The 226,569-nt window shown below is 61.1% G+C and carries 210 protein-coding genes, 12 tRNA genes and 1 pseudogene (2 of these 223 only partly in view); 126 read left to right on the top strand and 97 right to left on the bottom strand.

All coding sequences use genetic code 11. The annotated features are described in order from the left end of the window. The 11 genes from paaE to paaF form a co-directional block, all read right to left on the bottom strand. Positions 1–350: the 5' end (the start) of a 1,2-phenylacetyl-CoA epoxidase subunit PaaE gene (gene paaE / locus OH720_RS23025; protein ID WP_272603021.1), read on the bottom strand. It extends 727 nt beyond the left edge of the window; the window shows 350 of its 1,077 coding nt (coding positions 1–350); it begins with the start codon at positions 348–350; its stop codon lies beyond the left edge, outside the window. Between the two features lie 31 nt (positions 351–381). Beyond that, positions 382–915, bottom strand: coding sequence for a 1,2-phenylacetyl-CoA epoxidase subunit PaaD (gene paaD, locus OH720_RS23020; RefSeq protein ID WP_272603020.1), 534 nt, complete (start codon positions 913–915; stop codon positions 382–384). Beyond that, a complete protein-coding gene (paaC, locus tag OH720_RS23015) occupies positions 902–1,663 on the bottom strand; it encodes a 1,2-phenylacetyl-CoA epoxidase subunit PaaC (RefSeq protein WP_180203632.1) in 762 nt (253 codons plus the stop codon). The genes paaD and paaC overlap by 14 nt, the downstream gene beginning before the upstream one ends. A gap of 8 nt (positions 1,664–1,671) precedes the next feature. Next, positions 1,672–1,953: a 1,2-phenylacetyl-CoA epoxidase subunit PaaB gene (paaB, locus tag OH720_RS23010; protein WP_007943393.1), complete on the bottom strand. Its 282-nt coding sequence runs from the start codon at positions 1,951–1,953 to the stop codon at positions 1,672–1,674. Between the two features lie 28 nt (positions 1,954–1,981). Then, positions 1,982–2,971, bottom strand: coding sequence for a 1,2-phenylacetyl-CoA epoxidase subunit PaaA (paaA, locus tag OH720_RS23005; RefSeq protein ID WP_272603019.1), 990 nt, complete (start codon positions 2,969–2,971; stop codon positions 1,982–1,984). A 691-nt stretch (positions 2,972–3,662) separates the two neighbouring features. Then, positions 3,663–4,988 (bottom strand): phenylacetate--CoA ligase PaaK, encoded by a 1,326-nt coding sequence (gene paaK / locus OH720_RS23000; RefSeq protein ID WP_272603018.1) that lies wholly within the window; start codon positions 4,986–4,988, stop codon positions 3,663–3,665. Positions 4,989–5,087: 99 nt separating this feature from the next. Further along, a complete protein-coding gene (gene pcaF, locus OH720_RS22995; protein WP_272603017.1) occupies positions 5,088–6,299 on the bottom strand; it encodes a 3-oxoadipyl-CoA thiolase in 1,212 nt (403 codons plus the stop codon). Continuing rightward, positions 6,292–6,741, bottom strand: a complete 450-nt coding sequence (gene paaI / locus OH720_RS22990) for a hydroxyphenylacetyl-CoA thioesterase PaaI (RefSeq protein ID WP_272603016.1) — start codon at positions 6,739–6,741, stop codon at positions 6,292–6,294. Before paaI ends, pcaF begins: the two co-directional genes overlap by 8 nt. Continuing rightward, positions 6,734–8,251, bottom strand: a complete 1,518-nt coding sequence (gene paaH / locus OH720_RS22985) for a 3-hydroxyacyl-CoA dehydrogenase PaaH (RefSeq protein WP_272603015.1) — start codon at positions 8,249–8,251, stop codon at positions 6,734–6,736. Before paaH ends, paaI begins: the two co-directional genes overlap by 8 nt. Positions 8,252–8,254: 3 nt before the next feature. Beyond that, complete coding sequence (paaG, locus tag OH720_RS22980; RefSeq protein WP_272603014.1) at positions 8,255–9,046, bottom strand: 2-(1,2-epoxy-1,2-dihydrophenyl)acetyl-CoA isomerase PaaG; 792 nt, start codon at positions 9,044–9,046, stop codon at positions 8,255–8,257. 34 nt (positions 9,047–9,080) lie between these two features. Continuing rightward, complete coding sequence (gene paaF, locus OH720_RS22975) at positions 9,081–9,854, bottom strand: 2,3-dehydroadipyl-CoA hydratase PaaF (RefSeq protein WP_272603013.1); 774 nt, start codon at positions 9,852–9,854, stop codon at positions 9,081–9,083. 348 nt (positions 9,855–10,202) lie between these two features. Here paaF and paaY point away from each other — a divergent pair, with 348 nt between their 5' ends. From paaY to feaR, 3 genes are all read left to right on the top strand, one after another. Next, a complete protein-coding gene (paaY, locus tag OH720_RS22970; protein WP_272603012.1) occupies positions 10,203–10,802 on the top strand; it encodes a phenylacetic acid degradation protein PaaY in 600 nt (199 codons plus the stop codon). Positions 10,803–10,951: 149 nt separating this feature from the next. After that, on the top strand, positions 10,952–11,875 hold the full coding sequence (paaX, locus tag OH720_RS22965) for a phenylacetic acid degradation operon negative regulatory protein PaaX (RefSeq protein WP_008056265.1): 924 nt from the start codon (positions 10,952–10,954) through the stop codon (positions 11,873–11,875). An 84-nt stretch (positions 11,876–11,959) separates the two neighbouring features. Beyond that, positions 11,960–12,874, top strand: a complete 915-nt coding sequence (gene feaR, locus OH720_RS22960) for a transcriptional regulator FeaR (protein WP_272603011.1) — start codon at positions 11,960–11,962, stop codon at positions 12,872–12,874. Positions 12,875–13,015: 141 nt separating this feature from the next. On the opposite strand, the gene tynA is transcribed toward feaR, so the two are convergent. The 4 genes from tynA to OH720_RS22940 all read right to left on the bottom strand — a co-directional run bounded on the left by tynA (position 13,016) and on the right by OH720_RS22940 (position 18,491). Beyond that, complete coding sequence (tynA, locus tag OH720_RS22955) at positions 13,016–15,304, bottom strand: primary-amine oxidase (protein ID WP_272603010.1); 2,289 nt, start codon at positions 15,302–15,304, stop codon at positions 13,016–13,018. 904 nt (positions 15,305–16,208) lie between these two features. After that, a complete protein-coding gene (locus tag OH720_RS22950) occupies positions 16,209–17,225 on the bottom strand; it encodes an RHS repeat-associated core domain-containing protein (protein ID WP_272603009.1) in 1,017 nt (338 codons plus the stop codon). Between the two features lie 274 nt (positions 17,226–17,499). Beyond that, positions 17,500–18,171: a DUF3313 domain-containing protein gene (locus OH720_RS22945; protein ID WP_272603008.1), complete on the bottom strand. Its 672-nt coding sequence runs from the start codon at positions 18,169–18,171 to the stop codon at positions 17,500–17,502. Then, the gene (locus tag OH720_RS22940) at positions 18,171–18,491 is read right to left on the bottom strand and encodes a hypothetical protein (protein ID WP_008056276.1); all 321 of its coding nucleotides are present in this window, start codon (positions 18,489–18,491) and stop codon (positions 18,171–18,173) included. The genes OH720_RS22945 and OH720_RS22940 overlap by 1 nt, the downstream gene beginning before the upstream one ends. 162 nt (positions 18,492–18,653) lie before the next feature. Here OH720_RS22940 and OH720_RS22935 point away from each other — a divergent pair, with 162 nt between their 5' ends. The 5 genes from OH720_RS22935 (at position 18,654) to OH720_RS22915 (ending at position 24,859) form a co-directional block, all read left to right on the top strand. Continuing rightward, a complete protein-coding gene (locus tag OH720_RS22935; protein WP_272603007.1) occupies positions 18,654–19,361 on the top strand; it encodes a response regulator in 708 nt (235 codons plus the stop codon). 8 nt (positions 19,362–19,369) lie between these two features. Next, the gene (locus OH720_RS22930) at positions 19,370–20,716 is read left to right on the top strand and encodes an ATP-binding protein (protein ID WP_272606506.1); all 1,347 of its coding nucleotides are present in this window, start codon (positions 19,370–19,372) and stop codon (positions 20,714–20,716) included. 94 nt (positions 20,717–20,810) lie between these two features. Next, positions 20,811–21,311, top strand: coding sequence for a sigma-70 family RNA polymerase sigma factor (locus OH720_RS22925; RefSeq protein ID WP_180203549.1), 501 nt, complete (start codon positions 20,811–20,813; stop codon positions 21,309–21,311). Positions 21,312–21,351: 40 nt separating this feature from the next. Continuing rightward, entirely contained in the window at positions 21,352–22,335 is a 984-nt protein-coding gene (locus tag OH720_RS22920) for a FecR family protein (RefSeq protein ID WP_272603006.1), read from the top strand. 136 nt (positions 22,336–22,471) lie between these two features. After that, the gene (locus OH720_RS22915; protein WP_272603005.1) at positions 22,472–24,859 is read left to right on the top strand and encodes a TonB-dependent siderophore receptor; all 2,388 of its coding nucleotides are present in this window, start codon (positions 22,472–22,474) and stop codon (positions 24,857–24,859) included. 68 nt (positions 24,860–24,927) lie between these two features. Here the strand turns inward: OH720_RS22915 and OH720_RS22910 are convergent, their stop codons facing one another. Further along, positions 24,928–26,079, bottom strand: a complete 1,152-nt coding sequence (locus tag OH720_RS22910) for an MFS transporter (protein ID WP_272603004.1) — start codon at positions 26,077–26,079, stop codon at positions 24,928–24,930. A 167-nt stretch (positions 26,080–26,246) separates the two neighbouring features. Between OH720_RS22910 and OH720_RS22905 the strand changes: the two genes are divergently transcribed. After that, positions 26,247–27,239, top strand: coding sequence for a diaminopimelate epimerase (locus OH720_RS22905; RefSeq protein ID WP_272606505.1), 993 nt, complete (start codon positions 26,247–26,249; stop codon positions 27,237–27,239). Positions 27,240–27,349: 110 nt separating this feature from the next. Here the strand turns inward: OH720_RS22905 and codA are convergent, their stop codons facing one another. The 5 genes from codA to OH720_RS22880 form a co-directional block, all read right to left on the bottom strand. Continuing rightward, positions 27,350–28,597, bottom strand: a complete 1,248-nt coding sequence (codA, locus tag OH720_RS22900) for a cytosine deaminase (protein ID WP_272603003.1) — start codon at positions 28,595–28,597, stop codon at positions 27,350–27,352. A gap of 313 nt (positions 28,598–28,910) precedes the next feature. Further along, on the bottom strand, positions 28,911–29,741 hold the full coding sequence (locus OH720_RS22895; protein WP_272603002.1) for an alpha/beta fold hydrolase: 831 nt from the start codon (positions 29,739–29,741) through the stop codon (positions 28,911–28,913). Positions 29,742–29,825: 84 nt separating this feature from the next. Then, positions 29,826–30,182 (bottom strand): 6-carboxytetrahydropterin synthase QueD, encoded by a 357-nt coding sequence (gene queD / locus OH720_RS22890; RefSeq protein ID WP_008056290.1) that lies wholly within the window; start codon positions 30,180–30,182, stop codon positions 29,826–29,828. Positions 30,183–30,257: 75 nt separating this feature from the next. Further along, positions 30,258–31,337 carry a patatin-like phospholipase family protein gene (locus OH720_RS22885; RefSeq protein ID WP_272603001.1) on the bottom strand — a complete coding sequence of 360 codons (1,080 nt, stop codon included), beginning with the start codon at positions 31,335–31,337 and terminating at the stop codon, positions 30,258–30,260. 103 nt (positions 31,338–31,440) lie between these two features. Further along, complete coding sequence (locus OH720_RS22880) at positions 31,441–32,142, bottom strand: murein L,D-transpeptidase catalytic domain family protein (protein ID WP_008056298.1); 702 nt, start codon at positions 32,140–32,142, stop codon at positions 31,441–31,443. An 82-nt stretch (positions 32,143–32,224) separates the two neighbouring features. Between OH720_RS22880 and OH720_RS22875 the strand changes: the two genes are divergently transcribed. From OH720_RS22875 to OH720_RS22865, 3 genes are all read left to right on the top strand, one after another. Next, positions 32,225–33,979 (top strand): L,D-transpeptidase family protein, encoded by a 1,755-nt coding sequence (locus OH720_RS22875; RefSeq protein ID WP_272603000.1) that lies wholly within the window; start codon positions 32,225–32,227, stop codon positions 33,977–33,979. Between the two features lie 102 nt (positions 33,980–34,081). Then, entirely contained in the window at positions 34,082–34,870 is a 789-nt protein-coding gene (locus OH720_RS22870; RefSeq protein WP_272606504.1) for a 6-hydroxymethylpterin diphosphokinase MptE-like protein, read from the top strand. Between the two features lie 146 nt (positions 34,871–35,016). Beyond that, positions 35,017–35,676: a ribonuclease T2 gene (locus tag OH720_RS22865; RefSeq protein WP_272602999.1), complete on the top strand. Its 660-nt coding sequence runs from the start codon at positions 35,017–35,019 to the stop codon at positions 35,674–35,676. Here the strand turns inward: OH720_RS22865 and OH720_RS22860 are convergent, their stop codons facing one another. Beyond that, on the bottom strand, positions 35,677–36,150 hold the full coding sequence (locus OH720_RS22860; RefSeq protein ID WP_272602998.1) for a hypothetical protein: 474 nt from the start codon (positions 36,148–36,150) through the stop codon (positions 35,677–35,679). Positions 36,151–36,359: 209 nt separating this feature from the next. Between OH720_RS22860 and OH720_RS22855 the strand changes: the two genes are divergently transcribed. From OH720_RS22855 to OH720_RS22845, 3 genes are all read left to right on the top strand, one after another. Then, complete coding sequence (locus OH720_RS22855; RefSeq protein ID WP_272602997.1) at positions 36,360–37,931, top strand: sensor domain-containing diguanylate cyclase; 1,572 nt, start codon at positions 36,360–36,362, stop codon at positions 37,929–37,931. A gap of 123 nt (positions 37,932–38,054) precedes the next feature. After that, complete coding sequence (locus tag OH720_RS22850) at positions 38,055–39,461, top strand: DUF1254 domain-containing protein (RefSeq protein WP_272602996.1); 1,407 nt, start codon at positions 38,055–38,057, stop codon at positions 39,459–39,461. A gap of 207 nt (positions 39,462–39,668) precedes the next feature. Then, positions 39,669–39,959, top strand: a complete 291-nt coding sequence (locus OH720_RS22845) for a hypothetical protein (RefSeq protein ID WP_272602995.1) — start codon at positions 39,669–39,671, stop codon at positions 39,957–39,959. 61 nt (positions 39,960–40,020) lie between these two features. On the opposite strand, the gene OH720_RS22840 is transcribed toward OH720_RS22845, so the two are convergent. Next, a complete protein-coding gene (locus OH720_RS22840; protein ID WP_272602994.1) occupies positions 40,021–40,329 on the bottom strand; it encodes a hypothetical protein in 309 nt (102 codons plus the stop codon). 155 nt (positions 40,330–40,484) lie between these two features. Between OH720_RS22840 and OH720_RS22835 the strand changes: the two genes are divergently transcribed. Together OH720_RS22835 and OH720_RS22830 are read left to right on the top strand one after the other, a co-directional pair. Further along, positions 40,485–41,279: an exodeoxyribonuclease III gene (locus tag OH720_RS22835; RefSeq protein WP_272602993.1), complete on the top strand. Its 795-nt coding sequence runs from the start codon at positions 40,485–40,487 to the stop codon at positions 41,277–41,279. A gap of 96 nt (positions 41,280–41,375) precedes the next feature. Further along, positions 41,376–42,203, top strand: coding sequence for an arylamine N-acetyltransferase family protein (locus OH720_RS22830; protein WP_272602992.1), 828 nt, complete (start codon positions 41,376–41,378; stop codon positions 42,201–42,203). 63 nt (positions 42,204–42,266) lie between these two features. Here the strand turns inward: OH720_RS22830 and OH720_RS22825 are convergent, their stop codons facing one another. Together OH720_RS22825 and OH720_RS22820 are read right to left on the bottom strand one after the other, a co-directional pair. Beyond that, positions 42,267–42,590 carry a BrnA antitoxin family protein gene (locus OH720_RS22825; RefSeq protein WP_272602991.1) on the bottom strand — a complete coding sequence of 108 codons (324 nt, stop codon included), beginning with the start codon at positions 42,588–42,590 and terminating at the stop codon, positions 42,267–42,269. 3 nt (positions 42,591–42,593) lie between these two features. Continuing rightward, entirely contained in the window at positions 42,594–42,875 is a 282-nt protein-coding gene (locus OH720_RS22820; RefSeq protein WP_008056316.1) for a BrnT family toxin, read from the bottom strand. Positions 42,876–43,130: 255 nt separating this feature from the next. Between OH720_RS22820 and OH720_RS22815 the strand changes: the two genes are divergently transcribed. Next, positions 43,131–44,648 (top strand): nucleobase:cation symporter-2 family protein, encoded by a 1,518-nt coding sequence (locus OH720_RS22815; RefSeq protein WP_272602990.1) that lies wholly within the window; start codon positions 43,131–43,133, stop codon positions 44,646–44,648. A 144-nt stretch (positions 44,649–44,792) separates the two neighbouring features. On the opposite strand, the gene OH720_RS22810 is transcribed toward OH720_RS22815, so the two are convergent. Then, positions 44,793–44,868 (bottom strand) — tRNA-Asn (locus OH720_RS22810). Between the two features lie 230 nt (positions 44,869–45,098). Here OH720_RS22810 and OH720_RS22805 point away from each other — a divergent pair. Then, positions 45,099–45,329: a hypothetical protein gene (locus tag OH720_RS22805; protein WP_272602989.1), complete on the top strand. Its 231-nt coding sequence runs from the start codon at positions 45,099–45,101 to the stop codon at positions 45,327–45,329. Here OH720_RS22805 and OH720_RS22800 read toward each other — a convergent pair. Together OH720_RS22800 and OH720_RS22795 are read right to left on the bottom strand one after the other, a co-directional pair. Next, complete coding sequence (locus OH720_RS22800) at positions 45,326–45,535, bottom strand: hypothetical protein (protein ID WP_272602988.1); 210 nt, start codon at positions 45,533–45,535, stop codon at positions 45,326–45,328. The genes OH720_RS22805 and OH720_RS22800 overlap by 4 nt on opposite strands. Before the next feature lie 174 nt (positions 45,536–45,709). Continuing rightward, positions 45,710–46,906, bottom strand: coding sequence for an amino acid aminotransferase (locus OH720_RS22795; protein WP_272602987.1), 1,197 nt, complete (start codon positions 46,904–46,906; stop codon positions 45,710–45,712). Between the two features lie 336 nt (positions 46,907–47,242). Between OH720_RS22795 and uvrB the strand changes: the two genes are divergently transcribed. Further along, entirely contained in the window at positions 47,243–49,258 is a 2,016-nt protein-coding gene (gene uvrB / locus OH720_RS22790; protein WP_008056323.1) for an excinuclease ABC subunit UvrB, read from the top strand. 137 nt (positions 49,259–49,395) lie between these two features. Here the strand turns inward: uvrB and OH720_RS22785 are convergent, their stop codons facing one another. Both OH720_RS22785 and OH720_RS22780 read right to left on the bottom strand, forming a co-directional pair. Beyond that, positions 49,396–50,946 carry an MDR family MFS transporter gene (locus OH720_RS22785; protein WP_218953643.1) on the bottom strand — a complete coding sequence of 517 codons (1,551 nt, stop codon included), beginning with the start codon at positions 50,944–50,946 and terminating at the stop codon, positions 49,396–49,398. After that, positions 50,936–52,024 carry an HlyD family secretion protein gene (locus tag OH720_RS22780; RefSeq protein ID WP_272602986.1) on the bottom strand — a complete coding sequence of 363 codons (1,089 nt, stop codon included), beginning with the start codon at positions 52,022–52,024 and terminating at the stop codon, positions 50,936–50,938. Before OH720_RS22780 ends, OH720_RS22785 begins: the two co-directional genes overlap by 11 nt. A 220-nt stretch (positions 52,025–52,244) precedes the next feature. Here OH720_RS22780 and gltX point away from each other — a divergent pair, with 220 nt between their 5' ends. From gltX to OH720_RS22730, 10 genes are all read left to right on the top strand, one after another. Next, the gene (gene gltX, locus OH720_RS22775) at positions 52,245–53,726 is read left to right on the top strand and encodes a glutamate--tRNA ligase (RefSeq protein ID WP_008056328.1); all 1,482 of its coding nucleotides are present in this window, start codon (positions 52,245–52,247) and stop codon (positions 53,724–53,726) included. Between the two features lie 215 nt (positions 53,727–53,941). Continuing rightward, a tRNA-Ala gene (locus tag OH720_RS22770) sits at positions 53,942–54,017 on the top strand. A 79-nt stretch (positions 54,018–54,096) separates the two neighbouring features. Then, positions 54,097–54,172: transfer RNA gene (locus tag OH720_RS22765), tRNA-Glu, on the top strand. A 53-nt stretch (positions 54,173–54,225) separates the two neighbouring features. Continuing rightward, positions 54,226–54,301 (top strand) — tRNA-Ala (locus OH720_RS22760). Between the two features lie 79 nt (positions 54,302–54,380). After that, positions 54,381–54,456 (top strand) — tRNA-Glu (locus OH720_RS22755). 184 nt (positions 54,457–54,640) lie between these two features. Continuing rightward, complete coding sequence (locus OH720_RS22750; RefSeq protein WP_008056330.1) at positions 54,641–55,180, top strand: TetR/AcrR family transcriptional regulator; 540 nt, start codon at positions 54,641–54,643, stop codon at positions 55,178–55,180. Between the two features lie 29 nt (positions 55,181–55,209). Beyond that, positions 55,210–56,043 (top strand): alpha/beta fold hydrolase, encoded by an 834-nt coding sequence (locus tag OH720_RS22745; RefSeq protein WP_008056331.1) that lies wholly within the window; start codon positions 55,210–55,212, stop codon positions 56,041–56,043. A 49-nt stretch (positions 56,044–56,092) separates the two neighbouring features. Further along, positions 56,093–56,530, top strand: a complete 438-nt coding sequence (locus OH720_RS22740; RefSeq protein ID WP_180203522.1) for an acyl-CoA thioesterase — start codon at positions 56,093–56,095, stop codon at positions 56,528–56,530. Between the two features lie 143 nt (positions 56,531–56,673). Continuing rightward, positions 56,674–57,633, top strand: a complete 960-nt coding sequence (locus tag OH720_RS22735; protein ID WP_008056335.1) for a tRNA dihydrouridine synthase — start codon at positions 56,674–56,676, stop codon at positions 57,631–57,633. 119 nt (positions 57,634–57,752) lie between these two features. After that, positions 57,753–58,199 carry an Hsp20 family protein gene (locus OH720_RS22730; protein WP_046817890.1) on the top strand — a complete coding sequence of 149 codons (447 nt, stop codon included), beginning with the start codon at positions 57,753–57,755 and terminating at the stop codon, positions 58,197–58,199. A 109-nt stretch (positions 58,200–58,308) separates the two neighbouring features. Here the strand turns inward: OH720_RS22730 and OH720_RS22725 are convergent, their stop codons facing one another. The 11 genes from OH720_RS22725 to OH720_RS22675 all read right to left on the bottom strand — a co-directional run bounded on the left by OH720_RS22725 (position 58,309) and on the right by OH720_RS22675 (position 71,841). Further along, positions 58,309–59,346, bottom strand: coding sequence for an RHS repeat-associated core domain-containing protein (locus tag OH720_RS22725; RefSeq protein WP_272602985.1), 1,038 nt, complete (start codon positions 59,344–59,346; stop codon positions 58,309–58,311). 112 nt (positions 59,347–59,458) lie between these two features. Continuing rightward, on the bottom strand, positions 59,459–60,391 hold the full coding sequence (locus OH720_RS22720) for a phosphatidate cytidylyltransferase (protein ID WP_008056340.1): 933 nt from the start codon (positions 60,389–60,391) through the stop codon (positions 59,459–59,461). A gap of 1 nt (position 60,392) precedes the next feature. Beyond that, complete coding sequence (locus OH720_RS22715; protein ID WP_272602984.1) at positions 60,393–61,013, bottom strand: lysophospholipid acyltransferase family protein; 621 nt, start codon at positions 61,011–61,013, stop codon at positions 60,393–60,395. Between the two features lie 9 nt (positions 61,014–61,022). Further along, on the bottom strand, positions 61,023–61,478 hold the full coding sequence (locus OH720_RS22710) for a hypothetical protein (RefSeq protein WP_272602983.1): 456 nt from the start codon (positions 61,476–61,478) through the stop codon (positions 61,023–61,025). Then, positions 61,468–62,811 carry a phosphatase PAP2/dual specificity phosphatase family protein gene (locus tag OH720_RS22705; protein ID WP_272602982.1) on the bottom strand — a complete coding sequence of 448 codons (1,344 nt, stop codon included), beginning with the start codon at positions 62,809–62,811 and terminating at the stop codon, positions 61,468–61,470. Before OH720_RS22705 ends, OH720_RS22710 begins: the two co-directional genes overlap by 11 nt. Next, complete coding sequence (locus OH720_RS22700; protein WP_272602981.1) at positions 62,811–64,565, bottom strand: bifunctional alpha/beta hydrolase/class I SAM-dependent methyltransferase; 1,755 nt, start codon at positions 64,563–64,565, stop codon at positions 62,811–62,813. The genes OH720_RS22705 and OH720_RS22700 overlap by 1 nt, the downstream gene beginning before the upstream one ends. A gap of 10 nt (positions 64,566–64,575) precedes the next feature. Next, complete coding sequence (locus tag OH720_RS22695; RefSeq protein ID WP_272602980.1) at positions 64,576–65,199, bottom strand: CDP-alcohol phosphatidyltransferase family protein; 624 nt, start codon at positions 65,197–65,199, stop codon at positions 64,576–64,578. Between the two features lie 106 nt (positions 65,200–65,305). Beyond that, a complete protein-coding gene (locus OH720_RS22690) occupies positions 65,306–65,923 on the bottom strand; it encodes a hypothetical protein (protein WP_272602979.1) in 618 nt (205 codons plus the stop codon). Then, on the bottom strand, positions 65,920–67,392 hold the full coding sequence (locus OH720_RS22685; RefSeq protein WP_272606503.1) for a PAAR domain-containing protein: 1,473 nt from the start codon (positions 67,390–67,392) through the stop codon (positions 65,920–65,922). Before OH720_RS22685 ends, OH720_RS22690 begins: the two co-directional genes overlap by 4 nt. Positions 67,393–67,609: 217 nt before the next feature. Next, positions 67,610–70,885 (bottom strand): PAS domain S-box protein, encoded by a 3,276-nt coding sequence (locus OH720_RS22680; RefSeq protein ID WP_272602978.1) that lies wholly within the window; start codon positions 70,883–70,885, stop codon positions 67,610–67,612. Positions 70,886–70,950: 65 nt separating this feature from the next. After that, entirely contained in the window at positions 70,951–71,841 is an 891-nt protein-coding gene (locus OH720_RS22675) for a LysR family transcriptional regulator (protein ID WP_008056358.1), read from the bottom strand. Between the two features lie 148 nt (positions 71,842–71,989). Between OH720_RS22675 and leuC the strand changes: the two genes are divergently transcribed. The 19 genes from leuC to OH720_RS22580 all read left to right on the top strand — a co-directional run bounded on the left by leuC (position 71,990) and on the right by OH720_RS22580 (position 91,185). After that, positions 71,990–73,408, top strand: coding sequence for a 3-isopropylmalate dehydratase large subunit (gene leuC, locus OH720_RS22670; protein WP_180203509.1), 1,419 nt, complete (start codon positions 71,990–71,992; stop codon positions 73,406–73,408). A gap of 11 nt (positions 73,409–73,419) precedes the next feature. Beyond that, on the top strand, positions 73,420–74,064 hold the full coding sequence (gene leuD, locus OH720_RS22665) for a 3-isopropylmalate dehydratase small subunit (RefSeq protein ID WP_008056361.1): 645 nt from the start codon (positions 73,420–73,422) through the stop codon (positions 74,062–74,064). Positions 74,065–74,200: 136 nt separating this feature from the next. Next, entirely contained in the window at positions 74,201–74,968 is a 768-nt protein-coding gene (locus OH720_RS22660) for a class I SAM-dependent methyltransferase (RefSeq protein ID WP_272602977.1), read from the top strand. A 61-nt stretch (positions 74,969–75,029) separates the two neighbouring features. Continuing rightward, entirely contained in the window at positions 75,030–76,112 is a 1,083-nt protein-coding gene (leuB, locus tag OH720_RS22655; protein ID WP_008056363.1) for a 3-isopropylmalate dehydrogenase, read from the top strand. Between the two features lie 68 nt (positions 76,113–76,180). After that, positions 76,181–77,293: an aspartate-semialdehyde dehydrogenase gene (gene asd / locus OH720_RS22650; RefSeq protein ID WP_008056364.1), complete on the top strand. Its 1,113-nt coding sequence runs from the start codon at positions 76,181–76,183 to the stop codon at positions 77,291–77,293. Between the two features lie 263 nt (positions 77,294–77,556). Further along, a complete protein-coding gene (locus OH720_RS22645) occupies positions 77,557–78,567 on the top strand; it encodes an aspartate-semialdehyde dehydrogenase (RefSeq protein WP_272602976.1) in 1,011 nt (336 codons plus the stop codon). 177 nt (positions 78,568–78,744) lie between these two features. Then, a complete protein-coding gene (locus OH720_RS22640; RefSeq protein ID WP_272602975.1) occupies positions 78,745–81,438 on the top strand; it encodes a FimV/HubP family polar landmark protein in 2,694 nt (897 codons plus the stop codon). Positions 81,439–81,738: 300 nt separating this feature from the next. Beyond that, positions 81,739–82,563 (top strand): tRNA pseudouridine(38-40) synthase TruA, encoded by an 825-nt coding sequence (gene truA / locus OH720_RS22635; RefSeq protein WP_033039317.1) that lies wholly within the window; start codon positions 81,739–81,741, stop codon positions 82,561–82,563. A gap of 63 nt (positions 82,564–82,626) precedes the next feature. Further along, entirely contained in the window at positions 82,627–83,265 is a 639-nt protein-coding gene (locus OH720_RS22630; RefSeq protein ID WP_272602974.1) for a phosphoribosylanthranilate isomerase, read from the top strand. Positions 83,266–83,455: 190 nt separating this feature from the next. Further along, positions 83,456–84,376 carry an acetyl-CoA carboxylase, carboxyltransferase subunit beta gene (accD, locus tag OH720_RS22625; protein ID WP_272602973.1) on the top strand — a complete coding sequence of 307 codons (921 nt, stop codon included), beginning with the start codon at positions 83,456–83,458 and terminating at the stop codon, positions 84,374–84,376. Further along, complete coding sequence (gene folC, locus OH720_RS22620) at positions 84,373–85,680, top strand: bifunctional tetrahydrofolate synthase/dihydrofolate synthase (RefSeq protein ID WP_272602972.1); 1,308 nt, start codon at positions 84,373–84,375, stop codon at positions 85,678–85,680. Before accD ends, folC begins: the two co-directional genes overlap by 4 nt. Further along, positions 85,664–86,332, top strand: coding sequence for an SPOR domain-containing protein (locus tag OH720_RS22615; RefSeq protein WP_272602971.1), 669 nt, complete (start codon positions 85,664–85,666; stop codon positions 86,330–86,332). The genes folC and OH720_RS22615 overlap by 17 nt, the downstream gene beginning before the upstream one ends. 98 nt (positions 86,333–86,430) lie before the next feature. Then, positions 86,431–86,991: a CvpA family protein gene (locus OH720_RS22610; protein WP_272602970.1), complete on the top strand. Its 561-nt coding sequence runs from the start codon at positions 86,431–86,433 to the stop codon at positions 86,989–86,991. 41 nt (positions 86,992–87,032) lie between these two features. Beyond that, the gene (gene purF, locus OH720_RS22605) at positions 87,033–88,538 is read left to right on the top strand and encodes an amidophosphoribosyltransferase (RefSeq protein ID WP_008056375.1); all 1,506 of its coding nucleotides are present in this window, start codon (positions 87,033–87,035) and stop codon (positions 88,536–88,538) included. Positions 88,539–88,611: 73 nt separating this feature from the next. Then, entirely contained in the window at positions 88,612–89,823 is a 1,212-nt protein-coding gene (locus OH720_RS22600) for an O-succinylhomoserine sulfhydrylase (protein WP_272602969.1), read from the top strand. Then, positions 89,820–90,593, top strand: coding sequence for an SDR family oxidoreductase (locus tag OH720_RS22595; RefSeq protein ID WP_272602968.1), 774 nt, complete (start codon positions 89,820–89,822; stop codon positions 90,591–90,593). Before OH720_RS22600 ends, OH720_RS22595 begins: the two co-directional genes overlap by 4 nt. A 215-nt stretch (positions 90,594–90,808) precedes the next feature. Continuing rightward, positions 90,809–90,884: transfer RNA gene (locus tag OH720_RS22590), tRNA-Val, on the top strand. Positions 90,885–90,937: 53 nt separating this feature from the next. Next, positions 90,938–91,014, top strand: a tRNA-Asp gene (locus OH720_RS22585). Between the two features lie 94 nt (positions 91,015–91,108). Continuing rightward, positions 91,109–91,185: transfer RNA gene (locus OH720_RS22580), tRNA-Asp, on the top strand. Between the two features lie 176 nt (positions 91,186–91,361). Here OH720_RS22580 and OH720_RS22575 read toward each other — a convergent pair. Further along, on the bottom strand, positions 91,362–91,709 hold the full coding sequence (locus OH720_RS22575; RefSeq protein WP_272602967.1) for a hypothetical protein: 348 nt from the start codon (positions 91,707–91,709) through the stop codon (positions 91,362–91,364). Here OH720_RS22575 and OH720_RS22570 point away from each other — a divergent pair. From OH720_RS22570 to OH720_RS22550, 5 genes are all read left to right on the top strand, one after another. After that, positions 91,708–94,539 carry a xanthine dehydrogenase family protein molybdopterin-binding subunit gene (locus OH720_RS22570; RefSeq protein WP_272602966.1) on the top strand — a complete coding sequence of 944 codons (2,832 nt, stop codon included), beginning with the start codon at positions 91,708–91,710 and terminating at the stop codon, positions 94,537–94,539. The two genes, OH720_RS22575 and OH720_RS22570, sit on opposite strands and share 2 nt — an antisense overlap. Then, positions 94,532–95,071 (top strand): (2Fe-2S)-binding protein, encoded by a 540-nt coding sequence (locus OH720_RS22565; protein WP_007982256.1) that lies wholly within the window; start codon positions 94,532–94,534, stop codon positions 95,069–95,071. The genes OH720_RS22570 and OH720_RS22565 overlap by 8 nt, the downstream gene beginning before the upstream one ends. A 2-nt stretch (positions 95,072–95,073) precedes the next feature. Beyond that, positions 95,074–96,309 carry a c-type cytochrome gene (locus tag OH720_RS22560; protein WP_272602965.1) on the top strand — a complete coding sequence of 412 codons (1,236 nt, stop codon included), beginning with the start codon at positions 95,074–95,076 and terminating at the stop codon, positions 96,307–96,309. Between the two features lies 1 nt (position 96,310). Further along, entirely contained in the window at positions 96,311–97,282 is a 972-nt protein-coding gene (locus OH720_RS22555) for an XdhC family protein (RefSeq protein WP_272602964.1), read from the top strand. A gap of 272 nt (positions 97,283–97,554) precedes the next feature. After that, positions 97,555–97,863 (top strand): hypothetical protein, encoded by a 309-nt coding sequence (locus OH720_RS22550; protein ID WP_008055292.1) that lies wholly within the window; start codon positions 97,555–97,557, stop codon positions 97,861–97,863. A 33-nt stretch (positions 97,864–97,896) separates the two neighbouring features. Here OH720_RS22550 and greB read toward each other — a convergent pair whose 3' ends face one another. The 3 genes from greB to OH720_RS22535 are packed head-to-tail and all read right to left on the bottom strand — an operon-like array spanning position 97,897 to position 101,618. Then, positions 97,897–98,394 carry a transcription elongation factor GreB gene (gene greB / locus OH720_RS22545; protein WP_008055293.1) on the bottom strand — a complete coding sequence of 166 codons (498 nt, stop codon included), beginning with the start codon at positions 98,392–98,394 and terminating at the stop codon, positions 97,897–97,899. Between the two features lie 36 nt (positions 98,395–98,430). Next, a complete protein-coding gene (locus tag OH720_RS22540; RefSeq protein WP_272602963.1) occupies positions 98,431–100,935 on the bottom strand; it encodes an ABC transporter permease in 2,505 nt (834 codons plus the stop codon). Beyond that, complete coding sequence (locus OH720_RS22535) at positions 100,935–101,618, bottom strand: ABC transporter ATP-binding protein (protein WP_008055295.1); 684 nt, start codon at positions 101,616–101,618, stop codon at positions 100,935–100,937. The genes OH720_RS22540 and OH720_RS22535 overlap by 1 nt, the downstream gene beginning before the upstream one ends. 10 nt (positions 101,619–101,628) lie before the next feature. Here OH720_RS22535 and OH720_RS22530 point away from each other — a divergent pair, with 10 nt between their 5' ends. From OH720_RS22530 to OH720_RS22520, 3 genes are all read left to right on the top strand, one after another. Further along, on the top strand, positions 101,629–102,234 hold the full coding sequence (locus OH720_RS22530; protein WP_008055297.1) for an arylesterase: 606 nt from the start codon (positions 101,629–101,631) through the stop codon (positions 102,232–102,234). A 56-nt stretch (positions 102,235–102,290) separates the two neighbouring features. After that, positions 102,291–102,584: a hypothetical protein gene (locus OH720_RS22525; RefSeq protein ID WP_008055299.1), complete on the top strand. Its 294-nt coding sequence runs from the start codon at positions 102,291–102,293 to the stop codon at positions 102,582–102,584. Positions 102,585–103,528: 944 nt separating this feature from the next. Next, the gene (locus OH720_RS22520) at positions 103,529–104,500 is read left to right on the top strand and encodes a L,D-transpeptidase family protein (RefSeq protein WP_180203493.1); all 972 of its coding nucleotides are present in this window, start codon (positions 103,529–103,531) and stop codon (positions 104,498–104,500) included. A 124-nt stretch (positions 104,501–104,624) separates the two neighbouring features. Here OH720_RS22520 and oprI read toward each other — a convergent pair whose 3' ends face one another. Continuing rightward, positions 104,625–104,876 (bottom strand): outer membrane lipoprotei OprI, encoded by a 252-nt coding sequence (gene oprI / locus OH720_RS22515; protein WP_003183784.1) that lies wholly within the window; start codon positions 104,874–104,876, stop codon positions 104,625–104,627. A 639-nt stretch (positions 104,877–105,515) separates the two neighbouring features. Between oprI and OH720_RS22510 the strand changes: the two genes are divergently transcribed. Next, a complete protein-coding gene (locus tag OH720_RS22510; RefSeq protein WP_008057026.1) occupies positions 105,516–105,803 on the top strand; it encodes a GNAT family N-acetyltransferase in 288 nt (95 codons plus the stop codon). 73 nt (positions 105,804–105,876) lie between these two features. Here OH720_RS22510 and OH720_RS22505 read toward each other — a convergent pair whose 3' ends face one another. Beyond that, a complete protein-coding gene (locus OH720_RS22505) occupies positions 105,877–106,953 on the bottom strand; it encodes a 3-deoxy-7-phosphoheptulonate synthase (protein WP_008057023.1) in 1,077 nt (358 codons plus the stop codon). A 127-nt stretch (positions 106,954–107,080) separates the two neighbouring features. Beyond that, a complete protein-coding gene (locus OH720_RS22500) occupies positions 107,081–107,524 on the bottom strand; it encodes a PilZ domain-containing protein (RefSeq protein WP_272602962.1) in 444 nt (147 codons plus the stop codon). Between OH720_RS22500 and OH720_RS22495 the strand changes: the two genes are divergently transcribed. From OH720_RS22495 to cysB, 5 genes are all read left to right on the top strand, one after another. Continuing rightward, positions 107,523–107,909, top strand: a complete 387-nt coding sequence (locus OH720_RS22495) for a thioredoxin family protein (RefSeq protein ID WP_272602961.1) — start codon at positions 107,523–107,525, stop codon at positions 107,907–107,909. The genes OH720_RS22500 and OH720_RS22495 overlap by 2 nt on opposite strands. After that, the gene (locus OH720_RS22490) at positions 107,906–108,862 is read left to right on the top strand and encodes a putative 2-dehydropantoate 2-reductase (RefSeq protein ID WP_272602960.1); all 957 of its coding nucleotides are present in this window, start codon (positions 107,906–107,908) and stop codon (positions 108,860–108,862) included. The genes OH720_RS22495 and OH720_RS22490 overlap by 4 nt, the downstream gene beginning before the upstream one ends. A 26-nt stretch (positions 108,863–108,888) precedes the next feature. Next, positions 108,889–109,794 (top strand): 5'-nucleotidase, encoded by a 906-nt coding sequence (locus OH720_RS22485; RefSeq protein ID WP_020800387.1) that lies wholly within the window; start codon positions 108,889–108,891, stop codon positions 109,792–109,794. A 95-nt stretch (positions 109,795–109,889) separates the two neighbouring features. Then, positions 109,890–110,393 carry a universal stress protein gene (locus tag OH720_RS22480; protein WP_008057012.1) on the top strand — a complete coding sequence of 168 codons (504 nt, stop codon included), beginning with the start codon at positions 109,890–109,892 and terminating at the stop codon, positions 110,391–110,393. A 112-nt stretch (positions 110,394–110,505) separates the two neighbouring features. Next, entirely contained in the window at positions 110,506–111,480 is a 975-nt protein-coding gene (gene cysB, locus OH720_RS22475; protein WP_008057010.1) for an HTH-type transcriptional regulator CysB, read from the top strand. A 33-nt stretch (positions 111,481–111,513) separates the two neighbouring features. Here cysB and OH720_RS22470 read toward each other — a convergent pair whose 3' ends face one another. Continuing rightward, entirely contained in the window at positions 111,514–111,996 is a 483-nt protein-coding gene (locus OH720_RS22470; RefSeq protein WP_180203487.1) for a GreA/GreB family elongation factor, read from the bottom strand. Between the two features lie 2 nt (positions 111,997–111,998). Then, complete coding sequence (locus tag OH720_RS22465) at positions 111,999–112,409, bottom strand: hypothetical protein (protein WP_272602959.1); 411 nt, start codon at positions 112,407–112,409, stop codon at positions 111,999–112,001. 124 nt (positions 112,410–112,533) lie between these two features. On the opposite strand from OH720_RS22465, the gene earP reads away from it, so the two are divergent. Together earP and efp are read left to right on the top strand one after the other, a co-directional pair. Then, complete coding sequence (gene earP / locus OH720_RS22460; protein WP_272602958.1) at positions 112,534–113,676, top strand: elongation factor P maturation arginine rhamnosyltransferase EarP; 1,143 nt, start codon at positions 112,534–112,536, stop codon at positions 113,674–113,676. Positions 113,677–113,724: 48 nt separating this feature from the next. Further along, positions 113,725–114,294, top strand: coding sequence for an elongation factor P (efp, locus tag OH720_RS22455; protein WP_008057003.1), 570 nt, complete (start codon positions 113,725–113,727; stop codon positions 114,292–114,294). A gap of 152 nt (positions 114,295–114,446) precedes the next feature. Here efp and OH720_RS22450 read toward each other — a convergent pair whose 3' ends face one another. The 4 genes from OH720_RS22450 to OH720_RS22435 form a co-directional block, all read right to left on the bottom strand. Next, positions 114,447–115,457: an alpha/beta hydrolase gene (locus OH720_RS22450; protein ID WP_272602957.1), complete on the bottom strand. Its 1,011-nt coding sequence runs from the start codon at positions 115,455–115,457 to the stop codon at positions 114,447–114,449. Positions 115,458–115,493: 36 nt separating this feature from the next. Continuing rightward, entirely contained in the window at positions 115,494–115,913 is a 420-nt protein-coding gene (locus tag OH720_RS22445; RefSeq protein ID WP_272602956.1) for an organic hydroperoxide resistance protein, read from the bottom strand. Positions 115,914–116,161: 248 nt separating this feature from the next. Further along, positions 116,162–116,623 (bottom strand): MarR family winged helix-turn-helix transcriptional regulator, encoded by a 462-nt coding sequence (locus tag OH720_RS22440; protein WP_272606502.1) that lies wholly within the window; start codon positions 116,621–116,623, stop codon positions 116,162–116,164. A 69-nt stretch (positions 116,624–116,692) separates the two neighbouring features. After that, the gene (locus OH720_RS22435) at positions 116,693–117,649 is read right to left on the bottom strand and encodes a LysR family transcriptional regulator (protein ID WP_272602955.1); all 957 of its coding nucleotides are present in this window, start codon (positions 117,647–117,649) and stop codon (positions 116,693–116,695) included. A gap of 112 nt (positions 117,650–117,761) precedes the next feature. Here OH720_RS22435 and OH720_RS22430 point away from each other — a divergent pair, with 112 nt between their 5' ends. Beyond that, complete coding sequence (locus OH720_RS22430) at positions 117,762–118,511, top strand: sulfite exporter TauE/SafE family protein (protein WP_272602954.1); 750 nt, start codon at positions 117,762–117,764, stop codon at positions 118,509–118,511. Here the strand turns inward: OH720_RS22430 and OH720_RS22425 are convergent. After that, the gene (locus OH720_RS22425; protein ID WP_008056996.1) at positions 118,501–119,355 is read right to left on the bottom strand and encodes a LysR substrate-binding domain-containing protein; all 855 of its coding nucleotides are present in this window, start codon (positions 119,353–119,355) and stop codon (positions 118,501–118,503) included. The two genes, OH720_RS22430 and OH720_RS22425, sit on opposite strands and share 11 nt — an antisense overlap. 95 nt (positions 119,356–119,450) lie before the next feature. Here OH720_RS22425 and OH720_RS22420 point away from each other — a divergent pair, with 95 nt between their 5' ends. The 3 genes from OH720_RS22420 (at position 119,451) to OH720_RS22410 (ending at position 121,386) form a co-directional block, all read left to right on the top strand. Continuing rightward, on the top strand, positions 119,451–119,672 hold the full coding sequence (locus OH720_RS22420) for a DUF1127 domain-containing protein (RefSeq protein WP_180203478.1): 222 nt from the start codon (positions 119,451–119,453) through the stop codon (positions 119,670–119,672). Between the two features lie 162 nt (positions 119,673–119,834). Next, positions 119,835–120,074 carry a DUF1127 domain-containing protein gene (locus OH720_RS22415; protein WP_272602953.1) on the top strand — a complete coding sequence of 80 codons (240 nt, stop codon included), beginning with the start codon at positions 119,835–119,837 and terminating at the stop codon, positions 120,072–120,074. A gap of 67 nt (positions 120,075–120,141) precedes the next feature. Beyond that, positions 120,142–121,386, top strand: a complete 1,245-nt coding sequence (locus OH720_RS22410) for a winged helix-turn-helix domain-containing protein (RefSeq protein WP_272602952.1) — start codon at positions 120,142–120,144, stop codon at positions 121,384–121,386. A 108-nt stretch (positions 121,387–121,494) separates the two neighbouring features. Here OH720_RS22410 and OH720_RS22405 read toward each other — a convergent pair whose 3' ends face one another. Continuing rightward, positions 121,495–122,841, bottom strand: coding sequence for a class II 3-deoxy-7-phosphoheptulonate synthase (locus OH720_RS22405; protein WP_180203475.1), 1,347 nt, complete (start codon positions 122,839–122,841; stop codon positions 121,495–121,497). Between the two features lie 159 nt (positions 122,842–123,000). Between OH720_RS22405 and OH720_RS22400 the strand changes: the two genes are divergently transcribed. Continuing rightward, positions 123,001–123,756 (top strand): spermidine synthase, encoded by a 756-nt coding sequence (locus OH720_RS22400; RefSeq protein WP_008056991.1) that lies wholly within the window; start codon positions 123,001–123,003, stop codon positions 123,754–123,756. Positions 123,757–123,870: 114 nt separating this feature from the next. Here OH720_RS22400 and OH720_RS22395 read toward each other — a convergent pair whose 3' ends face one another. After that, complete coding sequence (locus tag OH720_RS22395) at positions 123,871–124,662, bottom strand: crotonase/enoyl-CoA hydratase family protein (protein WP_272602951.1); 792 nt, start codon at positions 124,660–124,662, stop codon at positions 123,871–123,873. Between the two features lie 421 nt (positions 124,663–125,083). Between OH720_RS22395 and OH720_RS22390 the strand changes: the two genes are divergently transcribed. Beyond that, complete coding sequence (locus OH720_RS22390) at positions 125,084–126,757, top strand: DEAD/DEAH box helicase (RefSeq protein WP_008056987.1); 1,674 nt, start codon at positions 125,084–125,086, stop codon at positions 126,755–126,757. 76 nt (positions 126,758–126,833) lie between these two features. On the opposite strand, the gene OH720_RS22385 is transcribed toward OH720_RS22390, so the two are convergent. The 8 genes from OH720_RS22385 to minC form a co-directional block, all read right to left on the bottom strand. Then, positions 126,834–128,990: a mechanosensitive ion channel family protein gene (locus OH720_RS22385; RefSeq protein WP_272602950.1), complete on the bottom strand. Its 2,157-nt coding sequence runs from the start codon at positions 128,988–128,990 to the stop codon at positions 126,834–126,836. Positions 128,991–129,067: 77 nt separating this feature from the next. Continuing rightward, positions 129,068–129,244: a hypothetical protein gene (locus OH720_RS22380; RefSeq protein WP_008056983.1), complete on the bottom strand. Its 177-nt coding sequence runs from the start codon at positions 129,242–129,244 to the stop codon at positions 129,068–129,070. Positions 129,245–129,474: 230 nt separating this feature from the next. Next, positions 129,475–130,764: a M18 family aminopeptidase gene (locus tag OH720_RS22375; protein WP_046817960.1), complete on the bottom strand. Its 1,290-nt coding sequence runs from the start codon at positions 130,762–130,764 to the stop codon at positions 129,475–129,477. Between the two features lie 296 nt (positions 130,765–131,060). Next, positions 131,061–131,903: a hypothetical protein gene (locus tag OH720_RS22370; RefSeq protein WP_008056979.1), complete on the bottom strand. Its 843-nt coding sequence runs from the start codon at positions 131,901–131,903 to the stop codon at positions 131,061–131,063. Positions 131,904–132,060: 157 nt separating this feature from the next. Further along, positions 132,061–132,696 (bottom strand): RluA family pseudouridine synthase, encoded by a 636-nt coding sequence (locus tag OH720_RS22365; RefSeq protein WP_008056978.1) that lies wholly within the window; start codon positions 132,694–132,696, stop codon positions 132,061–132,063. A 76-nt stretch (positions 132,697–132,772) separates the two neighbouring features. Continuing rightward, a complete protein-coding gene (gene minE / locus OH720_RS22360) occupies positions 132,773–133,027 on the bottom strand; it encodes a cell division topological specificity factor MinE (protein ID WP_007974947.1) in 255 nt (84 codons plus the stop codon). Between the two features lie 3 nt (positions 133,028–133,030). Beyond that, the gene (gene minD / locus OH720_RS22355) at positions 133,031–133,843 is read right to left on the bottom strand and encodes a septum site-determining protein MinD (RefSeq protein WP_008056976.1); all 813 of its coding nucleotides are present in this window, start codon (positions 133,841–133,843) and stop codon (positions 133,031–133,033) included. A 200-nt stretch (positions 133,844–134,043) separates the two neighbouring features. Beyond that, positions 134,044–134,781 (bottom strand): septum site-determining protein MinC, encoded by a 738-nt coding sequence (minC, locus tag OH720_RS22350; RefSeq protein ID WP_272602949.1) that lies wholly within the window; start codon positions 134,779–134,781, stop codon positions 134,044–134,046. Positions 134,782–134,899: 118 nt separating this feature from the next. Here minC and OH720_RS22345 point away from each other — a divergent pair, with 118 nt between their 5' ends. Both OH720_RS22345 and OH720_RS22340 read left to right on the top strand, forming a co-directional pair. Then, positions 134,900–135,832, top strand: a complete 933-nt coding sequence (locus OH720_RS22345; protein ID WP_272602948.1) for a lipid A biosynthesis lauroyl acyltransferase — start codon at positions 134,900–134,902, stop codon at positions 135,830–135,832. Between the two features lie 35 nt (positions 135,833–135,867). Beyond that, positions 135,868–137,040 (top strand): patatin-like phospholipase family protein, encoded by a 1,173-nt coding sequence (locus OH720_RS22340; protein ID WP_272602947.1) that lies wholly within the window; start codon positions 135,868–135,870, stop codon positions 137,038–137,040. 131 nt (positions 137,041–137,171) lie between these two features. Here OH720_RS22340 and OH720_RS22335 read toward each other — a convergent pair whose 3' ends face one another. From OH720_RS22335 to puuE, 9 genes are all read right to left on the bottom strand, one after another. Then, a complete protein-coding gene (locus tag OH720_RS22335) occupies positions 137,172–137,957 on the bottom strand; it encodes an outer membrane protein OmpK (protein WP_180203468.1) in 786 nt (261 codons plus the stop codon). 26 nt (positions 137,958–137,983) lie between these two features. Continuing rightward, the gene (locus tag OH720_RS22330) at positions 137,984–138,331 is read right to left on the bottom strand and encodes a hypothetical protein (protein WP_272602946.1); all 348 of its coding nucleotides are present in this window, start codon (positions 138,329–138,331) and stop codon (positions 137,984–137,986) included. A 1-nt stretch (position 138,332) separates the two neighbouring features. Next, positions 138,333–139,118 carry an outer membrane protein OmpK gene (locus OH720_RS22325; protein ID WP_272602945.1) on the bottom strand — a complete coding sequence of 262 codons (786 nt, stop codon included), beginning with the start codon at positions 139,116–139,118 and terminating at the stop codon, positions 138,333–138,335. A 160-nt stretch (positions 139,119–139,278) separates the two neighbouring features. Beyond that, a complete protein-coding gene (locus OH720_RS22320) occupies positions 139,279–140,631 on the bottom strand; it encodes a nucleobase:cation symporter-2 family protein (RefSeq protein WP_272602944.1) in 1,353 nt (450 codons plus the stop codon). Between the two features lie 139 nt (positions 140,632–140,770). Further along, complete coding sequence (locus OH720_RS22315) at positions 140,771–142,075, bottom strand: urate hydroxylase PuuD (RefSeq protein WP_180203464.1); 1,305 nt, start codon at positions 142,073–142,075, stop codon at positions 140,771–140,773. Between the two features lie 51 nt (positions 142,076–142,126). After that, entirely contained in the window at positions 142,127–142,630 is a 504-nt protein-coding gene (locus tag OH720_RS22310) for an ureidoglycolate lyase (protein WP_007993087.1), read from the bottom strand. A gap of 127 nt (positions 142,631–142,757) precedes the next feature. Continuing rightward, positions 142,758–143,753 (bottom strand): allantoicase, encoded by a 996-nt coding sequence (gene alc / locus OH720_RS22305; protein WP_008056961.1) that lies wholly within the window; start codon positions 143,751–143,753, stop codon positions 142,758–142,760. 86 nt (positions 143,754–143,839) lie between these two features. Next, entirely contained in the window at positions 143,840–144,355 is a 516-nt protein-coding gene (gene uraD, locus OH720_RS22300) for a 2-oxo-4-hydroxy-4-carboxy-5-ureidoimidazoline decarboxylase (RefSeq protein WP_272602943.1), read from the bottom strand. Continuing rightward, positions 144,352–145,278 (bottom strand): allantoinase PuuE, encoded by a 927-nt coding sequence (puuE, locus tag OH720_RS22295; RefSeq protein ID WP_008056957.1) that lies wholly within the window; start codon positions 145,276–145,278, stop codon positions 144,352–144,354. The genes uraD and puuE overlap by 4 nt, the downstream gene beginning before the upstream one ends. A 436-nt stretch (positions 145,279–145,714) precedes the next feature. On the opposite strand from puuE, the gene uraH reads away from it, so the two are divergent. The 3 genes from uraH to OH720_RS22280 all read left to right on the top strand — a co-directional run bounded on the left by uraH (position 145,715) and on the right by OH720_RS22280 (position 147,628). Continuing rightward, positions 145,715–146,068, top strand: a complete 354-nt coding sequence (gene uraH, locus OH720_RS22290; protein WP_008031462.1) for a hydroxyisourate hydrolase — start codon at positions 145,715–145,717, stop codon at positions 146,066–146,068. Positions 146,069–146,333: 265 nt separating this feature from the next. Further along, the gene (gene hexR / locus OH720_RS22285; RefSeq protein WP_008056956.1) at positions 146,334–147,200 is read left to right on the top strand and encodes a transcriptional regulator HexR; all 867 of its coding nucleotides are present in this window, start codon (positions 146,334–146,336) and stop codon (positions 147,198–147,200) included. A gap of 218 nt (positions 147,201–147,418) precedes the next feature. Next, a complete protein-coding gene (locus tag OH720_RS22280; RefSeq protein ID WP_272602942.1) occupies positions 147,419–147,628 on the top strand; it encodes a PA3496 family putative envelope integrity protein in 210 nt (69 codons plus the stop codon). Here the strand turns inward: OH720_RS22280 and OH720_RS22275 are convergent. Then, on the bottom strand, positions 147,570–148,532 hold the full coding sequence (locus OH720_RS22275; RefSeq protein ID WP_272602941.1) for a LysR family transcriptional regulator: 963 nt from the start codon (positions 148,530–148,532) through the stop codon (positions 147,570–147,572). The genes OH720_RS22280 and OH720_RS22275 overlap by 59 nt on opposite strands. A 190-nt stretch (positions 148,533–148,722) precedes the next feature. Between OH720_RS22275 and OH720_RS22270 the strand changes: the two genes are divergently transcribed. The 4 genes from OH720_RS22270 (at position 148,723) to OH720_RS22255 (ending at position 153,668) form a co-directional block, all read left to right on the top strand. Next, positions 148,723–150,138 (top strand): acetyl-CoA carboxylase biotin carboxylase subunit, encoded by a 1,416-nt coding sequence (locus tag OH720_RS22270; RefSeq protein WP_008056950.1) that lies wholly within the window; start codon positions 148,723–148,725, stop codon positions 150,136–150,138. 11 nt (positions 150,139–150,149) lie between these two features. After that, positions 150,150–151,958 carry a sodium-extruding oxaloacetate decarboxylase subunit alpha gene (gene oadA / locus OH720_RS22265; protein WP_272602940.1) on the top strand — a complete coding sequence of 603 codons (1,809 nt, stop codon included), beginning with the start codon at positions 150,150–150,152 and terminating at the stop codon, positions 151,956–151,958. 237 nt (positions 151,959–152,195) lie between these two features. Then, positions 152,196–152,474, top strand: a complete 279-nt coding sequence (locus OH720_RS22260; protein ID WP_008056947.1) for a helix-turn-helix domain-containing protein — start codon at positions 152,196–152,198, stop codon at positions 152,472–152,474. Positions 152,475–152,609: 135 nt separating this feature from the next. Continuing rightward, positions 152,610–153,668, top strand: coding sequence for an AI-2E family transporter (locus tag OH720_RS22255; protein WP_272602939.1), 1,059 nt, complete (start codon positions 152,610–152,612; stop codon positions 153,666–153,668). Here the strand turns inward: OH720_RS22255 and OH720_RS22250 are convergent. From OH720_RS22250 to OH720_RS22240, 3 genes are all read right to left on the bottom strand, one after another. Beyond that, positions 153,665–153,856: a hypothetical protein gene (locus OH720_RS22250; protein ID WP_032831464.1), complete on the bottom strand. Its 192-nt coding sequence runs from the start codon at positions 153,854–153,856 to the stop codon at positions 153,665–153,667. The two genes, OH720_RS22255 and OH720_RS22250, sit on opposite strands and share 4 nt — an antisense overlap. Positions 153,857–153,971: 115 nt before the next feature. Then, the gene (locus OH720_RS22245) at positions 153,972–154,166 is read right to left on the bottom strand and encodes a hypothetical protein (RefSeq protein WP_008056942.1); all 195 of its coding nucleotides are present in this window, start codon (positions 154,164–154,166) and stop codon (positions 153,972–153,974) included. A 150-nt stretch (positions 154,167–154,316) separates the two neighbouring features. Then, positions 154,317–154,700: a hypothetical protein gene (locus tag OH720_RS22240; RefSeq protein WP_272602938.1), complete on the bottom strand. Its 384-nt coding sequence runs from the start codon at positions 154,698–154,700 to the stop codon at positions 154,317–154,319. 244 nt (positions 154,701–154,944) lie between these two features. Here OH720_RS22240 and OH720_RS22235 point away from each other — a divergent pair, with 244 nt between their 5' ends. After that, positions 154,945–155,772, top strand: coding sequence for a shikimate 5-dehydrogenase (locus OH720_RS22235; RefSeq protein WP_272602937.1), 828 nt, complete (start codon positions 154,945–154,947; stop codon positions 155,770–155,772). Between the two features lie 44 nt (positions 155,773–155,816). On the opposite strand, the gene OH720_RS22230 is transcribed toward OH720_RS22235, so the two are convergent. Beyond that, positions 155,817–156,464, bottom strand: a complete 648-nt coding sequence (locus tag OH720_RS22230) for a YceH family protein (protein WP_272602936.1) — start codon at positions 156,462–156,464, stop codon at positions 155,817–155,819. A gap of 239 nt (positions 156,465–156,703) precedes the next feature. On the opposite strand from OH720_RS22230, the gene OH720_RS22225 reads away from it, so the two are divergent. After that, positions 156,704–157,213, top strand: a complete 510-nt coding sequence (locus tag OH720_RS22225; protein ID WP_272602935.1) for a DUF1993 domain-containing protein — start codon at positions 156,704–156,706, stop codon at positions 157,211–157,213. Between the two features lie 267 nt (positions 157,214–157,480). Here OH720_RS22225 and sstT read toward each other — a convergent pair whose 3' ends face one another. After that, positions 157,481–158,713: a serine/threonine transporter SstT gene (gene sstT, locus OH720_RS22220; RefSeq protein ID WP_272602934.1), complete on the bottom strand. Its 1,233-nt coding sequence runs from the start codon at positions 158,711–158,713 to the stop codon at positions 157,481–157,483. 328 nt (positions 158,714–159,041) lie between these two features. On the opposite strand from sstT, the gene OH720_RS22215 reads away from it, so the two are divergent. Continuing rightward, the gene (locus OH720_RS22215; protein WP_272602933.1) at positions 159,042–160,196 is read left to right on the top strand and encodes an MFS transporter; all 1,155 of its coding nucleotides are present in this window, start codon (positions 159,042–159,044) and stop codon (positions 160,194–160,196) included. Positions 160,197–160,200: 4 nt separating this feature from the next. Here OH720_RS22215 and nhaR read toward each other — a convergent pair whose 3' ends face one another. Next, on the bottom strand, positions 160,201–161,100 hold the full coding sequence (gene nhaR, locus OH720_RS22210) for a transcriptional activator NhaR (protein ID WP_110749098.1): 900 nt from the start codon (positions 161,098–161,100) through the stop codon (positions 160,201–160,203). Positions 161,101–161,235: 135 nt separating this feature from the next. Here nhaR and OH720_RS22205 point away from each other — a divergent pair, with 135 nt between their 5' ends. Together OH720_RS22205 and OH720_RS22200 are read left to right on the top strand one after the other, a co-directional pair. After that, positions 161,236–161,478 (top strand): hypothetical protein, encoded by a 243-nt coding sequence (locus tag OH720_RS22205; RefSeq protein WP_008056928.1) that lies wholly within the window; start codon positions 161,236–161,238, stop codon positions 161,476–161,478. A gap of 29 nt (positions 161,479–161,507) precedes the next feature. Further along, entirely contained in the window at positions 161,508–162,257 is a 750-nt protein-coding gene (locus OH720_RS22200; protein WP_180203451.1) for a TerC family protein, read from the top strand. Positions 162,258–162,319: 62 nt separating this feature from the next. Here OH720_RS22200 and OH720_RS22195 read toward each other — a convergent pair whose 3' ends face one another. After that, on the bottom strand, positions 162,320–162,475 hold the full coding sequence (locus OH720_RS22195) for a hypothetical protein (protein ID WP_272606546.1): 156 nt from the start codon (positions 162,473–162,475) through the stop codon (positions 162,320–162,322). A 179-nt stretch (positions 162,476–162,654) separates the two neighbouring features. Between OH720_RS22195 and OH720_RS22190 the strand changes: the two are divergent. The 3 genes and pseudogenes from OH720_RS22190 (at position 162,655) to OH720_RS22180 (ending at position 163,909) form a co-directional block, all read left to right on the top strand. Next, positions 162,655–163,382 (top strand): annotated as a pseudogene (locus OH720_RS22190) (peptidase C39 family protein). An 87-nt stretch (positions 163,383–163,469) separates the two neighbouring features. Then, complete coding sequence (locus OH720_RS22185; protein WP_272602931.1) at positions 163,470–163,676, top strand: DUF6021 family protein; 207 nt, start codon at positions 163,470–163,472, stop codon at positions 163,674–163,676. A gap of 17 nt (positions 163,677–163,693) precedes the next feature. Then, a complete protein-coding gene (locus OH720_RS22180) occupies positions 163,694–163,909 on the top strand; it encodes a hypothetical protein (protein WP_272602930.1) in 216 nt (71 codons plus the stop codon). A gap of 972 nt (positions 163,910–164,881) precedes the next feature. Here the strand turns inward: OH720_RS22180 and pbpG are convergent. Then, on the bottom strand, positions 164,882–165,823 hold the full coding sequence (gene pbpG, locus OH720_RS22175) for a D-alanyl-D-alanine endopeptidase (RefSeq protein WP_272602929.1): 942 nt from the start codon (positions 165,821–165,823) through the stop codon (positions 164,882–164,884). Positions 165,824–166,061: 238 nt separating this feature from the next. Beyond that, entirely contained in the window at positions 166,062–166,916 is an 855-nt protein-coding gene (gene folD / locus OH720_RS22170; RefSeq protein WP_272602928.1) for a bifunctional methylenetetrahydrofolate dehydrogenase/methenyltetrahydrofolate cyclohydrolase FolD, read from the bottom strand. 275 nt (positions 166,917–167,191) lie between these two features. Here folD and OH720_RS22165 point away from each other — a divergent pair. The 11 genes from OH720_RS22165 (at position 167,192) to OH720_RS22115 (ending at position 177,629) form a co-directional block, all read left to right on the top strand. Then, positions 167,192–167,268 (top strand) — tRNA-Arg (locus OH720_RS22165). Positions 167,269–167,300: 32 nt separating this feature from the next. Further along, positions 167,301–167,376, top strand: a tRNA-His gene (locus OH720_RS22160). Positions 167,377–167,433: 57 nt separating this feature from the next. After that, positions 167,434–167,518 (top strand) — tRNA-Leu (locus OH720_RS22155). A 78-nt stretch (positions 167,519–167,596) separates the two neighbouring features. Continuing rightward, a tRNA-His gene (locus tag OH720_RS22150) sits at positions 167,597–167,672 on the top strand. 395 nt (positions 167,673–168,067) lie between these two features. Beyond that, entirely contained in the window at positions 168,068–169,378 is a 1,311-nt protein-coding gene (tig, locus tag OH720_RS22145) for a trigger factor (RefSeq protein WP_272602927.1), read from the top strand. 93 nt (positions 169,379–169,471) lie between these two features. Continuing rightward, on the top strand, positions 169,472–170,107 hold the full coding sequence (gene clpP, locus OH720_RS22140) for an ATP-dependent Clp endopeptidase proteolytic subunit ClpP (RefSeq protein WP_008062468.1): 636 nt from the start codon (positions 169,472–169,474) through the stop codon (positions 170,105–170,107). A gap of 111 nt (positions 170,108–170,218) precedes the next feature. Next, the gene (gene clpX, locus OH720_RS22135) at positions 170,219–171,502 is read left to right on the top strand and encodes an ATP-dependent Clp protease ATP-binding subunit ClpX (RefSeq protein WP_007946893.1); all 1,284 of its coding nucleotides are present in this window, start codon (positions 170,219–170,221) and stop codon (positions 171,500–171,502) included. Between the two features lie 161 nt (positions 171,503–171,663). Beyond that, complete coding sequence (gene lon / locus OH720_RS22130; RefSeq protein ID WP_272602926.1) at positions 171,664–174,060, top strand: endopeptidase La; 2,397 nt, start codon at positions 171,664–171,666, stop codon at positions 174,058–174,060. Positions 174,061–174,208: 148 nt separating this feature from the next. Continuing rightward, positions 174,209–174,481, top strand: a complete 273-nt coding sequence (locus tag OH720_RS22125; protein WP_002552737.1) for an HU family DNA-binding protein — start codon at positions 174,209–174,211, stop codon at positions 174,479–174,481. A gap of 232 nt (positions 174,482–174,713) precedes the next feature. Then, a complete protein-coding gene (locus OH720_RS22120; RefSeq protein WP_272602925.1) occupies positions 174,714–176,585 on the top strand; it encodes a SurA N-terminal domain-containing protein in 1,872 nt (623 codons plus the stop codon). 201 nt (positions 176,586–176,786) lie between these two features. Then, entirely contained in the window at positions 176,787–177,629 is an 843-nt protein-coding gene (locus OH720_RS22115; protein ID WP_272602924.1) for a DUF2242 domain-containing protein, read from the top strand. Positions 177,630–177,971: 342 nt separating this feature from the next. On the opposite strand, the gene OH720_RS22110 is transcribed toward OH720_RS22115, so the two are convergent. The 9 genes from OH720_RS22110 to OH720_RS22070 all read right to left on the bottom strand — a co-directional run bounded on the left by OH720_RS22110 (position 177,972) and on the right by OH720_RS22070 (position 186,502). Then, positions 177,972–179,027 (bottom strand): AraC family transcriptional regulator, encoded by a 1,056-nt coding sequence (locus OH720_RS22110; protein WP_442967220.1) that lies wholly within the window; start codon positions 179,025–179,027, stop codon positions 177,972–177,974. 3 nt (positions 179,028–179,030) lie between these two features. Continuing rightward, the gene (locus OH720_RS22105; protein ID WP_272602923.1) at positions 179,031–180,161 is read right to left on the bottom strand and encodes a carbon-nitrogen hydrolase family protein; all 1,131 of its coding nucleotides are present in this window, start codon (positions 180,159–180,161) and stop codon (positions 179,031–179,033) included. Between the two features lie 9 nt (positions 180,162–180,170). Beyond that, positions 180,171–180,368 (bottom strand): hypothetical protein, encoded by a 198-nt coding sequence (locus OH720_RS31915; RefSeq protein WP_442967219.1) that lies wholly within the window; start codon positions 180,366–180,368, stop codon positions 180,171–180,173. A gap of 10 nt (positions 180,369–180,378) precedes the next feature. Then, positions 180,379–181,734: a spinster family MFS transporter gene (locus OH720_RS22095; RefSeq protein WP_272602922.1), complete on the bottom strand. Its 1,356-nt coding sequence runs from the start codon at positions 181,732–181,734 to the stop codon at positions 180,379–180,381. An 80-nt stretch (positions 181,735–181,814) separates the two neighbouring features. Beyond that, positions 181,815–182,846 (bottom strand): 4-hydroxy-2-oxovalerate aldolase, encoded by a 1,032-nt coding sequence (gene dmpG / locus OH720_RS22090; protein WP_272602921.1) that lies wholly within the window; start codon positions 182,844–182,846, stop codon positions 181,815–181,817. Positions 182,847–182,856: 10 nt separating this feature from the next. Then, positions 182,857–183,789 (bottom strand): acetaldehyde dehydrogenase (acetylating), encoded by a 933-nt coding sequence (locus OH720_RS22085; RefSeq protein ID WP_272602920.1) that lies wholly within the window; start codon positions 183,787–183,789, stop codon positions 182,857–182,859. Between the two features lie 37 nt (positions 183,790–183,826). After that, the gene (locus OH720_RS22080) at positions 183,827–184,618 is read right to left on the bottom strand and encodes a fumarylacetoacetate hydrolase family protein (RefSeq protein ID WP_272602919.1); all 792 of its coding nucleotides are present in this window, start codon (positions 184,616–184,618) and stop codon (positions 183,827–183,829) included. A gap of 68 nt (positions 184,619–184,686) precedes the next feature. Then, positions 184,687–185,460, bottom strand: a complete 774-nt coding sequence (locus OH720_RS22075) for a glucose 1-dehydrogenase (protein WP_272602918.1) — start codon at positions 185,458–185,460, stop codon at positions 184,687–184,689. A gap of 61 nt (positions 185,461–185,521) precedes the next feature. Then, positions 185,522–186,502: a flavin reductase gene (locus OH720_RS22070; RefSeq protein WP_008062486.1), complete on the bottom strand. Its 981-nt coding sequence runs from the start codon at positions 186,500–186,502 to the stop codon at positions 185,522–185,524. 217 nt (positions 186,503–186,719) lie between these two features. Here OH720_RS22070 and OH720_RS22065 point away from each other — a divergent pair, with 217 nt between their 5' ends. The 7 genes from OH720_RS22065 to OH720_RS22035 all read left to right on the top strand — a co-directional run bounded on the left by OH720_RS22065 (position 186,720) and on the right by OH720_RS22035 (position 197,316). Then, complete coding sequence (locus OH720_RS22065) at positions 186,720–188,156, top strand: coniferyl aldehyde dehydrogenase (protein WP_272602917.1); 1,437 nt, start codon at positions 186,720–186,722, stop codon at positions 188,154–188,156. Positions 188,157–188,217: 61 nt separating this feature from the next. Continuing rightward, a complete protein-coding gene (locus OH720_RS22060) occupies positions 188,218–189,813 on the top strand; it encodes an amidase (protein WP_272602916.1) in 1,596 nt (531 codons plus the stop codon). Positions 189,814–189,945: 132 nt separating this feature from the next. Beyond that, entirely contained in the window at positions 189,946–191,133 is a 1,188-nt protein-coding gene (locus OH720_RS22055) for an acyl-CoA dehydrogenase family protein (protein WP_272602915.1), read from the top strand. A gap of 90 nt (positions 191,134–191,223) precedes the next feature. Continuing rightward, the gene (locus OH720_RS22050; RefSeq protein ID WP_272602914.1) at positions 191,224–192,933 is read left to right on the top strand and encodes an FAD-dependent oxidoreductase; all 1,710 of its coding nucleotides are present in this window, start codon (positions 191,224–191,226) and stop codon (positions 192,931–192,933) included. A gap of 9 nt (positions 192,934–192,942) precedes the next feature. After that, the gene (locus OH720_RS22045; protein WP_272602913.1) at positions 192,943–194,637 is read left to right on the top strand and encodes an FAD-binding protein; all 1,695 of its coding nucleotides are present in this window, start codon (positions 192,943–192,945) and stop codon (positions 194,635–194,637) included. Further along, positions 194,634–195,662, top strand: coding sequence for a ferredoxin--NADP reductase (locus OH720_RS22040; RefSeq protein ID WP_272602912.1), 1,029 nt, complete (start codon positions 194,634–194,636; stop codon positions 195,660–195,662). Before OH720_RS22045 ends, OH720_RS22040 begins: the two co-directional genes overlap by 4 nt. A 22-nt stretch (positions 195,663–195,684) precedes the next feature. Continuing rightward, complete coding sequence (locus OH720_RS22035; protein WP_272602911.1) at positions 195,685–197,316, top strand: FadD3 family acyl-CoA ligase; 1,632 nt, start codon at positions 195,685–195,687, stop codon at positions 197,314–197,316. Here the strand turns inward: OH720_RS22035 and OH720_RS22030 are convergent. Beyond that, entirely contained in the window at positions 197,313–198,098 is a 786-nt protein-coding gene (locus OH720_RS22030) for an enoyl-CoA hydratase (RefSeq protein WP_272602910.1), read from the bottom strand. The genes OH720_RS22035 and OH720_RS22030 overlap by 4 nt on opposite strands. Positions 198,099–198,247: 149 nt before the next feature. On the opposite strand from OH720_RS22030, the gene OH720_RS22025 reads away from it, so the two are divergent. The 10 genes from OH720_RS22025 (at position 198,248) to OH720_RS21980 (ending at position 209,552) form a co-directional block, all read left to right on the top strand. Then, complete coding sequence (locus OH720_RS22025) at positions 198,248–199,033, top strand: SDR family oxidoreductase (protein WP_008062500.1); 786 nt, start codon at positions 198,248–198,250, stop codon at positions 199,031–199,033. A 57-nt stretch (positions 199,034–199,090) separates the two neighbouring features. Continuing rightward, positions 199,091–200,068: a bifunctional MaoC family dehydratase N-terminal/OB-fold nucleic acid binding domain-containing protein gene (locus OH720_RS22020; protein WP_272602909.1), complete on the top strand. Its 978-nt coding sequence runs from the start codon at positions 199,091–199,093 to the stop codon at positions 200,066–200,068. An 8-nt stretch (positions 200,069–200,076) separates the two neighbouring features. Continuing rightward, entirely contained in the window at positions 200,077–201,210 is a 1,134-nt protein-coding gene (locus tag OH720_RS22015; protein WP_272602908.1) for an acyl-CoA dehydrogenase family protein, read from the top strand. Beyond that, positions 201,182–201,601: a MaoC family dehydratase gene (locus tag OH720_RS22010; protein WP_008062504.1), complete on the top strand. Its 420-nt coding sequence runs from the start codon at positions 201,182–201,184 to the stop codon at positions 201,599–201,601. The genes OH720_RS22015 and OH720_RS22010 overlap by 29 nt, the downstream gene beginning before the upstream one ends. Before the next feature lie 19 nt (positions 201,602–201,620). Beyond that, positions 201,621–202,799, top strand: a complete 1,179-nt coding sequence (locus tag OH720_RS22005) for a lipid-transfer protein (protein ID WP_008062505.1) — start codon at positions 201,621–201,623, stop codon at positions 202,797–202,799. Between the two features lie 10 nt (positions 202,800–202,809). Further along, positions 202,810–203,979 carry an acyl-CoA dehydrogenase family protein gene (locus OH720_RS22000; RefSeq protein WP_272602907.1) on the top strand — a complete coding sequence of 390 codons (1,170 nt, stop codon included), beginning with the start codon at positions 202,810–202,812 and terminating at the stop codon, positions 203,977–203,979. 53 nt (positions 203,980–204,032) lie between these two features. Next, positions 204,033–205,220 (top strand): acyl-CoA dehydrogenase family protein, encoded by a 1,188-nt coding sequence (locus tag OH720_RS21995; protein WP_008062508.1) that lies wholly within the window; start codon positions 204,033–204,035, stop codon positions 205,218–205,220. Between the two features lie 13 nt (positions 205,221–205,233). Next, positions 205,234–206,388, top strand: a complete 1,155-nt coding sequence (locus OH720_RS21990; protein WP_272602906.1) for an acyl-CoA dehydrogenase family protein — start codon at positions 205,234–205,236, stop codon at positions 206,386–206,388. 4 nt (positions 206,389–206,392) lie between these two features. Beyond that, positions 206,393–208,081: a class I adenylate-forming enzyme family protein gene (locus OH720_RS21985; protein ID WP_272602905.1), complete on the top strand. Its 1,689-nt coding sequence runs from the start codon at positions 206,393–206,395 to the stop codon at positions 208,079–208,081. An 88-nt stretch (positions 208,082–208,169) separates the two neighbouring features. Beyond that, positions 208,170–209,552, top strand: a complete 1,383-nt coding sequence (locus OH720_RS21980; protein WP_272602904.1) for a DUF1329 domain-containing protein — start codon at positions 208,170–208,172, stop codon at positions 209,550–209,552. Between the two features lie 1,322 nt (positions 209,553–210,874). Here OH720_RS21980 and OH720_RS21975 read toward each other — a convergent pair. The 3 genes from OH720_RS21975 to OH720_RS21965 form a co-directional block, all read right to left on the bottom strand. Then, positions 210,875–213,004, bottom strand: a complete 2,130-nt coding sequence (locus tag OH720_RS21975) for an oxidoreductase (RefSeq protein WP_272602903.1) — start codon at positions 213,002–213,004, stop codon at positions 210,875–210,877. A 68-nt stretch (positions 213,005–213,072) separates the two neighbouring features. Continuing rightward, positions 213,073–213,903: an alpha/beta fold hydrolase gene (locus tag OH720_RS21970; RefSeq protein WP_272602902.1), complete on the bottom strand. Its 831-nt coding sequence runs from the start codon at positions 213,901–213,903 to the stop codon at positions 213,073–213,075. 17 nt (positions 213,904–213,920) lie between these two features. Beyond that, positions 213,921–215,255, bottom strand: coding sequence for a spinster family MFS transporter (locus tag OH720_RS21965; RefSeq protein ID WP_272602901.1), 1,335 nt, complete (start codon positions 215,253–215,255; stop codon positions 213,921–213,923). A gap of 226 nt (positions 215,256–215,481) precedes the next feature. Between OH720_RS21965 and OH720_RS21960 the strand changes: the two genes are divergently transcribed. The 10 genes from OH720_RS21960 to OH720_RS21915 form a co-directional block, all read left to right on the top strand. After that, on the top strand, positions 215,482–216,216 hold the full coding sequence (locus tag OH720_RS21960) for an SDR family NAD(P)-dependent oxidoreductase (RefSeq protein ID WP_272602900.1): 735 nt from the start codon (positions 215,482–215,484) through the stop codon (positions 216,214–216,216). 14 nt (positions 216,217–216,230) lie between these two features. Then, complete coding sequence (locus OH720_RS21955; RefSeq protein WP_272602899.1) at positions 216,231–217,004, top strand: SDR family NAD(P)-dependent oxidoreductase; 774 nt, start codon at positions 216,231–216,233, stop codon at positions 217,002–217,004. A gap of 5 nt (positions 217,005–217,009) precedes the next feature. Next, on the top strand, positions 217,010–217,639 hold the full coding sequence (locus OH720_RS21950; RefSeq protein WP_272602898.1) for a nuclear transport factor 2 family protein: 630 nt from the start codon (positions 217,010–217,012) through the stop codon (positions 217,637–217,639). 9 nt (positions 217,640–217,648) lie between these two features. Beyond that, positions 217,649–218,725 (top strand): alkene reductase, encoded by a 1,077-nt coding sequence (locus tag OH720_RS21945; RefSeq protein WP_272602897.1) that lies wholly within the window; start codon positions 217,649–217,651, stop codon positions 218,723–218,725. 38 nt (positions 218,726–218,763) lie between these two features. Further along, a complete protein-coding gene (locus tag OH720_RS21940) occupies positions 218,764–220,626 on the top strand; it encodes a long-chain-acyl-CoA synthetase (protein WP_272602896.1) in 1,863 nt (620 codons plus the stop codon). Then, positions 220,619–221,707 (top strand): MBL fold metallo-hydrolase, encoded by a 1,089-nt coding sequence (locus OH720_RS21935; RefSeq protein WP_272602895.1) that lies wholly within the window; start codon positions 220,619–220,621, stop codon positions 221,705–221,707. The genes OH720_RS21940 and OH720_RS21935 overlap by 8 nt, the downstream gene beginning before the upstream one ends. Positions 221,708–221,776: 69 nt before the next feature. Further along, on the top strand, positions 221,777–223,453 hold the full coding sequence (locus tag OH720_RS21930; RefSeq protein ID WP_272602894.1) for a DUF1302 domain-containing protein: 1,677 nt from the start codon (positions 221,777–221,779) through the stop codon (positions 223,451–223,453). A gap of 138 nt (positions 223,454–223,591) precedes the next feature. Further along, a complete protein-coding gene (locus OH720_RS21925) occupies positions 223,592–224,803 on the top strand; it encodes a thiolase family protein (protein WP_272602893.1) in 1,212 nt (403 codons plus the stop codon). Positions 224,804–224,808: 5 nt separating this feature from the next. Next, positions 224,809–225,756: a bifunctional OB-fold nucleic acid binding domain-containing protein/MaoC family dehydratase gene (locus OH720_RS21920; RefSeq protein WP_272602892.1), complete on the top strand. Its 948-nt coding sequence runs from the start codon at positions 224,809–224,811 to the stop codon at positions 225,754–225,756. Positions 225,757–226,437: 681 nt separating this feature from the next. Next, positions 226,438–226,569, top strand: the beginning of a protein-coding gene (locus tag OH720_RS21915; RefSeq protein WP_272602891.1) for a VOC family protein. It continues 774 nt past the right edge of the window; only the first 132 of its 906 coding nucleotides appear in the window; its start codon is at positions 226,438–226,440; its stop codon lies beyond the right edge, outside the window.

Raw genomic sequence — 226,569 nt, 5'->3', positions numbered from 1 at the left:
GCCAGGTAGTTGCCGTGGCGAGCAGGGTCGAGTTCCACGCTGAAATGCCCGGCTGGCGGCATCACTTCCAGGCTGTGCCCGGCCTTCAGCTGCTCGTTGGCAAACGCGGAAAAGCGTCCACCGGCCACGCGCTTGATCGCCACGCGCAGTTCACCGTCGTTGACCCCGGTGCAGATCGAGTAGGAGCGGCGCACTTCTTCGCCGTCCAGCTGGGTGCGCATCACCAGGTGCTGGCCCTGGGTGTAATGAAAGCTGTCTTGCAGGTGCTGCGGAATCTCGAAGGCGATGGACACCGCGTCACGGGTCTCGGTGCGCACGTCCTTGATGGTCAGGCTGTGAAATTTGCTCATTGTTGTTCTCCAGCTGGACGGCCGATGCCGCTCAGATGCACTTGAAATAGTCGAACGGTTCCCGGCAATCGACGCAGCGATACAGCGCCTTGCACGCGGTGGAGCCAAACTCGCTGAGCACCTCGGTGTGGACGCTGCCGCATTGCGGGCAGGCGATCACCGGGCTCTCACCGAGCAGGCTGCGTTTGCTGGTGCTGCCCTCGGGCGGCGCAATGCCGTAGGCGCGCAGGCGTTCGCGGCCGCTGTCAGTGATCCAGTCTGTGGTCCAGGCCGGGGTCAGGCGGCGTTCCAGGTTTGGCGCCTGGAAACCGGCCTGCTCCAGCGCCTCACGAATATCGCCCTCGATCACTTCGGTGGCGGGGCAGCCGGAGTAGGTCGGCGTGACCACCACGTGCAAGTGCCCGGCCTGCCAATCGAGATCGCGGACAATCCCCAGGTCAACCACGCTGACCACCGGCACTTCCGGGTCCATGACTTGCGACAGGATCGCCCAGGCGGCGGTTAAGTCGCTCGGTTGAACCGGCCGGGCGCCCTGGTCGCTGGCGATCAGCTCACCAGGTTGCATCGGGGTACGCTCGTGGCAGGAACTGCATTTCGGCCAGCAGGATCCCTAAGTGCTCGGTGTGCAGGCCCTTGCGTGCGTTCAGGTAGAAATAGCTTGGCGCGGCCGGCACGGGCAGGGTGGCGCTGGCGAAAATCTGGTTGACCTTGGCTTGCCATTGCGCCGCCACGCTGGCGATGTCCGGGGTGATGCCGGCTTCGCACAGGCGCTGTTCGCTGTCATCGGCGGCGATCAGTTCAACGGTGAAACGCCAGACTTCGGGAATGGCCGCGAGCATGCGCTTGTGGCTTTCCTCGGTGCCGTCGCCCAGGCGCTCGACCCACTCGCCGGAGCGGCGCAGGTGATAGGTGACTTCCTTCACTGCTTTGGCGGCGATCCCGGCAATGCGTTCGTCGCTGGACTGGCTCAGGCCCTGGAGGACTGGCAGGTGCCAGGCGTCATACAGGAATTGCTTGAGGATGGTCACCGCGTAGTCGCCGTTGGGTTGTTCCACCAGCAGCAGGTTGCGGTAGGCGCGTTCGTCGCGGCGGAACGCCAGGTCATCGGCGTCGCGGCCGTCGTCCAGCAGCTCGGCGGCGTAATCCAGCCAGTTGCGCGCCTGGCCCACCAGGTCGAGGCCGACGTTCATCAGCGCCAGCTCTTCTTCCAGTGCCGGGGCCTTGCCGCACCACTGGCACAGGCGCTGGCCCTGGATCAGGGCGCTGTCGCCCAGGCGCAGCAGGTATTCGATCAGATCGGTCTTGTTATTCATGGTCGACCTCACATGTGCCCGACTTCGGCCGGCAGCTCGTAGAAGCTGGCATGGCGGTAGACCTTGTCGTCCGACGGGTCGAACAGCGGGTCTTTTTCATCCGGCGACGAGGCGGTGATCAGCGCTGATGGCACGACCCACAGGCTCACGCCTTCGCTGCGACGGGTGTAGAGCTCGCGCGCGTTCTCGATGGCCATGGTGGTGTCGGCGGCATGCACGCTGCCGACGTGTTTGTGGTTGAGGCCGTGCTTGCTGCGCACGAAGACTTCGAAGAGGGTCCACTCGGACATTTCAATTACTCCACATCAGGTGGCCGAATCAGGCGGCGTTCTTGTTTTGTTTTTTGCGGGCGTGGGCGACGGCGGCTTCACGGACCCAGGCACCGTCTTCAATCGCCTTGCGGCGGGTGGCGACGCGTTCCTGGTTGCACGGGCCGTTGCCCTTGAGCACTTCGTAGAATTCGTCCCACTGGATCTGGCCGAAGTCGTAGTGGCCGGTTTCGGCGTTCCACTTCAGGTCCGGGTCAGGGCAGGTGCAGCCCAGCAGTTCCAGCTGCGGGATGGTCTGGTCGATGAAGCGCTGGCGCAGTTCGTCGTTGCTCTGGCGCTTGATCTTCCAGGCCATGGATTGCGCGCTGTTCGGCGAGTGTTCGTCGCTCGGGCCGAACATCATCAGCGACGGCCACCACAGGCGGTTGATCGCGTCCTGGACCATATCTTTTTGCACCTGGGTACCGTGACGCATCATGGTCAGGAGGATTTCGTAGCCCTGGCGCTGGTGGAAGCTCTCTTCCTTGCAGATGCGGATCATCGCCCGCGAGTACGGACCGTAGGAGGTGCGCTGCAGCACCACCTGGTTGACGATCGCCGCGCCATCCACCAGCCAGCCCACCGCGCCCATGTCGGCCCAGTTCAGCGTCGGGTAATTGAAGATGCTCGAATACTTGGCCTTGCCGCTGTGCAACTTGGCGATCTCTTCATCGCGGTCGGCACCCAGGGTTTCCATGGCGCTGTACAGGTACAGGCCGTGACCGGCTTCGTCCTGGATCTTGGCCATCAATTGCAGTTTGCGCTTGAGGCTTGGTGCACGGGTGACCCAGTTGCCTTCCGGGAGCATGCCGACGATTTCCGAGTGGGCGTGCTGGGAAATCTGCCGGATCAGGGTTTGCCGGTAGGCATCTGGCATCCAGTTCTTGGCTTCGATCTTGATTTCCGAATCGATTTTTTCCTGGAAGGCGCGCTCCTCATCGGACATCTCCGAGAGGTCTTTGATGCGCTTTACGCCTGTTTCTACGAGCTGTGCGTACATGGGGGTCTCCCGCCGTGAATCTGTTCGAGGGCATGGAGAACTTTATAAGCGATACAGAAATTAATATCAAACGGAAAATGACGTGTCGTATTTGTTTTTGTATCGCTTTGGGATGAGTGGTGGTTTTGGGGGGTAGGGAGGTCGGCGTACATATCCATTTCTTCGGTAACGGCCGCCTATGGTTTCGCCCTTACGGCGACTCACTTTTTTTTCAAACGCCAAAAAAAAGTAAGCAAAAAAAGGCTCGCCCCGAGCGTCCGGCCCCTCGCTGGGGCTCGGCGTTCCTTCGCTCCGGCATTCATCCGGGGGCATCGCCCTCCGGTTGGCTTCGCTGGCACCTACATGCGATGTGTTCGACTGCGTCGAACGGCGCTGCGCGCCAATCCCCGGATGAACACCTCCACTCAGCCTCCCGAAGGGGCGGGTGGATCAAGATCAAAAGCAGGCGAGGCGAGCTGACACTCGACCTGTTTGGTGGGTGTACGCTGTTCCCTGCGAACGCGCGTACCTGTGGGAGCTGGCTTGTCGGGTCGCCGCATCGCAGCGATGGCGGCCTGACAGCCGACCTGATTTGCGCGGATGTACCCAATCCAATTGTGGGAGCGAGCCTGCTCGCGATGGACCTGAGATCGCCGCGCAGAAAAAGGCAAAAAAAAGCCCCGCATCAGCGGGGCTCAAAGGGGTGCAGCAGTCATGCTTTAGGGCGTTTATCCACTACGTGGCAGGCTTTGCCCTCGGAACGCTTGATCGAATGGAAAGGCTGCAGGACGATCCGCGAACTGATCCCGATGTAGGTCTTGATGTGCTTGCTCAGCTCGCCACACACAGCCTTCTGCTGTTCGTCGCTCAGGTGCTGATGCTCGGCCTTGAGCTCCACGTGCACATCAACGCTGTCCAGGTTGCCATTGCGATACAGATGGATCTCGTAGCACTCGGAAAGCTGTTTGATTTTCAGTACCTGCTCCTCGATCTGCGTCGGGAACACGTTCACCCCGCGGATGATCAGCATGTCATCGCTGCGCCCGGTGATCTTGTCGATACGCCGCATCGGCCGCGCGGTGCCTGGCAGCAGGCGCGTCAGGTCGCGGGTGCGGTAGCGGATCATCGGCAGGGCTTCTTTGCTCAGGGAGGTGAACACCAGTTCGCCCATCTGACCGTCCGGCAGCACTTCGCCGGTGACCGGGTCGATGATTTCCGGGTAGAAGTGGTCTTCCCAGATGGTCGGGCCGTCCTTGGTCTCGGCACATTCCATGGCGACGCCCGGGCCCATGATTTCCGAGAGGCCGTAGATGTCCAGGGCGGTGATGCCCATGCGCGCCTCGATGGCGCTGCGCAGCTCGGCGGTCCAGGGCTCGGCGCCGAAGATGCCCAGGCGCAGGGCCAGTTTGTGCGGGTCGATGCCCTGGCGCTCGATCTCGTCGGCGATGTTGAGCATGTAGGACGGCGTGACCATGATGATGTCCGGCTGGAAATCCTTGATCAGCTGCACTTGTTTTTCAGTCTGGCCGCCGGACATCGGGATCACCGTGCAACCCAGGCGTTCGGCACCGTAGTGCGCGCCCAGGCCGCCGGTGAACAGGCCGTAGCCGTAGGAGATGTGCACCTTGTCGCCACGTCGGCCACCCGCTGCGCGAATCGAGCGTGCAACCACGTTGGCCCAGGTGTCGATGTCGTTCTGGGTGTAGCCGACGACGGTCGGTTTGCCGGTGGTGCCGCTGGACGCGTGCAGGCGCACCACGTCGTGCATCGGCACGGCGAACATGCCGTAGGGGTAGTTGTCACGCAGGTCGGACTTGGTGGTGAAGGGGAATTTCGCCAGGTCGTCGAGGGACTTGATGTCGTCGGGGTGCACGCCCAGCGCATCGAAGCGCTGACGGTACAGCGGCACATTCTTGTAGGCGTGGTTCAGGCTCCAGCGCAGGCGCTCCAGCTGATGCTGGCGCAGCTCGTCGATGCTGGCGGTTTCCAGCGGGTCCAGCACGGGATCCAGCACGGTTTGGGCAATTGGCATGTTCATGTGTTCACTCGAATTGTTTTTGTGTTCCGGCCCCTGCATGCAGGGGCTTTGAGTGCATGCCCCAAGGATACCTCTCGGCTCCCCGGGAATCGCGATTCTTTAGTGGGATAGACGCTCGATGATCAGCGCGATCCCTTGGCCGACACCGATGCACATGGTGCACAGGGCATAGCGGCCATTGCGTTCCTCAAGCTCATGCAGGGCGGTGGTGACCAGGCGAGCGCCGCTCATGCCCAGCGGATGGCCCAGGGCGATAGCGCCGCCGTTGGGGTTGACCCGTGGGTCGGTGTCGCTCAAGCCCAGTTCGCGCAGTACCGCCAGGCCCTGCGCGGCAAAGGCTTCGTTGAGCTCGATCACGTCCATGTCCGCCAGGCTCAGGTTTGCAACCTCCAGTACCTTGCGGGTGGCCGGCACCGGGCCGATGCCCATGATGCGCGGCTCGACGCCAGCGGTCGCCATCGCCACCACCCGACCGCGGGCGGTCAGGCCGTGACGTTTGGCCATTTCGGGGCTTGCCAGCAGCAGGGCGCAGGCACCGTCGTTGACGCCCGAGGCGTTGCCGGCCGTGATGCTGCCGCCTTCACGGAACGGCGTGCCCAGTTTGGCCAGTTGCTCAAGGGTGGTGTCGCCGCGCGGGTGCTCATCGTGCTCGACCACTTTTGCCGGGCCTTTGCGCTGGGGAATTTCCACCGCGACGATTTCTTTCGCCAGGCGTCCGTTGGCCTGGGCAGCGGCAGCGCGTTGCTGGCTGCGCAGGGCGAAGGCGTCCTGGTCGACCCGGGAGATGTTGAACTGTTCGGCGACGTTCTCTGCCGTTTCCGGCATGGAATCGATGCCATAGGTCTTTTTCATCAGCGGATTGACGAAGCGCCAGCCGATGGTGGTGTCGAAAATCTCGGCGGCACGGGAAAACGCCTGTTCGGCCTTGCCCATCACCAGGGGCGCGCGGGACATCGACTCGACGCCTCCGACCAGCATCAACCCGGTTTCGCCACTGCGAATCGCCCGCGCCGCCGTACCGACCGCGTCCAGCCCGGAGCCGCACAGGCGATTGAGGGTGGTGCCGGGCACGCTGACCGGCAAACCGGCCAGCAGCGCCGACATGCGCGCGACGTTGCGGTTGTCTTCGCCGGCCTGGTTGGCGCAGCCGTAGATCACATCGTCCACCGTGTTCCAGTCGACTTGCGGGTGACGGCGCAGCAGTTCGCGCAGCGGCACCGCGCCGAGGTCGTCGGCGCGCACGCTGCTCAGCACTCCGGCGTAGCGGCCGATGGGGGTGCGTACGGCGTCGATGATCAGGGCGTCATTCATTTGGGGTCTCCTGTGCCAGCACCGAGCCGCGCACTTTGTAGGACTTGCCGTGGAACAGGGCGATCAACTGGCCCTGCTGGTTTTCAATGCGTACGTCGTAGTTGCCGGTGCGGCCGGAGCGGCTTTGCTCGATGCAATCGGCATTGAGCGTGTCGCCCAGGCGCGCCGGGGCGATGTAGTCGATGCTGCAGCCGATGGCCACGGTGGCTTCGTTGTAGCTGTTGCAGGCAAAGGCGAACGCCGAGTCGGCGAGGGCGAACAGGTAGCCGCCGTGGCAGGTGCCGTGGCCCTGGACCATGTCCGCGCGCACGGTCATGCCCACGCGAGCGGAGCCTGGGCCGGCGGACAGCAGGCGCATGCCCATGGCCTGGCTGGCGTTGTCGCGTTGGAACAAGGCTTGGGCGCAGTCGCTGGCCAGGTTCATCGCTTCATGGTTAGTCATGGAAGTTTCTCCCTTCGGCCACGCGACGGCGCAGCAGCAGCGATGGCCGGTAGCGTTCTTCTCCGTACGCGGCTTGCAGGTTGTCCAGCGTGCTGAGGATGTGCGGCAGGCCCACGGCGTCGGCCCAGCCCAGCGGGCCTTGGGGATAATTGACCCCGGCGCGCATCGCCAGGTCGATGTCGGCAGCCGAGGCCACGCCTTGCAACAGGGCGTCGGCGGCCTCGTTGGCGAGCATCGCCACGGTGCGCAGGACGGCGAGGGCCGGGCTGTCGCTGAGCAGGCTGACCTTGAGCCCGGCCCGTTGCAGCAGGGCGACGCCTTGTTCCAGTGCCTGCGGATCAATGCCTGCCGCACAGCTGAGCGCGATGCGTTGGGCCTTGGCGTAATCGTGGGCCAGATCCAACAGAATCAGGTTACGCAGTCCGTCTTCACGAGCGCGCTGGCAGGCCATGCGGCCGTCGCTCAGGGCCAGCACTGCATCACCGACCCGCAGCAAGCCGCGGCCATCGCGTTGCAAAACTTCGACGCCTTGCTCGCGCAGGCGCTCAAGCAGGCTTCGGGCGATGCCCAAATCACCTTCGGCAACGCAAACATCGACGGTCGCCGCACTGCTGATTTCAGCCGCTTGCGGGCGTTCAGCGCCTTGGGCGTAGCTATAGAAACCCTGTCCGCTCTTGCGCCCCAGTCGTCCACCGTCCACCAGCTCTTTCTGGATAAGCGATGGCTGGAAGCGGGTGTCCTGGTAGTAGGCGTCGAACACCGAACAAGTCACGGCATAGTTAACGTCATGGCCGATCAGGTCGGTGAGCTCGAAGGCGCCCATGGCAAAACCACCGGCCTCGCGCATCAGCGCATCCAGGGTCGGGCAAGCGGCGGCGCCTTCCTGCAACAGGCGCAGGCTTTCGGCGTAGAACGGCCGGGCCACGCGGTTGACGATGAAACCTGGCGTGGAGCGGGTGTGTACCGGTTTCTTGCCCCAGGCCTTGGCGGTGTCGTACAGGCACTCGGCCAAAGCCGGATCGCTGGCCAGGCCCGAGACGATTTCCACCAGCGCCATGACCGGCGCCGGGTTGAAGAAGTGCAGGCCGAGCAGGCGTTGCGGGTGTTGCAGCTGTGCAGCAATGCTGGTGATCGACAGCGACGAAGTGTTGCTCGCCAGGATGCACTGCGCGCTGCAGATGCCTTCCAGCTGGCGGAACAACGCGCGCTTGACCTCAAGGTTCTCGACGATGGCTTCGATGATCAGATCGCAATCGGCCAGGGCTTCAATGGCTTCCACGGCCTGCAAACGGGCGATGGTTGCGCTGCGCGAATCGGCGGACAGCTTGCCGTTTTCGACCCGTTTGCCCAGTTGCCGGTCGATGCCTTCAATGGCCTGGGCGGCAGCGCCGGGGCGATTGTCCAGCAGTTGCACCGGATGCCCGGCCTGAGCCGCGACCTGGGCAATGCCGGCGCCCATGGCACCGGCGCCGATTACGGCGATGCGTGCAGAAGTGTTCAATGCGCTCATGACTCAGCGTCCCTTGAAGCTTGGGGTGCGTTTTTCCATGAAGGCGCCGACTCCTTCGCGGTAATCCTCGCTGCGCCCGGCCAGGCGTTGCAGGTCTCGCTCCAGTTCCAGCTGTTCATCAAAGCTGTTTCTCATGCTGGCGTTCAGGCTGCGTTTGATCAGCGCCAGGCCGTAGGTCGGCTGGGTGGCCAGGTGTTGTGCCAGTTTCAATGCTTCATCGCGCAGTTCGGCGTCTTCCACGCAGCGGTAGATCAAGCCCCATTGCTCGGCCTGTTCGGCGCTCAGGCGGTTGCCGAGCAGGGCCAGTGCCTTGGCGCGGGCCATGCCGACCAGGCGCGGCAGGGTCCAGGTGCCGCCGGAATCAGGGATCAGGCCGATCTTGCAGAAGGCCTGGATGAAGCTCGCCGAGCGCGCGGCCAGTACCAGGTCACAGGCCAGCGGAATGTTCGCGCCGGCACCAGCGGCCACGCCGTTGACCGCGCAAATCACCGGCATCGGCAGGTCGCGCAGTTGACGGATCAGCGGGTTGTAGAACTTCTCGATGGACTCGCCCAGATCCGGCACGGCACTGCCCGGCGCGACATTGCGATCGCTCAGATCCTGGCCGGCGCAGAAGCCGCGGCCTTCGCCGGTCAGCAGCAGAACACGCACGTCGGGGTTCTGCCGCACCTGTTTCAGCGCTTCCTTCACTTCGCCATGCATCTGGGTGTTGAAGCTGTTGAGCTGATCCGGGCGATTGAGGCTGAGCAGGGCGACGCCGGCCTCGATGGAAAACAGGATGTGTTCGAAGTTCATGGTCTTGGCGCTCTCTTGGAATTCGTAAGGCGGGTTACTGGCCGGTGAAAGTCGGCGTGCGTTTTTCCTGGAAGGCGGCAATGCCTTCATCGCGGTCGCGGGTGCCGGCCAGCACGGTGAAGGCGTGGCGCTCGAAGCGCAGGCCGCTGGCCAGGTCGGTGTCCATGGCCTTGAGCAGCGCTTCCTTGGCCAGGCGTACCGCCAGCGGGGCCTTGGCGGCGATCTGGCGGGCCACCTGCAGGGCGCGTTCGACGGTGAATTCAGGCTGGGTGACTTCGCTGACCAGGCCGGCGCGTTGGGCCTGGCGGGCGTCGATCGGCTCGCCGGTGAGCACCATCTGCATGGCCATGGATTTGCCAACGGCGCGCAGCAGGCGTTGGGTGCCACCGGCGCCGGGCATGATCCCGAGGTTGATTTCCGGCTGTCCGAAACGCGCGTCTTCACCGGCGATGATGATGTCGGTGTGCATCGCCAGTTCGCAGCCACCGCCCAGGGCGAAGCCGTTGACGGCGGCGATCAGCGGTTTGTTGAAGCGGGTGATGGCCTGCCATGAGGCCTGACGCGGGTCGTCGAGGATGCCGACCAGGTCGCGCTCGGCCATTTCCTTGATGTCGGCACCGGCGGCGAAGGCCTTGCGGCTGCCGGTCATGACCACGGCACGGGTCTCGGGGTCGGCTTGGGCGACGCTCAGTTCCTCGGCCAGTTCACCCAGCAATTGGGTGTTCAGGGCGTTCAGCGCTTGTGGGCGCTGCAGGGTAATCAGGCGTACGCCAGGCTCGATGAATTCGACGTCAAGGGTTTGAGGCATGGCGGATGCCCTCACGGTGAGCGCTCGGCGGTGATGCCGGCTTGTTATTGGATCGGCAGCAGGGGCCGGTTTTGCCGGAGTATACCTACAATGTGATACGCAAAATCAACAGCAAAGTTAATTTAATGTGTCCTATTGAAGGTGGTGTTGTTTGTTATCCGTGATATGCAGTCGCTGCGGATTGCGGGTTTGCTCCCGGTTTTATTGGGTTTTCTGGCTGTCTGCACGGCAAAAGGCAGGTCGTCGGAAAAGCTCTTTTCAAGTGATACGGTTTTTTGTCTTTGTGAATGTAAAAGCGATGTGATACAAAATAAGTCAATATTTGCATCGCTTTCGAAGGAAGCTGCCATGACCTGCTACAGCCTTGATGGCCTGACCCCGGTGGTTGACCCGAGCGCCTACGTGCACCCGTCCGCCGTGTTGATCGGTGACGTGATCATCGGCCCCCACTGCTATGTAGGGCCGCTGGCCAGCCTGCGCGGTGATTTCGGGCGGATCGTGCTGGAGAAGGGGGCCAACATTCAGGACACTTGCGTGATGCACGGCTTCCCCGACAGTGACACCGTGGTCGAACGCAACGGCCACATCGGCCACGGCGCCGTGCTGCACGGTTGCCGGATCGGCGCCGACGCGCTGGTGGGGATGAACGCGGTGGTGATGGATAACGCGCACATCGGCCCGCGGTCTTTCGTGTCGGCGGCAGCGTTCGTCAAGGCCGGGTTCGAATGCCCGGAGCAGTCGCTTGTGATGGGCGCGCCGGCCAGTGTCAAACGCATGCTCAGCGATCAGGAAGTGGCGTGGAAACAGGCGGGTACGCGTGAGTATCAAGAGCTGGCCAAGCGTTGCCTCACGCAGATGCAGGTTTGCGAGCCGTTGAGCGAGCCTGAATCGGATCGGCCGCGAATCAGCGACAGCAGCCATCGCCCCAAGGGTAATAGCACCTTGTAGGAGCCAGGCTTGCCGGCGAACCAGACGACACGGTGTTCCAGATACAACGCGTCATCGTTCTTCGCCGGCAAGCCTGGCTCCTACAAGGGATTGGGATTAACCCCATTGCTTTCGGTATATTCCTTTTCTTTTTTTAGCCCGGTACGCCCATGTCGTCCCTGACACCCTTGAACCATCTGATTACACGCTTTCAAGAGCAGACGCCGATCCGCGCCAGTTCCTTGATCATCACCCTGTACGGTGATGCCATCGAACCCCATGGCGGGACCGTCTGGCTGGGCAGCCTGATCCAGTTGCTTGAACCGATCGGCATCAACGAGCGGCTGATCCGCACCTCGATTTTCCGCCTGACCAAGGAAGGCTGGCTGACTGCCGAGAAGGTCGGTCGTCGCAGTTACTACAGCCTGACCGGCACCGGTCGCCGGCGTTTCGACAAGGCATTCAAGCGGGTCTACAGCACCAGCATGCCGGCCTGGGATGGTTCCTGGTGCCTGGTGATGTTGTCGCAACTGACCCAGGACAAGCGCAAACAAGTGCGCGAAGAGCTGGAATGGCAAGGTTTTGGTGCGATTTCGCCGGTGGTGCTGGCCTGTCCGCGCAGCGACCGCACCGATGTCAACGCGACACTGCTCGACCTTGGTGCCCAGGAAGAAACCATCGTCTTCGAAACCACCGCCCAGGACGTACTGGCCTCCAAGGCCCTGCGCCTGCAGGTGCGCGAGAGCTGGAACATCGAGGAGCTGGCGACCCACTACAGTGAGTTCATCCAGCTGTTCCGCCCGCTCTGGCAAGCACTGCGCGAACAGGAAAACCTGCAGCCGGCCGACTGCTTCCTGGCGCGGATCCTGCTTATTCACGAGTACCGCAAATTGCTGCTACGCGACCCGCAACTGCCGGACGAGTTGTTGCCCGGCGACTGGGAAGGGCGGGCGGCCCGACAGTTGTGCCGCAACATTTACCGTTTGATCTACGCCAAGGCCGAGGAATGGCTGAACAGCGCACTGGAAACCGCCGACGGACCGTTGCCGGATGTGGGCGAGAGTTTTTATCGACGCTTTGGCGGGTTGAAATAACCCGTCGACGGTAGGGAGAGTCGCTGTTCAGGAGAACCTGTTGATTGACGTAGACAATAACAATAAGCCTGCGTGAGGCCTGACATGATTTCTACAACCGCACAGCGCCAGGAAGGGTTCGATCAGTGGATCCACCAGATCAACCAGATCTGTGGCGCCTTCAACGCACAACCCCTGGGCGCCGACTTTGCCGGGCAGATTCGCGAATACCGCAGCGATGCCCTCAAGCTCAGCTTCGTCGATGCCTGCCAGGCGCGGCTGTATCGCACGCCGCAGGAAGTCGCGGCGGGCGAGGGCGGCAAGTACTTTGCCGTGTTCCAGCTCGAGGGCACCGCGGGCATGGCCCAGGGCGACGACAGGGTCCTGCTGTCCGCCGGGGACATCACCTTGATCGATGCTGCGCGGCCCAGTGATTTCACCTTCAGCGAAAACTCCCGACAATTGTCGCTGATACTGCCGTATCAAGTGGTCGAGCAGACCCTGCGCTTCAACCAGGTCAAGTGCGGCCACCGGATTGCCGCTACATCGCCCATCGCCATGCTCTCGCACCGCTTGATCCTCGATGCCACGCGCCAGCAGAACCTCAGCCGCCAGGAAAGCGAAGCGACCCTGGAGGCGATTGTCAGCCTGCTGCGCCCGGCCATCAGCCAGGGCGACGATTGCACGGATCCGCACGAGCGCACCTTCCGCAAGACCCTGAGCGTCATCGACCAGCACATCCGCAGCGAAGAGCTGTGCCCGGAATGGCTGGCGCGGGAAGTGGGCATGTCGACCCGTGGCCTGTACCGGATGTTCGCCAAGAAAGGCCTGGTGGTGGCGCGCTACATCAAGAACCGCCGGCTGGACCTGTGCGCTGAATCCCTGCGCCAATCGGGCAAGGAGCAGAAGTTGTCGGTGCTGGGGTATTCGTGGGGTTTTTCCGATTCGAGCTACTTTTCCACGGCGTTCAAATCGCGCTTCGGCATTGCGCCGGGGGAATATCGCAAGCGGCATGCCTGAGATTTCCTGAGCACCGAATAACCCTGTAGGAGCGAGCCTGCTCGCGATGGACGTCAACGATGACGCGGGCTGTCTGAGTGCCCGCGTTGTCCGGACGTTCATCGCGAGCAGGCTCGCTCCTACAGGGGGGCGTCCTGCCTTTTATTTCGGGGAGTTGAGGTTCAGCGTCGGCGTTTCATCGAAGAAGTTCCACGGCTTCAACAGCACATGTACCCACTCGGTCGGCATGATCGGCCATTCCTCGGCCCGGGCGATGTGGGTGGTGCCGGTGGTCAGCCAGACCACGTCGTCGGTGTTCTCGATGGAATGGTTGTCCTGGGTGAATTGCCCCAGCCCCGAGTCTTTGTCCGAGCGGTTCGGGTACTTGCCTTCCGGGTACTTCTCTTCCGGGTTGTATTGCGTCACCCACAGCTGCTTGTCCATGAAACTCAGGCGGTGGTACAGCCATTCGTCCGTGCCGAAGTTGGCGCCCTTGGCCACCGGATGCGTGCCACCGGCATAGGGAATCAACTGGTAGGACACCGGGTTGCCGACCTTGTTTTCCTTGCTGAGGTTGCTCAGCAGGCGAACGGTCGACGGGTCGAACTTCTGCGCCGCTTGCTGTTCGGTGCTGACCACGCGGGTTTCGGTCTGCATGGTGCTGGTGCGCGGCCCGCCACGGTCGTTGGGCAGCACCACCGGGTTCACTTCCACCAGCGAGTTGCTTTCACCGTCCACGTCCATGTCCAGGCGGAAGTTATAGATGTGCTGGTGCGTGGTGCCGACGATGTTGTGGTCGAGCAGGGTGCCGTAGCGCGTGTCTTCCTTGGCGGTTTCTTCGTGCATGGTTTTCGATTTCACGCCCTTGACCGCTTCGATGCCGGTGGCGCCGGCGTCGATGCCGATGGTGCCGTTCTGCTGGAAGACCCAGTCGAAGATGTAGTCGTAGTTGCCGACCGTGCTGATCCAGCGCACCACCAGTTCACGCCGCTCGGTGCTGAGGTTGGGCTGGCCCATTTCCTGGTGTTTGTATTCCGGACCGGCATAGCGCTCGAACACCGCCATGGCGCGCGGAATCGAGGTCGGTGCGCCAGTGTAGTCGGCGATGGTGGCGTCCAGCAGCACGGCGTTTTCCGGAGCGTCTTTGCCACGGGCGATCGGTGAGGTCAGGGTACCCATGCCGTAGTCGCCGGAATCCAGGTAAGCCTTGAAGTACCAGCCCACATCCGGGTCGCCGTAAGGCACGATCATCCCGCCCAGGGAGCCTTCGTACATGATCTTGCGCTTTTTGCCCTTGTCGTCGTAGGTGACGGTGGACAGGATCGGGCCGACCCGCGAATCGAGGCGAACGTGGAAGTCCCAGTTCTGCCAGTGAATGCTGTTGCCGGTGATGGTGTAGTTCTTGCCTTCGGGTTCGATGATTTCCAGCGGCTTGACCGCCACGCCCTTGCGCCCGCGTCCGTCGTAGGGCGTCGGTTTCATCGGGACCGGAACGAGTGCTTCGTCTTCGATCTTGATGAGTTTTTTCTGCTCCAGATCGACGATCGCCACCAGGCCCTCGATCGGGTGTGCCCAATAGTTGCCGTCATCGACATTGAGGTAGCTGACAATCTTCAGCAGGCGCTTGTCCTGGGCCAAGCCGTCCTTGCCGTCGAAGTAACCGACGGTCAGCGGCGTGGCGACGACCTTCTTCACATCGTTGATGCCACGCTTGGCCAGGGCCTGGGCGTATTCGGGGCTGGTCTCGACGGCGGTTTGCACCGTGGCGAAATCATCCAGCAGCACCATGCCGTGGGCGCCTTCGATCGGCTTCCAGGATTGCAGCGCCTTGCTGTCGAGATCCACCAGCGCTTCGATCACATGCTTGCCTTCCAGCACCACGATATTGGCCTGGCGCGGCTGGGTCACGTTTTGCCCGGTGTAGACGAAGTTCCACACCTGATCCTTCGGTGGTTCCTTGACCGATACTTCGGTGAAGCGGAAGTCGGGCTTGTAGTGCTCGGACTTCTTGATGATGTCCACTGCGGCGGTGATTTCGTCCGCCGTCAGGGGGTTGAGCGGGTTAGGGCGGGTCTCAACGACAAAGGTCGTGTCCAGGCCGGACTGGAAGACCTGGTTGATGAAGTCCTTGGACATGAACGCCGTCTTGCCCTTGAACACCACGGGCACCGTCAGCTCCATGCGCTTGCCGTTGAGCATGGCCACTTTGCTGTCCGGCTTGACCTTGAGGTAGACCCCGTCCTTGGCAATGGTGAACAGGTTCGAGTAGTCGTCCCATTTGACGCTGGCGCCAAACTCCTCGAGGCCCGCTTGCAAAGGCACCATTTCGGCGTGACCGCCGTGGGCCTGGGCATTGCCCATGGACAACGGCAGGCCGAGGGCGCTCAGGGAGATGGCCAGGGCGAGCCGGGCAAACGGTGATCTTTTGGGCGATGCTTTGGCGCTGGACATGTGTGCATTCCTGGGGGAAAAGCCGGTGGCTGGCATGCTTGCACTTTGCTACAGCCAGTCGACGCCTGCATTTGGATTCCTGCCAGATTGCTTTGACTGCCTGCCTGAATCAGCTTTCTCAATATTTTGCATAGATTGGTGTGGGAGTCATGCTTGCCTGCGATGACGCTAGGCCAAGCAAATCAAATCATCCGGTCAAACTCTATTTCAATCCTCTGCAAAGGTTGGAAGGCTTCTTGCGATAGTACTTTTCGTTACCTTATGGCGTCAAAAGTTTGAAGAAAGGGGGTGGAGCCTTAAAGGTCAAGATTCTTTCATTGAATCAATAAGTTAAGAATTAAAGGCTTACGCGGGTTGCCAGCTTGTATTGCACCACCCATAAACAAGATCCCGATCCCATGCCGGCCATCCGATTCTTACACGATACGCTCGCCCTGAGACATCCGCTGATCTTGGTCGACTGGTACCTCATTGGTGCGGCTGGAGACTTCTATTTGTTGTGCGCAGCCATCCCCCCCCCTTTGATGGGGCGTTCGTTTCCCAATTTCTGTCCGTCGGTCATCATTTGTTTTCTCTATTTTGTTGCCAGTGTCCATGTCCCTGTGGAACGGATGTAGCAAGGTACACAGATAAGACAGTGGGCATCGTCATGGCGGGGTTTTCGGGGGGATTCACTAATTGATAATGTTATTCGTAACAACTGTCAGCGCAGGCATAATTTAGGCGCAGGAGTGTAAAATTGGCCGGTAGGGATGAAGCGAAGACTGGAAAAAATTAAAGGTGCCTAGTCCTGAAACAGGTTGCAGCTATCTCAGCCTTAAAATTCCAAGTGCACTGCATCGGTTGTTTTGAGTGAGTCCAGGCACCACGTTAAATTTTTCCTATGTATAAGTCTGACCAGTTTCTACTTTTTTGTTTGTTCGCTTTTCCTGATATTAGCTGCACTAGCTGAGGGGGAGGGGCTGTTTGAGATAGAGGTTGCGGTTGTTGGTATACTTTTTTGAATAGGTGGTGATATTTTCATAGAAATCATCACTTTATGATCTATTCGCGCGAGATCAAATACGTATGAAGCGTCCAGGTTTTTCTTTGCGTTTGAGAAAAGCTTGCTCATTTTTTCTAAGTTTTGAATAGAGGGTGGCAGCCTTTTAAGCTCTTCTACCTTGGCCAGTGCTGTCTCGAATTTTTCTCTTGTCTTATTGCGGGCGTTTTTTATTATTGTATATCTGTCGAAATATAATTCGTCTGGAGGGTCTATGCCTCTGAGTGCAGGAGGGGTGTTCTCCGCTATTTCTCTAGCTGTATTTTTTGCAATTGTTTTCTTGAGGTGCTCTTTTCCGAGAGGGATTTTTGTTATGACTTCATCTATAATATCATCCACCCAGGAGTGTCCGGTGGGGTCAGTTCGATTTACAGGGTTTCCGCCGCAATACGCGTATGCATTAATTCCTCCTTTTTCAAACGGGCTAAAACTATCGGGGCTATTAAACCGCATCAATACGGGATTAAACGCCCTATACCCATTCCCCAGCAAATAACACCCGGTCACCGGATCCGGCCGTTCGCCGTTAAAACCGAGCAGGCTGAGCAACCCGCTTCCAACAGGACGGTGACCATAGGGCGAATAAGCGATGGGTTGCGGTGGATGATTGGCCTTGAGCCTGTGCAACACCGAACGCTGCTGGTCGGTGACCAGCAGCGTGGTTTCAGGTGCATCACCCTCGCTTCGTTGTTGTGCCAACAACTGTTCTTCATTCTGGACGATCGAGTAGCGAATCGCCCCCTGTATCTCGGTGGACAACCGGCTTTTGCAGTAGAAGCGCTGGCGTTCGGGGGTATCTGCTAGAACATGACTGATCAGGCGATCGAGGGGGTCGTAGTGGTAATGGCAGAGTACGGCTTCGCGCGGTGATGATGTCATGGGTGGTTACCCCCAAGGTCCGAAGTGCGGGAGCTCAGTATTGGCGCTTTTGCAAAAGTCGGGTACTAGCAGAACTGATAGGTGCGCCAGGGTTGCGTGTTCGATTGATGGGTCATTGCTGCTCTTTCCGAGATGCTCGCTCGCTGGCAGCGCCGGCCACCTTGCGGGCAACCCGGCTTCGACAGTGATTGGGGATAACCGCGAAATGAACTTATTTGGCAAGCTGTAGTAGTTCAGTTTTCTGCACCACTCCGTAGGAGCATTAAGTCGCCTCCTACTGGCGCATCGCAAGATACGACTTGCGCAGGTCGCTGGCCCAGCCGTCGAGCACGCCCTTGACGTTTGCCGTGGTGATCACCTCTTTGTCGTTTTCCAGCGGCACTCCCGTGCCCTTGCGCACCACTTTGGCGACCAGGGTCCTGTTCCCGCCATCGACAAAGGCTACTTCGGTGGCAATTTCACTGTCCTGGTCACGGATCCCGGTGGCGGTGCTGACACCTGCCGCAACCAGGGTGATCGGCAGCCATTCGTAAAAGCGCAGGCCCTGTGTGCTGGCCGTCACTCGCGTGATTGCCGGCCGCACGATCAGGGTTTTGGGGCCTGGGGTGGTGACCACGGTCAAGACCTTGCCCAGCTCGTGCTTGAGCGCCGCATCGTAGTACCAGGTCGTGTCGTCAAGCGTGGTCTGTGGCAGGCGCTTGCTGGGTGCGGGCTGCGGGTAGTACCGGCTCGGTTCGATATAGACCTGCGTGTAACGGTTGAGCTCAAGGGTCGGGTTCACCCAGCTCAATACCGGCTCCCCCGAGGGTGACTGGTGCTCCGTCAAGGCGCTGTAGTCTTTCAGAAAGCCTGAATAGGTGTCCGATGATGCGACTTTTTTGTTGCTGCACGCCGAGAGGACGAGGGTTGCAACGGCCAATAGCGGTAGCGAGTAGCGCTTTCTCATCAAGGTGTTCCTGGTTGGAGGGTGGAGCCTGGAAGGTCTTCCGAGCATTCGATCCGCAGATCGCCATGAGCCATGATCCACTGGGTGAACTCGGCGATCGGCACGCGGTGGATGTATTCCACCCAGGTGCCGGTGGTCGGGCTGTATTGCTCGAAATAGCGGCGCAGCACGACATGGGTCCGATCGTCGGTCAGTCCCAGGCACGATTGCTGGAATAAAATCGGCTCATCCTGCGCTGGCGCACTGGTGCGCTGGTTCAGGATCACCGAATGAGTGCTATCGGTTGTCTCGGTCGCGTAGGCGATGTTCGAACCCTGCATGGAAGACCTCATGAATTGGAATTCGCGCAGGGTGCCGCAGGGGGGTTGCGACCGTATGTCCGATTGATGTCAGGCGGGCAGGAATGTTGCTGGATTGAAATATATGACCCTGAGAGCGGAATGGTTTTAGATACGCTCTTTTTTCGCCGTGGATCCCTGAACGTGAGCAGACTGCTGATCGTCGACGACGATGTGGAAATCCTGTCCCTGCTGAAGCAGTTCTTTGTGCAGCATGCGTACGAGGTGGACCTGGCCACCCATGGTGAGGCCATGTGGGCGATGATCGAAAAAAACCGCCCGGACATCATCATCCTAGACCTGATGCTACCCGGCGAAGGTGGCCTGAGCCTCTGCCAGAAACTGCGGGCGCAGACGGATATTGCGATCGTCATGTTGACCGCGATGGGTGAACTGAGCGACCGCATTGTCGGCCTGGAACTGGGCGCCGACGATTACCTGACCAAACCTTTCGACCCCCGGGAGTTGCTTGCCAGGCTGCGTGCCGTGCAGCGTCGCGCCGGCGAGAAAAGCCCGGGGCACGAGCCGACGCGTCCGGTCATCACCTTCGCCGATTGGCACCTGGACATCACCTGTCGCGAATTGCGTTCGCCCGAGGGTGTGATGATTCCGTTGTCCGCCGGCGAGTTCGATTTGCTGCGGGTGTTTCTCGAGCATCCGCAACGCATTCTCACCCGCGAGCAGTTGATCGACCTGACGCGTGGCCAGGGCCACGATGCCTATGACCGCAGCATCGATGTGCAGGTCAGTCGACTGCGACGCAAGATCGAACCGGACAGCAAGCGCCCGGATCTCATTCGTACCGTGCGTAACGGTGGGTACATGTTCTGCGCCAAGGTGACCCGCTCGTGATCCGTCGCATGGTCGCTCGAATAGTCCCGCGCGATACCCTCAGGTCGCGGATCGCCCTGACCATCGTCGCGGCGATGCTCGCTTCGCTGCTCCTCAATGGATTGTTCGTGCAGCTTGCTGGCACCTGGGGCCGCCCGCCCATTGAGCGCACCGGCCTGCTGGAGCAAATCGCTGCGAATGTCCGGGTGATCGAGGCGGCGCCTGTGCCGTTGCGCCCGTCATTGGCCGCCGCCGCGAGCCACCCGATGCTCGAAGTGGTCTGGCACGGCCAGCGGGGCGACTTCCATCTGCCCCCGGGCGGTACGCAGGTGGGGCCCGAACATTCGCCGCTGCACCGATTGCTGGGCGATGTTGCGCGCCGCATTCAAGTCTTCAACCCCAGCGACTGGCCGAATGAAAGCCCCCGGGCGCACTACGTGGCACTCGTTGAACTGCGCGATGGCAGCTGGCTGTCGTTCACGCCGCCGGAACGCAGCTGGGGGCTCGATTCAAGCGTACGGATCGCGATCATCATCGCCCTGGGGCTGGTGGCCACCCTGCTGGTCGCCTGGATTGCCACACGGCAACTGGCCAGCCCGCTGCAACGTTTTGCCAGCGCTGCACGGCGCTTTGGTGATGACTTGCGCGCGCCGCCGATCAAGATCGAAGGCCCCGATGAGATACGCCAGGCGATCATTGCCTTCAACACCATGCAGGCCCAGATCCGACACTTTCTCAGCGAGCGCACGCAGATGCTCGCGGCCATTTCCCACGACTTGCGCGCCCCCCTGACACGGATGCGTCTGCGCAGCGAATTCATGGAAGACCGGGAACAGCAGCGCAAAATGGTGCGCGACATCGAAGAAATGCAGACGATGATCAACGCGGCGCTGGGGTTTTTCCGTGATGAAAGCCACGGGGAACACGCCACGGCATTCGACCTTTCGGAATTGCTGCAAACGATCGTCGACGATTTCCGCGACCAGGACATCGACGTCCACTTCACAGGTCCCGCCCACCTGGTGTACGACGGCCGCCCGCTCGGGATCAAGCGCGTGATCGTCAACCTGCTGGAAAACGCCGTGAAGTATGGCCGCAAGCCAGGTATCGAGTTGAAGGGGGACGGGCAAAGGGTCTGTATCGAAGTCAGTGACGAGGGCCCCGGCATCCCCGAGTCCGCCCTCGAACAGGTGTTCGATCCCTTCTACCGCCTGGAGACCTCACGCAACCGTGACACCGGTGGGGTGGGACTGGGACTCTCCGCTGCCCGGGCGATCGTTCGTGAGCAGGGTGGCGAGCTGACCCTGCGCAATCGCGACGGCGCAGGGCTGGTGGCGCGTGTTGAACTGCCCGGTACTCGCGGCGCCAAAGGCTAACGAGCGTTAGCCTTTGGCCGCTCAGCCGCAAACCGTTGCCTTGGGTTAATAGGAAGCATTACTATTCACACCCTCGTCTCCACAGCACACCGCAATGACCCCCAAGCTGCCCCGCAGACACGGCTTTTTCGAGCACTACGAAGAGTTGGTTGGCACCTGGACCCGTCGCCTGAGAAACCGTCAGCAGGCCGAGGACCTGGCCCACGATACCTTCGTGCGGGTGCTCGAGTCGGATTCGGCGACGGTGCAGCAACCGCGGGCCTATCTGCACCAGACCGCGCGCAACATCGCGGTGGACGGTTATCGACGTGAGGATCGGCGGGGCGCCATGGAGTCGGAGGCGATCGATGAAAGTGTGTCGTCATCCGGCGACCCGGAGCATTACATGCAAGCGATCCAGTTGGCTGATTCCATCGAACGGGCGCTCACCGAGCTGCCGGTCAACTGCCGCAAGGTGTTTGTCTGGCAGAAAATCGAAGGCCTGACCCAGGCTGAAATCGCCGAACGCCTGGGTCTGTCCAAGAACATGGTGGAAAAGTATATGATCCGCACGCTGCGGCATCTGCGCGACCGCCTTGAAGGACTGTACCCATGAGCGGCCGCGCTTTCTCATCCCCAGCCAAACAGGAACTTCCATGATGGATACTCGTGATTGTGCGTGCGGGCAAACAACGGTTCGCGATGAAGCGGCGCGGTGGTTTGTGCGTTTGCAGGAACCCGCCGTCGATGTCGACGCGCAACGCCAATTCGAAAGCTGGCTGAAGGAACACCCTCAACACCGCAGCGAATTCCAATTGCTCCAGGGCCTGTGGACAGCCGCTGACCTGTTGCCGGCGGCGCGTCTGCGGGCGTTGTGTGAAGAAGCGCCGGCGCGCAGCAAACGGCGACCGATATTGCGCTATGCGGTGGCCGCCAGTGTGCTGGCGGTAGCGGTCGGCTTGGGACTGTTCAACAGTCTGAAGCAACCGTCGCCTTATACGGCGGAGTTTTCCACAGCCCTGGGCGAACGTCGCCAGGTAGCCTTGCCCGACGGTTCGGTGATCGATCTGGACAGCCGCAGCCGGATTCAGGTGCGGTTTGAAAAGAATCGTCGCGCCATTGAGCTGAGCGAAGGCGAGGCGATGTTCAACGTCCAGCATGACAGCAGTCGGCCGTTTGTGGTTGAAGCCGGAAGTGGCAAGGTCACGGTCACCGGTACCCGCTTCGATGTGCGCCGGGGCAGCGCCGAAACCCGGGTCGTGGTGGAGCAGGGCACGGTCAAGGTGCAAGGGCGCTCGGCGGCCGACAATGATTTCGTCAACCTCACCGCAGGGCTGGGTACCCAGGTCGATGCCCAAGGCAGAGTCGCGGCTGCCTACGCGGTCAACCCCGCTGAACTCACGGCCTGGCGCAACGGCAAGCTGGTGTTCAACAACGCCAGCCTGGCCGATGTTGCCGAGCAGGTCTCGCGTTATCGGGACAAGCCGCTCAAGGTCGGCAACGCGGCGGTGGGCAATCTGCGCCTGACCAGCGTGTTCAAGTCCGACAACACCGACGCGTTGCTCAAGGCCCTGCCGAGCATCCTTCCGGTGGCCGTGCGCACGCTCGATGACGGCAGCCAGGAAATAATTTCAAAATAAAATTCAGGTTTTTTTCGAGTTCATCGTCTTCCTGTTCAACTGCAATTGGTTTGCATTAACAAGCGCACACTCTTGCGATCTTCAGGACTACGTTCGACGTGAAAAAACCACCGCTAAAAACAACAATTCCCCTTGGTTGCCGCTGGCCCTTGCACTGGCGGTCAACCTGGCGCTGCCCCAGGCATTCGCTGCCGATGCTATTCACATCCCGGCGCAACCTTTGGGGCAGGCCCTGAGCCAGTTGGGCCAGCAAACTTCGCTGCAGGTTTTTTTCAGTCCTGAACTGGTGGCCGGCAAGCAGGCCCCCGCGGTGGATGGCAATATCGCCCCGGAAGAGGCGCTGCGCCAGTTGTTGCAAGGTAGCGGCCTGCAATACCAGATCAATGAAGGCTCGGTGACCCTGCTGCCGGCCCCGGCCTCTGCGGAAAACGGCCCGTTGGAGCTGGGCATGACCGACATCAAGGTGGTGGGCGACTGGCTCGGTGATGCCGATGCCGCGGTGGTGCAGAACCACCCCGGCGCCCGAACCGTGATTCGCCGCGAGGCCATGGTCGAGCAAGGTGCGATGAACGTCGGCGACGTCTTGAAGCGCGTGCCGGGTGTGCAAGTGCAAGAGGCCAACGGCACCGGTGGTAGTGATATCTCGCTGAACGTCGGCGTTCGCGGGCTGACCTCGCGCCTGTCGCCACGCTCGACCGTGTTGATCGATGGTGTTCCGGCGGCCTTCGCCCCCTATGGCCAGCCGCAGTTGTCCATGGCGCCGATTTCCTCCGGCAACCTCGACAGCATCGACGTGGTACGCGGCGCCGGCTCGGTGCGTTATGGGCCACAGAACGTCGGCGGGGTGATCAACTTCGTGACCCGGGCGATCCCGGAACAAGCCTCGGCTGAAATCGGCAGCACGCTGGAAACCTCCCAGCACGGTGGCTGGAAGCACATCGATACGCTGTTCGCCGGCGGCACCGCAGACAACGGCATGGGCGTGGCGCTGTTGTATTCCGGGGTGAATGGCAACGGTTATCGCAAAAGCAACAATGGCAATGACATCGACGACGTGATCCTCAAGACTCACTGGGCGCCGACCGATGTGGACGATTTCAGCCTCAACTTTCACTACTACGACGCCAGCGCCGACATGCCCGGTGGCCTGACCCAGGCCCAGTACGACGCCGATCCGTTCCAGTCCGACCGTGACAACGACAACTTCAGCGGTCGCCGCAAGGACGTGTCGTTCAAGTGGATTCGGCAACTCGACGACCGCACCCAGGCCGAAGTGCTGACCTACTACTCCGACAGTTTCCGTGGCAGCAACATCGCCGCTCGCGACCAGAAGACCTTGGGTTCGTTTCCGCGCACCTACTACACCTATGGCATCGAACCGCGTGTGTCCCACGTGTTCGACGTCGGCCAGACGACCCAGGAAGTCAGCGTCGGTTATCGCTACCTGAAAGAAGGTATGCACGAGCAAGCGAGCCGTCTGGGGCTGAACAGCAGCAACGAACCGGTGGTGACCAAGACGTCGGACGGCCATGTGTACCAGGACCGTACCGGTGGTACTGAAGCCCACGCGGTGTATGTCGACAACAAAATCGATGTCGGCAACTGGACCATCACCCCGGGTGTGCGTTTCGAACACATCCAGACCGAATGGCATGACCGCCCGGTGCTCGACACCGCGGGCAAGCCGGTGCAGGAAAAACGCCGCAGCATCGAGAGTAACGAGCCGCTGCCGGCGCTGAGCGTGATGTATCACATGTCCGATGCCTGGAAACTGTTCGCCAACTACGAAACCTCGTTCGGCTCCCTGCAGTATTTCCAGCTCGGCCAGGGTGGCGTGGGTGACGAAACGGCCAACGGCCTTGAGCCGGAAAAAGCCAAGACCTACGAGATCGGTACGCGCTACAACGATGAAGTGTGGGGCGGTGAAGTGACGCTGTTCTACATCGACTTCGATAAAGAGCTGCAATACATCAGCAACGATGCGGGCTGGACGAACCTAGGCGCCACCACGCACCGCGGTATCGAGGCTTCGGTGCACTACGACATGGCCGCGCTGGACCCTCGCCTCGCCGGCCTGACCGCGAACGCCGGCTACACCTACACCCGTGCGGTCTATGAAGGTGAGATTCCGGACTTCAAGGGGCGGGACCTGCCGTTCTACTCGCGCCAGGTGGCGACCGCCGGCCTGCGCTACGACATCAATCGCTGGACCTACAACCTGGATGCCTTCGCCCAGTCCAAACAACGCTCCCCGGGCGTGGCGGTGAACGCTGACGGCAGCTTCAGCAACAACTACATCACCGAAGGCACGGCGGATGGGCAGTACGGCGACATTCCGGGCTACGTCACCTGGAACGTGCGCGCCGGCTATGATTTCGGTCCGCAGGTGTCGAACCTGAAGCTGGGGGCCGGGGTGAAAAACATCTTCGACAAGCAGTACTTCACCCGCTCCAGCGACAACAACGCGGGCATGTACGTCGGTACGCCGCGTACGTTCTTCGTGCAGGCCAGCGTCGGGTTTTAATAGCCGAAGATCAAAAGATCGCAGCCTTCAGCCGCTAATACAGAGGAGCAGGTTGCGATCTTTTCGCGTTAAACCTTCAACACTTTCCCGCCAATCGCCACCGCCAGCAGCAACAGCGCCATCAACCCGAAGGCAAAACTCAGACTGGCGGCATGGGCGACAAATCCGATCACCGCAGGCCCTGCGAGAATCCCGGCGTAACCCAGGGTGGTAATGGCTGGCACGGCGATACTTTGCGGCATCACGGTCTGCTTGCCCACCGCGGTGTACAGCACCGGCACAATGTTCGAACATCCGGCGCCCAGCAGTGCATAACCCACCAGCGACGCTTCCCAGCTGGGGGCGAACGTGGCCAGGAATAGTCCGGCCGCTGCCGTCATCCCACCAAAGACAATCACCCGCGTCGCACCCAGGCGACGCACGATTGAATCACCGGTCAACCGGCCCACCGTCATGGTCAGGGCAAATGCCGCATAACCCAATCCGGCGTAGGCCTTGTCGATGCCGCGTTCCTGAGCCAGGAACACCGCGCTCCAGTCCAGGGCGGCACCTTCGGCTAGGAACACAATGAAACACATCCCGCCGATAAACAGCACGATGCCGTGGGGAACAGCGAACGCCGGCCCCGAACTTTCGCTGCCATAGGGCAGCATGTGCGGGGCAGCCTTGAGTAGTGCAACCAGCAGCAACACAATGACCACCAGCATCGCCCCCAGCGGCGCGAGCCCCAGGCCGAGCAGCGCACTGACGCCCGCCGCGCCGACGATTCCGCCCAGGCTGAACAACCCGTGAAACCCCGACATCATGTTTTTGCCACTGGCGCGTTCGACGATCACCGCCTGCAGGTTCACCGTCGAATCCACGGTGCCGAGGCCCGCGCCGAACATGAACAATGCGCCGATCAAGGCCGCAATTGACGATACCGTGGCCAGCAGCGGCAGCGCCGCACAGATCAGCAAGGTGCCACCGGTCGCCACCTTGCGGCAACCGAAGCGCGTGGCCAGGAAACCGGCCACGGGCATTGCCAATATCGAGCCCACGCCGAGGCACAACAGCAGCAAACCCAGGGTGCCTTCATCCAGCCCGGCCCGCGCCTTGGCATATGGCACCAGCGGTGCCCACGCGGCGATGCCGAAGCCGGCGATGAAAAAGGCGATGCGCGTGGACATCTGTTCCAGGCGCCCTGGCACGAATGAGGTCTGGGTATTGAGGTTGGTCATATCAATCCTTGGAAAAAACGTCGCGTCTGCAAGGGACAGTGAGCTGGCCCCGAGGGTTCGTTCAGCGTCGGCGATCTTGCGCGCCCAACAGGCTGACATCCTTGCACAGCCCGAGCGTGTTTCGCGATATGTTGTGGCAGAACCAGATGTCCAACAGGGAGGGCGCCATGGCGCGGATGTACGATGCACGGGGCAATATCTACAACGTGGTAGCGCCCGAGGCGCTGCGCCAACAGGGTATCAATGTGCCCGATCACGCCGACCGCGCCGCGCAAACCCGCGAGGCCTGGGCGCCCGCGGCCATCGAAGCGTGCTGTGCCTGGGCACCCGGCACGCAACCGCCCGGCAGCAAGGAGCATTGCAGTGACGGTTTGCTGGTCGGGCCGTTTCAGGCATCGCCGCCCTTTGATCTGTTGATCGTCAACACCGACGGCACCCTGGCCGAGCGCAGCGGCAACGGGTTGACGATTTTCTCCCAGGCGTTGAGCGATCTGGGACTGTTTCCGGGCGATGAAGCCTGTGTACTCAGGGTACATCACGACAAATCCGACACACCCTCGCCGGGGCAGACGTCGGTGAAAGCCGCGCACGTCGAGGGTGTGCAGGGTTTCTGGCTCGACCTGGGCCAGCCTGGCTTCGGGCCGTCGGCGGTCAGTGCCGTTGGCGTTGAGGCAGCGCAGATGAACGGCCGTGAGCTCAGCCACGTGCGCCAACTGTCGGCACTCAATGACGCCTGGTCGCGCAGTCAGTTCGCCCGGGTCGGCAATCCGCATTGCGTGACGCTGGTGGACAGTGTTGAGGCTTTGCCAGGCAATGAGCAGATGAGGCAATCGCCATTGGCCGAGGGGCTGATGCGGATCGCTTATGCGATGCCAGCTGGCGGGGGTAAACCCTGTCCGGCAGGGATTAATCTGCAATGGGCGATGCGTGGGTCCGAAGATCATGTCGTCGCGCGGGTGTTCGAGCGCGGTGAAGGTCCGACGGCGTCCTCGGGGACAAGTGCGTCGGCGGTGGCGTGCGCGGCGTGGCGGGTAGGTTGGGTGAGTGCCGGTGAGGTGAAGGTGACGATGCCCGGTGGTACGGCGCCGATTTTGCTGGAGGAAGAGCAGGGGGAGCTGAGTCGGGTCAGCCTGTTTGGTACGGCTCGATTAGTGAGGTGAATTTGAGATCGCCTTCGCGAGCAGGTTCGCTCCCACACTAGTCCTGCGAACACAGTTCCATTGTGGGAGCGGGCTTGCTCGCGAAGGGGCCAGTCCAGTCACAGCAACCTTCAGACCTGTTCGCTGGAAAACTCCACCACCGGCATCGTCCGCTTCATCAACACCTTGCCACCGCGCACCGAATACAGCGGCAAGCCCTGGCTGCGAATCACCTCGTAATCGTTTTCCGCCGAGAGGATCAACAGGTTCGCCGGCCGTCCGGGTTCAAGCCCGTAGCGCTCACCCAATGCCAGGGCCTTGGCGCTGTTGACGGTGACCAGGTCCAGTGCGTTTTGCAGGTTGCGATAACCGAGCATGTGGCAGATATGCAGGCCAGCTTCGAGTACCCGCAGAATGTTGCCGTTGCCCAGCGGGTACCAGGGGTCGACGATCGAGTCCTGGCCGAAACAGACGTTCATGCCGGCTTCCAGTAGTTCGTTGACCCGGGTCACGCCCCGGCGTTTCGGAAAATTGTCGAAACGGCCTTGCAGGTGAATGCTTTCGGTGGGGCACGAGACAAAGCTGATCCCGGCGTGCCCGAGCAGGCGAAACAGCTTGGCGCAGTAGGCGTTGTCGTACGAGCCCATGGCCGTGGTATGGCTGGCGGTGACCCGCGAGCCCATGTCGCGGCTGCGGGCTTCTTCGGCCAGCACCTCCAGGAACCGCGACTGCGGGTCGTCGGTTTCATCGCAATGCACGTCCACCAGGCAACCGGTGCGCTCGGCCAGGTCCATGAGGAATTTCACCGAACTGACACCCTGGTCGCGGGTGTACTCGAAATGCGGAATGCCACCCACCACGTCGGCACCCATGCGGATGGCTTCTTCCATCAGCTCGCGACCATTGCGGTAGGACTCGATGCCTTCCTGGGGGAATGCGACGATCTGCATGTCGACCAGATGCCGGCTTTCTTCGCGCACCTCGAGCATGGCCTTGAGCGCCGTGAGCTGCGGGTCGGTGACGTCGACGTGGGTGCGCACGTGCTGGATGCCATGGGCGGCGAGGGCTCGCAGGGTTTTCCTGGCGCGCACCTTGGTGTCTTCTTCGGTGATGGTGACCTTGCGCTCGCCCCAGCATTCAATGCCTTCGAACAGCGTGCCGCTCATGTTCCAGCGTGGCTCGCCCGCGGTCAGGGTGGCATCGAGGTGGATGTGCGGCTCGACGAAGGGCGGCACCACCAGGTTGCCACCGGCGTCCAGATCGTCGGGGCCCAGGGTCGGCGCTTCGGTCTGCCGGGCGATGTTGCTGATCAGGCCGTTTTCAAGGTGCAGCTCATGCAGGCCTTCCTGGTTGCGCAGCCGGGCGTTGATGATGTGCATCAGGCAGATCCTTTCAGTGAACCGTTTGGACATTACCTCTACGTTAGCTCGGCAGCAGTAAATGCCGCCAGTGGTCTTTTGTAGATATCGTCTTGAGCCTGATTGCGCGACTGTGGCGGGTAAACGCCCGTAGGAGCCAGCGGTGCGGCGACCCGACTTGCCGGCGAAGAACGATGACGCGGTGCAACAGACAAACTGCAGCGCCTGGTTCGCCGGCAAGCCTGGCTCCTACATGCGAAGGCGCCCGAAAGACCAACACAATGCTCAAGGCCGCCGCGCGGTGTATGTCGTCCACATTCTTTAGCGGCTGGCGTCAAACAGCCATTGTCAGTGGCAAAAAACGCATCAACGCAGCGACGATGGCTTCGGGAGCATCCTCCTGCACCAGGTGCCCGGCGTTGACAACAGGGTGAAACTGCGCCCCTGGAATCATCTGCTGCAAGGCCCGCCCGCGTTCGATGGGAATCCACTGGTCGTCCTCTCCCCAGAGAATCTGCACCGGGCAGCGAATCGTCGGGTACAGCCCCTCGGCCTCGTGGGTGTAGCGCTCGTCCATTTGTGCGATCTGCCGATAGAACGCCGCTTGCCCAGGTTCGCCCAGCCACGGTTGCACGTACGGTGCGAGTTCGTCGTCCGGGATGTCGCGCTTGATCGCCCCGCGAATATAAGCCGCCACGACGGCCTGCTGGATGTAATCCGGCAGGCCGCTGAACGCGGCTTCGTGCTGGCGTACATGCTGCACGAACGGTGAACCCCAGGGCGTCAGCGCCACCGGATCGATCAGTGTCAGGCTGCGGTAATCCTTGCCGTTGAGCAAATGGCTGCGCAGGGCGGTCGCCCCGCCGAAGTCATGGGCCACCACATCCGGGCGATCCAGGCCCCAGTGTTCCAGCAATTGAGCCAACAGCTGGTTTTGCACGCTCAGGGAGACGTCGCCATCGACCTTTTCCGATTGCCCGTAGCCTAGCAAGTCGAAATAGTGCACCCGGTGCGTGGTGATGAAATGCGGCGCAATCCTGTGCCAGACAAAGGAAGAGAAGGGTGTGCCATGCACGAACACCAGCGGCGGTCCATCGCCGCGCACGGCGTAGCGAACATTATGCCCATTGAAGCGATAGCTTTGAGCCAGCGGCCAGTCAGTCATTGGCGTGTCCTCTTGGCGGATGCGAGGGCAAAAGCATAGGCATAAAAAAACCACCGGTCTCGGTGGTTTTTTTGATCGATTGGCTCACTCGCCGCGATAGATGCACCCGCTGGTGCAGGTCTCGTGAATGCGGATGGCGCTCAGTTCCGGCAGCAGCGGCTTGAGTTCAGCCCAGATGAATTTGGCCAGCACTTCACTGGTCGGATTCTCCAGGCCAGGAATATCGTTCAGGTAGTTGTGGTCCAGGCGCTCATACAGCGGCTTGAAGATTGCCTTGATTTCCGAGAAGTCACGAATCCAGCCGGTATGCGGATCGAGGTCGCCACTGAGGTGGATCGCCACTTTGAACGAGTGACCGTGCAGGCGGCCGCACTTGTGGCCGTCCGGGACGTGGGGCAGGCGGTGGGCGGATTCGAAGGTAAATTCTTTGAAGATTTCCACAGTGGTTTCAGCTCTGTTCAGGTGGCGATCGCCGCAGCGATGTGGGCAGGAGGCGAGTTTAACAGCTTGTCCTGACTAAAGGGTCAGCAAGCGTTCGGCAAGACGACCGTTGGCCGTCAGTTCGAGAAACTCGTCGCCCAGGCGGCGGCTTTCATCCATCGTCGTGCGCCAGTATTTCTGACGGCTCGGGGCGTCGCCCATGAAGCGCTTGAAGTCATTGCGATCTGGCAATTTGCCATAGGGCAGACGCGCCAGGTACTCCTTCGATGGCGCCAGCAGCAGCACATCCTGCAAGCGTGCAGGGCAGGCGCGGCGCCACGGCAGGGTCTTGTCGAACCAGCCGGGAATCACCCGGTCGGTGAAGTGCGGATACAGCACGATGTCGTTGCCGCTGTAGGGCAAGTCCAGGTGATAGTCCAGCAGGCCGCCATCGCGGAACGTGCCCGCGCCGGCACCGGGCAGGTCGCGCACGCCTTCCATCACCATCGGGATCGAACCCGAGGCCAGCAGGGCCTGGCGTAGATTGGAGGCGTCCAGCGCGACGAAGCGCGATGGAAAGTCGTTCAGCGGGTTGACCGGCGGTGCCAGGCGTGGGTCGTGGATGATCAGCCGTTCGAAGTGCCGGGCCAGCCGCGCACGCCCGCGCAGGTTGTCGGCGATCACCGCCGACAAGCCCAGTCCCAGGCGGCCGCGGTGGTCTTGCGCGAGCAGGCCGTGGCTTTTCACCACCATGATGTTCAAGCGGTAGTGGGGGTTGTCGAGCAGGCTCGCGTCACGGCCATCGAGCAGATCATCGAGCATGCGCCGTGAGCTTTGGCTGATCTGCGCCATGGTCACGCCTTTGGCGAAGTTCTGTTCGGTATAGAGGTGGCCCAGGCGCCGCAGGCCTTCGGCGGCATCCGGCAGGCAGGCGCTGGCAAAACGCCAGGAGCCCACCGAGGCGCCGATCAACGAGCGTTCGCGCGGCGCCGCTGGCAGCCATTCGCCGAACAGTGCCAGGTCCAACCCCTGAATTCCCAAGGCTTTGGGACCGCCCGCGGCACCGGGTAGCGTGCCGACATCGGCGGCGCTCAAGCCCCGCTCGCGAATGCGTGCCAGGGCCCGGGCGCCGGCCTTGAGGGTCAGGGAGGGGAACTTGATATGGATAGCGGTCATACCGGTCTCGAATGCGGGCGAACGAGCGGATTATAAGCGCGTGGGTGACGCAAATTCCGTGATGCCGTGCCCGCCTTTGGCAATGACCGCTTTAATAGACGGTTTATTGGCGTGAAGTGACTTTGTCCGACGAGGCCACCGTGCCGCTGCCGCAATTGATGTACGAAGAGGATTTCAGCCAGCGCTGGTCCGGGTAGTAGGAAAACAGCAGCTGCCCGTCTTTCATCGAGTCAATCAAGCGGTGGGCGATGGCCGGCCGGACTGCCGGGCAGCCGAGGCTCCTGCCGATCCGGCCGTTGGCGCGCGCCAGTACCGGGCTGACATAGGGCGCGCCGTGAATCACAATGGCCCGGTCGAAGGCGTTATCGTTGAAGCCGGGCTCCAGGCCTTCCATGCGCAAGGAGTAGCCGTTCTGGCCTACGTAGCTCTGTTGGGTGCGGTACAGGCCCAGGCTGGTGGCGAAGCTTTCATTCTGGTTGGAAAACTGGGTCGCCATGTTTTCGCCGCTGTTGCGGCCATGGGCGACCAGTTCGTGGAACAGCAGCTTGCGTTTTTTCAGGTCGAATACCCACAGGCGCTGTTCGGTCGAAGGCAGGGAATAATCGATCACTGCTAGTCTCTGTGCCGGAGCCGCGCCTTGGGTGCGGGTACACTGTGTTGCGCGAACCGCCAGGGCAATGACCTTGGCATTGGCGTTTGGAGCAGCTTTGGCCAGCGCGACTTCGAGCGAATCGGCGTAGGCTGATGGAAGGAAAGCCGACGTCAGCAACAGGGCTGTCAGTGAGCCAAAGCGAAGTAGCGCCATAAAAATGTCTCATCAGGAATATGTCGAGTCTAGCAGCGAGTTGAACGCTAGCCCTTTGATTACAGGCGATTAAGGATTATCCATGGGTCAATTAACAAGGTTATTCGTCATAAGCCGTGCATTTTTTATGGTCTTTCTGATCAGCGGCACTGCTATGGGTGAAACTTCGCCGATCGTGCCGGCATCTCCGGCGCCAGTGAGCGTGCTCGGTGCTGCACCCGATGATGAGGTCGGCCAGGCAATCCAGGCGCAGCTCGAACCCTTGCAATCAGCATTTCCTCCGCTGCTGACCTCGCGTAAACATCAACGGGTGGATGTCACCCGGGTGGTTCTGGATTTCTATTCGCACCGCAATTTCCGCGCCGCCTGGATGAACGGGCGCGATGTCAGCCAATTGCTCAAGGGCCTGGATGGCACCCAGGCCGATGGCCTTGTGCCTGAGGATTACCGGGCTGGCGAACTGGCCCAGGCGCAACTGGCGTTGCAGGCAACGGCGCCGACTCCGGCGCAATGGGCGGCTTTCGATCTCGCGGCAACCCGCACGTACATCACGGCGCTGCTGCAGTTGCGGCGCGGCAAGGTCGATCCGGCACGCCTGGATTTTCATTGGAACTTCGAACCCGAGGGCGTCGATCCCCGCGAGGACGTGAATAGCTTCTTTACCGCCCTGGATGATCACGATGTCGATCGCGCTTTCGCCCAAGCGCCGCCCCAGGAGGCGGTTTATCGCAGCCTGCGTGAGAGCCTTGCGCAATTGCGCAAGGTGCGCGATGCCGGCGGTTGGCCGAAAGTTGCCGAAGGGCAGTCGCTCAAGCCCGGCATGGACAATGCCGCGGTCAGGCAATTGCGCGCGCGCCTGGTGGCGGCCGGATACCTTGACCCCCACAAGTCCAAGCGTACCGATTACGACGACAGTGTCATTGCCGCGGTGAAGAAGTATCAGCTCGAACAATACCTCGGCGCCGATGGCGTGGCAGGGGCAGGGACACTGGCGGCACTGAATGTGCCGGTTGAGGCGCGAATCGACCAGGTTCGGGTAAACATGGAGCGTGCGCGCTGGTTGCTCTATAAGCTGCAAGGCACTTTTGTCATCGTCGATATCGCCGGCTACAAGGTCGCGCTGTACCGCGACGGTCAGCCGATCTGGCGTTCCCGGGTGCAGGTCGGCAAGCCGTTTCGCAGCACGCCGGTGTTCCAGTCCGAAATTACCTACGTCACGTTCAACCCCACCTGGACCGTGCCGCCGACGATTCTCGTCAAGGATATGCTGCCCAAGATCCAGCAGAATCCGGGCTACCTCGCGGCCAACCGGATTCGCGCTCTGGATCGGGAAGGCAACACGCTGGATCCGTCGACCGTCGACTGGTCCAATGCGCGCGGCATCACGTTGCGCCAGGACGCCGGCCCGGAAAACTCGCTCGGGCAGGTGGTCATCCGGTTCCCCAACGACTATGCGATCTACCTCCACGACACCCCGCATCGCGAGCTGTTCGCCAAATCCATGCGTGCCACCAGTTCCGGCTGCATCCGGGTGGAGAACCCGTTGCAGCTTGTGGAACTGCTGTTCAACGACCCTGTGCGCTGGAACGCGGCGGGTATTCAAAAGCAGCTGGCCAATGGCAAGACCCAAAACATCAAGCTGCCGGTCAAGGTGCCTGTGCTGCTGGCCTATTGGACCGTAGACCTGAATAATGACGGACGGGTAACGTTCAAACCGGACGTTTACGGTTACGATTCCCCGGTGCTGCGACTCTTGAACCAGCCTTCCAAGTTGCCCGCGTTGGAGTTGCAACGTGCAGAGCCATCACTGGTCGTGACAGGTCAAGACAAGTTGTAGTCATGGCGCCTTATGGCAAGCCAGGTCGGGGGAATGCATTGAAACTATGGAAATGAAAGCGGGTCGCAGTTGATTAAATTAACAGGGATAGGGGCATTGATGATGGATGTTGCCGACAAAAAAACGACACTCAATACGGGGGCGCTTCGGGTGCACGACCTGGATGAGTGTCGCAACATTCAAAAGGGGCCAGTGTTTATCGTGGCCTCGGGTGCATCGGCCAAAGACTTCCCGTTGCACAAGTATGTCGACGTTCCAATGATCACCATGAACGGCGCCATTTCGAAATTCACCGGGACGGGCATCAAGCCGTACTTTTATGTCTGCACCGACCAGGGTTTTTCCGAACAACAGCCGCAGCTGTTCACCGAGGCCATGCGCATCAGCGAGCGGGTTGCGCTGTTCGAAAAACATGTCTGGCACACCTCGCTGAAGCCTGAGGGCAAGCTGTATTTGTTGAACCGGGCACCCAGGCTGTTGTGGAGTGATTTTTTCAGGACCGACAAAGAGCTTGTCAGGGTCCGCAAGCTGGGCAGTAGCCGGAACAAGACCCTGGGTTTCAGCAAGAACCTCAAACGTGGTTTTTTTGACGCTCGTACCGTCGCCTACCTGGCTTTGCAGCTTGCCTACCACCTGGGATTCAACCGGGTGTTCCTGGTGGGCGTGGACCTGAACCCGACAGCGGGGCGTTTCTATGAAGGTCCAGGCGGGTTCGTTTCTCCCTGCGCGCTCGATCATCATTTTGAGACGAGGATCCTGCCGTCGTTCGAGATCCTGTCCAAGCAGGTCGTGAACGAGGATTTTCAGGTCTACAACCTGTCCGACGTCTCGAAAATTCCAGCGCAAGTGATTCCCCGCATAACCCTGGCAGAACTCGACAGGTTGCTCTGAATCGTTCGTTTGCACGGCATTAATCATTTCGAATCACTCTCGTGGTGCGAAAGCGTCCGTGGCTGTGCCAAAGTACCGGCTTTTTTCGACCGGCCCATCGTCGCCCGATGATATTGGCGGTCAAGCCCGCCCGCAGGAGCGTGCCGATGAACAGACTTAACGCCGTGGTCGCGCTGATCGTGCTGACGTTCGCCAACGTCGGCCCGAGCAGCGCCCGGGATTCAGGAAGCACCAGGCCTCAATCCGTGGCGGGGGTGTTCGACTACTACCTGTTGGCGCTGTCCTGGTCACCCACCTACTGCCTGACGCATCGTGACGATGCACAATGTTCCGGCAAAGGCTATGGCTTTGTACTACACGGCCTTTGGCCGCAATACACCCAGGGTGGTTGGCCGAAGTCTTGCGGGCCGAGGGTGAAACTCTCGCCAGAGGAACGGGCGAAGGGCTTGATGCTGTTCCCGTCGCAGAAGCTGCTCGATCACGAATGGGCCAAGCACGGCACTTGCAGCGGCCTCGGCGCCATCGGTTATCTGGAGGCCTCCGACAAGGCCTTGGGCGCGGTCAGGATTCCTGAGCAACTGCAACCGTTGAGCAGCACCCATTATTTTTCAGCCCGGGATATTGCGCAGATGTTTCGCCAGAGCAATCCAGGGATGGCGGAAGATGGCATTGTGGTGATTTGCAACGGGCCGCAGTTATCCGAGGTTCGGGTCTGCATGGACAAGGACCTGGCGTTTGCCTCTTGCGGCAAAGGTGTGAAGACACAATGCCGCGCCGGGGAAATCCGGGTTCCGCCTTTGCGGTGATCAACCGAGCGCCAATCCTGCCTGTACTACCGACAGCAGATTGTTTTCAGTCAGCGCCACCGCATCCGGTCGCGGTGTGGCTTGCTCGATCACTTGTAGCCACCAATGTGTTGCGCCGTGTTCGTCCACGGTGCGCAGCAAGGCCAGTTCATTGTCGCTGGAGTGAATTTCGACACGTCCCTCGCCATCCGCCGTGAAGCGTTCAGTGGGGTCGAACGTGATGCTGTGGTGATTGCCGGTGATCACCAGTTGGTCGATGGCATAGTCGAAGGTGTCACCCTGCGGGTGGCTCTCGAACACGTGAGTGGGGTTGCGCCGCAGGACCAGACCGGCCTCGGTCAAGGGCTTTAACCAGGCATCGATCCGGTCATACAGCTCGTTGACCTGGTCCGGCCAGCTGTCGATGGCCTGATCGATCAGGCTGGTAGGCCGGGTGTGTTTCAGTTTTGCAGCCAGCTCGTCTGCCTTGCTCATTTCAGTTCCCTGTCGTGGTGTAACACTCATCGTAGCTCCTTGAGAGTGATGCGGCTGTTGTCCTGCGTCATGCCTCCGACGACTTCCAGAGGCGGGGGTAATCATTTGGCATTTGCTGCCCTTTTCTCGAGGGTAACACCGTAAACTTGGCACACAAAATCAGGAGGCATGGGGGGTTGCTCGTGCCTTGTCCTTTCAGGGAGCGCTTTTTGCCAACACGCCTTGATGACCTGTACCACGCCCAGGGCGTTGCCTTGAAACGCATACCGCTGCGCAAGGCCGCGGTGTTGTTTATCGGCACGGTGTGCCTGTGCCTGTGCGCCTTGCTTGGCTTGCAACTGGAACAATCCCGTCGCCATGACTTGAGCCAGGCCCAGGTCGCTTCGTCGAACCTGACGCGGGCCATGGCACAACAGGCACAAGACACCTTCATGCAAGCCGATCTGGTGCTGACCAGTCTGGTGGACTGGATTCAGGCCGACGGATCCGGCCCGGCCCAGCGTCCGCGCTTGCAGAAAACCTTCGCCCGGCGGGTGCAGGTGCTGGGGCAATTGCACGGCATCCTGTTGTTCGACCAAAAGGGCCAGTGGGTCGTCACCTCGTTTGAAGCACTGCCTCGCGGGAACGGCGTGGCGGATCGCGAATACTTCAAATTTCACCAGCAGAATGTTTCAACCGTCGCGCACATCGGCCCGGCCATCCGCAGTCGGGAAAATGGCGAATGGATCATTCCGATCTCCAGGCGGGTCAATGACAGGAATGGCCAGTTCCAGGGGGTGTTGCTGGCCGGGATCAAGATGTCGTACTTTGAGCGGTTCTTCAAAAGCTTCAGCATCGACGACAACGGCGCGATGTTCCTGGCGTTGACCGATGGCACCTTGCTGGCCCGTCGACCCTATGTACAGGCGCAGATCGGTACGTCATTGGCCAAGGGGGAAATCTTTCAGAACCTGCTGCCCCGGGCGACTTCCGGCAACGCGATGTTCGCCTCCGAGATGGACTCGATTGTCCGCCTGCATGGTTATCGGCAGTTGGAGGCTTACCCGCTGGTGGTCTCGGCGGCGTCGTCCCGGGACTCGATCCTGGCAGACTGGTACGACACGGCGTTTCGCTCCAGCGCCATCGTCGTGCTGGTTATGCTGGGCATCGGACTGATCGGCTGGGTGTTCATCCGCCAGGTGCGTGTGGGTGAGCAGGTCGAGGCGGATTTGCGCCAGGCTCAGCAAGCGCTGGAGTTGATTGCCACCCACGACAGCCTGACCGGCCTGGCCAATCGCCGCTTGTTCGAACGGGCCCTCGATATCGAATTCGGCCGCGGCGCCCGGCAACAAAGTCCGCTGAGCCTGATCATGCTCGATATCGATTTCTTCAAGCGTTACAACGACACCTACGGTCACGTGGTGGGCGATCACTGTCTGGCCGAAGTGGCGCGTGCCGTGAAAAGTTGCTGCCATCGCAAGGCCGATCTGGCGGTGCGATACGGTGGCGAAGAGTTTGCGGTGTTGCTGCCTGACACCGATATCCAGGGCGCCGTGACCCTTGCCGAACAGATTCGCCGCGCCGTCATGGGCAAGAACATCAGTCATACGGGTTCGCCCAGCGGATACGTGACCGTCAGCCTGGGTTGTTATTCGTTCGTGCCGACGGGGCGCGACAGCATGGAAGTGTTCATCCAGCGCGCGGACGCGGCGTTGTACCAGGCCAAGCATTCGGGCAGGAACCGTTCGGCGACGTTGTCGATGGAGGGCGTGGCCGAGGCGCTGATGCGATCGGATCGCTGATGCCGCTGCGCGATTGCCGGTAGCCGATTGTCTGCCTGTCAGAACTTGTCCAATTGATCGTCTAGAGTTCCGATAGCTCTGCCGGCCCCGGCAGATCTCCCCATCGCACGGACGGTCGCCACTATGTCGATAACCCAAGCTTTGACCTCCATTGCCCTTATCGTTGTGTCCAGCGCGGTGTTTCCGCTGGTCAGTCAGGCGCAATCGAAAATCACCGCCGAAGAAGCGCATGCCATCGGCGTGGATGCTTACGTTTATTTTTACCCGCTGTTGACCATGGACATCACCCGCAAACAATTTACCAACATCGAGCCGGGCAAGGAGTTCGGCAAAGGCCCGATGAACATGTTCGTGAGTGTGCCTGAGTACCCGCCCGCGAGTTTCAAAGGGGTGGTGCGGTCCAATTTCGACACGTTGTATTCCATCGCCTGGCTTGACCTGACCAAGGAACCGCTGGTCATCGCTGCGCCGGACACCGCCGGACGCTTCTACTTGTTGCCAATGCTCGACATGTGGAGTGACGTATTCGCTTCGCCGGGCTGGCGCACCACGGGAACCGACGCCGCGCAGTTCCTGGTGACGCCACCGGGCTGGACCGGCACTGTGCCTGCGGGACTGAACCATCTTCCCGCGCCGACGCCCTTTGTCTGGGTGATCGGGCGAACCAAGACCGATGGTTCGGCGGACTACGCGGCGGTGCACAAGATCCAGGCCGGCTATACCGTGACGCCGTTGTCCCGGCTGGGCAAGGGCGCCGAGCCGGTCGCTGTCAAGATCGACCCGGCCGTGGACATGACGACCCCACCGAAAATCCAGGTTGACACGATGTCGGCGGCCGACTACTTCGCCTATGCCGCCGAACTGCTCAAGGTGCATCCGGCCCACAGCACCGATCAGCCGCTACTGGCGCAGATCAAGCGCATCGGCATTGAGCCAGGCAAGTCGTTCAGCATGGATGCCCTCGACCCTGAAATAAGAGCGGCCCTGGCGACTGCGCCCAAGGATGCCCAAGCACTGATGGCGTGGAAAGTGCCGACCCTTGCACGCGTGGTCAACGGCTGGTCGATGAACACCGACACCATGGGCGTCTACGGCAACTACTACCTCAAGCGCGCGATCGTGGCGCAGGTGGGGCTCGGCGCCAACTTGCCCGAAGACGCGATCTACCCCTTGAATATCGGCGATGCAGACGGCAAGCCCCTCGACGGCACGCACAAGTACGTGCTGCATTTCCCCAAGGATGAGGCGCCTCCGGTGAACGCCTTCTGGTCGATCACGCTGTACGACCCCGAAGGTTTCCAGGTAGGCAACGGGCTCAACCGCTTTGCGGTCAGCAGCTGGATGCCGTTCAAGAGCAACGCCGACGGTTCGCTGGACATCTACTTCCAGAATGAAAGCCCCGGCAAGGAGCTGGAAGCCAATTGGCTACCGGCGCCCAAGGGGCCGTTCAACCTGACCATGCGCCTGTACGGTCCGAAGGCCGAGGCGTTGAACGGCAAGTGGAATCCGCCGGCGGTCAAGCAGATGTAGGCGCGGGCAATCGAGGCAGCCGACGATTGGACGTCATCGGCTGCACTGCCGGCAGGGTTCACCTGGTTACAGGTAACCTTTCCCAATACATGCGTTCGAGCGTATGGAAGCGCTGCATTTTATGATCTGCGGTTCACATGGATCGTTTGTTGCGGGTGTGATTCTGATGCGCGTGACAGGGATATTTTATTTAAAGGATTAAGCCGTATGAGTCGTATGCAGTTTTACATAGCCAAGACGAAGACAGATCGCAACAGCGGAAATATTCTCGCTGTTTTTGCCTGTGGGAGGGACGAACCCCAATGGTGTTGGGTGCCTGCGGCGTTTGTGGTGCAGTTGATCAATCAGGGGGTGCCGTTCAACACACTGCTGAAGAGTCGTGACTACGATTATGTGAAGGGCGCCAGGGTCGAAGTACATGACGAGGTTTTTTTACGAACAGTCGTCAATAACACCCCCGGAGATAGCCTGGAAAGTCTGCCGACAATCGTCGAATGAGTTTAATGCACTGATGTTGCAAGCAGCCGACGGTGGATCATCATCGGCTGCCTTTACGCGTTCAGCTGCCCGTCCCGCCGCCAGCCCCGCCGGTCCCACCGCCGGCTGCCCCGGTGCCGCCTCCGGCACCAGAGCCACTGTTGCTGCCTGCACTTCCACTTGAAGAACCGGTTGCACCACCGTCACCGGCGTTGCCGCCCGAGGGCGAGCTCGGTGTGTTGTCCGGTGGCATGACTGGGCCGCTGGTTGCGCCGGATTTAGTGCCTGCCTCATCAGCATCAGCATCATCGCCGGAGGCGGCGAAGGTGGCCAGGGAGGCCGTGCACAGCAATCCAGCGAGAAGCAGCGAGGTGATTCTGGTGTTCATCATGGTCCGTCTCCAAAAGATGAGTCGTTACCTGAGATTGGTGTGAAGGGCAGGGCGGTTGGTGCCGGCTGGATGACGAGTGGCAGGCTACGGTGGAGCGAACACCTGGCAGGCAGCGCGGTCACACCCAAGAGGCTCAGCCAAAGGGGGCGGTGGTCATGAAAAAGCTGCGAATCGCGACGTTCAACGTCAACGGCATGCGCGCCCGCCTGCCGAATCTGTTGGCCTGGCTTGAGCGTGAGCAGCCGGACATCGCCTGCCTTCAGGAACTCAAGTCGGTCGATAGTGCGTTTCCCGCCGCGCAGCTCGAGGCCATCGGCTACGGGGCGATCTGGCAGGGGCAAGCGTCGTGGAACGGGGTGGCGATCCTGGCGCGGGATGCGCAGCCGCTGGAAAGCCGCCGAGGCCTGCCGGGCGATCCCGACGATAGTCACAGTCGGTATCTGGAAGCGGCCGTACACGGGATTGTGGTGGGGTGCCTGTACTTGCCCAACGGCAACCCGCAACCGGGGCCGAAGTTCGATTACAAACTGGCCTGGTTCGAGCGCCTGATACGCTACGCGCAGACGCTACAGGGCAGCGGGCATCCGGTGGTGCTGGCGGGTGACTACAATGTGGTTCCCACCGATCTCGATATCTACAACCCGCGTTCCTGGCTCAAGGATGCCTTGCTGCAACCCGAGAGCCGCGAGTGTTATCAGCGTCTGCTGGATCAGGGCTGGACCGATGCCGTGCGACACCTGTATCCGCACGAGCGGGTCTACACCTTCTGGGACTATTTTCGCCAGCACTGGCAGAAGAACTCCGGGTTACGCATCGATCACCTGTTGCTCAACCCGGCCCTGAGTCCTTACCTGGAGGAGGCCGGTGTCGATGCCTGGGTGCGCAACGAACCCCATGCCAGCGACCATGCGCCCACCTGGATTCAATTGGGCTCGCGCAAGCGCCGTTGATTTTTCTTGCCGGCCGATTGGCTAAATCAATTGTCGGCCGTGCCCCTTCATCCCTTATACATAGCGTCCACAGCTTGCGTGCATAAGGATCAAGCGATGAGCGAGCCACGTCTGACAAACCCTGCTGCCTACCTGCAACGCCTGGGATTCGAAGCGCCCCCGGCGCCGACGCTTGAAACCCTGCGCCTGCTTCAATTGCGTCACACCGGTGCCTTTGCGTTTGAAAACCTCACCACGCTGGCGGGCGAGCCGGTGCGCATCGACCTGGCGTCGATCGAGCAAAAGGTCCTGCGGGATCGGCGCGGCGGTTACTGCTACGAACTCAACCATCTGTTTCTGGCCTTGCTCCAGGCGCTCGGCTTCGACGCGCGGGGCATCAGCGGGCGCGTGGTCATGGGCCAGCCGGAAGGCGCCTGGACCGCGCGTACTCACCGCTTGAGCCTGGTGACCCTCGATGGCGTGCGCTACATCACCGACGTCGGTTTCGGCGGCATGGTGCCCACCGCACCGCTGTTGCTCGACAGCCTCGATGAGCAATTGACTCCCCATGAGCCGTATCGCATCGAGCAGCACGCCGACGGCTACACCCTTCGCGCCAAGGTCGCGAATGAGTGGCGCCCAATGTACATCTTCGACCTGCAGCGCCAGGAGGACATCGATTACACGGTCGGCAACTGGTACGTCTCGACCCACCCCGAATCATCGTTCGTTAAACAGCTGATGGTGGCCCGAACCGGGGAAGGGTGGCGACGTACCCTCAACAACGGCAGCTTTGCCATTCATCACATGGGGCAGGACAGTGAACGCCGGCAAGTGGCCGATGTAGAGGCGTTGATCGGCGTGCTGCAAAGCGAGTTCGATATTCGGGTGCCCACGGATCCGACGTTGATGCGCACACTTGAGCGATTGATAACGCCGCAATAGACGGTTCATCGTGCACACAATAAAGGTGCGGATTGGATCGGCCTGCCCCTTTTGCGTGCCTTATTACGGCCGGGCTTCGGGCTCCATCACCCGCTGAATTTCGCTGAGGGCTTGCGCGAGCTTTTTTTCCAGGTTTTTCAACTCAGAGGCGGTGATCCCTTTTTTCAGGTGTTTGGACGTACTGCGCTCTGCTTTGTCATGCTCGGTCAGCAACGCCCGACGCAGGGTGTTGTTGATCGCGGTCTGGTAACCGTAGCCCTCGCTCTCCGCGAGCGCGCGTGCCGCCTCGATTACGACGTCATCAAGCATGATGGTGATGCGGGTCTTGCCTTTGCTGGGGGCAATTGCCCCGCGACTGGCATGGCTGAAGTCGTACTCGTCTTTCATTGGTCAAACCTCCAGGTACTGGCGGCGCTCGTTCTTGCTGGCGAGGCGCGCGGAAATGATTCGAACGAAATTCGGGTCACGGTAGGTGTACGCCACGACCAGCAAACGACCTTTGCCGTCCAGTCCCATGATGATCCAGCGTTGTTCATCATGGTGATCGTCCTCAAGGGTCAGCGCCCGTTCATCATGGAACACTGGCTCCGTCTCTGCGAGGCTGATGCCCAGGTGCTTGAGTTTGTTGGCTGCGTTCTTGGCCTTGTGGTATTGAATTTCGAATGGCTTCATTATGCATACTTAATATGTATATGGAAGGCGGCGATCACTACCGGTGGTCACCAGGAAATCAAAATACTAGTGGGCGCGGGAGAATGGGGCGGGCGGATGTATTGCAGGGTTTTTTGCGAGGTGGAGCGCGGTGGCACACAGTCTGCATGAACGACCGTTCATAATTTGACTGGCAAGTTGTATACAACTCTATAGACATTTGTCCTGGATCTTGAATACAGTGTGCGCATAACAAAAACCAGGGAACCCCCTAACATGAAAACGCCCCATGTTTCACACCAACGGCCTGAAGATGAAAATCTCGGGATCGGCGCGAATATGGCTTACGGCCTGCAACATGTTCTGACCATGTACGGTGGCATCGTCGCGGTGCCTTTGATCATTGGTCAGGCCGCCGGGCTGTCGCCGGCGGACATCGGTTTGTTGATTGCTGCTTCATTGTTTGCGGGGGGGCTGGCCACGTTGCTGCAAACCCTGGGTCTACCGTTTTTCGGTTGTCAGTTGCCGCTGGTACAGGGCGTTTCGTTTTCCGGCGTCGCGACCATGGTGGCGATTGTCAGCAGCGGTGGTGAAGGCGGGTTCCAGTCGATCTTGGGGGCGGTAATAGCCGCGTCCCTGATCGGGTTGCTGATCACACCGGTGTTCTCGCGAATCACCAAGTTCTTCCCGCCGCTGGTCACGGGCATCGTGATCACCACCATCGGCTTGACGCTGATGCCGGTGGCGGCACGCTGGGCCATGGGTGGCAACAGTCACGCCCCTGACTTTGGCAGCATGGCCAACATCGGCCTGGCAGCGGTGACGCTGGTGCTGGTGCTGTTGTTGAGCAAGATCGGCAGCGCCACCATCTCCCGGTTGTCGATCCTGTTGGCGATGGTCATCGGTACGGTGATCGCGGTGTTCCTCGGCATGGCGGATTTCTCGTCCGTCGGCCAGGGGCCGATGTTCGGGTTCCCGACACCCTTCCACTTTGGCATGCCGACCTTCCACTTCGCGGCGATCCTGTCGATGTGCATCGTGGTCATGGTGACCCTGGTGGAGACTTCGGCCGATATCCTGGCCGTGGGTGAAATCATCGACACCAAGGTCGACTCCAAGCGCCTGGGCAATGGTCTGCGCGCGGACATGCTGTCGAGCATGATCGCACCGATTTTCGGCTCCTTCACCCAAAGTGCCTTCGCCCAGAACGTCGGGCTGGTGGCGGTGACGGGCATCAAGAGCCGTTATGTGGTGGCCACCGGCGGCCTGTTCCTGGTGATCCTCGGCCTGCTGCCGTTCATGGGGCGTGTGATCGCCGCCGTGCCGACCTCCGTCCTCGGCGGGGCCGGTATCGTGCTGTTCGGCACCGTTGCCGCCAGCGGCATTCGGACGCTGTCCAAGGTCGACTACCGCAACAACGTCAACCTGATCATCGTCGCGACCTCCATCGGTTTCGGCATGATCCCGATTGCCGCGCCGAACTTCTACGACCACTTCCCAAGCTGGTTCGCCACGATCTTCCATTCGGGCATCAGCTCCTCGGCAATCATGGCCATCGTGCTCAACCTAGCCTTCAACCACCTCACCGCCGGTAACTCCGATCAGCAGTCGGTGTTTGCAGCGGGTACCGAGCGGGTACTGCGCTATCAGGACCTGGCGGCGTTGCGCGAAGGGGATTACTTCAGCGACGGCAAGTTGCACGACTGTGATGGCAAGGAGATCCCGGTGGTGGAGTCGGCGCACGGGACGGTCGACCCGCGGCCGGTGCTGGCTAAAAGCAGCGAGCATGTCTGACCTGCATCGCGGATGAAAAAAAAGCCGATCTGTTGAATAGACAGATCGGCTTTTTCTTTGCGGATAAAAAGATTGCAGCCTTTTGTATCGAGCACAAAAAAGCCCCTGAATCTTTCGATTCAGGGGCTTTTCGATATTGCTGTCTGGCTCCACGACCTGGACTCGAACCAGGGACCCAGTGATTAACAGTCACTTGCTCTACCAACTGAGCTATCGCGGAATGGCGCCTATGTTACTGATTCAAAAAGAGAAGTCAAGCGTTTGATAGTAAAATGAGGTTTTCATCGGGACGGACGGTGGTTTATCGCTGATTGGCGGTTACCGGAATCGCTGGCGGGGGCTAACATGGCTGCCCGGAAGTGGTTCCACGCGCTGCCGGCCATTCGCCGATAAGGTACGTGCCATGACTTGCTTGACCGCCACAAAACCTCGACACAACGGGGTGTTCCCATGAGCATCGCGCAAATCAGCCTGCCCAAGGGGGTCGGCCCGCACGCCGAAAAACTGTTCGATGCAATCACCCAGGCCAGCAACGCCGATGAGTTGAACCGTGCGGGGGGGAAGGCCGAGGGTTTTGTCCAGGGCCTGGAAAGCACCAAGGCGATCAAGAGCCAGGTGGCTGAATCGCTGTACGTCGCCTATGACGATGCCGCCAGCCAGCGCGCGACCGAACTGGCTTAGCCGCCGAAGGTGATGGTGCCAAGCATCAGTTTGGCGTAGAGCGCCGTGGCACCCAACTGCACCAGCCACAGGGCCAGGCCGCCGAGAAACACGCCGGCAGCGACTTGCATCACCAGGTTGTTGCCGCGTTTGGCCGGGGCGCGGGGGATGAAATCATCCAGGTCGTCGCGATCATCGCGGTCAGCGCGTAGGTCATCGATTTTCATATCAGTTCTCGCAGTGGTTCTCGGGTGCACACAAAACCTGTGGGAGCGGCGCCGCCGCTCCCACATTTGAATTGTGTGAAGTTTAGAGGTGTGAGGCTCTGCTTTGAAAATTATCTGCGACAAATAAAAAACGGGAAGCCCGATGGCTTCCCGTTTTTCATGTCAGCAGACAGTTCAGATCACCTGAACGATCGCATCCGTCACAACCTTGATGTTGCTCTGGTTCAGCGCAGCCACGCAGATACGACCGGTGTCCAGGGCGTAGATGCCGAACTCGTTGCGCAGGCGATGCACTTGTTCAACGCTCAAGCCGGAGTACGAGAACATGCCGCACTGGCGACCGACGAAGCTGAAATCGCGCTGAGGCGCTTTTTGTGCCAACAGGTCGACCATCTGGGTGCGCATGCCACGAATGCGCAGGCGCATTTCGGCCAGTTCGGTTTCCCACTGGGCGCGCAGTTCCGGGCTGTTCAGCACCGCAGCGACAACGCTGGCACCGTGAGTCGGCGGGTTGGAGTAGTTGGTGCGGATCACGCGTTTGACTTGCGACAACACGCGCGCGCTTTCTTCTTTCGATTCGCTGACGATCGACAGGGCGCCAACGCGCTCGCCGTACAGCGAGAACGACTTGGAGAACGAGCTGGAAGCGAAGAAAGTCAGGCCCGACTCAGCAAACAGACGTACGGCAGCGGCGTCTTCGTCGATGCCATCGCCGAAGCCCTGGTAGGCCATGTCGAGGAACGGCACGTGGCCTTTGGCTTTAACGACTTCCAGGACGTTTTTCCAGTCCGCCGGGCTCAGGTCCACGCCGGTCGGGTTGTGGCAGCAGGCGTGCAGCACAATGATCGAGCCGTTTGGCAGCGCGTTCAGGTCTTCCAGCATGCCGGTACGGTTCACGTCGTGGGTCGCGGCGTCGTAGTAACGGTAGTTCTGCACCGGGAAACCGGCGGTTTCGAACAGCGCGCGGTGGTTTTCCCAGCTCGGATCGCTGATCGCCACAACGGCGTTCGGCAGCAGTTGCTTGAGGAAGTCGGCACCGATTTTCAGTGCGCCGGTACCGCCGACAGCCTGGGTGGTGATGACACGGCCAGCGGCGATCAACGGCGAATCATTGCCGAACAGCAGTTTTTGCACAGCCTGGTCGTAGGCGGCGATGCCGTCGATTGGCAGGTAGCCACGGGAAACGTGTTGAGCGGCGCGAATGGTTTCGGCTTCGACAACGGCGCGCAGGAGTGGAATTTTCCCCTCCTCGTTGCAATAAACACCGACTCCCAGGTTGACCTTGTTGGTACGGGTATCGGCGTTGAATGCTTCGTTGAGGCCCAGGATTGGATCGCGTGGTGCCATTTCGACAGCGGAGAACAGGCTCATTTTTGCGGCGGCTCTGAATGGAGAATGGAGGGACGTGTCGCGCTCCAGCCGAATGCACTAGAGCGGTGCACAAACGGGGAGCTAGTATAGAGGCCATCCGCGAGTGATGGCGACAGACGAATCGGCTTTTAAGGTAAGTTTTTTCCATTATTTTTCGACCGTTAGTCGATTGGCGCCGTCAAAGGCTTTACCCGTTGTAGGACGTTTGCCTTGAAAGCGCTGGCAATCGGCTCCACATTGAGCGCAATCCAGTTTTTTCCTCGGGCGACATCGGTCGTTTGCGGTCTTTCTCGTTCGTGTCGGTTTTACCGGCAAGAGTGATCCCAGGGGTTTTACATGTCGGAATTCCAGCTAGTCACCCGCTTCGAGCCCGCCGGCGATCAACCGGAGGCCATCCGCCTGATGGTCGAAGGCATTGAGGCCGGCCTGGCGCACCAGACGTTGCTCGGTGTGACCGGTTCAGGCAAGACCTTCAGCATCGCCAACGTGATCGCCCAGGTACAGCGCCCGACTTTGGTGCTGGCGCCCAACAAGACCCTCGCCGCGCAGTTGTACGGTGAGTTCAAGGCGTTCTTCCCGAACAATGCCGTCGAGTACTTCGTTTCCTACTACGACTACTACCAGCCTGAAGCCTACGTGCCGTCTTCGGACACCTTCATCGAGAAAGACGCCTCGATCAACGACCATATCGAGCAGATGCGGCTGTCCGCGACCAAAGCTCTGCTGGAGCGCAAGGACGCGATCATCGTCACCACGGTGTCGTGCATCTACGGCTTGGGCAGCCCGGAAACCTATCTGAAGATGGTTTTGCACGTGGATCGCGGCGACAAGCTAGACCAGCGTGAATTGCTGCGCCGCCTGGCCGACTTGCAATACACCCGCAACGACATGGAATTCGCCCGCGCGACGTTCCGTGTACGCGGCGATGTGATTGATATCCACCCGGCGGAATCGGATTTTGAAGCGATCCGCATCGAACTCTTCGACGATGAAGTGGAAAGCCTGTCGGCATTCGACCCGCTGACCGGTGAAGTCATTCGCAAGCTGCCGCGCTTCACCTTCTATCCAAAAAGCCACTACGTAACGCCCCGGGAAACCCTGATGGGCGCCGTCGAAGGGATCAAGGTCGAGTTGCAGGAACGCCTGGAATACCTGCGCTCCAACAACAAACTGGTGGAGGCCCAGCGTCTGGAGCAGCGCACCCGGTTTGACCTGGAGATGATTCTCGAGCTGGGTTATTGCAACGGCATCGAGAACTATTCGCGCTACCTGTCCGGTCGCGAAGCCGGCGCAGCGCCGCCGACCCTCTATGATTACCTGCCGGCCGACGCCTTGCTGGTGATCGACGAATCCCACGTCAGCGTGCCGCAAGTGGGCGCCATGTACAAAGGCGACCGCTCGCGTAAAGAGACGCTGGTGGAATATGGTTTCCGTCTGCCGTCGGCGCTGGACAACCGGCCGATGCGTTTCGACGAATGGGAAAGCATCAGCCCGCAGACGATTTTTGTCTCGGCGACGCCGGGCAACTATGAAGCCGAACACGCCGGGCGCGTCATTGACATGGTGGTGCGTCCGACCGGGCTGGTAGACCCGCAAATCGAGATCCGCCCGGCACTGACCCAGGTTGACGACTTGCTATCTGAAATCAGCAAGCGTGTCGCGCTGGAAGAGCGAGTGCTGGTCACTACGCTGACCAAGCGCATGGCCGAGGACTTGACCGACTACCTGGCCGATCACGGCGTGCGCGTACGTTATCTGCACTCGGACATCGACACCGTGGAGCGGGTGGAAATCATCCGCGACTTGCGCCTGGGCACCTTCGATGTGCTGGTGGGGATCAACCTGCTGCGTGAGGGCCTGGACATGCCGGAGGTGTCGCTGGTGGCGATCCTCGATGCCGACAAGGAAGGCTTCCTGCGTTCCGAGCGCTCGCTGATCCAGACCATCGGCCGGGCGGCGCGTAACCTCAATGGCCGGGCGATCCTGTATGCCGACCGGATCACGGGCTCCATGGAGCGGGCGATTGGTGAAACCGAGCGCCGCCGCGACAAGCAGATCGCCTTCAACCTGGCCAACGGCATCACGCCCAAGGGCGTGTTCAAGGACGTTGCCGACATCATGGAAGGCGCCACCGTGCCGGGTTCGCGCAGCAAGAAGCGCAAGGGCATGGCCAAGGCCGCCGAGGAAAGCGCCCGCTACGAAGCCGAGTTGCGCTCGCCGGGTGAGATCGCCAAGCGCATCAAGGCGCTGGAAGAGAAGATGTACCAGTTGGCGCGTGACCTGGAATTCGAAGCGGCGGCGCAGATGCGCGACGAGATTGCCAAGTTGCGGGAGCGGTTGATTACCGTTTGATTTGCGGTGCCTGGACTGGCCTCATCGCGGGCAAGCCCGCTCCCACAGGTTTTGCGGTGTTCACATAATCGGTTTGCGACACAAAACCTTGTGGGAGCGGGCTTGCCCGCGATGAGGCCATTCAGGGTGCTACAAAATCAATGTGCTTCCCCAGCCTTCAACCCTGCCGGCAATGTCCTGGTCAACAACACCGCCAACATGCTGATCCCCAGCGCAATCCCGACAAAATGAAACGCATCGTTGTAGGCCATGATCGACGCCTGCTGGTGGGCGATCTCACTGAGTTTGCCCAACGCCGCCGTTTCGTTGCCCAGGGTGCTGGTCAATGACGCCAGGCGTTCGGCCACCTGCGGATTGCTCGGCACGATCGCCTCGCGCAGATAATCGAAGTAGGTCTTGGTCCGCGCATCCAGCAGGGTGGCGAGGAGGGCGATGCCGATGGCGCCGCCGAGGTTGCGCAGGATGTTGAACAGGCTCGACGCCGAGCCCGCATCCTGGGGCAGGATGTACGCCGTGGCGATCAGCGAAATGGTGACCATGATCAGCGGCTGGCCCAAGGCGCGAATGATCTGGATCTGGTTGAACTGTGGCCCGGCGAAATCCGGGTTGAGCACGCCAGAGGAAAAACTCGCCAGGCCGAACAGGCCGAAGCCAATCGTGCACAGCCATTTCGGCGAGACAACCTTCATCAACTTGGGCACCAGCGGAATCAGGAACAGCTGCGGCACGCCCATCCACATGATCACTTCGCCGATCTGCAGGGCGTTGTAGTTCTGGATCTGCGCCAGATACAGCGGCAAGAGGTAGATCGACCCGTACAGCCCAACCCCCATTCCGATGCTGGAAATGCTCGATAGACCGAAGTTGCGATTGCCCAGGATGCCGAGGTTGATCAGCGGATTGGGTTTGGAAAACTGTACGATCACGAAGGTGATCAGGCTGATCAGCGCGATGCTGCCCAGAGCCACGATCAGGTCCGACTCCAGCCAGTCCTTGCGATGGCCTTCCTCCAGGAACACCTGCAAACAGCCCAGGCCGACGCCCAGGGTGACAATCCCGGCGTAGTCGGTGCTTTTCAGCAGTTCCCAGTGGGCTGCCTTCTTTTCCAGGCCGTACATCAGGCCGGCGATCATGAGCAGGCCAGGCGGTATGTTGATGTAGAAAATGTATTCCCAGCCCCAGTTTTCCGTCAGCCAGCCACCGAGCGTCGGGCCGATCGAAGGAGCGAAGGTGGCAGTCATGGCGAACATCGCCATGCCTTTGGCGCGGTGATGTTCGGGGAGTTTGATCAGGGTCAGGGTGAACGCCAACGGAATCAGCGCGCCGCCCGTGAAGCCCTGCAAGGCACGAAAGACGATCATGCTCTCCAGGCTCCAGGCCATGGAGCACAGCAGCGAGGCAACCAGAAAACCGAGGGACACCCACACCGCCAGGCGTCGCGCCGATAACAGCTGAACCAGCCACGCGGTCAGCGGGATCATGATGATTTCCGCCACCAGGTACGAGGTGGAAATCCACGATCCTTCTTCCAGGGTTGCCGACAGCGCGCCCTGAATGTCCTTGAGCGAGGAGTTGGTGATCTGGATGTCGAGCACCGCCATGAAGGCGCCGAGCATCACGCTCATAACCGCGATCCAGTCCCGCCGGGTCGGTTCCCCGACCGGGCGGATCAGTTGATCACCGGCCATCGTCAGGGGTGTCTTTGCTGCTTAGTTTGCTGGTGAGGTCTTCAGGCGTGTCCTTGATGTTGACCTTGGCGGTCACCGACATGCCTGGGCGGATCTTGCCGCGCAGAGGGTTGTCGGCGGCGAAGGTCAGTTTCACCGGGATCCGTTGCACGACCTTGGTGAAGTTGCCCGTGGCATTGTCCGGCGGCAACAGGCTGAACTGCGCCCCCGAGGCGGCGAACAGGCTGTCGACACGGGCTTCGATCGGCGTGTCGCCGTAGGCGTCGAAGGTCAGTTCGGCTTTCTGTCCGGGTTGCATATGGCCAATCTGGGTTTCCTTGAAGTTGGCCTGAATCCAGATGTCTTCATCGGGCACCACCGACAACAGATAGGCGCCGGCCTGCACGAATTGGCCATTGCGCGCGGCACGCTGGCCGATCAGGCCGCTGATCGGCGCATGGATTTCACTGCGGGTGAGGTTCAGCTCGGCCTGGGCCAGGTCGGCCCTGGCATTGGCAATCTGCGCGTCGAGGCGTTTGATTTCGGCGTTCAGCGCGTTGATTTGCTGGCGCTGGCCCTGGGCGTCCGCCTGGGCCTTGAGCAGCTGTGAGCGGGCAATGTGGTTGTCGGCGGAGAGCGTGGTCACGCGTTCTTCCGAGACATAACCGGGCTTGCGCAAGGTCTCGGCGCGGGTCAGGTCGATCTGTGAACGGCCCAGGCTCGCCTGACTGGACGCCACCTGCGCGTCGCTGGCGGCAATCAGGCTGGCCTGCTGGGTCAGTTTGCTCTGGGCTTGCAGGCGTTCGGCCTGGCGGGTGGCGAGCGTCGCGTTGGCGCGCTCGACCGCGAGGCGGAAGTCATCGCCTTCGAGCCGGATCAGCAACTGGCCTTTCTCGACGTGCTGGTTGTCCTGCACCAGCACCTCATCGATGCGCGCGCCCAACTGGCTCGACACCCGGGTGATCTCGCCCTGGACATAGGCGTTGTCAGTGCTTTCATAAAACCGTCCGTTGAAAAACCAATGGGCGAAAAAGCCCCCGGCGATCAGCAGGACAATCAACAGGAAGATGGACAGGCGACGCTTGAGTTGGGCAGGCATGGGGCAAACTGTAGTCGAGAATATGTAAGGAAAGTTATCAGCAGGTGAATCTGGCATACAGCCGATAAACGGTAAATGCCATCGGCTGATATTCGGCCATTCACCACGGCATACAGGCGTTGTAGGCGCAAACTTGGCTTAAATGCCCTGTTCACTGGAGCGGGGCGGGTGTCGCCTGTTACCATTCGCCCTTTGTTTGATCTTCTTTTCGAGACTTGCCATGACCACCGTCCGCACGCGCATCGCGCCATCGCCTACCGGGGACCCCCACGTAGGTACCGCTTACATCGCACTGTTCAACTACTGCTTTGCCAAGCAGCACGGCGGTGAGTTCATCCTGCGGATCGAAGACACCGACCAGCTGCGTTCGACCCGCGAGTCCGAACAGCAGATTTTCGACGCCCTGCGCTGGCTGGGTATCGACTGGAGCGAAGGCCCGGACGTTGGTGGCCCGCACGGTCCATACCGTCAGAGCGAGCGCGGCGAGATCTATCAGAAGTACTGCCAGCAGCTGGTCGACCTGGGTCACGCCTTCCCGTGCTTCTGCACCGCCGAAGAGCTGGACCAGATGCGCGCCGAGCAAATGGCCCGTGGCGAAACCCCACGTTACGACGGCCGTGCGCTGTTGCTGTCCAAGGAAGAAGTGGCGCGCCGCCTGGCCGCTGGCGAACCTCACGTGATCCGCATGAAAGTCCCGAGCGAAGGCGTTTGCGTGGTACCGGACATGCTGCGTGGCGACGTGGAAATTCCTTGGGACCGCATGGACATGCAAGTCCTGATGAAGACCGACGGCCTGCCGACGTACTTCCTGGCCAACGTGGTCGATGACCACCTGATGGGCATCACCCACGTGCTGCGCGGCGAAGAGTGGCTGCCGTCGGCGCCGAAACTGATCCTCTTGTACGAATACTTCGGCTGGGAACAACCGGAGCTGTGCTACATGCCGCTGCTGCGTAACCCGGACAAGAGCAAGCTGTCCAAGCGCAAGAACCCGACCTCGGTGACCTTCTACGAGCGCATGGGCTTCATGCCCGAAGCCATGCTCAACTACCTGGGCCGCATGGGCTGGTCGATGCCGGACGAGCGCGAGAAGTTCTCGCTGCAGGAAATGGTCGATAACTTCGACCTCAAGCGCGTCTCCCTCGGCGGGCCGATTTTCGACATCGAGAAGCTGTCGTGGCTCAATGGCCAGTGGTTGCGTGACCTGCCGGTGGAAGAATTCGCCGCGCGCGTGCAGAAGTGGGCGTTCAACGCTGAATACATGATGAAGATCGCGCCGCACGTGCAGGGCCGCGTCGAGACCTTCAGCCAGGTCGCACCGCTGGCCGGGTTCTTCTTTGCCGGTGGGGTGAATCCGGACGCCAAGCTGTTCGAATCGAAGAAGCTCTCGGGTGATCAGGTTCGCCAGTTGATGCAGTTGATCCTGTGGAAGCTCGAAAGCCTGCGCCAGTGGGAGAAGGACAGCATCACCGCGACCATTCAGGCGGTGGTCGAATCCCTGGAGCTGAAGCTGCGTGACGCCATGCCGCTGATGTTCGCCGCGATCACCGGCCAGGCCAGCTCGGTGTCGGTGCTCGATGCGATGGAAATCCTCGGGCCGGACCTGACCCGTTTCCGTCTGCGCCAGGCGATCGACCTGCTGGGCGGCGTGTCGAAGAAAGAAAACAAGGAGTGGGAAAAGCTGTTGGGCGCTATCGCCTGACACGCTTGATGACGGACTGATGGCCATTGCGCACGCCTGTCGTTGGGCGCGCAGTGGTCCTCAGACTCCCGATTTTTCGGGGGGAGGGCGGTAAGTGATTGTTATGTCGGCAAAAAATTTTAAATTTTTTGAAAAATAAGTTTGACAGACTTTCGATACGCCCTTAAGATTCGCCCCGTCCTCAGCGATGAAGCCAACGGCAACATCAACGATGAGGGGCTATAGCTCAGCTGGGAGAGCGCTTGCATGGCATGCAAGAGGTCGACGGTTCGATCCCGTCTAGCTCCACCAATTTACAGTTCAAGGTCTGGCCACGCCGACTTTGAATCGATCAGTACTCAGCACTGATCAGTTGTATAGAAGGGTTTGCGTCCCCTTCGTCTAGTGGCCTAGGACACCGCCCTTTCACGGCGGTAACAGGGGTTCGAGTCCCCTAGGGGACGCCAGTTTTACAGAAGCGATGTTGCAAGATGTCGCTCCGCCGCGAGGCGAAAAATCTGGGGCTATAGCTCAGCTGGGAGAGCGCCTGCATGGCATGCAGGAGGTCAGCGGTTCGATCCCGCTTAGCTCCACCAATTTTACAGTTCAAGGTCTGGCCACACCGGCCTTGAATCGATCAGTTCTCAGCGCTGATCAGTGTATAGAAGGGTTTGCGTCCCCTTCGTCTAGTGGCCTAGGACACCGCCCTTTCACGGCGGTAACAGGGGTTCGAGTCCCCTAGGGGACGCCACGATTACCCGCTCTGCGGGATTTTATAAGGGTCATTCAATTATTGAATGGCCCTTTTGTTTGTCTGGCGTTTGGCCAAATCTCCCCCTTTCTCCCAAACTGTTCTTCAGACCAGCGGTCACATCCACGACTTGCAGAAAATTATTATGAGAATAATATTCTAGTCGTAATATTCGGAGGCAACGATGAACGATAAAAAAGCTCAAACCCGCGAACGCATCCTCAAGGCTGCCAGCGCCGCGCTGATCCAGCGCGGTCCGGCCGAGCCAAGCGTTGGCGAAGTGATGGGCGCAGCCGGCCTGACCGTCGGCGGCTTTTATGCGCACTTCGAAAGCAAGGACGCCATGATGCTCGAAGCGTTCAAGCAGTTGCTGGGTCACCGCCGTGACCTGATTGCCGACATGGATGCCCAATTGACCGGTGAAGAGCGTCGCGCGTTGGTCGCTGCGTTTTATCTGTCACGCAAACACCGTGATTCCAGCGAATCTGCGTGCCCGATCCCGGCCTCGATCGGTGAACTCGGACGCCTGCCTGAGGCGTTTCGAATCGCCCTGAATGAGCACATGGAACTGATGGTCGCGCAGTTGGCGGCCAGTCCTGAAGACACCGACAAAGCCCTGGCCGATCTGGCCTTGATGGTGGGCGGCCTGGCGCTGGCACGGGCGCTGGGCCCCGGTGATTTATCCGATCGTTTGCTGCGCGCGGCCAAGTCGGCGGTGCGTTGACCTGAAGGCTGCGGCCTGGGGAGAATGCGATGAGCACGTTGAAGTGGGTTCGTGGCGTTAATGGCACCTTGGGCTGGTTCGCCCCCAAGCTGGTGGCGAGCAAAATGCGGCTGGCGTTCATGACTCCGCGCGATTTTCCACCGCGTGATTGGGAATTGCCGCTGCTGGCCAAATCCGAACGAATCACTTTGCGTTTCGGCCTCTCGGCCTTGCGCTGGGGGCAAGGCCCGGCAGTGTTGCTGATGCACGGCTGGGAAGGCCGGCCCACGCAGTTTGCCAGCCTGATCACGGCGCTGGTCGATGCCGGTTATTCGGTTGTCGCCCTGGACGGCCCGGCGCACGGTCGCTCGCCCGGGCGTGAGGCGAATGTCGTGCTGTTCGCCCGTGCCATGCTTGAAGCTGCCGCCGAGTTGCCGCCGCTGCAAGCGGTCATCGGCCACTCGATGGGCGGTGCCAGTGCCATGCTCGCCGTGCAATTGGGCCTGCGCACCGAAACCCTGGTCAGCATCGCCGCCCCGGCGCGGATTCTCGGGGTATTGCGCGGTTTCGCACGCTATGTGGGGTTGCCCCCGAAAGCCCGTTCGGCGTTCATCCGCCAGGTCGAGACTGACGTCGGCATGCGCGCGGCGATGCTGGATGTCGCGCACTACCAGCTCGACATGCCTGGCCTGATCGTGCATGCCGAAGATGACACCCATGTCCCGGTCAAGGAATCGCAGCTGATCCACGAAGCCTGGTTCGACAGTCGCCTGCTGCGTCTGCAGGAAGGCGGTCATCAGCGGGTGCTGGCCGACCCGCGGGTGATTGATGGCGTGTTATCACTGCTGGCCGGTCGCAGCCTGCAATCGCGCCAATCGGCCTGAGCATCCGTTACACTGCCCGGGTCGAATCAATCTGACCGGGGAGTGGGGCATGGGCTGGGATCGGGCAACGCCGTTTATCATTGATCTGCAAGTGGGCGCCGAAGACATCGACGGGCTGGGGCACGCCAATAACGCGGTGTACGTGACCTGGCTCGAACGCTGTGCCTGGCGCCACTCCCAGCGCCTCGGCCTGGATCTGGTCGAATATCGGCGGCTGGACCGGGCGATGGCGGTGGTGCGGCACGAGATCGATTACCTGGCGGCCGCCTATGAAGGCGACGAGCTGCAGTTGGCGACCTGGATCGTCGATTGGGACCAGCGCCTGCGGATGACCCGGCATTTCCAGCTGAAGCGCCCCAGCGACAACTCGACCTTGCTGCGCGCGCAAACCACGTTCGTTTGCATCGAGCTGTCCACGGGCAAGCCCAAGCGCATGCCTGCGGAATTCATCGAAGGTTACGGGCCTGCGTTGCAGCTCACGATCTGATTGTCCGAACGGGCCTCTTCGCGGGCAAGCCTCGCTCCTACAGCGAAGACGTCCGCACAAACGCCACCATCCGGTCTGACGAAATACCTTCTGCACGCCGAAACCAGTAAACTGCCGCACGTTTTTCGTTGAGTGTGTTTTTCATGCAAATTGCCTTGGCACCCATGGAGGGGTTGGTCGACGATATCCTGCGCGACGTGCTGACCCGAGTGGGCGGTATTGATTGGTGCGTGACCGAGTTCATTCGGGTCAACGACCAACTGCTCACGCCTGCCTATTTCCATAAATTCGGCCCGGAGCTGCTGAACGGTGCCCGGACTGCCTCTGGTGTGCCACTGCGCGTACAGCTGCTGGGTTCCGATCCAGTGTGCCTGGCGGAAAACGCCGCGCTGGCGTGCGAGCTGGGCTCTGAGGTGATCGACCTCAATTTCGGCTGCCCGGCCAAGACGGTCAACAAGTCCCGGGGCGGTGCCGTGCTGCTCAAGGAGCCTGAGCTGCTCAACCAGATCGTCGAGCATGTCCGTCGCGCCGTTCCGGCGCACATCCCGGTAACGGCCAAGATGCGCCTGGGCTTTGATAGCCCGGACGGTTCGCTGGTCTGCGCCACGGCCCTGGCTGAAGGCGGCGCCGAGCATATCGTGGTCCACGCACGGACCAAGACCGACGGCTACAAGCCACCCGCCCATTGGGAGTGGATCCCGCGCGTACAGGACGTGGTCAAGGTGCCGGTGTTCGCCAACGGCGATATCTGGAGCGTCGAAGACTGGCGCCGTTGCCGGGAAATCAGTGGCGTGGAAGACATCATGCTCGGTCGTGGCCTGGTTTCGCGCCCGGATCTCGCCCGGCAAATCGCAGCGGCGAAGGCCGGTGAAGAAGTCGTCGAGATGACCTGGGCCGAACTGTTGCCGCTCATCCAGGACTTCTGGCTGCAAGCCAAGGCGCAGATGACAGCACGCCAATCGCCGGGTCGCTTGAAGCAGTGGCTGGCGATGTTGACCCGCAATTATCCGGAGGCGGTAGAGCTGTTCACCGTCCTGCGCCGTGAGACTGAACTGGATCAGGTCTCACGTTTGTTGGGTCTGCAGGTGGCTGAAGCGGCCTGAAAAAATCTGCGGAAAATCTCTTGAAAACCAATCAGCGGTCCCTATCTAAGGGTTACGCGATGCCGAATTCGGGTCGCGGAGACAAAAACCTTGCTGATTGTTTTCAGGAGATTTGAACCATGAGTACCGCATTTTCCCTGGCCCCACTGTTCCGTTCCTCGGTAGGCTTCGACCGTTTCAACGATCTGTTCGAAACCGCCCTGCGCAACGAGCCAGGCAGCACCTACCCACCCTACAACGTCGAGAAACACGGTGACGACCAATACCGCATCGTCGTGGCGGCGGCCGGCTTCCAGGAAGAAGACCTGGACCTGCAAGTCGAGAAGGGCGTGCTGACCATCAGTGGCGGCAAACGCGACGCCAATGAAGGTGTGACCTTCCTGCACCAGGGCATTGCCCAGCGTGCGTTCAAGCTGTCGTTTCGCCTGGCCGATCACATCGAAATCAAGGCCGCGGACTTGCGCAACGGTCTGTTGAGCATCGACCTGTTGCGGGTTGTTCCGGAAGAGGCGAAAGCCAAGCGCATCCCGATCAACGGAACGCAAAAGCCGGCTCTGCAACATTAAGTAAGAGCAGGAAGAGGGCGCCATCAGGCGCCCTTTTTATAGAGTAAAATAAATCTGTCTCCTTTACTGTCGGTCTCCTTTACTGTCTTTACTCACTTTTTATTCTCTTTTAGTCCATTTTTTCTTTGGTGGAATTCCGTATATTCGTTGCTGCCTCTCGAGTTGTTGCTCCTGAAGAAGGGCGCTCAAATCGGTGCATTGGAATACTAGAAAAATGTGATTGAGTTTTCAGTACTTCCGAATGGAAGTTTTGCCATTGCTTCTGTGTCTTCAGAATAGCAGCATCATTTTTGTAAAGGTGAGTCATGTCTTTCAATGTGTCGAGCATTTCCTCCAGCTGTGATCTAGCTAATTCGAGAGCGGACTCCCATTCATATTTTTGTTTTTTTGTTGTGGATTTAAGCTCTTGCTTTTGTTTTATGCGTATTAACATGTCGTCCCCATAGTAATACGTTTCGCTAGTCATGCGTTCACGCATTGACATTCTGTTTGATTTGTTATTTTTATTTGATAGGTTTTGTGCGTGTGTATTTATCAGATCTTCGGTGGTGGGCGACATTGAATCGTTAGTGCTTTTACGGAATTTTGTTTTTAATCCTTTGAGAAGCTTGTGTTTATGCCCGCTCGGATCCACACGATTAACTGGATTTCCGCCGCAATAAACATAAGAATTCAACCCGCCCTTTCCAAACGGACTCAAACTGTCCGGGCTGTTAAATCGCATCAACACCGGATTGAACTGCCGATACCCATGCCCCAAATGATAATGCCCGGTCACCGGATCGGGCCGTTCGCCGTTAAACCCAAGCAGACTAAGCAATCCGCTGCCGGGTCGGCGATGGCCATAGGGCGTATAAGCAATGGGATTTGGTCGGTGCGTGTCGAGAGCATTCAATACCGACCCTTGCAGGTCGGTTGTCAGCAGAGTGATGTCGATTTTGTCGTCCATATGCTGCTGTTGCCCCAACACCTGGTCCTCATGCTGAAAAATACTATGCTTGACTGAGTCCTGGATTTCAGTGGCCAAGCGCTCTTTGCAGTGAAAACGCTGAATGCTTGCTTGCCCAATCGGCGCCCAATCGATAGATCGATCCAGGGCGTCATAGCGGTAACTGCATAGCAGATTCGGGCGAGGTGATATGGGCATTGGCTGAGCTCCGATCAAGGTCCATAAAGCTGAACCTAAAGCATCGGCGCCTTTTCAGTTTTTGCCCACTATCAGAACTGCTAGTCCGCTCATGTGGCTGGGATCAATGCAATCAGGTCCACCCATACCGAACCAGATGAAAGAAGATCGGCGCAGCAAAACACACCGAGTCCAGGCGATCGAGCATGCCGCCATGACCCTCGATCATATGCCCCCAATCCTTCACCCCACGGTCGCGCTTGATCGCCGACATCACGATGCCGCCGGCGAACCCCAGCAGGTTGATCAGCAGCGCTATGAGCAGCGACTGCCAGGCGGTGAACGGCGTGATCCACCACAAGGCGCAGCCAATCAGCGAGGCCAGCAGGATGCCGCCGACAAAACCTTCCACGGTCTTGGACGGCGACAGGTTCGGGGCGATCTTGCGTTTGCCGAACAATTTGCCGCACACGTACTGCAGCACATCCGACATCTGCACCACGATCACCAGATAGGCGATCAGCAGCAGGTTTCGCCCCTCATAACCGGCGATGTCCAGGGTCAGCAGGGCGGGGACATGGGATACGCAGAATACCGCGATCATCAGGCCCCACTGGACTTTCGAGGCGCGTTCGAGGAAGTGCGTGCTGTCACCGCCCAGGGACGCCAGGATCGGCAGGAGCAGGAACACGTAGACCGGAATGAAGATCGAGAACAGCCCGTACCAGTCGTAGTAAATCAGCAGGTACTGCAGCGGCAGCGCCAGGTAGAAGGCCGCGACCAATGCCGGGTAGTCGCTGCGGCGGGTGGGCGTGAGGGTCATGAATTCGCGCAGGGCGTAGAAGGATACGGTGTAGAACAGCAGGATCACCGCGGTGGTGCCGAGCCAGAAGGCGATCCCGATCACCAGGACCATCACCCACCAGGCGTTGATCCGCGCGTTGAGATTGTCGATCACCGGGTTGGGGCTGCCTTGGCTGCGGCGCTTGAGCACCCAACCAATCGCCGAGGCCAGCAGCAGAAACGCGCCAATCCCGCCGAACAACATCAAGGTCTGTCTATCCATGTCAGGCATGCTCCCCGGCCAGGCTCAGCAGCGCGTCGCGACTGCGTTCGAGAAAGTGCGTCTTGCTTTCGTCTTCGCCCAGGGTCAGCGCAGCGCCAAAGCTGATGGTGCATAACAACGGCAGCGGCAGGACCCGCCCCTTGGGCATGACGCGGTTGAGGTTGGCGATCCACACCGGGATCAACTGCGCCTGGGGATACTGCCTTGCCAAATGGTACAGCCCGCTCTTGAACGGCAGCAAACCCTCATCGGGGTTGCGCGTGCCTTCGGGAAAGATGATCAGCGAGTCGCCGTTTTCCAGGGCGTCGAGCATCGGCTGCAAGGGGTTGTCGGCGGGTTCCTTGCGTTCACGGTCAACCAGCACGCCGTTGAACACCTGGTTGATGATGTAGCGCCGCAGCGCGCTTTTCAGCCAGTAGTCGGAGCCTGCCACGGGCCGGGTGATGGTGCGCAGGGTTGGCGGCAGCGAGGCCCACAGCAGGACGAAATCGCCATGGCTGCTGTGGTTGGCGAAGTAGATGCGTTGTACCGGTTCCGGCGCACAGCCGAGCCACAAACTGCGTGCGCCGGTCAGGATGCGCGCGGCCGAGGTGATGAGGGTGGCAACCACGGGTTCGAGCATGGGAACTCCTTATCCAGCAATGGACAGCCAGGGGCCGGCCAGGATGAAAGCCAGCGTCAATAACAGTTGTGCTGCCACCAGCAGCGCCTGGCGGCGTAACAATCTCAGTGCGCCGGCGATGCGCTCGTTCCAGGGGCGGCCGCCGCGGTCGGCGGGTTGCAGGCCCAGGGCCGCCAGTGCCTGGTCCAGGGCTTGGGTGCGCTGAGGGAGGTCTTCGGCAGGGTTGGCAAGGTGCCGGAACAGCTCGGCGTCGAAGGCAACCCGCAGCGCCCAGTACTTTTGCCACAGACCGAGCACCAGCAGCCCACTGCTGCAGACCAGGCCCCAACACCCCAGTCCGGGAATTACGAATTGGCTCAGGCCGAGCAGGGCGCCCAGCAGGGTGAGGCCGTTGGAGAGTCGATCCAGTGAGTCGCCGCGACGCAACAGGCTGGCTGTCGTCTGTAATTGCATATCAATGGACACTGCGCGTCTCCGTGTGGGTCGCCAGCGGCCCCAGCGCCTCTCGGTGACGCGGCCCCAGGACAATCCCCGGGCGTGCGCGCTGGATCAACAAAAAGGCTTCGGCGACACTGCTGGCCCGCCCGGTATGCAACAGCCAGGCGGCTACGGCGGTGGCGCTGCGCGAATAGCCCAGGGCGCAGCAGACCAGGAGCGGCCCGTGCTGGCGCAGGCTTTCGATGGCCAATGCGGCTTCCTGGCATTGCGCGGTGGTGGGGGCGGTCAGGTCCAGGATAGGCAGCGTACGGTAGGCGACGGCGCCAGGATCGAGCGACAGTTCGGCACACAGGTCGAACACCGCGGTGAAGTTACTGCTCTCGAGTTCCCGGCGCGTCGGTATGCGCCCGAGCCAGACGTCATCGAGTACTTGGTCTGGCAGCGGATTGTTGCGGGTCCACAGGCGCGAGTTGAGCCAGGCGGCCGCCAGGTATGGCGCCAGCAACCAGCGCGCGGCGGGGGACAGGCGTCCATCGGCGCGCTTCTGAAAGCCTCCTGCGTCCAGGACGGCGTAGTTGAGCGATACCAGCAGCAAGGCCGATGCCGGCCAGGCCAGCCACAGCCAAGCGCCGCCGAAGTGAAAGGCCGGGACGGCGAAAGCTGCAGCCCCCAACAGGTAATACAACGCCAGTTGCCAGCGTTTTTTCGCGGTTGCCAGTCGGGCGCCGTGCAGAGGCCCCGGTTCCTCCAGCGGCCACAGCCAGACACACAGCCAGCCAAGCAACGCACCGGTAGGCAGGTCAATGAAGTGGTGTTGGTAAGTGGTCAGAACCGAGAGCCCGATCAGGGTAAACCAGACATCCATCAATCCGCGCCAGAAGCCCTGCAAGTGCCGGTGATAGCAGGTCCACAGGATGACCAACAACGCAATGTGCAGCGATGGCGCCTGATTGAACGGCTTGTCGAAACCAGCCAGTACGTCGAACAGCCAACCAAATACACCATCCAGTTCCGGCCGGGCGAAGGTGAAGCGCAACGGCCAGATCAGAAAGCAACTGACCGCAATGAGTTGCGCGGTCAGCAGGCGCAAGGCGTGGCGCCTGAGCTCCACGCGACTGGTGGGCAACAACAGGGACAGACCGTACAGCAAGTCGATGGACCAGTACGGCACGATGCTCCAGGCCCAGAACGGCATGTGGGTTTCCCAGCCGAAGACCAGGCTGCCGACATCGTCGCGTTGGGTGGTGACCCAGGTGGCGAAGCCGTAGGTGCCGAAAAACAAGGGCGCCAGGAGCAGCAGCCAGAGCACTGCGGGCTTGAGCAAGCCGGGCTCGCGTGCGGTTGTTGCGGTGTATGGCATCACGACACCCGTTGCGCGAGAGCCACGCTGAAAATCCCCCACTCGTCGACGCGCATGCCGACCTTGCGAAATCCGGCGACCTCCACCAGTTGATCCATTTCCGCCTGGGTGCGCCGGCGCATGACCCAGGCCTGGCCTTCACGGTGGCTGGTCAAGGCGCGGGCGATCAGTTCCAGCTGCGGGTGCCAGGGTTGACCGGTGTAGACCAGGTACCCGCCAGGTTCCACGGCTTCGGCCAGGCCGGCCAGGGATGCGCTGACCATTTGGTTGTCGGCGAACAATTCGTAGAGTCCGGAGACCACCGCCAGGGTCGGTTTGGGCTCCAGCGCGGCCAGATCGGCACGGTCGAAGGCATCGCCCTTGACGAATCGTGCGATCCCTTCCAGGCCTTTTTCCCGGATCAGCGCGCTGCCGTCACGTACGTTGATATCGCTGTAGTCGCGCAACAGAATCGATTCGGGTAACGGGCTGACGCCCTGCAAGGCTTCGAGAATGTAGCGTCCGTGTCCGGCGGCGATGTCGACGATGCGCACTTCGCGACCCTGGTCGCGTAATTGCTGCATCGCCAGGCGCAGCAGTTCTTCGACGTGCAGCTTGCGTTGGCGAATGCCGCGCCAGCCGATGGAGTCGAGGTAATTGCGGTCGATCAGGCGGCCGACACCCGAGGTGCCCGTGGCGGTGTTGCGATAGACGTAGTCCAGGGTGCTCCCGGAGTCGAAGCCTGTGTCGAAGCCTAGCTTGATCCCGGACGACAGTTGGCTGCCCAGGCGCATGCTGGCGCGGGTCATGCGCCAATACAGATCGCGCAGGGAGTTGCGCGGCAGCGGCGCGGCCAGTGATTCGGATTCGGCGCAGGTCAGGCCCAGGCGATCGGCGGCCAGCAGGCAAGGGCGTTCAGTGGGCTGTGCGAAGTTCTGCAGGATGAAGCGACGTGCGCTGGCGACGGCATGTCCACGGTTCTTTTCACCCAGGGTGTCGTGGAAGAACCCCGGCAAGACATGTTTTTCCTTGTGCACAGTGCCCAGGCGCTCGAAGAACTGTTCCTGGGGTTGGCGATGCACGACGAAGTCGGCACCGGAGATCAGCATCTGAGTGGGGATCGCGATGGCCTGGGCATCGGCCACCACTCGGTCGGCGGCCTCGTAGAGACCGAGCAGGACATTGACTGAAATGGCGTTGGTGATCAGCGGGTCGTTGTCGTAGCTGGCGACACGCTGCGGGTCATGGCTGAGAAAGCGCGCCTTGACGTAGCTGTTGACGAAAAAGTTGCCGAGCCACCGGCGCATCAGCGCCAACCCCTGGCGAGCGAAGGGCACATAGAGCTTGACCTTGAACGCCGGTGACGCCAGCACCAGCGCACGTATGCGCGGCGCGTAATCGTGGGCCCAGGTGGCGACGATTACCGCGCCGACGCTTTGGGCGATCACCGCCATATTTTCTTCATTGATACCGTAAACCGCGCTCAGGTGCTCGCAGAAGGTCTGTACGTCCCACACGCTGGTGGCAAAGCTGGGGCTGTCGCCCCGGGCGCCCGGCGAGAGGCCATGGCCCCGGGCATCCCAGGCGAAGAAATCAAAGCCGGGCAGCTCCAGTTCATCCACCAGATGGGCAATGCGCCCGGAGTGTTCATGGCCACGGTGAAACAACAGTACGGCCTGGCGTGGCGTTCCCGGTTCAGGGCTGCCGGGCCAGTGGCGGTAGAACAACTGCACGCCGTCGTGGGTGGTAAATGTCTGTTGCTGTGCTTCGCGCATTGCCATTTCCTTAGGCTGAAGAGCTGTCGATGTGTACTTCCCTGAGGCCCTGGCGGACCCGGTTGACCATGGTGTAAACCAGCAGCATCGCGATGATCGCGAACACCGTGTTGATCCAGAACGGGCTGATCCAGCCCGGTACGATGCCGGCGGCCACGACCCCCAGCACGAAAGCCCGATCACTTTTGCCCATGGGCCCGTCATAGCGCCGCGAAGCCCCGACCATCGGCCCCAGCACGCCGCTGTACTCGCTGAACAAGGCGAGCAAGGTCACCAGCAGCACCAGCCACAGGCTGACACCGGGAAGCAGGGCAAAGGGCAGGATCAAGGCACAGTCGGCGGTGATGTCGCACAACTCGTTGAGATAGGCCCCCAGGCGCGACTGCTGGTCGAACTCTCGAGCCAGCATGCCGTCGATGGCGTTGAGCGCCATGCGCACCAGCATCCAGATCGGTACCAGCACGAACACCCAGGGGTGACTCACGAAACCTGCGACCACCACGCCCACCAGTATCGAGCCGATGCCGGCCAGCAGGGTGACCTGGTTGGCGGTGGTGCCCTTGGCGAACAAGCGCCGGACCAGGGGGCGCAGGAGGTTTTGGAATGCAGGTTTGATCTGGTAGATGCTGGGCACGTTAGTGAGGTCTCGGGGGAGGCGATATGGTTACTGAGTGTAGATGGCATCCGGGGATGGATTTGGCGACTGCTTCCGGTGAGTGATCTTGTCGCGATAAAGGAAGTCAGGGATTCGTCCATGGTGTGGCCAGTGAAAGGGTGATGAGATAGCGCTCCTCGGTGGGGTGCCTGTAATCCTTGAAGCGATTGACCACCAGCATCACTTGATACTGGGTGCCTGCATGCCAGTAGGAGGTGCCCCCCTTGTTCACGTCGCGCAGTTGGGCACGCCATTCTGGAGTGTCAGCGAAGGGTGGATCTTCTTCTACGCGGATGGGTACCCAGCCGGCTTTACGCCATTGCTCTTGCAGATCTAGCACGACCTTGAGGGTGTCATTGAGTAATAGCGGCTCAACTTGCGGAGACATGCGGACACCGTCGATCCGACCATCGCGTCCAAAACCCACCGTGAAGAAACGGGCCTGCGGGGTCACAAATCCAAACTCAGAATCTACGAAGCGCAGACGGGCATCAGATTTGGGAACACTGAACCAGGAGTGCCCCGCAATGGCTGGGCCAATACTAGCGCTGGAGCGCTGGCGCATGGACTCGTAAGGTTCGCCAATCAACAGGGCGATTTCCGGGTCATCCGAGAGTACTCGAATCGCGGCTGACGTCAGGAGGGCTGCGATCGCCAGTGCCAACACACCGCGTCGCCAGCCCATGCGTTGGATCAGGCTCACCGCACGCCTCCACCCCAGGCGATATCCCGAATCGATTGCTCAATCTGGTCGCGCTGGTCGCTGTGCAGCAAATCGTCAAACTGCGCCGCGGCTTTGAGCACAAAGGCCATGCGCCGTTCGATGTCAGCCAGGTTGGCAAAGGGATTGCTGCCGAAACCAATGGTGCGTCCGTCTTCGCTTGGACGGCAATGGCTGGCCAGCGTCAGCTCGATGGCCTGAGCGGCGCCGGAGGGGATGTTAGTGACGTAGGAGGCATGATTACCGCGCAATAACCATTTCAGACCGCTGTCGTCGTACATCGCTGGTTGCAGAATATTCTGCTGTTCGTGCTTGGCCAGATGCTCAACACTTTCGGCGATGTTACCCGCCTCGATCGCCTCGATCGCCTCGAAGGCCAGGACGATTTCCTTGTGGTTAATTCCGAATCTTAGTGTTTCCTGCCCAACGGGCCACAGCACCGGATGCTGACCACTCCCATAGATGTTTTTCCGTGCAGCTAGGCAATCCTTCAGCGCCTCCAGCCCCCGCTCCCGGTAGAACACATGCAACGGATACACATCCAGGAACAGCGTGGTATTCCCCATGGCCAGCATTTCGTACACAAACCGGTACATCCGTTGCGAGTAGGTCAAGGGGCTGTCGGCACCCCAATGGGTGAAGCCCCACACCGGGTTGTCCCGGTTGGCCTCTTCGTACTCGCGTTGACGCTGCTCGAACGCCCGAATGGTCGCGCGCTTTTCCCGCTCACTGGGGCTGAGCAAACCTCTCAATCCTTGTCTGGCACTGTCCCTCAGTTGCTGTATCGTCTCTTCTTCCGCCTGAATTTTCTCGATCGTGTCGGCCGCGTGCAGCAATCCACAGCCCACCTGTTTCGAAGCGAACGCCGCCAACCCGGCCCACTGGAATCGCGGGTCGTGGCGCCACAGCTGGGCGTAGGCGGCATTGATCGCCTTGTTGCGCGCCTTGGGGTCGGCGATTAGCTTGCCTCCCGGCGCCACGACGTTTTCGACCCTTTGCTGGTAGCCGCGCCACAGGTTTTCGCAGGCCGTCCCTGGCCGTTCGCTGAGCGTCGGTGAGGGTGCCCGCGCTGAAGTGGAAGCGGATTGTTGCGGCGCGACCGGATTGCTGGGGGCAACTGGCGCGGTCGCCTGTGGAGGGGCACTCCTTGCGGCTGGCGGCGCAGCTCCCTGTCTGGACTCATAGGTGGCGGTGGTAAACGAGGGGATAAGCCCGGCCTTGCAGGGACAGCCGCTGCGGCTGTCCAACGACCCCGCCACCAGCCTGCCGTGACTGTCCATGAACGAGATACCACCCTCGATTTCATAGGTTTCGTCGTTCTTGCCACAGGAAACCGGATCCCCGGCGCGAGCGTGGGCGAAGCCATACATCATGATGCGGGTATCGGTGTCCAGCACCTCGCCACCGCAACTGGTCTTGTCGCCCTTGCGAATGAAATATCCCCTAGCCATTGCTGCAACTCCTTGTCTGTTGGCGATCTGCAGCACAAGGGTTCAATACGAAGGTGTCAGGCGTAAATCAGACGTTTCCGGAATACGTGTAGGAAAGGGGGATTGAATCGAAGGTGGGGATTTGTAGGAGCGAGCATGCTCGCGATGAACCTGAGAGTGTCGCGGGGTGTCAGGCTCCCCGCGTTATCGTTGACGACCATCGCGAGCAGGCTCGCTCTTACAGGAGCTTTTGCAGCTCCTCCACCGGCAATGGCCGGCTATGCAGGTACCCCTGATAGAGATGGCAGCCCAGGCCCTGCAAAAACTCAAGCTGTTCCGAGTTCTCCACCCCTTCGGCAATGATCTCCAGCCCGAGGCTGCGGGCCATGGCGACGATGGCGCGGATGATCTCGGCATCGTTGGGGTCGGTGGTGGCGTCGCGAATGAACGACTGGTCGATTTTCAGGGTGTCGACCGGCAGGCGCTTGAGGTAGGTCAGCGAAGAGTAGCCGGTACCGAAATCGTCCATGGCAAAGCTCACGCCGAGTTTTTTCAGGCGCAGCATCTTGTTGATGGTGTCTTCCAGGTTCTGGATGACGATGCCTTCGGTGATTTCCAGTTTCAGCAGCGAGCTGGGCAGGCCGTAGGTGGCGAGGCTGTTTTCGATGCGCTCGACGAAGTCGTTCTGGCGGAACTGGCGTGGGCTGATGTTGACGCACAGGCTGAATTGCAGCGGGTCCACCCGGCCATCGGCGATCAGTTGCCTGAAGGCCTGGCAGGCTTCGTCGACGATCCAGGTGCCCACCTCGAGGATCAACCCGCTGTCTTCCAATACCTTGATGAACTCGGTGGGCGACTGCGCGCCAAGTTCCGGATGGTTCCAGCGCACCAGCGCTTCGGCACCGACAATGCGGTTATCCCGGGCGTCCACCTGGGGTTGGTAATGCACGCGAAACTCACCTCGTGAAAGCGCCAGGCGCAGGTCGGTTTCCATGCGCAGGCGTTCGCTCGCGGCCTTCTGCATGGTGTTGTGGTACATCTGTGCGGTATTGCGCCCTGAATCCTTGGCGCGATAAAGGGCGATATCGGCACGCTTGAGCAGGTCGGTCGGCGTGGCACCGTGGTCGGGAATCAAGGCAATGCCAATGCTCGGCGTCACCTGCAGGCGCTGACCGTCGAGGAACATAGGTTCCGACAGCAGCTCACGAATGGTATCGGCCAGTTCGCAGACCTGGTCGCTGACCTCGTTGCGCGAACCTTCGAGGCCGCTGAGCAGCACCACGAACTCATCCCCGCCCAGGCGCGCGACGGTGTCTTCCATGCGCACGCTGGCTTCCAGGCGCGCGGTGATGATTTTCAGCACCGTATCGCCCACCGGATGGCCGAGGGAGTCGTTGATGTGCTTGAAGTGGTCGAGGTCGAGGAACATCAACGCGCCGCGCAGGTTGTGGCGCTTGAGCAGGGCGATCTGCTGGCTCAGGCGATCCATCAGCAATGCGCGGTTGGGCAGGTTGGTCAGCGGGTCGTGGTAGGCCAGGTGGCGGATCTGCGCCTCGGCGTTTTTCAGCAGGCTTACGTCCCGTGCGGTCAAGAGCAGGCACGCGGTCTCGTTGAGGGTGATCGGTTCCACCGACACCTCCACGGTCAGCAACTCGCCGCGCTTGTTGCGCCCGAGCATTTCCTGGTGATGTACCCGGCCCTTGATCTGCAGTTCGGCCAGCAGCGCCGAGCGCTGTTTCTCTTCGGCCCAGATCCCGACCTGGTACACGGTACGGCCGATCACTTCGTCGGCGCGGTAGCCGGTCAGGCGGCAGAACCCGTCGTTGACCTCCAGGTAGCGTCCGGTATCGCGTTCAGTGATGGTGATGGCGTCCGGGCTTGAGTGGAAGGCCTTGGCGAACTTCTCCTCGCTGGCCTTGAGCGCCGCTTCCGAGCGTTGCTGTTGGGTGATGTCGCGCAAGGTGGTGACGATGCACGGCTGTTCGCTGACGCTGATCTGACGACTGGAAATCACGCAGGTCAGCGACTGCCCGTCCTTGTGCTGGACGAGGATCGCCACATTGTTCAGGCCTTGTTCGCGGATCACCTGTTCGATCCGCTGCAGGCTTTTTGCCGAAGCGTCCCACAGGCCGATTTCGTCGGCGCTGCGCCCGATCACATCGGCGGCGCTCCAGCCAAAGGTCTGGGTGAAGCTGGAGTTGATCTCGATGAACTGCCCGGTGTCCTGGCGCGTCACGCAGATCGGGTCCGGGCTGACCTGGAACAGGGTGGCGAATTTCTCTTCGGAGGCCACCAGGCGTTGTTCGCGCTCGACCTGGTCGGTGATGTCGAGCAGGGTGCCGGCCATGCGCAGGGGCACGCCGTTTTCATCGCGGTAGAGGCGGGCGCGGCTCTCCAGGTAGCGTGAGCTGCCGTCCGGCATTTGCACCCGATAGGTCAGCTGATAGTTGCCGGCCGGACCTTCGCGCAGGCTGCGGTAGGCATCGCGCATCGTGTCGCGTTCTTCGCCGGGCACGCCTTCGAAAAAATCGTCGAACGATTCATGGAACGGGATGGGATCCATGCCGTGCAACTGGGCGGCGCGGGCCGAGCCATACAGCATGCCGCTGGGAATGTGCCAGTCCCAGGTGCCCAGCTGCGCCGAGTCCAGGGCCAGGTCGAGGCGCTCCTGGCTGTCCTTGAGGGCGTGTTCGGCGGCTTTGCGTTCGGTGGTGTCGAGGAAGGTGCTCAGCAGGTAGGGCTGGCCTTCGAGTTCGACCTTTTGTGCACTGAGGATGCCATCGTGGATCTGCCCGTTGCTGGCACGAAACTGCACTTCCATGCTGGTCAGTTCGCCCTTGGCCTTGGTGGCCTTGACCAGTTGCGCGCGTTGCTCGGGGTGCACCCAGAGGCCCAGTTCCAGCGTGGTGCGGCCAATCGCGTCCTGCACCGGCCAGCCGAACAGGCTTTCGAAATACTGGTTGGCTTCGGTGATCAGGCCATCATCCTGGCGCGTCAGCAGGACCATGTTCGGGCACAGGTGGAACAGCGTCGCGAAGCGTTTCTCCGAGCTGCTCAGCGCCTGTTCGCGCAGGCGTTGGTGGGTGATTTCGCGGATCACGCCAATCATGCGTGGACGGCCGTGCTTGTCCGGCAGCAGGCTGCCGCTGATCTCCAGCCAATGCAGGCTACCGTCGGGCCAGCGAACGCGGTGGTGCATCGCTTGCTCCAGCGGCGCGCCAGCGATCACGGCATGGAAGGCGCGAAGGGTCTTTGCCCGATCTTCGACAGGCAACAGGTCGAGGTATTCCAGGTCGGCCGGCAACGGTTGCCGGGGATCGAAGCCAAACAGCGCCTGCGTGCCCCGGGACCAGCTGATCTGCCCACGCTCGATATCCCAATACCACGCGCCCAGGCGCGCGCCGTTGAGCGCGGCCAGCAATTGCGAGGCACTTTCCCAGCTTTGTTCGGAGCTTTTCGGGTCAAGCGCCTGGATGCGCGGCATCGGCGGAATACGGTCAACAGATTTCGGCATTGGCAAGCCTTGAGCTGAATTGGGTATCGGGTACAGAAATTCGGGCTCTATAGGAGTAGCACAAGTCAGCCTTGAGTCCCTGGCAGATCGATTTGAGCATCCAGCAAGGCCATGAAGGCCCGTGCTGCATTCGATAGCGTCCTTTCCGTGTGCAGGATATAGCCTAGCTGGCGAGTCAGTTGTATGCCCGGTAAAGGTATTCGCGCAACCTGGTCATCGAGCATGGTGCGTGGCAAGACGCTCCAGGCCAGGCCGATCGACACCATCATCTTGATGGTTTCCAGGTAATTGGTGCTCATGGCGATGTTCGGCGTCAGGCCCTGGGCTTCGAACAGGCGCTGGACGATGTGGTGGGTAAAGGTATTGCCGCCGGGGAACACCGCCGGGTGTCGGGCGATGTCCGCGAGGCTGACCTTGCCGTTGTTGAGCAACGAATGCTCCGGGGCCACCACGAAGTCCAGCGGGTCGTCCCACACTGGAGTGGCCTTGACCAGGGCGTGGGGTTCCGGCGCCAGGGTGATGACCGCCAGTTCCGCCCGACCATGGAGGATTTCCTCGTAGGCCACCTCGGAATCGAGAAACTGGATGTCCAGCGCCACCTCGGGGTAGCGCCGGGTGAACTCCCTTAATAAAGGCGGCAAACGGTGCAGGCCGATGTGGTGACTGGTGGCCAGGGTCAGACGACCGGTCACCTCCCCGGTGAGGTTGGTCAGGGCGCGGCGCGTATCATCAAGGACATTCAGAATCTGGTAGGCCCGGGGCAGCAGGGCACGGCCGGCCTCGGTCAGGCCGACTTCGCGGCCCAGCCGATCGAACAGTCGCACCTTCAATTGCTGCTCCAGCCCGGCGATGCGCTTGCTGATCGCTGGCTGCGTCAGATGCAAGCGTTCGCCCGCACCGGAGAAGCTTCCGGTCTCGGCGATGGCGATAAAGGCATTGAGGTTGGCCAGGTCCATATCAGTATTCCAGCTGGTTATCCAAAGCATAAAAAATATGAATTTGAGTTATTTAATGTAACCCCATAGGATCAGCCTCACAAGCCAAAGGGTTATTGAATCACTCAAGACCCAGGGCATAGAAACAAGCTGATGAGGAAACCGTCTGATGGCCGGCAAAACGCTCTACGACAAGCTCTGGGATTCGCATTTGGTCAAGCAGCGCGACGATGGCTCTGCGCTGATCTACATCGATCGTCACATCATCCACGAAGTGACCTCGCCGCAAGCCTTCGAAGGCCTGCGTCTGGCCGGGCGCAAGCCATGGCGTATCGATGCCAACATCGCGACCCCGGACCACAACGTACCGACTACCCCTGAGCGCAAGGGCGGCATCGCAGCCATTGCCGACCAGGTCTCGCGTTTGCAGGTCCAGACCCTCGACGATAACTGCGACGAATACGGCATCGTCGAATTCAAGATGAATGACGTCCGCCAAGGCATCGTCCACGTCATCGGCCCGGAGCAGGGTGCAACCTTGCCGGGCATGACCGTGGTCTGCGGCGACTCCCATACCTCGACCCACGGCGCTTTTGGTGCCCTGGCCCACGGTATCGGCACTTCCGAGGTCGAGCACGTGCTCGCCACCCAGTGCCTGGTCGCCAAGAAAATGAAGAACATGCTGGTGCGCGTCGAAGGCCAATTGCCGTTCGGCGTGACCGCCAAGGACATCGTTCTCGCCGTGATCGGCAAGATCGGTACCGCCGGTGGTAATGGTCACGCCATCGAGTTCGCTGGCAGCGCGATTCGCGACCTGTCCGTCGAAGGCCGCATGACCATCTGCAACATGGCCATCGAGGCCGGTGCCCGTGTTGGCCTGGTGGCAGCGGATGAAAAAACCGTGGCTTACGTGAAGGGCCGTCCATTCGCCCCGAAAGGCGCGGAATGGGATTTGGCCGTCGAAGCCTGGAAAGACCTGGTGTCCGACGCCGATGCGAAGTTCGACACCATCGTTGAGCTCGACGCGACCCAGATCAAGCCGCAAGTCAGCTGGGGCACTTCGCCCGAGATGGTTTTGGCTGTGGATCAGAACGTTCCGGACCCTGCGAAGGAAATGGACCTGGTCAAGCGCGGTTCCATCGAACGCGCCCTGAAATACATGGGTTTGACCGCCAATCAGGCGATCACCGACATTCAGCTGGACCGCGTGTTCATCGGCTCCTGCACCAACTCGCGGATCGAAGACCTGCGCGCAGCGGCAGTGATCGCCAAGGGCCGCAAAGTGGCATCGACCATCAAGCAGGCCATCGTGGTGCCGGGTTCGGGCCTGGTAAAGGCCCAGGCTGAATCCGAAGGCCTGGACAAGATTTTCCTCGAAGCTGGTTTCGAATGGCGCGAGCCGGGTTGCTCGATGTGCCTGGCGATGAACCCGGACCGTTTGGAGTCGGGCGAGCATTGCGCTTCCACCTCCAACCGCAACTTCGAAGGCCGTCAGGGCGCCGGTGGTCGTACCCACCTGGTCAGCCCGGCCATGGCCGCCGCCGCCGCTGTGAACGGTCGTTTCGTCGACGTCCGTGAATTGATCTAAAGGAGCGCAGCATGAAAGCTTTCACCCAGCACACTGGACTTGTCGCGCCTCTGGATCGTGCCAACGTCGACACCGACCAGATCATCCCGAAGCAGTTCTTGAAGTCGATCAAGCGCACCGGTTTCGGCCCGAACCTGTTCGACGAATGGCGTTACCTGGACGTGGGTCAGCCGTATCAGGACAACTCCAAGCGCCCATTGAACAAGGACTTCGTGCTCAATGCCGAGCGTTACCAAGGCGCCAGCGTGTTGCTGGCCCGCGAGAACTTCGGTTGCGGCTCCAGCCGTGAGCACGCGCCATGGGCCCTGGAAGAGTACGGTTTCCGCAGCATCATCGCGCCGAGCTATGCCGACATCTTCTTCAACAACAGCTTCAAGAACGGCTTGCTGCCGATCATCCTGAGCGACGCTGAAGTCGACGAGCTGTTCCAGCAGGTCGAGGCCAATCCGGGCTACCAGTTGCAGATCGATCTGCAGGCGCAAACCGTGACCCGTCCGGACGGCAAGGTCTTGAGCTTTGAGATCGATGCGTTCCGCAAGCACTGCCTGCTCAATGGCCTGGACGATATCGGCCTGACCTTGCAGGACGGTGATGCGATTGCGGCGTTCGAGGCCAAACACCGGGCGAGCCAGCCGTGGTTGTTCCGCGACGCGTAAGTATGCGAAAGCCGTCATGACGCCATCGCGAGCAGGCTCACTCCTACATTTGAAATGCGAACCCCTGTAGGAGCGAGCCTGCTCGCGATGAGGCCCGAACAAACACCACAAGACTCACCCCAAAAAGGAAGTCCCGATGACCAGCGCCGCCCAGCACAGCCAGGTAGTCCAGAAGCAATTCGGTGAACAGGCCGCGGCCTACCTGAGCAGCGCCGTTCACGCTCAAGGCACCGAATTCGCGCTGTTGCAGGCCGAACTGGCGGGGCAGGGCGAGGCCCGTGTCCTGGACCTGGGTTGCGGCGCCGGTCACGTGAGTTTTCAGGTGGCTTCGCTGGTCAAGGAAGTGGTGGCCTACGACCTGTCGCAGCAGATGCTCGACGTGGTCGCCGCCGCAGCCGTTGATCGGGGCCTGGGCAATATTTCTACGGTCAACGGCGCCGCCGAGCACCTGCCGTTCGCCGATGGCGAGTTCGACTTCGTGTTCAGCCGTTATTCGGCGCACCATTGGAGCGATCTCGGCTTGGCCCTGCGGGAAGTGCGGCGAGTATTGAAACCAGGCGGTGTCGCGGTATTCATCGACGTGTTGTCACCGGGCAGCCCGTTGTTCGACACTTACCTGCAGAGCGTCGAAGTGCTGCGCGACACCAGCCATGTGCGCGACTATAGCGCCGGTGAGTGGCTGCGCCAGGTCAGTGAGGCAGGGCTGCATACCCGCAGCACCAATCGCCAACGGCTGCGTCTGGAGTACAACGCCTGGGTCGAGCGCATGCGCACACCACAGGTGATGCGCGCGGCGATCCGCGAGTTGCAGCAGTCGATGGGCAACGAAGTGCGCGAATATTTCGAGATTGAGGCCGATGGTTCGTTCAGTACCGATGTGCTGGTACTGATGGCTGAAAGATAAGCGATTAACAGACTTTTTCCGGGAGCGCCCCAGGCGCACCGACTGATGACATGAGGAACGCATGAGCAAGCAGATTCTGATTCTCCCAGGTGACGGTATTGGCCCGGAAATCATGGCCGAAGCGGTCAAGGTGCTGGAGTTGGCCAGTGACAAGTTCGCTTTGGGCTTCGAGCTGAGCCACGACGTGATCGGTGGCGCGGCCATCGACAAGCACGGCGTACCTTTGGCCGATGAAACCCTGGAACGTGCCCGCGCCGCCGATGCCGTGCTGTTGGGCGCGGTGGGCGGCCCGAAATGGGACACCATCGAGCGTGACATCCGCCCTGAGCGCGGCCTGCTGAAAATCCGTGCGCAACTGGGCCTGTTCGGCAACCTGCGTCCGGCGATCCTGTACCCGCAACTGGCCGAGGCCTCCAGCCTGAAGCCGGAAATCGTTGCCGGGCTGGACATCCTGATCGTCCGCGAGCTGACCGGCGGTATCTACTTCGGCGCGCCACGCGGTACCCGTACCCTGGAAAACGGCGAGCGTCAGTCCTACGACACCCTGCCGTACAGCGAAAGCGAAATCCGCCGCATCGCCCGTGTCGGTTTCGACATGGCCATGGTTCGCGGCAAAAAGCTGTGCTCGGTGGACAAGGCCAACGTACTGGCCTCCAGCCAGCTGTGGCGTGAAATCGTCGAGGAAGTGGCCAAGGACTACCCACAGGTCGAACTGAGCCACATGTACGTCGACAACGCCGCCATGCAACTGGTGCGGGCACCGAAGCAGTTCGACGTGATCGTCACCGACAACATGTTCGGCGATATCCTGTCCGACCAGGCGTCGATGCTCACCGGTTCCATCGGCATGCTGCCGTCGGCGTCCCTGGACACCAACAACAAAGGCATGTACGAGCCGTGCCACGGTTCGGCACCGGACATCGCGGGCAAAGGCATCGCCAACCCGTTGGCGACCATTTTGTCGGTTTCGATGATGCTGCGTTACAGCTTCAACCAGCAGGCCGCCGCCGATGCCATCGAAAAAGCCGTTAGCCTGGTGTTGGACCAGGGCTTGCGCACCGGTGACATCTGGTCGAACGGTTGCACTAAAGTCGGTACGCAGGAAATGGGCGACGCAGTAGTCGCCGCGCTGCGGAATCTGTAATCTCTCGGGCCCGCTGCCACTTTTACCCCCAAAGGCAGCGGCCCACTTTTCAAGAAGGTGTAGTTGCGATGAAACGTGTAGGTCTGATCGGTTGGCGCGGTATGGTCGGTTCCGTGCTCATGCAGCGGATGCTGGAAGAGCAGGATTTCGATCTTATCGAGCCGGTGTTTTTCACCACTTCCAATGTCGGTGGCCAAGGCCCGTCCGTGGGCAAGGACATTGCTCCGCTCAAGGACGCTTACAGCATTGAAGAGCTGAAGACCCTCGACGTGATCCTGACCTGCCAGGGTGGCGACTACACCAGCGAAGTCTTCCCGAAACTGCGCGAAGCCGGCTGGCAGGGTTACTGGATCGATGCGGCTTCGAGCCTGCGCATGCAGGATGACGCGGTCATCGTGCTGGACCCGGTCAACCGCAAGGTCATCGACCAGCAGCTGGATGCCGGTACCAAGAACTACATCGGCGGTAACTGCACCGTCAGCCTGATGCTGATGGGCCTGGGTGGCCTGTTCGAGGCTGGCCTGGTGGAGTGGATGAGCGCCATGACTTATCAGGCGGCATCGGGTGGCGGCGCGCAGCACATGCGTGAGCTGATCAAGCAGATGGGCGTAACCCACGGCGCTGTTGCCGATCAACTGGCCGACCCGGCCAGCGCGATCCTCGACATCGACCGTCGTGTGGCCGAAGCCATGCGCAGCGACGCGTACCCGACCGAAAACTTCGGCGTACCGCTGGCCGGCAGCCTGATCCCGTGGATCGACAAGGAACTGCCGAACGGTCAAAGCCGTGAAGAGTGGAAGGCCCAGGCCGAGACCAACAAGATCCTCGGTCGCTTCAAGAGCCCGATCCCGGTGGATGGCATCTGCGTGCGTATCGGCGCCATGCGCTGCCACAGCCAGGCGCTGACCATCAAGCTGAACAAGGACGTGCCGATCGCCGACATCGAAGGGTTGATCAGCCAGCACAACCCTTGGGTCAAACTGGTGCCGAACAACCGTGACATCAGCATGCAGGAGCTGAGCCCGACCAAGGTCACCGGCACCCTGAACATCCCGGTTGGCCGTCTGCGCAAGCTGAACATGGGCTCGCAGTTCGTCGGCGCGTTCACCGTCGGCGACCAACTGCTGTGGGGCGCGGCCGAGCCGCTGCGTCGCATGCTGCGGATCCTGCTCGAGCGTTGATCGACTGAAGCTATGAAAGAGCCCGCGCCTTGAAAGAGACGCGGGTTTTTTTATGCCTGAGGTTTCTCGGTTGGTCTGGTCTGGCCTCATCGCTGGCAAGCCAGCTCCCACAGGTTACAGTGGTGCACACAAAATAAGGTTCGACAACGATCTCTGTGGGAGCTGGCTTGCCAGCGATGAGGCCAGCTTGGGTGCCACAGAATTGCCTGCATGCCCCCCACCCGGTAAAGTGCCGCTCCCCCCGTTTCGCCAGAGGTAAAACCATGAGCCAGACCATTGATATTGCCGTGATCGGCGCCACCGGTACTGTCGGCGAAACGCTGGTGCAGATCCTTGAAGAGCGTGATTTTCCGATCGGCAGCCTGCATCTGCTGGCCAGCAGCGAATCCGCCGGCAGTTCGGTGCCGTACCGCGGCAAGAACGTGCGTGTGCGCGAAGCCGATGAGTTCGATTTCAGCAAGGTCCAGCTGGTGTTCTTCGCCGCGGGCCCGGCAGCCACCTTGAGTTTCGCCGCACGCGCCACGGCGGCCGGTTGCTCGGTCATCGATCTGTCCGGCGCCTTGCCGGCCGACCAGGCGCCACAGGTTGTCCCGGAGGCGAATGCGCAAGTGCTGGCCGGCCTGAAAAAGCCATTCCAGGTCAGCAGCCCGAGCCCGGCGGCCACCACCTTGGCGGTGTTGCTCGCACCCCTGCTGGGGCTGCTCGATTTGCAACGCATCAACCTGACCGCCAGCCTGGCGGTTTCTGCACAGGGCCGCGAAGCCGTGACCGAGCTGGCCCGGCAAACCGCCGAACTGCTGAATGTGCGCCCACTGGAGCCGACCTTCTTTGACCGGCAGATGGCCTTCAACCTGCTGGCTCAGGTCGGCAAGCCGGATGAGCAGGGCCATACCCTGCTGGAAAAGCGTCTGGTGCGCGAACTGCGTCAGGTCATGGCGTTGCCTGCTTTGAAGATTTCCGTCACTTGCATTCAAGCCCCGGTGTTTTTTGGCGATAGCTATAGCGTGACCCTGCAGTGCGCGAGCGACATCGACCTGGCAAAGGTCAACGCCGCGCTCGAAGACGCGCCCGGCATCGAGCTGGTGGAAGCCGGCGATTACCCGACAGCGGTCGGTGATGCGGTAGGGCAGGATGTGGTCTACGTTGGTCGGGTGCGCCTGGGGATCGACGAACCGTCGGAACTTAATGTGTGGCTGACGTCAGATAACGTACGCAAAGGCGCGGCGCTCAATGCTGTGCAGGTGGCCGAATTGTTGATAAAAGACCTGCTGTAAAAGATACTTCCAAACGAGCGTCATGCTTGGCCGTAATGTCGAAGGCGAGCCGCCCTGAAGGACTTTGCAGGGCATGCATGAAACGATCGCGCGCGGCGACCTTCGCCCGCGCGCAATGCCTTACGGCAGCGGCTATCTGCCTCGCTGGCCGAGGAATGTGAAAACTAAGGATAAGCTATGGTTCAAGTTCGCAAACTGGTGTTAGCAATAGCGGCCGCCTCGGCGCTGTCCTCCGGTATGGCGCATGCCCTCGGGCTCGGGGAACTGACCCTGAAGTCGACGCTGAACCAGCCGCTGGTGGCCGAAATCGAGTTGCTCGACGTCAAGGAACTCACCGCTGCCGAAGTGGTGCCCAGCCTGGCTTCTCCTGAAGATTTCGCCAAGGCCGGTGTCGACCGCCAGGCGTTTCTCAACGACCTGACCTTTACCCCGGTGCTCAATGCCAGCGGTAAAAGCATCCTGCGCGTGACCTCCAGCAAGCCCCTGACCGAGCCGATGGTGAAATTCCTGGTTCAGGTGATGTGGCCCAACGGTCGTCTGTTGCGCGATTACAGCGTGCTGCTCGATCCGTCCAAATTCTCGCCGCAGACCGCTGAGGCGGCCGCGCAACCTGCACCTGTTCAAACCGGTACTACGCCCGTCACCGGCGCGACCCAGCCGTCCGAATACACCACCACGCGGCGCGATACCCTGTGGGAAATCGCCGCGAAGGCGCGTAATGGCGGTTCGATTCAACAAACCATGCTGGCCATCCAGGCGCTGAACCCGGATGCCTTCATCGATGGCAACATCAACCGGCTCAAGACCGGTCAGGTGTTGCGCCTGCCGGATCAGGCCCAAAGCACGAGCCTGCCGCAATCGAAGGCCATCGCCGAAGTGGCTGCGCAAAACACCGCCTGGCGTCAGGGGCGTCGTTATGTCGCCAAGCCGGGTGCAGGCCAGCAGCAGCTCGATGCGACCAATCGCGGTCGCGGTGAAACCGTTTCCACGCAAGCTGGCCAGGACAAGCTGAGCCTGGTTTCCGCCGAATCCGGCAAGGCCAGGGGCAAGGGCGCCGCAGGCGATGCCAAGGCCTTGAACAACCAGCTGGCGGTAACCCAGGAAAGCCTCGATACCAAGCGCCGTGACAGCGCTGAACTGAAAAGCCGCATGACCGATCTGCAAAGTCAGATGGACAAGCTGCAACGCCTCATTGAGCTGAAGAACAACCAACTGGCCAAATTGCAGGCCGAAGGTGCGGCGGGAACGCCGGCGGCAACGGCGACCGCTGCGGCGATCCCGGCTGAGCTGCCCGCCGATCCTGCGGCAACCCCTGCCGAAGCGCCTGTTCCAACTCCGGCCGAAGCAGCGGCGCCGGCGCCTGCCCCGGCTGAAGCGGCGCCAGAAGCGACTCCTGCTCCGGCCCCGGCAGAAACGCCGGTCGAACCGACGCCTGCAGCCTCGGACGAGCATAAATTCAATGAATTGCTGACCAATCCGTGGCTGCTGGGCCTGGCGGGTGGCGGGGCAGTGGTAGCGCTGCTGTTGCTGCTGTTGCTGGCCCGTCGCCGCAAAGCCCAGCAGGAAGCCGAGAAACATCTGCGCATGGCTCGCGCCCTGGCCGAAGAGCAGGAGTTTTCCTCCGAGCTTGACCTGTCTAAAGGCATCTTCGACGACCTGGAAGAGGTTGAGCCGCCGAGCCCGAAACTTGCCACTGCACCGGCTCCAGAACCAGCTCCAGCTCCAGCTCCAGCACCCGCCCCGGTGATCGCCCCGGTCGTGGTCACGCCGCCGATTGCCGCGCCGCTGGTGTCGCCCGCCGCCGAGCATTCCGACGATGTGCTGGACCGCGCGCAGTTGCACATCGACGGTGGTCGCCTGAATCAGGCGGTCACGTTGCTGGAGGCAGGCGTCAAACAAGAGCCGCAGCGCAGCGATTTGCGCCTCAAGCTGATGGAAGTCTACGGTTTGCAGGGCGATCGCGACGCGTTCGTGGTCCAGGAACGCCAGTTGGTAGCCAACGGCGACAACTATGCCCAGGTCGAAAAGCTCAAGAGCCGTTTCCCGGCCATGGCGCTGGTCGCTGCTGGCGGTATTGCCGCTGCGGCCGTCGCCGCCGAGCTGGACGCACAGTACGTCAAGGACCTGTTGCTCGACGAGCCGCAAGCGCCGGCTGCGGTCGATGACGACTTTGACAGCGCGTTCGACCTGAGCCTGGATGACCTGGAAAACGTCACGCCGGTAACGGTTGCGCCGGAGCCAGCACCAGAACCAGCGCCGGAGCCGGAAACAACCCTGGCCGATCTGGAAGATTTCCCGCTGGACGATGACCTGAGTTTCGAGTCGGTCCTGCAGCAGCAGACTGAAATCAAGGAAAACCTCGATGACCTGTCGGAGTTCGACTTGGACATGGACCTTGGTGGCGAGCCAACGCCGGCGATCCTGGCCGAGGACGATTTCCTGCTGAGCCTGGATGAAGACGTCAAGGACCAGCCGGCCGCGCCAGCGCCGGACGTGCCGCAAGTGACCCTGGACGATCTGGACCTGCCGGCTGATTTCGATTTGTCCCTGGCTGATGAAATGGACGTTCCGGCGCCTGCGCAGGCATTGACCCCTGAGCTGGATGACATCAGCGCCGAGCTGGAGAACCTGTCCCAAAGCATCAGTGAGCCAAGTTTCACGGTCGATGACGCCCTGGCAACCGTGGATGACGAGCCGGAATTCGATTTCCTGGCTGGTACCGACGAAGTCGCCACCAAGCTGGATCTGGCCCAGGCCTACATCGACATGGGCGACAATGACGGTGCCCGTGACATCCTCAACGAGGTGGTGACTGAAGGCGACGACGGCCAGAAGAGCGAAGCCAAGGAGATGCTCGCGCGCCTGGCTTGAGTGATTGACCGTTTGTAGACAAAGCGGCAGCCCATTGGGGCTGCCGTTTTTGTTTGCGGGCGATGTGATGCTGTCTGTGCTGCCGCTATCGCGAGCAGGCTCGCTCCTACAGGGGAAGGCGTTTTGCCTGAAGAAACGCGGTCCACTGTAGGAGTGAGCCTGCTCGCGATAGCGGCATCCCATTCACCACAGGACCCTCTGTTGTACTGGCGTCCCTGCTCGACAGCCTTATAATGCCCCCCTTTGCGTACATCAGCAGGCTGTCACTCCTTGGCAAACATAGATAACCCGGCCGCCGAAATGGCGGCCGATGGCTTTTTCCGGATCGCGTTGGGCGTTGAATACAAGGGCTCGCGTTACCGTGGCTGGCAGCGACAGGCCTCTGGCGTGCTCACGGTGCAGGAAACCCTCGAAAACGCCTTGTCCAAGGTGGCCGACTCTCCCGTTTCGCTGCTGTGCGCCGGGCGTACCGATGCCGGCGTGCATGCGTGTGGCCAGGTGGTGCACTTCGACACGCAAGTAGAGCGTTCGATGAAGGCCTGGGTCATGGGCGCCAATATCAATTTGCCGCACGATGTCAGCGTCAGTTGGGCCAAGGTCATGCCGGCGCACTTTCATGCCCGGTTCAAGGCCATTGCCCGGCGCTATCGCTACGTGATCTACAACGACCAGATCCGACCGGCGCACCTGAACGAAGAAATCACCTGGAACCATCGTCCGCTGGACGTCGAGCGCATGGCCGAGGCGGCCCGGTACCTGGTGGGTACCCACGATTTCAGCGCTTTCCGTGCCGGCCAGTGCCAGGCCAAGTCGCCGATCAAGGAGCTGCATCACCTGCGCGTCACGCGCCACGGCAAGATGATCGTGCTGGATATCCGCGCCAGCGCCTTCCTGCACCACATGGTGCGCAACATTGCCGGCGTGCTGATGACCATCGGTGCCGGCGAGCGTCCGGTGGAGTGGATGAAGGAAGTGCTGGAGAGCCGAATTCGCCGTTCCGGCGGGGTGACGGCGCATCCGTTCGGCCTGTATCTGGTGCAGGTCGAGTACCGCGACGAGTTCCAGTTGCCCGAGCGTTACATCGGCCCACATTTCCTTACCGGTTTCAGCGAACTTGACGGCTGACGCCTTCGAACGCTTTTGTTACCATCCGGGACTTTCCCGGATTTACCGTGAGGATTTCTCGACATGTCAGCCGTTCGCAGCAAGATTTGCGGGATTACCCGCATGGAAGATGCGTTGGCGGCGGTCGAGGCCGGGGCCGATGCCATCGGCTTTGTGTTCTACGCCAAGAGCCCGCGGGGCGTGACGTTCCAGCAAGCGCGCGCGATCATCAAGGCGTTGCCGCCGTTCGTCACCACCGTGGGCTTGTTCGTCAACGCCAGCCGCTGCGAGCTGGGAGAAATCCTCGACGCCGTGCCGCTGGACCTGCTGCAGTTCCATGGCGATGAAACGGCAGAGGACTGCGAGGGCTGGCATCGTCCGTACATCAAGGCCCTGCGGGTCAAGGCGGGGGATGATATCGCGGCGGCCTGCGACGCTTATCCCGGTGCCAGCGGTATTTTGCTCGACGCCTATGTCGAAGGCGTTCCCGGTGGAACCGGTCAGGCATTCGACTGGTCGTTGATACCGCAAGGCCTGAGCAAGCCGATTATCCTGGCGGGCGGCCTGACCCCGGAAAACGTCGCCGAGGCGGTGGCCCGGGTTCGACCTTATGCCGTGGATGTCAGCGGCGGGGTAGAGGCGAGCAAGGGCATCAAGGATCACGCAAAGATTCAGGCGTTCATCGACGCGGTACGCAGAAGCTCACAGGAGCTCCCACGTTGATGTGACGGCTGGCAGACTGCCGCCGTCCACTGCACTGTACAAAACGGCTGAGGATTGATGGGGTGTACGCAGGTCACGCTGCACTGACCCGGCACCCATCGAACATCGCCGCACACATGAATTTAGCTCAAGGGCATACGCGGGGCTGCGAACCAGAGCGTTCGGGCCGCCGGTACTGGAGAAAGAAAGCATGAGCAACTGGTTAGTAGACAAACTGATCCCTTCGATCATGCGTTCCGAGGTCAAGAAGAGCTCGGTGCCTGAAGGTCTTTGGCACAAATGCCCGTCTTGCGAGGCTGTGCTGTATCGTCCGGAGCTGGAAAAGACCCTGGACGTTTGCCCCAAGTGCAATCACCACATGCGTATCGGCGCGCGCGCCCGTATCGACATTTTCCTCGATGCCGAAGGTCGTACCGAACTGGGTGCTGACCTGGAGCCGGTTGACCGCCTGAAATTCCGCGACGGCAAGAAGTACAAGGATCGCCTGACCGCAGCGCAGAAGCAGACCGGCGAGAAAGACGCGCTGATCTCGATGAGCGGTACCCTGCTGGGCATGCCCGTGGTGGTTTCGGCGTTCGAATTCTCCTTCATGGGTGGTTCGATGGGCGCCATCGTCGGTGAGCGCTTCGTGCGCGCCGCCAACTACGCGCTGGAAAAACGCTGCCCGATGATCTGCTTCTCCGCCTCCGGTGGCGCGCGGATGCAGGAAGCCCTGATCTCGCTGATGCAAATGGCCAAGACCTCCGCGGTGCTGGCGCGTCTGCGTGAAGAAGGCATTCCGTTCATTTCCGTGCTGACCGACCCGGTTTACGGCGGTGTTTCCGCCAGCCTGGCGATGCTGGGCGACGTGATCGTTGGCGAACCAAAAGCCCTGATCGGCTTCGCCGGTCCACGCGTAATCGAACAAACCGTTCGTGAAAAGCTGCCTGAGGGCTTCCAGCGCAGCGAGTTCCTGCTGGAGCACGGCGCGATCGACATGATCATCCACCGTCAGGAGCTGCGCCCGCGCCTGGGTAACCTGCTGGCGCAAATGATGGGCCTGCCGACGCCGAAATTCGTCGCTGCGCCAATCGAGCCAGTCGTGGTTCCACCGGTGCCTGCAAACATATGACCCAACGCACCCTTGGCGAGTGGCTCGCCTACCTTGAGCAGTTGCACCCTTCGGCCATCGACATGGGCCTTGAGCGCTCGCAGCAGGTAGCGTCCCGCATGGGACTGGGCAAGCCGGCGCCTCGGGTGATCACGGTCACCGGCACCAATGGCAAAGGCTCTACCTGTGCATTCGTGGCTTCATTGCTGCGAGCGCAGGGCCTGCGCGTCGGTGTCTACAGTTCTCCGCACCTGCTGCGTTACAACGAGCGGGTGCAGGTCAATGGCGTCGAAGCCACTGACGCCGAGCTTTGCCAGGCTTTCGCTGCGGTCGAAGCCGGTCGCGGCGACACTTCCCTGACCTATTTCGAGATGGGGACCCTGGCGGCGTTCTGGCTGTTTCAACAGTCCGGGCTCGACGCCGTGGTCCTGGAAGTGGGGCTGGGCGGGCGCCTGGACACGGTCAACGTGGTGGACGCCGACATGGCGCTGGTCACCAGCATTGGCGTGGATCATGCGGATTACCTGGGTGATACCCGCGAATCCGTGGCCTTCGAGAAGGCCGGCATCTTCCGCCAGGGCGCGCCTGCGCTCTGCGGCGACCTGAATCCCCCGCAGCCCCTGCTGGACAAGGCGCGCGAGCTCAATTGCGCGTTTTTCCTGCGTGGACGCGATTTCGACCTGGGTGTGACCGATCAGCATTGGCAATGGCGCGGGGTCGATGCCAAGGGGCAAGTGGTCGAATTGCACGATTTGCCGCCGCTCGACCTGCCGATGGAAAACGCCGCCTTGGCACTGCAGGCCTATCTGTTGCTCGGTTTGCCTTGGGTGAGTGCGCAGATTGTCCAGGCGCTGCAAGCGACGCGGATCGTCGGTCGACTCGATCGCCGGCAGGTCGACTGGCAGGGCAAGCGCCTCAATCTGTTGCTGGATGTGGGGCACAACCCCCACGCCGCCGAGTATCTGGCCCGCCGCCTGGCCAGCCGTCCACCGGTCGGCAAGCGTCTGGCGGTATTCGGATTGTTGGCAGACAAGGATCTGGATGGTGTCATTGGCGAATTGAGTGCTAGTGTCGAGCACTGGGCTGTCGCGCCTCTGGATTCGCCCCGGGCGCGACCGGTGGTCGACTTGCGCGAGGCGCTGGACAAGCGCGGTGCTTCGGTGACGTCCTATGATAGCGTGGCCGCCGCCCTGGAAGGGCAGTGTGCGCAGGCGACGAGCGACGACGAGATTCTGTTGTTCGGATCATTCTATTGTGTTGCCGAGGCCCTTGAGTGGCTGGCCCGGCGCTCCACGGAGGAAGCGGCAAATGGCATTGCTGGATAAGGCTTACAAACAGCGGATGGTCGGCGCCCTGGTCCTGGTAGCGCTGGCGGTGATTTTCCTGCCAATGCTGTTTTCCCGCCAGGATGAACAGCGTCAGGTGACGGTCCAGGCCCCGGCCGCGCCGCAAGCACCGGCGATGCCGCAAGTGCAGGTGGAGCCGGTGGTGGTGCCTGAGCCGCAAGCCCTGCCACAGGAGCCTGTGCCGAGCGACGAAGAAATCGCCCAGCAGGAAGCACCGGTTGCACCGGTTGCACCTGCAGCACCGGCACCTGCCGCCAAGCCGGTCACGCCGCCCCCTGCGCCAGCCCCTGTCCCGGCGCTGGCGGCCAAACCCGCCACGCCGCCGTCGCAACCGATCACCGCCGCATCGGGCAAGCCCGATACCAGCCAAAGCCGCGTCGACGCCAATGGCCTGTCGGTCAGTTGGTCGGTGCAACTGGCCAGTCTGGCCAATCGCGAAAGCGCGGAAAAGCTGCAAAAAACCCTGCGCAGCCAGGGTTACAATGCCTACATCCGTACGGCCGATGGCAAGAATCGCGTGTTTGTCGGGCCGCTGATCGAGCGTGCAGAAGCCGATCGCCTGCGTGACCTGTTGAACCGCCAACAGAACCTCAAGGGGTTTGTCGTGCGCTTTCAGCCAGAGCGTGGCTAAATCTATCGCCTCGATTTGAAATGCACTGACAATCGCAGCTTACCGATAAGCATGGGCTCTGCTAAAATGCGCCGCCTTATCCGTCTGTAGGCTGCACTGTGCCATTTACCTGGGTTGACTGGGCGATCGTTGCAATCGTCGCCATCTCCGCTTTGATCAGTCTGAGCCGCGGCTTCGTTAAAGAAGCACTGTCGCTGGTGACCTGGATCATCGCAGGAGCTGTTGCCTGGATGTTCGGTGGCTCATTGTCCGAGTACCTCGCCGGATACATCCAGACCCCATCGGCTCGTGTGATCACGGGCTGCGCCATCATGTTTGTCGCCACGCTGATCGTAGGCGCAATGGTCAATTATCTTATCAGCGAGTTGGTTCGCGTCACCGGGTTGTCCGGGACCGATCGATTCCTCGGCATGGCGTTCGGCGCAGCGCGTGGCGTGTTGCTGGTGGTCGTGGCGGTCGGGCTGTTGAGCCTGGGGCCGGTACAACAGGACGGGTGGTGGAAAGAGTCCCAACTCGTGCCAAAATTTTTATTGGTCGCCGACTGGTCCAAAAACCTGATTCTCGGGTGGAGCAGTCAGTGGCTTGCCAGCGGTATCAGCGTACCCGCTGATATTCCGTTCAAGGAGCAGCTCTTGCCGATGGCCAAAACGCCTCAGTGAGTGTTGTTCAGTTCAGATCCATTAAGTAGGGGTTGCGTCGCATGTGTGGCATCGTCGGTATCGTCGGTAAGTCGAACGTCAATCAGGCGCTGTATGACGCGCTAACCGTCCTCCAGCACCGCGGCCAGGACGCTGCCGGTATCGTGACCAGCCATGATGGCCGGTTATTCCTGCGCAAGGACAACGGCCTGGTGCGTGACGTGTTCCAGCAGCGTCACATGCAGCGCCTGGTCGGCCACATGGGCATTGGCCATGTGCGCTACCCGACCGCGGGCAGCTCGACTTCGGCCGAAGCTCAACCGTTTTACGTCAACTCGCCTTACGGCATCACCCTGGCGCACAACGGTAACCTGACCAACGTTGAACAACTGGCCAAGGAGATTTACGAATCTGACCTGCGCCACGTCAACACCAGCTCCGATTCGGAAGTGCTGCTCAACGTGTTCGCACACGAGCTGGCCCAGCGCGGCAAGCTGCAGCCGACCGAAGAAGACGTATTCGCTGCCGTCACCGACGTGCACAACCGTTGCGTCGGTGGCTACGCGGTCGTAGCGATGATCACCGGCTACGGCATCGTCGGTTTTCGCGACCCGCATGGCATCCGCCCGATCGTGTTCGGCCAGCGTCACACCGACGAAGGCGTCGAGTACATGATCGCCTCCGAAAGCGTGTCCCTGGACGTGCTCGGTTTCACCCTGATTCGCGACCTGGCTCCGGGCGAAGCGGTCTACATCACTGAAGACGGCAAGCTGCACACCCGTCAGTGCGCGACCAACCCGTCCCTGACCCCGTGCATCTTCGAACACGTCTACCTGGCGCGTCCGGACTCGATCATCGACGGCGTGTCGGTGTACAAGGCCCGCCTGCGCATGGGCGAGAAGCTTGCCGAGAAGATCCTGCGCGAGCGTCCGGATCACGACATCGACGTGGTCATCCCGATCCCGGACACCAGCCGCACCGCGGCCCTGGAGCTGGCGAACCACCTGGGCGTGAAGTTCCGCGAAGGTTTCGTGAAAAACCGCTACATCGGCCGGACCTTCATCATGCCGGGTCAGGCAGCACGGAAAAAATCCGTACGCCAGAAGCTAAACGCCATCGAACTGGAATTCCGCGGCAAGAACGTGATGCTGGTGGACGACTCCATCGTGCGCGGCACCACCTGCAAGCAGATCATCCAGATGGCACGCGAAGCGGGCGCCAAGAACGTTTATTTCTGTTCCGCAGCCCCGGCCGTGCGTTTCCCGAACGTCTACGGCATCGACATGCCGAGCGCCCACGAGCTGATCGCCCACAACCGTTCGACCCAGGACGTTGCGGACCTGATCGGTGCCGACTGGCTGATCTATCAGGACCTGCCTGACTTGATCGAAGCGGTCGGTGGCGGCAAGATCAAGATCGACAAGTTCGATTGCGCGGTGTTTGACGGCCAGTACGTCACCGGCGACGTCGACGAGGCTTACCTGAACAAGATCGAGCAGGCGCGTAACGATGCCTCCAAGGTCAAGACCCAGGCAGTCAGCGCGATCATCGATCTGTACAACAACTGAGTAACTACCGGCCCTGAGGGGCCGGTTTTGTATCTGGCTTTTAATTTTCGAGAATAGGGAAAGGAGTGACAGCATGAGTCAGGATTGGGATGCCGGTCGGTTGGACAGCGACCTCGAAGGCGTAGCGTTCGATACCCTGGCCGTACGTGCCGGTCAGCACCGTACGCCGGAAGGCGAACACGGTGATCCGATGTTCTTTACTTCCAGCTACGTATTCCGCACCGCCGCCGACGCGGCTGCGCGTTTTGCCGGGGAAGTGCCGGGTAACGTCTACTCGCGCTACACCAACCCCACCGTGCGCGCCTTCGAGGAGCGCATTGCCGCCCTGGAAAGCGCTGAGCAAGCCGTGGCCACCGCCACCGGCATGGCCGCGATCATGGCGGTGGTGATGAGCCTGTGCAGTGCCGGCGATCACGTGCTGGTGTCGCGTAGCGTATTCGGCTCGACCATCAGCCTGTTCGAGAAGTACTTCAAGCGTTTTGGCGTCGAAGTCGACTACGTGCCCCTGGCGGACCTGTCCGGCTGGGATGCGGCGATCAAGGCCAACACCAAATTGCTGTTCGTCGAATCGCCGTCCAACCCGCTGGCCGAGCTGGTGGACATCACCGAGCTGGCGAAAATCGCTCACGCCAAGGGCGCGATGCTGGTGGTCGACAACTGCTTCTGCACCCCGGCGCTGCAACAGCCGCTGAAAATGGGCGCGGACATCGTCGTGCACTCGGCAACCAAGTTCATCGATGGCCAGGGCCGTTGCATGGGGGGTGTCGTGGCCGGGCGCAGCGAGCAGATGAAAGAAGTGGTCGGCTTCCTGCGCACCGCTGGGCCGACCTTGAGCCCGTTCAACGCTTGGATCTTCCTCAAGGGCCTGGAAACCCTCAACCTGCGGATGAAGGCCCATTGCGCCAACGCCCAGCAACTGGCCGAATGGCTGGAGCAGCAGGACGGCATCGAGAAAGTCCATTACGCCGGCCTCAAGAGCCATCCACAGCACGAGCTGGCCCTGCGTCAGCAGAAGGGCTTCGGTGCGGTAGTGAGCTTCGAGGTCAAGGGCGGCAAAGAGGGCGCCTGGCGCTTCATCGATGCGACCCGCCTGATTTCGATCACGGCCAACCTGGGCGACAGCAAGACCACCATCACCCACCCGAGCACCACCTCCCACGGCCGCCTGGCGCCGCAGGAGCGTGAGGCCGCGGGCATTCGTGACAGCCTGATCCGCATTGCGGTCGGCCTGGAAGACGTGGCAGACCTGCAAGCCGACCTGGCGCGCGGGTTGGCTGCCTTGTGATCGAGTTGTCCACGCCACCGGGTTCCAATGGCCGCGTTGCACTGGTGACCGGTGCGGCGCGGGGCATTGGCCTGGGTATTGCGGCCTGGTTGATCAGCGAAGGCTGGCAAGTGGTGCTGACGGACCTCGATCGCGAGCGTGGTTCGAAGGTGGCGAAGGTGCTTGGCGACAATGCCTGGTTCATCGCCATGGACGTTTCGAACGAAGGGCAGGTGGCGCTGGGTGTTGCCGAGGTGCTGGGACAGTTCGGGCGCCTGGATGCGCTGGTGTGCAATGCGGCGGTTGCCGATCCGCACAACATCACCCTGGAAAGCCTCGACCTGGCCTACTGGAACCGGGTGCTGGCGGTGAACCTCAGTGGGCCGATGCTGTTGGCCAAGCACTGCGCGCCTTACCTGCGGGCCCATAGCGGGGCGATCGTCAACCTGGCCTCGACCCGCGCCGGGCAGTCGGAACCCGACACCGAGGCCTATGCCGCGAGCAAGGGCGGTCTGCTGGCCTTGACTCACGCGCTGGCTATCAGCCTTGGCCCGGAGATCCGGGTCAATGCGGTCAGTCCCGGCTGGATCGATGCGCGGGACCCTTCCGTGCGTCGCGCCGAGCCGCTGACCGATGCCGACCATGCCCAGCATCCGGCGGGCAGGGTAGGGACGGTCGAGGACGTGGCGGCGATGGTGGCGTGGCTGCTGTCGAAGAATGCTGGCTTCGTCACGGGGCAGGAGTTCGTGGTCGATGGCGGCATGACCAAGAAGATGATCTACAGCGAGTAGGTTGAGCCGGGCATTGATGTTGAATGCGCCATCGTCTTCGCGAGCAGGCTCGCTCCCACATTGGAAATGCGATCCACTGTGGGAGCGAGCCTGCTCGCGAAAGCGGTCGACACGGTATCGGTTGAAAGAATTTTGTCTTTTTTAGAAAAACTTCAATCCTGCTATTGACTTAGGTTCGCTACCTGCGTAAATTTCGCGGCCTCGGAGATGCAAACGGGTGATTAGCTCAGCTGGGAGAGCGTCTGCCTTACAAGCAGAATGTCGGCGGTTCGATCCCGTCATCACCCACCACTTCCGAGAAACTTGCGAAAGCAAGAGGTAGGCTGAAATGCCTCCACCGACGCGCAGCGGTAGTTCAGTCGGTTAGAATACCGGCCTGTCACGCCGGGGGTCGCGGGTTCGAGTCCCGTCCGCTGCGCCATATTTACGAAGCAGATTACGATCTGGTTCGCGATTGAAGAGCACCGAAGCTTTTCGATCAAACGAGTTACCTGGACGCAAGTCCACAGCGATACGCAGCGGTAGTTCAGTCGGTTAGAATACCGGCCTGTCACGCCGGGGGTCGCGGGTTCGAGTCCCGTCCGCTGCGCCATATCTGCTTCGAGGCCCACTGAACGCCTTGAAGCTACGAAGAAAGCCACTGGTTTACTTCGAGTCGATAGCAAAGACCCTGGTCGAAAGACCGGGGTTTTTTGTTTCTGGAATTTAGCTTTTTCTCCTCTCTAACGCCCCCTCCCCGTCGAATTGGTTTTGCGAAGTTGCATCGTTTCAATGAGCAGCACAAATCCCCTGTGGGAGCGAGCCTGCTCGCGATGCCGGCATCAGCCACACTGCAAACTCAGCCTTGCAGATGATCTGTATGCGTACGAGCCTGCTCAACAACCCGTCCTCACCATCCGCTCCACCAGCCTGCTGCGTCGAAAAGCCGCGGTTTTTTGATTCCTTGGTCAGTTTTTTGTTTTCCGCGAGCGCAGAAACCTTTAAAGTTAACCTATCGGTCAGCTTTGAATTGTCATCACAGCCCCTTGCATCGTCAAAAGGGGCTTCTGCGCGACTCGAGATTTCCAGAACATAACCAGAAGGGCGGCCTCCATGACCGCCCATAGGATGATCCATGTCCAACCGTGAAATATCCCGGCGCTCGTTCCTTCAGGGCGGGCTGGTGGCGGGTGTGAGCGTGACGCTTACACCGCTGAGCAGTCAGGCGCTGGCAGCCTTGATGGAAAACAGCGTGACCGTGCCGTCCGAGCAATGGCTTGGCAACAACGGCAAGGCTCGCGCCCGTAACGATGCCTTGTCCAAGGTCTGCGGCAGCAAGGTCTTTGCCCGCGACATCCGCGCCAAGGACATGCCGGGCTGGCCGCAGCAGCAAGGCCACGCCATGCTGCTGAAAACCATCAAGGCCGACCGCATCTACGCAGGCTACGACCTGTCGTGGCTCGGTGCCGACCTGCAGCCCGACCGCATCGTTACCGCCGACGACCTGGTCAAGGACGGCATCGTCTTCCCGGAAGAGCACGCCCCCGACCCCCTGTTGCCGGCTGGCAAAGTGCCGATGTTCATCGGCCACCCGGTGGCGATCCTGATCTGGAACGACTTCGAGCGCTTCCGCCAGGCCAAGGCTCAGCTCAAGTTCAATGACAAGGCAATCCGCTACGGCGAAAAAGTGCCGTTCTACGAGGGCGATCCCTATGGCAGCTTCCGCTACGTGCGTGTCGGCGGTGCGACGTCGGCCGACGAAGACGAATTCGCCAGCCTCAAGGATTCGATCCTGTTCCCGATGCTGCGCAACCGCCGGCCGGTCTGGAACGCACAGCCGAACCTGCACGGCAACCTGACCGAGCGCGGGCTGTTCTACGCCGAGCGCATGAAGCAACAGATCGACACGCCGCCAGACAACTGGCTGGTGTTCGACGAGCGCTACAAGACCCCGTCGATCGAACCCGCGGCGATGGAGCCGGACAACGGCAACGGCTGGTACGACCCGGCAACCAAGACCCTGCACTTTGTGGTTGCCACCCAGTGCCCGTTGGAAACCGCGACCGAGACCGCGAAAATGATCGCGCCGTCGCGTTTCGGCCTGGCCAACCTCAACATGCACCCGGGCTACACCGTCGGCTACGGCTCGAAAGACCACAATATTTTCGTCTACTACGCGGCCTTGGCGGCGTTGTACGGCGCCGGTGTGCCGGTACGCCTGGCCAACGACCGCTACGAGCAATTCCAGAGCGGCATCAAGCGTCACCCGTTCGACATCCGCTACCAACTGGCGGTGGACAAGACCGACCACAGCTTCAAGATCTTCCGTGCCGAGATGAGCGTCGACGGCGGCGGGCGGGTCAACTACAGCCCGTCCGTGGCGGCAGTGGGCGCCACGGCGGCGCAGTCGATCTACTACATGCCGCAGAACGACCTGCAGGTCACCGCCTATCACTCGCGCGCGGTGGAAGCCGGGTCGATGCGTGGCTACGGCACGCTGCAGAGCATGGCGTCCACCGAGATGATGGTCGATGAAATCGCCGATCGCCTCGGTGTCGATGCCATTGAACTGCGGCGCAAGAATGCCCTGCGTTCGGGCATGAAAAACACCCAGGGCGCGGTCCCGGCCGGTGCCTTGCGCCTGCACGAAATTCTCGACAAGGCGGCGGTCAACGAGGTCTGGAAAAACCGCAACGCGATCAAGCAACAACGCGAAGCGGCGGACCCGGATAACTGGTATGGCGTCGGCTTCGCCATTTGCCAGAAAGACTTCGGCACCGGTTCCGAAGCGCCAATGGCCAGCATCGAATACACCGTGGACGGTCGCATCACCCTGCGCCACATCGGTATCGAGATCGGTACCGGCATGTCCACTTCGCAGGCGATGGTGGTGGCCGATTTCCTCGGCAGCCCGGCGCACGAAGTGAAGACCGGCGAAACCGAATGGAAAGAGTTGCAGCTGATCAGCGGCGGCAACCCGTACATCATGAGCCAGGCCGAGCAGGACAACTTCCTGCGCAACCCGCGCTGGGTCGGCAAGGTCGCGTCGGCGTCGTCGGCGACCAACTCCGCCTACTACTTCAGCCACGCCACCCGTGAAGCGGCGCGCGTGCTGTTCAACCACGGCCTGTGGCCGGCGGCGCTCGAGATCTGGCGCCAAGGCCCCTACGGCGGCCAGGCCAACCCTTACGTGGTGCGCCGCGAAGACGCCCATTGGGTCGATGGCAAGCTCACCGCCAACGGCATGGAGCCCTTGCCGTTCGCCATGCTGGCTAAACGTGCCCACGAACGCGGCCTGGTCACCGGTGCCACGGTGCACGGCTTCAACCGCTGGAGCTGGGCCGAGGCCGAGTACAGCATCGATGGCGTGCGTGAGCGTTTGCCGCTCGATGGCCTGGCGGTCAAGTACGGCGACGGTGCACCGAAGGCGAAACAGGCGCAAATGAACAGCGCCGGTTTCCACTTGCTGGATCGGCAGAACATCGCCTACCCGCCAACCCAGTTGAACAACGCGGCGGTGACTTACTACAGCCCGGTGGCGACGCTGGTGGAAGTGAAGGTCAACAAGGGCTCGCACGAAGTGTCGGTACTTAATCACCACTCGTGGGTCGAGTGCGGTCGGGTGCTGGTGGAAGAGCTGGTCAAGGGCCAGGTCGAAGGCGGCATCGCCATGGGCATCGGCCATGCGCTGATGGAAGAAATGCCGCTGTACGAAGGCGGGCCGGGGGAGGGTGACTGGAACTTCAACCGTTACCGCTTGCCGATGGCGCGGCACGTGGCGGTGTGGAAACAGACCGCGGAAATCCTGCCGCCATTGTCGCCGAGCGACCCATCCAAGGGCATCGCTGAGGTGGTGATGATCCCGGTGGTCGGTGCCATCGGCAACGCCGTGGCCCACGCCATCGGCAAACGAGTCCGCGACCTGCCTATCACTTCTGCACGCATCAAGGAGGCCCTCAATGGCTAACCGTCCGCTTCAACTGACCCTCAACGGTCAATCCGTCGGCCCGGTGGACATCCCTGATGACCTGCCGATGATCGACTACCTGCACGAATACAAGAACCTCACCGGCTCGCGCCTGGGCTGCGGCCAGGGCATCTGCCACGCCTGCGTGGTGATCGTCGACAACCCCGACGGCACCAGCGAAGAAGTGCGCACCTGCATCACCGGCGCGCACTATTTCGAAGGCAAGAAGGTCCGGACCATCGAAGGTCATGCGACCCGCGACGAGCAGGGCAAGGTCACCGAGCTGAACCCGATCCAGCAGCGCTTCGTCGACGAGTTCGCCTTCCAGTGCAGCTACTGCGCACCGGGTTTTGTGAATGCCGCGACGGTGTTGGTGGAAAAGCTGCAGCGTCAGCCGATCGTCAAGAGCCAGCTGGAAAAAGTCATCGAGGACAGCCTCGGCCATCACATCTGCCGTTGCACCGGATACGTGCGCTACTACAGCGCCACGCGCAACGTGCTGACCGATCTCGGCCTGGTCAAGGAGGGCTAAGCATGAAGCAACTACTGACCCGCCTGACCCTGGCGGTCGGCCTGGCTGCGCCTGTGTTGCTGGCGCAGGCGGATGATCAGGTCAAGCGCGGCGAATACCTCGCCCGCGCCGCCGACTGCATGGCCTGCCATACCGCTCCGGGTGGCGCGCCCTATGCGGGCGGCCTGCCGATCGTCTCGCCGTTCGGCACGATCTACGGCACCAACATCACCCCGAGCAAAGAGCACGGCATCGGCCTGTACAACGATGACGAATTCTTCGCGGCGCTCACCGCAGGCAAGCGACGTGATGGCGCCAACCTGTACCCGGCGATGCCCTACACCTCGTATCACCTGATGCCGCGTGCGGATTCCGACGCGATCCATGCCTACCTGAAAACCGTCGCGCCGATCGAGCGTGCTGCACCGGTCACAAGCCTGAGCTTTCCGTTCAACGTGCGCCTGGGCCTGATGGGCTGGAACATGATGTACGGCAAGGACGTGAAGCTGGCGCCGACCGAAGGCAAAAGCGAAGCCTGGAAGCGCGGCCAGTACATGGTCGACGTGCTCGGTCACTGCGGCGAATGCCACACCCCGCGCGGCTTGCCGGGGGCGATGCAGCAGGACAAACGCATGACCGGCGGCATTCTTAACGGCTACCTGGCGCCAAGCCTGTTGGCCACTGACCTGGCGGCCCGTGGCTGGAACCATCAGGACCTGAGTTCGTTCCTCAAGCACGGCATGAGCGCCCAGGGCACCATGTTCAACGAGATGTTCCCGGTGTTCCACAACAGCACCCAGGGCCTCAACGATCCGGACCTGGCGGCGATGGCGACCTTCCTCCTCGGCGACCAGCCACCGGCGGCGAAAGTCTTGACCGACGTGCCACTGGACCAGCTCAGTGCCAGCGCCCAGCGCGGCCGTCAGGGCTACCTGAACGTCTGTGCCGGTTGCCACGCGCCAAATGGCGAAGGCAAGCCGCACATCGCCGTGGCCATGCGCGGCAACACCACTTTGCGTCTGGAAGATCCGCGCAACCTGGTGCGGGTGATCGACGATGGCATCGGCGAGCAGAAGTTCGCCGGCTTCGAACACATGCAACCCATGCCGGGTTTCGCGCAGAAGCTCACCGACGAGCAGCTGACTGATCTGTTGAACTACCTGCGCCAGGCGTGGGGCGGTCAACCGGGTGACCTGGCCTTGAACGATGTGCAGAAGTTGCGGGCCGACGCGCCCCCGCTCGAGCACAAGGCGCACTGACATGCAGCATCTGGATCTGCAAGTGGTGCGGCGGGCACTGGCGTGGTCGACGGCCGGGCAGCGTGTCTGGCTGTGCAGCGTGCTGGCCACCTACGGCTCGGCGCCTCGTGCGCCGGGTTCGTTACTGGCGGTGAATGCTGACGGGCAGTGGATCGGTTCGCTGTCCGGCGGCTGTGTCGAGGAGGACTTCCTCGAACGCGTCGCCGAAGGTGCATTCGAGCAAGCGGTTAGCGTCGTGCGTTACGGCGAAGGCGATGACCCGCGCTCGCGGGTCAGCCTGCCCTGCGGCGGCGTGCTCGATGTGCTGGTGGAAAAGCTTGAGCCTGTCTGCGAGGTGCAGGCGCATCTGCGGGAGCTGGAGTCAGCGCTGTTGGGCCGGCGGCGGCTAATCCGTGAGGTCGACCTGGCGAGCGGCGCGCGCAGTCTGTTCGATGATCGCGAGCAGGGAGTGCGCGTCGAGCGCGAGATCGATCGCGTCAGGCTGCGCATCGGCGCGGCGCAACGCCTGTTGCTGGCCGGGTATTCCAGTGTGGCCCAGGCCTGCGCGGAGTTTGCCGTGGGCCTGGGCTTCGAGGTGATTCTTTGCGATCCGCGGGACGAAGTGCTCGAAGGCGTGGTGCTGGACAACGTGGAGATTCGTCGTCAATTGCCCTCGGTGTTCATCGCCGATGGCGGCTGCCACAGCGATACCGCGGTGGTGGCGCTGACCCACGATCCGCGCATCGATGACCTGGCGATGATGGAAGCGGTGCGCACCGACGCGTTCTACATCGGCGTGATGGGCTCCCTGCAGACTTCGCAAAAGCGCTTCGAGCGGCTGCGGCGCATCGGTGGGCTGGGGGAGGCGGAACTGGCGCGGATCCATGCGCCCATTGGGCTGAACCTGGGCAGCAAGACCCCGGCGGAAATCGCCCTGGCCGTGCTTGCCGATATCCTGCGAATTCGCAGCGGGATCGCGCGCGATCGACTGTGATGCAGGCCCCGTCAGGGCCAAGGCTGGTTCAAAAAGAGGCTCGTCGCTTGATTGGACGAGCCTTTTTTGTTGTGCGTCATTCTTGACACTGTCCGGTCAGCTTCTCTAGGATGCTGCCCATGCGCCGATTTAAACAGCTACTTGCGGGGCGCCAGGTGACTCAATCAGTTGCCGACAGAAGCTTGAAGCAGGCTTCGAAATACCGCTAAAGCGCTGGTTCGGTGTTGCCTCTCACCTGCCATGCAGACTTTTTGAGGCTGAGACACGACACGATGAATGCACTAAGCCCAGTTGTACGTCCCGCGCCGATCACGGCACATCTCACCCAGCGCAATCCAAAAATCCTGCTTGGCGGTAAACATCAGCCGACGCTCCTGCGTTACCTCGATGGTTGGCCACGCCGTACCGGTGGGCCAGCAGCCTTCCTGATCCAGTTTGTCGAAGACGGTGAATCCTTGGCGCGCTTTGCCGCGGACAGTTTCGACCTGGCGGTGATTCAGTCGCCCAGCATCGAAGACGCTCCGGAAATGATCAGGCAACTGACCCGCGTTGCCCGGCAAGGGCTGATTACCCGTCGCTGAGGCGCTGATCGCTGGGGCGTAGCGCATTGCGGCTTATGGATAGTCGATCGCCACGATATACACACATTGCTCACCCGTCGGAGTCTGGACCCGTACTTCGGCGTCCAGTGCCTTGCCGATCAGCGCGCGCGCCAAGGGCGAGTCGATGCTGATCAGGCCCTGTTTCAAATCCAGCTCATCCGGCCCGACGATGCGATAGCGTGATTGCTTGCCATCTTCGTCCTCGATCGTGACCCAGGCGCCAAAATAGACTTTGTTCGGGTCGCTGGGCTTTTCGCTGACGACCTTGAGGGCTTCCAGGCGTTTGGTCAGGAAGCGCACGCGGCTGTCGATCTCGCGCAGCATCTTTTTGCCGTAGGTGTACTCGGCGTTTTCCGAACGATCGCCCTGGGCTGCCGCTTCGCTGACCGCTTGCGTCACCTGGGGGCGGCGTACGTGCCACAGTTCATGAAACTCGGCGCGCATCCGCGCTTCACCTTCGGGGGTGATCAGCGCGGTGCCGGCGGTACGGGGAGGGCGATAACGGCTCATGGCAACTTTTCTTCGAATCAGGAGCGCTTGAGTCTATCAACCCTCGCGCAGGACTGTCAGGGGGCTGGCGTTCAAGGCGCGCCGGGTACCGAACACGCCGGCGCCACCGATCAGCACGGCGCCGATCAACGGCAGCACCAGCAGCCACGGATGCGGGTGCCAGGGCAGGTCGAAGGCGTAGCGGTAGAGCACCAGGCTGACGACTTCCGAACCGAGCGCCGCGAGCAGCCCGCTGACCGCACCCAGCAGCCCGAATTCGATCCGTCGTGCCTTCACCAGCAACTGCCGTTCCGCCCCCAGCGCGCGTAGCAGGGCGCCCTGGCGGATGCGTTCATCCAGGGTCGCCTGCAGGCCGGAGAACAACACCGCCATCCCCGCCGCCAGGACAAACAGCAGCACGTACTCCACCGCCAGGGTGATCTGGGCGAGGATGCTGCGCAGTTGCGCCAGCAGGGCTTCGACCTGCAGGATCGTCACCGCCGGAAAACTGCGCGACAGGTCGACGATCTGCTGGTCATGTCCGGCCGCCAGATAGAAGCTGGTCAGGTAGGTGGCCGGCAAATCCTTCAGGGTGCCTGGCTGGAAGATCATGAAGAAATTCGGCTGGAAGTTGTCCCAGTTGATCTCCCGCAGGCTGGTGACTTTCGCCTCGCGATTAGCCCCGCCCACGGTAAAGACCATGTGGTCGCCGAGCTTGAGCTTCAGGCTTTCGGCGACCTTGCCCTCCACCGACACCCCGGGGATGTCATCCGGCGGTTGCTCCGGCCACCAATTGCCGGCGGTGATCTGGTTGCCCGCGGGCAGGTCCGCCGCCCAGGTCAGGCTCAGGTCGCGCTGGATCGCCCGGTCACCCGCCGATTCCTTGGTGACGATTTGCTGCACCGGTTCGCCGTTGATGCTGATCAACCGCCCCGGAACCACCGGATACAGGGGCGCCGATTGCGCCGACAACGAGATCAGGCGGTCGGTGAACGCCTGCTTGTCCGCGGGCAGGATGTTCAGGGCAAAATAGTTCGGTGCGTTCTTGGGCAACTGGTTCTGCCAGGTGTCCAGCAACTCGCCACGCAGCAGGGCGATCAACGCCATCGACAGCAGGATCAGGCCGAAGGCCAGGGACTGCCCGGCGGCGGCCAACGGATGGCGCAGCAATTGGCCCAGCCCCAGGCGCCACGGCAGGGAGGCACGGGCCAGCATGCGTCGCAGGCTTTTCAATAACAGCAACAGCAGACCGCCCAGTACCAGTGCCGCAACCACGCCGCCGCCGAGCAGGGCGAAGGTCAGCACCAGGTCCAGGCTCAGGCGCCACATGATCAGCCCGAGGGCGCCCAATGCGGCGCCGTAGACCATCCAGGTGCTGGAGGGGATCGGCAGCAGGTCCCGGCGCAATACGCGCAAGGGTGGAACCCGACCCAGGGCGGCCAGAGGCGGCAGGGCGAAACCGGCCAGGGCCACAAGGCCAGTGCCGATACCGGCGATGGCCGGGAACAGGCCGCCCGGTGGCACGTCGGTTGGCAGCAAGTCATGCAACAGGGCGAACAGGCCCAGTTGCGCCAGCCAGCCGATGGCGGAGCCAATGAGGCTGGCGAGCAGGCCGAGCACGGTCAGCTGCAGACTGAACAGCACCATGGTTTCCCGACGGGACAGGCCAAGGCAGCGCAACAGCGCGCTGGCATCGAAGCGGCGGGTGGCGAAGCGTGTCGCCGACAACGCCACGGCCACCCCGGCCAGCAGCACCGCCACCAGGCTGGCCATGTTCAGATAGCGCTCGGCCTTGCCCAGTGCACCGCCGATCTGACGGTTGCCGTCGCGGGCATCCTGGATGCGCTGGTTGGCGGCCAGGCCGGGCTTGATCAGTTGGCGATAGGTTTCCAGGGCTTCGGCTTTGCCGCGCCAGAGTTCGCGGTAGCTGACCCGACTGCCGGGTTGCACCACGCCGGTGGCTTGCAGGTCACTGAGGTTGATCAGTACCCGTGGCGTCAGGCTGTAGAAGTTGCCGGCGCGGTCGGGCTCGTAGGTCAGCACCCGTGCCAGCTTGAGGGTTTTCATGCCGACGTCGATGCTGTCGCCGATCTTCAAGTCCAGTGCCGTCAGCAACCGGGCTTCGACCCAGGCCTCGCCGGGTTTCGGCCCGCCACCGGATTCTTCCGGGGCGAAGGGCGCAGGGGCGCTTTTCAGTTCGCCGCGCAGCGGGTAGACGTCGTCGGCCGCCTTGATGCTGGAGAGCTGTATGCCGTTGTCCGTGGCGATGACACTGGAAAACTCCACCACCCGGGCGTGCTCGAGGCCAAGCTCGGTGCCGCTTCTTACTTGCTCGGGGCGCGCTGGCGAGCTGCCTTCGAGCAGCAGGTCGGCACCGAGAAACTCAGTGGCGCGCAACATCATCGCGCCATTCAGGCGCGCGCCGAAGTAGCCGATGGCGGTACTGGCGGCCACAGCGACCACGAGGGCGAAAAACAGCACGCGCAGTTCACCGGCGCGGGCATCGCGCAACAGTTGGCGGACGGCGAGACTGAACAGGCGCAACAGCGGCAGGCGTGCCATCAAGGCTCCAGGGGGGCGACCAGCAGGCCGGCTTCAAGACGGATCAGGCGCCGGCAGCGGTGTGCCAGGCGTTCATCATGGGTCACCAGCACCAGGGTCGTGCCGCGCTCCTGGTTGAGTTCGAACAGCAGGTCGCTGATGCGCTCGCCGGTATGACTGTCGAGGTTGCCGGTGGGCTCGTCGGCGAACAGCACATCGGGTTCGGCGGCGAACGCCCGGGCAATCGCCACGCGCTGCTGCTCACCGCCGGAGAGCTGGCGTGGCGAGTGGGTCAGGCGTTGCCCGAGGCCGACCCGCTGCAACAGCTCGGTGGCACGGCCGCGGGCGTCCTGGCGGCCATCGAGCTCCAGCGGCAGCATGACGTTTTCCAGGGCATTGAGGCTGTCGAGCAACTGGAACGACTGGAAGACGAAGCCCACATGTTCGGCACGGATGCGTGCACGCTGGTCTTCGTCGAGGTTGCTCAGGCCCTGGCCGGCTAGGGTGACTTCGCCGCTGCTCGGCAGGTCGAGGCCGGCGAGCAGGCCGAGCAGGGTGGATTTTCCGGAGCCCGAGGCGCCGACGATGGCCAGGCTGTCGCCCTTGTTCAGTTCCAGGCTGAGTTGGTGCAGGATGGTCAGTTCACCTTCCGCGCTGGGTACCACTTTGCTAAGGTTCTTCGCGGTGAGAATACTTGCGCCCATGGAGAGTCCGATGCGTGTGTGGTTTTTGAGTGCTGGACTGGCCTTGATGTGCATGGCCCAGAACGCAGCGGCGGGTACGGTCCTGATCGTTGGCGATAGTATCAGCGCCGGTTTCGGACTGGATACCCGCTTGGGGTGGGTGTCGTTGCTCGAGCAGCGGCTCAAGCGCGAAGGTTTTGACGATAAGGTGGTCAATGCGTCCATCAGTGGCGACACCAGTGCCGGAGGCCAGGCACGCCTGCCGGCGCTGCTTGCAGAGCATAAGCCAGCGCTTGTGATCCTCGAGTTGGGGGGCAATGACGGCCTGCGCGGCTTGCTGCCAACACAATTGCAACAAAATCTTGCGTCGATGATCCAGCAGTCGCAGGAGGCGGGTGCCAAGGTGCTGCTGCTCGGCATGCAATTGCCACCCAACTACGGCGCTCGATACACCAAGGCCTTCGCTGACGTTTACAGCAACCTGGCCGATGAGAAAAAGATCCCGCTGGTGCCGTTTTTCCTCGACGGCGTGGGCGGTCATCCGGACCTGATGCAGGCCGATGGCATCCACCCGGCAGCCGGGGCCCAGGACAAGTTGCTGGAAAATGTCTGGCCTACGCTAAAACCGCTGTTATGACACTTTTCTAGGAGCAGGCTTTCGGCTAAGGTGGCGCCCCCGATTTGGAGCCCCCGATGCCGCGTTCTGCCTGGTCACTTTATGCCTATCAACTGATCGAGCCTGACGAACAGCTGGATCTGTTCGCCTGCCAGGAAGTTCGTGTACACCTGGTGACCCGACAACTGGAGCTGGGCGGCTCGGCGGACCGGACCCTGTGCGGCAGTCTGCTGCCGGCTCAGCCACGCTGGTCGAACGTCGATCGGCGGGTGTTTCAGGATCAGCGCCTGTGTTCGTTGTGCCGGGCCATTCTGGAATCGCAGAAGCGTGGCACGTCGCCGATCTGGCCGGAGTTGCGGTTCGAGCTTTGATCGTTGCCGCGGTAACGCCGACCTATGTTTTGTTGACTGCGTACATATCCATTGCTGCGGTAACGGCCACTTAGGGTTTCGCCCTTACGGCGACTCACTTTTTCAAACGCCAAAAAGTAAGCAAAAGGCTTTGCCCCACCACTCGGTGCCTCGCTTAGGCTCGGCATGCCCTCACTCCGGCATTGCTCCGTGGGTCGCCGCGATGGGCCGTCCCTGGCCCAGCGCGGCTAAACCGGCGTCCTGCCGGTTTCCCCACTGCGCAATGCCTGCGTTCGGCCATCGTGGTTAACGGGGCACCCAGATCCAAAGCAAAAGCGAGGCGGCCTTAAAGCCGACCTGATCGGGAGCCGTACGCAATTCCCCTGTAGGAGCCAGGCTTGCCGGCGAAGAACGATAACGCGGTACAACAGATACACCGCAGCGTCTGGTTCGCCGGCAAGCCTGGCTCCTACAGGGTATTGGTGTATCGGCAAAGATTAGGTCGGCTTTAAGGCCGCCTCGCGCGCTTTTGATCTGCTTTGGCTTTTGATTTTCTTGCCCCCTCGAGAGGCCGAGTGGAGGTTCTGCGCAGTGGGTAAACCGGCAGGGATGCCGGTTTAGCCGCGCTGGGCCATGGATGGCCCATCGCGGCGACCCACGGAGCAGGACCGGAGCGAGGGCATGCCGAGCATTAGCGAGGCACCGAACGCCAGGGGCAAGAGCCCTTGGTTACTTAGGGCCGGGCGGCGTTCCGTTTTTCCAAGTGACTCGCCGTAAGGGCGAAACCCTAGGCGGCCGTTACCGCAGGAATGGATATGTACTCCGTTAGCAAACAATAGGTCGAATGGCAGGCGACAGGAAATGCCTTGCATCGCCTACACCCCCCTCAACCTCCCCGAAATAACGGCCAGCGGTGTACAATCCCGTTCTTATACCCTCTGTCGATCATGCAAAGGATTTTCCGGATGTTGCCGCGCTTTCCCGCCGTCACCCGCTGCCTGACACTTGCCGCCCTCTGTGTAGCGGGTCCCGTCGCAGCATTGGAGCTACCCCTGCCACCGCCTGGTGAAGACATCGTTGGCCAGGTACAGGTGATCAAGGCCAAGTACGAAGATACCTTCGCCGACCTGGGCACGACCTACGACCTGGGCTATTCGGAAATGGTAGCCGCCAACCCTGGCGTCGATCCATGGCTGCCTGGCGCCGGCACTGAAATCGTGCTGCCGACCCGATTCATCCTGCCGCCCGGCCCCCGTGAAGGTATCGTCATCAACCTGGCCGAATACCGCCTCTACTACTTCCCGAAAGGACGGAATGTGGTGTACACCTTCCCGCTGGGTATTGGCCGTGAAGGCTGGGGCTCGCCGATTGCCCACACCAGCATCGTCGCCAAGACGCCGAACCCGACCTGGACGCCTCCTGCGTCGATCAAGGCCGAGCACGCCGCCGACGGTGATCCGCTGCCCAACGTGGTGCCGGCCGGCCCTGACAACCCGCTGGGGCCGTTCAAGTTCACCCTGGGGACTCCGGGCTACCTGATCCACGGCTCGAACAAGAAGTTCGGCATCGGCATGCGCACCAGCCATGGCTGCTTCCGCATGTTCAACAACAACGTGCTGGAAATGGCAGGCATGGTGCCGGTCGGCACGTCCGTGCGCATCATCAACGATTCCTACAAGTTTGGCGTGAGTGGCGGCAAGGTTTACCTGGAAGCGCACACGCCGCTGGACGACAAGGGCAACCCGTCGGTGGTCGACAAGCACACTGCAGTGATCAACGCGATGCTCAAGCGTGAAGACATCACCAACAACCTGCGCATGAACTGGGATGTGGTGCGTGATGTAGTCGCGGCCGAAGATGGCCTGCCGGTGGAAATCGGCGTGCCGAACACCACAGCGCCGATGGTGACGAGTGCACCGATCGACCCGCTGCAGTAATGCTTGAAACAAACCCGCCGACGCAGGCCGCGTCGGCGGGTTTTTTATTGGCTGCAGGAAATCGCAGGCAATAAAAAAGCCGACCCAAAAAATGGGTCGGCTTGATAATAATCCCGAAGGACTATTACTTGCGGCTAGCTTTTTCCAGCATGCGCAGAGCACGCTCGTTAGCTTCGTCAGCAGTCTGTTGTGCTTTTTGAGCAGCAGCCAGAGCTTCATCAGCTTTACGGTAAGCTTCGTCTGCACGAGCCTGGGAGCGAGCTGCTGCGTCTTCAGTAGCGGTCAGACGTGCTTCGGTTTCTTTCGATGCGCTGCTGCAACCGGTAGCCAGAACTGCGGCCAGAGCCAGAGCAGAGAATTTCAGAACGTTGTTCATCGTGTTCCCCTTCAAGGACTTTCTATTAAGTGGCTGTCTCCTCCGAGTGAGGAAATAGCCGGCGTACATACTACCCATTACTTGTCGTAAGTAAACTGACGTGAAGCAAGAAGCAAAAAAAATTGTAGGCGTTGATTCTTTTTCGAGCAACTTTTAACTGCGTTGTATAAAAAATATCCAGCTACAAGGCCCGTTTTGAGCGATCCGCCCAGGAAAAGTTCCCCAGGCTCAAAGCTCTTTTTGCGGTCTTGGCTTAAGTCTGTCTAGATGGATTCGTCTACACTTTTGTTCGAAATTTGCGCGGTGTCTCTCATATCTTTCTCCATGTTCAGGTGACTTTAACGGGGGGCGCTCGTCTTATGTCTCAACATCCGGCAATGTTCAGGCAGTCGACCGCTGCAAGACCTTCGGTCCAGCTGTTTCCTGCGTTATCCATAGCAGCACCTGCCAACCAGCATGATGACGAGCGAGCCTTGAGCATTTCTGCCAATGGCGCCTACTATTTGTACGTGCTCGGTTGCGCGAGATCGGTGTAGCTCTTCTCGGTGTCGATTCAGGCACGGGGTGGCGTAGTTGTTCCTTCGCCGGAAAAACATCGGTAAGGTAGGGGTCAGAATCCCAGACCCGCGAGGAGTAGTGATGAGCGAGGCGTTGTCCATCCACCATGACCAGGCTGGTCATCAATTCGAGACCAATGTGGACGGTCATCGTGCCTACCTGACCTATATGGATCTGGGGAAACAGACCCTGGATATCTATCGCACGTTTGTGCCCAATGCATTGCGCGGTCGCGGCATCGCCGCGGCCCTGACCGAGAAGGCGCTCGAGTACGCCGAGGAGATGGGTTATACCGTCATTCCCTCGTGCTCCTACGTCGAGCGCTACATGGAGCGTCACCAGCGCCATGCGGCCAAGCTGAGCCAGTGACCCTCGACAAAAATCGACGCATAAAAAAACGCCGGGCTCAGCCCGGCGTTTTTTTGTCTGCGGTAAAAGCCAATCAGGTGCGCTGGCGTTTCGGCAGCACTTCCTTGAGCTTGGCATGCATGCTGCGCAAGGTGTTTTCGGTGGCAGTCCAGTCGATGCAGGCATCGGTGATCGACACGCCGTATTGCAGGTCGGCGAGGTCTTTCGGGATGGCCTGGGCGCCCCAGTTCAGGTGGCTTTCGACCATCAGGCCGATGATCGACTGATTGCCTTCGAGGATCTGGTTGGCGACGTTCTCCATCACCAGCGGTTGCAGGGCCGGGTCCTTGTTGGAGTTGGCGTGGCTGCAATCGACCATGATGTTGGGCTTGATCTTCGCTTTGTTCAGCGCCTGTTCGCACAGGGCGACGCTGACCGAATCGTAGTTCGGCTTGCCGTTGCCGCCGCGCAACACCACGTGACCGTAGGCGTTGCCCTTGGTGGTGACGATCGACACGCCACCTTCCTGGTTGATGCCCAGGAAGCGGTGCGGGCTGGAAACCGATTGCAGGGCGTTGATCGCTACGGTCAGGCCGCCATCGGTACCGTTCTTGAAGCCGACGGCCGAGGACAGGCCGGAGGCCATTTCACGGTGAGTCTGGGATTCGGTGGTGCGTGCACCGATGGCCGACCAGCTGATCAGGTCCTGCAGGTATTGCGGGGAGATCGGGTCGAGCGCCTCGGTAGCGGTCGGCAGGCCCATTTCGGCCAGGTCCAGCAACAGCTGGCGACCGATATGCAGGCCGTCCTGAATCTTGAACGAGTCATCCAGGTACGGATCGTTGATCAAGCCTTTCCAGCCAACGGTGGTGCGTGGCTTCTCGAAATACACGCGCATGACCAGATACAGGGTATCGGACACTTCCGCCGCGAGAACCTTCAGGCGCTCGGCGTACTCGTGGGCCGCCTTGATGTCGTGGATCGAGCAAGGCCCGATGACCACGAACAGGCGATGGTCGGTGCCATCGAGAATGTTGCGAATGACTTCGCGGCCCTTGGTAACGGTGCGCAGGGCGGCATCGCTCAGGGGGATATCACGCTTGAGCTGGTCAGGAGTGATCAGCGTCTCGTTGGAAGCGACGTTTAGGTCGTTGATCGGTAAATCAGCCATCGTTTACTCGTCAGGTCACGGGTGCCGGCCGCCAGCGAACCCGCGCGGCGGAGCACAGCAAATTAAGCGCGTCGGGGAGCCGAACCTTAGCGCGTTACACCGTGGCTCGACAATGGGCTGGCCCGGTTTAATCCAGCACAGCCTGTGCAAATGCCTGGTGGACCCGGTCGTGGGAGAACTCGTCGGCATGTTGCTGGACCCATTCAAGGGCCAGGGCCTGGATATCCTGCAGGTCGTTGTGGGCATCATGCTGGCGGCAGTAACGCTCGATCTGGCACACCTGCTCACCCATCCTTGCACTGAAAAGCGTCTGTTCGTCGACGAAGGCAATGCCCACCAGGTAGCCTCGCTTTCTTCGCAGGCACCAGGCCACATAGCCCAGGAAGCGCATGTCCGGGTTCAGGGTCGGCATGCGCACCTCCAGCGCCGTGCCGTGACGCCAGGCGCGGTGATAATTGCAAGCCATGCCCCCGAGGCTGATAGTGTGCAGTTGTTGCCTTGAAATGCACTCCGGTTTGAGTAACGTCAATTCGACAGGTATATCGTCAGGATGAGGAATAAAACGTCCCATGAGCACGGACTCCATGTGTCGGCCATCTGACATTGTTTCCCCCAGTATAGTGGTCGAATTGGAACTGACCGATTTCGACGCCGACCAACGGCTGCTGGCGATGACCGGCGTATCGCTGGTGGTTTTCACCAGTGTCGGCTGTTCCTCCTGCCGTTTTGCCCGCGAGCGGTTGCCTGCGCTCGACCTGAATGTCGATCGCCTGTGCTGGATCGATGCCGGCAACAACGGCGGGGTGGTCGAGCGGTATCAGGTCTTTCACTTGCCGGCGCTGTTTGTCGTACGCGACGGTGAATTCCATGGGGCATTAAAATCGCGCCTGACCGGCGCCGAGCTCAACGCTGCCTTGAGGCAGGCGCTGGGTCGAACAGCAGAGGAGTTGCCATGACGGGTGCAGTTGCCAAGCCGACAATCGGAATTATCGGGACCGGGGCAATCGGCGGGTTCTACGGGATGATGCTGGCGCGGGCCGGCTTCGATGTGCATTTTCTGTTGCGCAGCGAGTTTTGCGCGGTGGCCGAGCGCGGGCTGCAACTGCACAGCGCGGTACATGGCGCGCTGACGCTGAATCCGGTGCAGGCCTATTCGGCGGCCGAAGACATGCCACCCTGCGACTGGTTGCTGGTCGGCGCGAAAACCACCAGTAACCGCGATCTTGCACCTGCCATCGTGCAAGCCGCCGCACCGAATGCCAGGGTGTTGCTGTTGCAAAATGGCCTGGATGTCGAGGACAGCCTGCGTGAACTGCTGCCCGACGCGCTGCATGTGCTGGGCGGGCTCTGCTATATCTGCGTCCATCGCCAGGGTCCCGGTGTGATTACTCATCAGGCGCTGGGGGCGGTGCATGTCGGCTATCACAGCGGGCCGGCGTCCGAGGGGCCTGTGCGTGCCGCGATTGTCGAGGAGGGGGCCGGTTTGTTTCTTGCCGCTGGCATCGACGCCCAGGCCATGGCGAACCTGCACCAGGCGCGCTGGCAGAAACTGGTCTGGAATATCCCGTACAACGGTCTGTCCGTGTTGCTGGGGGCGAGTACCACGCCGCTGATGGCCGATGCCGACAGCCGTGAGCTGATCAGGTCGCTGATGGGCGAAGTGGTCCAGGGCGCAATCGCCTGCGGTCACGAGGTGCCTGCCGGCTATGCCGAACATTTGTTGATGATGACGCAGAGAATGCCCGACTACTGGCCGAGCATGTACCACGATTATCTGCACAAGCGGCCGCTGGAGCTGGAGGCCATTTACGCCCGGCCACTAGCCGCGGCGAAGGCCGTTGGCTGTGAATTGCCCCGCATCGAGGCGATGTATCGCAGCTTGAGTTTCATCGATCGACGTAATACCTGAGTCGATCAACCGGAGGGGGGAAGGGGATGCCAAAGTCCATTGACGACAAGCTGGTGCTGGCGATTTCTTCGCGAGCGTTGTTCGACCTGAGTGAAAGCCACAAGGTCTATCTGTCGAGTGGCGTCGAGGCCTATCGGCAATATCAGATCGAGCACGAAGAGGAAATCCTCGAGCCCGGCGACGCCTTCCCGCTGGTGCAAAAACTCCTGAACCTCAATGCCCACCTCGGCCGCGCACGGGTCGAGGTGATCCTGGTCTCGCGCAACAGCGCCGACACCGGCCTGCGCGTGTTCAACTCGATCCACCACTATGGGCTGGCGATTTCCCGCGCGGCGTTTGTCGGCGGACGCAGCCCGTATCCGTACCTCAAGGCCTTTGGCTGCGATCTGTTTCTCTCGACCCACGCCGAAGACGTGCGCAGTGCGCTGGACGCCGGGTTCGCCGCGGCGACCATCCTGTCCGGTGGCGCCAGCCGTGCAGCCAGCGATGAGCTGCGCATTGCCTTCGACGGTGATGCCGTGCTGTTTTCCGACGAATCCGAACGCGTCTACCAGGCCGGTGGCCTGGAGGCGTTTCAGGCCAGCGAACGCGAAGCGGCCCGGGAACCTTTGCGCGGGGGGCCGTTCAAGGGCTTCCTCGCCGCCCTCAATCTGTTGCAGCGCGAATTCCCGGACGACGCCTGCCCGATTCGCACGGCACTGGTCACGGCGCGCTCGGCGCCGGCCCATGAGCGGGTGATCCGCACGTTGCGCGAGTGGGATATTCGCCTGGATGAATCGCTGTTCCTCGGAGGCCTGACCAAGTCGGCCTTTCTAGAAGCCTTTGCCGCCGATGTGTTTTTCGACGATCAGGCCGGCCATTGCGAGTTGGCTCGCGAAGTGGTCGCCACCGGCCATGTGCCACATGGCATAAGCAACGAGCAAAAGGTTTAAGCCCGCCGTTCAACGTGTTACGCCAGACGTCGCACTCGCCAAGGCACTGCTAAGCTGAATCAATCTCCGCCATTGTCGGCACGCGAGGAGGTCATATGATTCGCTCGATGCTGTATGCCACTGACCTCGGGCTGTACGCACCCGTGGTGATGCAGCATGCCCTGGAACTGGCCCGAACATTCAATGCCGACCTGTATGTGGTGCACGCCGTGGAGCCCATGGGGCTGTTTGCCGAATCGGTGCTGCAGAGTTACCTCGACGAGCAGGCGTTGAACGAATTCCACAGCCAGGGTCTTAACACGGTGATTGCCAGTATCGAGCAGCGGGTGCTCGACAATTTTCGCGAAGAGCTGGGTGACGAGGGGGAGCACGACCTTGAGCGGATCAAGGCGGTACGGGTGCTGCAGGGGGATCCATCGCAGGTGATTCTCGACCAGGCGCAGAAACTCTCGGTGGATTTACTGATCGTAGGAAGTCACAGCCATGGTGCGGGTGCGGAAACGCCTTTAGGCCGGACCGCAGCGCGTGTGTTGCAACTGTCCAAGGTACCGGTGTACCTGGTGCCGCTGGTGCAACGTCGTCGCCAAGGGGATCGCTAGAACACGAATAATGGCATTTTGATAAAAAGTTCTAGATTTATTCTTCAAACCATTAATATAGTTATATACCGTCGCTGATGCCCGTGGCGTCTACCTGCTTTGAGGGATTCATATGAAGCTCCAACAATTGCGCTACATCTGGGAAGTGGCGCACCACGACCTCAACGTTTCCGCTACAGCCCAAAGTCTCTACACCTCTCAGCCGGGCATCAGCAAGCAGATCCGTTTGCTGGAAGACGAATTGGGCGTCGAAGTGTTCGCCCGCAGCGGCAAGCACCTGACCCGCGTGACCCCGGCCGGTGAGCGCATCATCACCACCGCTGGCGAGATCCTGCGCAAGGTCGAAAGCATCAAGCAGATCGCCCAGGAATTCTCCAACGAGAAGAAAGGCACCCTGTCGATCGCCACCACCCACACCCAGGCGCGCTACGCGTTGCCGCCGGTGATCAGCAATTTCATCAAGCAGTATCCGGATGTTGCCCTGCACATGCACCAGGGCTCGCCGATGCAGATCGCCGAGATGGCCGCTGACGGCACCGTGGATTTCGCCATTGCCACCGAAGCCCTCGAGCTGTTCGGCGACCTGGTGATGATGCCGTGCTATCGCTGGAATCGCTGTGTGGTCGTGCCCCAGGGACACCCGCTGACCAAGCTCTCGAAGCTGACCCTCGAAGCCCTGGCCGAATACCCGATCGTGACCTATGTGTTCGGTTTCACCGGCCGTTCCAAGCTCGACGAAGCCTTCAGCCACCGCGGCCTGACGCCCAAGGTGGTGTTTACCGCCGCGGACGCCGACGTGATCAAGACCTACGTGCGCCTGGGCTTGGGTGTGGGCATCGTGGCGAAAATGGCGGTTGATACCAAGCTCGACAACGACCTGGTGGTGCTCGATGCCAGCGAATTGTTCGAGTCCAGCGTGACCAAGATCGGTTTCCGTCGCGGCACCTTCCTGCGCGGATTCATGTGCGACTTCATCGAGAAGTTCGCCCCGCACCTGACCCGCGAAGTCATGGCCAAGGCCATCCAGTGCCACAACAAGCAGGAGCTGGAAGAGCTGTTCGACGGCGTCGAGCTGCCGGTTCACTGATAGCGCGTCCTGCCGCGCAGGCAGGCCAGCCGGTCAAACCACCTCGGTGACAGCGAACTGTTGCCGAGCACCCGCCACCAGAATCTCCACCTCGTCACCTGCGAACTTGCCCAGCAGGCTTTTGCCCAGCGGTGAGCGCGGGGTGATGACGGTAATCAGTTGCCCCACCAGGTCAACCTTCAGGCCCGCCGCATCGGGCGCCAGGAACAGCCATTGCTCGCGGCCCTTTTCGTCTTCCAGACCGAGCAGGGCACCAATCTCGATACCCCGTTGCTCGTCATACGGACGCAGTGCCAGGTTCTGGCAAAGCGCCAGTGACTGGCGAATCTCCTCGACCCGCCTGGCCTGCCCGGCGGCCAGGTAAGACGCCTCCAGGCCCAGTGTGTCGTACTTGTTTTCGGCGATGTTTTCTTCGTGGGTCGCGGTTTCGTACGCGGTTTGCGCAGCGCGCTCGGCAATGTCGAGATCGACCCGCAGCTTGTCGAGAATCAGTTGGTGGACAGTGTGCTTATTCATGATCAATCGCAAAATTGCAGGACATTGGCGCGGCTTTTTTCACTCGGTGCCGTCTGGTCCTGTTGCAACCAGAACTGGCATCGGGGGTTCGACAGGTTGCGGTTGCTGCCGCGCGCCTGGTCGAGTCGTTGTGCCTGCTCGTTCTTGCGCAGGTTTTCTTCATACTGCTCGAACAAGGGGCTCTGTGCGGGAATGTCCGGTACCGGGCGTGTCACCGCCGGCGGCTTGGCCAGTTGCTCCACTGCCGTTGCGACCGGTGCCAGTTGTTCGCTGAAAAACAGCCGGGATACCAGCCAGCCGGTCAACACGATGGCGATGAAACCCAGCCACAGGCCGAGGGCGATGCTGCCGGTCAGTTGCAGGGCGCTGAGGTGAATCGCAATGGGTCGGCGCGGAGTAGGGCGGTAGGGCATGGTTGCCTCCTGGCGAGGGGTCGCGGGCGAGTGCCGATTGTCGCACGAAGATTAATCGGCGTCGGCTCTTCTGCGTGGGCTGATTTATGCGGACAATTGACACCTTTGCCAACGGGAGCCTGGAATGCCTGATAAGAAAACCCGCTGGGATATTTTTTGCACCGTGGTCGACAACTTTGGCGACATCGGCGTGACCTGGCGGCTGTCCCGGCAGCTGGTGGCCGAGCACGGGGTGGAGGTGCGTTTGTGGGTCGACGATCTGCGTGCCTTCGAGCGCCTGTGTCCGCAGATCGACATTCACGCTGGCCAGCAATGGCAGCAGGGTGTCGAGGTGTGCCATTGGTCGGCCGACTGGCAGCCGGTCGAGGCGGCCGATGTGGTGATCGCCGCGTTCGCCTGCCAGTTGCCAGGCGCCTACATGGATGCCATGGCCCTGCGAGAAAAGACGCCGCTGTGGATGAACCTCGACTACTTGAGCGCCGAGGACTGGGTGATCGGCTGCCACGGCTTGCCGTCGGTAAAATACAAACACGTGCAGAAGCATTTTTTCTTTCCCGGGTTCCACAAGGGGACGGGCGGCCTGCTGCGTGAAAGCGGATTGCTCGAACGGCGTCGGCAGTTTCAACAGAGCCCCGAAGCTCAGCGAAGCTTCCTGCAAGGCCTGGGGGTCGACCGCGCGCCGGGTGCGCTGCTGATTTCGCTGTTTGCCTATGAAAACGCCGGTTTGGCCAGCTGGCTGGACACCTTGGTGAGCGACTCGACGCCCACTCATCTGCTGGTGCCGCAAGGGCGGATCCTGGGCGACGTCGAGCGTTGGCTGGGGGCGCAGGATCTGCAGGCGGGGGCGTTGCATGTGCGCGATGCCTTGACCGTGCAGGTGCTGCCGTTCGTCCGACAGGACCAGTATGACCAGTTACTGTGGTGCTGCGATTTCAACGCAGTACGCGGCGAAGATTCCTTTGTCCGCGCGCAATGGGCGGGGCGGCCCATGCTGTGGCACATCTATCAGCAGGAGGAAGATGTCCATCTGGACAAGCTCGAAGCCTTCCTCACGCTCTACACCAAGGACCTTCCGCCTGCGGCTGGCGAGGCGATCAGCGGTCTCTGGCGGGCCTGGAATGCCGGTGAGACAATGACCGACCACTGGCATTCGACGCGCAAACACTGGCCACAGCTGCAAAAACACGCCGAGACGTGGTGTCTGGAACAGGCCTTGCACACCGATCTTGCCGCGGCGCTGGTACAGTTTTATGTAAATTGGATATGATACGCGGCCTAGATTTTTGTAAATCCCATCCAAATTCGGATATTCGCAATGAAAACTGGTAAAGAACTCAAACCCGGTACCGTGATCCGTATCGACAACGATCCTTGGCTGGTTCAGAAAGCTGAATTCACCAAGTCGGGCCGTAACAGCGCGATCATGAAGACCAAGCTGAAAAACCTGCTGACCGGCTACAAGACTGAAACCGTCTACAGCGCCGACGACAAGTTGGACGACGTGATCCTGGACCGTAAGGAAGCGACCCTGTCCTTCATCAGCGGTGACAGCTACACGTTCATGGACACCACTGACTACACCATGTACGAACTGAACGCCGAAGACATCGAAAGCGTTCTGCCGTTCATCGAAGAAGGCATGACCGACGTTTGCGAAGCCGTGTTCTTCGAAGGCCGTTTGGTTTCCGTAGAGCTGCCGACCACCATCGTGCGTCAGGTTGACTACACCGAAGGTTCCGCTCGTGGCGATACTTCCGGCAAGGTGATGAAGCCTGCCAAACTGAAGAACGGTACCGAGCTGTCGGTTGCTGACTTCATCGAAATCGGCGACATGATCGAGATCGATACCCGCGAAGGCGGTTCCTACAAAGGCCGTGCTAAATAAGCACTGCTTGAGGAATGAAAAAGCCCGACCATTGAGTCGGGCTTTTTTGTGCGCGTCGGATACAACCAATCCCCTGTAGGAGCACGGCTTGCCGGCGATGGCGTACGCAAGAGCGCCATCGCCGGCAAGCCGTGCTCCTACAGGGGCAAACGTTATTTCAGATGTTGCTTGAGCTCTTCAGATGCCTGCAACATCGCTGACCGCACCGCCGGCACCTGGCTCACCACGTTGAGCAAGCCATAGTCGTGGATCATGCCGTTGTAGCGTACCGAGGTCACCGCCACCCCGGCCTCGTCGAGTTTGCGGGCATAGGCTTCACCTTCATCGCGCAACACGTCGGCACCCGCCGTCTGCACCAGCGCCGGTGGCAGTCCCTTGAGTTGCGCAGAGGTGGCCCGCAGCGGCGAGGCGTAGATCTCGCTGCGCTGTTTGGCGTCAGTGGTGTAGTTGTCCCAGAACCACTTCATCATGTTGCGAGTCAGGAAGTGCCCTTCGGCATACTGGTTATAGGAACCGGTGTCGAAGTTGGCATCGGTCACCGGCCACAACAGGACCTGGAACTTGATTGCCGGTGTGCCTTTGTCTTTTGCCATCAGCGCGACCACTGCCGCCATGTTGCCACCGACGCTGTTGCCGGCCACCGCCAGGCGCTTGCCGTCGACGTTGATCTCTTTACCGTGCTCGGCCACCCATTGGGTCGCGGCATACGCCTGGTTGATCGCCACCGGATAGTGCGCTTCCGGCGAAGGGGTGTAGTTGACGAAAACCGCCGCCGCACCCGAGCCCGCCACCAGATCCCGAACCAGCCGCTCGTGGGTCGGGAAATCGCCCAGGACCCAGCCGCCGCCGTGGAAGAACATGAACACCGGCAGCTCGCCCTTGACCCCGGCCGGCCGGACGATGGTCAGCTTCAGCGGTTGGCCATCGACCTGGATGGTCTTCTCGCTGACATCGGCTTTTGGCAGCGTCAGCTTCACCCCGGCTTGCGCGCCCACCAGCACGGCGCGGGCGTCTTTGGGTGTCATCTGTTCCATCGGTTTGCCGGTGCCGGCATTCAGTGCATCGAGAAACGCCTGGGTGTTGTGTTCAACGTCGCCGGCGAATGCACTGTGGACAGACCGGGCGAGAAGGGTACCGGTCAAGACTTTGCTGAAAGTGTTCATGTTCATTTCCTGTTCGGGCCTGGATGGAAAGTGGCGTTAGACCGTTACGTGCAGACGTACTTCGACGTTGCCACGGGTGGCGTTGGAGTACGGGCAGACCTGGTGGGCAGCCTCGACCAGTGTTTGTGCGTCGGCTTGTTCCAGGCCCGGCATGCTGATGTGCAGGTCGATGTCCAGACCGAAGCCGCCAGGGATCTGGCCGATGCCGACATGGGCGGTGATCGACGCGTCATCCGGGATTTTGCGTTTGGTCTGGCTGGCGACGAATTTCAGCGCGCCGATGAAGCAGGCTGAGTAGCCGGCGGCGAACAGTTGCTCAGGGTTGGTCGCCGCGCCACCGGCACCGCCGAGTTCTTTCGGGGTGGCGAGTTTGACGTCGAGAATGTTGTCGCTGGAGATCGCACGACCGTCGCGGCCACCGGTGGAAGTTGCAATGGCGGTGTAGAGAGTTTGCATGGTGAAAGCCTCGTTCGGGTTTGATGTTTTGCGCTAAATGTTTGCGCGCTAAGTAAGTGCGAGATGAATGTATCGCGCTAATAGTTAGTGCGCAAGATAAATTTTTGAAAAAATTGAGCGCAGACGCAAAACGACTGTAGGAGTGAGCCTGCTCGCGATAGCTGTGTCACATTCAACATCGAGGTTGACTGACACACCGCCATCGCGAGCAGGCTCACTCCTACATGGGATTTTCGGTGGTTTGAAAATCAGAGGCTGTCTTGCAGATGGCGACGCAGCTCTTGCAGTTCCGCTTGAAGCTTTTGCAGTCGCTCCAAGGTCATCCCGCTGGCGCCGAGGATGCATTGCGGAATGCCACGGGCCTTGTCGCGCAAGGCGCGGCCCTGTTCGGTGAGCTCGACGATTACCACGCGCTCGTCCTCACGGCTGCGGGTACGGCTGAGCACGCCTTCGGCCTCCAGGCGCTTGAGCAGCGGCGTGAGCGAGCCGGGATCGGTCAACAGGCGCGCGCTGATTTCACCTACGGTCAGACCGTCCTTCTCCCACAGCACCATCATCACCAGGTATTGCGGATAGGTCAGGCCCAACGCCTGCAGCAGGGGTTTGTAGACCTTGGTCATCATCAGTGAAGTGGAATGCAGGGCGAAGCAGGCCTGGTTGTCCAGCAGCAGGTCGTCGCAGTGGTCCGGGGTGTCGCGCTTGGTGGTCATCGGGAAGCCTTGAGCAGTGATCTTCATGAATCTAGCGGGCAAATCTTTATCGCGCCAGACAATTCTGGGCTAGTGCTGGCCCAGATGGGTTTGCAGCACCAGGTCCCAGGGCGGAATGGGGCTGAAACGGGTTTTCAGGTATTCCAGCAGCAGGCGACTGCGGGAATTGGGTTGTTGTTGCAGGCGCAAGGCGTAGATCCCGGAGCTTTCCGGTTTTGGCAGGCCGTTTTCGCAGAACAACGGCAGCAGTTCGCCGCGCAACAGGTATTCGCTGACGAGCCAGGTCGGCAAGTGGGCGATGCCCAGGCCGGCCAATGCGCTGTAGATCAACGCTTCGGCATTATTGGCGCTCATGCGCACGCGCGACGGTCGGTGCAATTGCATCTGCCCGTCCCGTTCGAAGCGCCAGGCGAAGGGAGGGGCCAGGCCGGCCCAGTCAAGGCCATCATGTTCGACCAGCTGCGCCGGATCACTCGGCACGCCGCGGCGCTGCAAGTAGGCGGGGCTGGCGCAGGCGATGCGCACCATGCTCGCCAGCGGCGTGGCCACCAACCGGGTATCGGCCAGTTGCCCGGCGCGCAAGACCAGATCGACCTTGCCCAGGTTTAAGCCCTGCATGTCGACAAAGCTGTCGATCAACTGCAATTGCACGTCGAGGCCGGGATAGAGCAGCAGAAAGTCGGCAATCACCGGTGCCAGGTGGCGCCGCCCGAATGCGGCCGGTGCATCGATACGAATCAAGCCTTCCGGTGCGCTGCTAAGGGACACTGCTTCGGCCCGGGCCAGGCGCAATTCGGCGACGATCCTGCGTGCGCGTTCGGCAAACGCCAGCCCTGCCGGCGTTGCGCGCACCGCATGGGTACTGCGAATGAACAATTGGCTGCCGACGGCACCTTCCAGGCTGTCAATGCGTCGCGCCACGGCCGAAGGGGTCAGTGGATGACGGCGTGACGCGGCGGAAAAACTGCCGGTTTCCAGCACGTCGAGAAACAGGCCCAGTTGCTCGGTCAGTAGGTTGGGATTCATGTGTGGCTCGATGCCTGTGCGAGTTTGGCATAGCCATTGTGCGTTGCTGTGCGTTTCCGCGCCAGAAGCAGTTGCGTAGGATGAATCGCCTGACGTTTGGGAGAGAGACACCGTGATTGAGTTTGTGTTGTATCTGGTTTTCGGCGCCGCCTTGGGAACCCTCGGCGGTTTGTTTGGCATCGGCGGGGGATTGATCGCCATTCCGTTGCTGGGCGTTTTATGCGGGCTCGATCAGCAGATTGCCCAAGGTACGGCATTGGTGATGGTGGTGCCCAACGTGATGCTGGCACTGTGGCGCTACCACCAGCGCAACAAGATCGAGTTACGTCACGCGCTGCCGCTGGCCACGATGGGTTTTTGCTTCGCCTGGCTCGGATCGATCTGGGCGGTGGGGATCGATGCGCAAAGCATGCGTATCGGTTTTGTCGCGTTTCTGATCGCGCTTTGCGCCTACAACCTGGTGCGGATGTTCCTCGCCAGCGCATCGCCTTCGGCGCAGATGAACCATTCATGGCCGTGGCTGGGCGTGCTCGGTGCGGCATCCGGCACCATGGGTGGTCTGTTTGGCGTGGGCGGGGCAGTGGTGGCGACACCAGTGTTGACCAGCGTGTTCGGCACCACCCAGGTGGTTGCCCAGGGCCTGTCCCTGGCACTGGCGCTGCCGAGCACCGGCGTCACGCTGGTCACTTATGGCGTACATCACCAGGTGAACTGGATGATCGGAGTGCCACTGGCAATCGGCGGGCTGATGAGTATCAGCTGGGGCGTGAAGATCGCCCACAGCCTGCCGGAGCGCCTGCTGCGCGCCCTGTTTTGCGGCTTCCTGCTGTGCTGTGCGGTGATGCTTGCGTTTAAAGCTTGAAGCCTTCGACGATATGCTCGGCCAGGCACTCGGTGATCGGTGACGGATTGTGCAGGTTGCGCACCAGCATGATGCTGGCCTCGGGCAGCACCGGCAGATCCTCGGCTTCACCGAGGATGCGCATGTCCGCGGTGATCAGGCTTTCAAGTTGCGCGGTGACAGCCAGGCCGGCGCTGACCACCGCCATGATCGCCGACAGGCTGTCGCTGTTATACGCCACGCGATAATCGCGCCCTTGGGCATCAAGGGCGTTGCAGGCCCAGATACGGCAGAAACAATCACTGTTGAACATCGCCAGTGGCAGCGGCGTCTGCTCGTGGGCGCTGTAGCATTGCGCCTCGGCCCAGACAAAACGTTCCTTGCGCAACAACTGGCCGATTTCACTGCCCGGCTCACGGGTGACGATGGACAGGTCGAGGTCCTGGCGCATCAGCAGTTGTTTTGATGATTCACAATGCACTTCGATCTGGATCAGCGGATAGGACTGGGCAAACTGGCGCAGGATCCCTGGCAGAAAACGCATCACGTAGTCGTCCGGGGTGCCGATGCGTACCGTGCCGACCATGTGCGGCTCGCGCAGCGTGTTGAACACCTCGCTGTGCAGCTTGAGGATCCGCCGCGCATAACCCAGCAGCACCTGGCCTTCGGCCGTGAGCCGCACCTGGCGCCCGTCACGCTGGAACAGTTGGCGTTGCAGAATATCTTCTTCCAGTCGCTTCATCTGCATGCTGACGGCTGACTGGGTGCGATGGACCAATTCACCGGCGCGAGTGAACCCACCCTGGTCGGCGATGGCGACGAAGGTGCGCAGCACTTCGGTATCGATACTCGGGTAGGCCGACATGCATCAATCTCCGAGATGGTTACCATCAGAAACATTCGTTGGATTGATCTTAGGCCTGGGCAGAGACTTGAGCCATCCAAACGGAGGGCAACAAGATGAAAGGTCAACATGAAATTCACGGCACTGAAAAACATTCGGTTCACCTGATTTCCGATCTGTTGCACAAGGTCGGTCGCTGGTACGAGCTGCACCGTGAGCGCGAACTGCTGGCGAGCATGAGTGATGAGGCGTTGAAGGACATCGGCTTGAGTCGTGCCGACGTCGCGCATGAAGCTGATCTGCACTTCTGGCAAGACCCGATGGGCAATGGAAAGTAGGCTCGATGACCCATGGAAATGTCCTGTCACTACCCCGTCATCCCGACGAAAGCCCGGGCTGATGGGGTAGGCGCGAGCCCGAAACAGATGGTCATAGAGCTTTGCTGGAGCCTGTTTGCGCACTGGCTGAAGATCCTCTCCCCAACATTGAGGAGTGGTGTCATGGAACGACAAGGCATTGAAGGGCGTGACGTAGGGCATGGCGTGCGCGATGCACTGCACCGGCTCCGGCAGCCGGTCCGGGCAGCGATTACGCAATTGCAGCGCTGGCGCCAACTGAGCAGGGACCGAACCGAACTGTCGCGATTGAGCGACGAGCGTTTGCGCGATATTGGCTTGAGTCGAGCCGATGTCCTGCGGGAGTCAGCGCGCCCGTTCTGGGATGATCCATTCAAGCGATGAGGCGTTGGCATTGGCGTTTTTCCCGCCTGCCGCTAAGGTGGGGAGAGCCTTGCCGATGAGCCGTCAGATGCCAGCATCCCAGTCTTTTTCCTTGAAGCAAGCCAGACGCCTGGCCCTGACCGCCCAAGGTTTTGTCGGGCGCCAGCCGTCGTTGCCGGTCAAGCCTGCCGCTATCAACCGATTGATCGAGCGCCTGGGCATTTTGCAGATCGACTCGGTCAATGCACTGGTGCGTTCGCACTACCTGCCGCTGTTTTCCCGGCTTGGCCAGTATTCAGCCGACTTGCTCGACCAGGCTGCCTGGAGCCAGGGGCGCCAGCGTACCCTGTTCGAATACTGGGGGCATGAAGCGTCCTTGCTGCCCTTGTCGATGTACCCGTTGATGCGTTGGCGCATGCAGCGGGCAAGCCGTGGCGAAGACATTTATCAACAACTGGCGCGTTTTGGTCGTGAACAGCAGGACACGGTTCGCCGGGTGCTGGCCTGCGTCCAGGAGCAGGGCGCGTTGGGCGCCGGCAGCCTGTCGACTCGCCAGGAGCGAGCAGGGCCCTGGTGGGACTGGAGCGCGGAAAAGCATGCGCTGGAATGGCTGTTCGCCGCCGGTGAAGTGACAGTGGCCGGCCGGCGCGGGTTCGAGCGACTTTATGACCTGCCGGAGCGGGTCATCCCTTCGGCGATCCTGGCGCAACCGCGGCTCAATGAGGCTGAGGCCCAGCGCGGGCTGATACGGCATGCCGCGTCAGCCTTGGGCGTGGGCATCGAGAAAGACCTGCGTGACTATTTTCGTTTAAGCCCCGCGGACAGTCGTCCGCGTCTGGCGGAATTGGTCGAGGCCGGTGAGTTGCTCTGCTGTGAAGTCGAGGGTTGGCGGCAACCTGCCTATTGCCTGCCTGAGCCGAAAGTGCGACGCAAGCTCGAGGCCAGTGCCTTGCTTTCACCGTTCGACTCGCTGATCTGGGAGCGCAGCCGTACCGAGCGGCTGTTTGATTTTCGCTATCGGCTGGAGATCTACACGCCGCCGGGTAAGCGGGTCTATGGCTATTACGTCTTGCCGTTTTTGCACAATGAGCGCATTGCCGCGCGGGTCGACCTGCGTGCTGAGCGGGCTGCCGGGCGGTTGGCGGTGCACGCGGTGCATGAAGAGGAAAAGGGGCTGGATGACGAGGGGATGTTGGCGCTGGCGCTCAATCTGCGGCAGATGGCGGATTGGCTGGGGCTGGCGCGGGTCCAGCTGAATTGCCCGCGGGCGAGTGCGGCAAGATTGCGGGTGGCATTGGCACAGGTGGCATTGGCACAGATAGAGGGTGACTGATCTGGCCTAATCGCCAGCAGGCTGGCTCCCACACTGGATCTGTGTCCTGCACAAATCCCATGTGGGAGCCAGCCTGCTGGCGATAGCGGTACATCAGGCGATCAAAAACTACCGCCGGACTTGCTTGAGGGTTTCAGCTATCAAAAACGCCAACTCCAGCGACTGATCGGCATTCATTCGCGGGTCGCAATGGGTGTGGTAGCGATCCGACAAACCGTCCTCGGTAATCGGTCGGGCACCGCCGATGCACTCGGTGACGTTCTGCCCGGTCATCTCGATATGAATGCCGCCCGCGTAACTGCCTTCAGCTTCGTGGACCTGGAAGAACTGCTTCACTTCGCCAAGGATCTGCGCGAAGTCGCGGGTCTTGTAGCCGCTGCTGGCCTTGATGGTGTTGCCGTGCATCGGATCGGAACTCCAGAGCACTTGCTTGCCTTCACGCTGCACGGCGCGGATCAGTTGCGGCAAATGATCGCCGACCTTGTTCGCGCCCATGCGCGCGATCAGGTTCAGGCGCCCCGGATCGTTCTCGGGGTTGAGCACGTCGATCAGACGGATCAGGTCTTCTGGGTTCATGCTCGGACCGACCTTGACCCCGATCGGATTGTTCACCCCGCGCAGAAATTCGACATGCGCGCCATCGAGCTGACGGGTGCGGTCGCCGATCCACAGCATGTGGGCCGAACAGTCGTAATAGTCGTTGGTCAGGCTGTCGCGACGGACGAAGGCTTCCTCATAATTGAGCAGCAACGCTTCGTGGGCGGTGAAAAAGCTGGTTTCGCGCAGTTGCGGCGAGCTGTCCATGCCGCAGGCGCGCATGAACGCCAGGGTTTCATCGATGCGGTCGGCCAGGTGGCTGTATTTTTCCGCCAGGGCCGAGTTGGCGATGAAGTCCAGGTTCCACTTGTGCACCTGGTGCAGGTCGGCAAACCCGCCCTGAGCGAAGGCGCGCAGCAGGTTGAGGGTGGCGGTGGACTGGTGGTACGACTGCAGCAGGCGTTCCGGGTCCGGCACACGGCTTTTTTCATCGAAGCCGATGCCATTGACGATATCGCCACGGTAGGCCGGCAGTGTCACGCCGTCGATGGTCTCGTCGTTGGCCGAGCGAGGTTTGGCGAACTGGCCGGCCATGCGCCCGACCTTGACCACCGGGCAGCCAGCCGCAAACGTCATGACAATGGCCATTTGCAGCAGCACCTTGAAGGTGTCGCGGATTTTCGCGGCGGAAAACTCGGCGAAACTTTCGGCGCAGTCGCCGCCCTGCAGCAAAAAGGCACGGCCCTGGGTCACTTCGGCGAACTGACGGCGCAATTCCCGGGCCTCCCCGGCAAACACCAGCGGCGGGTAGCTGGCCAGGGTCTGCTCGACGTGCTGCAGATGCGCCGCGTCGGGGTATTGGGGTTGTTGCTGGATCGGCAGGGCGCGCCAGCTGTCAGGGCTCCAGGGTTGACTCATCATGATCTCTAGTGTTTTACGCTCGGGCGTCCATGTTATCAGCAATTAGTGCGTGACCTGTTCCCGTCGCTTCGCGGACAATCGCGTCTTTGCCGCTTCCGCTGCGGTTTATCGCGTTGCCGTTTGCCCAAGAAGGCCCGGTGACGATCAGGAGACGAAATGACTGAGGAGCGCGTCGAGCATCTGCTCGCCGAGGTGCAGGACGAATTTGGCGTGATTCGTGTGCTGGAAGTGGCCGATTACCGCTTTCTGGAGTTCGGTGATGCCATCGAACAAAGTTGCGTGTTCACGGCCGATCCAAGCTGGCTCGAGTACGACTATACCCGGGCGATGCTGATTGGCGCGCTGTGTCATGAACAGCCGGAAAGCGCGCTGTTCCTGGGGCTTGGTGCCGGTACGCTGACCCAGGCCTGCCTCAAGTTCCTGCCCCTGGAAGATGTCGAAGCCATCGAACTGCGCCCGGATGTGCCGCGCCTGGCCATCGAGTACCTGGGGCTGGACGACGATCCGCGCCTGTACATCCGCGTGGGCGATGCGCTGGAACTGCTCGACACCGCCGAGCCTGCGGACCTGATTTTTGTCGATCTCTACACCGACGTCGGCCCGGGTGTCGGGCATCTGGCCTGGACTTTCCTGGAGAACTGCCAGAAACGCCTGAATCCGGGCGGCTGGCTGGTGATTAACCAATGGGCCACCGACGATGGCAAGCCACTGGGCGCCGCGTTGCTGCGCGGGCTTTATCATCGCCATTACTGGGAGCTGCCGGTGAAGGAGGGCAACGTGATCCTGATCGTGCCATCGGAACTGGATCAGGTGCTGGACATGGAGAGCCTGACCGCCCGGGCTGAAGCATTGGCGCCGCGGTTGGGGTATTCGTTGCAGTCGTTGATCAAGGCGATTCGCCCGGCCACCTAATCCATTAGTTGTCTGGGCGGGCCCTATCGCGAGCAGGCTCGCTCCCACAGTTGACCGCGGTCCCCTGTGGGAGCGAGCCTGCTCGCGATGACTTTCCAACAGCCACCGCTTCTCTCAGCACCCTTTGAAAACCCCGGGCCGCCGCTCGACCAGCGACTGCACACCTTCCCGGGCATCCTCGCTGACCAGCAACTTCTTCACCAGCGCCGGCAACCCTTGTGCAGCGGCGGTTTCGCCCTCATAACGGGCCTGCCGGGCAGACATCAGAGTTGCCTGAACCCCCAACGGCGCCTGCCGGGCAATGCGCTCGGCCAGTTCAATCGCCCGCGGCAGCAAATCCTCGCTGGCCATGACTTCCTGCACCAGGCCCAGGTGCAAGGCATCATGGGCATCGAATTCGTCGCCGGTCAGCATCCAGCGCATGGCATTGCCCCAGCCAGCCACCTGATGCAGGCGCAACGTCGCGCCGCCGAATGGGAAGATGCCGCGCTGCACCTCCATTTGTGCGAATCGGGTGTTGCTGGCGCACAGGTTGATGTCGGCGGCCAGCATCAACTCGATACCGATGGTCAGGCAGTAGCCCTGGGCGGCGACGATCACCGGTTTGCTGACCCTGGGCCCGGCGAAGACGCCCCACGGGTCGCAACCGCCGGGCGGGGTTTGCCAGCCTTCGGTCAGTGCCGCGCTGGCGCTGACCAGGTCCAGGCCGGCGGTAAAATGCTCGCCATGCCCGAAGACCACGGCCACACGTGCTTCGCTGTCGGCTTCGAATTCACCGTAGGCCAGGCTCAATTCGTTGAGCAGGTCGAGATCAAAGGCGTTGCGCTTGGCGACCCGGTCCAGTCCGATCAACAGGACATGACCACGCTTTTCACGACTCACGCGGCTGGTATTGAGCTCTTTCATGCTGCATTTCCTCGAGCGGCTGAGGGGGCGCAGACCCAAGGTCTGTGGCGGATGGGTGAACCGTTTTAGCGTCATCGCCCGCAGGGCAGGGCCTTTGAAAAGTAGACGCTGGCGCGATTATCCGCAAAGCCTGTGACAGAACGCCGTGGGCGGGAGTTTTGCGATAAAAAAAGGCTCCCTTTTTCGGCAAATTCCGGTATAGTGCGCGCCGGCCTTTAGCCGGGCCGCGTTTAGGTGGCGCAATTCCCCGAAGTCAGATTCGGTTGCACGTTCGCCCAGCGAACTCTTCCTAAACGATTCTTTCATTCATTCGTTTTCGCAAATCCCCGCCGACAAAGCTGCCAGGGCGACTCTTGAGTCTCAACACGGCATGCGCAGCTTTGGAGCATGGGTCTTTGCGGATGCACTTAGAGGCAGACCCATGACCCAGGAAATCGGCGGCTTCGCCGCTCTTGAACTTCATCCTAATATTGTCGCTGCAGTAGTCGCTACCGGCTATGAAGAGCCTTCGGCCATTCAGCAGCAGTCGATCCCGATCATTCTCGCCGGTCACGATATGATTGGCCAGGCGCAAACCGGTACCGGTAAAACCGCTGCCTTTGCCCTGCCTATCCTGCACCGCATTGATCCGTCCAAGCGCGAGCCGCAAGCTCTGATCCTGGCCCCAACTCGTGAGTTGGCGCTACAAGTTGCAACCGCTTTCGAAACCTACGCCAAGCAAATGCCGGGCGTAACTGTTGTGGCTGTCTACGGCGGCGCGCCGATGGGCCCACAATTGAAAGCAATCCGTAATGGCGCACAGATCGTTGTCGCCACTCCGGGCCGTCTGTGCGACCACCTGCGTCGCGACGAAAAAGTTCTGGCGACCGTGAACCACCTGGTTCTCGACGAAGCAGACGAAATGCTCAAGCTGGGCTTCATGGACGACCTGGAAGTCATCTTCAAGGCCATGCCGGAAACCCGCCAGACCGTATTGTTCTCGGCTACCTTGCCGCAATCGATCCGTGCCATCGCTGAGCGCCACCTGCGCGATCCGAAGCACGTGAAGATCCAGAGCAAGACCCAGACCGTTACCGCGATCGAGCAGGCTCACCTGCTGGTTCACGCTGACCAGAAGACTTCTGCCGTTCTCAGCTTGCTGGAAGTGGAAGACTTCGACGCCCTGATCATGTTCGTGCGCACCAAGCAAGCGACCCTGGACCTGGCCAGCGCCCTGGAAGCCAAAGGCTACAAAGCCGCTGCGCTGAACGGTGACATTGCCCAGAACCAGCGTGAGCGCGTCATCGACTCCCTCAAGGATGGCCGTCTGGACATCGTTGTGGCGACCGACGTTGCCGCTCGTGGCCTGGACGTTCCGCGCATCACTCACGTGTTCAACGTTGACATGCCGTACGATCCGGAATCCTACGTTCACCGTATCGGCCGTACCGGCCGTGCCGGTCGCGAAGGTCGTGCGCTGCTGCTGGTGACTCCACGTGAGCGCCGCATGCTGCAAGTGATCGAGCGTGTAACCGGTCAGAAGGTTGCTGAAGTTCGCCTGCCGGACGCTCAAGCCGTTCTGGATGCGCGCATCAAGAAGCTGACCAACAGCCTGTCGCCGCTGGTGGCTGAAGCCGAATCGACCCACGGTGATCTGCTTGATCGCCTGACCGCCGACATCGGTTGCAGCCCGCGTGCCCTGGCCGCAGCCCTGCTGCGCAAGGCAACCAACGGTCAAGCGCTGAACCTGGCCGCTATCGAGAAAGAGCGTCCACTGGTGCCGAACAATGCACCGCGTGGCGATCGTCCAGAGCGTTCCGGTGATCGTCCTGAGCGTGGCGACCGCGAGCGTCGTGCTCCGATGCCGCTGGGCGAAGGTCGTGCTCGTTGCCGTACCGCGCTGGGTGCGCGTGATGGCATTGCGGCCAAGAACCTGCTGGGCGCCATCCTCAACGAAGGTGGTCTGGCGCGTGAAGCCATCGGTCGCATCCAGGTGCGTGACAGCTTCAGCCTCGTCGAACTGCCGGAAGACGGTCTTGAGAAGTTGCTGAGCAAGCTGAAGGACACTCGTGTTGCCGGTAAGCAGTTGAAGCTGCGTCGCTACCGCGAAGATTGATCCGCTCCCGGGCTGATTGATCGAACATAAAAAATCCCCGACTGGTTCGGGGATTTTTTATGCCTGGGTTTTGGGATTATTCCGCAGCTGGCCCACCACCCGCCGTCACCACCTGAATGCTCATGCGCGGTGTCGCCAGGTCCAGCCCGGCTTCATCCAGATGCCGTTTGAGCGACAGGTTGAACGCCCGTGAAACTTCCCATTGCTTGATCGGCGCGGTCTTGAACCGGGCTCGCAGAATCGCATTGCCGGACTCGAAACTCTCCACGCCCTGAAACTCCAGGGGCGACCAGATATTGCGCCGTTGCAGCGGATCGGTGCGCATTTTCTGGCCGACGTCGCGCATCAGCTTGATCGCATTGTCGATGTCCATGCTGGCAGGCACCGCGACCCGGAAGATCGCGTAGCCGAATTCCCGGGAGTAATTCTTGATGCTCTTGATTTCGCTGAACGGAATGGTGTGGACGATGCCGTCGATGTCCCGCAGGCGTACGGTGCGAATGGTCAGGCCCTCGACGGTGCCCAGGTGGCCGCCGACGTCCACGTAGTCGTCGATGGCCAGGGAGTCTTCGATGATGATGAACAGCCCGGTAATCAGGTCGGCCACCAGCGATTGTGCGCCAAAGCCGATGGCCAGGCCGATCACGCCGGCACCGGCCAGCAGTGGCGTAACGTTCATGCCCATGTTCGCCAAGGCGACAATCAGCGCGATGATGAAAATCGCCACGAACAGCACGTTGCGGATCAGCGGCATCATGGTCTGTGCGCGGGCGTTGGCCAGGCCTTTGCGCGAGCGGGTGAGGGCGTGATGCACGGCGGTGTCGCTGAGGATCCAGATCAGCCAGGCAAAGATCAGCGTGCCGATAAGGCTGAACAGTTTGACGCTGACCTCATGGCCTTCGCCTTCGGTGAAGCTGATCAACGACATGCCCCAGACCCGCAGGCCCAGTTCAATGAATGCCAGCCATACCAACAGATGGGCGAGGGTATAGAAGAAGTTTTTCAGGCGTTCCGAATACAGGGCGTGACGCTTCGCGCCGCGTTGCGGTTTGAGCGCGTGGCGGCGCACCAGGCCATTGATGACCATGCACAACACCAGCAGCACGGTGCAGATCAGCGACTGGCGCAGCGCGGTGCTGGTGTCGCCGGCCGAGACGAAGGTAGCGAACAGGGAAATCCCCACCAGCACCAGCGCCGGTACAAACCAGAAGGTGCCGAGAATTTCGATGGTGTCGCTGAGGGCGCGGCGGGTCAGGCGCCGGGACAGCGGCTGGTTGCGGATCAAGTGGGCAATCGGGCGGCGGAAACGCAGGATGAACAACCCCGTGGACAATGCTGCCAACACATTGGCCACCGTCGCTGCGGTGTGGGCCAGGTGCACGCCAAGGCTTTCCGTCAGGCGCGGGTCGTTCAGGGCTTCACCGAAAGCGGCGAAACTGCCGATCAACCATAGCGGGCGGAAGGCCTGGTGCCGCAGGATGTACAGGGCCCTGTGACGATGAGGGCCGTCGAGCAGGGAAAAGGCAATCACGCAGATCGCGGAGAAACAGGTGCCGACCACCAGGGCGTAAGCCAGCACCATGGCCAGGCTTTTACCGAGCGACGATGGCAGGGCGTAACTCATGTAGACGGTGATGACCAGGGCAATCAGCCACGGCCCCAGCTTGCGCAGGGCGAAACGCAGCATGTCCAGGGCCCTGGGGTGTTGCGGCAGTTCTTCGGTCAGGCCGAAACGCATTCGGACTCGATGGCTGACCCAGATCAGCGCCGCCGCCAGCAGGCTCCAGACCATCAGGATCATGGCAAAGGCGAAGATGATCGGCAGCCACTCGCTGGCCGGCAGTGCCAGCGCCATCAATTCATCCTTGGCCAGGTCGAACTCGCTGGACCAGCGAGTGATCGGGCTGTCGGCGCCGGAGAATTGCTTTTCGAAACTGGCCAGGGTTCCGCCAATCAGGCCCAGCACGCCTTCTTCGGCGGCCGGTTGGGCTTTTTTGGTGGCATCGCGCAGCTTCTTCAGATCCGCCAGCAGTTTGCTGCGCTGCTGATCGTTCTCCAGCGACTTGATGACTTCGTCCAGGGATTGCCCAAGGGGTTCCTGCGCCTCGGGTTGGGTTTTTGCCGGGCTGCCAAGCAGGCTCGGCAGCCCGGCGGCCTGGGCAGGCGCTGGCGCCATCAGTGTCATCAGGCAGATTAGGAAAAGGCACGGCAGGGCGAACAGGCGAGCGAACACTAGGCGGTCAACCTCTAAATGGGCAGATCGACCGAGTGTACGAGCCCGTCAAAACCAATGCGAGCGGGGGTGGGGATTTATTCGTTGAGTTTGGCGAGGATCTTGAAGATCACCGTGGCCAGGATCAACAGCATGCCGAGCCACATGGCGAGCACGCCAGCGTTCTTGTCGCGAAAATTGAAACCGACTGCCAGCATGATCATCCCGATAAGAATGGGGATGAGCATGGCGTGGAACGAGGACATCGTGATCATGGCGACTGCCTTGTCGAAAGGGATAAGTGAAGTTTAGGTGGCTTTGCGGGGGCTGCCGTGCGGCAAATCGACTTACCGGCGTAGGTGGTGTGATTGACACACCGCTTCGCTTGGTTCGCTGTAGGAGCCAGCGGTGCGGCGATCCGACTTGCCGGCGAACCAGGCGATGCGGTGCTCCTGGCACACCGCGTCATCGTTCTTCGCCGGCAAGCCTGGCTCCTACAGGTGCCCTACGGCAATTCGCGGCAGGCGTAGAACGCGCTCAGCACTTTGACCAGATGCGCCAGGTCATGGCTGCCGCACAGTTCGCGGATCGAATGCATGGCGAAGGTCGGCAGGCCGATGTCCACGGTACGCACGCCCAGGTGGCTGGCGGTAATCGGGCCGATGGTCGACCCGCAACCCATGTCGCTGCGCACCACGAAGCTCTGTACCGGCACCTCTTCGGCCATGCACAGGTGACGGAAGAACCCGGCGGTTTCGCTGTTGGTGGCGTAGCGCTGGTTGCTGTTGACCTTGATCACGGGGCCGGCGTTGAGTTTCGGGCCGTGATTGGCATCGTGCTTGTCGGCGTAGTTGGGGTGCACGCCGTGGGCGTTGTCGGCCGAAACCAGCAGGGATTTCTGAATGGTACGCACGAACTCATCACCTTCCGGCAGCAGGCGACGCAGCGTCTGCTCCAGCATCGGGCCGTCGGCGCCACAGGCCGAGCAGGAACCGACTTCCTCGTGGTCATTGCAAACAAGGACGCAGGTTTCATCGGTGTCGGTGGTCAGCAGCGCTTGCAGGCCGGCATAACATGACAGCAGGTTGTCCAGGCGCGCGCCGGCGATGAAATCACCGTGCAGGCCGATGACGGCCGCGCTTTGGGTGTCGTAGAAACTCAGTTCGTAATCCAGCACGACATCGGCGTTCAGGCCGTGTTCGCGGGCCAGCTGGTCGGTGAGTACGGCGCGGAAGTCCACGCGCTCGTCACCGGCGAATTGCGCCAGTACCGGCGGCAGTTCGGTCTGGGCGTTGATTGCCCAGCCCATGTTGGCTTCACGGTTGAGGTGAATGGCCAGGTTGGGGATGATCGCAATCGGTGCCTTGAAGTCGATCAACTGGCTCTCGACCTTGCCATCACGACGGAAGGTGACACGACCGGCCAGGGACAGGTCGCGGTCGAACCAGGGGGCCAGCAGGGCGCCGCCATAAACTTCCACGCCCAATTGCCAGAAACCCTGGCGTTGCAGTTCCGGCTGGGGCTTGACCCGCAGGCACGGGCTGTCGGTGTGGGCGCCGACCAGGCGAATGCCGCCGTGCAGCGGCGAGTGCCGGCCCATCTTGATCGCGACGATCGACGAGTCATTGCGGGTGACGTAGTAGCGACCATTGGCTTCGGTGTTCCATGGCTCGCGTTCGTCCAGGCGTTGGAAGCCCGCCGCTTCCAGTCGCTGAACAAGGCTGGCGGTGGCATGAAACGGGGTAGGGGAGGCCTTGAGGAAATCGATCAGGCCTTGGTTCAACTCTTCGCGCATAAGTAGCTCCAGACAGCAATGGCGCCAGTTTAACGTATTGGCCCGAAGCATTGGACAAGAGCTTTCAGCGCCAGGCCTGGCCAGGTGCTCAATGTTATACAGCTTGAAACTGTTGTTGGATGAGATGCCATGGGCTTGCAGGCAGCGGCCGAGCTTGATGTAGTCCGGGCGTTCGCAGTCGTAGCTCAAAAGTAGCCCCAGGCAACAGGAGTGCAAGTTGACCGTATTGGCCTGGGGCAATGCAGGTGCGCTGTCGTCTGGAAATGTCTACCCGGTCCAAAGGCCTGGTGCCGCCGTCAGCCGGTGATCAATTTACCGCTGAGGAAGACTTCACGTCGCTGTTTACGTCCGACATGTTCGTGTTTACTCGGGTGATAAGCCTCATCGAACTGTTTTCGCGAAACGCCGGGAAGCGCCTGGATGTATTGATCAACCAGGTGGTCATAGTCGGCTTCGGTAATCAGTTTGTAGATTTCGCGGTGATAGAAGAACCCCAACTGAAAACCGAGCGTCGCACTGAAGTGAGGGGGTGGCTCGGCAAAACAGTTTTCAAAGTCTATGGCTTGCAACGGTTTTTGCGACTTTTTGGGGATCATGATATTGCCGGCCCAGAAATCCATATGGGTGATGTTCTTTCGGGACAGCGAGCCAAGCAATTCGAACGCGTTGAGAATGAAGGTTACGACCTTGTCCGGGTTGTGTTTAAGCCACCGCATACCGTCGATGTGCTCATCGAGCAGGCGCGTGAGGATGAAGTATTCGCGGGTCAGGCCCAGACGATCCCGTGTATAGCCATATCCCTCCAGCGCGGGCATTGGAGCACCGCGGCGCTGGGCTTCCCGGGTGTTCAGCAACTCTTCCAGTGGCCAGTCGAACCGACCGTTGCGCTGTGGTTTGCCCAGGGTGACGCGCACTTTTGCCTTGAATGTATCCAATGGCTGGACCTTGGCAAACAGCGGCCTGGGGCCAGAGGACAGCGGTGCACTCGCCCGCGTGAGCTTGTTGGCTTTGCGTTTTTTTATGAGTTGTTCAAGCGCCTGTTGCGCTTCGACGCTGGGTGGCTGGCACAGGTGCAGGGTGGTATTGCCGGATACAAAGGTGATGGGGTAGTCGCTTTGAAGCTTTTTACTGCTGAGCACGGGGCTTCCTGCCTGGTATCGAATTGCCATCATTTTACGATTCATTACAAAATTATGACAATGCTTTCACGAAATTTCCATGATTGGTTATTTGTAACGACAAATGACAACGCCCTTCAAAGGAAGGGCGTTTCAAAGAGTTTCAGTGGTCACTCGCTCAAAAAGGTGCGGGGCATTCGAAGCGCAGTCGCTCACCGCTCTGCGGGTGAGTGAAACTGAGCATGCTTGCATGCAGGCACAGGCGTGGCCAGGCGGCCAGGGCTTGCTCATGGGCGTAGAGTCCGTCGCCCAGCAGTGGATGACCGATCGACAGCATGTGTACGCGCAATTGGTGCGAGCGGCCGGTGATTGGCGTGAGTTCGACGCGACACCAATCGCCGCAACGCTCCAGCACACGCCAGAAGGTCAGGGCGTGCTTGCCGAATTCATGGTCCACCACGTGGCGTGGCTTGGTCGGCGGGTCGTAGCGCAGCGGCAAGTCGATGCTGCCACTGTCGAGCGCCGGCTGGCCCCAGCACAATGCGGTGTAGGCTTTTTCGGTTTCGCGGTCGTGAAATTGCCTGGACAGTTCACGGTGTGTGTCGGCATCGCGGGCCAGCAGGATGATGCCGGAGGTTTCCCAATCCAGTCGATGGACGATTCGCGCTTCCGGGTAGCCGTTTTCCTGCAGGCGGGTAATCAGGCAATCCTTGTTGTCGTCGGCCCGGCCGGGCACGGAGAGCAACAGGGTGGGTTTGTTGACCACCAGGACAGCGGCGTCCTCATGGATGATGTGGATATTGGACAGCGGCATTAAACAGCCTCGTTACAAACGCCAACGGCGGTTCAGGCCTGCTGGCCTGAACCGCCGTGGTTCCAGTCGGATCGACTCAGCGATCTGGCAGGGTGATATTGAGTTCCAGAATCGAGCAGCTGCCCTGGCTTTCCAGTGCGACGTGCACGTCATCGGACCCGATATTGACGTACTTGCGAATCACTTCGACCAGTTCCTTCTGCAAGGCTGGCAGGTAATCCGGGGTACTGCGTTGGCCGCGTTCGTGCGCCACGATGATCTGTAGACGCTCTTTCGCTACCGACGCGGTGCTTTGCTTTTTGTTGGCACGAAAGAAGTCAAAAAGGTTCATTGTTTAGTTGCCTCCAAACAGGCGCTCGAAGAATCCCTTCTTCTGTACATCGAGGAAACGATGTTCCACGGTTTTGCCCAGCAGGCGGTCAACGGTATCGCTGTAGGCCTGGCCGGCATCGCTCTGGTCGTCGAGAATCACCGGAACGCCCTGGTTGGATGCCTTGAGCACCGCCTGGGATTCAGGGATCACGCCGAGCAGCGCCACCGAGAGGATTTCCTTGACGTCTTCGACGCCGAGCATTTCGCCCTTGCTTACGCGCTCTGGATGGTAACGGGTAATCAGCAGGTGTTCCTTGATCGGGTCTTCGCCGCGCTCGGCGCGACGGGACTTGCTGGCCAGCAGGCCGAGCATGCGATCGGAGTCACGCACCGAGGACACTTCCGGGTTGGTCACCACGATCGCTTCGTCAGCGAAGTACATGGCCAGGTGGGCGCCTTTTTCGATGCCCGCCGGGGAGTCGCAGACCACGAACTCGAAGTCTTCCTTGAGCTGCATCAGGACTTTTTCCACGCCTTCGACCGTCAGCGCGTCTTTGTCGCGGGTCTGGCTGGCCGCCAGTACGTAGAGGTTTTCCAGGCGCTTGTCTTTGATCAGGGCCTGTTGCAGGTTGGCTTCGCCGTTGACCACGTTGACGAAGTCATACACCACGCGGCGCTCGCAACCCATGATCAGGTCAAGGTTACGCAAACCGACGTCGAAGTCGACGATGACTGTTTTGTGACCGCGCAGAGCGAGGCCGGTACCGATAGCGGCGCTGGTGGTGGTCTTACCCACACCACCCTTGCCGGATGTAACCACGAGAATCTTGGCCAAGGTGTTTCACCCCTAAGGAAAAAGGACTTTTAGCCCCTGAAAAACATCTCTTGAAAACTACAGCAGCGGGACAGCCTTGGCTGGAATATGGCCGCAGACGGCATTTACCCCCGGTAAACACTGTTTGTAGCCTGTTTCCTACTTCGTTTGAGCCGTTTTCGCTACGTTTTAGAGATGCTTGGAAAATGCGGCAGTATCCGTTAAAGCCGAATGATGTTCAACACGTCGCCTGACAGGCTGACCTGCACGCCCGAGCCCCACAACGGGTCGCGGCGCAGATCTTCGGAAACCTTGTAATGACCGGCGATGGAGATCAGTTCAGCGCTCATTTGCTGGCAGAAAATTCGTGCCTTGGTGTCGCCTTTGACGCCCGCCAGCACACGACCGCGCATCGCGCCGTATACATGGATGTTCCCATCGGCGAGAAGTTCCGCCCCCGGGCTGACCGAGGAGATCACCACCAGATCGCTGCCCTGGGCATAAATCTGCTGGCCACCGCGTACTGGCGAAGTGATAATTTTCGTCGGTTTGATGGTCGGTTCCGCTGGTTTTTCCGGCTTTTTCGCCACGACGCCTTCGTTCAAGTCCAGCGCCCGTTCGCGGGCCCCGGACGGCGGCAGTACCGGCAGGTCGACCGCGATGGCCGCCGCGATGTCTTCGATGCGGCTGGCGCGGATAGCCAGGGTACGAAGGCCATGCTGGCGGCAGATGCGCATCAGGCCGGGCAGATCGACGGTGCCGCCGTTGGCCGGGAGCTTGTCCAGGGCCAGGACCAGCGGCGCGTTACTGAAGAAGTTCGGCGCTTGGGCGACTTTGGCGGCCAACTGCCGATCGAGGCCTTCAAGGTCATTTCGGGCCAGTTCCAGCACCGTTATGGCAAGCATGCTGCCCTTCAACTGGAACACGGGATCTTGGTCTAGCAGTTCGGTTTGGCTCATGGTCGGCATACAACGACTTGTCACTAAAAGTGCCCAGACTTATAACGAGAACGCCCGCGAGCCGCAAGCCGGGTCGAACGATGTAGAATGCGCGGCCAACGTCTTTTCGGAACCTTTAATGGATCGCCCGCGTTTTCGAACAACTTTTCTGATGCCGCGTTTCTGGCCGCTCTGGTGCGGCCTGGGGCTGTTATGGCTGATTGTCCAGCTGCCGTACCCTGTATTGCTGTGGATCGGTCGGGGCTTGGGTGCCTTGATGTATCGAGCAGCGGCCGACCGGCGGCGCATTGCCAAGCGTAATCTGGAACTGTGCTTCCCGGAAAAATCCGCGGCCGAGCGCAAGCGCCTGTTAAAGGAAAACTTCGCGTCCACCGGTATCGCTTTCTTCGAAATGGCGATGAGCTGGTGGTGGTCGCGCGAGCGGCTGGCGAAACTGGCTCATGTCGAGGGCCTGGAGCACCTGAAGAATGCCCAGCGTGAGGGCAAGGGCGTGATCCTGATGGCCGTCCACTTCACCACGCTGGAAATCGGTGCGGCGCTGCTTGGCCAGCAGCACACCATCGACGGCATGTACCGCGAACACAAGAACCCGCTATTCGATTATGTGCAGCGTCGCGGTCGTGAGCGGCATAACCTCGATTCGCTCGCCGTGGAACGCGAGGACGTGCGTGGCATGCTCAAGTTGCTGCGGGCCGGCCGCGCGATCTGGTACGCGCCGGACCAGGATTATGGCGCCAAGCAAAGCATTTTCGTGCCGTTGTTCGGCATACAGGCCGCCACCGTCACCGCCACCAGCAAATTCGCGCGGCTGGGCAAGGCGCTGGTGGTGCCGTTCACCCAGGAGCGCCTGGCGGACGGGAGTGGTTATCGCCTGGTGATCCACGCACCGCTCGAAGGCTTTCCTGGTGAAACCGAAGAAGCCGACTGCTTGCGCATCAACCAATGGATCGAAGGCGTCTTGCGCGATTGTCCAGAGCAATACCTCTGGGCCCATCGCCGCTTCAAGAGCCGTCCGCCCGGCGAACCGAAGCTGTACGCAAAGCGCGGCTAACCGGCCGATCCCGAAATGCACCATGGAGTGTTGCGATGAGTCCTGCTGAACCCGTCACTGGGTTGATCCTTTCCGGCGGCGGGGCTCGGGCGGCCTATCAGGTGGGCGTGCTGGCGGCGATTGCCGAGTTGCTGCCCTTGGGCGCGGACAATCCTTTTCCGGTGATTGTCGGCACCTCCGCCGGGGCGATCAATGCGGTTAGCCTGGCCAGCGGGGCGATGGATTTTCGCGCGGCCATCGAGCGGCTGACGGCGTTCTGGCAGGGTTTTCGCAGCCACCTGGTGTTGCGCAGCGACTGGCCGGGCGTGATCAGCCAGGCCACCCGGTTCGTCAGTCACAGCTTGTTGGGCCTTGGCGCCCAGGTGCCCGTGGCGTTGCTCAACAGCTCGCCGCTACGCGGATTGCTCGACGACAAACTGCACATGGGCGGCATAGCCCACGCCATCGCGCAGAAGCAGTTGCAGGCCGTCGCGGTCACGGCGTTCGGCTACGAGTCCGGTCAGGCGGTGACGTTCTATCAGGGCGGCGGCACCATTGACGCCTGGTTGCGTCATCGGCGGATCGGCGTTCCCACCCAATTGTCCGTTGACCATTTGCTCGCCAGTTCGGCCATTCCGCTGTTGTTCGCTCCGGTGAAAATCGGCGAAGAATATTTCGGCGACGGCGCGGTGCGCCAATCGGCACCGATCAGCCCGGCCTTGCATCTGGGCGCCAACCGGGTGCTGGTGGTGGGCGTCAGCGGTAACCCGCGCGGGGTCGACCCGGAACAACCGCTGCAACGCGCCTACACGGGTCAGCAGCCAACCCTGGCGCAGATCGGTGGACACATGCTCAACAGTACGTTCATCGATAGCCTGGAAAGCGATATCGAGCTCTTGCAGCGCTTGAATCAGTTCAGTCGCCTCATGCCCGATGGCACGCCGATCCGAACGCTGGGGGTGGCGCCGGTGGAGGTGTTGGTGATTTCACCCAGCCAGCCGATCGACGAGATCGCCGCGCGCCATCGCCAGGAACTGCCAGCGGCGCTGCGTCTGTTTTTGCGTGGGCCGGGGGCGACGAAGACCAGCGGGGCAGGGGTGTTGAGTTATCTGCTGTTCGAGGCGGGGTATTGCAGCGAGTTGATTGATCTGGGGCGGCGGGATGCGCTGGCCAAGCGCGGGGAGATTTGCCGGTTTCTCGGGTTGGCGGAGCCTGTGGTTTTGGCGTGAGATTGGCGGTGCGGCCATCGCGGGCAAGCCCGCTCCCACAGTGATTGGCGTCGGACACAAAATTTTCGTACGACGAAAAAACCTGTAGGAGCGGGCTTGCCCGCGAAGGCGTCCTTACAGACGCCGTCGGATCAGAAGTGCACCTTGACCAGGAAGCTGGTCACGCTCTGATCGGTCTTGAAGCCCTGGCTGTCTTCGATACCGTACTTGTTTTTCCAGTAGTCATACTCGACACCCACGTACAGCTGCTTTTCGCCCAGGCTCAGCGCCTTGCCCAGGTCATATTTGATCTGTGGGTTGAAGTGCAGGTTGGCGTGGTATTCGCCTTTCTTGTTGACGTCGTTGTCGACTACCCAGTCCATGAAACCGTCGATCAGGATGCTCGAGTCGCCCACCGGAATGGTGTAGGACCAGGCCGGCGTGACCTGCCAGATGTTGTCACCCGGGCGATCGCCTTCGGTGTGGCGGTTGTAGAAGTTCAGCTGGAAGTAGTCGAAGCCGGGGATGGCCAGGTCGAAACCCGGGCCGATCAGGTACGATTCGGTGTCGTCTTCGCCGAACTCATAGGTCATGGCCAGCAGCACGTCCTTGATCGGGCCGAACTCCAGCTTCTGGTCAAAAATCTTGTTGAACGACAAGCGCGGGCTGAATTCGCCGTAGTGGGTGTTCTTGCCCGCGAAGGCGTCTTCCTTACCGTTGTAGAAGATTTTGTCGATGAAGAAGAAGTTGTCGCCGTATTTCCAGCCGTCGGCGTGTTCGAAGGTCACCGTCTGCTGGATGCGCGGGTTGACCTGGAAGTCCTTGCCATACAGGTAGGTCAGGCTGTTGTTCTGCCATTGCAGCAAGTCGCCGGCCATGGCCTGACCCCCTGCCAGCAACGATCCTGCCAGCATCAGGCTAGTGCACGTACGTTTCATTCGGTTGCTCCCAAAAAGTAGTGGTTTCACGTTATTTTTTTAAGGTCGACGCTCTGGTGTGGCGCCTTTTTCCGTAGCTGCAAAAAAATCATCCATTCGGTCAGCTTTGTGCTGTTAGCAAGAGCTGCGCCAAGGCTTTCAGAAAACAAAAAAACTCCCGCTCGGCTGCCTGAAAACAGTCGATTGAGAGTGGTTTGGGGATGCCTTGGTACCGTCCAGAGCCGGGATAAGTTGGCTTTCTGGTCAGGAATTAAATCCGGGCTTTTTTTTAAAGCGGATTCAGGCGGCCGCGGAGAATACTGACTCCTCGGCCAGGTCTCAAGTGCCCCGCAACAGCGCACCGACGACAGGTTTGGGGCACGGTTGCGGATCATCTTAGAAATGCACCTTCACCAGCAGGCTGGTGGTGTTTTCATTGGTGTCGAAGTTGCCAGTGTTTTCGATGCCGTATTTGTCCTTCCAGTAGCTGTATTCGACGCCGACGTACACCTGTTTCTCCCGCCAGCCGAGGGTTTTGCCCAGGTCGTATTTGATCTGTGGGTTGAAGTGCACGTTGGCGTGATAGGTGCCGCGCGAGTTCTGGTCGTTGTCGACGACCCAGTCGAGGTAGCCGTCGATCAGCAGGCTCGAGTTGCCCAGTGGCACGGTGTAGGACCAGGCCGGCGAGATCTGCCAGACATCGTCGCCGGGACGCGAGCCTTCGGTCTGGCGATAGTAGAAGTTCAAGGTGAAAAAGTTGAAACCCGGTATCGCGATGTCGAAACCGGGGCCAATGAGGTAGGCCTCGCTGTCGTCTTCGCCATTCTCGTAGGTCAGGGCCAGCAACACGTCCTTGATCGGGCCGAATTCGAAACGGCGATCGAGGATCTTGCCGAAGGACAGTCGCGGGCTGAACTCGCCGTAGTAGGCGTGAGAGCCTTTGTTGCGGTCCTTCTCGCCGTTGTAGTAGGTGCTGTCGACAAACATGAAGTTGTCGCCGTACTTCCAGCGATCGGCGTGTTCGAAGGTGATCGTCTGCTGGATCGACGGGTTGACCGCGAAATCCTTGCCGTACAGATAGCTCAGGCTGTTGGTTTGCCACAACAGCAAATCGCCGGCCATGGCTTGACTCGCGGCCAGGAGGCCAGCACCCAACAGCATGTTTTTCTGTGTACGAATCATCTGTTGCTCCCTCTTGTTTTTATTTTTCAAGGCGCAGGAAACCCCTGCCCCTTTAGGAGCGAGCCTGCTCGCGATAGCGTTGAATCAGTCAACTCAAGTGTTGAATGTCATACCGTCATCGCGAGCAGGCTCGCTCCTACAGGGGGTGTGCGTTTCTGTCTTAGTGGGCGTGGCAGTCGTTGATGGCCGCGCGTTCGGTGCCGCCGAGGATGTTGAACAGCAGGTTCAAGGTCAGGGCGCTAAGCGTGGCCATGGCGATACCGCTGTGGGTTATCGGGCTCATCCACACCGGCAGGTGGGCGAAAAATTCCGGACGTACCACCGGGATCAGGCCCATGCCGATGCTTACCGCCACCAGCAATTGGTTGCGTCGGTCACCGATGTCGGCTTCCTGCAGGATCTTGATCCCGGTGGCGGCGACCATGCCGAACATCGCGATCGCCGCGCCGCCCAGCACCGCCGGTGGAATCGAGGCCACGAGGAACGCGGCCTTGGGCAGCAGGCTCAGTACGATCAGCAAGCCGCCGGCAACGATGGTCACCGAGCGGCAACGCACGCCGGTCATCTGCACCAGGCCGATGTTCTGCGCGAAGGAGGAGTGGGTGAAGGTGTTGAAGAAGCCGGCGAAGAACGAGGCGCCGGCGTCACACAGCAAGCCGCGACGCAGCATCCGTGGGCAGACCTCCTGGCCGGTGATTTTCCCCAGGGCCAGGAACATCCCGGTGGATTCGACGAAAATGATCACCACCACCAGGCACATCGAGAGGATCGGCGCGAGCTCGAATTTCGGCATGCCGAAGTGCAGCGGGGTGACAAATTGCAGCCATGGCGCCTGGGCCATGCCGCTGAGGTCGACCATGCCCAGCAGGCCGCAGAGCACGTAGCCCAGGCACATGCCGATCAGCACGGAAATATTCACCCAGAAACCGCGCATGAAGCGATGCACCAGCAGGATGGTGCCCAGCACCAGCGCGGCGATGGTCAGGTAGATCGGCGAACCAAATTGAGCGGCGTCAGCACCGCCACCGGCCCAGTTCACGGCCACGGGGAACAGCGACAAACCGATCGAGGTGATGACCGTGCCTGTGACCAGGGGCGGGAAGAAGCGCACGACTTTGGACATGAACGGCGCGATGAGCATGCCGAAGAACCCGGCGGCGATGGTCGCGCCGAAGATCCCCTGCAGGCCGATGCCCGGCATGCCAGCCATGGCGACCATGCTGCCGACGGCGGCGAAACTGGCACCCATCATCACCGGCATGCGGATGCCCATGGGGCCGATGCCGAGAGACTGGACGATGGTGGCGATGCCGGCGACCAGCAGGTCGGCGTTGATCAGGAAGGCGATTTCTTCACGATTCAGGCCAGCGGCCTGTCCGATGATCAGCGGCACCGCGATGGCGCCGCCGTACATCAGCAGAACATGTTGCAGACCGACCAGGATCAGTTGCAAAAGGGGCAAACGCTGAATGGCGGGTGCGTCGGGGATGCGTGCTTGGGAGAGCTCGGACATGCAACACCTCGGATCATTTTTATTCTTGTGATTTTTTGCATCAGGGCGACCGCATCGCGGCCAATCGCTGGCAAGCCAGCTCCCACAGGATTTAGGTGATCCCTGTGGGAGCTGGCTTGCCAGCGATGCTTTTCGCTACTTAATTGGTCGGAGCACCCTGAACGATCCAGGCGCCGATCAGGTCACGTTCCTGCTGGGTCATCTGGGTGATGTTGCCCAACGGCATGATCTGGGTGGCGACAGCTTGAGCCTGGATGCGCGCCGCGTTCTGGCGGATCTGCTCGGGGGTGTCGAACATGACGCCGGCAGGAGCGGCGCTGAACAGCGGGCTGGTCGGCTTGGCCGAATGGCAGACTGCGCAACGTTCCTGGATCACGCTGTGCACCTTGTCGAAACCAGGACCGGCATTGGACGCCTGGGCTGGCGCGGCTGCGGGGGCTTCGGCAGGTTTTGCTTCAGCTGGTTTCAAACCACCACCCACTGCTGTTTCCGGCAGAGGCTGGTATTCGATCGCGGCAGGTGCCTTGGCCACTTCAGGCGCGCTCGACATCGGCTTCGGACCGGACACATATGCCAGGCAAATCATGCCCACCGCTGCCACCGGCAGGGTCCAGGCAAACTTGTGGCTGTCGTGACGGGTGTTGAAGTAGTGACGCACCAACACCGCCAGCACCGCGATCCCGGCCAGGATCAACCAGTTGTACTGGCTGCCGTAGGTGCTCGGGAAGTGGTTGCTGATCATGATGAACAGCACCGGCAAGGTGAAGTAGTTGTTGTGACGCGAACGCAGCAGGCCTTTGGCCGGCAGTGCCGGATCGGGCGTGCGGTTCTCGGCGATGGCCGCTACCAGAGCGCGTTGCGCCGGCATGATGATGCGGAACACGTTGCCGACCATGATGGTGCCGATGATCGCGCCGACGTGCAGGTAAGCACCACGACCGCTGAACACCTTGCTGAAGCCATAGGCGGCGCCGATGATCAACACGAACAGGATGAAACCCAGCAGGGCAGGGCGTTTGCCCAGGGCCGAGTCGCAGAGGAAGGAGTAGATGAACCAGCCGATGAACAGCGAGCCGATACCGATGGCCACGCCTTCAGGGCCGCTCAGGGTGCTGCCCGGAGCAAGCAGGTAGAGCGTTGGGTTGGAGTAGAACACCACGCACAGCAGCGCGATCCCCGACATCCAGGTGAAGTAGGCTTCCCATTTGAACCAGTGCAGGTTGTCCGGCATGGTCGGTGGGGCCAGCTTGTATTTTTCCAGGTGGTAGATACCGCCGCCGTGGATCGCCCACAAGTCACCGGCCAGACCGCTTTTCGGGTTGACCCGATTGAGGTTGTTTTCCAGCCAGACGAAGTAGAACGACGCACCGATCCAGGCCACGCCAGTAATCATGTGAACCCAGCGCACGCTCAGGTTCAGCCATTCCAACAGATGTGCTTCCACAGTCTTTACCTCTCGCCCGTCACTCTTGTTGTCGAGTGATCGGACCTTCTCTTATTGGTGGGGGGCGAGGATCAAACGCTCATCCTCTTTGAAAAAATGCTCATCGCAGTTATTGCCTGTGCCACTGCGATCAACCACCAGGAAGTCATCCCGCTTTTCGATCGTCAGCACCGGGTGGTGCCAGACGCCGCGATGGTAATTAATGCCCTGCCTGCCGTTGGTAACGAAGGCGCGGACCAAGCCTGATACAGGTTCATCGCCAAGTGGCGCGACCACGATCAGAAAGGGGTTGCCGAGCAGCGGAATGAAAGCCTGGCTGCCCAGCGGATGACGCTCCAGCATGCTGACGGTCAGCGGCATGTCCTGCGCATCGGCGCGGAAGATGCTGATGATCGCGTTGTCCTCTGGCTTTGCGGTTTCGACCACAGCCAGTTTATGGAAGCGCATGGTCGAACCGTTGTTGATCATGAAGTGATCGCTGCCGTCGGTTTCGATCACGTCACCGAAAGGGGCGAAGGCTTCTTTGGTCAGCGGTTCAATCGTCAGTGTGCGCATGCTGGTCTTCTTATCCAAAATTCTGTGTTGTTAGAACTATCGCCATCGCGGGCAAGCCCGCTCCCACAGTGGACTGTGGCGTTCACAAGACCTGTGGGAGCTGGCTTGCCAGCGATTGGGTTCACCCTTATTTAGCTACCTTGCCGAGTACGCGCAGGCGGCTCACGCCACCATCCGGGAACACGTTCAGGCGGATGTGGGTGATCGGGCCCAGTGCCTTGATCTGCTCGGCGAAGGTGTGTTCGGCGTGCATTTCCAGCTTCTGGCTTGGCAGCAGTTCGCGCCAGAACAGCGACTGGGTTTCGATCTGGCTGTCGGTACCGCCTTTCACGAACGCGCCCTGGATCGAGCAGCTGTCCGGGTAGTTGCCCTTGAAGTGCAGGGTGTCGACGATGATTTTCTCGATCTCGCCCGGGTGGCCCAGCGCGACGATCACCCAGTCATTGCCTGGCGTGCGACGACGTGCGGTTTCCCAGCCGTCGCCCATGTTGATGCCACGGCCCGGGTTGAGGATGTTGCTCATGCGGCCGAAGTGTTCGTCGGAGCAGGCGAGGGCGCGGCCACCGTTGAGGGCTGCGGCCAGGTCGACTTGCTCGTTGTCACCCACGGCGGACCAGTCGCGGAACGGGATGCCGTACACGCGCAGACGGGCCACGCCGCCATCCGGATAGATGTTGAAGCGCAGGTGGCTGAACGCCTGGTCGTTGCTGATTTCGTGGTAGTGGTGGCTGTTGCCTTGCAGCTCGACGGCCGACAGCACTTCAGTCCACTGGGTGTTTTCGTTCGGCTCGCCTTCGGCCAGGAAGCAGGCTTCCAGGGAAGCCGACGGCGGGAAGTTGCCGGTGAAGAATGAAGTGTCGATGTCCACGCCCTTGATCGAACCTGGCACGCCCAGGCGGATCACTGCGCTGTCGAAGCCTTCGAAGCGCTTGCGGCGCGACTCCCAGCCGTCCATCCACTTGCCGTTGTCATCGAACACGCCCTCCTTCCACACGGCCGGGGTCGGTTGGAACAGGCGGTTGGCGTCTGCGAACCAGTCATCGGTGACCGAGATGATCTTGGTGCCCAGGCGGGCGTCGGCCAGGTTGACGAACTTCTCGAAAGGTACGGCGTAAGCTTTCATTCTTCTTGTCTGCCTTTAAATAAGTGGCTTGGGATGCTTGCAGTGCCCTGGGCATTCTCGCGTTTTGAATACTCGGGCAAAGCTCGCTATAGGGTCAGTAATCGGAACAGGGCGATCTTGTTGATCTCCGCCAGCGCGCACTTGAACTCGGTATCTTCCGGGTTGTGAATGCGCGTTTCGAACGCCGCGAGGATCTGATGCCGGTTGCTGCCTTTTACCGCCATGATGAAGGGAAACTTGAACTTGGCCTTGTAGGCGTCGTTCAGCTCGGTGAAGCGAGAAAACTCTTCGGCCGTGCATTGGTGAATACCGGCGCCAGCCTGTTCATTGGTGCTGGCTTCGGTCAACTGGCCCTGGACGGCGGCTTTGCCGGCCAGGTCCGGGTGAGCGTTGATCAATGCCAGCTGGCTTTGATGATCGGCGCTCAACAGGATGTCGCTCATGCGCTGGTGCAGGGTTTCGATCTCGTCGATCGAAGCGTCCTGGCCCAGGTCGAAGGCCTTCTCGGCCACCCATGGCGAATGTTCGTAGATGTCGGCGAAGGCTTTGACGAAGGCGTCGCGGCTCAAGGTCGAGGGTTTCAATGTTTGAAAGGCGCTCATTTCGCGGCCCCTTGGTACGGGTGGGTTTCCTGCCAGTGGCGTGCGATGTCGACGCGGCGGCTGAACCACACCTGTTCATGACTTTTAGCGTATTCGATAAAGCGCTTGAGCGAAGCCAGACGCGCCGGACGGCCGATCAGGCGGCAGTGCAGGCCGATCGACAGCATTTTCGGGGCTTCGGCGCCTTCGGCGTAGAGCACGTCGAACGCATCCTTGAGGTATTCGAAGAAGTCGTCGCCCTTGTTGAAACCCTGGACCTGGGTGAAGCGCATGTCGTTGGTGTCCAAAGTGTACGGGATCACCAGGTGCGGCTTGCCGGTCGGGTTGTTTGGTTCCCAGTAGGGCAGGTCGTCGTCGTAGGTGTCGCAGTCGTAGAGGAAACCGCCTTCTTCCATCACCAGCTTGCGGGTGTTGGGGCCGGTGCGACCGGTGTACCAGCCCAGCGGACGCTCGCCGGTGATTTCGGTGAGGATGCGGATCGCTTCGAGCATGTGCTCGCGTTCCTGATTCTCGTCCATGTACTGGTAGTCGATCCAGCGGTAGCCGTGGCTGCAGATCTCGTGGCCGGCATCGACCATCGCGCGGATCACATCCGGGTGACGCTGGGCGGCCATGGCCACGGCGAAGACGGTCAGCGGGATGTCGAATTCCTTGAACAGCTTCAGAATCCGCCAGACGCCGGCGCGGCTGCCATACTCGTACAGCGATTCCATGCTCATGTTGCGCGCGCCCTGCAGCGGCTGGGCGGAGACCATTTCCGAAAGAAACGCTTCGGACTCTTTATCGCCGTGCAGGATGTTGCGCTCGCCGCCTTCTTCGTAATTGAGTACGAATGACAGGGCGATGCGGGCATTGCCCGGCCAGTGTGGGTGCGGAGGGTTACTGCCGTAACCGATCAGGTCGCGAGGGTAGTCAGCGCTCACTGCAGTCTTCCTTCTTGTATTCGTGGTGACAGTTGGTGTGACGCGACTAAAAGGTTGGATCACTGGCTGGCGTCACAGCGATGGGTTGATTGTATACAACTTTATATTCACTTTGTAAGCCTGATTTTTTGCATTTTTCGTTAACGGTCATCTTTGCGTGCTATTGGCATGCACCTGCAAGAAATCTGCCTGAGTGGTCAGTTAATGATTGTGGGCTTCAGGGGAGGTAAGGTTTCCCGGGAAATCGACGGGATTTCGATCGTTGGCGCCGTCAGTCGCAAAAATGTCTTTTTTATTGTGTACAATTTTTTTGAAAAGTGTCTTAATCAATCGCTCGCCGCAGCTTTTCGTGCTCCGAATCGGTGCGGTCTCCTTTTCATCTGACTTCGGGAGGCGCGAAGTCTGGCTGCTCCATGCAGGCAGGCGCGCAGAATCAATGGGACGTTTGACTACACACGTTTTGGACGCTGCACATGGTTGCCCGGGCAGCTCGATCAAGGTCGAGTTGTACCGTGTTGAAGGTTCGCAGCTGGAATTGGTCGCCAGCGCGATAACCAACAGCGATGGCCGTGTCGATGCACCGCTGCTGCAGGGCGATGACTACCGGACCGGGGTCTATCAGGTTCAGTTCCATGCAGGCGACTACTACCGCGCCCGTGGCGTCCAGTTGCCGGAGCCGGCATTCCTGGATGTGGTGGTGCTGCGTTTTGGCATCTCTGCCGAGCAGGATCACTACCATGTGCCGCTGCTCATTTCGCCCTACAGCTATTCAACGTACCGAGGAAGCTGATCCCCCAAGCAGCTTTCTCCACATAGAAGCGACTGCGCATATAGCTTCTTTGGTCTTTCGCCCGCTCACACTGCGGGCTTTTTTTCGCAAAAAATCCTTGGCGGCAAAGGCCGGATTTACTGCTACATACAGCCCATCCCGCCTAAACAGGGTGTGGCGAAGACAATTCAGTTACTTATTCAGCAGGCAAAAAGACGATTCATGTAGTATAACTACAAGCGTGCTACATCCCCGGCGCCTGCCAAATAAAAAAGAGTCCAGCCCTTTGAATCTGCTGCAACACATCGCCCAGTCACGCCACCTGTTACGCAAGTCGGAGCTCAAGGTCGCCGATCACGTTTTGCTTGATCCTGCGGCCGTGATGCACAGTTCCATGGCTGACCTGGCCCACAGCGTGGGGATCAGTGAGCCGACCATCGTGCGCTTTTGCCGCGCCATCGGTTGCTCGGGTTTCCAGGACTTGAAGCTGAAGCTGGCCCAGAGCCTGGCGGCGGGCGCGAGTTTCGGGCAGTTCGCGATCCATGAGGACGATTCGGTAGCGGACTACAGCCTGAAGATTTTCGACACCACCCTGCACACGCTGATGGAGGTTCGCGAGAAACTCGATCCGCTGGAGTTGCAGCGCGCGGTGACGCTCATGTCCCAGGCCCAGCGCGTCGAGTTCTATGGTTTCGGCGCCTCCGGTGCGGTGGCGGCAGATGCGCAGCACAAGTTTTTCCGCTTGCTGCTCACGGCGGCGGCGTATTCCGATCCACACATGCAGGCGATGTCGGCGGTCACCCTGAAGCCCAGCGACGTGGCGATCTGCATTTCGCAGTCCGGCCGCTCCAAGGATTTGCTGATCACCGCCAACCTGGTACGTGAGAGCGGCGCCTCGTTGATTACCTTGTGCCCGAGCCAGACGCCTTTGGCCGAGCTGTCGACCGTCAACCTGGCCATCGACGTTCATGAAGACACCGAAATCTACACGCCGCTGACCTCGCGTATCGCCCACCTGGTAGTGATCGATGTATTGGCCATGGGCGTGGCCATGGCCCGCGGGCCGAGCCTGGTCAACCACCTCAAGAGCGTCAAGCGCAGCCTGCGCAGCTTGCGCCTGTCGCCCAAGTCGGTGAAGGCGCTGGACGACTGATTCTGATCTGAATCCGCTGGAAGGTCGTTCCGACCCTATCGCGAGCAGGCTCGCTCCCACGGGTCCTATGACCACTGCTGATCAAATGTGGGAGCGAGCCTGCTCGCGAAGGCGTCCTCGAAGGCGCCGAACATTCACATCCCTGTAACCCGCCCGCCGCCAAACCGTCACTCCTCGCGCCTATCTTGAAACTCCCGTACCGACTTGGGAGAACTGAGATGGCCCCCTACGAAGAACGCAACAGCGTCGTCAAAACCCGTCGTCAGCAGGAAGACCAGCGCCGCATGGCGTTTCGCCGTGCGATCGAAGATCGCTGTGAGCAGCGTCAGCTTCAGGCCGAGATCGCTGATTTTACTGGCGACCTGGAGCTCAATTACTGGCAGGCAGCAGCGCCGACTTCCCGTCGAAGCGCTCAACCAGCGCGCTGATCTGAATTCTTTCGCTGCGAATGAACGCAAGGAACGCGTGAGCCACCGGTGACAGGCGCTTGGCCTTGGCCTGTACCAGGCACCAGCTGCGGTAGAGCGGCAGTTCCTCGATCGGCAACTCGATCAAGCCGCCGGTGGCCAATTCAAGGTTCAGGGCGTGGCGCGTCAACAGCGCCACGCCCAGACCCGCCAGCACGCATTCGCGCTGGGCTTCTGCCGAAGAGACCTCTTGGGTCTGGTTGAAGTGCACGCGCTTCTCCTTGAAGTATTCTTCGCAGGCCAATCGCGTTCCCGAGCCCACCTCGCGCATCAGCAAGGTGTAAGGCTCAAGGTCCTGCAGGCGCAAGGGCCCCTGGTGGCACAGCGGGTGGTCGGGCGGTGCCACCGCAACGATCGGGTTGTTCAGGAACGGCAGGAACTCCAGCCCCATGTCCTGCGGCACCATGGACATGATCACCAGGTCGTCGCGGTTGTCCGACAGTCGCCGAATCACCTGGGCGCGATTGACCACCGTCAGTTGCAGGTTCACTTCCGGATGCTGGCGCTTGAAGGCGGCAAACAGGTGCGGTACGAAATACTTGGCGCTCGATTCCACCGCCAGTTTCAGTTGGCCTTGCAGTGAGCCCTGCATGTCCGACAGCTGCATGTCGAGGTTTTCCAGGCGCCCGAAAATGTCCCGGCTCGCCCGTTGCAGGGCTTCCGCGGCTTCGGTCATGTAGAGCTTTTTGCCGACATAATCGAACAGGGGCTGGCCCACCAGCTCCTCAAGCTGCCGAATCTGCAGGCTGACGGCCGGTTGCGTGAGGGACATTTCGTCGGCCGCGCGGCTGTAGGACCTCAGGTCACAGACTTCGTTGAAGATCTGCAATTGACGTAATGTCATACGCATCAAGGACTTACGCATTATTTGAGCACTCTGGCCACAGGCTGGTGTGTCAACTATAAGTCTTTACTTATGCATGACCCAATAATTATTCATTTTTGTTAATCCCTTGTGAGCGCTAGTGTGGCGTTGCGACCAAATTGAAACATTTGGTCACGCGTCGACCTGGTCTAGCAGGTCGTGGGTACCACCGGATCAAGGGAAACTCCAAGTGATAAAAAAGATCCTGATCGCCAACCGCGGTGAGATTGCCGTACGAATCGTACGCGCTTGTGCCGAAATGGGCATTCGCTCGGTCGCGATCTATTCCGACGCCGATCGCCATGCCTTGCATGTCAAGCGTGCGGATGAGGCCCACAGTATCGGTGCCGAGCCACTGGCCGGTTACCTGAACCCGCGCAAGCTGGTGAACCTGGCCGTGGAAACCGGTTGCGATGCCTTGCACCCTGGCTACGGTTTCCTCTCGGAAAACGCCGAGCTGGCAGACATCTGCGCCGAACGCGGGATCAAATTCATCGGTCCATCGGCTGAAGTCATTCGCCGCATGGGTGACAAGACCGAAGCACGCCGCAGCATGATCAAGGCGGGCGTTCCGGTCACACCGGGTACCGAAGGCAACGTCTCCGGTATCGAAGAGGCCCTCACCGAAGGCGACCGCATCGGTTACCCGGTGATGCTCAAGGCCACTTCCGGTGGTGGCGGTCGCGGTATCCGTCGCTGCAACAGCCGTGAAGAACTTGAACAGGCGTTCCCGCGCGTCATTTCCGAAGCCACCAAGGCGTTCGGTTCCGCGGAAGTGTTCCTGGAAAAATGCATCGTCAACCCCAAGCACATCGAAGCACAGATCCTCGGCGACAGCTTTGGCAACGTGGTGCACCTGTTCGAGCGTGATTGCTCGATCCAGCGCCGCAACCAGAAGCTGATCGAAATCGCACCGAGCCCGCAACTGACCCCGGAACAGCGCGCCTACATCGGCGACCTGTCGGTGCGTGCAGCCAAGGCCGTGGGTTACGAGAACGCCGGTACCGTGGAGTTCCTGCTCGCCGAGGGCGAGGTGTACTTCATGGAAATGAACACCCGGGTGCAGGTGGAACACACCATCACCGAAGAAATCACCGGCATCGACATCGTCCGTGAGCAGATCCGCATTGCGTCCGGCCTGCCGCTCTCGGTGAAACAGGAAGACATCCAGCACCGCGGTTTCGCGCTGCAGTTCCGGATCAACGCCGAAGACCCGAAAAACAACTTCCTGCCCAGCTTCGGCAAGATCACCCGTTACTACGCACCCGGCGGTCCGGGCGTACGGACCGACACGGCGATCTACACCGGCTACACCATTCCACCGTTCTACGACTCCATGTGCCTGAAACTGGTGGTGTGGGCGCTGACCTGGGAAGAAGCGATGGACCGTGGCCTGCGCGCGCTGGACGACATGCGTGTGCAAGGGGTCAAGACCACCGCCGCGTACTACCAGGAAATCCTGCGTAACCCGGAATTCCGTAGCGGCCAGTTCAACACCAGCTTCGTCGAAAGCCACCCTGAACTGACCAACTACTCGATCAAGCGCAAACCCGAAGAGCTGGCCCTGGCCATCGCCGCTGCCATCGCCGCCCACGCAGGCCTGTGAGGAATAGAACAATGAGCAAGAAGATTCACGTAACCGACACCATCCTGCGCGACGCCCACCAATCGCTGCTCGCGACCCGCATGCGCACCGAAGACATGCTGCCGATCTGCGACAAGCTCGACAAGGTCGGCTACTGGTCGCTGGAGTGCTGGGGTGGCGCAACGTTTGACGCCTGCGTCCGTTTCCTCAAGGAAGATCCGTGGGAGCGTCTGCGCCAACTGCGCGCCGCCTTGCCTAACACGCGCCTGCAAATGCTCCTGCGCGGCCAGAACCTGCTGGGCTATCGCCACTACAGCGACGACGTGGTCAAGGCCTTCGTCGCCAAGGCAGCGGTCAATGGCATCGACGTGTTCCGCATCTTCGACGCCATGAACGACGTGCGTAACCTGCGCGTGGCCATCGAAGCGGTGAAAGCCGCCGGCAAGCACGCCCAAGGCACCATCGCCTACACCACCAGCCCGGTGCACACCATCGACGCGTTCGTGGCACAGGCCAAGCAAATGGAAGCCATGGGTTGCGACTCCGTTGCGATCAAGGATATGGCCGGCCTGCTGACCCCGTACGCCACCGGCGAACTGGTCCGGGCGTTGAAAGCCGAGCAATCGCTGCCTGTGTTCATTCACTCGCACGACACCGCCGGCCTGGCAACCATGTGCCAGCTCAAGGCCATTGAAAACGGCGCCGACCACATCGACACCGCGATCTCCAGCTTCGCCTCGGGCACCAGCCACCCGGGTACCGAGTCGATGGTTGCCGCCCTCAAAGGCAGCGAGTTCGATACCGGCCTGGACCTGGAGTTGCTGCAGGAAATCGGCCTGTACTTCTACGCCGTGCGCAAGAAGTACCACCAGTTCGAAAGTGAATTCACCGCCGTCGACACCCGGGTTCAAGTCAACCAGGTTCCGGGCGGGATGATTTCCAACCTGGCCAACCAGTTGAAAGAGCAGGGCGCCCTGAACCGCATGGGCGAAGTGCTGGCAGAGATTCCGCGGGTTCGCGAAGACCTCGGTTTCCCGCCACTGGTGACCCCGACTTCGCAAATCGTCGGCACCCAGGCGTTTTTCAACGTATTGGCCGGCGAGCGCTACAAGACCATCACCAACGAAGTGAAGCTGTACCTGCAGGGCGGCTACGGCAAGGCGCCGGCGCCAGTGAACGAGAAACTGCGTCGCCAGGCCATTGGCAGCGAAGAAGTGATCGACGTGCGCCCAGCGGACCTGCTCAAGCCGGAAATGGCCAAGCTGCGCGCCGACATCGGTGCCCTGGCCAAGTCTGAAGAAGACGTGCTGACCTACGCCATGTTCCCGGACATCGGCCGCAAGTTCCTCGAGGAACGTGCTGCTGGCACCTTGACCCCCGAAGTGCTGTTGCCGATTCCTGAGGCCGGTGGCGTCGCCTCGGCCGGCGGTGAAGGCGTGCCGACCGAGTTCGTCATCGACGTCCACGGCGAAACCTACCGCGTCGACATCACCGGTGTGGGCGTCAAGTCTGAAGGCAAGCGTCACTTCTACCTGTCCATCGACGGCATGCCGGAAGAAGTGGTGTTCGAACCGCTCAACGAATTCGTCGGCGGTGGCAGCAGCAAACGCAAGCAGGCGTCGGCCCCGGGCCACGTCAGCACCACCATGCCAGGCAACATCGTCGATGTGCTGGTCAAGGAAGGCGACACCGTCAAGGCGGGCCAGGCTGTACTGATCACAGAAGCGATGAAGATGGAAACTGAAGTCCAGGCCGCCATCGCCGGTAAAGTCACCGCCATTCACGTGGCCAAGGGCGACCGGGTGAATCCGGGCGAGATCCTGATCGAGATCGAAGGCTGAGTTAACGGCCCCGATACAACGCTTTAAACCTCGGGGGGGCATGTGCTCCCCTTTTTTTTGCACTGGATTTGATAAATCTGCATTTTACTGCAGGTACATCAGGGTCTTTGATACCTTTGAATGCACTATATTGCAGTTGGCGATTCACTTTCCCTCTCTAAATGCATTTAGATGCAGGTGTCATTCGATGTACGACCTGACGCTACAGCCGCAACGTTTGAAAGCATGGGAGTTGATATGAGCATGACAGTGGCCGAGCGCACTGTGCTCATAGAAAGCATTCAAGAGGCATTGGCCCAGGGCACCCTTGAAATTGGCGAGGCGGTTCGCCGATTGCGGGTCGAAGTCACCGGCTTGCACCAGACTCAATTCGCGAAGATGTGCAAGATTTCGGTACGTACGTTGGTACATATCGAGCACGGCGAAGGCAATCAGACGCTGAAATCGTTGAATGCCGTGTTCAAGCCGTTTGGATTGAAGATGGGCGTTGTTCGCGTTCGGCGTGACCTCGGTTGAGTCGGGTCTGCTGACAGTGCCGGCCAAGCAAGCGTAGATATGGCTTTTTGCACAAACCTACGGCACTCGCGCCCGCTGTGATGGCCTAAGCATCAAGGCGCAACGTTGCGTCCCGGTGACTGGCCAGGATCGGACATGAACGAAGACACGCTAAAAGATAAATCGCTGGCGGTTTTGCTGGTGTTGGTGAGCATCGCGTTCATCTGGATCCTGTTGCCGTTCTACGGTGCGGTGTTCTGGGCGGTGATCCTGGGTATTGTCTTTGCGCCCATGCAGCGTCGGCTGCAGCTCAAATTCGGCTGGGAGCGCAATCTGACTTCGTTCTGTACTTTAAGCATCTGCCTGGTGATTGCGATCCTGCCGGTGACCATCATCAGCTTCCTCCTGGTTCAGGAAGGCACGGCGCTGTACAAGAGTATCGAGAGCGGTGAGCTCGACATTGCCGGGTATGTGACGCAGTTCAAGCACCACCTGCCTCCCTATTTCCAGCATTTGCTCGATCGGTTCGGAGTGGGCGAATTGAACGGGCTGCGGGAGAAAATCGTCAAGAGCGCGATGGCAGGCGGTGAGGTAACGAATCAGGTGTTCAATCTTGGCCAGGGTACGTTCGAGTTCATCGTCAGCTTTTTCATCATGCTCTACCTGCTGTTTTTCTTCCTGCGCGACGGCGCTGAACTCGCACGCAAGGTGCGCATGGCCGTGCCATTGGAGGAGCACCAGAAACGCCGTTTGCAACTCAAGTTCAATCGCGTGGTGCGAGCCACCGTGAAGGGCAACCTGCTGGTGGCAATTACCCAGGGCGCGTTGGGCGGAATGATTTTCTGGTTTCTGGACATTCCCAGCGCACTGGTCTGGGCAGTATTGATGGCGCTTCTGTCGTTGTTGCCGGCGGTCGGGGCAGGGATAGTCTGGGCGCCGGTGGCGGCGTTTTTCCTGCTGACCGGTGCGGTCTGGCAAGGTGTGGTGCTGGGGCTGTTCGGGGTGTTCGTGATCGGCCTGGTGGATAACGTGCTGCGACCGATCCTGGTGGGCAAGGACACGAAGATGCCGGACTACATGATCCTGATCTCGACCCTGGGTGGCCTGGCGCTGTTCGGGCTCAACGGGTTTGTCATCGGTCCGTTGATCGCGGCCCTGTTCATGTCGAGCTGGGACATTTTCCTCGAAACCAAACCGCGGGTTCAGCTGCCTTAGGCACTGAGCTTGCCTGGCTGTCCCGTGCCGATTTGCAGGGACAGCGCCTGGGCGTCCGGCAGCGAGGTGAGCGGGCCGCTGATTTGTTCGCCGTCCTGGACCAGATACCAGCAGGCGAGCAAGCCAAGTGCTCTGAGCGGTGCGGGAACGGCGCTGCCGATAACGGACATGATCTGAATCTGAGACATCATAGGGACCTCCATCAATCTGTGGAGTCACCTTACGGCCCGGGTGAGTCGAGGGAAAATCAACGTTTTCAATAGTGGTCATTGATGCCAGTGAGGTCAGCTCGCCGGTTGGCGCTCAGGCGACCACCTGGTCGAGCATATGGACCACTTCCTGCTCGTTCAGCAGACCCTTGCGCACCAGGTTCTGCGTCAGCAGCGAAAGGAACTTGGCGCTGCGATGGCCCTCGAGCTGCTTGAGTTCGGTCAGGGCGTTGTAGACCTTGCTGCAAGTGCACAGGCCATTGATGCGGTGCGGGTTTTGCGTGGGCATGAGCTCGTCCTTGTTGTTATTGACCTTGGCTGGCGCAAAGGGAAGGGCGAGTCAATCTTGCCAACTTCAACGGTCGACACTGTCCCGATAGCGACACCGACAGGATCTTTCCAGACCAGCGACGACGAACGGTGGATGGCGGGCGCGGGATTACCAGCGGCCGTAGCCGTGGGGCGGGCCGTAATAGCCGCGAGGCGGGCCATAGTAACCACGAGGTGGACCGTAATAGACCGGTGCCGGGCGATAGTAGATCGGTTGTCCCACATACACCGGTGCGGGCTGGTAGTAGACCGGTGGGGGCGGTGCCATGTACACCGGTTGTGGTTGAGCGTAAACCGGTTGGGCGTAGACCGGTTGCGGTGCCACATACACAGGCCGGTTGCTGTTGATGATTGCCGAGCCAACGATGGCCGAGCCGACGATTGCGCCAAATACCGCCGGACCTTCCCAACCGCCACCGCCATGCGCCTCTGCCTGGCCTGCGACAGCCAGGGCGCCGATCAGCAAAGCCACTGTGGGGATTTTACGGATCATGATGATTCCTCGGTGCTTCAACCCGGCGCTTGTGCCTGCCATAGACTCAAGGAATGTCGCGGGGATACTTCTAAGACAGCTTTTTTTTGAAAATCAGCACAGCCGCCGGGTAAATTTTGTGTAAGGTCTGTATCGCCGTCCTTACGGTCGCGCGGCATCGATCAGGGCACGCGAATATGATTGATCAGAACCCGATGGACTGGCTAATCCCGTCCATCCGAAAGTGCAGCTCAAGGAGATTCATATGCAGATGAACCCCAACAGAGACACCCAGCTGTGCATGTCCCTATCCGGGCGCCCCGGGAATTTTGGCCTGCGATTCCACAACCATTTGTATGAGCAACTGGGGCTGAATTTCTACTACAAGGCGTTTTCCAGCCAGGACCTGTCGGGTGCCATCGGCGGTATCCGCGCCCTGGGTATTCGCGGTTGCGGCGTATCGATGCCGTTCAAGGAAGCCTGCATTCCCTTGGTCGATGAACTGGACCCATCTGCCACGGCCATCCAGTCGATCAATACCATCGTCAATACCGACGGCCATCTCAAGGCCTTCAACACCGACTACATTGCCATTGCCCAGTTGCTGCAGACCCACCAGGTGCCCAAGGACATCACGTTCGCCTTGCTTGGCAGTGGTGGCATGGCCAAGGCGGTGGCCAGCGCCTTGCGCGATGGCGGTTACCACAATGGCCTGATCGTGGCCCGTAACGAGCGCGCGGGCCAGGCATTGGCCAAGTCACTGGGCTACCCTTGGCAGCCCGAACTGGGTGAGCAACGCCCGCAAATGCTCATCAACGTCACGCCCATCGGCATGACCGGCCCGCAAGCCGAGCAGTTGGCGTTCGATGCCCAAGCCATTGCGGCTGCGGATATCGTCTTCGATGTCGTCGCGGTGCCCGCGGAAACTCCGCTGATCGTGCGTGCTCGTGCCGAGGGCAAACATGTCATCACCGGGCTCGAAGTGATTGCGATCCAGGCAGTGGAGCAATTTGTGCTCTATACCGGTGTGCGCCCGACCGATGAGCAGTTCCAGAAAGCCGTGGAGTTTGCCCGCACCAGCCTTGTCTATTGATTGACGGGCAGCCGAAAACGCCGCCCGGAACTCGCTCGCCCCTTTTATTCGAGGCGTGCCAAGCGTTCTTCCAGCGCGGCGATTCGTGCTTCGAGCTCCTCGATTCGCTCAACCGACACAGCGCCGCCAGCACCACGCTCCGGCGCATTTTGACGTGCAGCGAGGATCGCTTCGATATCCGACGGATCACCCATTGCATGGGTATAACGATCTTCGCGCTGTCCGGCCTGGCGTGGGATCAGTACCGCCAGGCCACGGGCAATCAGGCGTTCGAGTTGATGCACGACCTGCTCGGCATCCTCGAAATCATGCATGCGCCCGCTGCGGGTCAGCAGTTCGTTGACCGTCTGCGGCCCCCTTAAAAACATCAGCCCGGTCAGAATCACCTGCGCTGGCACCAGTTCCAGTGCCTTGTCGACCTTGTGCTCATAGCGATCGGCACGGCTGCCCATCACCAGCCTGGCGAAGCCGCGTCCTTCGAGGGCGCGCAGGCTCTGGCCAACCTGGCCCTGGGTGAGGTTCATGACCGGCTCGCGGCTGGTTTTCTGATTGCAGGCAATCACCAGCGCATTGAGGGTCAGCGGGTAGGTTTCCGGGCTGGTGGCCTGTTTTTCGATCAGGGAACCCAGGATGCGGATTTCCGTGCTGTTCAGGCGTGGTTCGTCGAACGTCGTCTCTTGCTCAGTACTCACAGTGGCTGGAACCTCGCTAACGGTTGGTCTGGAATTTCTCGGCTTATAAGACCTCGTTGATGGAGGTTAGTCGAGCCTTGCCGGCGTGCAGCGCTTCATTCTCCGCGGCATCGCTCGTTTGGACTAGGCAAGGCTGACGATTTAACCGCGTGCGGGCAAATGAAAAAGAGCCATCTCGGGAGGGTCGCGCACGGCTATAATCGGCCGACGTTTTCCTCCTGTCATCACACGAGACTGCCATGACTATTTCCCTGTACGACGCTTCCGTGCCTGTTTTCCAGCAAATGCTCAACGCCCTGAGCGATGTACTGAAAAAGGCCGAGGCCCACGCTACCGCCAAGAACATCGACCCGAACGCTTTCCTGCAGGCGCGCCTGTACCCGGACATGTTCCCGCTGGTGCGCCAGGTGCAGATCGCCGTTGATTTCGCCAAGGGCGTTACTTCCCGCCTGGCTGAAGTCGAACTGCCGAAGTACGACGACAGCGAAACCACCTTCGCCGACCTGCAAGCGCTGATCGCCAAGGTTTTGGCCTACATCGGCGAGTTCACGCCCGAGCAGATCAATGGCAAGGAAGGTATCGAGATCGTGACTCGCCCGGGCACGCCGAAAGAGAAGCGTTTCTCCGGCCAGGCTTACCTGCTGACCTACGGTCTGCCGCAGTTCTTCTTCCACGTCACCACCACCTACGCGCTGCTGCGTCATAACGGCGTGGAAGTGGGCAAGCGCGATTACATGGGCGCGTTCTAAACCGTTTAGGTACAAAAAACCCCGCCCAGGTTTTCGCCTTGGCGGGTTTTTTGTTTTTCTGCGTTCTGCGTTCTGCGTTCTGCGTTCTGCGTTCTGCGTTCTGCGTTCTGTGTCCTGTAGGAGCCAGGCTTGCCGGCGAACAACGATTACGCGGTGTAGCAGTTTCACCGCGGTGCCTGGTTCGCCGGCAAGCCTGGTTCCTACGGGCGAAGGCGGCCTTAAGTACGCCTTCGCCGGCAAGCCTGGCTCCTACAGGGCGGGGGCGGGTCAGGCCAACCGTGCGGCCTTCTGTTCTTCACCCAGGCAAGCCGCGGCAGTGAACAGCACATCGGTGGACGAATTCAGCGCAGTCTCAGCCGAGTCCTGCAGCACGCCGATGATGAAACCGACCGCCACCACCTGCATCGCTATTTCACTCGGGATGCCAAACAGGCTGCATGCCAGCGGGATCAGCAGCAACGAACCACCGGCCACGCCCGAAGCGCCGCAGGCGCAGATCGCCGCAACGACACTCAGCAGGATGGCGGTCGGGATGTCCACCGCGATGCCCAGGGTGTGCACGGCCGCCAGGGTCAGCACGGTGATGGTGATCGCCGCGCCGGCCATGTTGATGGTGGCGCCCAGCGGGATGGACACCGAGTACGTGTCTTCGTGCAGGCCCAGGCGCTTGCTCAGTTCCAGATTGACCGGAATGTTCGCCGCCGAGCTGCGGGTGAAGAAGGCGGTAATGCCGCTCTCGCGCAGGCACATCAGCACCAGCGGATACGGATTTCGGCGCAGTTTCCAGAACACGATCAGCGGGTTCATCACCAGTGCCACGAACAGCATGCAGCCGAGCAACACGGCCAACAGCTGCGCGTAGCCAATCAAGGCGCCAAAACCGGAGGTGGCCAGGGTCGAGGCCACCAGGCCGAAGATCCCCAGCGGTGCGAAGCAGATCACCAGGCGCACGATCACCGTCACGCCATTGGACAGGTCGCCCAGCACTTCACGGGTGGTGTCGCCGGCATGGCGAATGGCGATGCCCATGCCGATGGCCCATGCCAGGATGCCGATGAAGTTGGCGTTCATCAGCGCGCTGACCGGATTGTCGACCACGCTCAGCAACAGGCTTTGCAGCACTTCACCAATTCCGCCTGGCGCGGTGACCGTAACGTCATGGGTCGACAGCACCAGGCTGGACGGGAACATCATGCTGGCAACCACCGCGACCACGGCGGCGGCGAAAGTCCCCAGCAGATACAGGAACAGGATCGGCCGGATATGGGTTTCCTGGCCGTGCTTGTGGTTGGCGATCGACGCCATGACCAGCACGAACACCAGGATCGGCGCGACCGCCTTGAGCGCGCTGACGAAGACTTTGCCAATGAACGCCGTGGACTTCGCCGTTTCAGGCGCGAACAAGGCCAGGGCAATACCGGCAATCAGGCCGATCACGATCTGTGTGACCAGGCTCAGGCGTTTCAGGCGTTGGAATAGGGAAGGGGATGAAGCAGTCATAAAACGGCATCTCGGATTTTTTATAAGTGCAAGGCTTCGCCGCTGCTGCGGGGCAGGCCGCAGGCAGGAAACCGAAGAGGGTCGCGACATCGACGTCATGAAAGATCGATGAACAGCGGGTGTACGTTTTGCAGGGCGCGGACTTTATCACAGCGTAGGAATAATCCTTCAGGCCTGTGACCAATTGCCGCCCGGCTACGCCACGCGATTTGCAGGTTCGTGCAACCGCGTGCGTTATCACTCTGTTAATATTCGCCATCCTCATTTTCATGTCTGCCAGTGGGCCTTCGGGCTATCGCTGGTGTCGTCGTTTTTTCTGGAGTTGTGCATGCTGTTGCCCATTCTTCTGTTGTCTGCCGCCGGCTTCACGGTGCTGACCACGGAATTCGTCATCGTCGGCCTGTTGCCGGCCATCGCCCGCGACTTGGACGTCAGCATCCCGCAAGCTGGGTTATTGGTGACCCTGTTCGCCTTTACCGTTGCTGCGTTCGGACCTTTTCTCACGGCGTACTTCGCCCGTTTCGAGCGGCGCAAGCTGTTTATCTCGGTGCTGATCCTGTTCGGCCTGGCCAACACGCTGGCGGCGCTGGCGCCGAACATCTGGGTGATGGCGTTTGCCCGGCTGATCCCGGCGCTGGGCTTGCCGGTATTCTGGGCGCTGGCGAGTGAGACCGCGGTGGACATCGTTGGTCCGGACTACGCCGGTCGCGCCATCGCCAAGATCGGCTTTGGCATTGTCTGTGCCACGGTGTTCGGTATTCCGGTGGGCACGTTGATTTCCGATGCGTTCGGCTGGCGCAGTGCGTTCGCCATCCTGGCGATCATTGCCTTTGCCAAGGCGCTGCTGCTGTTTATCTACCTGCCGAAAACCAACCTGCACCAGCATCAGGTGAGCTTGCTGTCGCAGTTCAAGATCCTGCGCAGCCCGCTGATGCTGGGGCATGTGTTGTTGTCGGTGGTGGTTTTCAGCGGCATGTTCACCGCCTACACCTATCTGGCCGACATCCTTGAGCGCCTCGCCGGGTTCAACGGTACCGTGGTCGGCTGGTGCCTGATGGGCTTCGGCGCGGTCGGGTTGATCGGCAACTCGCTGGGGGGCCGTGCGGTGGATCGTCACCCGCTGATGGCGTCGATGATGTTCTGTGCGTTCATGATTGCCGGCCTGGTGGCCCTGGTGCCGAACATCCATTCGCCCCTCGGCCTGGCGGCGGCGATGGGCATCTGGGGCGTGACCCAGGCGGCGATGTTCCTGGTAAGCCACGTGCGCTTGATGAAAGCCGCACCTGAAGCGCCAGCGTTCGCCGCGTCGCTGAACATCGCTGGCGCCAACCTGGGCATTGGCCTGGGCGCGATGATCGGCGGGCGGGTAATCGACAGCGTTGGGTTGCAAGGCCTTGGCTTCGCGGCGGCCGCTTTCATCCTCGCCTCGATCCTGCTGGCGATTGCCCTGATGACGTTCAAGCCCCGGGAAGTCTGCGCCTGAGGCTTCACAGTTCGGTAAACAACTCGCGTCGGGCACCTTCGGTAATGGCGACAATGCCAGGGTGCTTGACCTTGCGTTCCACCGAAATGGCGTAGAACGACTCGCTGACCGCGTCGGTCTGGCCAATCACCTGCACGCCGTATTGGCGCTGCACTTCATCGGCGATCACGCTCGGGCCTATGAAAATGCCGCTGCCGGACTGGCCGAATGCCTGCATCAAGGCACTGTCATCGAACTCGCCGACGATTTGCGGCTGAATCTGCTGTTCGGCGAACCAGCGTTGCAAACGGCTGCGCACCACGGTTTCCGGCCCGGGAATCAGCAGGGGCGCGCCGTGCAGGCTGCGGGGAAAGTCCTGGCCATACCGCGCCGCCAATTCGGCGGTGGCGAAGAAACTGATCCCGCATTCGCCGAGTTTCTGGCTGTAGCCCTTGATGTCCAGGTGCGAGGGCATGGGGCTGTCGGAAATCACCAGGTCCAGGCGTTGTATGGCCAGGTCGGCCAGCAGTCGTTCGAGTTTGTCTTCGCGGCAGGTGATGCGCAGCGGCTCACTCAACTCCATGGTCGGCGCGATCAGGCGATAGACGATGGACTTGGGCACCACGTCGGCCACGCCTACGCGAAACAGGATCTGCTGCTCGTTGGGCTGCGCCCGCAACATCAATTCCAGTTCGCCCCCCAGCTGAAACATCTGCTCGGCGTAAGGCAAGGTTTGTCGGCCGGCCTCCGTCAGCTCAAGCTGGCGACCCACCCGCCGGAACAACTCGATGCCATAGGTTTGTTCGAGCAGCGAAATCTGCCCGCTGATGGTTTGTGGCGTCAGGTTCAGCTGCTCGCAGGCGCGCACGATGCTGCCCGTCTTGGCCACCACCCAGAAGTAATGCAATTGCCGATAGTTGAGCATGGGAACCAACAGTTCGTAAAAATCGAAGTATAACCGCTGAAAATACGAATTTTCCTGAAGTATTCAATTCCCTAGAATCCCTCGCTATCAACGGGCCATCGTTTCGGCTGCGTTCGTTATATCGAGGACAACACCATGAAAATCAAAGCCACGGCACTGCTGATCACATCATTACTGGTTCTGGCCGGTTGCGACCAGGCCGAAAAAAGCGCCCAGCAGTTGATGGGCAAGGCTGCCGAAAGCGCGAAACAGGCAATCGACGACACCCACAAGGCCGCCGAGCAAGCGCTCAGCGAAGCCACCGGCGGGCTGATCAGCAAAAAAGAATCATCGGAAAAAGAGGCGGAAAAATCCGCATCGTCTTCCCAGGAAATCTAAACCGTCTTACAGCGAGTCAGGACTGACCCATGGAATACCTTTTACAGTTAGCCGCCAGCCCCACTGCCTGGGTCGCCCTGGCCACCCTGGTGGTGATGGAAATCGTGCTCGGCATCGATAACCTGATCTTCATTTCGATCCTGACCAACAAACTGCCCGAGCAGCATCGGCAGAAGGCGCGGCGCATCGGTATCGGCATGGCGCTGATCCTGCGACTGGGCTTGCTGAGTACCATTGCGTTCATCGTCCAGCTGACAGCACCGGTCATCGAGATCTTCGGTCATGCGTTGTCCTGGAAGGACATGATCCTGATCGCCGGCGGCCTGTTCCTGTTGTGGAAAGCCACCACCGAGATCCATCACAGCATGGACCCGGCACCGGAAGATCCGAAGTCGGCCACCTCGACCGTGACCCTGGGCTTTGCCGCGGCGATCGGTCAGATCCTGATGCTGGACATGGTGTTCTCCATCGACAGCATCATTACCGCTGTCGGCATGACCGAGCATTTGCCGATCATGATCATTGCGGTAGTGGTGTCGGTGCTGGTGATGTTGCTGGCGGCTGATCCGTTGGCCAAGTTCATCAATGACAACCCGACGGTCGTGATGTTGGCGCTGGGCTTCCTGATCATGATCGGCATGACGCTGATCGCCGAAGGTTTCGGCGCCCACGTACCGAAGGGCTACGTTTACGCGGCGATGGCGTTCTCGGCAGCGATCGAGGTGTTGAACATGATGTCCCGACGGGCCCGGGCGAAGCGGGTTACCGCTGAGGCTTGATCCTTGCTGAAATGAAAAGGCCGCCTGGATTCCAGGCAGCCTTTTTTTTGACTGAGGCTTTTTTAGTGGACAGTGGCGTGTGATGTGCTGGCTTCGTCGGTTTTCGCCAGAGGTTTCGGCTGGACAGGGTGATGGTGCCGACGGGTGATGCGCAGAACGCCCCACAACATGGCGGCGGCTACGGCCAGCCAGCCAGAAATCAACATTACGATCGTCATTGCCAGGCTCATCGAGGCCTCCTCTTTGCCCTGCAGCGGGCACACACGCTATGCAAGTGACAGTCTAGTCGCTGGCGTGTTTCAGGCTATTGACCAAAGGTCGGCTGTCACCAACCAGTTTGCTCTATCGGATGCCCTCAACTGCCGGTTAAGGCTATACCGCTGCGATCCGGCGCCCTATGATCGACGGCCAAGCCGGGAATGCGATCACCTGGCGTCGATTAAGAGAGTGATGATGGTGCGAGTAATTTCTCGAATGCTGTCGGCGGTACTGATTGTGGGGTGCGTTGCCAGTTTGGCGGGGTGCGCCGGGAGCGTGTCGCCACAGATCAAGCGTCTGCCGGAACGCGTCGAACTCAGCGGCCGTTTCTACAAAGGCGTGGCAAATCAGAGTGGGCCGCAAGTGCTGGCGAGCATGCTGTCGCAACAGGGCATCGTGATCACCCCTGGCTTGCTCGATAAACCTTTGCATCTGCCCGGCGGCGAGGCGCAATTGCAACAAAACATGCAGAACCTCGCCCGCGAGTACGGGATGTTGGTCTATCCGCTCGACAGCAATCTGCCGGCCTTGCTGACCCAGGTTGCGGCCGGTTATCCGGTGATGGTGCGTTTCACTGAGGGCTCGGCGCTCTGGGCTGAACCGCGTTACGCGATTTTGAGCGGATACAACCGTCAGAAGCAGACCGTCTTGCTGCGTGCAGGCATGGATCAGCGGTTAATGATGGGGTTCGGTTCGTTCGAGTCGGCGTTCAAGGACGCCGGTGGATGGGCGGTGTTGATCCAGAATCCGTCCCAGTTGCCCGCTCAGGTCGATCAGCAGCGCTGGCTCAAGGCAGCCAACGACCTCGCCCAGGCAGGCCAGGAGCAGGCGGCCACCAAGGCCAGGCAGGCCCTGGGCGCGCAGTAGGCCCGTTCGTCACCCGCGGGGCACCTGCGCCCATTGCCAACCTCTAATACTAAAGGCCCGGATTTTCCCGGGCTTTGAGGAGGTGCCATGGTGCATTCCAATTCCCCCGAGGGCCCTCACTCGTCCGAGCATTCGTCTGGCGATGAATTGGGGTTCGATCCCGACTCTCCGGACCTTGCTGATCCGGCGGTCGATCCAATCGGACCGGCCAAGGCGCCGAGGGATGTGAAGCCGGGTGACAACCCCAAGGCACCCGCCAAACCCTACGATCCGCTGGGTAATCTGAAACCCTAGGTCTATTGGAGGTGCGTATGTCTACCGATTCGAGTTTCAACGACAAGCGTCCGGAAACCGTGCCGACCACGCCCGAACAGGGCACTGACCCGGTGATGGATCCGGACGGTCCGTTGCGCGATCCGCTGGCGCGGCCGACGGTGGCGCCGACCGAACATCCCCAGGGCTGGCGTGACCCCAGCAAAGGTGATGGCATTCCCGATGATGACCAGATGCCGCTGCCAAACGATTGATGCGGGGGAGTCCTTCCGATTACGTCGGGTGATAAGCCTGGGGTTGGATTTTCGCATCGCAGCGATGTTGGCTTTATGGTCAACCAGTCGTTCGCGGATGTACTCGATCTACTGTAGGAGTCAGGCTTGCCGGCGAAGGCGTCCTAACAGACGATGATTGTCTTCCAGGCGTACATATTCTTCGGTAACGGCCACCTAGGGTTTCGCCCTTACGGCGAGTCACTTGGAAAAACGGAACGCCGCCCGGCCCTAAGTAACCAAGGGCTCTTGCCCCTGACGTTCGGTGCCTCGCTAAGGCGCGGCATGCCCTCGCTCCGGCTCTGCTCCGTGGGTCGCCGCGCTGGGCCATCCTTGGCCCAGCGCGGCTAAACCGGCATCCATGCCGGTTTACCCACTGCGCAGAACCTCCCACTCGGCCTCTCGATGGGGCAAGAAAATCAAAAGCCAGATCAAGATCAAACGCCAAAGCGAGGCGGCCTGACAGCCGACCTGATCGGGAGCCGTACGCGTTCCCTCTGTAGGAGCCAGGCTTGCCGGCGAAGAACGATAATGCGGTACAACAGATACACCGCGGCGCCTGGTTCGCCGGCAAGCCTGGCTCCTACAGGGGGTTGGGGGTATCCGGAAGAGTCAGGTCGGCTTTAAGGCCGCCTCGCTTTGGTTTTTGATCTGGGTGCCCCGTTAACCACGATGGCCGAACGCAGGCATTGCGCAGTGGGGAAACCGGCAGGACGCCGGTTTAGCCGCGCTGGGCCATGGATGGCCCATCGCGGCGACCCACGGAGCAATGCCGGAGTGAGGGCATGCCGAGCCTAGGCGAGGCACCGAGTGGTGGGGCAAAGCCTTTTGCTTACTTTTCGGCGTTTGGAAAAGTGAGTCGCCGTAAGGGCGAAACCATAGGTGGCCGTGACCGCAGCAACGGATATACACCCAATCCAAATATGCACCCTTTAGCCTTCGATATCCGCCTACTTACTTCGAAGCCTCAACAACACCACTCTGACGCTGCTTGAGGTTCTTATCCGATTTGTACTGCAAGGCCGCTGAAGCCACGTTCGCGCTCTTGCCAGTTTCGACCCAATTGCGGATGCGCGCGGCATCGGCGAAGTGCGTGTACTTGCCATAAGCATCAAGCAGCACCAGGGCAACCGGACGATTACTCATCCGCGTCACCAGCACCAGGCAGTGACCTGCTTCGTTAGTGAAACCGGTCTTGGTCAGCTGGATGTCCCAGTCAGGCTTGCGCACCAAATGGTCGGTATTGCGAAAACCCAGGCTATAGATGGGTTTACGGAACGTGACGGTTTTTTCCTTGGTGGTGCTCAGCTCGGTTAACAACGGGTATTTGTGCGCGGCGATCAACAGTTTGCTCAAGTCGCGCGCGGTGGAAACGTTGCGCGGGGAGAGGCCGGTCGGCTCGACGAAATGGGTGTTGGTCATGCCCAGGGCGCGAGCCTTGGCGTTCATCGCGGCAATAAACGCCGCATAGCCGCCTGGATAATGGTGCGCCAGGCTGGCGGCGGCACGGTTTTCGGAAGACATCAGGGCAATCAGCAACATTTCCCGGCGCGGCAGTTCGCTCTTGAGTTTTACCCGGGAGTACACGCCTTTCATTTCCGGCGTGTCGCTGATGTTGATGTTGATGTATTCGTCCATGTTCTGCCGGGCTTCAACCACGACCAGGCCGGTCATCAGCTTGCTGACGGAAGCGATGGGGACGACGACGTCCGGATTGCTGGCGTAGATGATTTTGTTGGTCTGCATGTCCAGCAACAAGGAACTGCCGGATGCGAGCTTGAGTTGCGAGGTGTCTCGGGGCGCTGCGGTGGTGGTGTCGCCCGCGCTGGCAATTGGCGTGATGAAAGTCCCTGTAACTGCAAAAAATAGGCTCAGGATGGAAAGACGGATTTTCACGCTGGCAGACTCAATAATGTGTTGATAAGCCGTTTTGTAACGGGCTATTACTTAAAAAGCGCGACATTCTGGAGTATGGCTGAATAACTGTCGATGGTTGTTCGAGGGCGGGGTGAAAGACCCCGGAAACATGAAAAAAAAGTCACTTTCCGGCGGATGGTCGATCCGTTTCCGCGGGCACAAAAAACCCCGCCAGTGGCAGGGTTCCTTGTGTCGCTGGCTACTGCTGCGTTGAGCCTCAGCTGTGCAGGGTTTCGGCAGCGTACAGGGTGTTTTCCAGCAGGCAGGCGCGGGTCATCGGGCCGACGCCACCCGGCACTGGAGTGATCCAGCCGGCACGGGGCAGGGCGGTTTCGTAGATCACGTCACCCACCAGCTTGCCGTCTTCCTGACGGTTGATGCCGACGTCGATCACGATCGCGCCTTCCTTGATCCACTCACCTTTTACCAGGCCCGGCTTGCCGGCGGCGACCACCACCAGGTCGGCGCGGCCGACATGGCCGGCCAGGTCCTTGGTAAAGCGGTGAGTGACGGTCACGGTGCAACCGGCCAGCAGCAATTCCATCGCCATCGGGCGACCGACGATGTTGGAAGCGCCAACTACCACCGCGTTCATGCCGTAGAGATCGGCACCGGTGCTTTCCAGCAGGGTCATGATGCCTTTCGGCGTGCACGGACGCAGCAGCGGGATGCGTTGGGCCAAACGACCGACGTTATAAGGATGGAAACCATCGACGTCTTTATCCGGACGAATGCGTTCCAGCAATTTGGACGCGTCCAGGTGTTCAGGAAGAGGCAGTTGAAGCAGGACGCCGTCAATCGCCGGATCGTCATTGAGGCGATCGATCAGGTCGGCCAGCGTTTGTTGAGTGGTGTCGGAAGGCAGGTCATAGGCCTGGGACAGGAAGCCGACCTCTTCACAGTCTTTACGCTTGTGCGAGACATAAACCTGAGAGGCAGGATCGCTGCCGACCAGGATCACCGCGAGGCCGGGCGTGCGCAGGCCTTGCTGGCGACGCTCGTTGACGCGTTGGGCGATCTGCTGGCGCAGGCTGGCGGCGATCGATTTGCCGTCGATAAGTTGTGCAGTCATTGCGCGTGATTAACCATCGAGAGGGGAAAAAAAGAGAGCGCATTCTCGCATGTCATGCGGTGAGGGCAAAGGCGCTTGGTCTGCAAATTCCGCTAACTCCTTTAATTAAATGAATTTTTTTCAAAAAGGATTTGACGACCTGCAGGGGGCTCTATACTATTCGTCGCACTTGTCGGGCACAGCCTAGCACTGGTTGAGAAGGTTGAGCGGGATTACGGTTCTGCAAGACTGAAAAGCACTTAGTTTGTAGTCCTCCAAGAGTACAGATTAACAAGGCGCCCGTAGCTCAGCTGGATAGAGCATCCGCCTTCTAAGCGGATGGTCGCAGGTTCGAGTCCTGCCGGGTGCGCCATTAGGCAGCTTTGGCACAAGTAACGCGATATGGTGGGCGTAGCTCAGTTGGTAGAGCACGGGATTGTGACTCCCGTTGTCGTGGGTTCGATCCCCATCGTCCACCCCATATTTCGAAGGGCGCCAGATTAACAGTCTGGCGCCTTTGCTTTAAAAGCTTCATCTCGCGGATGTGGTGGAATTGGTAGACACACTGGATTTAGGTTCCAGCGCCGCGAGGCGTAAGAGTTCGAGTCTCTTCATCCGCACCAAACAAGACTTCAACCATGCCGCCTGGCTTGGTCGAGGTTCAACAAAGAAGTGATTTGGCTTCTTTGGCACGCAATATGGTGGGCGTAGCTCAGTTGGTAGAGCACGGGATTGTGACTCCCGTTGTCGTGGGTTCGATCCCCATCGTCCACCCCATATTTCGAAAAGGCGCCAGATTAATAGTCTGGCGCCTTTTTTGTTTCAGCGGATTCAGCGACCGCGGGTTCCGGGTCGCAAGGGCAGGGCGTTTCGTCGTTTTTATGTTTCCCGATGATGCCGTGCTGCCCGCCGGCCTTGCTCGCAAGATCGGCTGTCAGGGAGATGATTGGCAACCTCCTCCATATAAGGAAGGGTTGGCGCAGAGCCTTGGCGTGATTGGCTGTATTTGCCACCGGGGCGAGGTGCATTCGTGCATTCGCACCTATAAATTGCCTGCTGCGTTTTTACCCGTTTTCAGTAGGGTGACTTCTTGAGTTTGACCCACTAGAATGCATGCCCTTGATTCTGGGGTCGGAAACGGCCGGCTAACGTCTGTGCAACGAGGAATATCCATGCAAGTTTCTGTTGAAAATACTTCTGCTCTTGAGCGCCGCATGAGCATCACCGTGCCGGCTGAGCGCATCGAGACTCAGGTCAACAAGCGTCTGCAGCAGACTGCCCAAAAGGCCAAGATTGCTGGCTTCCGTCCAGGCAAAGTGCCAATGAGCGAAATCAAGCGTCGTTTCGGCGCTGAAGCTCGCCAGGAAGCGGTAGGCGACGTCATCCAGTCTTCCTTCTACGAAGCTGTGGTTGAGCAGAAGCTGAACCCGGCTGGTTCGCCTTCGATCGAGCCTAAATCCCTGGAAGCAGGCAAGGACCTGGAATACGTTGCTGTATTCGAAGTGTTCCCTGAGTTCACCGTTGCCGGTTTCGAAGGTATCACCGTAGAGCGCCTGAGCGCTGACGTGGCTGATGCCGATCTGGACAAGATGCTGGACATCCTGCGCAAGCAGAACACCCGTTTTGAAGTGGCCGATCGCGCTGCCCAGAACGAAGACCAGCTGAACATCGATTTCGAAGGCAAGGTCGACGGTGAAGTGTTCGCTGGCGGTTCCGCCAAGGGCACCCAGCTGGTGCTGGATTCCGGCCGCATGATCCCGGGCTTCGAAGAAGGCCTGGTTGGCGCTAAAGCCGGTGAAGTACGCGTTCTGAACCTGACTTTCCCAGAGGATTATCAGAACCTGGACCTGGCTGGCAAAACCGCCGAGTTCACCGTGACCGTGAACAGTGTTTCCGAGCCAAAGCTGCCTGAGCTGAACGAAGAGTTCTTCGCGCAATTCGGCATCAAGGAAACCGGTCTGGAAGGCTTCCGCACCGAAGTTCGCAAGAACATGGAGCGCGAGCTGCGCCAGGCGATCAAATCCAAGGTGAAGAATCAGGTCATGGACGGTCTGCTGGCCACCAACCCGATCGAAGTGCCGAAGGCTCTGCTGTCCAACGAAGTTGACCGTCTGCGCGTGCAGGCTGTTCAACAGTTCGGCGGCAACATCAAGCCAGACCAACTGCCTGCCGAGCTGTTCGAAGAACAAGCCAAGCGCCGTGTTGTCCTGGGCCTGATCGTAGCTGAAGTGGTCAAGCAGTTCGACCTCAAGCCTGACGAAGCCCGCGTTCGCGAAATGATTCAGGAAATGGCTTCGGCTTACCAAGAGCCTGAGCAAGTTGTGTCCTGGTACTACAAAAACGACCAGCAACTGAACGAAGTTCGTTCGGTTGTGCTGGAAGAGCAAGTTGTGGATACTGTTCTGCAGAAAGCTAGCGTGACCGACAAATCGGTCTCTTACGAAGAAGCGGTCAAGCCGGTAGAAGCTCCACAAGCCGACTGATCATTTTTGCGCTAAGAAGCACACACCATAAGCCAGCTCTCGAGCTGGCTTATGCGTATTCAAGACATAACTATTTGGGAGTGACTGCAGAGCATGTTCCGTAATTCGTATATTCAGCAGAACTCTGATATCCAGGCCGCAGGCGGCCTGGTCCCGATGGTTGTCGAGCAGTCCGCTCGTGGCGAGCGCGCCTACGACATCTACTCGCGTCTCCTCAAGGAGCGAGTGATCTTTCTGGTGGGCCCGGTAGAGGACTACATGGCCAACCTGATCTGTGCGCAACTGCTGTTCCTTGAAGCGGAAAACCCGGACAAGGACATCCATCTCTATATCAACTCCCCGGGCGGTTCGGTGACGGCGGGCATGTCGATCTACGACACCATGCAGTTCATCAAACCCAACGTGTCGACCACCTGTATCGGTCAGGCGTGCAGCATGGGCGCATTCCTGCTGACGGCCGGTGCCAAAGGCAAGCGTTACTGCCTGCCGAACTCGCGAGTGATGATTCACCAGCCTCTGGGCGGTTTCCAGGGCCAGGCGTCGGACATCGAAATCCATGCCAAGGAAATCCTCTTCATTCGTGAGCGTCTCAACACGCTGATGGCCAAGCACAGCGGGCGCACCCTTGAAGAAATCGAGCGCGATACCAACCGCGATAATTTCATGAGTGCAGAAGCCGCGCGTGAGTACGGGTTGATCGATGAAGTGATCAACCAGCGCCCCGCTTAAATAAGCAGCTCAAAATAAGGCTGGTCGGCAGATCCGATCACTGGCGGGCTTGAAAAAGCCCGCAATAGCCTTCATCTTGTGTTGCAAGCCTATCGGATTTGGATCGAACGAATGACTGACACCCGCAACGGCGAGGACAACGGCAAGCTGCTCTATTGCTCCTTCTGTGGCAAAAGCCAGCATGAAGTGCGCAAATTGATTGCCGGCCCCTCGGTCTTTATCTGCGACGAGTGCGTCGACCTGTGCAATGACATCATCCGTGAGGAGGTGCAGGAAGCCCAGGCCGAAAGCAGCGCGCATAAATTGCCTTCGCCTAAAGAAATCAGCGGCATCCTTGATCAATACGTGATTGGTCAGGAGCGTGCGAAAAAGGTTCTGGCCGTAGCGGTGTACAACCACTACAAGCGCCTGAACCAGCGTGACAAGAAGAATGACGACGTCGAACTCGGCAAGAGCAACATCCTGCTGATCGGCCCGACAGGCTCGGGTAAGACCCTGCTTGCCGAAACACTGGCCCGCTTGCTGAACGTTCCGTTCACCATCGCCGACGCAACCACCCTCACCGAGGCGGGTTATGTGGGTGAAGATGTCGAGAACATCATTCAGAAGCTGCTGCAGAAGTGCGATTACGACGTGGAAAAAGCCCAGATGGGCATTGTCTACATCGACGAAATCGACAAGATTTCGCGCAAGTCTGACAACCCGTCGATCACCCGGGACGTTTCCGGTGAAGGCGTGCAGCAGGCCCTGCTCAAGTTGATCGAAGGCACGGTCGCTTCCGTTCCGCCCCAGGGTGGTCGCAAGCATCCGCAGCAGGAATTCCTTCAGGTCGACACCCGTAACATCCTGTTCATCTGCGGTGGTGCGTTCTCCGGTCTGGAAAAGGTTATTCAAAACCGTTCCACCAAGGGCGGCATCGGTTTCAACGCGGAAGTTCGCAGCAAGGAAGAAGGCAAGAAAGTCGGTGAGTCCCTGCGTGAAGTCGAGCCTGACGATCTGGTCAAGTTCGGTCTGATCCCGGAATTCGTCGGTCGTCTGCCGGTCCTGGCCACGCTGGACGAGCTTGATGAAGCTGCTCTGATGCAGATTCTCACCGAGCCGAAAAACGCGCTGACCAAGCAATACGCCAAGCTGTTCGAGATGGAAGGCGTGGACCTGGAATTCCGGGCCGACGCACTGAAATCGGTCGCCAAACGCGCGCTGGAACGCAAGACCGGTGCCCGTGGCCTGCGTTCGATTCTCGAAGGCGTGCTGCTCGACACCATGTACGAAATCCCCTCGCAGTCCGAGGTGAGTAAAGTGGTGATCGACGAAAGCGTTATAGAAGGCAAGTCCAAGCCACTGTATATCTACGAAAACAGTGAGCCTGCTGCCAAGGCCGCGCCAGACGCCTAAGCGTCGCGCAGCCGGTACAAAGAAGGGGCCTTCGGGCCCCTTTGCTTTTTCCGGGTTTTAACACTGTCTTTGTGCTTGTTTTTTTTCAAGGCAGCCCCCATCTTGGTTTCAAGCTTACTTCCATCTGTTTCCGGCCATATGGCCGCCGTAGAGGCGAAATCATGAAGACAACCATCGAATTGCCTCTCCTGCCATTGCGTGATGTCGTGGTTTATCCGCACATGGTTATCCCGCTGTTCGTGGGGCGCGAGAAATCCATCGAAGCCCTCGAGGCAGCGATGACGGGCGACAAGCAGATCCTTCTGCTGGCCCAGAGAAACCCTGCTGACGACGATCCCGGTGAAGACGCACTTTATCGCGTAGGTACCATTGCGACCGTCCTGCAGCTGCTCAAGCTGCCTGACGGCACGGTCAAGGTTCTGGTCGAAGGCGAGCAACGCGGCGCCGTGGAGCGCTTCAGCGAAGTGGATGACCACTGCCGCGCCGAAGTTTCGTTGATCGACGAAGTCGATGCGCCAGAGCGCGAGTCCGAAGTGTTCGTTCGCAGCCTGCTGTCGCAGTTCGAACAATACGTGCAGTTGGGCAAGAAAGTCCCTGCCGAAGTCCTGTCGTCGCTCAACAGCATCGATGAGCCAGGCCGCCTGGTCGACACCATGGCCGCGCACATGGCGCTGAAAATCGAGCAGAAGCAGGAAATCCTCGAGATCATCGATTTGTCGGCCCGTGTCGAGCACGTGCTGGCCTTGCTGGATGCCGAGATCGACCTGCTGCAGGTCGAAAAACGCATTCGCGGTCGTGTCAAAAAGCAAATGGAGCGCAGTCAGCGCGAGTACTACCTGAATGAGCAGATGAAGGCCATTCAGAAAGAGCTCGGTGACAGCGACGAAGGGCATAACGAAGTCGAAGAGCTGAAAAAGCGCATCGATGCCGCCGGCCTGCCCAAGGACGCGCTCGCCAAGGCGACCGCCGAACTGAACAAACTCAAGCAAATGTCGCCGATGTCCGCCGAAGCAACGGTGGTTCGTTCCTACATCGACTGGCTGGTCCAGGTGCCGTGGAAGGCCCAGAGCAAGGTGCGCCTTGATCTGGCTCGCGCAGAAGACATTCTCGACGCCGATCACTACGGCCTCGAAGAGGTCAAGGAACGGATCCTCGAATACCTCGCCGTGCAGAAACGCGTGAAGAAGATCCGTGGTCCGGTGTTGTGCCTGGTCGGTCCTCCTGGGGTGGGTAAAACGTCCCTGGCGGAGTCCATTGCACACGCCACCAACCGTAAATTCGTGCGAATGGCCCTCGGCGGCGTGCGCGATGAAGCGGAAATTCGTGGTCATCGCCGTACTTACATCGGTTCGATGCCAGGAAGATTGATTCAAAAGATGACAAAGGTGGGTGTGCGCAACCCGCTGTTCCTGCTCGATGAAATCGACAAGATGGGCAGCGACATGCGTGGCGATCCGGCGTCGGCGTTGCTGGAAGTGCTCGATCCCGAGCAGAACCACAACTTCAACGATCACTATCTGGAAGTCGATTACGACCTGTCCGATGTGATGTTCCTGTGCACCTCCAACTCCATGAACATCCCGCCAGCGCTGCTGGACCGGATGGAAGTGATTCGTCTGCCGGGCTACACCGAAGACGAGAAGATCAACATCGCCGTCAAATACCTCTCGCCCAAACAGATCACGGCCAACGGCCTGAAGAAAGGCGAGCTGGAATTCGACGCCGAAGCGATCCGCGACATCATCCGCTACTACACCCGCGAAGCCGGTGTACGGGGCCTGGAGCGCCAGATTGCCAAGGTCTGCCGCAAGGCCGTCAAAGAGCATGCGCTGGAAAAACGCTTCTCGGTGAAGGTCACTGCAGACGATCTGGAACACTTCCTGGGCGTGCGCAAATTCCGCTACGGCCTGGCAGAACAGCAGGACCAGATCGGTCAGGTGACCGGCCTGGCGTGGACCCAGGTGGGCGGTGAATTGCTGACCATCGAAGCCGCTGTGGTTCCGGGCAAGGGCCAATTGATCAAGACCGGTTCACTGGGTGACGTGATGGTCGAATCGATCACCGCAGCCCTGACCGTTGTCCGCAGCCGTGCCAAGAGCCTGGGGATTCCCCTGGACTTCCACGAGAAGCGCGACACGCACATCCACATGCCGGAAGGGGCGACCCCGAAAGACGGCCCGAGCGCGGGCGTAGGCATGTGCACGGCGTTGGTGTCGGCACTGACCAGCATTCCCGTACGCGCGGATGTTGCCATGACGGGTGAAATCACCCTGCGTGGCCAGGTATTGGCGATCGGTGGCTTGAAAGAAAAACTGCTCGCCGCACATCGTGGCGGAATCAAGACCGTGATCATTCCTGAAGAGAATGTTCGCGATTTGAAGGAGATTCCGGACAATATCAAGCAAGATCTTCAGATTAAACCAGTTAAATGGATTGACGAGGTCCTGCAAATTGCGCTGCAATACGCCCCGGAGCCCTTGCCGGATGTGGCTCCGGAGATAGTCGCGAAGGATGAAAAACGCGAGTCGGATTCTAAGGAAAGAATTAGCACGCATTAGTACGTATTTGCCTGGGGGGCTTCCTTGACAGCTTTTTAGAGCCCTTGTTATAAAGCGGCTCTTAAGTGTCTGTAGGCCATTCAGCACTCGTTTTTGCTTTCACCAAAAAACTTAGAATCATACTCAAATAGATATAAGGGGACTTAGAGTGAACAAGTCGGAACTGATTGATGCTATCGCTGCATCCGCTGATATCCCGAAAGCTGCTGCTGGCCGTGCGCTGGACGCTGTAATCGAATCCGTCACTGGCGCTCTCAAGGCCGGCGACTCCGTGGTTCTGGTTGGTTTCGGTACTTTCTCCGTAACTGATCGTCCAGCTCGCATCGGTCGTAACCCACAGACCGGTAAGACACTGGAAATCGCAGCTGCCAAAAAACCAGGTTTCAAAGCTGGTAAAGCACTGAAAGAAGCTGTCAACTAAGTTCCATTCAGGTTTTTGCCTATCCGGGTCGGGGTCATGCCTGACCTGGCAGCGGAGCGGTAGTCCAGTCGGCAGTTCGCCGGTCCGAGACACCGAGGCTCGCAAGGTCGAGTCATCGGTCCGTTCCGCCAGTTACGAGAAGGCGCATCCTCGGATGCGCCTTTCTTCTATCCGGATTCTACCCACGCTCCACGGTTGCCTAATTTGAAGTTCAACCGTTTATGGGGGACGCATGCTGCAAAATATCAGGGACAATTCACAAGGCTGGATTGCCAAGACCATTATCGGGGTCATCGTTGCACTGATGGCTTTGACCGGTTTCGACGCCATTTTCCAGGCTACGACGCACAAAAATGACGCGGCGAAGGTCAATGGTGAAGAAATCAGCCAGAACGAGCTGAGCCAGGCGGTCGATATGCAACGCCGTCAACTCATGCAACAGCTGGGCAAGGATTTCGACGCTTCCTTGCTCGACGAAAAAATGCTGCGCGATTCGGCCCTCAAAGGCCTGATCGACCGCAAACTGTTGTTGCAGGGCGCACAAAACTCCAAATTCGCTTTCTCCGAAGCGGCGCTGGACCAGGTCATCCTGCAAACGCCTGAATTCCAGGTTGATGGCAAGTTCAGCCCAGAGCGTTTCGACCAGGTGATTCGTCAACTTGGCTACAGCCGTATGCAGTTCCGCCAGATGCTGGCCCAGGAAATGCTGATCGGTCAGCTGCGCGCCGGTTTGGCGGGCAGCGGTTTCGTCACCGATGCCCAGGTTCTGGCCTTCGCCCGTCTGGAAAAACAGACCCGCGATTTCGCGTCCTTGAGCATCAAGGTCGACCCGGCAGCCGTAAAGCTGACCGACGAAGAGGTCAAGGCCTATTACGACGAGCACGCCAAGGAATTCATGACGCCGGATCAGGTGGTCATCGATTACGTGGAGTTGAAGAAGGCTTCCTTCTTTGATCAGGTCAGCGTCAAGGACGAAGACCTGCAAGCGGCTTATCAGAAAGAGACGGCGAACCTGTCCGAACAACGCCAGGCTGCGCACATCCTGATCGAAGTGAACGACAAGACCACCGAAGCGCAGGCCAAGGCCAAGATCGAAGAGATCCAGGCGCGCCTGAACAAGGGCGAGAAGTTCGAAGCCCTGGCCAAGGAATTCTCCCAGGACCCGGGTTCGGCGAACAACGGCGGCGACCTGGGCTTCGCAGGTCCTGGCGTGTATGACCCGGCGTTCGAGAAAGCCCTGTATGCGTTGGCCAAGGATCAGGTTTCCGAGCCGGTTCGCACCGACTTCGGTTTCCACCTGATCAAGCTGTTGGGCGTGGAAGCGCCTGAAGTGCCGACGTTCGCCAGCCTGAAAGACAAGCTGACCCGCGAATTGAAGGCCCAGCAGGTCGAGCAGCGTTTCGTCGAAGCGACCAAGCAACTGGAAGACGCCTCGTTCGAAGCGTCCGACCTGGTCCAGCCTGCGCAGGACTTGAAGCTGACCGTTCACACCTCCAAGCCGTTCGGCCGTGAAGGTGGCGAAGGGATTGCGGCCAACCGTGCCGTGATCACCGCAGCGTTCAGCCCGGAAGTGCTGGAAGAGAATGCCAACAGCACCGCCATCGAGCTCGACCCCGAGACCGTGATCGTGTTGCGCGCCAAGGAACACCTCAAGCCTGCGCAACTGCCATTGGAAAAGGTTGAAGGTCCGATCCGTGCGCAGTTGGCCAGGGAGCACGCCAGCGCTGCCGCCAAGACCAAGGCTGACGAGCTGATTGCCAGCCTGCGCGATGGCAAGACGCCACTGGATAGCCCGGTCGACGGTCAGAACTGGAAGGTTACCGAAGCCGCGACCCGCGCCCAGGAAGGCCTGGACCCGACTGTGCTGCAGGCGCTGTTCCGCATGCCCAAGCCAGCCGCCAAGGACAAGCCGACCTTCAGCAGTGTCACGTTGCCTGATGGCAGCCTGATGATCGTGCGTCTGAACGGCGTGAACGAGGCCGCAACGCCAACTGAAGAAGAGAAGGCTCAATACCGTCGCTTCCTCGCTTCGCGCGTTGGCCAGCAAGACTTTGCCGCTTACCGCAAGCAGCTGGAAAGCCAGGCCGAGATCGAGCGTTTCTGATCCGGGCACGCGCTTTTCGGGTGAAACGAAGACCCCGGCCGCAAGGCCGGGGTTTTTTTTCGGCTTCGTTGCACAATGGGGGCAATTTTCTCCCGACCATCGGGTCAACAGTTCTGTAACTGTTTTAAGACACAATCGGTGCGACGCTAAGCATCGATCTGTTGCACAATACGCCCCGAACCGTTTCTCTCAGGATGTTCAATGTTTAAATCAATTCCCATGCGGGTTGTCGGGCTGGCCTTGGTGCTGGCTGCTGCTGCCGGTTGTTCGTCGAAGAAAGCCGCCATCTACGAGCATGAGAACTTCGATGACTCCGGAACGTTTTCCCGTAACTATCCAGTGACCGATTCGGTCTCCTGTGAAGCCGCTCGTCGGGCCTTGCTGAGCCAGGGCTATATCATCACCAGCAGTGATCCAAAGCTGGTCAGCGGGCACAAGAGCTTCCAGCAGACCGGTGAAAACCACATGGAAATCAGTTTCAGTGTGGTCTGCGCCGAAGACGGCACCTCGGCGCATCACGCCACGGTGTTCGCCAACGCCCTGCAGGACAAGTACGCGCTGAAGAAAACCAACAACTCGGCAAGCCTCGGTGTCGGCGTTCTGGGTTCGGTGTCGATGCCGATCGGCTCGTCCGACGACTCCATGGTCAAGGTCGCCAGTGAAACCGTCACCTCTGCCAAGTTCTACGAGCGTTTCTTCGCCCTGGTGGAACTGTTCCTGCCCAAGGAAGTGAAAGAAGCGGCGCACATCCCCGAGAAGCCGAAAACCGACCTGGGCGTGCCCGAGCCCAAGGCGACCCCGGCACCGTTGGCCCCGGAATCCGCGGCACAGCCTGCGCCGGCACCAGAGGCCGCCAAGGCCGCCGAAGTTACGCCTGCCGCTTCCGAGCCGGTAGCGCCGCCGCCTGAGGCCGCACCGATTACCTCGACCCCGGCCGCCGAGCCAACGCCTGCCACCGAAGAAGTGATCACGCCACCGGCCAACCCGAGCGACATGGCGCCACCTTCGGAGCCGATCCAGGCGATGCCTATCACTGGCCAGTGACGGGCATCACGGGGCCAGGCGACTTCGCGCGCCGTCCCCGTCCCCGCAACAAAGATTGATCCGCGTCAAACAGGCCGTCGTCCTGCGGCCTGCAGCGAAAAAAACCTGTGATAAATTCCCCATCGCCTGCTACGTTTTATCTGTAAGCGACGAAGTGTCGTGTCCGCGTCATTTTTCTTTCATGCGGGCACTTTAGGCTCAAGGCGCTGGTCATTAATTCAGACGTTTTTCAATGAGCTGTGGGGGATTCGAAAATGGACGATTATCAAGAAGAGCTGCTCGAATATCAGGCGTTTGAACTGGACCCACCGGAGCCGGCCGAAGACGCGACCGAGCTTTGACTTAAAGTTTGCCGCTGGCGGCTGTTTCCCTGCGACTGCGTCGAAACTCCCCAGGTGTCTGGGCGGTCCAGCGCTTGAAGGCGCGTTGAAAGGCTTCGGCTGAAGCAAAACCCAACAGGTAGGCGATTTCTCCGAACGCCAGTTCGGTGTCGCGAATGTAGGTCATGGCCAGGTCGCGACGGGTGTCGTTGAGAATCGCGCGAAATTGCGTGCCTTCTTCCGCGAGTTTGCGGCGCAAGGTCCACACCGGCAGTTTCAGGCGTGCCGCCACTTCTTCCAGGTCGGGTTCCCGGCCGCCATTGAGCAATGGCCCCAGCAGCTGGGTGATGCGTTCACGCAGGCTGCGGGTGCGGGTCAATTGCTCCAGCTCCCGCTCGCACAGTTGCAGCAGATGCCGCCAGGTGCTGGGGCAGTGCTCGGGGTTGCGCTGGGCAAGGCTGGCCAGGCTCAGGCGCAACTGATTGTGCTCGGCGCCAAACTGGATCAGGCAGTCGCCCAGCACCTCGTAGGCTGCGCGGTAATCGGGCGCTTCGAACTCGATGTCGATGCGTTCGGCGCGCAGCCGGGCAGGGCTGACGCTGGACAATTGCTGCAACCAGCCGCAAATGATCGAATCCACCACGAAGCGGTTATAGCCGTTGTAGGGGCTGATGGAATAGAAGCGCAACCAGGCGCCCTGAGCGTCTTCGTGGAAGCTCGATTGACCGCGATAGTTGGAGCCATACAAGGCTTCGAATCGAATCAGGCAGCGCGCCGCCTCACGCACCGTCGGTGCCTGTGCGGCCGTGACGCCGGCAAGGCCGGCCTGGCTCAGGCGGCTGAGCTGGCCCATCCGCAAGCCGAGTGCCGGGTTGCCGGTCAACTGGATGGCCGCGTGGCCCAGGCGCATGTAGCGCGGGATCGAGAGACGGGCACCGGCTTCACCCAGTCGGGCCGCATCGAGGCCATATTGCTCGAGCAGTGGCTGCGGATCCGTGCCGTGGCTGCGCACGGCGTCGGCCAGGCTGTGGACGAAGCCCACCGATAGATCTCCCAGGCGCATCGGGGTGGGCTTCATGGCCTACAGCCAAAGGTTCAGCAAGCGCGCGCCACGGGCCTTGCCATCGGCGAAATGCTGGCCGTTGCTGCTTAGAAAACTCTGTCCGGCGCTGCCCTGATCCCAGAACTGTCCGCGCAGGAATACGCTCATGCCGGCGATGGCCTGGCTGGCGGGGGCTTGAGTGCTCAGGTTGAGGCGTTGCCAGGCCTGGCCTTCACTGACTTCCCCGGCCTTGAGGCTGACGGAGCCGGGTGTCGATGAGTCCCTGTAGCCACGCCACGGTTGGTCCCAGCTACCGCGACCGGCCACGAACGCCGGGACGGCGACCAGCTGTGCCTGTTGAATGTCGAGTTTGCGGTAGTTGTCCGGGTACCAGCTGTCGCTGCCGATCAGCACGCCCAGGCGCCCGGCCGGGGTGTCGACGACATTGAGCGTGTGTTCGCCGTTGGCCTTGATCGCCTCCTGCTGCTCGAAAACCGGATGCATCTGGCGCTGGGGCTGGCCGATGGGCAGGCCATCGCGGCCAAACACCACGCTGCTGTTGAACAACGCGCCACGACCGATTTTCAGCGTACCGTCGATGACACTGGGTTCGGGCAGCACGATGGAGCCTGCCACCAGGGTGACGTGAAATTCTTTCGCCAGCCCGCCGAACAACGCCTGGTAATCCCTGGCCATGCCTTTGGCTTTCATGCGCAGGTGCGCGTCGTCGATACGGCTGTCGCCCTCGGCACCGATCAGCGCGCGGAGGAACTTCAAAGGATTGCTCACGGCCAGCCAGTTCATGGCCTCCTTGAACGTGGTGGCCTGGTACAACTCGTCTTTTTCGCCGCTGACCATCAGCCAGGTGCCAACATGTTCCGGCAATACGACGATGGTTTTTTCATTCAGCAGGCCCTGATCCCGGGCTGTCTGCAAGTAGGCGGCGAGTTTGCGGTGCAAGCGTTCCGGGCTTTGGTAGTCGGTGGGAAACAGCTCGGGCTGGATGCCCAGCAAATTGCCACGGTCAGCGGGCGTGCCCTGGTCGACGGCGACATCGATTCGCAGATCCGAGAGGTAAAGCCCCGTCGGGCGATCCGCGGCCCACATTGCGTAGGTCGCAAGAGCGGCGACCAGCGCCATGGAGAAAGTCAGGTACAGAAGTTTGCGCATGGGGAACAGTCAACGGTCATGAGCAGGGCATGGCTTTTCACTAGGATTTGCACCGAGGATAAAGGGAATCAACGCCTTGGTGGGCAATTTCGTTTTTTTTCTGATTTTTTTCTTTTGCGACAGCGAGTCCCACAATGAAATGTGTTCGGGTACAACGTCTGGCCAACCGAGCGCGTCGAAGTGGATCGCGTCGTATTTCTTGAGCATGTCGAACCCGTCACCCGGCATCACTTCCTGCCGATACCGTCCCCAGGGATGACGGCGATGTTGTAATGGTTTGATTGAGTGTCAAATGCTGATAGGTCCGCCAGAGCAGAATGATCGCAATGACGAGGGTGCAACTGATCAGCAGCAGGGCGTAACGCAACGACTCTCCAGCGAACATCGGCATCAGGGCATCGCTGAGCAAGCCGGTGGCCAGCGGGCCGATGCCGACGCCACACAGGGTCGAGATGATGGTCTGCAGCGCTACGCCGGTCGCGCGGCGGTGCGCCGGTACCAGCTGGGTCAGGAGCGAAAACGAGGGGCCAACCCACCAGACCGAAAAGAAGCTGGTCAGGGCGCACCAGAGCATGGCACTGGGCACCGGTACTGTGCCAGCGTACAGAAGGATGTCGCGAGGCCAGAGCAGGTAGATGACCATCGCGCAGCCGCCGAGCAAATGACCGATGACCGGGATGCCGATTTGCCAGTGCGGGTTCTTCACCGCCAGGCGGTCGGTCAGCCAGCCGCTGAACAGGGCGCCGAGTCCGGCGCAAGTGCCGCCGACCAGGCCGGCGAGGATGCCGGCGTATTGCAGGGGCATGTCGTGGGAGCGCACCAGGAAACTGGCGTTCCACATGGCGTAGGCATAGGCGCTGAAGCTGGTGATGCCGCAAGCCAGCACCAGGCAGCGGTAGGCCGGTTGGGCCAGCAGCTCGCGGGCGCTGCCCAGCAGGCTTTGCACCGGGTGAGCGGTGTGCGTGTGGCTGAGGTCAAACCGACCTCGTGCCGGATCGCGCATCACGAAGGCAAATACCGCGCTGATCACCAGGGCGGGCAGCGCGACGGCAACGAAGGCGCTGCGCCAGCCATGGTTGTCGACCACCCAGGCGCCGACGCTGAGAGCGATGATCGTCGAAAAAGTCGGTGCTGCGGTGTAGCAACTGATGGCAAACGAGCGCCGGTGCGGCGGGTAGACATCGGCGATGATCGACATGGAGGTGGAGGTGCTCGGAGACTCGAACACGGCCACGGCCATGCGCGCGATCACCAGCATCGCAAAGCTTGTGGACAGGCCGCAGGCCACGGTGGCCAAGGCCCACAACAGGCAGGACACGGCGAGCAGGCGCGTGCGCGGCAGGTGGTCGGCCAGGCGCCCGGCGGGCAAGCCCAGCAGCACGTAGACCGCCGCAAAGGCCAGGCCGGAGACCAGGCCCATGGCGGTGTCGCTGGCGCCGAACTCCCGTTTGATCGGTTCGATCATCACGGCAATGATCTGCCGCCCGACAAAGCTGTCGGCGTACATCATCGCGAGCAGAAACAGCAGGCCATGGCTGCGCCAGCCAGTGGGTTGAGGGTGCGTACTGCTCATGGGTGACTCCTGGCCAGGCGATGGATCCGGGGCAGGGGGCCAGGCGGTGCCTGGGCCCCTGTAGTGCGCTCAGGCTTTGCTCAGGCGCTGGCTTGGCGTTGCCTGGCCAGGGTCATGGCGGTGTCTTCGATCATGTCTTCCTGGCCACCGACCATGCCGCGCCGGCCCATCTCCACCAAAATTTCCCGCGCGGAGACGCCGTACTTTTTCTCGGCACGCTTGGCGAACAGCAGGAACGAGCCGTAGACACCGGCATAACCCATGGTCAGTGCATCGCGGTCACTACGGATCGGGAAGTCCATGATCGGCACCACCAGATCCTCGGCAACGTCCTGGATGCCAAAGACGCTGACTCCGGTTTCGATACCCATGCGATCGCAGACGGCAACCAGCACTTCCATCGGTGTATTGCCCGCACCAGCGCCCAGACCCGCGCAAGCAGCGTCGATGCGGGTGGCGCCCGCGGCGATCGCCGCGATCGAGTTGGACACGCCCATCGAAAGGTTGTGATGGCCATGAAAGCCGATTTCGGTTTCGGGCTTGAGCGCGGCGCGCAAAGCGCTCACTCGCGCGCTGACATCATGGGGCAACAGGTAGCCCGCCGAATCTGTAATGTAGATGCAATTGGCGCCGTAGCTTTCCATCAGCTTGCCCTGGTCGACCAGGCCTTGCGGGCTGTTCATATGGGCCATCATCAGAAAGCCGACGGTGTCCATGCCCAGCTTGCGGGCCGCGGCAATGTGCTGCTCGGAAACGTCAGCTTCGGTGCAGTGGGTGGCGACGCGAATGGTATTGACGCCCAGTTCGTAAGCCATGTGCAGGTGATCGACCGTGCCGATACCCGGCAACAGCAGCGCCGAGACCTTGGCGTTTTTCATCAGCCCGATGACGGCCGATAAATATTCCTCGTCACTGTGCGCTGGAAACCCGTAGTTCACCGAGCTGCCGCCCAGGCCATCGCCATGGGTGACTTCGATCAAGGGTACGCCGGCGGCGTCCAGGCCACAGGCAATGTCTTTCATTTGCTGCAAGGTGATCTGGTGGCGTTTGGGGTGCATGCCGTCACGCAGGCACATGTCGTGGACGGTGATTTTTTTGCCGTGAAGGTCCATGGCGCGTTCCTTAGACGGTTGCAGGTTGTGGGGTGCTGGTGGCGCCGAGAGTCAGCGCGCCCTTGAGCATTTCTTCGGCAAACATTTCGGCGGTGCGTGCCGCAGCGGCGGTCATGATGTCGAGGTTGCCGGCATAGGTGGGCAGGTAGTCACCCAGGCCTTCGACTTCCATGTAGATCGACACCCGATTGCCGTCGAACACCGGACCGTTGACCAGTTTGTAACCGGGCACATAGCGCTGGACCTCCTCGATCATGGCCGCGATCGAGGCGCTGATGGCCGCCTGGTCGGGCTCGGTTTCGGTCAGGCAATGCACGGTGTCACGCATGATCAACGGCGGTTCGGCGGGGTTGACGATGATGATCGCCTTGCCTTTTTTCGCCCCGCCGACCTGTTCCACGGCGGCGGCGGTGGTGCGGGTGAACTCATCGATGTTCTTGCGTGTGCCCGGGCCCACCGATTTGGAGGCCGCGGTGGCAATGATTTCGGCATAGGCCACCGGTTGCACGCGGGACACAGCGGCTACCAGTGGAATGGTCGCCTGGCCGCCGCACGTGACCATATTGACGTTCATCGCGCCGAGGCCGAGGTTGTGCTTGAGGTTGACGGGAGGCACGCAGTAGGGACCGATGGCTGCCGGAGTCAGGTCGATCATCAATACGCCCAAGGCGTTGAGCTTGCGGCTGTTCTCGGCATGCACGTACGCGGAGGTCGCATCGAAGGCGATCTGGATACCGTCTTGCAGTACATGCGGCAGCAGACCGTCGACGCCTTCGCTGGTGGTCTTCAGACCCATTGCTGCGGCGCGGGCCAGACCTTCGGAGGTGGCATCGATACCCACCATCCAGACCGGCTCCAGTACTTCGCTGCGCTTGAGTTTGTACAACAGGTCGGTGCCGATGTTGCCTGGCCCTATGAGGGCGCATTTGATCTTTTTGCTCATGGCATTGCTCTCGATCAGAAGAAGAGTGGGCGACGATTCAGGGCACGAAATTCAAGTGCATCTCGCCCAGGCCGCTCAGCGACAGGCTGATGATGTCTCCCGGGGCGACCGGTACCAGCGGTGCCAGGGCACCGGACAGAATGATTTCACCCTTGCGAAAGGGGATGCCCAGCTTGCCCAGGGTATTGGCCAGCCAGGCCACGGCGGCGCAGGGGTGGCCTTGCACCGCTGAGCCCAGGCCGCTGCCCACGTGGTAGCCGTTCTTGAACATCTGCAACTGGACCTTCGCCAGGTCCAGTTCACGGGGATTGACGCGTTGCTGGCCGAGGGCGAACACGCCGCAGGAGGCGTTGTCGGCAACGGTGTCCTGAATGCGGATCTGCCAGTTCTGGATCCGCGAATCGACAATCTCGAAACACGGCAAGACCCACTCGCTGGCCGACAGCACATCGTCGGCGCTGATGTCGGTACCTTGCAGGTCTTCACCAAGTACAAAGGCGATCTCGCCTTCGGCCCGCGGTTGCACCAGACGGTGTGCGGCAAAGCTGATGTCGCTGCCATCGGCGACCTGCATACGGTCGGTCAGAAAGCCGAAATCCGGTTGATGGACATCCAGCATTTCTTGTACGGCGCGGCTGGTAACGCCGATCTTCTTGCCGATCACCTGCTCACCCAGGGCTTCACGCCGGGCCAGGAAGCGCAGGGAAATTCGGTAGGCCTCATCGAGGCTGATGGCCGGGTAGCGCTGGGTCAGCGGCGTCAGGCTTTGGCGTGCTTGAAGGGCGTTGAACAGTTCGTCGCCCAAGGATTCAATCAGGTGCGCATCCATGGAAAGGTCGCTCTGTGGCAAGTGAACGAAACACCGGGCGACTTGCAGCAGCGCCCGGCAACAAGGCCTCAACCCGGCCAGACACTGGAATCGGCACCGCCATCGACATCAATGATTTTGCCGGTGACCCACGCGGAGGCGGGGCAGGCCAAATACAGGGCGGCGGCAGCGATATCTTCAGGCTGGCCCAGGCACTTGAGCGGGGTGTTGGCTTCCATCGTGCGGCGCATGCTGTCGGGCATGACCCCGGCCAGGGCGTCGGTGAGGATCGGTCCCGGTGCCACTCCATTGACCCTGATCTGCGGCGCGAACTCTTGTGCCAGCAGGCGCGTCAAGTGGCTCAGTGCAGCTTTGGCAGTGCCATAGGCGCTGAAGTGACGCTGGGCATAACGAGCCGCGACCGAGGTGATATTGATGATGTTGCCGCCCCCGGCTTCGCGCATCAGCGGGACGCACTGCTGCGCCAGGGCGTAGGCGGCGGTGACGTTGAAGTTCATCACCTGCTCGAAATCTTCCGGGCTCATCGCCAGTGGGTCGTTGGGGCCGCCACCGCCGGCGTTATTGACCAGGTGGGTAATGCGACCCATCTGTTCGCGGGCGTTGCTGACCAGTGCAATGCGCTGTTCGCTGTCGGTGACATCGCAGCTCAAGGCCAGGGCGCGACGCCCACGGCTTCGCACTTCTTCAGCGACGGCCTCGATGTCTTCCAGCGAGCGGGCGCTGCAGACCACATCGGCACCGGCATCGGCGTAGGCCAGGGCAATGGCGCGACCGATGCCACGGCCGCTGCCGGTGACAATGGCGACACTGCCAGCAAGGTTGAAGCGTTGCAGAATGCTCATGGCTGTCCTTGTTGTTCCAATGGATCGGTTGCTGTCTCAAGCGTTGCGACGCAGGTCGCACTCAGCGCGGTGCCCACAGGTCCGGCAGGCCTGGGTCGGAGGTGGCGATCAGGCGCTTGAGCAGCACCTTGAGTGCCTGGGCATCACCGGCACCCAGGCGCGTGGAAATATCTTCCTCGACGGCCTTGGCCAAGGCGACTTCCTGCATCGATGCCTCACGCCCGTCGGCGGTCAGCACATAGCGCACCTCCTCGCCGTCAATCTCTCGGGCCACCAGGTTCTGGCGTTCGAGAAAGCGCATGCTCGAAGCACTGACCACATGACCGGTGTAGCCGACGAATGTGTTGATCTCATCCAGGGTCAAGTTGTCGCGAATGCACAGGGTCGAAAGGATGAAAAAAGCGTGCTCATCGAGCTGCTGGTTTTTCAGCAGGCGTCGCAACGCAAACAGCATCTGGTAGTGCGAGCGGCCGAGCAGGTAGCCGAGCAAGTCTTCGGTGTAGCTGCATTCGGGCGGTGGCGGGGTGGTTGCCAGGCGCAGCTCGCTGCGTGGCTTGCGCATCGCCAGGGCGTATTGGCCGCTCTGGAAGGCCAGCGGCGCACGGTCGCTGTGGTCGAAGGCGAGCACTTCGCCGACGAAGATCACATGGTCGCCACCTTCATACTGGAACGCCGTGCGGCACTGGAAGCGCGCCGTGCAGTCCTGCAGCAAGGGTGCACCACTGATCCCGGTGTCGAGCTGGATTTCGGAAAACTTGTCTTCTCCCTGGCGGGCAAAGCGTCCGGACAATGACTCTTGCTCGGTCGACAGGACGTGCACGTTCCAGTGGCCGCCGCTGCTGAAGACCGGCAGACTGCGGGCGGTCTTGGACAAACTCCAGAGCACCAGCGGCGGATTGAGCGAGACCGAATTGAAGCTGTTGGCGGTGATACCAACCGGCGAGCCATCTTCGGCCTGGGTGGTGACGATCGTCACCCCTGTGGTAAAGGTGCCGAGCGCGGCGCGAAACGCTTGAGGGTCGAAACTGGCGGGCGTTGCCATGATGGGCCTCATGGAATGAGTGTGCGTGCCGGCAGTATTCCTCGCGAAACGGGGATTCACATCGTCTCAACGGACTAACGTTTTTGGCCCACTCGTCCACTTGGACGAGGCGGCTGGCGGGGGCTGGGGCTAGTTTGCAGTTCGGGGCGTCGTGCAATGACGGCCATGGTGGGTGCAGAGGGGTAGCGCTGGCCCTTGTAAAGTTGAGGAGGCACCAATGAGTTGTGCAATTTCATCGGTCGACGGTCTGTCGGCCCTGTTGCTTGATCAAAAAGCTGCGTTCAACGCCCAGGGTGCCGTCGGTGCGCCGCAACGGCGTGAACGAATCCAGCGGGTGATCGACATGCTGGTGGCGCACCACCAGGCGCTGGCCGAGGCCATGGACAGCGATTTCGGCGGTCGCCCCCAGGGATTCTCGTTAATGAATGATGTGCTGGGCTCTTTGGGCTCGCTCAAACACGCGCGCGACCATCTGGAAGGCTGGATGCAGGACGAGCCTCGGCAAGTCTTCAGTCCCTACGATCATCTCGGCGCCCGCGCCTGGGTGATGTATCAGCCCAAGGGTACGGTGGGTATCCTGGGCACCTGGAACGCGCCGCTGTATACCTTGCTCAGCCCTTTGGCTTCGGCGCTGGCGGCGGGTAACCGGGCGATTCTCAAGCCTTCGGAGGTGGTGCCGCGGACGGCCGCGCTGGTGGCGAAACTGTTCAGCGAGCTGTTCGACCCGCTCGAAGTGGCCGTGGTCACCGGCGGTGCGGACCTGGCCCAGGCCTTCACGGCGCAGCCATTCGATCATCTGGTGTTTACCGGCAGCACGGCCGTGGCCAAATCGGTGATGCGAAACGCAGCCGACAACCTGGTGCCCGTGACCCTGGAACTGGGCGGGAAATCGCCGGTCATCGTCGGGCGCAGCGCCGAGCTGGGGACCGCGGCGTTTCGTATTGCCTTGTCCAAGACCACCAACAGCGGCCAGGTCTGCATCAACCCGGACCTGGTCTATGTGCCGCGTGAGCAACTGGAAAGTTTCCTCGACGTCTTTGCCAGCGTTTACCGCGAATTGATCCCCGAGGTGAGTGACAACCCGGATGTGGTGGCGGTGGTCAACGCCCAGCACCTGGACCGTGTTGAAAACCTGGTTCAGCAAGCCCGGCACGCTGGCGCCAGGGTCGAGAGCCTGCCTCACGCACAGCCGGCCGATCCACAAAACCGCCGTCGTCCGCTGCAACTGGTGATCGACCCGCCTCAAGACAGCCTGATCATGCACGAAGAAATCTTCGGTCCGGCGATGGTGGTGTTGCCCTACGACGACGTCGAGCAGGTCATTGCCCATATAAACGGCCGCCCGCGACCGCTGGCCCTTTACTACTTTGGCGATGATGCCCGGGAGCAGGACCATGTGCTGACGCACACCTTGTCGGGCGGCGTCACCCTCAATGACGTGATGATGCATGCCGCCTTGCATGACGCGCCCTTTGGCGGTGTCGGCGCGTCGGGCATGGGGCACTATCACGGCCGCGAAGGCTTTATCGAGTTCAGCCATCTGCGCACGGTACTCAAGGCCCCGGAACACGATCCACGCCGCGAATGGGGTTTGTTGCCGCCGTACAGTGAGCACTTTCTCGCCGCGATGGTGGCGCAGATCACCCCGGACTGACCGGGGTTGCCGGCGTGAGTTATCCGACATGAAAAACACAATAAAAAACGGAATTCAGCACATGGAACACAACACTTTGCCACATGGCGACACTGCTGCTGCACCCTGCGCCGATGCCGTTGACGGTTGGCCGCGACGCCAGGTTCTCAAGGCCGGCGCTGTAGCGCTGGGCGTAGGACTTCTGGGGCGTTTTGCCGATGTCCGTGCGGCGAGCGGTTTATCGGCCGGCGACTATCAGGACCTGGATGCCTGGGCCATGGTCAAGGGCCTGCAGGCCGGCCACTTCAGCGCCGAGGACTTGCTGGCCGCGGCGATTGCCCGCTGTGAGCTGGTCAATCCGAAGGTGAATGCGGTCAACATGCGCCATGACGATTATGCCCATGCGTTGCTGGCGGCCCGGCGCAAGGCCGCCACCCAGGCCCAGGGGGCGCTGGCGGGCGTGCCGATCCTGCTCAAGGATCTCAACACGTACCTGCAAGGTACGACCACCAGCAACGGCAGCCGTCTGTTCAAGGATGCGCCGCCGGCGAGCCTGACCAGCACCTTGATCCGCCGTTATGAACTGGCCGGGGCAGTACCTTTCGGCAAGGCCGCCAGCCCGGAATTCGGCCTGACCACGACCACCGAGTCGCTGGCCTGGGGGCAAACCCGCAACCCCTGGAACCTGGCGTTGAGTGCTGGTGGATCTTCCGGTGGCTCCGCCGCGGCGGTGGCTGCTGGCATCGTACCGGTCGCCCATGCCACCGACGGCGGTGGCTCGATTCGCATTCCAGCCTCCTATTGCGGGCTGGTCGGGCTTAAACCGACGCGCTACCGCACCCCAAGCGGGCCGACGCGCCTTGAAGGCTCGTTCGGTGCCAGTGTCGCCAACGTGGTCTCGCGCAGCGTGCGCGATACCGCCTTGTTCCTCGACGCCGGACAGGGCCATGAGCCGGGCAGCCCGTATTGGACCCAGCCGCTGCAACGGTCCTACGTCGAGGAAATAGGCCGCGAACCCGGTCGTCTGCGGGTGGGCCTGGTGCGTGAGTCGCTGACCGGTGCGCCGTTGGACCCGGCCATTGCCAAGGTCCTGGAGGAGACGGTCAAGCAGTTGCTCGGCCTTGGTCACGAGGTGGATGAACTGCGCTTGCCGATTCAGGCCCAGCAGTTGTTCGGCGCTCATGGTGTGGCAATCGGCAATTCATTGCTGGCGATGGTTGATGACCGTGAAAAGGCACTGGGGCGCACGTTGGGGCCGCAGGATCTGGAAATCATCACCTTTGGTGTGCTGGAGCGAGCGAGCAAGGCCACGGGTGAGGGCGTCGTCCGCGCACGGCATGCGTTTGAAGACATCAGCATGGCCATGGAACAGCAGTTCGAGCGTTTTGATGTGATCCTCTCACCGGTCACCGCCAGCCTGACACCGGCATTGGGCGAACTCTCGCTCAATCAGCCTTACGAAAGCTACGCACGCAAGGCCATGGGCAGCGCCGGTTTCACCGTGCTGGCCAACGTCAGCGGGCAACCGGCCATTTCATTGCCGCTGGGCATGAGTGACAGCGGTCTGCCAGTGGGCATGATGTTCACCGCTCGCCTGGGTGCCGAAGACGTGCTGCTACGGTTGGCTTCGCAACTGGAACAGGACCGTCCATGGGCCGCCAGGCGTGCAGCGATTTAAGCCTGTAACGGCGCCAGGGACGGCGCCGCGCAACTGTTCTCTAGTCCGCTTTGACGATGAATAATCGTTTGCTGCGTTCGATCATCAACCAAGGCTCGCGCAACCGCGCAACGAGATTGGGAGAACGAACGGATGGACAGCATGCGAGTAAAAACGCCGGAAGAAATCCAGCTGCTGGAACAGGCTCGGCGCCTGGTGCCAGCACTCAAGAACCGCACCGCGCGAGCTGATCGCGAGTTCCGGGTACCTGACGAAACGATATACGAGCTGCAGCAGGCCGGCCTGTTGCGAGCGCTGCAGCCCCGGGCATTCGGCGGCTACGAGGTCGACCCGCGAACCTTTTTCGAAATCCAGATGATCCTCGCCGAAGGCTGCATGTCCACGGCATGGATCTACGGAGTGATGGGCGTACACCCCTGGCAGCTGGCGCGTTACCCGATCGAAGCCCAGCGCGACGTCTGGGGCCAGGATCAATCGACGCTGATTTCCTCCACTTACATGCCGGTGGCCAAGGTCACCGTGGTTGAAGGCGGCTACCGCATCAGCGGGCGCTGGGGATTTTCCAGCGGCAGCGAACACTGTCAATGGTGCTTGCTGGGTGGCGTACTGCCGGCCGATGGCGACCAGGCGGCTGAGCACGGCACCTTCCTGATCCCGCGCAGCGACTACCGTATCGAGCATAACTGGGACGTCCTGGGGCTGCGCGGCACCGGCAGCCACGACATCGTGGTCGAGGATGCCTTCGTGCCGGCACACCGGGTGCAACGCACCAACAACAACACAATTGACGCAACGCCCGGACGCCTGGTCAACACCAACCCGATCTACGCCATTCCCTTTGCCCAGGTGTTCACCCGGGCGGTGTCCTCATCGGCCATCGGCGCCTTGCAGGGGGCGATCAACGAGTTTCGCGCCAGCGCCGCCGCGCACATCGGCAAACACGGGATGAAAACCGCCGATGACCCGGTGGCACAAACCACGGTGGCGGAGGCCACGATCACCGTCGACAGCCTGAGGCTGGTGCTTGAGCGCAACTACGCGCACCTGATGCAGCTGGCCGAGGCGGGCGAGTACCCGGACGTGGAAACCCGTTTGCTGTACCGCTACCAATCCTCTTATGTCACCAACATCTGCGCCGAGAAGGTCAACGAACTGCTGCGCTGCATGGCCGCCTCGGGGTTGTACAACACCAATCCGGTGGCACGCCTGTTCCGCGACCTGCACCAGGCGCGCGGACATATCGCCAACAACTACATGGCCTTCAGTCGCAGCCTCGGTGCCGTGCAGATGGGCCTGCCCAACCCCGACCCGTACGTATGAGTCGTGCCCGGGCCTGCACGCAGGCCCGGGCCTGCCAACCCCTGGCCGGCATGCCGGGATCTTTGCGAATACAGCCAAGGCACAAGAACAATGACAGCTAAAGCTCAGCCTGTTTCTCACTATGACGTGATCGTCGTCGGCTCCGGCGCAGGGGCAATGACCTCGGCGCTGTTTGCCGCCGACCAGGGTCTGTCGGTATTGGTTGTGGAAAAAAGCGATAAGTTCGGCGGCACGTCGGCGATCTCCGGCGGCGGCATCTGGATTCCCAACAACCACTATTTCGCCGCCAAGGGTGGCCAAGACAGCGTTGAACTCGCGCTGCGGTACCTCAAGGCGGCCACGGGTGAGCATGGTGATGAAAAGCGCTTGCGCGCCTATCTGAAACACGCGCCGCAGATGATCCAGGCCCTGGAACACACCAGCCACGTGCGCTACGCCGTGGCGCAGAAATACCCCGATTATTACCCGCAACTGCCAGGTTCACTGGCGGGCGGGCGCACCCTGGATCCGGAGTTGTTCGACACCAGCCTGTTGGGCGACGAACTGGCGAACCTGCGCGCACCTTCACCTTCGACCCTGCTGATGGGGCGTATTGCCTGGACCGCCCGGCATGCGCACAAGGCCATGTCCCGCTCGTTCGGCTGGCGCTTGCTGATCCTCGGCCTGATGCTGCGCTACAAGCTGGATTTCAAGTGGCGTCGCAAGAGCCGTCGCGATCGCCGCGCCGCCCTGGGCAGTTCCCTGGTTGCCTCCCTGCGCCGTTCCCTGATGGACCGCAACATCCCGTTGTGGCTCAACACCGACTTCCAGTCGCTGCTGACCGAGGATGGCCGCGTCAGTGGCGTGCAGGTCTGCCGGAACGGTGAGACGTTGCATCTGCATGCCCGGCGTGGGGTGATCTTCGGCTCTGGCGGCTTCGAGCAGAACCAGGCGCTGCGCGAGCGCTACCTGCCGCAGCCGACCCAGCGGGATTGGAGCGCCACGCCGCCGGGCAACAACACCGGCGCCGCGCTGGAGGCCGGAGTTGCGCTGGGGGCGGCAACGGCCCTGATGGACTGGGCCTGGTGGGCGCCGACCATTGCCGTGCCGGGCGAAGACAAGCCACGGGGCGTGTTTGCCGAGCGGGCGTTCCCGGGGGCCCTGGTGGTCAACAGCCTGGGCCGGCGTTTCGTCAACGAGGCGGCCCCGTACCTGGAATTTGTCGACGCCATGTACCGCGACAACCAGAACACCGGTGGGCAGTCGATACCGGCCTGGGTGATCTTCGATGGGCACTTTCGCTTCAACTACGCCATGGGGCCTTTGATGCCGGCCCAGGTCATGCCCGACAGCCGCCTGCGCAAGCAATGGCTCAATTCCCTGTACTTCAAGGCGGACAGCCTGTCGGCGCTGGCGGCGCAGATTGGCGTCGACAGTGCGGGGCTTGCGCAGACCGTGGCACGCATGAACGAGTTCGCCCGCAGCGGCGTCGATACCGACTTCGGCCGTGGCGGCAACATTTTCGACCGTTACTACGGCGACATGAATGTGAAGCCCAACCCGTGCCTGGCGCCGCTGAGCAAGGGACCGTATTACGCCATGCGCCTGGATGCTGGCGACATCGGCACCAAGGGCGGGCTGCTGACCAACGAGCACGCCCAGGTCGTCAGTCAGGACGGCGAAGCGATTCCCGGCCTGTATGCCATTGGCAACTGCTCGGCGTCCGTGATGGGCACCAGCTATCCGGGCGCGGGCGGGACCCTCGGGCCAGCGATGACCTTTGGCTACATCGCGGCCAACCACATTGCCGCGCAACGCTGAGGACCTGCCATGCCTGCCGCTGTGAACTCAACCTGTACCCCGATCCAGCCGGCCTTGCAGGTGGCCGACGTCGACGCCGTGCACTGGGATGACCAGTGCGACGTGCTGGTCATCGGCTGGGGGGCGGCCGGTGCCTGCGCCGCCCTCGAAGCCCGGGCCAACGGCGCCGATGTGCTGGTGGCCGATCGCTTTACCGGCGGTGGTGCCAGCGCCAAGAGCGGCGGTGTCGTCTACGCTGGCGGTGGCACCCGGCAGCAAATGGCCGCAGGCTTCGCCGACACGCCCGAAGCGATGTTCACCTACCTGCGGCACGAGACCCAGGGCGTGGTAACTGACGCCACCTTGCAACGCTTCTGCCAAGACAGCGTGGCCAACCTGGCCTGGCTGGAAGGCCATGGCGTGCCCTATGCCCACAGCATGCCGCCGGGCGGCAAGACTTCGTACCCCTCGGACGGCCACTTTCTCTACTACTCCGGCAACGAGCTGGTGCCTTCGCACCGCGATGAGCTGCCACCAGCTCCCCGCGGCCATCGCACCGTGGGCAAGGGCCAATGCGGCGCTGTGCTGTATTCGCACCTCAAGGCTGCCTGCCTGCGCAACGGTGTACGTCCCAAGCTCCAGGCGGCTGCCCGGCGCCTGGTGATTGACCCCACGGGGCAGGTGTTGGGCGCCGAACTCTGGTGCCTGCCGGCCGGCAGTGCACAGGCGCAGTTGCATGCCAGATGGGCCGCACGGGCCGAGCGCCTGCAGAACTTCGCCCCACGGTACTGCGACAAGTTGCGCCAGCGCGTGCATCAACTGGAGTGTGATTTCGCCCGTCCGCAGCTGGTACGTGCCCGACGTGGGGTGGTGCTGAGTACCGGCGGGTTCATCTTCAACCGCGAGCTGATCAGCCAGCATGCGCCAAAGTTTCGTCGCAACTTCAAGGTCGGGGCGACCGGCTGCGATGGCAGCGGCCTGCGCCTGGGGCTCAGTGCCGGCGCGGTGGGGGATCGACTGCAGCGGGTCTCGGCCTGGCGCTTCATCAACCCGCCGCTGTGCTGGCCCAAGGGCATTGTGGTCAATACCCTCGGCCAGCGTTTCGTCAACGAAGAAGTCTACGGGGCGACGCTGGGCCAACCCCTGTGCGAAGAGCAGGGTGGCAAGGCGTGGCTGGTGCTGGATGCGCGCTTGCGCGGCCAGTCGATCAAGCAGGCGCTGTTCGCCGGTTACTGGTGGTTCCAGAGCCTGCCGGCACTGTTGCTGATGCTGCGCGGGGTGCGCAAGGGCCAGAGCATCGAGCAGTTGGCGCAGGTCACGGGCATGCGTGCCGATGTGCTGCGTGGCTCCTTGCTTGCCTACAACGCCGCCGCACGGGGTGACGCCGAAGATGCCTTCGGCAAATCCCGCGACAGCCGCCAGGTGCTCGATCAGGGGCCGTTCTACGCCTGCGATATTTCGGTCGGCAACCCCGTTTTTCCCTTGGGCGCGCTGACCCTGGGCGGGCTCAAGGTCGATGAAGCCAGTGGCGCGGTGGTGGACGACCAGGGGCAGCCGATCCCCGGCCTGTACGCGGCCGGGCGCACCGCCATCGGCATTCCTTCGCACCTTTACGTCAGCGGCCTGTCGCTGGCCGATTGTGTGTTTTCCGGGCGGCGTGCCGGGCGGTCGCTGACGACTGCCGGGACCCGCGTCGAAGTCGAACCCAGCGAGCAATTGATATGAGCCTGGACTACCTGACAGTGCGCGTGGCGCGCGTGATTGAAGAGACCGCCGACAGCCGCTCCCTGGAGTTCGAGCTGCCAGAGGCGCTGGCGCAACGTTTCCGTTATCGCCCCGGGCAATTCCTGACCCTGCGGGTGCCGCACCAGGGCGGCTGGCTGCCACGCTGCTATTCGCTGTCGAGCACACCGCTGCTCGATGAGCCGCTGCGCGTCACGATCAAGCGGGTGCGCGACGGGCGCGCCTCGAACTGGCTGTGCGACGCCGTGCAGGCGGGTGACAGCCTGCAGGTGCTGGTGCCGGCCGGGGTCTTTGTACCGCGCCAGCTGGACACTGACCTGCTGTTGTTCGGCGGCGGCAGCGGCGTGACCCCGTTGCTGTCGATCCTGCGTTCGGCGCTGTTGACGGGTTCCGGGCGGATCCTGCTGATCTACGCCAACCGTGACGAAGCCTCGGTGATCTTTCGCGACTCGCTCAAGGCCCTGGCCAGTGCGCACCCGCAGCGCTTGCAGGTGGTGCACTGGCTCGACTCGGTGCAAGGCATTCCGGCGGTGAGCCAGCTGGCGGAACTGGCCCGGCCGTTTGCGCGAGCCGAAGCGTTTATCTGCGGTCCCGGACCGTTCATGGATGCCGCCGTCAGCGCCTTGCAGAGCCTGGATATGCCCACCGCGCAGATCCATGTCGAACGTTTCGTTTCCCTGCCCGAAGAGGGCGCGGTCACGGCGCCGGTCATCGTCGATACCAGCCAGCCGGCCAGCCAGCTTTCGGTGCGCCTGGACGGTGAAGAATTCGAGGTGCCTTGCGCCGAAGGCGAAACCCTGCTCGATGCCATGCGCCGGGCGGGCCTGAAACCGCCGAGTTCCTGCCTGGTGGGCTCCTGTGCCACCTGCATGTGTACCGTCGAAAGTGGCGAAGTGCAGATGCTGCGCAACGATGCCCTTGATCAACAGGAAATGGACCAGGGCTGGACGCTGGCGTGCCAGTCCCTGGCCCGCAGCGAGCACCTGCGGGTGCTCTTTCCCGAATAACCCGATAGCCGAGTTTGTCACTATGACCGCATGTTCCGCATTACCGGGCACCTTGACTGCCTGGAACCCGTTGCCCTTGTCGATTCCCGCCTTGCTGTTCGCCAGTGCCGAACGCTTCGCCGGCCGGGCGGCCATCGAGCAAGACGGTATAGCCACCGATTACCGTGATTTACCGGCATTGGCGCTCGGTGTCTGCCGCAGCCTGATGGCACTGGGAATCGAGGCGGGCGACCGCGTGGCGATCTGGGCACCGAACTGCCGCGATTGGGTGATCGCAGCCCTGGGTGTGCATTGCGCAGGGGCGGTACTGGTACCGATCAACACCCGCATGAAAGGTGCGGAGGCCGCCGACATCCTGACCCGCAGCCAGGCGCGTGTGTTGTTGATGCAGGGCGAGTTTCTCGGCCTGGACTACCAGGCGATGCTGGCGCCGCTACGCCCGGCCAGCCTGGAGCAACTGGTGGTCATGGGGCCGGCGCAGCCGCGGTTGGCCACCGACCTTGGCTGGGACGGTTTTCTCGCCAGGGGCGAGCCGGTCAGTGAGGTGAAAGCCCGCCAGCGTGCAGTGGCGGTCGGTCCGCGGCACTTGTCGGACTTGCTGTTCACCTCAGGCACCACGGGCAAACCCAAGGGGGTGATGAGCGCCCATGGGCAAACCCTGCGCGCGTACAACGAATACGTCAGGGTGATTGGCCTGCAGCCCGGTGACCGTTACCTGATCATCAACCCGTTTTTCCATGCCTTTGGCTACAAGGCCGGCTGGCTGACCTGTCTGCTGGCCGGCGCGACCATCCTGCCCCATGCGGTATTCGACGCCGAAGCGGTGTTCCAGCGCATCGCCGCCGAGCGCATCAGCGTACTGCCGGGGCCACCGACGCTGTACCTGTCGATGCTGGCGCACCCGCACCTGGCCGAGACCGACCTGTCGAGCCTGCGCATAGCCGTGACCGGATCATCGACCATCCCGCCGGTACTGATCGAACGCATGCGCAAGGAACTGGGAGTCGCCGTGGTGACCACGGCCTACGGCCTGACCGAATGTGGCGGCCTGGCGACCATCTGCAACCCGGATGATCCCGCCGACATCGTCGCCGCCACCAGCGGGCGGGCGATCGAAGGCACCGAAGTGTGCATCCGTTCGGCTGACAACCTGCCGGTGGCAGCGGGTGAGTCGGGGGAAATCTGCCTGCGCGGTTTCCACGTGATGCAGGGTTACTTCAACGACCCCGAGGCCACGGCCCAGGCCATCGATGCCGACGGCTGGCTGCACACCGGTGATATCGGCAACCTGGATGCCGAGGGTAACCTGCAGATCACCGACCGGCTCAAGGACATGTTCATCGTCGGCGGTTTCAACTGTTACCCGGCGGAAATCGAGGCGGGGCTGATCGAACACTCGGCCATCGCCCAGGTGGCGGTGATCGGGGTGGCGGATGAGCGCATGGGAGAAGTGGGCTGCGCCTGCGTGGTGTTGCGCCAGGACCGGGAACTGGACGAGCCATCGCTGATCGCCTGGGCGAGGGAGCGCATGGCCAACTACAAGGTGCCGCGCCAGGTGCGGTTCTTCGAGGCGCTGCCGGTGAACGCCTCGAACAAGGTGGTCAAGAGCGAGTTGCGCGCAGCAGTGGCGGGCCAGGCCCGCTCCTGCCCTTAGCGGCCTTCGAACTGCGCAGGCCTTTTCTCGATAAAGGCCTGCATCCCTTCCTTCTGGTCCCGCGAGGCGAACAGCAAGGCATTGGCCTTGCGCTCCAGCGCGAGGCCGGTCTCCAGCGGAGCATCCATGCCCGCGAGTATGACTTCCTTGATCTGTTCGGCGGCCAGCGGCGGCATGGCAGCAATCAGCTGGGCCAGTTTCAGGGCATGGGTTTTTACCTGATCGTCATCCACCACCTCGCTGACCAGGCCGCTGATCCAGGCTTCTTCGGCGGTGATCGGCTGCCCGGTCAGGGCCATGCGCATGGCCTTGGCCTTGCCTACCGCGCGTACCAGGCGCTGGGTGCCACCAATGCCGGGCATGATGCCGATGCGGATCTCCGGTTGGCAAAACCGCGCGCTGCGCCCGGCCACGATGATGTCGGCGAGCATGGCCAGCTCGCAGCCACCGCCATAGGCGTAGCCGCACACGGCCGCTATCACGGGCTTGGGGCAATGCTGGATGGGTGCCCAGACCCGCTCGGTATGGCGCTGGTAGATATCGATCGGGCCGACCCCGGCCAGGCTGTTGATATCGCCACCGGCGGCGAACACCTTGTCGCCTCCGGTCAACAGGATGCAGCGCACCTCAGGATTATTCCCCAGCTCGCTGAAGTACTGCGACAGCAGGGCCTGCAGCTCAAGGCTCAGGGCGTTGGTGGCGTGTGGGCGGTTAAGCCGCAGCAGGGCGACACCGGGGGTCGGGTACTCCAGCAGTACCGGCGCGGGCAGTGAGTCGGACATGGTCAACCTCAGGTCATGGGCACCAGCGGGCGGGCGCCGTTTGGCGGATTGTTGCGAGCGCGGCGCGCCACTTCATCGTCCGTTCAGACGACGTGGCCGGGCGACTTTGTCCCTAGAGTGATCCTCAACACAAGCATGAGGAGCGTGCCATGAGTGGTCACTCGGGGCTGGATTACAACGGCAAGGTGGTATTGGTCACCGGCGGAACCAAAGGCATAGGTGCGGGCATTGCCCGTAGCTTTCTCGCCGCGGGTGCCAGGGTGATCGTGTGTGGGCGCAACGCGCCGGAACAATTGCCAGGCGTGGAGGGCGCACGGGCGGACTTCATCGCCGCCGACGTGCGAGACCAGGTCTCCCTGCAATGCCTGTTCGACACTATCCGCAGCGACTACGGGCGCCTCGACGTGCTGATCAACAACGCCGGTGGCAGCCCGTCAGCCGACGCCGCGAGCGCCTCGCCGCGGTTTCATGAGGGGATCATCCGCCTCAACCTGATTGCCCCGCTCAACGTCGCCCAGCAAGCCAACCTGATGATGCAAACCCAGGACGAGGGCGGTTGCATCGTCTTTATCGGCAGCATCAGCGGGCTGCGCGCCTCGCCGGGCACCGCGGCCTATGGTGCGGCCAAGGCCGGGGTACTGGCGCTGGTGCAATCGCTGGCAGCGGAATGGGCGCCCAAGGTGCGGGTTGTGGCCGTGAGCCCGGGGCTGGTGCGTACCGAACTTTCACACGTGCACTACGGCGATGAAGCCGGTATCGCCGCCGTCAGTGCCGGTATCCCGGCAGGACGCATGGCCCTGCCGGAGGATATCGGCAATGCCTGTCTGTACATCGCGTCCAGGCTGGCTGGTTACGCCAGTGGATGCAATTTGTTGCTACATGGCGGCGGTGAACGCCCGGCTTATCTCAGTGCGGCGCAGGTCGCGCCGCACTGATCGACCCACGTCGGCGTTGCAGTACCGGGCGCCGCTTTGAACACGCAGGAGACGAACTTGGCTGATCCAGAATTGCTATCCAAAGTACGCGCCCTGGTTGGGCGCCAATACGGTCGCGTGAACGCCTGGGACGAAGTGAACGCACCGATGATTCGCCAGTGGTGCGAAGTCATCGGCCTTGAAAATCCGCTCTACACCGACCCCTTGACGGCAGCCAGCAGCTGCAACGACGGGATTATCGCGCCGCCACCCATGCTGCAGATCTGGTGCATGGAAGGCTTCCACATAAACAACTACGCCCCGGGCTCGACCACCGAGAACCCGTATGAAGTGCTTGGATTGATGGATGCCTACGGCTATCCGTCGGTGGTGGCGGTGAACTCCGAGCTGACCTTCGAGCGCAACCTGCGCCTGGGTGAAAAGCTCTACTACACCACGCGCCTGGAGTCGGTCGGCGATGAAAAGACCACGGGCCTGGGCACCGGCTTTTTTGTCACCCTGGTCATGACTTACTTCTCGCAGCAGGCCGCTGGCGACGAAAAGGTCGGCGAGCTGTTGTTCCGGGTCTTCAAGTTCCGCCCGGCCAGCGTGGAAAAGGTCGAGGCGCAGCCCCAGGCGAGCGTCGAACCGGTGGTGGCCAAGCGGCCGACCCCCGGCATGAGCGACGACACGCGGTTTTTCTGGGAAGGCTGCAAGCAAGGCCAGCTGTTGATCCAGCGCTGCACCCAGTGCGCCACCTTGCGGCATCCGCCGGCACCGGTGTGTATCGAGTGTCACTCGTTCGACTGGGACACCCTGCAAGCCAGCGGCAAGGGGCGGTTGTATTCCTTTGTGGTGATGCACTACCCGCAAGTGGCGCCATTTGATCATCCCAATCCGATCGGCCTGATCGAGCTGGACGAAGGCGTGCGCCTGATCGCCGGCCTGGTGGGCGTCAAGCGTGAAGACATCAGCATCGGCCAGCGTTTGCAGGTCGAATTCCAGACCTTCGACGACGATCTGGCGTTGCCGATGTTCCGGCCGTTGGCAGGGTAGGGGGCGGTATGGATTTTGAACTCAATGAAGACCAGCGTGCCATTGCCGAAATGGCGGGCAGCCTGATGAGCGACTACTGCACCGACGAGCGCCTGCGTGACTGGGATCTGTCGGGGCAAGCCTACATGCATGAACTGTGGTCCGGTTGTGTGGAAACCGGCCTGCATGCCTTGGCCATCCCCGAAGCGGCCGGTGGCAGCGGGCTGGGCATGACCGAGCTGATGCAGATCCTCGATGCCCAGGGTGGCGCTTTGGCGCAAGTGCCGCTGTGGCGTCACCAGCTGGCGGCGGCCACCCTGGCCGAATTCGGCGGTGCGCCACTGGCGCCCTGGGTTGAACAGGCCGTGACAGCTACGGGGTTGCTGACCCTGAGCCTCGATGGCCTGAGCAACGTGCGCGGCATTGAACTTCAGGCCAGCGCCGAGGCTGACGGCTGGCGGCTGGACGGGCGGGTCGCGGCGCTGGCCCTGGCCGAACAATCGGTGGCGGCGCTGGTGCTGGCCCTTGTCTCAGGGCAGCCACGGCTGGTGCTGGTAGACCTGGGCCAGGCGGGCATCAGCAGCGTGGCAGGGGTCATGACCCACGGCGAAGCCCTGGCCGACCTGAACTTCGAAGGCGTCACCCTGGGCAAGCATCAAGTGCTGCCCGAGGCCGCGCTGGACTGGCTGGCACCGCGCTCGATTGCCGCCCTGGCGGCGTTGCAGCTGGGCGTCAGCGCCGAGCAGGTGCATCGCACCGTGGCTTATGTCAGCGAGCGTGAGCAGTTCGACCGCAGCATCGGCAGCTTCCAGGCCGTGCAGATGAGTATGGCCGACACCCATGTGCACCTTGAGGTGCTGCGCAGTGCGCTGTGGCAACTGTGCTACCGCCTGGACGCCGGCCTGCCGGCACCTGCCGAGGCCCTGGCCACGGCTTACCTGGCCTGCGAGGCCGGGCACCGCATCGGGCACACCGCACAGCATGTGCACGGCGGTATCGGCGTCGACCTGACGTACCCGATCCACCGGTTCCTGTATTGGAGCCGGGCGCTGAGCAGTGCATTGGGAGGATCGTCGGTGATCCTGGAACGCCTTGGCGACTGGCTGAGCGATAACGACACCTTGGGATGGAAATATGACCTCGATGAACACCAAGCGCTTTGAAGACGTGCACACCGGCGAACAACTGCCCGAGCTGACGATTCCGATCACGGTCGGCCTGATTGCCGGCGGTGCGATTGCCACCCGCGACTACTTTCCCGGCCACCATGACCTGGAGGCGGCTCGTGCGCTGGGTTCGTCGCATATCTTCATGAACATCCTGACCACCAACGGCCTGGTGCAACGCTTCATCGAGCAGTGGAGCGGCCCGCAGGTGCAGTTCCGTTCGCTGAAAATCAAGCTGGGCGCGCCGAACTACCCCGGTGACAGCATGATCTTCAGCGGCGAAGTGACCCATCAGGATGCTGCTACACGCACCCTGGAAGTGACCCTCAAGGGCAAAAACTCCATGGGCAATCACGTGACCGGTACGGTCGCGCTGGTTCTGCCCTAATTCGCGGGAGACATCACAGATGACGAATTCGTCGATTTCCGGGCGCGCCGCCATTGTCGGGCTGGGCGCGACCGAGTTTTCCAAGAATTCCGGGCGCACCGAACTGCGCCTGGCCATGGAAGCGACCCTGGCGGCGCTCAAGGACGCCGGCATCGATCCCTCCGAGGTCGAGGGCTTCAGTTCCTATTCGGTAGACAAGGTTCCGGAGTATGAAATTGCCCGCCTGCTGGGCTGCAAGGACGTCAAGTTCTTCTCCCAAGTGCCCCACGGTGGTGGCGCCGCCTGCGGGCCGGTGATGCATGCGGCGATGGCGGTGGCCACAGGCGTGGCCAAGGTGGTGGTGGTCTATCGGGCGATGAACGAACGCTCCTGGTACCGCTTCGGCACCGGCAGTTACGGCTTTGCCTCGACGCCGACCTTCGAGAACGTCAATTACGGCTGGTACATGCCCCACGGCTTCCACACCCCGGCGGCCTGGGTCGGGATGTTTGCCCAGCGCTACATGCACACCTACGGCGCCACCTCCGAGGACTTCGGCCGGGTCGCGGTAGCGGTACGCGATTTCGCCGCCACCAACCCCCAGGCGTTTTTCTACGGCAAGCCGATTACCCTCGAAGAGCACCAGGCTTCGCGCTGGATCTGCGAGCCGCTGCACTTGCTTGACTGCTGCCAGGAGTCCGATGGCGCGGTGGCCATGGTCATCACCTCGGCGGAGCGCGCCCGCGACCTGCCGCAAAAGCCGGTGATCATCAAGGCCGGGGCCCAGGGCATCGCCGCCGGGCAGCAAGTGATGACCTCCTACTACCGTGACGACATCACCGGCCTGCCGGAGATGGGCGTGGTCGCCAGGGAGCTGTACAGCCAGTCGCGCCTGGGCCCGCAAGACTTGCAGACGGCGGTCATCTACGACCACTTCACGCCTTTCGTGTTGCCGCAACTGGAAGAATTCGGCCTGGCCAAGCGCGGCGAGGCCAAGGAATTCATTCGCGCCGGGCACCATGCCCGTGGCGGAAAATTCCCGATCAACACCCATGGCGGGCAGTTGGGCGAGGCCTACATCCACGGCATGAACGGTATCGCCGAAGCGGTGCGACAGGTCCGTGGCACGGCGGTCAACCAGGTGGACAGTGTGGAAAACGTGCTGGTGACCGCCGGGACCGGCGTGCCTACCAGCGGCCTGATTCTCGGCGCGGTATAAGGAGCGTCTCATGTTCGTCGATCTCACCCCCGAACAACGTGCTCTGAGGCTCAAGGTCCGGGACTATTTCCAGAACCTGATGACCCCCGAGCTCCGCCAGCAAATGCGTGGCACCGAAGGCGGCGAGCTGTTTCGCCGCACCATCGCCCAGATCGGCCGTGATGGCTGGCTGGCCGTCGGCTGGCCCAAGGCTTACGGCGGCCAGGGCTACGCGGCCACCGAGCAGTTGATCTTCTTCGAAGAAGCCAACATTGCCGGCGCGCCGTTGCCGTTCGTGACCATCAGCACGGTCGGCCCGGCCCTGATGGCGCATGGTTCGGCGCTGCAGAAGGAAAAATTCCTGCCCGGCATTGCCGCCGGCGAAATCAACTTTGCCATTGGTTACTCCGAAGCCAGTGCCGGCAGTGACCTGGCGGTACTCAAGACCACTGCCCGCGAAGATGCCGACGGCTTTGTGGTCAATGGCAGTAAACTCTGGACGTCGGGTGCCGACTCGGCCGATTACATCTGGCTGGCGGCGCGTACCGACCCTGAGCAGGCGCGGCACAAGGGTATCTCGATCCTGATTCTCGATACCCGGGCCGAAGGATTTTCCAGCACCCTGATTCCGACTTCCGGCAACCCCACGGCCGCCACGTATTACGATAACGTAAGGGTGCCGCGGAACATGCTGGTGGGCGAGTTGCACGGCGGATGGAAACTCATCACCGCGCAACTCAACCACGAACGCCTGGGGCTGGGAGCATGGTCCGACAAAGTCGTCAGCCTGTTCAGCAGGGTCTACTTGTGGGCGCGTTGTGCCGATGAGCAGGGCCACCGCGCCACCGATCATGCCTGGGTACGGCGTGACCTGGCCGAGTGTTATGCAAGGCTTGAAGCCATGCGCCTGATCAACTTTCGCATCGCCGCCGACCTTGAGCGCGATCGCGTTGACGTCGCGCTGGCCTCCACGACCAAGGTCTATGGCTCGGAGTCGGCGATCGAGATCTTGCGCAAGTTGTCGGCCATTGTCGGTGCCAGCGGGCTGACCCGGGCAGGTTCTGCGGCAGCTTATCTGCTCGGCGAGCTGGAATATGAAGTGCGGGCGTCGGTCAACCTGACCTTTGGCGGCGGCACCAATGAAATCCAGCGCGAGTTGATCGCCCAGTTTGGCCTGGGGATGCCGCGCACCAGGCGCTGAGTCAGGCTGTACCCTTGATGCGAATAACAATAACGTCCCTTTCAGGTGAACGAATGAGCGCAATCGAACAATTCAGGCAAGCGACGCGCGACTGGCTGGAGGCCAATTGCCCAGCGTCGCTGCGCACCGCCACTCCCGAGGGCGAGATGGTCTGGGGTGGTCGTCATGTAGCCTTTCCCAATGAAGACGCCCGCCTCTGGTTCGAGCGTATGCGCGACAAAGGCTGGTTCTGCCCGCAATGGCCCAGCGAGTATGGCGGTGGTGGACTGAGCGCCGAATACAACGCCGTACTGGAAAGCGAACTGCGTCGGCTCAAATGTCGACCGGCGCAAATCAACCTGGGTATCTGGATGCTCGGTCCGGTTTTGCTGGAGTTCGGCAGCGAAGCGCAGAAGCAGGCGCTGTTGCCACCCATGTGCCGCGGTGAGGTGCGCTGGTGCCAGGGCTTTTCCGAGCCCAATGCCGGTTCCGACCTGGCCAGTTTGAAAACCTCGGCCATCGCCGATGGCGATGACTTCGTGGTCAATGGCACCAAGATCTGGACCTCCTACGGCGACAAATCCGACTGGATGTACGCCTTGGTGCGCACCGATCCCAAGGCGCCCAAGCACCAGGGCATCAGCCTGATCGTGCTGGACATGAAAAGCCCGGGAGTCAGCGTCTCGCCGATTGACCTGATCAGCGGCAAGTCGGCATTTTGCCAGGTGTTCTTCGACAACGTGCGGGTCCCGCAGAGCCAGTTGATCGGGCCGCTCAACGGCGGCTGGAACCTGGGCAAGAGCCTGTTGCAGCACGAGCGCAGGGCCATGTCCAAGTTTGGCGAATTCAGCCTGCCGACACACTTTCATCTGCTGCCGTTGATCGAACGTTACCTGCCAGACAGCCAGTCGCCCGCTGACCAGGCCCTGCGCGCCCGCGCCCAGGCCTGCGCAATGGACGAACATGCCTACAACCTCACCGTGCAGCGCATGGGCGAGGAGGCCAGGGCTGGCCTGGACACCAGCGCGATCATGGCGATCATGAAGCTGGTGCATACCGAGCAGGAGCGCGACAAGTTCGAGATCCTCCTCGATGCCCTCGGCTACCGCGCGTTGGGCCTTGAAGGCGAGCCGTTCAGCAGTGAGGAACTGGCCGTCACCCGAGGCTGGCTCAACAGCTTTGCCCTGACCATCTCTGGCGGTTCGTCGGAAGTGCAGTTGAATGTCATCGCCAAGCGGGTCTTGAACCTGCCGAGTGTTTAAGGGGAGTGTGACCATGAGTCTGGTGTATAGCGAAGAGCAACGCCTGTTGGCGGACAGTGCTCGCGAGTTCCTGGCGGCGCGCAGCCCGGTAGCGGCGCAGCGGCGCCTGCGAGACGAGGCCTGCGAACCCGGTTACGACCCGCAACTGTGGCAGGAGACAGTTGGCTTGGGCTGGAGCGCGATACCGTTTCCCGAGGCGCTGGGTGGACTGAATTTTGGATGCATGGGCCTGGGGCCGATTTTCGAGGCCATGGGTAGAAACCTGTCGGCCTCACCGCTGTTGTCCAGTGTGGTGCTCGGTGGCTCGCTGATTCATCTGGCAGGCTCTGCGGTGCAGCAGGATCAGTGGCTGACGGCGTTGATCAGCGGCGAACGGCGCCTGGCCCTGGCCCTGGATGAAAAACCGCGCCATGGGCCTGTGCACACGGCGCTGACGGCGACCGCCGAGTCCGGTGGCTATCGTCTGGACGGCGAGAAGTTCTTCGTGATCGATGGCCTGGGTGTCGATGCCTACCTGGTCGCTGCACGAACCGACGGCCAGGCGGGTGAAGAGCAGGGCATCAGCGTGTTCCTGGTGCCGGCAGACACGCCGGGGCTGCAGGTCAGTGCCCTGTCGCTGATCGACTCGCGCAATTACGCGCAGCTGCGTTTCAGTGCGGTGCAACTGGGCAGCGAAACCTTGCTCGGTACCGTGGGGGCAGCGTGGCCAGCCCTGGATGAAGCGCTGGATCGGGGGCGTGCGTGCCTGGCTGCGGAGTTGCTTGGCGCCGCCGAGCAGTTGTTCGCCCTGACCCTGGATTACCTCAAGACCCGCGTGCAGTTTGATGCCTTGATCGGCTCGTTCCAGGCCTTGCAGCATCGTGCGGCGCGCTTGCACGTGGAACTGCAACTGGCCCGTAGCGCCGTGATGGCGGCGTTGTCAGCGCTCGACGACAGCGCCTTGAGCGCGGCTGAACGTGGGCGCCTGGTGAGCCTGGGCAAATGGAAAGCGGGCGAAGCCGCTGCCCGGATCAGCAATGAAGCGGTGCAGATGCACGGCGGTATCGGTGTCACCGACGAACTGGATGTGGGCCTTTACCTCAAGCGGATTCGCGTGGTCCAGGCGTGTCTGGGCGACAGTGATTTCCAGTGTGCGCGCTACGCCGCTTTCGAGTCTTTGGAGAAGTGAAAACATGAAGCTGGAACAGTGGCGCAACGCCTGGCAGCAGTTGATCGGCCCGGGATCGCCGTACGAGGTGGTGACTTCGCCCAACGGTAACCTGCGGTATTTTCGCCATGCACCCCCCAACCTGCTCGATGCCATCGATGCAGGTCGCGTGCACGGTGACCGTGAGTTTCTGGTGTGGGAGCAGGAGCGGCTGACATTCGCCGGGTTTTTCGACCAGGTCGATCGGCTGGCCGCACAACTGTCCCAACGTTTTGCGGTAAAACAGGGCGATCGGGTGGCTATCGCCATGCGTAACCAGCCGGCCTGGCTGGTGGCCTTTGTTGCGGTGCAACGGTGCGGCGGTGTGTGTGTGCCCCTGAACAGTTGGGGCTTGCGTGACGAGCTGTTCCATGGCCTGCAGGACAGTGGCGCCCAGGTGCTGGTGTGTGACCAGCAGCGCCTGCAACTGCTGGCGGGCGACATGCTCAACGAGGGACTGGTCAGCATCGTGGTCGGTGTGCAGGAAGGGCAAGCGCTGGCGCCCAACTGCCAGCGTTTTGAGGCATTGATCCAGGGCCCGGTGCTGGCGTTGCCGGCCATCACCATCGACCCCGATGACCCGGCGCTGATTCTCTATACCTCCGGTACCACCAGTCGGGCCAAGGGTGTGCTGTCAAGCCACCGCGCCATTTGCCAGGCGCTGACGGCCCTGGAGTTCCAGTCAGCGTTCTGCGCTGTAAGTTCGCCCGAGCGCATCCAGGCGGTGATCGATAGCGGCCTGGCGCCGACCAACCTGATGGCGGTGCCGCTGTTCCATGTCAGCGGCCTGCACGCGCAGTTTCTGCTGGCCCTGCGCAGCGGACGACGCTTGTTGCTGATGTACAAGTGGGACGTCGACAAGGCCTTTGACCTGATTCGCGACGAGCGCTGTACCCAGTTCAACGGTGCACCGGTGATGATGCAGCAATTGCTCGGCTCGCCACGCTTTGACAGCACCGACAGCGACAGCCTCTACGGCCTTGGCCTGGGCGGGGCGCTGGCGCCGAGCCGCCTCCTGGCGCAGATCAGCAAGCGCAAGCCCAAGGCGATTGGCGGCAGTGGTTACGGCCTGACCGAGAGCAACGGCATCGGAGCGGCGGTGGGTGGCGACCAGTTCGTGTACAAACCCGATTCGGTGGGCTGGCCGCTGCCGATCGTTGATGTGTGCATCGGTCTCAACCCGTATTCGCCGCTGCCAGCAGGGCAAAGCGGCCTGATCTGGCTGCGTTCGCCAACGCTGATGAGCGCCTACTGGCGCTTGCCAGAAGCCAGTGCCCAGACGTTGCAGGACGGCTGGCTGGACACCGGTGACATCGGCCTGCTGGATGACGAGGGCTTCCTCTACATCACCGACCGGGCGAAGGACCTGATCAACCGTGCGGGGGAGAAGATATCCGCCAGTGAAGTGGAGTCCTGTATCTGCGAAATGCCCGGGGTCGTTGAAGCGGCCGCCTTTGCGGTGGCCGATGAGGAGTTGGGTGAGCGCCTGGTGCTGGTATTGCGCAGCGAACTTGATCCGGCACCGACCCAGGCGCAGGTGTGTGCCTTTATCGGCCAGCGCCTTGCCGCCTACAAGGTACCGGCCGAGGTGCATGGTTTTCAGGAGCCGCTGCCACGTAATGCATCGGGCAAATTGATCAAGGCACAGATCCGTGAATTATTGGTCAGTGCCTGACTGATTAGTCTTTCCGGACGATGTTCTCCCCAGCAGATCAGGAACAATGGAGTACCCCAGTAGTCCTGGTCTGCGAAGGAGCCAATCGATGAAAATAACAACAAAAGGCGTGATGTTCGTAGCTGCAGTGGCCGTCAATGTCGGCCTGCAAGGCCACGTACTTGCGCAAGTATCGCCGCAAGAGGCTGCCAAACTCGGCAAGGAACTGACCTGTGTCGGTGCCGAGAAAGCCGGCAACGCCGAAGGCACCATCCCGCCCTACACCGGCAAGTACCTCGGCGAGGTGCCAGGCTGGAATCACGTGAAGTTTTCCGGCAGCCAGCCGGTCGACCCCTACGCTTCCGAAAAGCCGATCCTGGTGATCACCGCGCAGAATATGAGCCAGTACGAAAGCCATTTGACCGAAGGTCAGAAGGCCCTGCTCAAGCGCTACCCAACCACCTACAAGATGAACATCTACCCAGGTCATCGTGACTTCCGTTACCCGGACTATGTTTGCGAACGGGCGATGAAAAACGCCTTGAACGCCAAGCTGGTCGACGACGGCATGGGCATCGAAGGGATCGGCCAGATACCGTTCCCGATCCCGAAAAACGGCATGGAGCTGCTGTGGAACCACCAGCTGCCGGCGCGTGCCTACACCGAAGAAAAGGTCAGCGACCTGGCGTCAGTCCTGCCTAACGGCAGCATCGGCTGGGGTCGTGCCCATGCGCGAAATCTCTCGCAAGCCAACTCGCCGACAGTCGAGCCCAAGACTGAAGGCGCGATACAGGCCATGAGCTGGAACACCACGCTCAAACCGGCGCGCGACAACGGTGTGGTGAGTATTTCCCAGGAACCCTACAACTTCCTCACCAACCCGCGTCAGGCCTGGAGCTACAGCCCATCCACCCGGCGTGTACGGCAGTTGCCTGGCTACGGTTACGATCAGCCCATGATCGGTACCAACGGCACCATGACTGTCGACGAAGACCGTCTTTACAACGGCTCGCCCGAGCGTTTCAACTGGACGCTGATCGGCAAGCGTGAAGTCTACGTGCCGGCCAACGCTTTCAAGCCGAACACCGGTGCCGTCAAGTACGCCGACATCCTCACCCCCAACCACCCCAACCCCGACTACATGCGCTATGAGCTGCGCCGTGTCTGGGTGCTCGAGGCCAAGTTGAAAGAGGGCTACCGCCATGTCTACGGCAAGCGTGTGCTGTTTATTGACGAAGACACCTGGAACTCGGTGGTTTCGGACAACTACGACAGCCGTGGTGCACTGTGGAAGCATGCGATGATCAACTACTACTACCACCCGGACATGAGCGCCTGGCAGGCCGGTTCGCAGTTCTTCATGGACCTGAACTCAGGGCAGTACACCGGCTACGCCATGACCAACGAGTCCAAGAAGGGGCCGATTCTCAACGAAGCCAAGTTCACCCCGGACATGTACACCGCGGATGCGGCACGAGCGATGGGGCGCTAACGGCACTGATCATGTGAAGGTAAAAAAACCCAGGTGAAAATCTGGGTTTTTTTTTTGCTTGAGCGACCTCATTGCAGGGCTGTTCGAGGTCCATTGTGGGAGCGAGGCTGCTCCGGGCGGCGTTCCGACGAAAAACGTCTAGACACCGCGACCATTCAGACAGTGCGCGTTATCGTTGACGTCCATCGCGAGGCAGGCTCGCTCCTACAGTCGTAGTACTGCTCACTTTAGGTTGGAGGGCTCCAGGTGCATATTTGGAATGGGTGTATATCCGTTGCTGCGGTAACGGCCACTTAGGGTTTCGCCCTTACGGCGAGTCACTTGGAAAAGCCCCAAGTAACCAAGGGCTCTTGCCCCTGGCGTTCGGTGCCTCGCTTAGGCTCGGCATACCCTCGCTCCGGTCCTGCTCCGTGGGCCCGCCGCGATGGGCCATCCTTGGCCCAGCGCGGCTAAACCGGCATCCATGCCGGTTTACCCACTGCGCAGAACCTCCACTCGGCCTCTCGATGGGGCAAGAAAATCAAAAGCCAGATCAAGATCAAACGCAAAAGCGAGGCGGCCTGACAGCCGACCTGATCGGCAGCCGTACGCGTTCCTCTTGTAGGAGCCAGGCTTGCCGGCGAACCAGGCGCTGCGGTGTGTCTGTTGTACCGCGTTATCGTTCTTCGCCGGCAAGTCGGATCGCCGCACCGCTGGCTCCTACAGGAGATTGGGGTATCTGCAAAAGTCAGGTCGGCTATAAGGCCGCCTCGCTTTGGCTTTGGATCTGGGTGCCCCGTTAACCACGCTGGCCGAACGCAGGCATTGCGCAGTGGGGAAACCGGCAGGACGCCGGTTTAGCCGCGCTGGGCCAGGGATGGCCCATCGCGGCGACCCACGGAGCAATGCCGGAGTGAGGGCATGCCGAGCCTAAGCGAGGCACCGAGTGGTGGAGCAAGAGCGTTTGGTTACTTTGCGCTTTTCAAAGTGACCCGCTGTAAAAGCGGAACCCTAGGTAGCCGTGACCGCAGCAACGGATATGTACTCAGGAAAATCTCCCACAACAAGCTTCGACGCGGCAGGGATCAACGTTGGTAGAGGCTTCGATGGCGGACGTCACAGGTTGACGGACAGGCTCAGGGTGTGAGGGGGCAAGAAAATCAAAAGCCAAAGCAACAGCAAAAGCGAGGCGGCCTTATAGCCGACCTGATTGCAGGCTTGTCTGCGATCAAATTGTAGGAGCGAGCATGCTCGCGATGAACGTCCGGACAACGCGATCATCCAGACAGGGCACGTTATCGTTGACGACCATCGCGAGCCTGCTCGCTCCTACAGTTGGGGTTTCAGGCTTCTCGTCCGGCGCGGTTGCCGGTTGCGATGGCGCCTTCGATGTAACCCACGTTCTGGCAGTCACCAATACTGACGACCTTGAAGCCGGCGCTGCCCAGCGCATCACCCAGGGTGGTGTCAGGCGTTGCGCCGCTGGCCAGCACCACCGAGTCACCGTGTACCTCTGCGGCTTCACCTTCGGCCGTTTGATAGCGCACGCGATTGCCCTCGATGGCGGTCACCGTCACGCCGGTCAGCAGCTGACCGCCATGCACGCGGATGCCATGCAGCACACGCCAGCGGCGCACGATAGCCAGTTCCCGGCCCAGGTGGCCGGTGCTTTCCAGCACACAGACCTGACGCCCGCGGGCGATCAGGAACTCCGCCAGTTCCAGCCCCACCAGCCCACCACCGATAATGGTCACGCGCTTGCCCAAGGGCATCCACACCCGCGACAACTTTTGCATGGCCTCGGTGCTATTGGTGACACCGATCAGGTTGCCGGCCTTCATCAAGGTACGCTGCGTCAGCGATAGCTTGCGCTTGGCGATGTCTTCGGCGCGGTCACCGGTCATCAGGCGGCGCAGTTCATCGCCGCTCCACACGTGGTTCTGATCGGCCCCGGGGATGTCCGGGGCCGCACGTTGAGCGCCGGTGGCGACAATCACCTGATCGACGCCCAGGTCACGCAGCAAGGCCGCGTCCACACAGGTCTGCAAATGCACATCAATGGGTAATTGCTGTACCTGGTACAGCAAGTTGTCCAGCAGACGGCCGTTCTCGGGGTAGGCCAGGGCGGCAAAGAACAGCGTGCCACCCAAGCGGTCACTGCGTTCGAACAGCGTCACCCGATGTCCGCGCAAGGCCGCCACGCGCGCCGCTTCAAGGCCCGCCGGGCCACCACCGATCACCGCCACATGCTGCGCGGTGGCCACCGGACCGATGATTCGCTCGGCTTCATGCCCGGTTTGTGGGTTGACCGCGCATTTGACCCGCTCATTGATAAAGATCTGGCTGACGCACACGTAGCAATAAATGCACGGGCGAATAGCCTGCAGCTGACCGGATACCAGCTTGTTCGGCAGCTGCGGATCGGCCAGCAGTTTACGACCCATGGCGATGAAATCGCACTGCTCAGCGGCAATGGCCGTTTCGCCGGTTTCGGGCTCGATACGCCCGACGGCAATCACTGGAATGCTCACACACTGCTTGATGGCAGCTGTCCACTCGAGAAACGCGCCAGGCTTTTGTACCAGCGGCGCCTCGGTAAACGCCACGCCACTGGTGGTCGCGGCATAGGCTGAGACGCTGACCGCATCGGCGCCAGCAACTTCAGCCAGGCGCGCTACCGCCTTGGCATCGTCGAGGGTGATGCCGCCGGGGGTGAGCATCTCTTCGGCGTCCAGGCGCAGCCAGACGCCAAAGCCTGCACCCACCCGAGCGCGCACGGCGGCCAACACTTCAAGCAGCAGGCGCGCACGATTTTCCAGCGAACCCCCGTACGCATCGTCACGGCGGTTGTAATACGCCGACAGAAAGCCTGCGATGATGTAGTTGTGCGCGGCGTGGATCTCCACGCCATCGAAACCGGCGCGTTGCGCCCGTTCGGCGGCGGCGGCAAACCATTCGACCATCTGTGCGATGTCGTCCTGGTCCATCACCCGCATCTCTATCCCGCCTTTGCGACCGCGCACGGCGCTGACAAACGAGGCAAGCTCCTCTGGAGTCAAGGCTTGCATCATGTCCGAGCTGCTGGCCGGTGGAATCGACGGCACCCACAACGGACGGCCCGCAGCCATGTCGCGTATGGCGTTCTTGCCGGCGTGCTGCAGTTGCATGGCGATCTTCGCACCGTGCTTGTGCACGCGCTCGGCCAGGCGGCTCAGGCCCGGAATGAACTCATCGGAGGAAACCCCGACCTGGTACGGTTCGGCGGTGCCGGCGGGAAAGGCGATGGCGCACACGCCCATGATCAACAGCCCGGCACCACCCTCGGCACGCGCTTCATAGTAGGCCTGGATACGTTCGCCACAGTGTCCATCAGCTTCGGCAAAGTTGGAGCCCATGGGCGCCATGATGATGCGGTTACGCAGTTGGAGGGGACCAATGTTGCCGGGGGCGAGCAAGTGGGGAAATTTTGTCATTGTCATGTCAGCCCTTAGTGAAGGCCCGTTCGAGCGACAGCGGCAAGGCTGCCGCTGTCGCAGGATACTCAGGCTTGGCGCAGGAACTCGAGGCAGGAACGGTTGAACAGCTCGCGGTGCTCCACCTGAACCCAATGTCCGCAACGATTGAGCACAATAAAGCGGGCGTCCGGGGCGTTGTCGAGCACTTTCATGGCGCCGCCGACCGGGTTGAAGTTGTCGTTGGTGCCCCAGAAGCCAAGAATGGGGACGCGCAGCTCTTCAAGGCGCTCGGTCATGTTTGGCACCATCATGGTCGAGAACAGGCAGTGCGGCTGGTGTCGGGCGACCGCGACGCGCTCGGCCAGCAGGCTGTCGGGCAGCTGCGAGGCGTCGAACAGTTGCAGGCTCATGATCTGGCGCATCTTGTCGATATCGAGCGGGCCTGCATTGAACAGTTCGACCATGCGCTGGATGCCGATCTTGGCGAAGTAGGTTTCCCGTTCCTCGACACCGCCGGGTGCCATCAGGATCAGCTTTTCGAGCAGTTTCGGTTCCGCCAGGCCCAGGCCGATGGCGATGGCACCGCCCAGGGAATTGCCCAGCAGGGTGCAGCTTTGTATCTCAAGGGCCTTGAGCAGGCCGGACACCGCATTGACGAAGAAGTCCAGGTTGTACTGGACGTTGTCGGGTTTGTCCGAACGGCCGAAGCCGGGCAGGTCGATCACCAGGTTGCGAAAGCCGGCGGCAACGAAGTCGGGGTAATTGCCCTTGAAGTTGCTGTAGCCACTGGCGCCTGGCCCACTGCCGTGCAACCAGACCACGACAGGGCCGCTGCCTTCATCCAGGTAGTGCAGGCGCAGGCCACTGTCGAGGGTGACGAAATGGCCAATGGGCAAGGGTAGGTCTTGTTCTGACATCTTCAAATCTCCATTCATCAGGCGGTTACTGCAGTTTCAGGGGCGGTCATCGGCGGTGCCGACCGCAATATTTGAGCGCGGTAGCGGGGCAGGGCCAGGCCCAGGAAGACGGTCGACAGCATCAGCATCGAGATCGACGAGGCCAGGGCGTAGCGCAGGGCTTCGGTGCCCAGGGTCGGTGCGAACAGGTCACTGAGCACCCCGATCAACAATGGGCCGACGCCAACCCCCAGCAAGGTCATGGCCATGACGAAGATCGACGTGGCCTGGGCCAGGCGGGCAGCGGGGAACAAATGGGTCACGGCGCCCAGGCACGGAGTCGCCCACCAGGTGCCGAAGAAGGCAAAGCCGGCATAGAACACGAACGCGGTGGGCACCGGGGTACTGCCCAGATGAAACAGGATGCCGGTTGGCCAGAGGAAATACGCCAGCCCGAACGGAATGCTGACCAGGGTGGCGAGCAACGGCACGCCAATCTGCCAGCCGGCATCGCGGCGGGCCATGCGGTCGGAAATGATGCCGCAGGCCAGGGTGCCGAACGTGGCGCCAGTGCCGCCAACCACACCCACCAGAAAGCCCGCGTCCTGCAGGTTCAAGCCGTGAGAGCGGATCAGGAAGCTCGGGCTCCAGGTGCCTATCGCATAACCGGCAATGGCGCTGGAGGCGCCGGTCAGCACCAGCCACAGGAACGATGGGGTTTCCATCAGCTTGGCCATGGTTTTGGCCCAGCCTTCCTGGATCACTTCGACCTGGGTCCGCGCCTGGCTTGCAACGGCTGGCGCGCGGACCGTGAGGCACAGCAACAGGCCGAGCACGATGCCTGGCACGCCAACGATCACGAACGCCGAACGCCAGCCGTAGTGCTGGGCGATCCAGCCGCCAAAACCGAGGCCGAAAATGGCGCCGAAGCTTGAACCCAGCATGAGGATGGACAGCGCCGTCGAGCGGTTTTTGGCCGGGTACAGCTGCGAAATCATCGCGACCGAAGGCGCCGTACCACCGGCTTCGCCGATCGCTACGCCGATCCGCGCCAGGACCAGCAGCCAGAAGCTGGTGGCCAGGCCGCAGGCCATGGTCATGAAACTCCAGGCAATACAGCAGGCGGCAATCACGGGCTTGGGCCCGATGCGGTCGGAGAGGCGTCCCAGCGGGAATCCGAACAGGGTGTAGAACACCGCGAAGGTCACGCCCGAGAGCAGGCCGATGCCGGTGTCGGAGATGCCGAACTCGGCCTTGACCGGCTCGATCAGGATCGCCATCAACAGCCGATCGATGTAGTTGAAGATGTAAATCACGGCCAGCACGAACAGTGCGTAGTGGGTATGCCAGGTGACGCGGATGGAAGAGTTCACAACGGGTGCTCCCGGTTTTGTTCTAGTGATCAGGAGTGTCGCCCGAATCAAGGTCAGGCACATCGTCCATTCAGACCACTCGCATGCGGGCCGTCGAGCAACCGCCGCGGCGTAGTCTTATCGGACGATGTTGCGGTTTTGAACAGGGTTAATGATTCATCCCGTGCTCGATCATCAGGCCAGGCAGTGCCGGTGATCGGGGTAGCCAAGGCGCGGGAGAACAACGATGAAGCTAGCGAACAAAGTGGCCCTGATCACGGGTGCCGGCCAAGGTATGGGCCGGGCGATTGCCCAGTGCTTTGCCCAGGCCGGCGCTCGGGTGGTGGCGGCCGACATCAACCTGCAGGCAGCCCGGCAGACCATCGAAGGCCTCGGCGAACAGGCGCTGGCCTTGGCTTGCAACGTCGCCGACAGTGCCTCGGTGGCAGCGGCCATGGAAGTCATCGAGGGCCGTTTTGGCGGTCTCGACATCCTGGTCAATAACGCCGGCGTCGGCTCGGTCGACAGCTTTGTCGACACCCCTGACGAACATTGGCAGCGGGTCATTGGCGTCAATCTCACGGGCACTTTCCTGTGCAGCCGTGAAGGTGTGCGCCTGATGCAAAAGCACGGCAGCCGCGGCGCCGTCATCAATATTTCCAGCACGGCGGCGATGACCGGTGAAGGCCCAAGCCATTACTGCGCAGCCAAGGCCGGGGTAATGGGCCTGACCCGCAGTATGGCACGGGAGTTGGCGGCCAGCGGTATCCGCGTCAACACCCTGGTACCCGGCCCGACCAACACACCGATGATGGCTGGCATACCCGATGACTGGATGCAGAGCATGCTCAAGGCCATCCCCTTGGGGCGTATGGGCGAAACCGATGAGATTGCCCGTGTCGTGGTGTTTCTGGCCAGCGAAGACGCCAGCTTCATCACCGGGCAGAACCTCGCCGTCAACGGCGGCATGGCCTTCATTTGAACCGGGAGCAGGGAATGAGCAGACGACTGCAAGGCAAGATCGCTTTCATTACCGGTGCCGGTTCCGGCATCGGTGCGGCCACCGCCCGGCGCTTCGCCGAGGAGGGCGCCACCGTGGTGCTCTGCGGGCGTAACCAGGCGCCACTGGAAGCGGTGGCGAGTGCCATTCGCGACGCTGGCGGGCAGGCGCACTGGAGCGTCGCCGACGTCAGTGACGAGCAGGCTTTCGTCGGCGCGATCGAAGCGGCGGCGCGCCTTCACGGACGCCTGGATATCCTCGTCAACAACGCCATGGCCTACACCTGGGGCGCCATCGACAGCACCACAACCGCCGATTGGCACGCCAACTTCAGCACCACCGTGGACGGCACCTTCTGGGGCACGCGCACGGCCATGGCGCTGATGAAAGCCCAGGGCGGCGGTGCCATCGTCAACATCGCCTCCATCTGCGGACTGTTCGGTACGCCCTGGATGGCCGGCTATTCGGCGGCCAAGGCGGCGGTGATCAACTTCAGTCGCGCGGCCGCCAGTGAAGGGGCCGCCAACAAGATCCGCTGCAATGTGGTGATCCCCGGCGTCATCGAAACCCCGGCAACGGCCGGCATGCTGTCGGACGAAAAGGCGCGTGGCAACACCGAGAAGTTGATTCCGCTGCGGCGCATCGGCCAGCCGCAGGAAGTGGCCAACGCGATCTTGTTTCTGGCCAGTGACGAGGCGTCCTATATCACCGGCGCGTGCGTGCCGGTGGATGGCGGGCGCAGCTCGGAACTCTACACGGTGCTGGAGTGATGAGCATGGAGCCCAACACCTTGCTGGCCCGTATCGATCGGCTTGAGTCGATTGAAGAAATACGTCAACTGGCGGCCAAGTACTCGCTGTCGCTGGACATGCGCGACCTCGACGCCCACGTCAACCTGTTTGCCGAAGACATCCGCGTGGGTCGCGAGAAGACCGGCCGTGCGCACCTCAAGGCGTGGGTCGATTCCACGTTGCGCGACCAGTTCAGCGGCACGTCCCATCACCTGGGCCAGCACATCATCGAACTGCTCGATGCCGATAACGCCGTGGGCGTGGTGTATTCCAAGAATGAGCATGAGACGGGCCCTGAGTGGGTGACCATGCAAATGCTCTATTGGGATGACTACCAGCGCATCGCTGGCCGTTGGTATTTCCGCCGCCGACTGCCGTGCTACTGGTACGCCAGCGACCTCAACAAGCCGCCCATCGGTGAGCGAAAAATGCGCTGGCCGGGTCGTGAACCCTATGCCGGCACCTTCCATGACCTGTTCCCGTCCTGGGCCGAGTTCTGGGCCAGGCGCCCGGACAAGGACCAACTGCCAGACGTCGCTCCGGCTGCGCCCCTGGAACACTTTCTAGCCACCCTGCGACGCGGTGCTGCGGCACCGAAGATTCGTGTGCGCTGAGGATTTGCGATGAGCATTTTGTTTGAACCCCTGCGCCTGGGCGAGCTGGAGCTGAGCAACCGTATCGTCATGGCGCCAATGACCCGCAGCCGCGCCAGCGTGCACGCGGTGCCGACGGCAGAAATGATCGATTACTACCGCCAGCGCGCCAGTGCCGGGTTGATCATTGCCGAAGGCACGGCACCTTCGGCCGATGGCCTGGGTTATTGCCGCACGCCGGCCATCTATGACAGCGCGCAGATCGAGGGATGGCGCCAGGTGACCCGCGCGGTGAACGACGCCGGTGGGCGGATGGTGTTGCAGTTGATGCATGTGGGTCGTGTCGCCTGCTGGCAAAACAAACCGATCGGGGCGCGCACCGTCGCGCCTTCGGCCATCCGCGCGCGCACGCAGTTGTTCAGTGACGGGGTGTTCAGTGACGGCGCCGGTCTGGTCGATACCGATGAGCCCGAGGCACTGAGCCTGGAAGCGATCGCTGTGGTGATCGAGCAATACCGGCGCGCCGCCCTGAATGCCCGCGAAGCGGGCTTCGAGGGGGTCGAGCTGCACTGCACCAGCGGCTACCTGCCCATGCAATTCATGGCGTCGAGCAGCAACCGGCGCAGCGATGGTTATGGCGGCACGGTCGAGAACCGTGTGCGCTTTGCGGCCGAGGTGCTGGCGGCCATGGCCAGCGCCATCGGACCTGGACGCGTGGGACTGCGGATGTGCCCGGGCAACCCGTACAACGACATCAGCGACGCTGACCCGGCCGGCACCGCGCAAGCCCTGTGTCGCCAGATCGAACCGCTTGGCCTGGCCTACCTGCACATCATGCGTTCGCCGCTGGCGCAGCTGGATGCCTTTGACCTGGCCCGTCGGCATAGCACCAGCGCGCTGATTCTCAACGACGGATTCGACGGGCCCTCAGCCACCGCTGCACTTGAAGGCGGGCAGGGCGCCGCCGTGTCGTTCGCTCGGCATTTTATCGGCAACCCGGACCTGGTCGAGCGCCTGCGCGCCGGCCTGCCACTGGCCGGTTTCGACCGCAAGACCCTTTATACCCAAGGCGCGCAAGGCTATTCGGACTATCCGGATCGAGCCTGAGGCGAGTGCTTGAACAACAGGATTTATCGGAGGTAGGGATGAACAATTTCAACAACGCAAGCCTGCTGTCCAGTGCCGACCGCGGCGTCGTGCCGCGCGAGCAGACCCAGGCCATCCTCGATCGCCGGGCGCAAGCCAGTGCGCGCATCAAACCGGCGGATCGCTATACCCTGGCCGATCGCCTCGAGGAGCAAGCCCGACGCCACGGCGAGCGGCCCTTCATCATCTATGGCGAGCAGCGTCTGAGTTTTGCCAGGATCAATGCCGAGGCCGACCGCCTGGCCCATGTCTTTCATGACCGCGGCCTGCGCCCCGGGGATGTCTGCGCGCTGGCCATGGAGAACCGCCCGGAATTTTTCTGCAGCTGGTTCGGCCTGGTCAAACTGGGTGTGGTAGTGGGCTTCGTCAACACCCAGGTCAGCGGACGGCCGTTGGTGCATGCCCTGGAGGCCATTGCCGCCAAGGCGGTGATCGTCGGCGAAGAGGTGCTGGGCAATTTCCTCGCGACCGAAGGCTTGCCGCCGTTGCCCTTGTGGCTGGTAGAGGATGCCGAGCAGCCGTGGACGGGCGCCATGCCCGCGCACGTCGATACCCGCCTGGGTGAAGCGCTGGCCAAGGCGCCAGATACGCCATTCCCACGGGACCTGCGCGCCGACCTCAGCGCCGAGACCCCAAGCTTGTTGATTTTTACCTCAGGCACGACGGGCCTGCCCAAAGCTGCGCGTTACAGCCATATGCGCTGGATGTCGACGGGCGACATCATGGAAGTCACCCTGCAGACCACGCCCCAGGACGTGTTCTATTGCTGCCTGCCGCTGTACCACGGTGCGGCCGCCACGTCGGTGACCTCTACCGCGCTGAAAACCGGCGCGGCGATTGTGGTGCGGCGCAAATTCAGTGTCCGGGAGTTCTGGAGCGACGTACGCAAGCACCACATCAGCGTGTTCCAGTACATAGGTGAAATCTGTCGCTACCTGCTCAACCAACCCGCGGTCGCTGGCGAGCGTGAGCACGGGCTGCGCTGCATGCTCGGTGCCGGGTTATCCCGTGAGACCTGGCAGAACTGGGTACAGCGCTTCGGCGCGATCCAGGTGTTCGAGGGGTGGGGTTCCACCGAATCCAACACCAACGTGGTCAACGTCGACAATTACCTGGGCGCCTGCGGTCGTGTGCCGTTCTGGGACAAGAGCAACCTGCGCCTGGTGCGCTATGACGTTGAAACCGATAGCTATCCACGGGACGAACACGGCTTTTACCAGCTGTGCGAAGAGGGCGAGGTGGGCGAAGCCCTGGGCTTGATCATCAGCCATCCGGAAATCGGCGGCGGGCGCTTCGAGGGCTACACCTCGGCCGAGGCCACCAACAGCAAGATTCGTCGCAATGTGTTCAGCCAAGGGGACGCCTACTGGAGCTCGGGTGACCTGTTGCGTTTTGATGAGGACGGCTACCTCTACTTTATCGATCGCATCGGCGACACCTTCCGCTGGAAGAGCGAGAACGTCTCCACCCTGGAGGTGGCGGCTGCGCTGGGGGACTTTGCCGGGCTTGAACTGATCAATATCTATGGTGTGCAGGTGCCAGGGCAAGAGGGGCGGGCCGGTATGGCGGCGGTCTTGATGCAGCCAGGACAAACCTTCGATCCCGAAGCGTTTTATGCGCTGACGCAGGCGCGTTTGCCGCGCTATGCCGCGCCGGTGTTCGTGCGCGTTTCAGCGGCTGCCGATCTGACCAGCACCTTCAAGTTGCGCAAGGTGGACTTGCAGCGCCAGGGCTATGCACCGACGGCATTCAGCGACCCACTGTTCATTCGCGACGAAAGCTGCGGCAGCTATGTGCCGTACAGCACGCAGGCGCTTGAGCGGGTTGGCTTGGCCGCCTTTGCGGGTGACAGCCATGAGTAACCTTGATGCCCAAGGGCATGAGTGGCGCTCGGGCCTGCGCTTTCCCTGGCCGCAGCCGCCCGCCAATGGCGCGGTGCAGCAGGTCGCCGAGGGGCTGCTGTGGCTGCGCATGCCGCTGCCGTTCGGACTCGACCATATCAACCTGTACCTGCTGCGACATGGCCAGGGCTGGGTGGCGGTCGATACCGGGCTCAACAATGCGCAGACCCGCGAAGTCTGGGAAGGGCTGTTCGACACGGCGTTGGGTGGTTTGCCCCTGGTCGCGGTGATTTGCACCCACTTTCACTCCGATCATGTCGGTGTGCTCGGCTGGTTGAGCGATCGCTTCCGCTGCCCGGTGTTCATGAGCGCCAGTGAATACCAGGCCATGCATCAGTTGGGCACGCAGAGCGATGTCAGCAGCAGTTGGGCATTTCGCGAGCATTACCAGCGTGCCGGTTTCAGCACCGAGCAGACCGAGGCGTTGTTTCCGCTGCTCGGTTCGGCGCACTTTCGCCCGCAGGTGCCAACCAGCTTCAGGCGTTTGAGCGAAGGCAGTCAGCTGACCATCGGCGGGCGTCGCTGGCAGGTGCGGATTGGCCGCGGCCATTCGCCGGAACATGCCTGCCTGTACTGCGCCGAGGACGGCCTGCTGATCTCGGGCGATCAAGTTCTGCCGCGCATCACTTCCAGTGTCTGCGTCCAGGTGACCGAGCCCGATGCCGATCCGTTGCGTGACTGGCTGGACTCGGTCGAATGCCTGCGCAGCGTGCCCGATAGCGTGCTGGTGCTGCCGGCGCATGAGCGCCCGTTTTTCAACCTGCATCAGCGCCTTGACCAACTGCGTGACCATCACCAGGAGCATTTGCAGCGAGTGCTGGATGCCTGCACGGCGCCGCGCAGTGCCGTGCAACTGATGGCGGTGCTGTTTCCGACGGTCAAGGGGCGCTTCGATGAATTGATGGCCATCGGCGAAACCCTGGCCCATGTCAATTACCTCATCGCCCAAGGGCACTTGGTGCGTGAAGAAACAGCCGGCGTGTTCCGTTACGGACGCACGCCAGAAGGTGTCACCGCTCAGTCTGTGCTAGGGCAGCTCTGAGCGGGCATGGGAAATAGTGGTGTTCTTGCACTTTGCGCGGCCATCAGGTCGTTAATCGGGAGAGGCAGTGTGAATAATAAAAACAACAAAAATGGTGCAGGCCCAGCTGTATCGGGCTTCGAGTTATCGGGTCTGGTGGCGGCGATCGCACTGGTGTCCACACCCGCATGGTCAGGTGAAACCATCGAGTTCGACAACGGGGCGACGATTGACTGGACCGTGACGACCAGTTACGGGCTAGGGGTTCGCTTGTCCGACCCGGACAAGAACCTGTTGACGCTCAACGCCGATGACGGCGACCGCAACTTCGACAAGGGCAGCCTGGTCACCAACCGCGTGGGTGCATTGGCCGAGATGATCCTGCGCAAGGACAACTACGGCGCCGTACTGCGTGCCAGTACGTTCTACGATGATGTCTACCATCGCTCCAACGACAACGACTCACCGTCCACGGTCAACAAGACCGGGGATCACAATGAGTTCACCAGTGACACCAAATACTACAGCGGTGGACGCAGCAAGTTCCTCGACGCCTACGTGTTCAGCGGCTGGCGCTTCGATAATGATTCGATGCTCGACGTCAAGGCCGGACGCCATATCGAGTCGTGGGGTGAAAGTCTGTTTTACCCCGGTGTCAGTGGCGTGCAGAACCCGTCCGACGCGGTCAAGGCGGCGCAGCCCGGGGTCGAGGTCAAGGAAGTGCTGTTGCCGGTCGGGCAATTTTCGGCTTCCTATCGGTTGAACCCGCAGCTGACCTTTGGTGCGTATGTGCAATACGAATGGATGGGGACTGAACTGCCGCCGGTAGGCAGCTACCTGTCTACCAGTGATGTGGTCGGGCCAGGGCGTGAGTTTATCCGCAACGCCAACGGCACGCGGATCAACTACAAAGGCACCGATGAACCCCGTGACAGTGGGCAGTGGGGGGTTCAGGTACGCTTTCGCCCGGTACCGGCCCTGGAACTGTCATTGTTCCATGTCAATTATCATGACAAGAACCCCGCCACCGCGCTGGTGGGGTATCAGCCCATTCCCGTCGCCCCGGGCGCGTTCGCCGGTGTGCCGAACGGCTATCGGATCACCTACTTTGAAGACATCAAGCTGACCGGGATCAGTGCCTCGACCAAGATCGGCGAAACCCAGATCGGTGGCGAGTGGTCCTATCGCGATGGTGCCCCGGTGATGGTCAACACAGGCCTGGGCCCGACGCCAACCCGAGGCAAGGGCCAGCAGATGCAATTGTCGGCCATCCGCATCCTCGGCGACCGGCCTTGGGCGAGCCAGACGGCGCTGACGGCCGAGATCGTGCATGTGCGCGTCGACAGCGTGGATGATGCCTCGGCGGCACCGAACCTGCAGGCGCTGGGCAACAGTCTGATTCCGGCCATGCGCCCGCTGGTGCAGCCGTCCGATGACTACACCTACAAGACCGCGACGGGCTGGCGCAGCAAAACCGCCAGCGCCTACACCGTGGGGGCATCCTTCAGCTACCCGGGCGTGTTCGAAGGCTGGGACCTGGAAGTGCCGGTCAATTTCTCCAACGTGTTCAGCGGCGCCACGCCGATGGCCGGGACTATTTCCGGGCTGCAAGGCGACCGTCGGCTGAGCGTGGGCACCACCTTCAAGTACCTGGGCAACCTGGAAGTCGCCCTGCGGGTCACCAGCTACCTGGGTGATGCGGACCCGGTCAAGCGTTTGCTGGCCGACCGTGACTATGGCACGTTCTCGGTGAAATACAGCTTCTGATCACCGTGCAGGCGCCCACGCCGGGAAGATCCTGGCGCTGGGCGGTGTTCTGGTCCAAATGGACGATCACTTGCCGCACGCGTTGTGGCATGGTCGCAAGACAAAAACACAAGTGCACAGCCTTCGAGCGGAGGATACATGGGTCTGAAAGGTCATGCGGCGATTGTAGGCACCGCACAATACAAACCGGAAAAATACGCCACTGCGCCGAGGATGTTCCACCTCGAACAGGTGGCCGACCTGGCGGCGCAAGCGCTGCGGGACGCAGGATTGCGTGCCGAGGACCTCGACGGTCTGGTGATCAACGGCCCGCATTTTCATGAAGCTTCGGTGTTCGTGCCGGCCATGGCCGCCGAGTACCTGGGCTTGACCCTGAATTTTGCCGAAGTGGTCGACCTGGGAGGTTGCACCTCGGTGGGCATGGTCTGGCGAGCGGCCGCGGCGATCGAGCTGGGCTTATGCCAGGCCGTGCTGTGTGTACTGCCAGCGCGCCTGGCTCCAATGGGCCCCGACGAAGATCCTGGCGCGATCGCCCGTGCCATGCGCTACGGCGGCCACAGTACGGCCTTTGGTGCACCGGAGGCGGAATTCGATTTGCCTTACGGACACATGGGCCAGAATACCGGCTACGCCATGATTGCCCAGCGCTATGCCGCGCAGTACGGATACGATCCGGTGGCCATGGCCAAGATCGCGGTTGACCAGCGCACCAACGCCTTGGCCAACCCCCAGGCGATGTTCCATGGCCAGCCGTTGAGCATCGAGCAGGTGCTGGCGAGCAAGCGGGTGGCCGACCCCCTGCACATCCTCGAAATAGTCATGCCCGTGGCCGGCGGTGCGGCAATGATCATTGCCTCCAAAGAAGTCGCGGCCCGTGCGCGTAAACGCCCGGCATTCATCACAGGCTTCGGTGAGCACCTGGCATTCAAGTCGCCCTCGTATGCGCAAGACATGCTCAACACGCCGATTGGTCCGGCCTCGCGTCGCGCCTTCGATATGGCCGGGCTCAAACCGGCGGATGTCGATGCGGCGCAAATCTACGACTGCTACACCATCACCGCGTTGTTGACCCTGGAAGATGCCGGCTTCTGTGCCAAGGGTGAGGGCATGCGCTTTGTACGCGAGCATGACCTGACCTGGCGCGGCGACTTCCCGATGAACACCCACGGTGGCCAGCTCAGTTTCGGCCAGGCCGGTGCCGCCGGGGGAATGTCACAGGTGATCGAGGCCGTCACTCAGATCAGCGGTGAAGCGGGCGAACGCCAGCTCGGGCGTTGCGACGCCGTCTACGTCTCCGGGACCGGTGGCGTGATGAGCGAGCAGGCCGCGTTGATTCTTCAGGGAGCATGACCAGCATGTCGAACAATAAACCAATGCCGGTACCGACCGATATTTCTGCACCGTACTGGGAAGGCCTGAAAGCGCAACGGCTGTTGATCCAGCAGTGCAACGCCTGCGAACACTGGGTGTTTTACCCGCGTCGGCACTGCCCGCGTTGCCTGGCCCACGACCTGACCTGGCGTGACGTGAGCGGTGGCGCCAGCCTGTACAGTTTTACCGTGGCGCGCATCCCCACGTTGCCGGACTTCGCCGATGAAATGCCGCAGAAACTGGCGGTCATCGAGCTGGATGAAGGCGTGCGGATCAATACCACGCTGGTGGGGCTTGAAGAGGACCAGATTCGCATCGGCATGCGTTTGAAACCGGTGTTTGCCGAGGTCGACGCAAAGGGCACGCGGTTACTGCGCTTTACCGGCATGGAGCAGGACAGCGCCGCGCTGCAGCACTGGGCCGGGGCGCCTCAAACGCAACCTGTGGAACATCTTGAGGTTGCACCTGCGCGCCTGATTGCCATGGACGATGAGGTGGCGCTGCAGAGCCTGGTCAGTGAAACCTTCAGCGACTGGAGCAACGAAATTGTCGTCGATCAGGCCTTGATCGATGCCTTCGCGTTGTTGTCGGGTGATGACTACTGGATTCATACCGATCCTGAGCGTGCGCGCAAGGACAGCCCGTTTGGCGGCACCATCGCCCACGGTGCGCTGGTGCAGGTGCTGCAATCGCGGCTCAAACTGCAACTGGGCTATGAGATCACCGGCTTTGGCACCATGGTCAACTACGGCTCGGACCGCCTGCGCTTCCCGGCACCGGTGCCAGCCGGTGCGCGGATACATGCGCGGGCCAGGGTCAAGCAGGTGGCGCGGGTCAAGCGCGGGACCCAGCTCACACTGGAAGTGAACACCCATGTGGTTGGCAGTGATCGCCCTTCGGTGATCAACGACCTGGTGATTTTGTACATGTGACCACCCAACCTGTAGGAGCTGTCTCGTGGAACGAGGCAGCGATCTTTTGATCTTGTCTCGTGTACATATCCGTTTCTGCGGTAATGGCTTCAATAGGTTCCGCCCTTACGGCGGGTTACTTGGAAAAGCGCCAAGTAACCAAGCGCTCTTTGCCCCACCACTCGGCACCTCGCTAAGGCTCGGTGTGCCCTCTCTCCGGCATTGCTCCGCGGACCGCCGCGATGGGCCATCCCTGGCCCAGCGCGGGTAAACCGGCATCCTTGCCGGTTTACCCGCTACGCAATGCCTGCGTTCGGCCAGCGTGGTTAACGGGGCGTCTGCGATCAAAAGCCTCGTGGTGGCGGCCTCTGGGCCGACCAAGGCATCAAGCCGGCGCGCTACGCTAGTGTGTTCGTGCACATTCGCTGAACCTGCTGCAATTTCCTGTGGGGGCGAGCCGGCTCCGGGCGGCGTTCCGACGATGGTCGTGAACGTTAACGACTGCTGGCTGGATAAACCCGGCACCTTCGGGCTCATCGCGAGCAAGCCCGCTCCCACGAGGAATTGGATATTCCGGTGTCGGGGTCAGCACCTTTTTCTTTCCCCAGCAGATCAGATGCTTAGTCTCAACGGACGATGATGCAGTTGCCCCCCCTCAGCACAATGAAGACCAACAAAGGTCCAGTCATTGAGGAGCAGGGCATGATGGATATCCGGGGGTTGAGCTACTTCGTCGCTCAAATCAAAAACCTCAGTCAGTGGCAACGCTATGCCGAAGACGTGCTGGGCATGATGGTCGTGCCTGCACCCGGTGGCGGACTGTACGTGAAGATG

This window comes from Pseudomonas sp. WJP1 (assembly GCF_028471945.1).
GTDB lineage: Bacteria > Pseudomonadota > Gammaproteobacteria > Pseudomonadales > Pseudomonadaceae > Aquipseudomonas.
Note: the sequence above shows the minus strand (reverse complement) of the source record. Positions and strands in the feature narration are given on the sequence as shown.

What these genes read in the sequence shown, in the direction of transcription:
- OH720_RS22835 (WP_272602993.1), top strand. Translation starts at nt 40,485, where the DNA reads ATGAAAAAGCTGCGAATCGCGACGTTCAACGTCAACGGCATGCGCGCC.
- OH720_RS22700 (WP_272602981.1), bottom strand. Translation starts at nt 64,565, where the DNA reads ATGCGCGAAGCACAGCAACAGACATTTACCACCCACGACGGCGTGCAG.
- OH720_RS22440 (WP_272606502.1), bottom strand. Translation starts at nt 116,623, where the DNA reads ATGACCACCAAGCGCGACACCCCGGACCACTGCGACGACCTGCTGCTG.
- cysB (WP_008057010.1), top strand. Translation starts at nt 110,506, where the DNA reads ATGAAGCTCCAACAATTGCGCTACATCTGGGAAGTGGCGCACCACGAC.
- OH720_RS22085 (WP_272602920.1), bottom strand. Translation starts at nt 183,789, where the DNA reads ATGAGCAAAAAGATCAAATGCGCCCTCATAGGGCCAGGCAACATCGGC.
- paaD (WP_272603020.1), bottom strand. Translation starts at nt 915, where the DNA reads ATGCAACCTGGTGAGCTGATCGCCAGCGACCAGGGCGCCCGGCCGGTT.
- OH720_RS22110 (WP_442967220.1), bottom strand. Translation starts at nt 179,027, where the DNA reads ATGAAGCCCACCCCGATGCGCCTGGGAGATCTATCGGTGGGCTTCGTC.
- OH720_RS22485 (WP_020800387.1), top strand. Translation starts at nt 108,889, where the DNA reads ATGCCAAAGTCCATTGACGACAAGCTGGTGCTGGCGATTTCTTCGCGA.
- OH720_RS22275 (WP_272602941.1), bottom strand. Translation starts at nt 148,532, where the DNA reads ATGCGTAAGTCCTTGATGCGTATGACATTACGTCAATTGCAGATCTTC.
- OH720_RS22540 (WP_272602963.1), bottom strand. Translation starts at nt 100,935, where the DNA reads ATGGCACGCCTGCCGCTGTTGCGCCTGTTCAGTCTCGCCGTCCGCCAA.
- OH720_RS22550 (WP_008055292.1), top strand. Translation starts at nt 97,555, where the DNA reads ATGAATGCACTAAGCCCAGTTGTACGTCCCGCGCCGATCACGGCACAT.
- OH720_RS22945 (WP_272603008.1), bottom strand. Translation starts at nt 18,171, where the DNA reads ATGAGAAAGCGCTACTCGCTACCGCTATTGGCCGTTGCAACCCTCGTC.
- clpX (WP_007946893.1), top strand. Translation starts at nt 170,219, where the DNA reads ATGACTGACACCCGCAACGGCGAGGACAACGGCAAGCTGCTCTATTGC.
- OH720_RS22435 (WP_272602955.1), bottom strand. Translation starts at nt 117,649, where the DNA reads ATGAATCCCAACCTACTGACCGAGCAACTGGGCCTGTTTCTCGACGTG.
- OH720_RS21945 (WP_272602897.1), top strand. Translation starts at nt 217,649, where the DNA reads ATGAGCATTTTGTTTGAACCCCTGCGCCTGGGCGAGCTGGAGCTGAGC.
- OH720_RS21925 (WP_272602893.1), top strand. Translation starts at nt 223,592, where the DNA reads ATGGGTCTGAAAGGTCATGCGGCGATTGTAGGCACCGCACAATACAAA.
- OH720_RS22925 (WP_180203549.1), top strand. Translation starts at nt 20,811, where the DNA reads ATGACCCCCAAGCTGCCCCGCAGACACGGCTTTTTCGAGCACTACGAA.
- OH720_RS22080 (WP_272602919.1), bottom strand. Translation starts at nt 184,618, where the DNA reads ATGGATGCGCACCTGATTGAATCCTTGGGCGACGAACTGTTCAACGCC.
- OH720_RS22645 (WP_272602976.1), top strand. Translation starts at nt 77,557, where the DNA reads ATGAGCCAGACCATTGATATTGCCGTGATCGGCGCCACCGGTACTGTC.
- purF (WP_008056375.1), top strand. Translation starts at nt 87,033, where the DNA reads ATGTGTGGCATCGTCGGTATCGTCGGTAAGTCGAACGTCAATCAGGCG.
- OH720_RS21995 (WP_008062508.1), top strand. Translation starts at nt 204,033, where the DNA reads ATGAGCGCAATCGAACAATTCAGGCAAGCGACGCGCGACTGGCTGGAG.
- OH720_RS22060 (WP_272602916.1), top strand. Translation starts at nt 188,218, where the DNA reads ATGGAACACAACACTTTGCCACATGGCGACACTGCTGCTGCACCCTGC.
- OH720_RS22255 (WP_272602939.1), top strand. Translation starts at nt 152,610, where the DNA reads ATGAACGAAGACACGCTAAAAGATAAATCGCTGGCGGTTTTGCTGGTG.
- OH720_RS22680 (WP_272602978.1), bottom strand. Translation starts at nt 70,885, where the DNA reads ATGCCGAAATCTGTTGACCGTATTCCGCCGATGCCGCGCATCCAGGCG.
- OH720_RS22320 (WP_272602944.1), bottom strand. Translation starts at nt 140,631, where the DNA reads ATGTCCGAGCTCTCCCAAGCACGCATCCCCGACGCACCCGCCATTCAG.
- paaY (WP_272603012.1), top strand. Translation starts at nt 10,203, where the DNA reads ATGACCTGCTACAGCCTTGATGGCCTGACCCCGGTGGTTGACCCGAGC.
- accD (WP_272602973.1), top strand. Translation starts at nt 83,456, where the DNA reads ATGAGCAACTGGTTAGTAGACAAACTGATCCCTTCGATCATGCGTTCC.
- OH720_RS22050 (WP_272602914.1), top strand. Translation starts at nt 191,224, where the DNA reads ATGACAGCTAAAGCTCAGCCTGTTTCTCACTATGACGTGATCGTCGTC.
- OH720_RS22725 (WP_272602985.1), bottom strand. Translation starts at nt 59,346, where the DNA reads ATGCCCATATCACCTCGCCCGAATCTGCTATGCAGTTACCGCTATGAC.
- OH720_RS22045 (WP_272602913.1), top strand. Translation starts at nt 192,943, where the DNA reads ATGCCTGCCGCTGTGAACTCAACCTGTACCCCGATCCAGCCGGCCTTG.
- paaK (WP_272603018.1), bottom strand. Translation starts at nt 4,988, where the DNA reads ATGAACATGCCAATTGCCCAAACCGTGCTGGATCCCGTGCTGGACCCG.
- folD (WP_272602928.1), bottom strand. Translation starts at nt 166,916, where the DNA reads ATGACTGCACAACTTATCGACGGCAAATCGATCGCCGCCAGCCTGCGC.
- paaI (WP_272603016.1), bottom strand. Translation starts at nt 6,741, where the DNA reads ATGACTAACCATGAAGCGATGAACCTGGCCAGCGACTGCGCCCAAGCC.
- OH720_RS22480 (WP_008057012.1), top strand. Translation starts at nt 109,890, where the DNA reads ATGATTCGCTCGATGCTGTATGCCACTGACCTCGGGCTGTACGCACCC.
- earP (WP_272602958.1), top strand. Translation starts at nt 112,534, where the DNA reads ATGCCTGATAAGAAAACCCGCTGGGATATTTTTTGCACCGTGGTCGAC.
- OH720_RS22115 (WP_272602924.1), top strand. Translation starts at nt 176,787, where the DNA reads ATGTTTAAATCAATTCCCATGCGGGTTGTCGGGCTGGCCTTGGTGCTG.
- OH720_RS22805 (WP_272602989.1), top strand. Translation starts at nt 45,099, where the DNA reads ATGAGCATCGCGCAAATCAGCCTGCCCAAGGGGGTCGGCCCGCACGCC.
- OH720_RS22840 (WP_272602994.1), bottom strand. Translation starts at nt 40,329, where the DNA reads ATGATGAACACCAGAATCACCTCGCTGCTTCTCGCTGGATTGCTGTGC.
- asd (WP_008056364.1), top strand. Translation starts at nt 76,181, where the DNA reads ATGAAACGTGTAGGTCTGATCGGTTGGCGCGGTATGGTCGGTTCCGTG.
- OH720_RS22400 (WP_008056991.1), top strand. Translation starts at nt 123,001, where the DNA reads ATGACTGAGGAGCGCGTCGAGCATCTGCTCGCCGAGGTGCAGGACGAA.
- OH720_RS22225 (WP_272602935.1), top strand. Translation starts at nt 156,704, where the DNA reads ATGACTATTTCCCTGTACGACGCTTCCGTGCCTGTTTTCCAGCAAATG.
- OH720_RS22615 (WP_272602971.1), top strand. Translation starts at nt 85,664, where the DNA reads ATGGCATTGCTGGATAAGGCTTACAAACAGCGGATGGTCGGCGCCCTG.
- nhaR (WP_110749098.1), bottom strand. Translation starts at nt 161,100, where the DNA reads ATGCTCAACTATCGGCAATTGCATTACTTCTGGGTGGTGGCCAAGACG.
- OH720_RS22750 (WP_008056330.1), top strand. Translation starts at nt 54,641, where the DNA reads ATGAACGATAAAAAAGCTCAAACCCGCGAACGCATCCTCAAGGCTGCC.
- OH720_RS21990 (WP_272602906.1), top strand. Translation starts at nt 205,234, where the DNA reads ATGAGTCTGGTGTATAGCGAAGAGCAACGCCTGTTGGCGGACAGTGCT.
- minC (WP_272602949.1), bottom strand. Translation starts at nt 134,781, where the DNA reads ATGAGCCAAACCGAACTGCTAGACCAAGATCCCGTGTTCCAGTTGAAG.
- OH720_RS22105 (WP_272602923.1), bottom strand. Translation starts at nt 180,161, where the DNA reads ATGCGCAAACTTCTGTACCTGACTTTCTCCATGGCGCTGGTCGCCGCT.
- OH720_RS22815 (WP_272602990.1), top strand. Translation starts at nt 43,131, where the DNA reads ATGAAAACGCCCCATGTTTCACACCAACGGCCTGAAGATGAAAATCTC.
- OH720_RS22120 (WP_272602925.1), top strand. Translation starts at nt 174,714, where the DNA reads ATGCTGCAAAATATCAGGGACAATTCACAAGGCTGGATTGCCAAGACC.
- OH720_RS22525 (WP_008055299.1), top strand. Translation starts at nt 102,291, where the DNA reads ATGCCGCGTTCTGCCTGGTCACTTTATGCCTATCAACTGATCGAGCCT.
- OH720_RS22735 (WP_008056335.1), top strand. Translation starts at nt 56,674, where the DNA reads ATGCAAATTGCCTTGGCACCCATGGAGGGGTTGGTCGACGATATCCTG.
- OH720_RS22880 (WP_008056298.1), bottom strand. Translation starts at nt 32,142, where the DNA reads ATGGCGCTACTTCGCTTTGGCTCACTGACAGCCCTGTTGCTGACGTCG.
- OH720_RS22640 (WP_272602975.1), top strand. Translation starts at nt 78,745, where the DNA reads ATGGTTCAAGTTCGCAAACTGGTGTTAGCAATAGCGGCCGCCTCGGCG.
- paaX (WP_008056265.1), top strand. Translation starts at nt 10,952, where the DNA reads ATGTCGTCCCTGACACCCTTGAACCATCTGATTACACGCTTTCAAGAG.
- OH720_RS21985 (WP_272602905.1), top strand. Translation starts at nt 206,393, where the DNA reads ATGAAGCTGGAACAGTGGCGCAACGCCTGGCAGCAGTTGATCGGCCCG.
- OH720_RS22535 (WP_008055295.1), bottom strand. Translation starts at nt 101,618, where the DNA reads ATGGGCGCAAGTATTCTCACCGCGAAGAACCTTAGCAAAGTGGTACCC.
- OH720_RS22185 (WP_272602931.1), top strand. Translation starts at nt 163,470, where the DNA reads ATGGTGCATTCCAATTCCCCCGAGGGCCCTCACTCGTCCGAGCATTCG.
- OH720_RS22885 (WP_272603001.1), bottom strand. Translation starts at nt 31,337, where the DNA reads ATGACCGCTATCCATATCAAGTTCCCCTCCCTGACCCTCAAGGCCGGC.
- OH720_RS22200 (WP_180203451.1), top strand. Translation starts at nt 161,508, where the DNA reads ATGGAATACCTTTTACAGTTAGCCGCCAGCCCCACTGCCTGGGTCGCC.
- OH720_RS22005 (WP_008062505.1), top strand. Translation starts at nt 201,621, where the DNA reads ATGACGAATTCGTCGATTTCCGGGCGCGCCGCCATTGTCGGGCTGGGC.
- OH720_RS21935 (WP_272602895.1), top strand. Translation starts at nt 220,619, where the DNA reads ATGAGTAACCTTGATGCCCAAGGGCATGAGTGGCGCTCGGGCCTGCGC.
- OH720_RS22905 (WP_272606505.1), top strand. Translation starts at nt 26,247, where the DNA reads ATGGCGCGGATGTACGATGCACGGGGCAATATCTACAACGTGGTAGCG.
- OH720_RS22215 (WP_272602933.1), top strand. Translation starts at nt 159,042, where the DNA reads ATGCTGTTGCCCATTCTTCTGTTGTCTGCCGCCGGCTTCACGGTGCTG.
- paaG (WP_272603014.1), bottom strand. Translation starts at nt 9,046, where the DNA reads ATGAACTTCGAACACATCCTGTTTTCCATCGAGGCCGGCGTCGCCCTG.
- OH720_RS21975 (WP_272602903.1), bottom strand. Translation starts at nt 213,004, where the DNA reads ATGACAAAATTTCCCCACTTGCTCGCCCCCGGCAACATTGGTCCCCTC.
- OH720_RS22500 (WP_272602962.1), bottom strand. Translation starts at nt 107,524, where the DNA reads ATGGGACGTTTTATTCCTCATCCTGACGATATACCTGTCGAATTGACG.
- uraH (WP_008031462.1), top strand. Translation starts at nt 145,715, where the DNA reads ATGGGACGTTTGACTACACACGTTTTGGACGCTGCACATGGTTGCCCG.
- OH720_RS21970 (WP_272602902.1), bottom strand. Translation starts at nt 213,903, where the DNA reads ATGTCAGAACAAGACCTACCCTTGCCCATTGGCCATTTCGTCACCCTC.
- OH720_RS22505 (WP_008057023.1), bottom strand. Translation starts at nt 106,953, where the DNA reads ATGGCTGATTTACCGATCAACGACCTAAACGTCGCTTCCAACGAGACG.
- leuC (WP_180203509.1), top strand. Translation starts at nt 71,990, where the DNA reads ATGGCCGGCAAAACGCTCTACGACAAGCTCTGGGATTCGCATTTGGTC.
- OH720_RS21940 (WP_272602896.1), top strand. Translation starts at nt 218,764, where the DNA reads ATGAACAATTTCAACAACGCAAGCCTGCTGTCCAGTGCCGACCGCGGC.
- OH720_RS22095 (WP_272602922.1), bottom strand. Translation starts at nt 181,734, where the DNA reads ATGAGCAGTACGCACCCTCAACCCACTGGCTGGCGCAGCCATGGCCTG.
- OH720_RS22195 (WP_272606546.1), bottom strand. Translation starts at nt 162,475, where the DNA reads ATGACGATCGTAATGTTGATTTCTGGCTGGCTGGCCGTAGCCGCCGCC.
- OH720_RS22280 (WP_272602942.1), top strand. Translation starts at nt 147,419, where the DNA reads ATGGCCCCCTACGAAGAACGCAACAGCGTCGTCAAAACCCGTCGTCAG.
- OH720_RS22785 (WP_218953643.1), bottom strand. Translation starts at nt 50,946, where the DNA reads ATGGCCGGTGATCAACTGATCCGCCCGGTCGGGGAACCGACCCGGCGG.
- OH720_RS22800 (WP_272602988.1), bottom strand. Translation starts at nt 45,535, where the DNA reads ATGAAAATCGATGACCTACGCGCTGACCGCGATGATCGCGACGACCTG.
- OH720_RS22030 (WP_272602910.1), bottom strand. Translation starts at nt 198,098, where the DNA reads ATGTCCGACTCACTGCCCGCGCCGGTACTGCTGGAGTACCCGACCCCC.
- truA (WP_033039317.1), top strand. Translation starts at nt 81,739, where the DNA reads ATGGCGGCCGATGGCTTTTTCCGGATCGCGTTGGGCGTTGAATACAAG.
- OH720_RS22205 (WP_008056928.1), top strand. Translation starts at nt 161,236, where the DNA reads ATGAAAATCAAAGCCACGGCACTGCTGATCACATCATTACTGGTTCTG.
- gltX (WP_008056328.1), top strand. Translation starts at nt 52,245, where the DNA reads ATGACCACCGTCCGCACGCGCATCGCGCCATCGCCTACCGGGGACCCC.
- tig (WP_272602927.1), top strand. Translation starts at nt 168,068, where the DNA reads ATGCAAGTTTCTGTTGAAAATACTTCTGCTCTTGAGCGCCGCATGAGC.
- OH720_RS22365 (WP_008056978.1), bottom strand. Translation starts at nt 132,696, where the DNA reads ATGCCGCTGTCCAATATCCACATCATCCATGAGGACGCCGCTGTCCTG.
- OH720_RS22830 (WP_272602992.1), top strand. Translation starts at nt 41,376, where the DNA reads ATGAGCGAGCCACGTCTGACAAACCCTGCTGCCTACCTGCAACGCCTG.
- OH720_RS22570 (WP_272602966.1), top strand. Translation starts at nt 91,708, where the DNA reads ATGTCCAACCGTGAAATATCCCGGCGCTCGTTCCTTCAGGGCGGGCTG.
- OH720_RS22340 (WP_272602947.1), top strand. Translation starts at nt 135,868, where the DNA reads ATGAGTCCTGCTGAACCCGTCACTGGGTTGATCCTTTCCGGCGGCGGG.
- OH720_RS22715 (WP_272602984.1), bottom strand. Translation starts at nt 61,013, where the DNA reads ATGCTCGAACCCGTGGTTGCCACCCTCATCACCTCGGCCGCGCGCATC.
- OH720_RS21920 (WP_272602892.1), top strand. Translation starts at nt 224,809, where the DNA reads ATGTCGAACAATAAACCAATGCCGGTACCGACCGATATTTCTGCACCG.
- OH720_RS22055 (WP_272602915.1), top strand. Translation starts at nt 189,946, where the DNA reads ATGGACAGCATGCGAGTAAAAACGCCGGAAGAAATCCAGCTGCTGGAA.
- leuB (WP_008056363.1), top strand. Translation starts at nt 75,030, where the DNA reads ATGAGCAAGCAGATTCTGATTCTCCCAGGTGACGGTATTGGCCCGGAA.
- OH720_RS22040 (WP_272602912.1), top strand. Translation starts at nt 194,634, where the DNA reads ATGAGCCTGGACTACCTGACAGTGCGCGTGGCGCGCGTGATTGAAGAG.
- OH720_RS22450 (WP_272602957.1), bottom strand. Translation starts at nt 115,457, where the DNA reads ATGAACACTTTCAGCAAAGTCTTGACCGGTACCCTTCTCGCCCGGTCT.
- OH720_RS22920 (WP_272603006.1), top strand. Translation starts at nt 21,352, where the DNA reads ATGATGGATACTCGTGATTGTGCGTGCGGGCAAACAACGGTTCGCGAT.
- OH720_RS22875 (WP_272603000.1), top strand. Translation starts at nt 32,225, where the DNA reads ATGGGTCAATTAACAAGGTTATTCGTCATAAGCCGTGCATTTTTTATG.
- lon (WP_272602926.1), top strand. Translation starts at nt 171,664, where the DNA reads ATGAAGACAACCATCGAATTGCCTCTCCTGCCATTGCGTGATGTCGTG.
- OH720_RS22575 (WP_272602967.1), bottom strand. Translation starts at nt 91,709, where the DNA reads ATGGATCATCCTATGGGCGGTCATGGAGGCCGCCCTTCTGGTTATGTT.
- folC (WP_272602972.1), top strand. Translation starts at nt 84,373, where the DNA reads ATGACCCAACGCACCCTTGGCGAGTGGCTCGCCTACCTTGAGCAGTTG.
- OH720_RS22250 (WP_032831464.1), bottom strand. Translation starts at nt 153,856, where the DNA reads ATGTCTCAGATTCAGATCATGTCCGTTATCGGCAGCGCCGTTCCCGCA.
- paaA (WP_272603019.1), bottom strand. Translation starts at nt 2,971, where the DNA reads ATGTACGCACAGCTCGTAGAAACAGGCGTAAAGCGCATCAAAGACCTC.
- dmpG (WP_272602921.1), bottom strand. Translation starts at nt 182,846, where the DNA reads ATGGACCTTCACGGCAAAAAAATCACCGTCCACGACATGTGCCTGCGT.
- OH720_RS22070 (WP_008062486.1), bottom strand. Translation starts at nt 186,502, where the DNA reads ATGGCAACGCCCGCCAGTTTCGACCCTCAAGCGTTTCGCGCCGCGCTC.
- efp (WP_008057003.1), top strand. Translation starts at nt 113,725, where the DNA reads ATGAAAACTGGTAAAGAACTCAAACCCGGTACCGTGATCCGTATCGAC.
- uraD (WP_272602943.1), bottom strand. Translation starts at nt 144,355, where the DNA reads ATGAGCGCCTTTCAAACATTGAAACCCTCGACCTTGAGCCGCGACGCC.
- OH720_RS22865 (WP_272602999.1), top strand. Translation starts at nt 35,017, where the DNA reads ATGAACAGACTTAACGCCGTGGTCGCGCTGATCGTGCTGACGTTCGCC.
- OH720_RS22660 (WP_272602977.1), top strand. Translation starts at nt 74,201, where the DNA reads ATGACCAGCGCCGCCCAGCACAGCCAGGTAGTCCAGAAGCAATTCGGT.
- alc (WP_008056961.1), bottom strand. Translation starts at nt 143,753, where the DNA reads ATGAAAGCTTACGCCGTACCTTTCGAGAAGTTCGTCAACCTGGCCGAC.
- OH720_RS22745 (WP_008056331.1), top strand. Translation starts at nt 55,210, where the DNA reads ATGAGCACGTTGAAGTGGGTTCGTGGCGTTAATGGCACCTTGGGCTGG.
- OH720_RS22560 (WP_272602965.1), top strand. Translation starts at nt 95,074, where the DNA reads ATGAAGCAACTACTGACCCGCCTGACCCTGGCGGTCGGCCTGGCTGCG.
- OH720_RS22380 (WP_008056983.1), bottom strand. Translation starts at nt 129,244, where the DNA reads ATGATCACGATGTCCTCGTTCCACGCCATGCTCATCCCCATTCTTATC.
- OH720_RS22000 (WP_272602907.1), top strand. Translation starts at nt 202,810, where the DNA reads ATGTTCGTCGATCTCACCCCCGAACAACGTGCTCTGAGGCTCAAGGTC.
- sstT (WP_272602934.1), bottom strand. Translation starts at nt 158,713, where the DNA reads ATGACTGCTTCATCCCCTTCCCTATTCCAACGCCTGAAACGCCTGAGC.
- OH720_RS22870 (WP_272606504.1), top strand. Translation starts at nt 34,082, where the DNA reads ATGGATGTTGCCGACAAAAAAACGACACTCAATACGGGGGCGCTTCGG.
- OH720_RS22675 (WP_008056358.1), bottom strand. Translation starts at nt 71,841, where the DNA reads ATGGACCTGGCCAACCTCAATGCCTTTATCGCCATCGCCGAGACCGGA.
- codA (WP_272603003.1), bottom strand. Translation starts at nt 28,597, where the DNA reads ATGCACATCATCAACGCCCGGCTGCGCAACCAGGAAGGCCTGCATGAG.
- OH720_RS22410 (WP_272602952.1), top strand. Translation starts at nt 120,142, where the DNA reads ATGCCAGCATCCCAGTCTTTTTCCTTGAAGCAAGCCAGACGCCTGGCC.
- uvrB (WP_008056323.1), top strand. Translation starts at nt 47,243, where the DNA reads ATGTCGGAATTCCAGCTAGTCACCCGCTTCGAGCCCGCCGGCGATCAA.
- OH720_RS22825 (WP_272602991.1), bottom strand. Translation starts at nt 42,590, where the DNA reads ATGAAAGACGAGTACGACTTCAGCCATGCCAGTCGCGGGGCAATTGCC.
- OH720_RS22685 (WP_272606503.1), bottom strand. Translation starts at nt 67,392, where the DNA reads ATGGCTAGGGGATATTTCATTCGCAAGGGCGACAAGACCAGTTGCGGT.
- OH720_RS22325 (WP_272602945.1), bottom strand. Translation starts at nt 139,118, where the DNA reads ATGATTCGTACACAGAAAAACATGCTGTTGGGTGCTGGCCTCCTGGCC.
- OH720_RS22335 (WP_180203468.1), bottom strand. Translation starts at nt 137,957, where the DNA reads ATGAAACGTACGTGCACTAGCCTGATGCTGGCAGGATCGTTGCTGGCA.
- OH720_RS22705 (WP_272602982.1), bottom strand. Translation starts at nt 62,811, where the DNA reads ATGCCATACACCGCAACAACCGCACGCGAGCCCGGCTTGCTCAAGCCC.
- OH720_RS22390 (WP_008056987.1), top strand. Translation starts at nt 125,084, where the DNA reads ATGACCCAGGAAATCGGCGGCTTCGCCGCTCTTGAACTTCATCCTAAT.
- OH720_RS22780 (WP_272602986.1), bottom strand. Translation starts at nt 52,024, where the DNA reads ATGCCTGCCCAACTCAAGCGTCGCCTGTCCATCTTCCTGTTGATTGTC.
- OH720_RS22375 (WP_046817960.1), bottom strand. Translation starts at nt 130,764, where the DNA reads ATGCGCGAAGAGTTGAACCAAGGCCTGATCGATTTCCTCAAGGCCTCC.
- OH720_RS22490 (WP_272602960.1), top strand. Translation starts at nt 107,906, where the DNA reads ATGACGGGTGCAGTTGCCAAGCCGACAATCGGAATTATCGGGACCGGG.
- OH720_RS22235 (WP_272602937.1), top strand. Translation starts at nt 154,945, where the DNA reads ATGCAGATGAACCCCAACAGAGACACCCAGCTGTGCATGTCCCTATCC.
- OH720_RS22240 (WP_272602938.1), bottom strand. Translation starts at nt 154,700, where the DNA reads ATGATCCGTAAAATCCCCACAGTGGCTTTGCTGATCGGCGCCCTGGCT.
- OH720_RS22845 (WP_272602995.1), top strand. Translation starts at nt 39,669, where the DNA reads ATGAGTCGTATGCAGTTTTACATAGCCAAGACGAAGACAGATCGCAAC.
- OH720_RS22740 (WP_180203522.1), top strand. Translation starts at nt 56,093, where the DNA reads ATGGGCTGGGATCGGGCAACGCCGTTTATCATTGATCTGCAAGTGGGC.
- OH720_RS22015 (WP_272602908.1), top strand. Translation starts at nt 200,077, where the DNA reads ATGGATTTTGAACTCAATGAAGACCAGCGTGCCATTGCCGAAATGGCG.
- paaB (WP_007943393.1), bottom strand. Translation starts at nt 1,953, where the DNA reads ATGTCCGAGTGGACCCTCTTCGAAGTCTTCGTGCGCAGCAAGCACGGC.
- OH720_RS22395 (WP_272602951.1), bottom strand. Translation starts at nt 124,662, where the DNA reads ATGAAAGAGCTCAATACCAGCCGCGTGAGTCGTGAAAAGCGTGGTCAT.
- OH720_RS22555 (WP_272602964.1), top strand. Translation starts at nt 96,311, where the DNA reads ATGCAGCATCTGGATCTGCAAGTGGTGCGGCGGGCACTGGCGTGGTCG.
- OH720_RS22180 (WP_272602930.1), top strand. Translation starts at nt 163,694, where the DNA reads ATGTCTACCGATTCGAGTTTCAACGACAAGCGTCCGGAAACCGTGCCG.
- OH720_RS22950 (WP_272603009.1), bottom strand. Translation starts at nt 17,225, where the DNA reads ATGACATCATCACCGCGCGAAGCCGTACTCTGCCATTACCACTACGAC.
- OH720_RS22895 (WP_272603002.1), bottom strand. Translation starts at nt 29,741, where the DNA reads ATGACTGACTGGCCGCTGGCTCAAAGCTATCGCTTCAATGGGCATAAT.
- OH720_RS22465 (WP_272602959.1), bottom strand. Translation starts at nt 112,409, where the DNA reads ATGCCCTACCGCCCTACTCCGCGCCGACCCATTGCGATTCACCTCAGC.
- OH720_RS22470 (WP_180203487.1), bottom strand. Translation starts at nt 111,996, where the DNA reads ATGAATAAGCACACTGTCCACCAACTGATTCTCGACAAGCTGCGGGTC.
- OH720_RS22860 (WP_272602998.1), bottom strand. Translation starts at nt 36,150, where the DNA reads ATGAGCAAGGCAGACGAGCTGGCTGCAAAACTGAAACACACCCGGCCT.
- leuD (WP_008056361.1), top strand. Translation starts at nt 73,420, where the DNA reads ATGAAAGCTTTCACCCAGCACACTGGACTTGTCGCGCCTCTGGATCGT.
- OH720_RS22035 (WP_272602911.1), top strand. Translation starts at nt 195,685, where the DNA reads ATGACCGCATGTTCCGCATTACCGGGCACCTTGACTGCCTGGAACCCG.
- OH720_RS22530 (WP_008055297.1), top strand. Translation starts at nt 101,629, where the DNA reads ATGCGTGTGTGGTTTTTGAGTGCTGGACTGGCCTTGATGTGCATGGCC.
- OH720_RS22260 (WP_008056947.1), top strand. Translation starts at nt 152,196, where the DNA reads ATGAGCATGACAGTGGCCGAGCGCACTGTGCTCATAGAAAGCATTCAA.
- OH720_RS22075 (WP_272602918.1), bottom strand. Translation starts at nt 185,460, where the DNA reads ATGAGCATTCTGCAACGCTTCAACCTTGCTGGCAGTGTCGCCATTGTC.
- paaC (WP_180203632.1), bottom strand. Translation starts at nt 1,663, where the DNA reads ATGAATAACAAGACCGATCTGATCGAATACCTGCTGCGCCTGGGCGAC.
- OH720_RS22820 (WP_008056316.1), bottom strand. Translation starts at nt 42,875, where the DNA reads ATGAAGCCATTCGAAATTCAATACCACAAGGCCAAGAACGCAGCCAAC.
- OH720_RS21980 (WP_272602904.1), top strand. Translation starts at nt 208,170, where the DNA reads ATGAAAATAACAACAAAAGGCGTGATGTTCGTAGCTGCAGTGGCCGTC.
- OH720_RS21950 (WP_272602898.1), top strand. Translation starts at nt 217,010, where the DNA reads ATGGAGCCCAACACCTTGCTGGCCCGTATCGATCGGCTTGAGTCGATT.
- OH720_RS22065 (WP_272602917.1), top strand. Translation starts at nt 186,720, where the DNA reads ATGAGTTGTGCAATTTCATCGGTCGACGGTCTGTCGGCCCTGTTGCTT.
- OH720_RS22415 (WP_272602953.1), top strand. Translation starts at nt 119,835, where the DNA reads ATGGAACGACAAGGCATTGAAGGGCGTGACGTAGGGCATGGCGTGCGC.
- paaH (WP_272603015.1), bottom strand. Translation starts at nt 8,251, where the DNA reads ATGAGCGCATTGAACACTTCTGCACGCATCGCCGTAATCGGCGCCGGT.
- OH720_RS22405 (WP_180203475.1), bottom strand. Translation starts at nt 122,841, where the DNA reads ATGAGTCAACCCTGGAGCCCTGACAGCTGGCGCGCCCTGCCGATCCAG.
- OH720_RS22510 (WP_008057026.1), top strand. Translation starts at nt 105,516, where the DNA reads ATGAGCGAGGCGTTGTCCATCCACCATGACCAGGCTGGTCATCAATTC.
- OH720_RS22025 (WP_008062500.1), top strand. Translation starts at nt 198,248, where the DNA reads ATGAGTGGTCACTCGGGGCTGGATTACAACGGCAAGGTGGTATTGGTC.
- minE (WP_007974947.1), bottom strand. Translation starts at nt 133,027, where the DNA reads ATGAACCTTTTTGACTTCTTTCGTGCCAACAAAAAGCAAAGCACCGCG.
- OH720_RS22910 (WP_272603004.1), bottom strand. Translation starts at nt 26,079, where the DNA reads ATGACCAACCTCAATACCCAGACCTCATTCGTGCCAGGGCGCCTGGAA.
- OH720_RS22310 (WP_007993087.1), bottom strand. Translation starts at nt 142,630, where the DNA reads ATGCGCACACTGACGATTGAACCGCTGACCAAAGAAGCCTTCGCCCCT.
- OH720_RS22850 (WP_272602996.1), top strand. Translation starts at nt 38,055, where the DNA reads ATGTCGATAACCCAAGCTTTGACCTCCATTGCCCTTATCGTTGTGTCC.
- OH720_RS22445 (WP_272602956.1), bottom strand. Translation starts at nt 115,913, where the DNA reads ATGCAAACTCTCTACACCGCCATTGCAACTTCCACCGGTGGCCGCGAC.
- OH720_RS22940 (WP_008056276.1), bottom strand. Translation starts at nt 18,491, where the DNA reads ATGCAGGGTTCGAACATCGCCTACGCGACCGAGACAACCGATAGCACT.
- OH720_RS22245 (WP_008056942.1), bottom strand. Translation starts at nt 154,166, where the DNA reads ATGCCCACGCAAAACCCGCACCGCATCAATGGCCTGTGCACTTGCAGC.
- greB (WP_008055293.1), bottom strand. Translation starts at nt 98,394, where the DNA reads ATGAGCCGTTATCGCCCTCCCCGTACCGCCGGCACCGCGCTGATCACC.
- OH720_RS22565 (WP_007982256.1), top strand. Translation starts at nt 94,532, where the DNA reads ATGGCTAACCGTCCGCTTCAACTGACCCTCAACGGTCAATCCGTCGGC.
- OH720_RS22630 (WP_272602974.1), top strand. Translation starts at nt 82,627, where the DNA reads ATGTCAGCCGTTCGCAGCAAGATTTGCGGGATTACCCGCATGGAAGAT.
- OH720_RS21955 (WP_272602899.1), top strand. Translation starts at nt 216,231, where the DNA reads ATGAGCAGACGACTGCAAGGCAAGATCGCTTTCATTACCGGTGCCGGT.
- tynA (WP_272603010.1), bottom strand. Translation starts at nt 15,304, where the DNA reads ATGTCCAGCGCCAAAGCATCGCCCAAAAGATCACCGTTTGCCCGGCTC.
- OH720_RS22520 (WP_180203493.1), top strand. Translation starts at nt 103,529, where the DNA reads ATGTTGCCGCGCTTTCCCGCCGTCACCCGCTGCCTGACACTTGCCGCC.
- pcaF (WP_272603017.1), bottom strand. Translation starts at nt 6,299, where the DNA reads ATGAATGACGCCCTGATCATCGACGCCGTACGCACCCCCATCGGCCGC.
- OH720_RS21960 (WP_272602900.1), top strand. Translation starts at nt 215,482, where the DNA reads ATGAAGCTAGCGAACAAAGTGGCCCTGATCACGGGTGCCGGCCAAGGT.
- oprI (WP_003183784.1), bottom strand. Translation starts at nt 104,876, where the DNA reads ATGAACAACGTTCTGAAATTCTCTGCTCTGGCTCTGGCCGCAGTTCTG.
- OH720_RS22345 (WP_272602948.1), top strand. Translation starts at nt 134,900, where the DNA reads ATGGATCGCCCGCGTTTTCGAACAACTTTTCTGATGCCGCGTTTCTGG.
- OH720_RS22795 (WP_272602987.1), bottom strand. Translation starts at nt 46,906, where the DNA reads ATGAGCCTGTTCTCCGCTGTCGAAATGGCACCACGCGATCCAATCCTG.
- OH720_RS22730 (WP_046817890.1), top strand. Translation starts at nt 57,753, where the DNA reads ATGAGTACCGCATTTTCCCTGGCCCCACTGTTCCGTTCCTCGGTAGGC.
- oadA (WP_272602940.1), top strand. Translation starts at nt 150,150, where the DNA reads ATGAGCAAGAAGATTCACGTAACCGACACCATCCTGCGCGACGCCCAC.
- feaR (WP_272603011.1), top strand. Translation starts at nt 11,960, where the DNA reads ATGATTTCTACAACCGCACAGCGCCAGGAAGGGTTCGATCAGTGGATC.
- OH720_RS22330 (WP_272602946.1), bottom strand. Translation starts at nt 138,331, where the DNA reads ATGATCCGCAACCGTGCCCCAAACCTGTCGTCGGTGCGCTGTTGCGGG.
- OH720_RS31915 (WP_442967219.1), bottom strand. Translation starts at nt 180,368, where the DNA reads ATGCTCAAGAAATACGACGCGATCCACTTCGACGCGCTCGGTTGGCCA.
- OH720_RS22600 (WP_272602969.1), top strand. Translation starts at nt 88,612, where the DNA reads ATGAGTCAGGATTGGGATGCCGGTCGGTTGGACAGCGACCTCGAAGGC.
- paaF (WP_272603013.1), bottom strand. Translation starts at nt 9,854, where the DNA reads ATGCCTCAAACCCTTGACGTCGAATTCATCGAGCCTGGCGTACGCCTG.
- clpP (WP_008062468.1), top strand. Translation starts at nt 169,472, where the DNA reads ATGTTCCGTAATTCGTATATTCAGCAGAACTCTGATATCCAGGCCGCA.
- OH720_RS22495 (WP_272602961.1), top strand. Translation starts at nt 107,523, where the DNA reads ATGAGCACGGACTCCATGTGTCGGCCATCTGACATTGTTTCCCCCAGT.
- OH720_RS22720 (WP_008056340.1), bottom strand. Translation starts at nt 60,391, where the DNA reads ATGGATAGACAGACCTTGATGTTGTTCGGCGGGATTGGCGCGTTTCTG.
- OH720_RS22930 (WP_272606506.1), top strand. Translation starts at nt 19,370, where the DNA reads ATGGTCGCTCGAATAGTCCCGCGCGATACCCTCAGGTCGCGGATCGCC.
- OH720_RS22425 (WP_008056996.1), bottom strand. Translation starts at nt 119,355, where the DNA reads ATGTCGGCCTACCCGAGTATCGATACCGAAGTGCTGCGCACCTTCGTC.
- OH720_RS22010 (WP_008062504.1), top strand. Translation starts at nt 201,182, where the DNA reads ATGACCTCGATGAACACCAAGCGCTTTGAAGACGTGCACACCGGCGAA.
- OH720_RS22420 (WP_180203478.1), top strand. Translation starts at nt 119,451, where the DNA reads ATGAAAGGTCAACATGAAATTCACGGCACTGAAAAACATTCGGTTCAC.